Consider the following 230,686-nt stretch of genomic DNA (forward strand, 5'->3'; position numbering starts at 1 on the left):
CGTCTCCTCGAGGTCACCCGCCCCACCGGGGTCGGCCGCGCAGGCGACGAGCGGCGCCGCCAGCAAGGGACACAGCCAGCGCCGTCGACGAACATGAATTTGAGTCATCGGTTCAATCGTCATATCGCTACCCTCCTTTTCGCTTCGCCCGCCGTGGTGACGCGCGAAGGGGACACGCATCGGTTGCTCTGGCGCGCGCTCGCGCCCTCCGTCGTTAGAGGGCGTTCAGCGGGCCTCTTCAGCAACGCGTCGCTCTTCAGCCTTCAGCAACGCACGTGCCGGGCCGGGGCGGCGCTCGCTTCCGCGGATCGTCGATGCACAGGAGCGGGGAGGGACGCTTCTTCCGGCTCCCTCGCGAGCCCGTCGTCTCGAGCGAACTGTCGCCCCGGGAGGACCAGGTGTCTCCTCCACAGAGACAGGGCGAGTGAGGCATCACGCCAGGGTCCGGAGCTCCAGCGCGACGGATCCCTGCTCTTCCAGCACGAACGCGCCCCCGCGGAGGCGGGGTTCGGATCGGGACCTCAGGCCGCCGCGCCGAAGATGGCCGGCGCCAGGGCGTGGTATGAGCGCCCCGTGATCTCGGGGGAGAGCGCCGTCGTTTGCCTGCCGGCGCTGCAGAGCGGACAGCATCCCGTTCAACCCGCACTGCGCCCGCTGCGGGGCGACGCTCTCGGAGGAGCCAGCCGCCAGCACCCTGGATCTCTCGTCCAGCGGCGGGGGCGCGACCCCGGGCTCCCCGGCCGAGCCATCCGCGAGCGCGATCACCTCCGTCAACACCTATGAGCGCCGAGGCGGTCCCAGTTGTAGAGCACCTCGTTGATGCTTAACTTCCGACACATCTCCCCAACACGGTTCCAGGCGAGAAGGTTCATGCACTCAAACAAACATTCTTTCTTGGCTGAGTTGCGCGCCCTGAGCTCCGAGCTTGAAGAGCTTCGCCAGGAAGCCGGCCGCTGCGGCGATTTCGATCCCTTGGAAGAAAAGCTGGGCTCCCTTCGCCAGTTCGTCATGAACGCGGAGAACGCGTCGCACTGGCGGCGTTGGGAAGGCGATCTCGAGCTTCTTCACGCCGCCACGACGCTTCGCCATGTCCTGGATCGCGCTCTCTGCGACCTGGAAAAGGACCGTTCCCGCCACCTCTGCCAACGATTGGCAGAGGGAACCTTGCCTTTGGAAGCCTATCTGGACGCGACTTACACGGAGTTTCGGAGGTCGTTCCGGGCGGAATTGGCGGCTTCCGGGATAGGCCCAGAATCGAGGATTGTTGTCATAGGGGCCGGGGCGCTGCCCGTCACGGCGCTGCTTTTCGCCCGGGAAAGTGAGGCGGAGTTGCTGTGCCACGACATCGATCCTGAAGCGACCCGTCTCGCAAAAGAGCTTGTCATGCATCAGGGTCTGTCGGAGCGGATCCGGTGTAGCTGCCGTCCGCTAGAAACGATCCCTTGTGTCAGACAGGCGAGCCATTTCATCATCGCCGGATTGGTCAAGGAGAAGGCCGCCATTCTTCGGCAACTGGGCGGCCAGATGCACGGGCAGGCGAAGATCATCCTTCGCTACGGCAACGGCATCAAATCGCTCTGCAATTATCCGTTCGAGAAGGAGCTTTCCGGGTCGTGGCGCGTCACCCCGCTTCTCCATACCGGGGCGGTCTATGACGCTGTGCTTCTTGAGCGACACAACCGAAGCGAGGCGGGGGTGGTTGCCGCCGTCGACCAGAAGCAGGGTGTGCCGTGAAGCTGCTACTGGCGACCTGCACAAAGATCCCTCCCGAGGCAATCGGCTGCGATCTGGCGCTCAAGAAGGCCCTGGAACATCGGGGCGTGGAGACCGTCCTGCGCCCCTGGGACCAGATCAACCCGCAGGAGGAGGCCAAAGGCCACGCGGCGGGCGTGGTCGTCCGTTCCGTATGGGACTACACGGAACAGAGCGAGAAATTCTTTCGATGGATCCATCGATTGCGTGACGAGGCGATCCCCGTGATCAACGAGGTCGACCTGCTACTATGGAACTCGAACAAGCGATACTTGCTGGATCTCATCGCCCACGGAGTCCCCTGCCCGGTCACGCGCATCCTCGATCAAGATTCAGATATAGAAACCACGGCGTCCGAAATTCCCGGAGATCGGCTCGTCTTGAAGCCCTGCATCGGGGAGAGCGGCGTGGGCGTGACCCTCGTTGAGCGCCACCAGGTGGCCGCGCAGGCCGAGGCCCTCCGCACCGAAACGGGCCGGAACGATCTCTTGCTCCAGGAATTCATGCCGGAAATCCGCGAAGGCGAGCTGTCGCTCGTGTTTATCGACGGGCGGTTCGCCCATGGCGTGCGGAAGCGTCCCAATCCCGACGATTTTCGAGTGAACATGCGTTACCGCCCACTTGTTCCGGTGTCCGTCGTTCCCGAGGAGGAGCATGTGGCGGCCGCGAAAGAGGTCTTGCGGCATGTCCCTGGTCGTCCCGTTTACGCGCGGATCGACGGCATCCTGCGCGGTGGCCAGTTTGTCCTGATGGAGATTGAGGTCCTCGATCCCGCGCTTTATCTCGACATGGTCCCCGCGTCGGCAAATGCGCTGGTGGACGCCATCGTGGCGGCAATACCTCCTAGCTGATCCACGGCAGGTCCTTGTAGCGTGAATCGATTTCGCCGAGGACTTCGCGGATGACGTTCATGATCCTGCGGATGTCCGATTCGACCAGATCGCCCATGACACCGACGCGGAACGTTCCGGCGGCGGTCAGCCGTCCCGGGAAGATGGTGATCCCGCGCCGCTCCAGCGCTTCGTAAAAGGGCCGGAAATCATGCGCGAACGGCTCGGGAACATGGAAGGTCGCGATGATGGGGATGGCCACCTCGTCGGGGATCAAGGTCCGGAATCCCCATTGGCGGAAGCCGTCGATCAGGATGCGCCAGTTGCGCCGGTAACGTGCCCCGCGGGCGGCCACGCCGCCTTCCCGCCGGTGTCGTTCGCAGGCCCTGGCCAGGGCCGCGACAACGTGGGTTGGCGGCGTCCAGCGCCAGGTGCCGCTCTTCTCCATCGTGCTCCATTGGGCATGGAGATCGAGCGAGGGCGACATGGACCTGCCCGCCGAGGCGACCAGGGCGTCCTTGTTGACGAGGACGAGGCCGATGCCCGGGACGCTCTCCAGGCATTTGTTGGGAGAGATGATGAGCGCCTCGAGATCGAGCGTGGCCACGTCGATGGGAAAGCCGCCGAAGGAAGCGACGGCATCGATGATGAGGCGCTTGCCCCTGCGCCGGGCCACTTCCGCTACCATCTCGATCGGATTGAGCACACCGGTGCCGGTCTCCGCGTGGCACATGGCGATGTGCGTGATGGAGGGGTCGGCGTCGAGGGCTCTTTCCAGATCGTCGCGCGTTGGTAGCGGCAGCATCGGAAGGTCGAGGGTCGTGACCTTGAGGCCAATGCCCTCGGCGATCTCCCTGAGCCGGATTCCGTAGAAGCCATTCTGCACGATCAGGATCGTGCCGGTACGAGGCACCAGGGTCTGCATGGCCGCTTCGATGGCGTAGCTGGCGCTGCCTTGCAGGGGAACGCAGGCATGCGTCTCCGTGCCGTTGGCGATCTCGAGCAGATAGCGGCGGATCGCGGCGGTCATGTTGACGAAGTCGCCCGCGTAGGGGTTCCGGTCGAGCAGCATCGTCTCACGGATCTCCGTCGGGACCGTGAGGGGCCCCGGCGTGAGCAGGTAGTGGTCGTGTCGGCGATTCATTGTAGCTTCAAGGCACCCACCCTCAGCAATGGAAGCAGGGCCGCCCGTGGAGAGGGATCGGCCAACGGCTTCGAAAGCCGCCACGCCATTGAGCACCTCGTCCATGGGAATGGGATACGGGGCCTCTCCGGAGATGGCATCGGCAAAAGCCTCGAGCTCGGCGCGCTCCGTGGAGACAGCCTCAAAGGAAAAGGGGCCAGCTTTGCCTGCGAGGTCGACAATTTCGAGCGTGTCCGGGCCACGAATCTCCGCGGAACCCTGGGTCCCGAATACCTGAAGGCGAAATGTCGGCGCCGTGGCCATCATCGTCGTCACCGAGGCCGTGGCTCCGGAGGCCAGGGTGAAGAGGGCGGAGACGGTGTCCTCGAGAGGCCCCAGGGCCGGGATGCGCGAGGAGCCCACCGCGAACACGCCGGTGACGGGACCGCCGAGATGGATGATCGCGTCGATCAGATGAATGCCACCCCCGGCGAAGCCGCCCGCCGGATTCTCCTCCGCTGTCAAGCGCCATTGCCCGGGGGAAAATCGCCCGATGAGATTCGCGGTAAAGTTGCCTTCGATGTGACGAAGGGTGCCCAGGCCGCCCTCCCCGACGACGCTCTTCAGTTTGCGCATCGCGGGAAGAAACCGACGGTTGAACCCCGTGGCCACCACGACTCCCGCCGCCGAGGCGGCAGCGGAAGCCTGCACCGCGCTGGAGGAGGTGAGCGTGAACGGCTTTTCGACGAAGACGGGGCGCACCGCGCGGACGCAGGCCTCGATCTGCGCGGCGTGGAGGGAATGGGGTGTGGCGAGCACGATGCCCGCGATCGTCGGTTGGGCCAGCGCTTCTTCCAGCGACGCGAGGACCTTCATTCCCCGCGAGGCCGCCGCCTGTTCGATGCGCCCGGGAGCACGGCTGACCGCGGCGGTAAAACGGACTTTGGGGCTGACGCCCTGCACGGCATCCACGAGGAAGGTGCCCCACCGCCCAAGTCCGACGATTGCCAGGTCGATCATCGACGCCTTTCAGGTAGAGGTTCCGTCACGTGGCCGATACCAGCGGCGCTTCGCCGTTCTTGGCCGACACGTAGAACCCATCATGGGTGTGCAAGCGTTGCAAATGGGGATGGAGGGGACGGCGGTCCCCGGGATGCAACTTGAGCCAGAGCCGCAGGAGGAGCCGGCGCCGCCCGACTTCGGGCCAATCCTCGAAGGTGGAGCGCGAATGAAGGACTGTGTAGTTGCTCATCAACGAGGCTTCTCCCGGTTCCAGCATGAACTTGTAGGCGAACTCGTCGCTGTCGGCGATCTGCTGGAAATAGTCGAGCGCGTCCCGCTGAAGCTGGGTCATTTCCTTGTTCCTCGCGGCCTGCTCGACGAACGGCTTGACCATGAAGACGCTGAGCTGGCCCTCGACTTCGCTGAAGACCGGAACGCGGTAATCGGTTATCAGCGACCGCTCGCCCTGCGCCTCCTCTCCCTGCCAATGGACGTAGTAGCCGGCATGGAGCGGGGCGAGATATTCGGGGTGGGTCTCGACGATCTTGTCATGAATGGCGAGGGCGCTCGCGATTCCGCTGTGGCCGCCCAGCTTGGCCTTGCGGATCGCCAGAAGACCGACCAGCGCGCCGAAGTCGCTGTGCATGTCCAGGGGAATATTGGAGTTGTAGGCCCGCCCGCCCTCGCGATCGATGACCTGGTTCAGCCGGTCGCCGTGATGGCTCTGCTCAACCGGCACTCCGAGCTGCTTGCCCACGGCCCAGAACAACAATCCCATCTCCTCCGGCGTATAGGTCCCGACCGGCCAGCCGCGGATGATGACGACGCCGCGCTTGTGGAGGACTTCGTCGGCGATCCGGCGGATATCGTCGTGAATCTCGACGAGGGGAAAATCGCTCTCGGAGGCGGTCCGGAGCGTGAGGTTGCGTTTCCGCGCCTCATCCATGACCCTTTCGAACGCTCTCAGGTGCCGGGGCCCGAGATCGAAGGAGATCTCTTCTTTCGTCAGGTCCGAGGCTCTCCAGGCCCCGGGATGGCCAGTGTACCTTGCAAGGCTGTTGGACATGTCGATCTCCCGCGTGAAGGGTTGCAGGGAAAGAGGGCCAATCACCACCAGATCACTTCGCCGTCGGCGGGGAGAAATTTCCAGCCATTGTGTCGTAGAAGCGACGGATGCTCGAAGGGACCGGCTGCTTTTCCTGGGAGGTCCTCAGCCACAGCCGCAGGAGAAAGCGGCGGCGTTCCTGTTCCGGCCAGTCCTCAAAGGGAGCGCGGTCGTGCAGAATGGCGTAGTTGTTGACGAACAACGCCTCGCCCGCTTCCAGCATGAAGGTGAATTTCAGTTCATCCCCGACGGCATGAAAGTATTCGAGCGCCTCGCGCTGCAGCTCCGTGAGCGGTTCTTTCCGCTGCGCGACCGCCTGCTCGACCACCCTTTTGTTCATGAAAGAAACGCTGACCTGCCCGTCGAGCTCGCTGAAGAGGGGCACGCGGTAGTCGGGGTTGATTGGACGCTCACCCTTCTTCTCGTTGCCCGTCCAGTAAATGTAATAGCCCTCGTACAGAGGCGCCAGATATTCCGGATACGTGGCGGCAATGCGGTTATGAATCGCTATCCCGCTGGCCAGGCCGCTCAACCCCCCCGATCTGGCCCGCCGGATGGCCATCAGCCCCATGATGCCACCGTAATCGGTATGGAGCGTCATCGCGTTCTCGGAGGTGAACCCTTTGCCCCGCGTCCCCGGCACCAGCTGGGGAACATCGGTCACATAGCCGAGACGATCCCCTTTCCAGCTTTGGACGATGGGCTCTCCCCATTGCTTGCCCAGTGCCCAGTAGAGGAGAGCAATCTCCGCTTCCGTACAGCGGTCCATCGGCCATCCGCGAACGATGACCACGCCGCGGCCATTCAGGATCCTGTCGGCGATGAGCTGCACATCGTCCTGGATGTCCTCGAGCTGAAAATCCTCGTTGGAAGCGTTCTCGAGCGTGACGCTGCGCCTCCGGACTTCCTGGATCACGCGGTCAAAGGCCTCCAGGTGTCTGGGCCCGAGATCGAAGGCAACGTCGTCCTTGGTCAGGTTCTTTCCATCCCAGGCCCGGGGGTGTTTGATCTGTTTCGTTTGGATTCTGGAGGGAGCAAACCAGGTTTCCATGGTGGATCATCCTCTCGGGGGCGTGAAGCCGGCAAAGCTGACGAGATCGTCTTTTCCCGCCTGATCCTTTCGATAGTGCTGCGCTGTCGCCGCATAGTATACCGCCTCCCAGGCAACGTCATCATGGGATCCTGAGGGGGACCGGCATCAATCGCCTCGGACCAGAGCGCGTCCATGCTGTTGCGGGCCGGTGCAGGCAGCCGTCTTGGCAAGCTCGGCTCGAGAACTCCGCGGCGCGCACGTGCCGCCGCTGAGGCGACATCCACGCCGGGCAGCGCGGCCTCCGAGCGGTTCCCGAACACCGGCTTTGCGACAGCGCGCAGCCCCGAAGCGATCACCCGTCCGATACCGCGCACGCCGCTCGACCGGCTCTCGCCGAGCGAGATCCCCGCCCCGCTCCGCGCGCAGGGCTCCGGCGCGCAGGACGCGCCCGGTGCGCTCGGCCTCGCCCACGTCGCGCTCGATGGCGACTGGATCCATCCGCGGAGGGGCGTGCATGGCGAGGACTTCGCGGGCCGCGGCGGCTTTCGCGTCGTCCCGGTGTTGCCCCGAGACGCTCCGCGCCCCTCCCCTGCTCCGCCGGACAGCTCGCCGGCCGAACCGATGATGTTTTCGCGCGAGGTCTGGGCGGCGCTCCGCGCCGGCACGCTCGACGCGGGCGGCGCTCTTCTGCACGAGGGTCGCCGCCACGACGTGCCATGGTGGTTTAACGGGCGCTTCTTTGCCGCGCGGCTGCTGCCGGTCGACGAGGCCGTCTAAGCCCCCGAGCTCCCGCCGGCCGATGAGGGCATGTGACCCGGACCGCGCCCCGCCCATACACGCAGAAGCACAGCACCGCTCCCGTCCTCGTCCCGGCCTCCGCGCACGGCTCGACGAGGCCACCCACGCTCCGGAGCCCGGCGCGATCGCCGTGGTCGTCATGTCCGCGCGCGGTCGGCTCTCCGGCCGAACCGCGGCTCTCGTCATCGCGACGCACCGCGAATTCATGGCGTCCCGGGGCCGGCAGACGTCTTCCCGCTCCAGGGCAAGCCGCGCGAGCTCGCAGCCGCACGCAACGCGCTCGAGCGCCGCTGAGACCCGGACTCACGTCAACGGTCGGGAGCCGTCCCCCCACGGTGGGGTCGAGCCGCGCGCCCTCCTCGAGCTGATCTGGACGGTGATCCCCACAGACGCGGCCGCACGCGCCGTATACGGTTCATGACGAACGCGAGGGTGTAGCACGCATAGGTCACTCCCTGTCTACTCCACCGGCGCTCCACTCTCGGAAGAGCTTCCACGCGAGCATGAACGCTTCCGGGTCCGGAGGCCCCTCGTTCGCACTGGGAGCGAGAACCCCTGCACGTGTCCTTGACAGAAGATGCTCCAGCCATGAAAAAAGCGCGAATACCTGCTGCCCACCCCACTCTGCTCCCATGCGGTAGTCGAACGCGATGGTGTCCTGAAAGACGTGAACGCCGAGACACGGAATGATGACTTCGCAAGCGCTAGCTCCCTCGATTGCGAAGTGGAAGGGTGATGCTTGGCGGGTGCTAACCAGCAGAGCGGCATTGGGCACCTCGTCCAGTCCACGATCTGTTGTTGCCTGCGTGTCCCAGAATGTCGCATCTCGACTGACAATATGGGACCCGCGTCGAATCGACGAGTATAGGTCCGCAACTTCACCGTTTGTTAGGTTCTGAAGCTCGACGGTTGGAAGAGAGCCATCATTGGTCTCAAAGCACTGCCGCACACGGTTCCAGAGCATCTCGGGTGACATCTGCCTCACCTAGTACTATTCCACGAAACCACCGAAGGAGCCATCCGCATTGAACCGAGCACCTCTTCCATCAGGCGCGCTGACCTGCCAGCCCCCTCGGCCGAGGGGCGTTGTTGTTGACCCTGGGCTGGTCAGGATGTCATCCAACTGATCCTGTCCAGCCTTGTTCCAGTTTTCGGGTGGCCCCTTGGCGCCAGGAAACTTCGTGGTCCCAGGTCTCCCGCCGGTCCGATGCTTTGTAAGCGCTGCATGAAGCGCCGTCGGCCCCAACCTCGGTCAGCTGGTGCAGGATGGGGGGCGATGGAAGCGGTCCGGTCAGCTCGTCGTGCGCTGCTCTTCCGCGGGAAGCGGGGGCGGGACGGTGATCGGCCCGAGGGCGAGCTTCAGCTCGTCGGCGACGAGCCGGGTGCGGGTGCGCGCCCAGTACCTGGGGGCGAGCTCGAGGTAGCGGTCCCGCGGCCAGTAGGGCATCACGCGGATGACGTCGGCCAGGTAGGCCTCGGGGTCGAGACCGTGGAGCTTGCAGCTCGCCACGAGCGAGAAGAGGTTGGCCGCGGCAGAGGCGTGGTCGTCGCTGCCGAAGAAGAGCCAGGACTTCCTTTTATGTGGAGCTCCACATAACCGTAAGAACTGGCTCTTCGTTGGCAGCAAGGACGGCGCCGAGTGGAACGCCACCATCGTGTCGCTCATCGCCTCCTGCGCGCTGCACGGCATCGAGCCCTGGGCCTACTTGCGCGACGTGCTGATCCTGCTGCCCACCTGGCCGCCGGATCGAGTCATCGAGCTAGCTCCCAAGTCCTGGAAGCAGACCCTCGAGAACGCCGACACTCGGGAGCGGCTCGCGGCAAGTCCGTGGCCCCGGGCGCCGGACGCGGCGCCCAGCTGATCGATCCTCGGCATCGCCGGCTGCTGCCGCGGGCACCGATGCAGCGCCGCCGCCCGCCGGGCGCGCCGCTCGCCGGCTTTGGCGCCCTGGTGCCGCCTCTTCGGCGCTCACTCGGCCGACGCGTGGCCGCTGGGGCCTTGTCGATGGCTTGGCCCCGGCAGAGGCATCGGCGGCACGCGCGGTCGCCGCGCGCCCGCGGGTGACTTGCACGCGAGCGGCGACGTACCCGTGCAGAAATTTTCCCCTTCTCGGCAATCAAAATTTCATTTTCAAGCATCGCCTCACTATGCACCTTGGCCCGACATCACCAGCAAAGGTTCGTCGCACCGCAGCGACAGATGAACCATGAATGCGGCAACCATCCGACTCGGTTCGCAGACGACGGTATCCGTTTCATCGTTCACGTCGCCGTAGATCAGTGCACAACTCTCGACATCATCAGCAAGAACGACACCGTTGAGCAACCGCGACAGCGGCGTATCAAGGGCTTTCTGAAGCGAGCGCGGCCAATCGTCCTGGGAGAGGCCTTCGAGGCAATTGATGCGAGGAAGATCTGCGCGAACCTGCTCGATCAGCGGCTCTGGGAGCAGATCGAACACGGAATCTCCGAGAGTATCATCAATGGGAGACGCATTAATCTGGACGCAAAGAGCACTATGGTCCGTCAGGGGAAATCGCCCCCAGACACGACCGAAATCCATCATATCATCAGGCGACGTCCAGCCGGGAAACGTAAAGAAATCGCAGTAGAACCGTTCAGACGCGGCCGCCGCGGCCATGGCCCACGCCTTCGAGCATAGAAACGAGCGCTTCTCGATATAGGAATCAGACTGAATTCTATACTTCAGCACACAGCCGAGTCGACTAATCTCTTGGTTCATGGCGTTCTCCGAGCTATGGGTTCAGGGGCCCCTCTTTTCCTCTCTTTGGTGAGCCTCCCGTCGGGTTTGGGGAATATGGATGCGCAGTGGGAGGAGACCCATGCCCTGGACGCACGGTCCCGTTCGGAAATGTCGGCTGGGTGAAGCTCATGTCCCTGGTGGGATGGATGCCGCCGTTGCCGAACTCCTTGGCGCCGTAAAGCCTGCCGTTCGCATCCCATCGCAGGACCGTGTGAGGCCGCCCCCCCGCAGCCGGATCCGGACCACTCACGTGCGGGGGTCGCTGGCTCTCCTTCACCAAGGTTCCATCCGCATATCGCCCTGCGTAGCCATCGGGCTTTGCTGCCTTCGGCGCCTTGGGTGCGGCGGCTTTGACGCCGAGCTTTGGCCCGCCTCCTTTGCCCGCTGGGGTCACCATTGACGCGACAGGCTCAACCTTCTCGATGGCCCCACGGAGCGTCCCGCTCGGATCGACCGTATCGGCGGCATCCTTGATCGTCGCTATCGCTTGCTGCTGCATGTAGGCCTGAGCGAATGCAGCAGGATTGGTCATCACGCTGTACGCCGTGAGGGAGTTCTGGGCCATCTCGTGGCCAAGCTCCAGGCTCGACTTGCTGTTGTGGATGGGCTCATTGTGTCGAGGTGCGTTCGCGTACTGCGGCGTAAGGAGCACACCGACGGCTACGGCGGCGACAGCAACCCAGGCGAACTGGCCATCCTTGTCGATGCATACAACAGGGTTGTTGCCCGTATAGGTGTACAGCCAGAGGTTCGAGGGGCTGTAGACGCCGCCGTTCGGCGCCCCCCTCATGTACTGGTCCAGGATCGGATCCGGGCTCAGCCACACCCCGAGCCGCGGTTCATAGCTCCGCGCCCCGTAGTGGTAGAGCCCCGTCGACAGATCGAGCTCCTTCCCGGTGAACAGGTACGGCTGCCGGTTCTGGAACCGCGAGTCCGTCTGGTCCGCCCACAGCTCCCCGCTCGGCAGGTACTCCACGTGCTGGCTCAGCGCCTGGTCCTGGTCGGTGACGTACTGCGTGCTCCCGAGGTGGTCCGAGTGGTAGTACAGCACCGGCGGCCTCTGGAACCAGTCCGCGTCGATCTTGCTCGCTATCCGCGTCTCGCCCGCGAACAGGTGCTTCGTCGCGATCACCCCGTTGCGCACCACGAGGTGCTGATCGACGTACGCCGTCTCCTCCTCCCCGGCGACCCCGTGCCGATGCACCCGCCGCTCGCCCGCACCGTCGTACAGCGCACGCGACATCTCCTGCCCGTTCTCACTCACCGACACCAGCCGGTTGTCCTCGTCCCAGCTCAGCGTGCGCTGCAAGTTGTTCCGGTACTTCCACTGCTTGTGGTTGCCGTTCGCGTCGTACGACAGCTCCCTCAGCCGCGGCTGCGACTCCGCCGGCACGTACTCGTCCACCTGGGTCGCCGCGTGCGGCCTCGGCCCGGTGTAGCGGTAGTCGTTCCGGTACGTCCTCTCCCGAATCGGATACTGCAGCTGCCAGTTGTCCGGCCCGACCCGCCCGTACCGGGCGACCTCCTGCCGCTTCGCCGTCGCGTTCCCGAGGACGTCGTAGTCGATGCCCAGCGTGTACCGCTCCTGCTCGTTTCCCCGCTCCTGGTAGCTCCCCGACGCCTCCGTCAACTGGTTCAGGTCGTCGTACGCGAACCGCTGCTGCGTCCGCGCCACCATGACGGCCCCGCCCAGCGACTCGTCGAACGGCACCTCGTTGTTCAGCTCCCGGATGTTGCCGACGAGGTCATACCGGTAGCGCAGCCGCTGGAACGGCCTCGGCGGCCGCCCCATCGACCGCATCTGCGCGCTCCGGTGGTCCGCGTTGACCTCCGTCATCCGCCGCGTCGACTCGTCGTACCGGTACTTCGTCTCGATCCCGTTGCCCGCCACCACACGCACCCGCTGCCCGAACTCGTCATACCCGATATGCCTCAGGTACTCCGTCGTCCTCGGCTCGCTCGGGTGCTGCGGATTGACGCGCTGGTTCTCCCCGACCACCGACACCACCGCGCCGCCTCGGTCGTACCCGTAGCGCACGACCTCCTCGCCCGACCCCGGGAAGTGGATCTCCTGCATCCGTCCCAGCGCGTCGAACACGTACTTCAGCGTCGCCTGGTACGACCCGCGGTGCGGCTCGCGCAGCCTCGGGAACTCCGAGGTCAGCTCCGCCGTGTTGCCGAACCGATCGTAACGGAAGCTCCGCTTGCCCGCCGCGCTCGTCTCCTCCACCAGCCGCGCCGCTCGGTTGCCTTGCTCATCCCCGGCGTCGTCTGGCTCGCCGTACGTGTAGACCACGTCCTGCGTCACCGGATAGTCGATCTTCCGCAGCCGGTTGAAGTCGTACTCGTACCGGATCAGCTGCCCCCGCGCCGCGAGCTCCGCCGTCTGCTTGGCGCGAAGGTTCCCGACCAGATCGTACCGCCACTCCGTACGCCCAGCGTCGGGGCTCACCAGCGTCACCATCCGGCCCACCGAGTCGTACGTCGCCGTCGTCGCATTGTTGCGCGCGTCCGTCACCCGCACGAGCTCGCCGAGGGGGTTGTGCTGGTAACGCGTCACGATCCGCGTCTCCACCCCCTTGATCCGGTTGAACTCCTCCACCGCCGCGATCCGCCCGCCCACGTCCCGGTACGTGTTCCGCATCTTCGCGTTGGCGTCGATCACCATCTCCTGAAAGAGCAGCCGTCCTTCCAGCGCCACCAGGTCGTGCTCGATCGCCGTCCGCGCGTAGCCGCCCGGCGCGCTCGTGTCCGGCATGGCGACCTCCCGCACACGCGAGGCCGCGTCGTAACGCGTGAGCGTCGGCCGCAGCAGCGCCAGGCTCACGAAGGCCGTGCCCGGCTCCGCGCTGAAGCCCGGCTGCCCCTGCTCCACCACGCGGCCGAGCGCGTCGAACGCCACCGCCCCGCTGACCGTCATCCCGACCTCGGCGCCCGTTCCCGTGTCCCGCTCGTGGTCCTTCTTGGTCTGCAGCACGCGCCCCAGCCCATCCGCGAACGTCATCGTCACGATCGGATCGCCTGGGTGCTCCACGTCCCTGTGGCTCGTCTTCGCCCACGCCGGCAGCGCGGCGGTCTGGTCCGGCTGAAGCGCGTACTCGAACCCGATCGTCGGCTCGCCCTCGCCCACGAGCGCTTCCGGATCGTACACCGTCGTTGGCGTGCACCCGACTGGCCCGGCGTCCTCGCCGTCCTCCGCGAGGTCGCTCGGCCCCCAGACCTCGGTGAGCCGCCCGAAGTCGTCCACCCGGTGCACCATCGTGTGCCCGTTGACGTCGGTCTCCTGCGCCACCGTGCCATACAGCAGATTCGGCACGCTGTTCGAATGGTACCCGAAGCTATCGCTCGCGCACGTGCGGTAGCTGTGCGTGACCTCATCGTAGCTGTAGGTCAGCTTGTAGCTGTTCGGGTCGGTCGACGTCTCGAGGTTGCCGAAGTCGTCGAACTCATAGCTCCACGTGGCCTCCGCGTTCGCGTAAGTCGTCCCATCCGCCCGCTTGCCGCCGGAGATGACGTTCGTGACGGTGTGCAACGCGCCCGTTCCCGTCCAGTACGTCGCCGTTCGCCGGCGCAGCACACGCCCCTGCTCGTCCGTCGTCTCGACGAGCTCCGGCTTCACGATATAAGCCGAGCCAGGCTCCGTGTAGTCCACCCTCTGATGCACGTTGTCGTCCGGCGTATCGGCCTCGCCGTCAGCGTGCAGCTCGATCAGGTTGCCGAGCTCGTCGAAGACCCGCGTCTCGCGCGTGCTCTTGTGCGGCGCGCTCGGGTCGTCGGTCGTCCCCTCGTAGAACGCGCTCCTCCGCTCCGTCTCCTTGGGGAAGAACCAGCCCACCCTGGGCTCCAGCCCCTCGGGCGGCGGCGCGTAGTCTACCTCGTTCACCGTGTAGAGCAGCCCGTCGCCGTCGCGCAGCGTCGAGCGCGCTACCAAGCCGCGACGGTAGACGTCGTGGTTCAGGTGCTCGACGTCCTCGCTCGACATCGCCGTGACGCCATCCTCGCCGAGCGCCGTCGTCGTCACGAGCCCGTACCCGAGCTCGACCCGCTCCTCCCGGTCGTAGACCCCATCCGCGTGCGTCGCGATGCTCGTCCGGTACGCATGCACCCCGTACACCCCCGGCGCGCCCTCCACGCCGTCGTGCACCGTCACCTCGCTCATCACCCACTGGCTCGACGGCATATCGACCTGAGGCGCCCTGTCCATCTCGCCGAGCGCCCCTTCGCTCGGCACGACCAGGTTGCCCTCGCGCTGGTAGTCCAGCTCGATGCTCCCGCCGAGCGGCCGGCTCACCCGCCGCAAGAGGTTCGTCTTGCCGAGCGCGTTGACCCGCGCGTACACCGTCGCGTCGCCGTCCCGCTTGAGCACGTGATCCTGAAGCCCATCGCCGTCGATGTCCTCGAACGCGAGGTGCGATGAGCCGCCGCCTTCCGAGTAGAACACCGACCCGCCGACGCACACGAAGTAGCAGACATCGACCTTGAAGCTGCCCTCATAGCTCTCCGACCTGCGGAAGCTCACCGCGTCGCCCCCGCCCATGAACGCGTACTCCGGCGGATCGATCGACACACCCCACGCCCCCGCGGGCCAGGACTCCTCCGGCGCGAAGCGGCTCCCGAGGTTGAGCTGCACCCGGAACCACGGCTCTTCCGGGTCCTTCATCACCTTGTCCGGCAGCCCGTCGCCGTTCACGTCCGCGAAGTCCACCACGGTCCGCGCCGTCGTGTACGTGTACCCCGCGCCGGCGGCGGCCACGGTCGCGTCCACGCCGACGCCGACGCTGTTCGCGCCCGTGTCCTCCAGCCGCACCGCGTTCACCCCGGCCGCGTCCGTGAATTCGCTCAAGATGTCGCCGAGCGTCTCGCGCAGCGTTCCCGCGTTGAAGTCGCTCTTTTCGAAGCGCGCCCGCTCCAGCGGCGCCGGCCCCGCGAACCGATGCCCCAGGTTGAACGCCACCCTCATCACCCCGCTCTGGGGATCCTGCGTCACCTGGTCCACCAGACCATCGCCGTTGACGTCCACAAGATCCACGTGCGTGGCAGACAGGCCGTAGCTCGTCCCAACGCGGAATTGCGTGTGCAGGTACCCCTCGAAGCGCCCCTCGCTCGTGGTCTTGGAGATCGTCTGGATCTCGCTGTCGACAGTGACCGATGCGCTCCCTTCCAGCCGGATCGCACGGTGCTCGATCCGCCGCAGCGCTTCCGGCAGCGACCAGCTGTCCCGCGGCCCGAACCCTCGCCCCGTATTGAGCACCGCGCCTTCGCGCGTCACGCTGTCGGGCAATCGATCGCCGTTGATGTCGATGAGGTCCAGGTCCGACGTGGTGCTGCCGAAGCTGTAGCCCGCCCCCAGTGGCCCGAGGTTGGCGCTGATCTCCGCGTTCCACGTCTCCGCGCTGCGCAGCCGGCCGAGCTGACCGTCTCCCCGCCTCACCTTGCCCACGATCGACGGCTTGACCGCATTCGCCCCGACGAACGCCTCCGACGCGGCCGCGCCCCACACCGGCGCGCTCCCCTGCGGCAGCGGCACCGCGAGCGTGAAGCCGCGCTCCGGGTGGAGCGTCGGAAAGGCGATGTCCGCCTCCGAGAACGCGCGATCTCCATCGAGGAAGCCGACCGACCAGCCATGGAACCCGCCGGCCATCGGGTCCTCTGACCCGGCGCTCGCCGCCGCCTCGGGCGCGAAGACGCCGAGCGACACCGGCTCCCCGTCGATCGTCGCGTTCAGCGCGGCGCCCGTAGGCGGCACCTGCGCGAAGGCCGTGACGAAGATCGGCTCGCCGGCCTGGACCTCCAGGTCGATGTCCACGGGGAATGCCGTCCCAGCAGCGCTCGGCGCGGAATACGCCTGCTTGAAGAGCAGCCGATGCACGCCCTGAACGACCAGGGTCAGCGGCTGAGTGAATGTATAGGTCCCCGGCACGAACAGCATTCCCTCGAGCCGCGCTGTCCCCGTGCTCGGCGCGATCCACGGCCGCGGGCGCGTCGCATGCGACCACCTCGCGACAGGCATCGACACATGCGCCCGCTGCTCGATGAGCGCGAGCGGCAGCGGCGCGTCCCCGGGCCCATCGTTGTGCAGCGTGCAGCCGGTGCGGCCATTCGGCTGCGCGCTGCACTGCACTTGCCCGCGCCGCGGCGCGCCCGTCGCCCGGTCCACGCGCGTGTACTCCTCGTAGCGAACCACCGGGATCCATGCGATGCGCGCCGGGTCATCGGGCAGCTCCGCCTTCACCCGGAACCGGAGGCGATCGCCCGCGAGCACCGGGATCGCGTCGGGCAGCAGCGCGCCCATTTCGAGCCCGCCGGCGCCCGCATCGACGTGCTGCAGCGCCAGGATCGACTCCGCCGCGGCGCTGCCGCGCTCCCGCACGATCTCCACCCACAGCTCATCGCTCGTCGCCCACTTCGTGAGGTCGCCCGAGATCCGGACGCTGCCGTCGGCCGGCGCCACCCACGGCACGTCGGGCCGCCCCGCGAGCCGGTGGTCGTGGCTGTACTCGAAGCGGTGGATCGGCGCCCCGTCCGGCCCCGCCTGCGCGAGCTGCGTTTCGCTCACCTCGTAGGTGATCGACGGGCTCCACGAGACCAGGTCAGCCGCCGTGTCCACGCGCCGCTCGGGGTCGATCGCCGGCGCCGCGCTCACCCGGAAGTAGATCCGGTCGCCCGCGGCCACGTGCGTCGTGAGGACATCACCGCCGCATCGATGCGCGCCAAGGAGGCACGGAGTCAGCTCGTCTCCGTCGAGCACATCGTCGAAGAGCGGCTCGGCCTCGCCGCTCCGCACGATCTGCACCCGCACCCCATCGCCGCCCGCCTCCTGCTTCTGCAGCGCTCCGCCGATGCGGATGTCTCCCTCGAACGGCGCGATCCAGCGCAGCAGCGGATCGGCCGGATGCAAGTCCTTGCGCGCCGCCTGGGCCAGGTCGGGACGGCCGGACGGCGCGCCGCTCGTGTCGAGCGCGCCCCACGGCTGCTTGCTCCCGAAGCGGCCTCGCCGGTCGTTGAGCGCGGCGTAGACGCCCCCGAGCGGGCCGCCCGACACCAGATCAGGGTAGCCGTCGCCGTTGATGTCCGTGACGATCTGCTCGTCCTCGGTGCTGCTCCGCGTGTACCCCACCGAGCCGCTCAGCGCCGCGACGTTCAGCCCCGCGTACACGCTCCATCCCGAGCGGTCCGTCAGGCCGAGATCCCTGTCGAACAAGCCGAGCGCGCTCGCCGCCGTCACATGACTCCCGGACGCCGCGCGAAGCAGGTTCAGCCCGACATCGCCGCTGTCCTCCAGGAAGTCGGGCATCCCGTCGCCGTTGAGGTCGAACACGCTCTTGCGCACCGTCTCGTCGCCGAAGAAGCCGCCCCCGCCGACCGAGATCGAGAACATGCCGATGCCGAGCCCCACCGACGCGCTGCCGCCCGCGGTCGAGTCCTCCGTGCGCGACAGGCCGCTTTTCGCCTGGGCCTGTCCCCATGCCTCGGCCGCCTGCGCGAACGCCGCCACCTCGCCGGACGCGGTGCGGGGCGCCGTGAAGTACTCGAACGTATGCCGGTACAGCTCCTCGCCGACCGTCACCTGCCCGCCCGCCTGCCGCGCGCCTCGCCCGTGGAACGCGATGGCCTGCAGCAGGCGCTTGCCGAAATCGCCGTCGATGTAACGGAGCGCGTAGCTGCGGACCACGACGTCGCCGAACCGCACGTCCACACGCGAGAGCTGCTTTTCGGTCTGCTCCAGAAAGCCGGGCCTGCCGCTGAGCATGACGTCGGGCCGCCCGCTCTCGGACACGAAGTCCACGGCATAGGCCGCTTCGACCCCTCGTGACGCGTTCGCCGTGTACTCGATGCGCTCGGGGTGCACCTCGATGCGCGGCGGCGGACCGGCCTCGACCTCCCGATCATAGTGGACCCGCATCTGGTTGCCGAACGTGTCGCGCACCTCGTCGAGGTACCAGCGGAACACGTTGCGCGGCTGGCCCGGCCCCGGCTCGGGATCGTCGAGCCGCGCGTTCGCGTCGCGGCCATAGACAACCGTTGTCCCGTCCTTGTCCGTCACCTCCCAGAAGTAGCTGGCCGCCCCGGTGCCGTGCCGCACGATGCGGTCGAACCGCCCTTCCACCCGCCGCCGGAACAGGCACGGGTCGCCGCAGGCGCCGCCTTCGACTTGCACGAGCTCGCTCCCGTCGAGCAGGTAGCGCGGCGCCTCACCCGCCGCGTACGTCGGCACCCCGAAGCGCGTGTCGATCTCGATGCTCGACAGCCGCAGATCCCATCCCACGCCGAGCCAACCGTTGCGGTGCTCGCTGTCGTAGGCGATCGCGAGCGCCGGCTCGATCCCGTTGCGCCCCGGCGGGACCTCGATCGCATGGCTCAGCCGCGCAGCGCCGCTGGAGCTCGCCTCCGGCGGCGCGACCACCGTCACCGCGGCGAACGGGCTCCCCAGCGCGAGCCCCTTGATGCTGTTCGGATCGAAGCTGCGCGTGCCCGGCGCGTCCGGCATCGCGAGCGTGGCATTCACGAAGTCGGTGAAGTGGTCGGTCAGGCTCGCCAGCTTGCCCTTCGCGGCCTCGCCGTCCCGCGCGACGTGCTCCCACTGGCCCAGCGCCTCGTCGAAGTAGAAGCCCGTCACGTGCTGCGCGGTCATCCCCGGGGGAATCGCGTGCTCGTCATAAGGCAACGTCAGCCGCACCGGCTTCTTGAACCTGAGCCCGTGCGGCCCGAAGCGGTACCCTCTCCCCCCGGGCGTGACGTTGACCATCGCGCGCCCCATCGGACGCACCTCGCCCTGGTCGAGCGGGCGAATCGTGATCCTCACCGGCTCGTCCACCGCGCCTTGAGGGATCTCCAGCACGGCCCCCTCGAACGCCACCACCCGCGCCTTGTCGGGCAGCACCATCTCGCCGAACGGCGCCCCCACGTCCTCGACCGGCGGCGCATCGACCCGAGGCCCCAGGGACAGCCCCCCGACACCGTCGCTCGGCAGTCGGAAGGGAATCGAGGAGAGCGCTACCCCGCCGCCTGGCGGCGACAGCGGCACGAGCCGCGGCTCCGGAGGTCCTGCCAGCGCCAGGCCTTCATGCCCCCGCCCGAGCAGCAGCACCACCACACAGAACAAAGCAAGACGGCACAACCAGCCCGCGTGTCGCATTCGAGACACTCCCGACGCAAGGTCTGTTGAATTCGCGGCCCCCTATGTCCTGTATGACCTGCGGTGTCAACACCACCTCGATTACAACCGATTACAGCGCGCCGCCCTCTCCTCGCCTCGCCGGCCGCCTCTCCCTCGATGTCTCGCGCACGTCTCGTCGCAGCAGCATTCAGACGCCTCAGCGTGCCAAACGATCTTGACAGCCACTCTCGATACGCGACCATCCTCCGGTACCACTCAACCAGGAGGGAGCTCATGCCCCCGACAAGCACCGTGAAGAGCACGCCCGGATCCACATCTCCCAAGGCCAGGTCGTCCAGCAGGACGCCGGCCGCAACGTCGAAGCGCCCGGCCGCGAAGCCCCACGAACCGACCAGCGATGAGGCGCTCCTCGCGCTGGACTCGGCCTACGCCTCCGCCCCCGACATGCCTGCGAGCGTCGCGGAGCGCGAGCTCACCTCCCTGGCGCGCCTCGCGCACACGCAGCAATCACGCATGTCGAGGATCGGTATCACCTCCGACAAGGTGGATCTCCTCGCGCGCTTCGCGCGGCGCCTCGGCGCCCTCGAGAAGGGCTGGCAGAGGGCGCGCGGCGCCGTGACGCTCACGTCCGCGCAGCGCAAGCTCCGCGACGAGGCCGAGGCGCTCGACGCGAAGCTCGTGGCCGGCGGCCGCTGGGGCTGCCGCAACGACGACGCCGCCCAGGCGGAGCTCTCGCGCATCGCCGACGGCTCCGGCCTTTCGGACACCATCCAGGACCTGCGCGATCTCGTCGACTTCTGGTCCGATCACGAGGGCGCGCTCGGCGTGACCGATGTCACGACGAAGGATCTCGCGCGGGCCACGGCGCTCGCCGACGCGCTCGAACACGCCGCCGCCAACGAGGCATCGGACGCGAGCGCCGCACACGCGCTGGATCTGCGCAACCGTTGCTTCTGGGCCGCCGACGAGCTCGCCAAGGAGATCCGTGAGGGCGGCCGGTACGCGTTTCGCGACCAGCCCAAGATCGCGGCCAAGTTCGTATCGCGCTACCGGACGAACGTGAGACGGCGCTCCCGCAGGAAGGCTCAGGCCACCGAACCCGTCGCTGCTCCCGAGCTGAGCCCGGAGGCATAAGTTCTCCCACGGGCGCCATTCGCTCGCTCCCGCGCCCGATCCTCTCACTCCGGCGGCCGATCCTCTCGCTCCCGCGCCCGATCCTCTCACCCCGGCAGCCGATCCTCTCACTCCGGCGGCCGATCCTCCCGCTCCCGCGCCCGATCCTCTCACCCCGGCAGCCGATCCTCTCACTCCGGCGGCCGATCCTCTCGCTCCCGCGCCAAGAGCTCTCTCGTCCTCTCATCGGCTCTCTCTATCCGCTCCACGCGTCGAGCCCGCACGGGTGCTGCTTCGCCCCTGACGTTCGTCTCCGTCGCGCGCGTTCCGCGCCGCATTCCCCGCGCCGAGGCGAGCCTTGCGCTGCGGCGCCCCCTGCGCTTTGATGCCCGCCCTTCCCCATCCGAGGTGGAACGAACCATGGCGACCCTGGGCGACCTTCGCGAGCGCATCGACAGCATCGACGACCGGATCCTCGAGCTCCTCGCCGAGCGGGCCGAGGTGGCCGTCGAGGTCGCGCACGCGAAGCGCGCCGCGAACGCCACGCAGTTTCACGACCCGGAGCGGGAGCGGCGCGTGCTCACCCGCCTGCAGGCGAAGGGCGCGGGGCGCTTCCCGGGCGACGCCATCCGGGTCGTCTTCCGGGAGGTGATGAGCGCCTGCCTGTCGCTGGAAGAGCCCATGAAGGTGGCCTTTCCGGGGACGGAGGGCGCCTTCGCGGAGGTCGCGGCGCGGCACCTGTTCGGGCTGGCCGCGCGCTACCGGGAGACGGGCACCATCGAGGGCGTCTTCGACGCCGTGCGCGCGGGCGAGGCGGCCTGCGGCGTCGTCCCCGTCGAGAGCTCGACCGACGGCTCGGTGACCCTGACGGCGGACGCCCTGATCGAGAGCGACCTCCAGATCCGGCAGGAGCTCGTGCTCGACGTCGCCTATTGCCTGTTCAGCAAGGCGGAGGGGCTGAGCGGCGTCGCGCGGGTCCACGCGCACCCGCACGCGCTCTCGCAGTGCCGCCTCTGGCTCGCGAAGCACCTCCCCGGCGCGCAGATCGTCCAGACCGTCTCCGCGGCCGCGGCGGCGCACGAGGCCCTCGGCGACCCCGCCGCGGCGGCGATCGGCAGCCGCGGTGCGGGCGAGCTCTACGGGCTTCCGCTCCTGCGGGAGCGCATCCACGACCGCGCCGAGAACGCGACCCGCTTCATCGTCATCGCCCCGGCCGACGCGCCCGCCACGGGCGCGGACAAGACCTCGATCGTCTTCTCCGTGCAGGAGGAGCCCGGCGCGCTCCGCCGGGTCCTCGCCATCTTCGACGACGCGGGCATCAACCTGACCCGGATCGAGTCGAGGCCCAGCCGGCAGAAGCACTGGGACTACGTCTTTCTGGTCGATCTGGAGGGCCACCGGAGCGAGCCGCGCGTCGCCGACGCGATCGAGCGGCTCCGCGCGCGCTGCGAGATGGTGAAAGTCCTCGGGAGCTACCCGCGGTCGACCGGCGCGCGCTGAGGCGCGGAGGCGGGCATCCCGCCGAGCCGCGACGGGGGATGGTGCCCCGCGGGGAAGGGTGATAAATTTCCGCGCCCGTGCCGGCTGCGTCGCTCGCGCTCGCCCTCCGCGCTGCCCGAACGGCCGCGAGCGCGGTCGCCGGCACCCTGCTGGCCGCCGTCGCCCTGCCCGCCGCAGCGGGCGAGCCTCGCGCCGCAGAACCGGTGCTCGTCCTCGCCGCCTTCCCGGGCGCCGGCGGCATCGACAAGCGCGCCATCGACCTCGTCGTCGCCCATATCCGCCCCGTCGGCATCCGCCTTCAGATCGTCCGACCCGGCACGCCGAGGCCCGTGCTGCAGACGCTCCTCCCCGAAGCCAACGCGCTCGCCGACGCGTGGGACGCGCGGGGAGTGCTCTGGATCGACGCTGGGGCGAGCGACGAGCTCGCCTTGTACGTGGTCGAGCGCGACGGCGAGCAGATCTACGGCCGCCGCATCCCGGTCTTGCCCGGCCAGACCGCCACCGCCCTCGAGTCGCTCGCCAACATCGCCGGCGCGGTCGCCGAGGAGCTCCGCGAGGGCCACGTCGCCGGCCTGGCCGAGGTGAAGGTCGCCCCGGTCGGGCCGGCTCCAGCGGCTCCGCCCGAGCCCGACGGTGCCCCCGAGCCCGCCACGTCCCCCGCGGCGCTCGCGGCCGCGGCGCCCGCGGACGCCGCGCCGGACCTGCAGCCGCCCGCGGGCCCGCCGTCGCCATCCACGGGCGCCCGCCGCGAAGCGAGCCCGCTGCCGACGTTCGCCGTCCTCGCCGGCTACACCGGCACGAACTTCAGCAGCGCCGCGCCCTGGCAGAGCGCCGCCGCGCTCCGCGCCTCCTGGGCGCCCGTGGACTACGCCGTCCTCGGCCTGGGGTACGAGCTGATCCCCTCGACCTCGCTCGGCGACGAGCAGTCCACGTTCGAGCTCTCGCGCCACCCGGTGATCACGACCGGCCAGGTCCGCCTCAGGCTCCCCCTTGGCCTCGACCTGCAGCTCGGCGCGCGCGCCACCGTCGATATCGTCGAGCGCGTCCCCGAGGAAGGCACGACCCAGCAGGCGCTCACGGAGCCGCCACCGTTCCCGCCTCCTCCCGGTCATGGCCCGCCACCGCCGCCCCCGTGGCGGTGGCCGCGGATGTTTCCGCAGCAGCTGCCGCCGCCGGAGGCCCGGACCGACGTGCTCGTGAGCGTCGCGCCGGTCGCGGAGCTCGGGGTCCCGCTCACCGGGTGGCTCCGCCTCAAGACGACGCTGGGTGTGGACGTGCTCCTGACGGAGCCTGACGCCACCGTACACCCGGGCCTCGCGCTTTCGGCCAATCCGGTGCGGATCTTCGCCGGCGTCGGGCTGGAGCTCGGCCTCGCCCTGCCGGCCTCGCCAGCCCCCGCGGGCATGGTCAGGAAATGACCACCCGCGCCGCATGACCCGTCACGAAAGGAAAATTGACCCGCTTCGGGCCGTGCGACGCACCAGGTCGAAGCGATGGACGCTGAGCACGCGCGAGCTCTCTCCAGGAGCCTCGGCCCACTGCCCGAGCCGCTCCTGGCCAGCGCCATGACGCGCCCCGTCCCCGCCCCGCCGCCTGCCCCGTCACCCGCCGTGTCCTCGCCGTCTGACCTCGAACGGATGCGCCACGCCGGCGCGGGTGACCCGGAGGCCCAGGCCTGGCTCATGACACACGTGATCTCGCGGGTCCGCCGGATCGCGCGGACGTTCCTCCGCAGCGCGGCCGACGCCGACGACGCCGCGCAGCTCGCCCTGCTCGCGATCCTCGAGAGCGCGTCGAGCTACCGCGGCGACGCCGCCGTCGAGGCCTGGGCCAGGCGCGTCGCCGTCCGGACGATCCTCCGGTACGCAAGGCAGCAGCGCAGGGAAGGCGCGCCCGTGGCCCCGGAGAGCGCGATCGACGAGGAGATCGCCCAGGCGCCGCACCAACCCCCGTTCGAGGCCCTCCCGCGCGAGGCGCGCGCGTACCTCGACGAGCTGCCGGAGGCGCAGCGCCATGTGATCCTCCTGCACCACGCGCTCGATTACTCCATCGAGGAGATCGCCGGAATGACCGAGGTCAGCGCCGATACGGTGAAGAGCCGGCTGCGCCTCGGGATCGGCGCGCTCCGCAAGCAGGTGCGACAGGACCTCGCCGTCGGCCGGAAGAGAGCATCATGACAGGGACGCAGAAGTCCGAGATCGATCTGGACCTCCTGCCCGCGATCCTCGCCGCGGAGGCGCGCGGCGAGCCGATCCGCCCCGAGGACGCGGAGCTCCTCCGCCGCGCCGAGCAGGACGACCCCGAGCTCCGCGGCGAGGCGCCGCTCTGGGCCGCCATCGGCAGGCTCGGCGACGCGCGCGGCGACGGCCGCGAGCTCAGCGACGCCGCCATGCTGCAGCAGGTGCTCGCGCGCGCCCGCCTCGAGCCCGGGGGCGCCCGCTTCGAGCCCCGAGCCGCTCGCCTCGACCCGAGGGGCGCCCGCTTCGAGGCCGCGCCCGAGAGCACGGCGCGGCTGCGCGCGGCGCCTCGGCCGATGCTGCGGCGCGGGATCGCCGGGTCGCTCGCGGGCGTCGCCGTCGCGGCGACGCTCCTGGCCGCGCTCGCGGCGGAGCTGTTCGACGGGCCTGCGCAGGCGCCCCCGCCGGCGCCCAGCGGAAGCGAGACGCTCGATCCGAGCGGCGCACGGCGCACGGTCCTGAGCCTCCCCACGCTTTCGGTGCCGGAAGCGCCTCCGCCAGGCGCCGGCGCGCCCGCCGGCGAGCCCTCACCTGGCGCCGGCGAGCCCTCGCGAGGCGCCGGCGCGCTCGCACCGGGCGCCGCCGAGCCGCCGCCCGGCGCGAACGCGTCCGCCGCCGAGCCCTCGCCCGGCGCCGGCGCGCCCACCGGCGAGCCCGCGACCGCCAGCGCCGTCGGGGCCCGGGATCGCGCGCAGCAGGCGCCCAGGCCGCGCGCGGAGGAGCCCGCGGCGGGCCCGCAAGCGCTGCTCCTGCGCGCGCAGACCCAGCTCGGGCAGGGGAAGAGCGCCGAGGCGAACGCCTCCTACCGCGCCCTGCTCGCGCAGTACCCGGCGAGCCCCGAGGCGCGGGCGGCCCTGGTGTCGCTCGGGCAGATCGCGCTCCACCAGGGCAAGGCGGCGGAGGCGCTCGGCTATTTCGATCGCTACCTCGCCGGCGGCGGCCCCCTCGCCGCGGAGGCCCGGGTCGGCCGGGTGCAGAGCCTGCGCCGGCTCGGGCGGGCGGCCGACGAGCGCGCGGCCATCGCCGATTTCCTCGCGCGTCACGGCGAGAGCGTCCACGCGCCGCGGCTGCGCGCGCGCCTGTCCGAGCTCGGCGGCGGCTGAGCGCAGGGGCCTGACGCCAGATCGCCGGCGTCCGCGCGGCGGGGCTTCTTCAAAAAAGATTGACCCCTGATCCCGCCGCGTCGCCACCTGGCCATCGAGATGTCGCAAAACCTTTGCCGAATTGAAAAATTCTCCTCACGCGGCGGATGGCGCGCCGGTGTCCTTGGCGGGGTCGTGGCCCTCGTGTCGCTCGCCTGCTCGAGCTCCGGGGGTGACGACACGTCGGGCTCGGGGGGCTCAGCCGGCGGCTCCGGCGGCTCCGGCGGCTCCACAGGGTCGGGTGAACCGACCGGCGACCCCACGAAGCTCGTCGGCGCCTTCCAGGTGCGCTCGCTGCCTGCTTCCGAGCCGGGTGCGGCGGGCAGCACGGCGGTGATCGGGAAGATCTACGACGGCCCCACGCCCTCGCAGATCGTCTGGGAGGTGAAGACCGAGGAGGGGGGCTGTCAGCTCCTCACACCGCGCGTCCCGTTCTGCAACGAGCCCTGCGGGGGCAGCGCCGTCTGCGTGGAGGACGACACGTGCCAACCCTACCCCGCCGCGCACAGCGCCGGCAACGTGACGGTGACCGGCTTGAACCTCGAGTCGGGCGAGGCGTCCCTCGTCATGAGCCCCACGGCGAACAACTACCAGCCTCCCGCCGGCGTGAAGCTCCTCTACCCGCCCGTCGACGAGGGCGATGTGCTCCGCTTCGAGGCGAGCGGCGATTTCTTCAGCGCCTTCACGGTGGAGGCCAAGGGCGTGAGCCCCCTCGATCTCCTGAACGAGACGATAGAGCTCGAGCCCGATCAGCCCCTGCAGCTCGAGTGGACCCCGCCGGGGCAGGCCGGCATCTCCAAGGTCTACGTGAAGCTCGACATCAGCCATCACGGGGGCACGAAGGGGATGATCGAGTGCAACGTCGAGGACACCGGCTCGCTCGATGTCCCGGCATCCCTCGTCAAGCAGCTCCTCGACCTCGGCGTCGCGGGCTTCCCGACGATCATCGTCACGCGCAAGTCCGTGGGCTCCACGACGATCCCGCCCGGCCGGGTCGATCTGGTCGTCTCGTCCCAGATCGAGCAGGCGGTGATGATCGCCGGGCTCACGTCGTGCAACGACGACTCGCAGTGCCCCGAGGGCCAGACCTGCCAGAGCGATCTCACCTGCAAGTGAGCCTCGCCGATCCGCGGCGCGGCCGACCGTCTAGCTTAACAAGGAAAAGGACACAGAGACCATGACACGCACTTATCGCCCCTTGCTGCTGCCCCTCACCCTCGCGTTGCTCGCCCCTGTGGTCGGCGTCGGCTGCTCCAGTTCGGACCCGGAGGTGGACAACGGAGGCGACAACTCCACAAGCACCTCGTCGAGCTCCGGAGGCAACACTACCTCGTCCAGCTCCGGAGGCAACACTACCTCGTCCAGCTCCGGCGGCAACAGCACCTCATCCAGCTCCGGCGGCAACACCACCTCGTCCAGCGGCAACACCACCTCGTCCAGCTCCGGCGACCCCACCACCTCGTCCAGCTCCGGCGGGACGACCGAGAAATTCAGCTTCTTCGTGACCAGCCTCGTCGCCCTGCAGGAGCTGTCGGGCTCCCAGGACGGCTTCGGCGGCGATCTCCGCTTCGGAGAGACGGGCGCCGGCGCCGGGCTCCGCGGCGCGGACAAGATCTGCGCGACCATCGCCGAGAAGAGCATGCCCGGCGCGGGGAGCAAGCAGTGGCGCGCCTTCCTGAGCGCCGTCGCAGGGGAGGACGGCAAGCAGGTCAACGCGATCGATCGGATCGGCGAGGGTCCCTGGTACGACCGGCTCGGCCGGCTGCTCGCCAACAACAAGGAGGAGCTGCTCAACGACCGCCCCTCCGCGGCCGACCCTGCGATCATCGACGATTTTCCGAACGAGGACGGCGTCCCCAACCACCAGCCCGATCCGAGCCAGCCCGAGGTGGACAACCACGACATGCTGACGGGGACGAACGACAAGGGACAGCTCTACAGCGCGACAGCGACCTGCAAGGACTGGACGGCCAAGTCGGGCGACACGAGCGAGGGGAGGCCGCGCGTCGGTCACTCGTGGCCCAGGAACTTCGGAGGTGGCGGCTTCCCGACCGGCGGCGGCAGCACCGGCGCCGGCTTCCCGACCGGCGGCGGCAGCACCGGCGCCGGCCCCGGCGGCAACATCAACATGGCCAACTGGATGTCGTCGCTCGACGAGGCCGGGTGCGCGCCGGGCATCAACCTCCTAGAGCAGGGGGGGCCGCTGCCCGGCACGGTCACCGTCGGGTCCGGCGGCGGATACGGCGGGTTCTACTGCTTCGCGCTGACACCTTGACACCTTGACACCTTGACGCGGGATTGACGCGGGATGACCGGCGCGCGCCGCTGCGCGGTCAGCTTACTTGTCTCAGGAGGAATCATGTACAAAGGCACTCGCATCACGTCGATCGTCACGCTCGCCTTGCTCGCCGCGGCGCTCCCGGGCGCGTGCGGCGGCGGCGGCACGGACGACCCCGGCGTGACCGGAGAGGTCTGCGAACGCAAGAACGCCGATGAATCGACGGAGTTCCTGAAGCGCGTCGGGTGCGCCGCGGACTTCGAGGCGCTCGCCTCGGTGCCCATCGACGCCAGCCTGCCCGGCGCGCGGTCGGTCAAGGTCGTGCTGGATCAGGCCGATCAGAACGCGCTGTATTTCCAGAACAGCGTTCTCTACCTGATCCACTACGACTTCGTGTCATCGCACCTCTCCGGCGACCCGCTGCCCCTCGTCCCGCCCCTCGGCGAGTTCAACGCGACCGAGTACTTCACGCCGGATCGCCGCTTCGTCCTCGGCGCGGTGACGCACTACGAGGGCCCCGACGTGTGGGCCGTCGAGCTCTCCCCCTACGACACCGCGTCCGCGGACATGATCGCCACCCTGTTCAGGGCGGTCAAGGCGGCCTCCTTCTTCGGGGCGAAGCTCGCCTTCCACCCGACGTCGGAGGCCGTCGCGGCCGAGGCAAAGAAGCTCCCCGCCGACATCCCCGTGGTCAGCACCGGCGAGCTCTACGCCGGGATCGACTACCAGCCGCTCTCGCTGGGCACGGCGGTGGGCCGGCTCCACTTCGCGAAGGCGGCGGATCTCGACTCGGAGTACCTGTCCCACCAGGACATCGTCGTCCTCGACGAGGCGCCCAACGACATCTCGGTCGTCCAGGGGATCATCACCGAGGAGTTCCAGACGCCGCTCTCGCACGTCAACGTGCTCTCCCAGAACCGGCGCACCCCCAACATGGGGCTGCGCAACGCCATGACCCACCCCGACCTGCTCGCGCTGAAGGACAAGCTCGTCGAGCTCACCGCGGGGCCGACCTCCTGGAGCGTCCGCGAGGTCACCGAGGCGGAGGCCGAGGCGTTCTGGGAGGCGCACAAACCCACGCCCGTCACGCTCCCCGAGATGGATCTGACGGTCACCGATCTGCGCGACATCGAGGAGGTGACCCCCGATCCGCCGGAGGGCGAGCCGCTCCGGGACGCGATCAAGAAGGCCGTGCTCGCCTTCGGCGGCAAGTCGGCCCACTACTCCATCCTGGCCAGGATCCCCGAGGTCCCCATCCAGAAGGCCTTCTCGATCCCGATGTACTACTATGACCAGTTCATGAAAGATAACGGGTTCTACGAGCAGATCGACGCGCTGCTCGCCGACCCGAAGTTCACCACCGACGCCGCGGCCCGCGACGAGCAGCTGAAGGCGCTCCGCGACGCCATGAAGAGCGCGCCCGTCGACGCCGAGTTCCAGGAGCTCCTCAAGGCGAAGATCGAGGCGGACTACCCCGGGCACCCGATGCGCTTCCGCACCAGCACGAACAGCGAGGATCTCGACGGGTTCCCGTGCGCCGGCTGCTACGACTCGAACACGGGCGATCCGACGGACTGGGAGGACGTCCTCGACGCCATCCGCAAGACGTACGCGAGCGCCTGGAAGCTCCGCACCTTCGACGAGCGCACCTATTACGGCATCGACCACCGGACCATCGGGATGGCCTTGCTCGTGCACCACAATTTCCCGGCCGAGGAGGCGAACGGCGTGGCCATCACCAACAACCCGTTCGACACGGCAGGGGTCCAGCCCGCCTTCTACGTCAACGTGCAGACCGGCGGTGACGTGGAGGTGGTCGCCCCGCCCGCGGGCGTGACGAACGACGCGTTCCTCTACTTCTTCAACCAGCCGAACCAGCCGGTCACCTACCTGACGCACTCGAGCCTCATGCCGGAGGGCCAGACGGTCCTCTCGACGGCGCAGGTCCATCAGCTCGGCGTGGCGCTCGACGCCATCCACGAGCGGTTCTCCCCCGCGTACGGGCCGGCGAGCGGCAACGACGGGTGGTATGCGATGGACGTGGAGTTCAAGTACGACGACGACGCGAACCCCGACGAGCCGCCGACGCTCTACATCAAGCAAGCGCGCCCCTACCCTGGCCGCGGCGCCGCCGCCGAGGCGCCGTGACGCAGACGCGCGCGGATCGCGTGGAGCACGTGGATCACGTGGATCACGTGGACGGAGATGAGCGCGCGCCGCGCCCGGCGATCGCCCCCGGAAAGAGCGGCTCGCCGTGATAGACTGGCTCGGATGGGTCACCCAGGGGAGCGCCATGGACTTCCGCAAGGCGGTCGTGGCGCTCCTGCTGGCGTTCGGGCTCGGCCAGGCGGTCGCGCTCGTCTACATGGCCACATTTCGCGGGCTCTCCTACTCCCGCTCATCCGTGCACAGCATGGCGATGGGCAGCGTCATCACCTGCATGCTGATGCTCTCCGTGGGCAGCAGCATCGCCGCCGGCATCGGCGTCGCCGTGGGCCTGAGCGCGGTCCGGTTCCGCACGACCATGCGCGATCCGCGCGACGTCATGTTCGTCTTCGCGGCGCTCGGCGTCGGCATCGCCTGCGGGCTCCAGGCGGTCGGCGCGGCCCTCGGCGGGACCGCGATCTTCGCCGCCGGAACCTTGCTCCTCCATTTCACCGGCTGGGGCTCGCGACGACAGCCGGATGGCCTGCTCCGCTTCACCGCGCCCGCCGTGCCCGAGGTGGAGGACGCGCTCGCGAGGGTGCTCCGCGCTCACTGCCGGACCTTCTCGCTGGTGACCCTCCGGGAGGCTGCGCAGGGGACCGTGATGGAGCATGCTTACCAGATCACCGTCCTCGCGCCCGAGCTGCGCTCGGCGCTCGTCGCGAAGCTCCAGGCCATCCCGGGCGTGCAGGACGTCTCTCTCATGCTTCAGGAGCCGACGCTGGATCTCTAGCGGCCGAGGTCCATCGCGGAGGACGCCTGTCGGTCACGCCCTCGTGGGCCCTCTCGCTTCGTTGACACAGCCGCCGTCGTCATCACCGCGCAAGGATCATCGATGTACAGCTACCAGCGACTCCGCTCGGCGCTCCAGGACGCCGCCCCCGCGATCACCTTCGTGCTCACGCTCGGCGCCGCCCTGTGGCTCCACGTGGGCAGCGGCCCGGGCGGGCGGGTCTTCGGCTACGCGGAGGCGCTGCCCGAGGTGCTCTCGCCGGTCGAGACCGCCCGGGTGGCCTCCATCGAGGTGGCCGTCGGCGAGGAGGTCGAGGCCGGGCAGATCATCGCGACGCTGGACAGCTCGGTGATCGACGCCGAGATCGCCGTCGCCAAGGCGGAGAAGACCCAGGTCGAGGCCGATCTGAACATGGAGCTCGCCGTCCTCGAGCAGGAGCTCGACACGAACCGCGAGACGGTCGAGCGCCACCTCGCCGTCCACCGCGAGGAGCAGCGCCGTGCGGTCGCCGAGGCCAAGGTGCTGGACAGCGAGATCTCGCGGATGAAGCAGCTCATCGAGAACCGGCAGGCGGTGCTCGACGACCTGACGAAGCTCGATCTGCAGCACGCGACGGTCACGGCGATCGCCAGCGAGAAGCCGCGGACGCTGAGCGTCCTCACCGAGCAGCTCAAGGCGACGGAGCGGCGGCGGAACGGCCTCCGGGACCGGACGTCGGGGCTGGCGGCGAAGCTCGACGCCGACGTGCGCGTCGCGACCGAGAACATCGCGATGCTCGAGCAGCGGCGCGCGAGCTACGTGCTGCGCGCCGCGAACGCGGGGCGCGTCATCTCCATCGACAGGCAGCCCGGCGACGTGGTCCCGGCCGGGATGCCCCTGGTGCAGCTCCTGAGCGCGCGCACGGGCGCGCGCGCGGTCGCCTGCGTCCCCGAGCGCTTCGCCCTCGGCGTCAACGACGGGGACGCCGCCGAGCTCTACATCCGGGGCCAGCTCGGCGACGCGATCCCGGGCACGGTCGTCGCCGTGGGGCCGCTCGTCTCCCAGCTCCCCCCGCGCTGCTGGCCGACGCCGGAGATGCCGGCGTGGGGCCGCGTCGTCACCATCTCGCTGGACGCGCCGATGGCGCTCGTCCCCGGCCAGGCCTTCGACATCACGTTCGACGCGCGCCGCGGCGCGGCCCCCGCCCAGCCGCCGCCGAAGCCCACCACCACCGCGCCGAAGGCCGGCGCCGCCCCGAAGGCCGGCGCGGTCGCGTCCCAGTCCCCCATGAAGCTGCCCCCGACCCTGGCGAGCCGGACGCGCTTCGAGCCGTCGGGCGTGCTCGCGCGCCCCGGCGAGTCCCGGTACCTCCTCGTCAGCGACGACACGGGCCACGAGCAGAACAACGAGGGCGCGCCGTGGCTCTTCGCGATGTCCGCGGGCGGCGCCGTCGCCGCGGATCCGGTGCCGGTGAGCGGCGTCGACGCGCTGAACGACGTCGAGGGGATCGCGGCCGGGGACGCGGGCGAGATCTACCTCCTGTCGTCGCAGAGCTACAGCAAGAAGGGGAAGCGCAAGTCGGAGCGGACCGCGCTCCTCCGCCTCCGCCAGGACGGCCAGGGCTTCCGCGTCGACGGCGAGATCCACCTGGCCGAGGTCCTCGACGCGGACCCCTCGCGGGCCGCGGCGCTCGGCCTCCCCGAGGGGACGCGGGCGCTCGACATCGAGGGCCTCGCCTTCCGGCAGGGCGCCCTGTACCTCGGGCTGAAGGCGCCGCTCGACGCGCAGGGCAACGCGATGATCTGGCGGGTCGGCTCCCCGAGCGCGCTGTTCGGCGGCGAGGGAGCCGCGGCGGTCGAGGCCGCGAGCGCGAAGAAGAAGCATCGGACCGCGGCCGAGGCGGCGCGCTTCGACGCGGCCCGCGTCTCGCTGTGGGCGCGCGCGCGCGTCGACGTGGAGGTCGCCGGGAAGCCCACGCCGGGCGGCATCTCGGAGCTCGTCTTCATGCCGGACGGCGCGCTCGCCATGACGTCCACGCCCTCGACGGCGGACGGCGACGCCGGCGCGCTGTGGCGGGTGGATCGCCCCGAGGGCGGCGTCCTCTCGCCGCGCCTCGTCCAGCGGTTCCCGGGGCTCAAGCCCGAGGGGATCTCACCGTCGCTCACGCCGGGCGCGCTGACGATCGTGTTCGACGCCGCCGCGCCCTCGTTCCAGGAGATCTCGTGGGGCCAGTGAGCCAGCGCCGCCGCCGCGCGGCGATCCCCGTCATGTTGCTCTGCGCGGCCCTCTCGGGCTGCTCTTCCCCGCCGAGGCCGGCGGCGTCCGACCGCGCGATCGCCCTCTACCGCGAGGGCCGCGCGTCCGCCGGCGCGCCGGCGCTCCGCCGCGCGGGCCCGGGCGCGCGGCCGGGCGCGTCCAGCGCGGGGCCGATCGCGATGACCGTGGAGGACGCCGTCGCCTGGGCGAGGGACCACAGCGCCGAGCTCGCCGCGCAGAGCGCCCGCGCCGAGGCGGCCGCGGCGCAGGTCGACGCGGAGGACCACCTCGAGAACCCGGAGCTCCGCATCACGAACATCGAGCTCCAGCGCATCCGCGAGCGCGATCCGCGCGTGAGCACCGCGCTCCGCTTCCCGGTGACCCGCCCTGGCGAGGTCGACGCGAACGTCGCGGAGGCGCGCGTGGACGAGGCCAAGGCGCTCGCCGAGGCGCGCGAGATCGAGATCGCCCTCGAGGCCGACATCCGGTTGCTGTTCGACGAGGTGCTCCTCTTCGACGCCGAGATCGCGGCCGCCGACGCGGTGGCCGAGGCGCGCCGGTCGCTCGCCACCTGGATGAAGGGGCAGCTCGCGGCCGCGCGGACGACGGCGGTCGACGAGGCGATGACGGAGCTCACCGCCGTCGACGCGGAGCAGGACGGCGTGGATCTGCGCGCGCAGCGGAGCGCGGCGCTCGCCGCGCTCCTGTCGCGCATGGGGCTCGATCCCGCGGTGCCCGTGCGCCTCCTCGGCGCGCCGAAGAGCGCGTGGCCTCCCCCGGAGCTCCCCACGGAGCAGCAGGCCGTCGAGCTCGCGCTCAAGCGCCGCCCCGAGATCGAGCTCGCGGCCGCGCAGGGCGACGCGGCGGACGCGACGCTCCAGGCCGAGCGCGCCGCGCGGTGGCCCTGGCTCTCCTTCGTCGAGGTCGGCTACGACTTCCGGCGAGAGAACGATCTCGGCCTCGGGTGGACGTTCGGGCTCGCGATCGAGCTGCCGGTGTTCGACACGCACCGCGCGGCCACCGTCGCGGCGGACACGGCGCGCAAGGCGGAGCAGCGCTCGCTCGGCGCCGCGGTCGAGCTCGTGACGCGCGAGGTGCGGACGAGCCTGAGCGAGGCGCAGGCCACCCGCGCCCTCGTGACCGAGCTCCGGCGCCGGATGACCCCCGCCGCCGAGCGCGCGGGCGCCGAGGCGCAGCGGGCGATCGAGGGCCGCAACGTCGACGTCGGGCGGGCGCTCGAGGTCGACGAGCGCCGCGTGCGCCTGGAGCTCCGGCTGCTGCGCTTCGTGCGCCGCTACTGGACCGCGGTCGGCGAGCTCCGCCACGCCGTCGGCGGCCGGCTCCCCGCCGAGGCGGGCCACCATGGCCGGAACACGGAGCCCGTAAGCGATGCGGAGCGGTAGAGCGGGAACGATGAGAGCCCTTCATGCATCCGCGGTCCTCGCGCTCGTCGCGGCGAGCCAGGGTGGCTGTGTGCCCCTCGACCCGGGCAGCGGCGTGGTCTTCGATCGGACGGCGCTGCACGAGATCGCGATCACCATCGACGAGGCCCACCTGGGGCAGCTCCGCACGGACCTCGACAACCGCGTCCCGTGCACCATCGTCTACGACGGCGACGTCGTCAGCGGCGCTGGCATCCGGCAGAAGGGCAACTCGGCCGTGGATCTGTCCGAGAAGCCGAGCTTCAGCGTCAAGCTCGACGAGTTCGATGAAGAGGCGAACCTGCACGGGCTCAAGAAGCTCCTGCTGAACAACTCCAAGCAGGACCCGACGTTCCTTCGCGAGCAGATCGGCGAGGACCTGCACGACCGCGCCGGCGTGCCCGCGGCGCGCACCGCGCACGCGGTGGTGAGCGTCAACGGCGTGGACAGGGGGATCTACGTCGTCACCGAGGCCATCGACAAGCGGTTCCTGCGGCTGCACTTCGGCGAGGTGAACGACGAGGGCGCGCTCTACGAGGGCCCGTGCTGCGGCGACTTCGCCGAGGACATCGACGCCGTGGAGCTCGACGGCGGCGATGACGGCGGCGGGGCAGAGCTCCGGTCTCTCGCCGCCGCCATCCAGGAGGCGCCGGACGAGCAGCTCGCGGCGGAGGTGAGCAAGCGCCTCGACCTGGATCGGTTCCTCACGAGCTACGCCCTCGAGGCGCTGCTCGGCCACTGGGACGGCTACGCCTACCGGGCGAACAACTATTACCTCTACGAGAACCCGGTCGACGGGCGCTTCGTGTTCATCGCCCACGGGATGGACCGCATCCTGGACGACCCGCATTTCGACACCGAGACGGAGCCGGTCGCCGTGCTCCCGCGCCGGATCCGGGAGATCCCGGCGCTCGACGAGCGGTATCGCGCCGAGCTCGCCCGCATCGTGAACGCGGCGTGGGACGAGGGCGCCGTGCTCGCGGCCATCGATCGCGCGGAGCAGGTGCTCGGCGAGGCCGGCGCGGGCGACGCGACTCGAGGCGATCTGAGCGAGTTCAAGGCGCACGTGGGCGCCCTGCGCAGCGATCTGAAGCTGCGCCGCGCGCTCGTCGATCCCGCGATCGTCTGCGGCGACGGCGACGTCGCGGGGCTCGAGACGTGCGATGACGGCAACACGGCGGCTGGCGACGGGTGCAGCGCGAGGTGCCGCGTCGAGCCTTGATGGGAGCCGGGCTCGGCCCTCAGCGCTGCAACCGCGCTGGACCAGATCCTCGGATTGGCATCCGAGCGCGACAGCGCTCAAACACTGCCGCTCACCTTCGCTGCGCGGGTGCTGCCGTCGACCGATGACTCGATCGTATACAGCGCTCCATGGAAGGAGATGCTCCCGTCCTCGCTCAAGCTTCCGCCGCGCAGCACGTTGGCGGCGCTCTCGTAGAGAAGAAAGGGAGCGAGGCCGACGGGCAGCTCGCTCGCGAGCGTCCAGGTGCCCTCCGCGCCGCCAGAGGCGATCACGAGGTACTGCTGAGCGCCGGACGCGTTGACGAGCACGCCGAGCGTCGAGCCGCTCCGGTCGCGGGACGTCGCGCGGAAGTTGAGGTGGGCAGCGGTGGCGAGCAAGGTGGCGGAGGTGACGGGCTTCTGGGAGATAGACATGGCTGTGTTTGCACGACTCGGTTGCTGGCTCGGCGACAAGTTCACGGTCCCGTGTCCCGCCGGAGCTGGCTGCTGTCCTCGCTCCCGGCCGTCACGGTCCAGGCTCTCACGCGATCGAGCTCTTTGGCTGCCAGAAGAGCCCATCGTACTTCCGGGGAGATCCCGAGCGGTCCAGCCGCTGGAACGTCTCGCCGAACTTGAGGTTCCGCTGGCGGTCGCGATCGAACGGACCATGCTGGCCGTCCGCCGGCTCGTACATGGCCTCGCTCCTCCCGTGCACCTGGAAGCGCCAGCAGAGCCTCTGTTCCACGCCATCCACGACCCGCGATAAACACGCTTTCATGGCGACCACTTTCCTTGCGCTCAGCCGCACGGACGCGGAAGGCACGCCGGGCGCGCGCTTCCGCATGTGCATGCAGGAGCTGCCTCGAGCGGCTCTTCGCGGCCTTGCCTGTCGCTCGAGCCCAACGGGTCCAGGCGGCATCGCTATCAACTTCGCAATCAGCTTTCGCTGCGCGAGCGTCATCATGTACCAGAGAACGAGCCGCGGCACCACGAAAGTTGATAAGCCAGGGGTCGATCTCGTCGATGCAGGGCTTTTTCACGATCCTGCGCTTCAGGGTTCAGCGGCCAGAGACGACCGTGACCCCTCGGCGCGCGCGGCCGCGGGCTCCAGGCGAGCGACCTGATAGCTCGGGTCGACCTGGAACCAGCGCACCGCGAAGCTCGGGCGCATTGAGGACTTGTGACGGTTGTTCTGGGAGAGCTCGCCGAGCGTCACGCTATCGGGGGCCAGCGTGTCGCGCGAGCGGTCGTCGTCGTTGAAGCTGCAGTCGCCGTGGCGGTGGCCGCACGAGCTCACGACGGCGCCGTGCAGCGGCCCCAGGGTCCAGTGGCCCTCTCGCCTGGCGCGGCGCTCGCGCGCACCGGCGTGCGGCTCGGGCGTCTCGAAGACAAAATAAACGCGGCGGGCCTTCATGGCCCGCCGCGTTGTTACGACTCGACGAAGGAGCGATCAGTAACGACCGCGACCGCCGCCGCCGCCGCCGCCGCCAGCCGGACGCTCCTGCGCCTCGTTCACCTTGAGCGAGCGCCCATCGAGCATCATGCCGTTCAGCTGCGAGATGGCGCTGTTCGCCGCCTGGGCCGAGCCCATCGTGACGAACGCAAACCCGCGCGGCTGGCCGGTCTCGCGATCGGTCGGCATCGAGACCTCGCGGACCTCGCCGCTGCCAGCGAACGCGGCCTCGAGGGACTCGCGGGTGGTGCTGTAGGAGAGATTGCCGACGTAGAGACGATTACCCATGACACGTTACTTTCACGGCTTGCAGCTGCGCTCGTGAGCGCTCTTCGCCTGCCGTTCGATGAAGCCGTCGCGGATCGAACGGAAGCGTGCCGCGCAGCGAACCCGCGCAGGCACACGGTGCGTCGTCCAGTCATCCGCGCGAGCAACGATCTCCCTCGCGTGGAGGGAGAGAGAACGCATCGTGTCGAGAGCCAGTGACGTCGTGAGGGGCCCAAGCTACTCCTTTGGGGCACCAACGGCAAGGAGTGTCTCAGCGATCTTTTCTCTTTCTTTCCGCCCGCAGCGGCAACCAGCGCGCGTTCCTGTGATGCGCGCGTGATGCGCGCGTGATGCGTCCGGGGGCGCTCAACAGCGTCTGCCGGCGGACGAGCTGGATGCGCGCCCCACTGCACCGTCAGCGGCCTCTCACGCGACCAGGGAGCCGCTGTCGACCGGACGCTCACGTCGGCGGATGACCGCGCGGTCCCATCGCCGGGCGCGGGGCCGCCGCCGGGGTGAGGCTCCGGCGCCCCTGTGCTATGGGGCCGCCATGCCGAACACAGCCGGCGACATCGACGTGGAGGCGCTGAACGACCGCCTCGCGCGGGAGCACCCGATCGACGACTACTACGACCGCGCCCCGCTGCCGATCCGGCTCATCGAGCGCGAGCGGCTCGCCATCATCCGCGGCATGCTGGGCGACTGCGCCGGCCTCGACCTCGCGGAGGTCGGCTCGGGCGGCGGGCACGTGCTCCGGATGTTCCCGCGGGCCCGCATCACGGCGATCGACGTCTCCGACGTCTTCCTCGACACCGCCCGCAAGAACCTCGCGGGCTACGACGCCCGCTTCCTCAAGGGCGAGGTCGACAAGCTCGACCTCCCCGCCGCGAGCTTCGATCGCGTCGTCTGCACCGAGGTCCTGGAGCACACCGTCGATCCCGCCGCCGTCCTCGCGGCCATCGCGCGCCTCTTGCGCCCCGGCGGCGTGGCCGCGATCACGGTGCCGAACGACCCGCTCATCGGGCGGCTGAAGGGCATCGTCCGCCGCACGCCCGTCGGCTACCTCCTGCGGGATCGCATCCAGTGGGGCGGCGACGCCTACCACCTGCACCAGTGGACCCCCGACGAGTTCGGCCGCCTCCTCGACCGCCATTTCCGCGTGACCGAGCGCCGCGCGGCGCCGCACGGCGCGCTGCCGATCCGCGCGTGCTTCCGCTGCGTCCCCCGGTGATCGCTCCCGCGCGCGCGGAGCGCCCGAAGCGCCCAGCGCGCCCCTCGCCCTGCTGCGGTGTCTCCTTCAAGGCAAGATAGGCGAACACACCATGTCCGAACCCCGAACCGAGCTCGCTCCGGCGGCGCCGATCGAGCTCTCCGTCCTCGTGCCCTGTCTCAACGAGGAGCTGAACATCCCCGAGCTCACCGACCGCATCCTCGGCGTCTTCAGCGCAGGGGCGCTCACCGGCGAGCTCATCCTCGTCGACGACGGCTCGACCGACGGCACCGCCACGACGATCCGCGCGCTCATGGCCGCGCACCCGGGGCTCGTCGTTGGGTGCTTCCACCCGCAGAACCGCGGCATCACGGCGGCGTGGCGCACCGGCGCCGCCGCCGCGCGCGGCAAGCTCGTCGCCACCATCGACGCCGATCTCCAGTACCAGCCCGAGGACCTCCTGCGCCTCCGGCGCGAGCTCTACGAGCACAGCGTCGATGTCGTCCAGGGCTGGCGGAGCGCCGTCGGGCGCCGCAGGGACCGCCGGTACCACCTGAGCCGCGGGCTCAACCACCTCTTGAACACCACCTTCGGCATGTCGCTCCACGACAACAAGAGCGGCTTCGTGATGTGCGCACGGGAGGTGTTCCAGGATCTCTTGACGTACAAGGGCAGCTATTTTTACTGGCAGTCCTTCATCCTGGTCGCCGCCCACGCCAAGGGTTACTCGTACAAAGAGGTCGAGACGCTCTTCGAGCAGCGACGTCAGGGCGTCTCCTTCCTCGACCAGGCCGCGGCGCGCGCCGTGGTCAAATCGTTCTACGACCTCGGCAAGGCCGCGTGGGAGTACCGCGTGGACCGGATCCCGCCGGACGTGGCCACGCAGTACCTCCGCCGCAACCCGGTTGTCGACCGCTCGCCGGAGCGCGACCCGCTCTCCACGGCCAGGTGGCGCGCGTACCTGGCCGCGTTCAACCACACCCACTGGATGATCACGCGCGACGTCGAGCACTACTACGAGACGCTGCGCAGGACGCAGTGGCTCACGCCGTCGCAGACCCGCGAGCTCCAGGACGAGAAGCTCAGGCGGCTGCTCCGCCACTGCTACCGCAACGTGCCCTACTACCGCGCTCGCATGCAGGAGCTCAAGCTCCGGCCCGAGGACATCCGCGGCCAGGAAGACCTCCACAAGCTGCCGTTCCTCACCAAGGCGGATATCCGGCGCCACCTCTACTTCGACATCATGTCGGAGAACCACGACAAGTCGCAGGTCCTCAAGATCACGACGAGCGGCTCCACCGGCGAGCCCTTCGTCTGCTACGCGGACCGGGCTCAGCTCGAGTTCCGCTGGGCGGCGACGCTCCGGGCGCAGGAGTGGACGGGCTACCGCTTCGGCGACCCCACGGTGCGGCTCTGGCACCAGACGATCGGCATGACGAAGTGGCAGGCTGCCCGCGAGCGCGCGGACGCCGTCCTGTCGAACCGGACGTTCATCCCGATCTTCGAGCTCTCCGACGACAACCTGGGCGAGATGATCGCGAGGATCGCCGGCGCGCGACCGGTGCTCATGGATGGCTATGCCGAGGCGCTCGATTTCCTGGCCCATTACGTCAAGAGCACCGGAAAGGTCGCGGCCCGGCCGCGCGCGATCATGTCGAGCGCGCAGACGCTGCCGCTGCCGAGCCGCCGGCTCATCGAGGAGGCGTTCGGCTGCAAGGTCTTCGACAAGTACGGCAGCCGCGAGTTCTCGGGCATCGCGTACGAGTGCGACGCGCACGAGGGCCACCACGTAGTGGCCGAGGGGTACATCGTCGAGGTCCTGCGCGACGGGCGCCCCGCCGAGCCGGGGGAGATCGGAGAGGTCGTGATCACCGATCTCAACAACTTCTGCATGCCGTTCGTCCGCTACCGCATCGGCGATCTCGCCGAGGCGATGTCCCCGTCCGCGCCGTGCCCCTGCGGCCGCGGGGCGCCGCGCGTCGGCCGCATCGAGGGGCGCGTCCAGTCCATCATCCGCGGGACGGACGGGCGCTATCTGCCCGGCACGTTCTTCGCGCACTACCTCAAGGAGTTCGATTACGCGATCAAGCGCTTCCAGGTGGTGCAGGAGGAGCGCGACGCCATCACCTTCCGCGTGGTCAAGGGCGGGCGGTTCTCGCAGCAGGTCCTGGACGAGGTGCTCGCGACGTTCCGCCATCACCTCGGCGAGCGGATGCGCATCGACGTCGAGTTCGCCGACGACATCGCGCTCGTCCGCACGGGCAAGCACCTCGCGAGCGTCTCGCGCCTCAACGTCGATTTCCAGCGCGCCGCGCCGGCGGAGATCCTCTCGTCCGGCCTGAGCGGCCCGGGCGCTTGACCGGGGGGCTCCCGATGACAGCGACGAGCCGCCGCGTGGTGACGGTCTCTCGGCCGGGCGTGAGCTACGGGGGCAGCGCGCCCTACGGCCCGCCGAGCCCGGTCTACGAGGCCGTCGAGGCGCTCTTCCGCCGGCTCGGCCTCGACGCGGCCCGCGCCGGCACGCCCGCGTGGAACCCGCTCGGCGACCTGATCGCGCCGGGGGACCGCGTCGTCGTCAAGCCGAACCTCGTCTCCTCGAAGAACCTTCACCAGAAGATCACGGGCGAGCGCCTCGCCGCCTCCAGCACGCACGGCTCGCTGCTCCGGCCCGTGCTCGACTACGCGCTCCGCGCCGCCGGCCCGCGCGGGAGCGTGCGCGTCGTCGACTCCCCGGTCGAGGGCTGCGAGATCGAGAAGGTCGCCGGCCCGCTCGGCATCTTCGACGTCATCGATCACCTGAAGGCCCAGGGGCATGACGTCGATTTCATCGACCTGCGGTATTTCCGCGTCGCGCCGGTGTTCGCGCTCGACGACGTGCGCCGCTTCGGCCGCTCCTGGAACCTCGGCCTGCTCCTCCGCCGCCGCCTGCCCGGCGATCCGCGGGGCTACCGGGTCGTCGATCTGGGCTCGAGCAGCTTCTTCGCCGCCGCGGGCGCCCCGCGCGGCGCAGCGCTCCGCTTCCACCGCAGCCATTACGCGACGCCGGTGCCGCACCACGCAGGGCAACGGCACGAGTACAGCATTCCCCAGACGCTCCTCGACGCGGATGTCGTCATCAACCTCCCCAAGCTGAAGACGCACAAGAAGACGGGTATCACGCTGTCGTTGAAGAGCGTGATCGGCCTGACGAACGAGAAGTACTGGCTCCCGCACTTCACCGAGGGTGATCCATCGGTCGGCGGCGACGAGTTCGATCGGCCTCAGGGTCTCGGAGACGCGGTGGAGAACAAGCTCAGCCGGTTCCCGCTCCCCGGCGATCACTCGCTCGTCGCGCGCGCGCCGCGGCTCGGGGCGCCGCCGAAGGTCATCGATGGCAGCTGGGAGGGGAACAACACGCTCTGGCGGACCATCCTGGATCTCAACCGCATCCTGTTCTTCGCGGACCGCGGCGGCGCGCTGCGCGGGGAGCCGCAGCGGCGGTACCTGACGATCGTGGACGGCATCGTCGCGGGGGAGGGCGAAGGGCCGCTCGGGGCGACGCCCGTGCACGCGGGGCTCCTGCTCGGCGGGTTCGATCCGGGCCTCGTCGACGCGATCGCCTCGCAGGTGATGGGCTTCGATCCGGCGCGGATACCGCTCGTGCGGGAGTCGCTGGGCGGGGTGTTGCTCCCTGGCAGTCACCTCGACGAGGTAGAGCACATCGTCGACGGGCCCGCGCCGACCCACCGGTTCAAGCCGCCGCGGAGCTGGCCGTCGCTGCTGCCGGACGCGGCCGGCGCGGTGGCGTGACGGGGCCACGCGTCACGGTCGCTCCGCCGCGGGCGCGAGCGTCCGGTGAATCGCGTCGATCGCGAACGTGACGTAGGCCTGGCCCTCGGATCGATCGAACCCCTGGTTCGAGAGGTGCTGGTGGAACGGCCGGAAGTGCAGCGCGCCGAGGAAGAGGTCGGCCGCGTGCTCCGGACGGACCGGGCGCAGGAGGCCGCGGTCGATCGCTCGCGAGAACCACGCGACCACCTCGCGCCGCGCGCGGACCGGCGGCAGGTCCTCGCGCCGGTCGGCCATGGACTCGACGTGCATGCCGGCCGAGCGGAGCACCGCGAGGCACGGCACGATGCGCTCGAGGTACGCGGAGAGCTCCTCGGCGAGCTCGAGGAGCTGGATCCGCGCGTCGCGGTCGTCCGGGCCCGCCCGCGCGCGCGCCATCCACGGCGGCTCGAACGGCGGCAGCAGCGCGGCGCGCAGGAGCTGCTCCTTGGTGCCGAAGCGCTGGAACAGCACCCCGTGCGAGACGCCGAGCCGCTCCGCGATGAGCGTCGTCGAGACGCCCGCGCCGTGCTCCAGAAAACACGCGCGTGCCTCGTCGAGGATCTGCGCGTCGGTGATGTTACGCGGCCTTGCCATTTATAAGTATCATGATACTTACTTCGTGACGTCACAATGACTTTCAGGTGACGGTCGAGCGGACGCTGTCGGCGCGAGCGAGGCGCTGCCCGGAGGGCGGGCGGGCGCCGGGGAGCGCGCGGCGCGGCGAAAGCAGCCTTTCTTGGCCGAAGGAGATGCCTGATGCTTGTTCATCGCTTGAGCCAGCTGTCCCGAGCCGACCTCGCCAGGGCGGGCGGCAAGGGTGCCAACCTCGGTGAGCTGATCCAGCTCGGGCTGGCCGTGCCGCCCGGGTTCGTTGTGAGCGCTGACGCGTACGCGGAGCAGGCGCGCGCATGGGGGCTCGCCGAGCGCCTCTCGGCGCACCTCGCCGCGAGCCGCTGGGAGGCCGCGGCCTCGGAGGCGGCGGAGCTCTTCGAGCGGGGCGCGATGCTGCCCGGGATGGAGAGCGCGGTCCGGGACGCGTACCGCGAGCTCGGCGCGCCGCCGGTCGCGGTTCGCTCCTCGGCGACGGCGGAGGACCTCGCCGACGCCTCGTTCGCGGGCCAGCACGAGACGTACCTCGACGTGGCGGGAGAGGACGGGCTGCTCCTCGCGCTGCGGCGGTGCTGGGCGTCCCTGTGGAGCCCGAGGGCCCTCGGCTACCGGGCGGCGCGGGGCATCGATCACCTGGGGGTCAACATCGCCGTGGTGGTGCAGCGCATGGTCCCGGCGGAGTTCGCCGGCGTCCTGTTCACCGTCGACCCGGTGGCCCAGCGCGCCGACCGCATGCTCCTGGAGGTCGCCCCGGGCCTCGGCGAGGCCGTTGTGTCAGGACACACGACCGGCGATGTGTACCGCCTGCGACGCGCGCCGTTCGCCGGGGCCGCGGCGCCCGGCCCGGACCGACCGAACGGGGCCGCGGGCCCCGGGACGAACGACCTCGCGATCGACGACCGCGACCGCCGGGAGGCCGGCCGTCCGGCGCCGAGCGACGCGCTGGTGCTCGATCTGGGCCGCATCGGGCTCCGCCTCGAGGCCCACTTCGGCTGCCCGCAGGACGTGGAGTTCGCCTTCGCCGGGGGCTCCATTCACCTCCTCCAGTCGCGCCCGATCACCACGCTCGGCACGGCCGAGATCGAGCCCCTTCCTCCGCCCCCGCAGCTCAACCGCATGCAGCGGAGGATGCTCGAGGCCAACGACAACGACAGGTTCCCCGTCGCCCCCAGGCCGCTCGATCAATGGGGCTTCCGGGCGACGCTCCCCGCGCTCGTGCGCATGGTGCGCTTCCTGGGGCTCGACGTGGACGAGGCCGAGGAGCGCGCGTGGGTCGACCAGGTGTGGCGCCCGATCTTCGTCCCACCGCGGGCGCGGCCCACCCTCCGGTTGCTCCGGCTGCCGCAGAAGGTCGCGGCCAGCCTGCGCGACGACGCGATGGCGTGGTGGGAGGGCGACGGGTTCAAGCGGATCCAGGAGGCCTGCGCGCCGGTCGATCTCCGCGCGCTGGACGACGCCGCGCTCCTCCGCCGCGCCGACCGGATCACGGAGACCACGACCGCGGTCCTGGGCGAGCGGTTCGAGAGGAGCGCCAGCCAGCTGGCCGCGATCGCCCTCCGCGTCCCGATCGCCCTCGCCGTGGGACCGAAGCGGGCGGCGACCGTCATGCGCGACCTCGTCTCGGGCCTGCGCACCCGGACGTCCGACGTGAACCTCGCGATCTTCCACCTCGCGCGCAGGGCGGTGAGCGCCGGGCCGGAGGTCGCCGGGGCGATCCGGGAGGGGCGCCCGGAGGCCCTCCGCGAATCGGAGGCCGGCCGGGCCTACCTGGCCGAGGTCGACGCGTTCCTGGACGAGCACGGGCACCGGGAGAGCACCGGTCTGTACCTCTCGGCGCCGACGTGGCGGCAGGATCCCGCGCCGCTGTGGGGGCTCCTTCGCGGCCTGCTCGACGTCGCCGAGCCGCCGTCCGAGGAGGCCGGGCTCGCGCGTTACCGGGCGGCGCTCGAGGAGGTCACCCGCGCGCTTCGCCTCGTGCCCGGTCTGCCCGACGCGTTCCGCCGCACCCTCGAGCGGCTGCGGAGCGCGATCGTGTTCCGGGAGCGCACGCACTTCGATCTGGTGCGCCCGTTCTCCGCGCTGCAGGCGATCGTGGCCGAGATCGCGCGTCGCCTCTGCGAGCGCGGGCGCCTGCCGCGCCCCGACGACGTCTTCTACCTGACGGAAGCCGAGCTCCGGGGGTGGCTGGAGGGGGCGGCGCCGCCGCTCGACGAGGTGGAGCGGCTCGTTCGACGGCGGCGCGCGACGTACGGGGTGGTCAACGCGGAGTGGCAGAAGAGGTCGTTCGGGGCGGGCGCGGGAGGCGCCTCGGGCGACGAGCTCCGCGGCATCGGGGCGTCGTCCGGGGTGGTCCGCGGCAAGGCGCGCATCGTGCGGGACGAGCGGGAGTTCGAGCGGCTGAAGGCGGGGGAGATCCTGGTCTGCCGCTACACGAACCCCGCGTGGACGCCGCTCTTCACGCTCGCCGCGGGCGTCGTGACGAACGTCGGAGGCGCGGTCTCCCACGCGGCCATCGTCGCGCGCGAGTACGGGATCCCGGCGGTCCTGGGGGCTGCCGGGGCGACCGAGCGCATCACGGATGGCCAGGAGATCCTCGTGGACGGGACGGAGGGCCGGGTGGCGCTCCTGCGCCGGGGCGACCGTCAGGACGGCGCGGGCGAGCTCGCCCGTGCCTGAGCCTTCGTCGCGCCTGCCGGTGCGGCTGCTCGCCGCCATCGCCCTGTCGACGGCGCTCGCGCCGCTCAACTCCACGATGGTCGCCGTGGCGCTGCCGGAGATGGCGCGCACGCTCCGGGTCGACTCCGGCGCGCTCCGGCAGGCGCTCGTGACGAGCTACCTGCTCACGAACATCGTCCTGCAGAGCCCCGGTGGGAAGCTCGGAGATCGCCTCGGCCACCGGCGCGCGCTCGGGCTGGGCCAGCTCCTCCTGGCGGTCGGGGCCGCGCTCGCCTACCTCTGGCCGGTGCTCCCGGTGCTCGCGGCGTCGCGCGTCGTGATGGCCGCGGGGGGCGCGATCGTGGTCCCGAGCGCGACGGCCATGCTCCGCACCGAGCTGCCGCCCGAGGTGCGCGGGCGCGCCTTCGGCGCCTTCGGGGCGGTGATGGGGCTGTCGGCGGGCACCGGACCGACGATCGGGGCGCTGCTCGTGGGGACCTTCGGGTGGACCTCGATCTTCCTCGCGAACGTCCCGGTGCTGCTCGTCTCCGCCGCGCTCGCGCACCTCGGCGCGCCGCCGCGCCCCGCGGCCGTGACGCCCGCCGCGCCGCGACCGCGGTTCGACGTCGTGGGCTCGGTGCTGCTGGGCGGGTCGCTCATCGGGCTCGTCCTTGGCCTCGAGTCAGCGCACCTCCGCTGGGCCGCGGTGCTCGGCGCGCTGGGCCTCGTGCCCTTCGTGCTCTGGGAGCGGCGCGCCGCGGACCCCGTCATCGACTTCTCCCTGTTCCGGCGGCGCGCGTTCCTCGGCGGCAGCCTGCTCATCGCGCTCCAGAACTTCGCCATGTACGCGACGATCTTCGAGCTGCCGCAGGTGGCGGGGCGGCTGTTCCACGTCGGGCCGCGCGACGTCGGCACGACGCTGCTGGCCATGATGGGGACGATGGTCGTCGTCTCGCCCCTCGCGGGGCGCGGCGCCGATCGCTTCGGGCCGCGCGCGCTGGCGCTCGCCGGCTGCTCGCTCGCCCTGGCCGGCATGCTCCTGCTCGCGGCGCGGCCTCTGGGCGCGCTCACGGACGCGATCCCCGCGCTCGTGATGCTCGGCGCCGGCCTCGGCCTGACGTCCCCGCCGTCGCAGTCCGCGGCGATGAGCGACGTCCCGCGCGAGAAGAGCGGAATGGCCGCAGGCCTCACATCGACGATGCGCTACATGGGGGGCATCGTCGGCCTCACCGTGCTCGGCCTCGTCCTCACCGACCACCCGGCGGCCGATGTGGTGAACCGCGAGCACACGATGGCCACGTCCATCTTCGGCGCGGCGCTGCTCCTGACGATCGGCTGCGCCTTCCTCCTTCCCGGCCGCGCCGCCGCGCCGGTGGCAGCCGCGGGATCACGGTAGTCAGTCCACGGCCTACGGGGCGCCGACAGAGGGCTCCGGCGCTCTCGCTCCGATCAGGATGCGCAAGTCGTCGAGGTACTCCGCGTCGTCACCGCCGCAGAGGTCCGGGTCCCCTCCCATGGAGCGATCCACGCTCGCGCCCACGATCACACGATAGGCCCCGCTCGCGCCCACCTCACCTTCGTGCCCGTCGAGGATCGAGCCGGCTGGCAGCTCGTCGATCCAGAAATCGATCCGACCTCTGCGGTGGGCCACGCACATCTTTCGAAGTTCTTCGGGACACCCTTCCTCGGGGCTCATCGCCATCCTGATCGGCGCGAAATAAGGTTCAACGTCCGTGTCGGGCCACGGGTTGGAACCTCGGACGCCTCCCGCGAGCAGCGCGCCGGTGATGTCGGAGCCGGCGCGCACCTCGAACCATTGATGGTCGATGACAGGAACGATATCCGTGAAGTGCACAACCCGCAGGAACAGTGGTGCCAGGTGACGAGGTCTCTGTGGGACCACACGCGGGCGTCATGCAGAGGGGGACGAGAGACATCACCGAAAGAGCAACCACGGAGGATGTGCGCTTCATGCCGTCACGTACAGGCAACGCGTGCGCCGGTGCGGAGATGCACGAGATCTCTGGACCTCGCGCCTGGCGCACAGGCACAGCGGCACAATTCGTCTCGAATTTGTGCCAAAATGCGCCGCGCACACCGTGCTCCGCGCCGGTGTGCGCGAGCCGCCAGGGGGAGGTTCGCGCGCCGGTTTTTGATTGACGCCGGCAATGTGAACGTTCACAATTTGGTCTCTGGGTATCCTTCTGCTTTGCCCTGGGTGGGCCGTCATGCGCCCCGGCTTCTCGTCCTCATGCGCGTTCACCCTGGCGGTCGGGCTCTGAGGAGCTCGCTGGCCCGATTGGGCATCCCTCTGGAGACTAGCATGATCACTCACCTCGATTTGCCCTCCCACGCTCTGGCTCCGTGCCGTTCCCTCCTTCGTCTCTCTGCTCTCGGCTGTGTGCTCGCGGCGCTCGCCGGCTGCAGCAGCGGCACGACCGACGACCAGCCCTCCCCTGATGGGACGGGTGGCTCGGAGAATCCGGTGACGGGCGCCAGCAGCGCCAGCAGCGCCAGCAGTACGACGGGCACCGGCGGGAGCACTGGTACGTCGAGCTCCGTCGGGAGCGGGGGAAGCGGTACGACGGGTACCGGCGGGAGCACGTCGGCCTCGGGGAGCGGCGGCGATCCAGGGGACGGTGGTGGAGGCGCAGGCGGCTCCCCGCCGACCTGCGACTTGCCCACCACGTTCAAGTGGAAGGCGGGGCCTCCGGTGATCAGCCCCAAGCCGCCTGCCGGCCGCAGCTGGGCATCCGTCAAGGACCCGACGATCGTGTTCTTCGAAAACAAGTACCACGTGTTTGCCACCGTGTTCGACACCACGTCGGGCAACGGCGGATGGCAATCCATGTACTCGAACTTCACGGACATCCCTCAGGCGAACGCCGCTGAGCAGCACTACATGGCGAGCTGGCCCACCGGCAGCACGGTCGCGCCCCAGGTCTTCTTTTTCCAGCCGCACAACAAGTGGTACCTCATCTACCAGTGGAACGGCCGGTACTCGACCAACGATGACATCAACAACATGAACGGCTGGAGTCGGCCCAAAGGGCTGCTCCGAGGCGAGCCGAACGGCGCGCTGGACTTCTGGAACATCTGCGACGACAAGAACTGCCACCTCTTCTTCTCGCGGGACGACGGAAAGCTCTACCGCTCCAAGGTCAGCATCGACAAGTTCCCGAATTTCGACGGTTACGAAACCGTCATGTCGGCCCCCAGCGCGAGTCTCCTGTTCGAAGCCAGCAACGTCTACAAGGTGGATGGGTCGAACAAGTACCTGCTCATGGTGGAGGCGTACGACAACAGCCCTCGCTTCTTCAGGTCGTGGACGTCCGAGAGCCTCGACGGCCCCTGGGCTCCCCTGGCGGACACCAAGCAGAACCCTTTCGCCGGCCCTGCCAACGTGACCTACGAAGGCCAGGACTGGAGCGACGACATCAGCCACGGCGAGCTGATCCGCTCCGGGCACGACGAGAAGATGACCATCGACCCGTGCGACCTGCGGTTCCTCTACCAGGGCAGAGATCCGAAAGTCGGGGGTGATTACGGCAAGTTGCCCTACAGGCTCGGGATGTTGACGCTCCAGAAGTAGCTCCGCTCCCCTCCAGGTATCGAGCAGGGGTCTTCGCGCTTCAAGCTCAAGGTCCGCCTCGATCTCGGGGACGACCTGCGGCGTACGGCGCTCGTGCGCGACATGATCGGGCCGGAGCACACGCTGATGATCGACGGCGCGGCGGGCGCTACCTCGCCCCCACGGCGCCAGGCACATCGATCACCATGAAGGCCGACTCACTCGCGGCGCACACGTTCCCCGGCGGGCAGGTCTGGCAGGACCTCTCGGAGCGCTCATGAAAATCATCCGCTACCTGGACACGAACGGACGCGCCCGCTACGCGAGCGAGCAGGGCGATGGCACGGCCCTGCGCATCGAAGGCGACCCCTTCGCTCACTACACGGTCACACAAGAACGTGCGGAGGTCGCGCGCAGGCTCGCCCCGTGCGCGAACGACGTGTCGGCTCGCGACTGGCAGCTCCGGCGCGGCGGCGGGCAACGGCGGCCCCGCCGCGCGGGGCGCCGGGCGGCTCGCGGCCCGCTCCTGGGAGCTCCTCGATTTCGTCAGCCAGCCGACCGTCTGGCGCGCGGCGCTCGCGCCCGGAGGTCGGGTCCAGATCCTGCCGGAATGGCTCGCCCCCCGGCGACGTCGCCCCGGTCGCTCGGCGCGTTCGAGCTGGATTCCACGCTCGCGCGCGCTCGAATCGACGCCGATGACCTCGGCATCACGCGCGCCGCCGACGCGATCGCCGAGACGGGCACCGTCATCCTCGACGACGCGACCACCTCGACGCGCCGCAGCGCGCTCGCCCCCTGGATCCACGTGGCGATCGTTCGCCGCGCCGACATCCACCGTTCGCTCTGCGCCGAAATCTCCGCGCTCGGCGGCGACCCCTACGTGGTCTGGTGTACGGGGCCATCCAAGACGGCCGACGTGGAGGGCATCCTGATTCAGGGCGTGCACGGACCGGGCGAGCCAATCGCCCTGATCGTCGATGCCTGGTAGAGCGACGCCGGGAGCGCGTTCTGAGGAGTTTCCGGCGATCGGCATCGTGGCCGGCGAGTCCCGCGCGCCGGTTTTCAATTGACGCCGTAGATGTGAGCGCTCACAATTTGGCTCGGAGATTCCTCCGCTTTGCCCTCGGTAGGCCGCCATGCGGCACCGGGCCCTTCGTCCTCGTGCGCGTCAACCTTGACAGTCGGGCTCTGAGGAGCTCGCCGCCCGCTCGGGCATCCCTCTGGAGACCAGCATGATCACTCCCTTCGATTTGCACCGTCAGACCCTGACTTCTTCCCGTTCCATCCTTCGCCTCTCTGCCCTCGGCTGTGTGCTCGCCGCGCTCGCCGGTTGCGCCAGCGACACGGGGGACGAGCAGCCGTCCAGTGGTGGTACGGGTGGCTCGGAGAACCCGACGACGAGCGCCGGCAGCACGACAGGCGCGGGCGCGGGCGCGAGCACGAGCACAAGCGGCACGGGTGGATCAGGCCCCGGCACGAGCACGAGCACGAGCAGCGGAAGCGACCCGGGCACGGGCGGCGACCCGACGGGTGGGACCGGGGGGAGCGGCGGCGCTCCGGGGGACGGCGGCGGCGGCGCAGGCGCGGGCGGCTCGCCGCCCGTGACCTGCGACCTGCCCACCACGCTCAAGTGGAAGTCGGGGCCTCCGGTGATCAACCCCAAGTCGACTGCCGGTCGCAACTTCGTCTCCATCAAGGACCCGACGATCGTGTTCCACGACGGCAAGTACCACGTATTTGCCACCGTGTACGACACGGCGGGCAACGGGGGGTGGAGCTCCGTGTACCTGAACTTCACCGACTTCGCTCAGGCGAACTCCGCGACGCAGCAGCACATGGCGAACTGGCCCACCGGCGGCACGGTCGCGCCCCAGGTCTTCTTTTTCCGGCCGCACAACAAGTGGTACCTCATCTACCAGTGGAACGGCCGGTACTCGACCAACGACGACATCAACAACGTCAACGGCTGGAGCCGGCCCCAGCCGCTGCTCAAGGGCGAGCCAGGCCAGATGGGGAACACCCTTGGCGCGCTGGACTTCTGGAACATCTGCGACGACAAGAACTGCCATCTGTTCTTCTCGCGGGACGACGGGAAGCTCTACCGCTCCAAGGTCAGCATCGATAAATTCCCGGCTTTCGATGGGTACGAAACCGTCATGACGGCCCCCACCAACGGGCTCCTGTTCGAGGCCAGCAACGTCTACAAGGTGGATGGCACGAACAAGTACCTGCTCATGGTCGAGGCGTTCGACAACAGCCCTCGCTTCTTCAGGTCGTGGACCTCCGAGAGCCTCGACGGCCCCTGGGCTCCCCTGGCGGACACCAAGCAGAAGCCCTTCGCCGGCCCTGCCAACGTGACGTTCGAAGGCGGAAAGTGGAGCGACGACATCAGCCATGGTGAGATGGTCCGCTCCGGGAGCGACGAGCGAATGACCATCAACGCGTGCAACATGCAATTCCTCTACCAGGGCAGGGATCCGAACGTCGGAGGGGCTTACGAAAGATTGCCGTACAAGCTGGGTCTGATCACGCTCGAGAAGTGACGCCGCGCCCCTCCTCGAGCTCTCGGTAAGGGACGTCCAGGCAGAAGCGCCGATCTCCCGATCGGCGCCTCCCCGGCGAGCCCGGGCCGGCATCGGCCAGGGTCGGAATCGGGGCAAACCATCGATGCGTCCGGGGCGCCGCGCGCGCAGGATCCGCGGCCTGAATCCAGGGGATCGCTGGACGAACGGCATTCTCCGTCTATCCTTGAGCGGTGCGCTCGGGGGAGCTCTTGGGGGGGCGCTTCCGCGTCGAAGCGCTCGCGGAGAGCGGAGGCATGGGCGCGGTCTACCGCGCCTGGGACGTCACCACCGGAAGGCGGGTCGCCGCCAAGGTGCTGCACGATCCGTCGCCGCACCACCTCGCGCGCTTCGCGCGGGAGGCCGAGCTCCTCGCCCGCCTCGCACACCCCGGGATCGTCCGGTACGTCGCCTACAGCGCCGCGCGCGACAGCACGCCCTTCCTGGTCATGGAATGGCTGGAGGGAGAGGACCTCTCCCGGCTCCTCTCGCGCCGGCGGCTCTCGGTCGCCGAGACCGTGGAGCTCGGGGCGCGCGTCGCCGCGGCCCTGGGCGCCGCCCACGCGCTGGGGATCGTCCACCGCGATCTCAAGCCGGCCAACATCTTCCTCGTCGGCGGGCGGGTCGACGAGCCCAGGCTCCTCGATTTCGGGGTCGCCCGCCTCCCGGACCTGGCGCCGATCACCGGCGCCGGGGTGCTGGTCGGCACGCCCGACTACATGGCCCCGGAGCAGGCGCGCAGCGGCGATGAGGTCGGCGCGCCCGCCGACATCTTCTCGCTCGGCTGCGTGCTCTTCCAGTGCGTCACCGGCGCGGCGCCGTTTCAGGCCGATCACCTGGTCGCCCTGCTCGCCAGGATCATCTTCGATGATCCGCCGCGCCTGTCCGAGCGCTGCCTCGGCGCGCCCCCGTGGCTCGACGCGCTCGTCTCGCAGATGCTCGAGAAGGATCCGGCGCGGCGCCCGCGTGACGGGGCCGCGGCCCACGCCGCGCTCGCGGCGCAGGAGGTCCACGGCGGGTCGATCTCGGGACCGACGAGCTCCGCCCTCACCAGCAGCGAGCGCCGCTTCCACGGCGTCGCGGTGATCGGCCGCGCGTCAGCGTCCGCGCTGGACGCCACCCTCTCGCTCTGCGAGGCGAACGCGGACGCCGGCGCGCTCCGGGAGGTCGCCGCCCGCTTCGAGGGGCGCCTGGAGCTGCTCGCCGACGGTACGGCGGTGCTCATCGTCGGCCGCCCGCACGTGCCCACCGACGTCGCCGCGCAGCTCGCGCGCTGCGCGCTGGCGCTGCGGGAGCGCGTCCCCGATCGCCCGATCGCGATCACGGTCGGCTGGGGTGAGCTCGGGCGCGGCCTGCCGGTCGGCGACGCCATCCAGCGCGCGGCGGGGCTGCTCCGGAGCGCGGGCCGCGCGGGCGCGCCGCAGATCCTCCTCGACAAGACCACCGCCGGGCTGCTCGAGGCCCGCTTCGAGGCCGCGATCACCGCGTCCGGCGCCGTCGAGCTGCGCGGCGAGCGCAGCGCCGCCGAGCCGTGGCGCCCGCTCCTCGGCAGGCCCACGCCCTGCGTCGGCCGCGATCACGAGCTCCGCCTGCTGGAGCAGACCTTCGCCGCCTGCGCCGGCGAGCCCGCCGCCCGGGCGGTGCTCGTCATCGGCGCCGCGGGCATGGGCAAGTCCCGCCTGCTCCAGGAGCACCTCGCGGCCCTCCGGCGCGCCGGCGCGCCCGCGGAGATCTGGGCGGGGCTCGGGGATCCGCTGCGCGCGGGATCCATCGGCGGCCTGCTCGCGGAGGTGATCCGGGGCGCGGCGGGGATCCAGGGCGGCGAGCCCATCGAGGAGCGGCGCGCGCTCCTCCGGGCCCGCGTCGCCCGCCGCGCGCCCGAGGCGGAGCGGCGCCGGATCGAGGAGTTCCTCGGAGAGCTCGCCGGCGTCCCCTTCCCCGACGAGGACAGCCTCCCGCTCCGCGCCGCCCGGCAGGATCCCGAGCTGCTCGGCGAGCAGATGCAGCGCGCGCTGCGCGATTTTCTGCGCGCCGAGTGCGCGGCCCAGCCGGTGGTGCTCGCGCTGGAGGACGTGCACTGGGCCGATCGCGCCTCGGTCGCGGCCATCGACGCGGCGCTGCGCGAGCTCGCGGACCAGCCGCTCGTCGTGCTCGCCACGGCGCGCCCCGAGATCAAGCAAACCTACCCCGATCTCTGGGGCGAACGCGGGCGGCAGGAGCTCTGGCTCAGGCAGCTCTCGCCGAGGGCGTGCGCGCAGCTCACGCGGGAGGCGCTGGGCGGCGCGGCCGACGGGGCGCTCGTCGATCGTCTGGTCACCCAGTCCGAGGGCCAGCCCTTCTTCCTCGAGGAGCTGATCCGCGCGACGGCGGAGGGCCGGGGCGAAGCGCTGCCCGACACCGTGGTGGCGATGGTGCAGGTCCGGCTGGAGGCGCTCCCGCCGCCTGCGCGCCGGATCCTGCGCGCCGCCAGCGTGCTCGGCGAGGTGTTCTGGCGAGGCGCCGTCGCCCACCTGCTCGGCGGCGACGCCGCGCTGCTCGCGGATCACCTCGCCGCGCTCGTCACCGGGGAGCTCTGCGTCCGCCGCCGCGAGAGCCGCTTCCCCGGCGAGGAGGAGTACTGCTTCCGCCAGGCGCTCCTGCGCGAGGGCGCTTACGCGCAGCTCACCGAGGACGATCGAGCGCTCGGCCACCGCCTCGCCGCCGAGTGGCTCGGGGGCGCGGGCGAGGCCGATCCGCTGGTGCTCGCGGCGCACTGCGAGCGCGGCGGCCTGACCGCCCGGGCGGCGTCGCTGCTCGTCCGCGGCGCCGAGCTCGCGGCCGCGCGCCGGGCCTACCTCGACGCCGAGGGCTGCTACGGGCGCGCCGAGGCGCTGGTCGGCGCGCTGCTCCCTGCGGCGCGCCACGCGCGGGGCCTCGCTCGCTTCCGGCTCGGGCGCCACACCGAGGCCCTCGCCGACCTCGCCGCGGCGCGCGAGGAGGCGGCCGAGGCGTCGGAGCCAGGGGCGGAGATCGAGCTCCTCCTCGATGAGGCCATGATCCTCGACTGGACAGGCGAGTACCGGGCCGCGAGCGAGCGGGTCGAGGCCGCCGAGCGCCTCGCCGACTGGGTGGACTCCCCCCTGCTCGGCGCCCGCCTGCTCCTCGGCATGGGCCGCTCGCTCCACCGGGACGACCGCGAGGACGAGGCCGCCATGGTGCTGTCGCGCGCCGCGGAGCAAGCCGCGCGGCTCGGGGACGAGGGCTACGAGACACACATCATCGCCCGGCTGATGCTCGGCTTCGTCCTGGCCAGCCTCGGCCGGGTCGACGAGGCGGCGCGGGACCTCGACGCGGTGATCCGGAGCTGCGAGGAGCGCAGCGATCTCATGCACCTCGGCGCAGCGCTGAACAACCGCGCGCTCGCGCGGGCCCTCCAGGGCGACCGCGCCGGGATGATCGCCGACCTCGAGCGCACCCTCGCGCTCGGACGCGACCTCGGCCAGCCCGCGTTCGAGCTCGTCGGCCGCTACAACCTCGCCGAGTACCTGTATCTGATGGACGATCTCGAGGCCGCGGCGCCCCACGCGCGCGCCGTCCAGGCGATGGGGCCGCGCTGCGACGAGCACCACGCGCCGATGGCCGTGGCGCTCCTGACCGCGCGCCTGCGCCTCTACCAGGGCGACGAGGCGGGCGCCCGCGGGATCGCCCTGCGGCTGCGCGCGGCGCAGGAGCAAGCCGGCGGCGACGCGCTGAAGCCCTCGGAGGACGTGCTCTGCGCGATGATCGAGCTCGCGACGCGCGACGACGACGGCGCCGCGTGGGCCGCGCTCGAGGAGCGCTCCGCGCGCTGCTCGGTGGGGCAGGAGCGGATCGAGGTGCTCGAGGCGCGGGCCCTCGCCGCCTTCCGTCGCGGCCGGTACGTCGATGCCCGGCTGCAGATCGAGCGCGCCCTCGCGGCCGCCTCCACCACGCCGACCGTCATGGGCAGTCGCCTCCGTCGCTGGCACACGGAGCTGACGGCGCTGTCAGCATCGGACGCCCCGGACACCCACCCTCGTCGCCGCTGAATCACCTTGCACGAGCGTGATAATGCGAAAAGATAGAATATTGAACCCATAGTCAACCTATGGGCGATGCTGGTGAGCCCGCGCTCGCGCGCCGCGCGCAGGGAGCCGCCGGGTATGCGCCAGAAATGGGGGGGAACCCATGTCGCTCAAGGAGACATTCATCGTGCTTGTCTGGGCCGGGGTGCTGTCGGGCTGCGCCGCGGAGGTGGGGGACACCGAGGCGCTGGAGGAGCTCGTGGGGGAATCCCAGGGCGCCCTTCTCGGCGGCAACGCGCTCAGCGCGAACGCCCTGAACCTCAACGCATTGAACCTCAACGCATTGAACCTCAACGCACTGAACCTCAACGGTCTCAGCGCGCAAAACCTCGCCGCGATCCGGGATCCGGGTCCGAGCGGGGCGCTGGCGCGCGAGTTCATGCGTTATGCGACGAGCTGCGCCTTGAACAGCACGGCGTACTTCGCCTTCTCGTGGACGGACTCCGGCGGCACCATCCACAACGAGCGCTACCCCGGGCTGCTCGGCGCCGCGCCGACCTGGGCGACAGGGCCGCTCGACGAGCTCGGGCAGCGCATGGTCTCCAGCTGCGTGGCGGCGCGCGTGAACTACTATCAAGTACCGGTGCTCCTCTCCGCCCGCTCGCTGCGGGAGCCGCTGAAGACGCTCTCCTCGAGCCAGGAGCTCATCGATTATCCGGACGTCGAGGGGGCCTTCTGGGGCAACCTGTTCGCGGCGCAGCCCTACGTCAACGCTTGCTACAACAGCGCGACGGTCGCCAACTCGCGCGCCTACCAGCGCGACTGCGCCGCGGGCCACCTGCTGTCCGACGGCCAGATCGTGGGGTGCGGGGTGATCCGCATGGTCGGACCCTGCAGCGGGGTCTGCCAGAGCCTCAACGGGGCCGGTCAGTACTACCCGTCGTGTGTCGACCGCCCCGGCCAGAGCACAGCGACCATCAAGGAGGTGATCACCACCGCCTTGCCCTGACCGGCGCGCCGTCAAAAGGCGCCGACCTCGCCGAGCAGCGTCCCGTTCTCGATCAGGTCCACATGGCCCCGAGGGGTCGACTCGCCCGCCGCCCAGCGCGATTCGACGGAGAGCTCGAATGCGCCGCCGCACCCGGCGCAGCTGTCCCCCGATCCGCGGCCGGCGTACACGTCCGGGAACGGGTTCTCGTCGAAGAGGAAGGACAGGCGAAGGTCCGCGGCCCCGTCGTCGCCCCGGTAGAGCGCCCCGCGCTGCTCGTGGTGGAGGATGCCGTCGCTGCTCGATAGATTCCCGAGCACGAGGATCTGCAGATACGCGTCGGAGCACTCCCTGCTGCGGTCGATGTACGCCACGACCGGTGAGCTCTCGGTGTCGGCGGCGAGGGACCAGCTCACGGCGCTCGTCGTCCCGTTGGCCCATGTCACGTCGAAGCTTCCGGCCCCCCCGGTCGCGTCGATGGCCTCCTGGCCGCTCACGCCAAGGGGCGTCGGGTCCGAGAGGGCATGCTCCACGGCCTGACCCGTTGACTGCGGGAGGAAGTCGCAGGGATCGGCGGCGACCTCCCCCGTCTGTCCCCCGCGCGTGCACCCGATGAGCAGCCCCGCCACGAGCCAGCAAGCAAGCCGTACGTTCATCGCAGCCTCCATCGACATCCACTTGCCGCAGCGCAGGAGCCCCCGCAAGCGCCTCGTAGCGCAGTTACGCATTATCTATCGCTCCGATGTGCTATGTTCGATGCATAGATGCGATACAAACCATCGCAATACGCTGAAATAGCGAGGGATTTCTGCCGGGCGCTCCGCGGCCGGCGCTCGCAGCGGCAGCTGAGCGTCCGGCTCGGCTACGGAACGAACGTCGCCTTCGGCTGGGAGTCCGGGCGGCGCTTTCCCACGTTCCCCACGGTGCTGCGCGTCGCGGCGTACAACGGCGTTGACGTCCACCGTGTGCTCTCGGACTTCGTGCGCCAGGAGTCGGCCTTCGGCGCGGGCGTCGCCGTCTCCGACCCGGCCCTCACGGCCACCCTCCTTCAGGTCGTCAAGGGCGGGCTGAGCAACGCCGAGATCGGCGCTCGCATCGGGCGCAGCGCGTCCCAGGTGTCGCGCTTCATCGCGGGCACCTCCCAGCCGCGGCTGCCCGACGTGCTGGCCCTCGTCGACGCGACGACCGACCGGCTCCTCGACTTCCTCGCGCTCTTCGTCCCTCCGGGACAGCTGCCCTCGGTGGCGCGCGACTTCGGTGTGCTCGAGGAGCGCCGGCGGATAGCGACGGAGCTCCCGTGGTCTCACGCGGTCCTGCGCGTCCTCGAGCTCGCGGGCTACGCGGCCCTCCCCTGCCATGACGACGCGTGGGTCGCCGCTCGCCTCGCGCTCCCGCGCGACGAGGTGCGCGCGTGCCTCGAGGCCCTGTCGCGGGCAGGCCTGATCCGATGGCGCGGCGGGCGGTACGCCGCCACGGCCGAGACGGTCGACATGACCCGCGGCGCGGCCGAGCCGCGACAGCGATTGAAAGCGCACTGGCTCGACGTCGCCGCGGACCGGCAGCGCCGCGGCGATCCTGGGCTGTACTCCTACAACCTCGTCAGCGTCGCGCGCGGCGACCTCGCGCGGCTGCGGGCCTTGCACGTGCGGTATTTCCACGAGCTCCGGCAGATCGTGTCGGATTCGCGCGAGCCCGATTGCGTCGCGCTGGTCGCGATGCAGCTCTTCGAGCTGGGCGCGTGAGGCGCGAGCCGGGCAGAGAAGGAGGTCCTGTCAACCCGGGGCAGGCCCGCAGCTGGGCATGCGGGCGCCTCGCGGGCAGAGGCCGTACTTCACCGACGCGAAGGCCCCTTGAGCCCGCCCCTCGCGGTCGAGCCGCCTCCGCCCTAGATTCGGTGCGCTGACGGCCAATTCGACTGCCAGGGCAGCCGATCCGCTCGAAGGAGGAGAATCGCGATGCGTCGTACTATGCCGACCCTCACGGGAAGCCTGATCGCAGGGCTCGCGCTCGGCGTCATGACCTGCATTTCGTCGACCGCGCTGGCCGGACGCCCCGTCGCCCAGGCCCTCGCGGCGGATCGCCTCGCAGCCAAGGAGCCCGGCGCCACGGCGGAGAATGACGAGAACCGGACCATCACGATCGGCGGCATCGGCGAGGTCGTGAGGCCTGCGGACTCGATGCGCACGAGCATCGGCGTGGAGGTGCGCGAAAAGACGCTCGGGGCCGCGCGCGACAAGGCCGCTGGCAGGTCGCAGGCCGTGCTCGCCGCCCTGCGTGGCCTCGCCATCCCGGGGCTGGAGATCCGCACTGTCGATATCTCGCTCTCGCCGATCCGGGAGTCGCACGTGCCGCACGAGGAGATCACCGAGCCCAGGATCATCGGCTATTCGGCTTCCAGCCAGCTCTCCGTCGCGCTGCGGGGCGCGTCGCCGGCCGAGCTCCAGGCCGCGGGCTCGAGGATCCTCCAGGCCGCGCTCGCCTCGGGCGCCAACGACGTCGGCGGGCTCGAGTTCTTCTTGAGCGACCGCACCGACGCGCGCCGCAGCGCCCTCGCGGCCGCCGTGCAGGACGCGCAGGCGAACGCCAAGGCGGTGGCCAAGGCGGCGAACGTCAGGATCGTCGACCTGCGGTCGATCTCGGTCGTTCAGCAGGAGCGCTCTGCATTTGCGCAGCAGATGAAGGGGCTCGGCGGCGCGGACGGCTTTTCCGTCGAGCCCGGCAGTATCCGTGTCACGTCCGCGGTGACGGTCCGCGTGACGTTTGCACCGAGCCCGTGAGCTCAGGGAGGCGGCCCGCAGGCGGCGCTCGCAAACGCAGCTCGGGGCGTCCTCACGGCATGCCCGTGAAGAAGTCGTACATCGCCTTGATGGCAAAACACGGCACGCCGTGGCTCGTGTTGCTGTACGAGGGATCGTCGTGGGAGCACCAGATCGTGGGCTCCGAACAGCCGCTGTAGGAGATGCAGCCGGGGTTCACCGTCTTGCCGCTGCTCTGGCAGCCCATCACCTGGGAATACGGCGTCGAGCTCATCTCGCACCCGTTGGCGGTGCGGAACCTCGCGACCGTGCTCGCCCCGTCTCCCCCGCGGACCGTGTCGTTCTGGCCCTGGATGTACATCACGGGCGTGGGCACCTGCAGCGCGCCGTAATCGGAGGCCGCGACGGGCGCGACCGCCTTGAAGTTCAAGTGCTCGGCGTCGGACTTGTGCGCCAAGATCTGCACGATCATCTGCGCGCCGGAGCTGTGGCCGGTGGCGAACACGCGGTCCATGTCGATGCAGTAGCTGTCCATGAGGTCGTCGTAGATCCGCAGGACCTTGGCGATGTCGCTGTTGTAGTTCCAGCATCCACCCCCGTCCGACGACCTCCCCACGGCGCGCACGTACTCCGTCTCGAAGGCCGACCCTCGCGTGAGGTTGATGAACTGGTCGATCGGGTTGCCGCAGGCGTGGAAGCCCATCAAGAGGGGGAGAGGGGTCTTGCCATCGTAGCTGTCCGGGAACGTGTAGATGTGATCGCCGTCGACCGTCACCTTCCCGCCCTCGGGCCGCCCCGACTTGCCGCAGCCTCGGCTCGGGTTGCCCGCCGGTGATTCCGTGCCGCCGGTCCCCATGCCACCGGCCCCGGCCTGCGGTCCGCCCCCGGTCGAGCCACCTGTCGTGCTGCTGCTGGAGGAGCTGGCGTCATTGCTCGTTCCCCCTGTGGAGGTGGTCTCCCCGCTGCTCGCAGACGTCTGGGCCCCGCCTGCGCCGCCCGTGGCTTGATCGGCTCCGCCGCCTCCCGTGCCGGGCGAGCCTGTCTCTGACGAGCAAGCGAGGACCATCAAGGCGACGACAGGAAAGGAGGAATAAGCAGCTAATCTCGGCATCGTCTAGACCCTCTCGTGATCGCCCGATTCGTCTCTCCGCGCTCGCCGCGTGCCGATCCCGCGATGATCTCGGGCGAGGATGCGACTCACCTGGAGGCACCAGCCCGACCGTCACGGCGGACACGCAGGAGTGACGAAAGGCCCGGTGCGCACGGCACGCCTGTCCGTGGCAAAGCGGAAGAAGGATCGACGAGTCGACTGTGAGCGTTCACATGAACGGCGTCAATCAAATTGGACCGGCGCGACGCGCACCTTGATCCCGGCGGGTGCGCGGCGGCAGCCGCGGCACCCACGTGAGCTGTCATCGGAGCTTGGCTCGCGGTTGGGTCAGTTGGCGATGAACGCGCAGCACCCGGCGACACAGATGTAGCCATCGGTGCAGCCGTCGCTGCAAGGATCCGCGCACGTCGAAGCCGACCCGCCTTCGCCACCGCCGGGGTCGGAGCTGCCGCCGGGGTCGGAGCCGCCGCCGCCATCGGTCTCGCCCGTGCTTCCGTCATCGGGGCAATCGTGCCCGCCGTCGTCGCTGCCGCCAGGATCGCCGGAGCTGCTGCTATCCCCGGGGTCGCCGGAGGTGCTGCCGGAGCCGCCGCCAGGACCATGGTGACAGTGGGAGGGACCGAGGCGACCCTCGTTGAACGTCGTGAGCGTCTCCGAGAGCGAGACAGCCTCGCTGGCCGCGCTGCCTCCCATCACGCCATAGGGGAGCCGGCCATCGGCGTCCTTGTTGTCCTCGTCGGCCATCCACGCCTCGGCTTCCGCAAGCGCCCCGTCCAGGGCCTCGTCGTTCGCGCCGCTCTCCACGTTGAGCCGCGCGGCGACCAGCTGGTGGACCAGGATCAGGCTCTTGTCGCCACCCGGCGCCGTGGCGAACAGATCGAGCAGCTCCTCCTGGGAGTACGTCACGCCGCCGATGGTGAGCGACGACACCGGCCAGCTCTCCTCGTGGTTCTTCCAGTAGCCCTGGGTGAGCGTACAGCCGTCCCCCTCGGACCCGGACGGAGTCCCGACCACGTTGCCTCTCCCCTCGCCCAGGCCGTCCGGGTCGCCGTTCCCACAGGCGACGAGAGCGGAGCCCACCAGCGACAGACACCCCACGAGCACGAACCTGCCAAGCGTCATGATTCCTCCTGAAGTTGCGCATCGCGCGATGGGCGCTCCTCGCGAGGAGCGAGCGACATCCCGCGTGTCAGGCGGCGGGCATCGCGCCGGATCGGGGCGCACAGGCGACCCCGAGCCGGCGGGACCATGTTCTCGATCCACCCGCCCCAGCTGCAGCTCACGAGGAGCCGCGCTCTCGGTTCCTTCAGTGCCGGCCTGCGCTCGCCGCGGCTCATGTTTTTGTGGGTGCTTTCCGATTCCGTGTCGTTCTCGATCGATTGAATTTTTCCTTCACCAACACATGAGTAACCGAGATCACTTCAGGCCGCGAGATCCCGTGTCATTCTTGCTCGATCAAAATCTTCCTTCATGAGCACACGAGCGACCGAGATCACTTCAGCCCGTGACGATCCATCTTGTTGAGCAGCCCCTGCCGCGACAGCCCGAGCCGCGCTGCTGCCTGGCTCCTGTTGCCCTGCGTCGCCCGGAGCGCGGCGGCGATCTCGCGCCGCTCCAGCGCCGCGATCTTCTCTTCCAGCGTCGCCCCCTCGGCCGGCTCGTCGCCTGCCGGCGCCGCGGGCGCGCTGCCTCGCCGCGCCGGCGAGAGGTCCTCCTCGAGGATCTCTCCCCTGCCCCCGGCCATCACGAGTGCGCGCTGCATCTCGTGCCGGAGCTCTCGCAGGTTGCCGGGCCAGTCGCAGGCCTCGAGCCGGCGCATCGCGCCGGGCGAGATCGCGGTCACCGGCGAGCGCGGCACGAGGGCCCGCGACAGGTTCAGGAAGTGCTGCGCGAGGAGCGGCAGATCGCCCACGCGATCCGCGAGCCGCGGCAAGGCGATCTCGATCCCGCGCACGCGCCAGTAGAGGTCGTCGCGAAAGGTCCTGTCCGCCACCATCGACTCGAGCGCTCTGTGGGTGGCCGACACGACACGGACGTCCACGGTCAGCGGGCGCGCCGCGCCCACCGGCAGGATCTCGCCCGTCTCGAGCACGCGCAAGAGCTTCACTTGCAGCGCCGGCTCCATGTCGCCGATCTCGTCGAGGAACAGGGTCCCTCCGTCCGCCTCGACGAACAGGCCGGGAGCGTCCTTGATCGCGCTCGTGAAGGCGCCTTTCCGGTGGCCGAACAGCGTCGATTCGAGGAGCGTCGGCGCGAGCGCGCCGCAGTTGACCGCGATAAAGGCCTTGTCCTTCCGGCGACTCCTTGCGTGCAGGTAGCGGGCGAACACCTCCTTGCCCGTGCCCGAGTCGCCGGTGATGAGCACCGGCACGTCGGTCGGCGCCGCGCGCTCGCACAGCGTCCTCGCCTCGAGGAAGGCCGGCGACTGACCGAGCATCGCCGAGGCGTCGCCCTCGCGGGCGGCGAGCGAGCGCTCGAGCTCCGCGACCCGATCTTCCAGCGCGAGGCGCGCGGCCGCGCGGGCCACCACGGAGAGCAGCACGTCGGGGTCGACGGGCTTGGCCAGGAAGTCGTACGCGCCGCGCTCGACGAGGCGCAAGGCGAGCGGGGTCTCACCCGCGCCCGAGACGACGATCACCTTGGCCGCGGGCCGCTCGGCGAGGAGCCTGTCCGCGAGCGCCGCGCCCTCCTCGGCGCGGCCCGTCGGCGGGAGCATCAGGTCGAGCACGACGAGGCGCGCGCTGGTGCGGCGGAGCTCCGAGAGCGCCTTCGGGGCGGCCCCGGCCTCGGCGACGGCGTACCCCTCCAGCGCGAGCAGCTCGCGGTAGGCGTCGCGGAACCCCGGATCGTCGTCGATGAGCAGGACGGTCTCGGTCACGGGTGACCGTACCGCGTTGCCAGGGCGCGGATCCAGGGGTGCGCGGGGTGGGGGCGCGGCGCTCTCCGTGCTTCACCCGGTTTCGCCCGGTACCTCGTGCCTGGAGGACGAACGGCCGGAAGGTCCGTATGCGAGGCTGGACGACTCCGGCCAACCTCAGCAGACTACCGCATGACCAAGAACCTCAAGACGTGGTTCGAGGACGGCTCCTATCCGGCCGACCTCGGGGTGAAGATCGAGGCCGCCGACGACGCGCGATCGCGCCTCTTCCTGCCCTACGAAGAGCGGAATACCATGTTCGGGCTGGTCCACGGCGGCGCGCTCGCGTCGCTCGTGTCGATCTCCACGCACGCCATCGCGCGTGATCCCTCTCGCGCGGTCACGGAGCCACTCCGCACCGTCTCGATGCACGTGGGCTACGTGCGCGCGGCGCGCAAGGCGGTGACGGTCGAGACGCGGGCATTGCGCCGCGTGCGTGAGCTGGGCTTCTTCGAGACGCTCATCACGGACGTGGACGGGAATGCGGTCGCACACGCCTCGTCGACCGTGAGCGAGGCCGGGCCGGACAGCGCACCGGCGGAATTGCGTCCCCTTACCGATCTTCCCGAGGGAGAGCGCGCCGGCGTCGCTCCCTCGGACGACGCGGAGGGCGGCGGCGCGGGAGCGATCCGCGCGGCGATGGCGGCCAGTCCATTCCTGTCGCGAAGGCAGCTGCGCCTCCTGGGCATGCGCCGCGGGGCGGTCGAGATGGCGATGGATGCAGCTGCGACGAACCTCGACGGCAACGGCGCCACGCACGAAGGGGCCGTCCTGACGCTCCTCGATGCCGCAGGCGCCACCTGCCCGTGGACGGTCGTCCCGCCGTCGCCGGGGGCGTCGGGCGCGACGATCGCCCTGAGCGCGCAGGTCCTCGGACCGTTGCCCCGAGCCGGGCTCGTCGCGCGCGCCGTCGTGCGTGCGCGCGATGCCCGGATCTGCTGGACCGACGTCGCCGTCGTCGACGGCGCCTCTCGGATCGCGCACGCCTTCGGAACGGTCGTGTACCGCTTCAGCGAGAAGAGCTGGTCATGATCGGTCAGCCGAGCGAGCGCCTAAGCGCCTCGAGCGGCGCCTCGGGTGCGCGGGACCGCCGCGGCCCCGGGCGCCGCCGCCGCATGCGGCTCGGCGCACCGCGCTACCGGGCAGGGCGCTCGCACCGGACCGGCATCGACTTCACGCCGCTCACCCAGTTCGAGCGGAGCCGCACGGCCGGCCCGGCGAGCTCGAGATCGGGGAGCCTGCGCAGGAGCTCCTCGAAGGCGACCCGCGCTTCCAGGCGCGCGAGCACGAGGCCCAGGCACACGTGCGGGCCGATGCCGAAGGAGAGGTGCTCGTTGGGCGTCCGGCCGACATCGAATTTGTGCGGATCGCTGAAGACCGCCTCATCGCGGTTGGCCGAGACGTACCAGAGCACCACCTTGTCCCCGGCGGCGATCCGCTGCCCGTGGAGCTCGATGTCCCGCACCGCGGAGCGCCGGAAGTAATAGACCGGCGGCGTGAAGCGCAGCATCTCCTCGATGGCGGTCGGGAGGAGCGAGGGATCGTCGAGCAGGCGCCGGCGCTGGTCGGGGTGCTCGAGGAGCGCGAGCATCCCGTTGGATATGAGGTTCTTCGTGGTGTCGTGGCCGGCCGTGAGCAGCAGGTTGAAGAAGCCGCCGAACTCCGTATAGGAGAGCTTCTCGCCGTCCACCTCGGCGGCCATGAGCAAGCTCAGCATGTCGTCCTTGGGCTCCTTCCGCCGCTGCTCGGCGAGCTGGTGCGCATAGGCGTTCATGTTGTGGAGCACGGCGTTCAGCTCCTCGGGCGTGACGCCGTAGGCGGGATCGCTGGCCCCGAAGAACCGCGTCGTCCAGTCGAGCATCTGCTCCTGATCCTCGCGGGGGACGCCGATCACCTGGAGGATCACGGAGAGAGGCAGCTTGCCCGCGATGTCGCTGGCGAAGTCGCACCCGCCGCGCTCGCAGGCGTCGTCGATGAGCCTCGTCACGAGCTCCCGCACGTGGCCTTCGAGGCGCTGGATGACACGGGGCGTGAACCCCTTGCTGACCAGCGCCCGGAACCGGGCGTGCCGGGGCGGATCCATGATGATCATGACATCGGGGTTGTCGCGCATGTCCCCCGGCGGGAAGTCCTCGATGAAGATGCCGCGCCCCGAGCAGAACGCGGCCGGATCGCGCGAGATGCGGGCGACGTCGGCGTGCCGCGTGATCGCCCAGAACCCCCTGCCCGCCGGCTCGGGGTGCCAGTGGACGGGCGCCTCTCGGCGGAGGATCTCGAAGCGATCGTGCGGCGCGCCCGCGAGGTAGAGGTCCGGATCGAGGATATCGACGGTTTGAGGGGTCATCTGGGCAGGATCTCCTCAGGGGCTTGGCGAGCGCAACCGCTTGCGACGCATTCTGAGCAGCGTGATGAGCGCGAGCGCCGCGGGCCATGGCCAGGGGGGCTCTTCGCGACCCACGAAGCGGCACCCGCAGCCGCCCGTCGTGTCGCTGCTGGCGGATGGGTCGCCGTTCGGGCCGGCGCCCGTGGTGCTGCCCGACGTGGCGGTGCCGGTTCCCGCGCCGCCAGCGCCGCTGGCCGTCGCGCCGCCCTCGCCCGTGGAGCTGCTCCCGCTCGTGCTGGCGCCGGTGACCGCCGTGGCGCCGCCGGTCCCCGCGCCGCCGGCGCCGCTGCCCGTCGCGCCGCCTTCGCCCGTGGTGCTGCCGCCGCTGCCCGCCGCGGCACCGCCGACCCCTGCGCCGCCGGCGCCGCTGCCCGTCGCGGCGCCGCCGCCCCCTGCGCCGCCACCGCCGCTGCCCGTCGCGCCGCCTTCACCCGTGGTGCTTGCGCCGCTCGTGACGGCGCCGCTGGTCGCCGTGGCGCCGCCGGTCCCCGCGCCGCCGGCGCCGCTGCCCGTCGCGCCGCCCTCACCCGTGGTGCTTCCGCCGCCGGTACCGCCGCCTTCGCCCGTGCTGCTGCGCGGGCAGCCGAGGACCGACACGTCATCGATCGCGAGACCGGCAAGCTGGACGCTCGCGTCGCTGTCGAGGTGGAACACCACCTCCACTCGTTTCCCGGCGTATCCGCTGATGTCGGCGTAGTGCGTGCCCCATCCCGCGCTCTCCTGGAGCACGAGGTTGGAGCTACCGACGGTCGTGGTCATCGATGCGTCAAGGAACTCCCAGAGACGTCTGGCGTTCGCACCCCCGACCTCTCGGATCTCCACCCACCCGTGATCCGAGGACGCGTTGTCGAGCTGGTACTTCATCGCCCAGCGGAGCTGGATCGGCGCCTGCACCCCGGACAGGTCGATCGGCGGGGAGACGAGGTCCTGATTCGAGCTCGCGTTGTACACGCCCGAGAGGTTCGTCTTCCAGCATTGCGTCCCGCCGTTGCACGTCGCGATCGGCGCGGCGCTCGGTGTGCCGAGCGCCCACGCGTCGGCTGTGCCGGCGTGCGTGAAGCCCTGCGCGCCGCCCTCGAAGTCCGCCGACAGCCGGGTGGACGGGGCATCGCCGCCCGAGCACGAGAGCGCGGGGATCGGCGCGTCGCAGATCGTGAGGCTCCACGCGGACAACACGCCGAGGTTGTTCGAGTTGTCCGTATCGTCCCGGAGCGTGAGCGTCCACCGGCCTCCAGCGTTCTCCCCATCGAACCAGCGCAAGCGGTAGTCGAGCTCCGGCTGCACCATCATGCCGTTCAGCAGGGCGAAGTGTCCGGCCGGGAACGCAGCCTCGTCGTCGATCGTGATATCGAGGTTCGGGTAGGTCCTGTTGCCGATATCGGTGAAGAGACCGTTGGTGTTGCCGGCCGGCGAGACGAGGTACACGTCCACGTCGGGGGGCATGGGATGGCTGAGCCGGACGCTCACGTTCAGGTCACCGATACGGGGCGCGCCCGGGACGTTGATGAACGACGTCGTGGGCGCGCCGAAGACGATGTCCCTCGGCACGCTCGCGCTGTCGTACGTGGTGCACCCCACGCTCGGCGCCGCCGGATGCACGCTCACGCTCAGCCCGTAATCACCCGCCGTCACCGAGCCGGTCACGGTCACCCTGTAGGTGCCCGCTGCTTTGACGGTCGCGAAGATGGCGTCCGAGTACGGTGTCTCGACAGGCCCGGATTGGTTGTCCACCTGGATGTCGAACCCGGACCCGAAGGGACCGATCGCGAGCGCGGCAGCGAACTGCGTGAGGTCGCGCGTCGGATCCTGATCGAGGCTCGCGAAGAGGGTGTCGCCGGCGTTGACGGAGAGCGAGTAGCTGTCGACATCGCTCGCGTTGCTGTGCGTGCCAGCGATCCAGCCGGTCGCGGGGAGCGCCTGCGGCGTCGTGTCGTTCGGCTCGACCTCCGCCGTGGGCGCGCCGCTCTGCACCTTGAGGTGGAGGTCGTAGGGGCGCAGCTGGGCGGTCGCGGAGGGCACGCGCACGCGCGCGTAGTAGGTTCCCGCGGTCGCGAGGGGCGTGCCAGCGATGCTCGGCGAGGAGCCTCCGAACGACCCGTTGAAGACGTCGGTCTCCAGTACGGTCGTGCCGTCCTGATCGAGGATGTCGAGGTCGGCGTCCTGCGATGCAGTGGAAGACGCTGTCATCACGGCGGCGTAGACACGGCTCCCGGCGGGCGCCTGGAACGAGAAGAGATCCGTGTCGCCGTCTGGCAAGAGGTTGGCGTGCACGACCGTGTCGCTGGAGATGGCGTTCGCCTGCAACGCCGTCCCGTTGGGCTCCGCCTCCGAGGCGAGCTCCTGTCCGACGGCCAGTTGTGCCCTGCGAAGGCCGTCGCCTTCGCCGCAGCCGGCGAGGATTAACGCCGCCGCCCCCAGCGCGACGGACGAGCTGATGACACCCCTGCTTCTCACTTCGTTTCCCTTCCGTTCAGCTGCCCCACAGCGCCAAGGCTCCGTGGCGGGGCAACATCATAGCTGCTGCCTCGACGCCGTGGGTGCCGACTTCAGGAGCGGGACGTCTGAGGTGCGTGGCTGTGCGCCCCGCAGGCTGTGCGGTGAAGGCGGCTCCTTCGATACATGGATAAGCTGTTGATATAGCGTCACTTTTCCAGGGGGAGCGGGATGATGCGATCGGGCGGGTTTCAGCGGGTTTTGAGGGGGTCGAGGCCGGCGTCGACTTGGCGATGATGGGCGCTAACCCCGCGATCTCTGGTCGGCCGGACGATTCCATGACGCTTCCGGCGGTGCCCTCAGCGGTCATCAACCAGGCGGCGCAGACGACCACTACTCGACCCGAAGCGGCCCTGGCCACGCTCCGGGCGAGCAGTCCGCGCCAGGTGCTCGTCGCGACCCTGACGCAGACCATCACCGCCGCCCACGCGGCGGGCGACCTCGCGACCGCGCAGATCGCCGCTCGCACCCTCTCGGAGCTCTTCAGCGCCCTGAAGGCGCCCGCACACGTCGCGCCCGTGGTCAGCCTCGCCAGCGCCCGGCGCGCGCGATCTTGAGCCCCTCCTGAACGCCACCGTGGCGTAACCACCCGGCCACCGTCATGGGCACGGCCCCTTGCGGCGCTCGCCGGGGTCGACGATGCTGGACGCGGGGCGGCGTCGGCCCCGGACTCGGCGCGGGCACAGGCGGTTCTGCACGGGGCCCGGCGAGGTGGCCTCCGCCTGCGTCGCCGGCGGAGGCCCGCGTTGTTCAGGTCGCGTCGGTGTCGCCGGCTCTCGGAGCAGCGTGCGACGATCTCGCCCATACGTCGGGCAGCAACTCGTCCAGCCGGTCGCGCGGCCAGCCCGCCTTCAGCTTGCCGATGACGTCTGTCGCCCAGGCGAGCGGGGTGACTCCGTGCATCCGACACGAGCCGAAGATCGTATAGCCGATGGCCAGGCGCTGAGCGCCCTTATCGGAGCCCGCGAATAGATAGTTTTTTCGCTTATGTGGAGCTCCACATAACCGTAAGTCCTGGCTCTTCTTCGGCAGCGACGACCACGCTTCGGCCGCCGCCAACCTCTTCTCGCTCGTGGCAAGCTGCAAGCTCCACGGTCTCGACCCCGAGGCCTACCTCGCCGACGTCATCCGCGTGATGCCCTACTGGCCGCGGGACCGCTACCTCGAGCTCGCCCCCAGGTACTGGGCGCGCATTCGCACCCGGCTCGTCGCCGACGAGCTGAAGCTCGCCCTCGGGCCGATCACCGTCCCGCCCCCGCTTCCCGCGGAAGAGCAGCGCACGACGAGCTGACCGGAGCGCTTCCATCGCCCCCATCCTGCACCAGCTGACCGAGGTTGGGGCCGACGGCGCTTCATGCAGCGCTTACAAACAGCCCAATCAGGTCTGGTGTTGGGACATCACCTACCTGAAGAGCGCGGTGCGCGGAGAGTTCTACTTCCTGTACCTGGTGGTGGACGTCTATAGCCGCAAGATTGTCGGCTGGTCGGTCGAGACCGAGGAGTCGATGCTGGCTGTTGCTCGCCTCGTCGAGCAGACCTTCGGCCGCGAGAACGTGGGCTCTGGCTGCCTGGTGCTGCACGCGGACAACGGCGGCCCGATGAAAGGCTCGACCATGCTCGCCAACCTCCAGCGCCTGGGCGGCGTACCCTCCTTCAGCCGCCCTCGCGTCAGCGACGACAACCCCTACGCCGAGGCCCTTTTCCGCACGCTCAAGTACCGGCCCGATTACCCACGCCGCCCGTTCGCCACGGTCGAGCAGGCGCGCCATTGGGTCGAGCGCTTCGTCGCCTGGTACAACGGCGAGCACCTGCACAGCAGCATCCGCTTCGTCACCCCCAACGACCGCCACCAAGGGCACGACGGCGCGCTGCTCGCCGCCCGCCACGCCCTCTACCAGCGGGCTCGCCGCAGGACACCCCGGCGCTGGACCCGCCAGACGCGTAACTGGACGCCCATCGGCCCCGTCACGCTCAACCCTCACACCCACGAGGCCAAAGCACTCGTGGCGACCTGACCGAGTTGCCGGTCAACTATCTTGACACCCCCCGGTGACGGCGGCCCGCGCGCTGGCGGGCGCTCCGATCCACCGCCGCGACCCGCCGCGCTTGGCATACCGGCGCATGAACAGTAGGGACATAATTGCGGTTCAGATCACCGTTGACGCCGCCCTTCCGGTGGGAGAACGGATGCACCCATCCGGAATAGGGAGGAAAACATGGGAGACGGCTTGAAGAAGGCGAGCGCACTCGTGCTGTGCGGCGTCCTTGGGATGGTGTTCGCGTCTGCATGCGACATGGCATACACTTGCGACACGGTCGATCCGGGAAGCGCGGGTGCTGGATACCCGACAGAATCTGTAGGGGCGGGAGACTACCCCAGCAACGGGGAAGAAGACGAGCCGGAAGACGACGATGTGGGCAGCGCACAGCTTGCGATGGCGGGGGGATGCTCACCAATCAACAAATGCACCGAGATGTACGACGCCTGCGTCGCAAAGGGCTATCCATGCAACCGCTACGTCAACACAGGCTACACGCTCTGCTCCATCTGCCAGGACAATTGCTGGCAGGAGCATGATTACAAGTTCAGAGAGTGCTATAGTTGTGGGTTTCGCTGACCATGACACCCCTCACTGACATCCGCACGGCAACGCATGTCACCTTCGACGCGCCGACCGCGGAACAACTGCTGCGCATCGGCGCGACCCGTATCGTGCTCGCTTCCGACCGCCTTCTTACCGGACCGAGCCAGCCGAGTCCTCTGGAGCATGTACGGAAGCGTCAGATGTGGTGGAACTCGGACGAGCTATGGGATAGCCTCTATTCGTCGGAGACCCGGTGGGAGTTGCCTGTCATAACGTGGGTATCATCGAGCCTCCACGAGCGGGTGAATCTCTGGCGGACCTGTAGCTGGTTGCGCGACCTAGGGCTCGCCTGCAACGACATCGTCATCCTCGAGCTTGAGCCCGTCACCCGTTCAAGGGCAAGAAGTCACGAGGGATCGAAGCGTCCGTTTGATTGCAGTCAATCGGTGTCCGACCACCCTGACGACACCCTTCTCGCGCGTATCGAGAAGGCGAGCCCCTGGCCGCCCGAACGCTACGCTCGCGCCGTTCGCCTCTGGAACAGCTACGTCGACGAGGACCCCTTGCCGTTCGTAGAGAGCTGCTCTACTGGTGTCGAAGGCTTTCCAGAGCTTGCTCCCCTGTGGGTATTCCTCTCTTCCTTCTTTCCAAGAAGGACCACGGAAGGAGCCTTGCGCCTGAGTCGATTCGACGAGATCACGCTTTCTCGCCTGTCGTCCGACTGGCAGACTCCGGCGGGCGTGGCCGCGCAGAAGTCGGAGACGCTGGTAGATATGTGGCATCTCCTTTTCTGTACAGGCGATCTGTTTCTACCGCGCCGACTGGAGCACTGGGCAGATCACGAGTCGAGTGCGGCGGTGGAGCGCGCCCCTGGACCGAAGCCGCCTAACGCCGGTTACCCGATGCTCTCGGAAGTCTATCGCCTCACCGAACGCGGGAGACGGCTCCGAGACAAGGGGCTCGATCAGCTCTCGGACGCGCCACGCCTGCCCGTCGCCGGGACCGAGGCGTACTCGCCTTCGGCCCCTTGGGTGCTTCTTGAAGACGGCCGGCTCGCTCGGCTGTGAGGACCAGCCTTGGGCAGGGGGCCGGCAGGGTCGCCTGACCGAGGACACGGGCTGGAGTTCTCCATAGCCCGCGGCGCGGGAGCGCGTCCTCGCGAGCACCGACCGCGCCGAGCGGGACCACTGGGTCCGCCGAGCTGCGGTCGTCGGCGACGCGAGGGAGTTCCTCATCAAATCTCGATGCTTGCTCTGGCTATGGAGTGAGTCACTGTGGTGGTCAGCGCAATTGTGGCCAATCCCCAGCAGCTAATTCTGGCTGCGTGTGGACTATTGATTTTGCCCTCTGTTGGCAGCTCCTGCGGGTGCGTAATTGTGTGCCTGAATCGAATCAGGTCGTCGACAATGGTCTCTGCGAGCTGCGGAAAAGAGCACTGAAATGTGCATCGTACGACCTTGAGCCATTCGTTGAAGGCAGCTCCTCCGCTAGGCTTCAGCCAGGTGTCAAGCTGCTTGCGCGCGGCGTCGAGTCGGTTGTTAAGTGTTTCCGTTGAACCAGAGCGCGTTGGCCGTTGATACTCTGCGCGAATTCGATCGACAATGGTCTGATCTACCCAGTCAGCCGCAGTCGCACGAAGAAATCCCTCCAAGGTCGAGCACAGTGCTGAGGCGTGCATGCTCGCGATCGCCATCGCACTCCTGTTGCGATCGACGTTTTTTTATCCATGTGCGCAGTCCTTCGCTTGTGTCGATTCCCGGGGAGTCCTGATGAATCGCCGCGAATCCAGCGAGATAAGTGAGCACTACGCAGGAGTAGCTGGTTGATGCCTGTATGAATGCATCGTTGCTCTTCCAGATAGGCGATGTTTCGCTCCGGGTTCTTAGCGTTTCGCTCTCCGCGACGAGCGGATGTACGATCGTGTTTATCTGTGCGTACCGTGTTTCCCAGAGTGCGGGGTCGTTCGTTGCTTCCATGGTGGCGTGCTGCTGATGCTAACACGGGGCGGCGCAGAACCAGGGCCGCAAAATGGTCGTGGGTCGTGATCGATGTTACAGTAGCCTGCCGGTATAGCAGTGGAACACGTATGCCGCGCTTCCGGCCAACCTCGTCTGACCGGGAGCACGGGGGCGCGCGTCCGAGCGATGGCCATCGCTCTCCTTGACCGCAACCGCGCACACCCGCGATGGCCATCAAGCGGCTTGCTCGGCGGAGCATCGGCCAGCCTGAGCGTCAACACCAGCGCCGTCCACGAGCTGGCAGCGAGCCGCTGCCGAGCGTCGGTGTTCTCGAGGGTCTGCTTTCAGGACTTGGGAGCGAGCTCGAGGACCCGGTCGCGCGGCCAGCTCGGCAACAGGATCAGCACGTCGCGAAGGTAGGCCCAGGGGTCAATCTGGTGCAGGGCGCAGGAGGCGATCAACGACACGATGATGGCGTTCGACTCCGCCCCGTCGTCGCTGCTGCGGCAAACACTCCTCCAGCAACCACGGAACACTTCATGGCGACCTCCTTGTATCGGCAAGATTCGATACGGATCGAAGCGGTCGCCTGGAAGCCTCTACGGCAAGACCTAGTTTGAGTGGGATGTCGGCGAGCAGCAGGCGTCATCGAGCCGTGCGCGCGCATCCTGAGAGACGTCTCCGCAGGTCGCCCCCGGGGCGGATCGGCGTCGAGCTCCGCGCCTAGTCGCACGGCCACCTCGGCCCACAAGTGCTGATGCTCCGCCTCCGAGAGCACATCCAGGCTTTCCGGCGGAATCTCCGCAAGGCGCGTGTTCAACCGCGCCTCTGCCGCGGCCAACCTCTTCTCGCTCGTGCCGAGCCGCAAGCTCCGCGGTCGCGATCCCGAGACCTACCCGGCCGCGGTCATCCGCGTCACCCCGCCGCCTCCGCCGCCCTCTCGGGCCACCGCGCCTCGAAGCGCGCGCCGCCCCCCGGGGCGCGCTCGTAGCGCAGCGCGCCCCCGTGCCGCTCCAGCCAGCGCGCCGCGACGGCCAGGCCGAGGCCCGTGCCCGGGTGCTTCGCGTCTCGCCCCCGACCCGTCACGAACGGCTGGAACAGCATCGCCTCGATCTCGGCCGGCACCCCAGGGCCGTTGTCCTCCACGCGCACGACAACGAAGCCGCCGTCGCCCCGCGCGACCACCGCCCGGATCCGCCCCTCGGGGCTCCCGTCGAGCGCGATGGCCGCATTCTGCAGCAGCGCCGTGGCCACGTCGAGGAACGCCCCGCGGTCGGCCTCGACGAAGATCGACCCGCCTGACTCGGACGCGACCTCGATGGGCGGCGCGCCCTCACCGACGATCTGCCGGACCTGGCTCGCCGCGAGCCGCAGCGTGGAGAGCACGTCGACCTCGCTCACCTCGAGCGGCCTCGGGCGGCTGTAGCGGAGGAGATCGTCGAGGAAGCGCCTCGCCCGGTCGACCTGGGCGCGCAGTGACGCCACGGTCTCGGGCCTGGCGCCCTGCCGCTCGAGCAGCTTCGCCTGCGCGGCGATGACCCCGAGCGGATTGCGGATCTCGTGCGCGACCGCGCTCGCGAGGCGGCCGAGCTCCGCGAGCCGCTCGGCCTGGTCGGCGCGCACCTCGACGCGCTCGATCTCGTCGGCGAGGTCGCGGACGCCGATGGGCCTCGAGAACAGCCGGCGCCCGAGGTGCTCGACGACGAGCATGCGCAGCGGATCGGACGGGAGCGCGGCGAGGAAGACGACGAAGGCGAGCCAGCCGAGCGACGCGCCGCCGCCCGGCGCAAGCGCGGGCAGGACCTTGAAGAAGACAACGAGACCGAGCGTCGAGAGGAGCGCTGTCAGGCCGGCGTAGGCGAGCCCCTGCGCGAAGACGCGGCGGGAGCGGCCCAGCTCGCCGATGAGCACGGCGTAGGCCACGAGCAGGATGGCGAGGAGCAGGAGCGGCGCGCCGAGGAGCACGTCGCCGAGCCGGAGCACACGCAGCACCACGACGAAGCCGCCCCCGAGCGTGGCGAGCACGCTGCCGAAGAAGAGCGCGGCGATGCGCCGCCGCTGGAGCCCCCGGGCCGCGAGCGCCGCGCGCCCGAGGTGAACGCCGACCACGACCCAGGCGACGGCCATGACGGCCGAGAGCGGGAAGAACAGCGGGCCCGGCGAGCGGGCGCCAGGACCGTAGAGGAGGCGCGGGTCGACAGCCCCGAGCAGCGCGACCGCGGCGCTCACGGCGTAGGCCAGGACGACGGGGCGGCGCGAGGCGCCGGCGACGTCGGCGTAGGCGTGGGCGAGGCCCGCGCAGACGATGATCCCGCTCGGAATGACGTGCTCGGCCAGGGCGAGCGTGCCGTCGGTCTCGAGCAGGATGAGCCCTGTGACCCAGAAGGCGAGGAAGAAGCAGAGCGCGACGAGGCCGCGGCCCACGTTGCGCCCGAGCCGCAGCGCGGTGACCGCGACGGTCACGGCAGCGGCCCAGAGCGGGTAGTACGCGAGAGCGACCAGGGGTCTCACAAGGCCTCGGCGGGGTAGGAAGCCCCGACGATAGCGCCAGAGGCCCCGGGAGCGCGAGGTGTCCACGGCGTGGACAGCGGCCTGCCCATGGCCTGGGCACCGCGGCCCGCCGCCGCGCCTCCATCCGGTCGATCAGCGCGGATCCCGCGGATGGCACGGGCGCTGCTGAGAGGCCTGTCGAGGAGACGAACCATGGCAGAAGCGGTCGAAAGCTATCTCATCGCGGTGTACGGGGCCTATGCGGTCATCAGCGTCGGACTGACGATCTGGATCGCCCGCACGCTGTTCAAGAATGGATCGGTGTTCCTGGAGGAGGTGTTCGCCGACAACCCGAGGATGGCCGAGGCGGTGAACCGCCTGCTCGTGGTGGGGTTCTACCTGGTGAACCTGGGGTATGCGTCGCTGATCCTGAAGGCGGAAGGCTCGGCGACGATGACGGAGGCGGTCGAGGTGCTGTCGTCGAAGCTGGGCCTGCTCTTGCTGTCGCTCGCCGTGATGCACTTCATGAACCTCCTCGTGTTCCACCGCATCCGCCGCCGCGCGAAGCTCGCGGTGCTGCCGCCTCCGGTCGCGCCGCAGATGCGCATCGATCCGCGCACGGAGCGCGCGGAAGAGGAGATGGCCGCGCAGCGACAGCGCCGGCGGGCCGTCGCGGAGGTCTCGGCGTGACGAACGCAGACGCGGGCGTGGGGCGCCGTGGCGCCTCGCGCTGGCGGCGCGGCCAGGCGCCCTGGCCTCCGCGCTGCGAGGAGAGCGGGCCATGATCGAGCGAATCACCGTGCTCTATGACGCCGAGTGCGCGCTGTGCGCGCGGTGCCGCCACTGGATGGAGCACCAGACGGCGCTTGTCGAGATGGAGTTCCTGCCCGCCGGCTCGCCCGAGGCGGCGGAGCGCTACGGGGCCGTGCCTTGGCTCGGCGAGGAGCTCGTCGTGATCAGCGATCGCGGCGAGGTCTGGGCCGGCCCCGCGGCCTTCATCGTGGCGCTCTGGGCGCTCGAGGGGTATCGCGAATGGTCGTACCGGCTGAGCGGCGACACGCTCTCGAAGATGGCGGAGCGCTTCTTCCACGCGCTGTCGGGCAACCGGAAGTGGCTCGCGGGCTGGTTCGGCCACCCCTCCTGCGCGAGCGGCTCCTGCCGGCTGCCGGGAGCGCCGGCGGCAGGGCCTTATCGGTGAAGAGAGGTAGTCTTTCCCGCCAGAGGTCCCGCCAGGGTCCGGAGAGAGATTTCAACGCAAAGTCGCAAAGACGCAAAGACGCAAAAAGAACAGATTATGCGCCGTCGCAACGCTCAACTGAACGCGGCGAGATGGTCCGAAACGGCCGATGCGTCGCCGGCGTCGGAGATCAGCGCGACGTAGCCGTCGGGGCGGATGAGCACGAGAGTGCGCTCCGTCGCGCCGTAGGCGCGGGCGAGATGGCCAGCGGTGTCGGCGACGTCGTCGGGGCCCGCCGGCTGTCCGACGACATGGAGCGTCCTCAGGTCGGAAGCTGAGGCGCCGATCGCAGGCGCGGGCCCGAAGCGCAGCAACGTGAAGCGCCCGCCGCGCGTCAGCTCGAACAGCCGGCGTTCACCGTCCACCGTGGTCAGCTTCGTCGCGTCGGGGGCGCGGTCGCCGGCGCGGAGCAGGGCAGTCTCGTCGCGGTCGTCGCGCGCCAGGGAAGAGCCGCGGTAGTGGATGTCGAGCTGGGTGATGTTCGCATCGCGGCGGAGGGCGACGTCCTTCCGCTCGAGCACCTGCTGGAGGCGCGTGTTCGAGAGCGCGAGCACGCCGGCCGCGATCGGCCGCCGCTCGGCCTCGTAGCTGTCGAGCAATGCCGGCGAGGCGCCCTTCGCGACCGCCGCCAGCTTCCAGCCGAGGTTGTGCGCGTCCTGGATGCCCGTGTTCATCCCCTGGCCGCCGGCGGGCGAGTGGATGTGCGCCGCGTCGCCGGCGAGGAACACGCGACCCGCGCGGTATCTGTCGACGAGGCGAACGTTCGCGCGCCACAGCGACGACCACGTCGGCTCGTGGAGCCGGAGGTCGGTGCGGCCGCTCCGCCGCTCGAGGATCGCCCGCAGGTTCGCGAGGCTGAGCTCGGGGTCCTGTCGCGGCGCGACGACGGCGTGAACGTGGAAGAGGTCGGTCGAGGGCAGCGGGCAGAGGCCGACGACGCCCTCCTCATGCCACCAGATGCGCCAGGCGTCGGGGTCGAGGCCGTCGACGCCGGCGTCGGCGACGATCATCCGCACTTCCTCGCGGGTCTCGCCCTCGAACGCGATGCCGGCCTGCTTGCGGACGATGCTGTGGCCGCCGTCGCAGCCGACCAGCCAGCGCGCGGCGACCGTCTCCGCCTCACCGCCCTTGACGACCACCGCCGACACGCCTTCGTCGGACTGCTCGAAGCTCGCGAGCGCAGCACCGAACTCGACCGCGCCGCCGAGCTCCAGGAGCCGCAGCCGCAGCGCTTCCTCGGTGCGCCACTGGGGCGTGATCAGGCTCGCCGGATAGGGGATGTCGGAGCGACCCTTCAACGCCTCGGGGACGGCGCCGCCCAGCGTCTCCCGGCCGTCGGGAGCCGTGGAGAGGATCGGCATCGCCATCCGGCCGTGGGCGATCACGCGATCGACGATGCCGAGATCGTCGAAGACCTCGAGCGTGCGCGGCTGGAGACCCTTGCCGCGCGAGCCGGGCCGCGGGCCTGGGGCGGCCTCGATCAGGCGGAAGGACACGCCGCTGCGGGCGAGCTCGCAGGCCAGCGTCAGCCCGGTCGGGCCGGCGCCGACGATCAGCACTGCGCACGCCTCGGGATCCGCCATCGTCAGCCTCCGGTTGAAGAGAGCGATCCATCTCTTATCATCGGAGGCGTTGATAAGAAATGAAAATCTCTCTAAACGATCGGGGCCATGACGACGGGAACAGGAACGCGGGTGCGCCAGAGGCGACGCGGCGCGGAGCTCGAGGCCGATCTGCTCGACGCGACCTGGGAGGAGCTGGTCGAGGTCGGCTTCGCGAACCTGACCATGGAATCGGTCGCCACGCGCGCTCGTACGGGGATCGCGGTCCTGTACCGTCGCTGGGCGAACAAGGACGAGCTGGTGCTCGCCGCCCTCCAGCACCGCCGGGACGAAAGCCCGGTCGCGGTCCCCGACACCGGCGCCCTGCGCAGCGACCTGCTCGCCCACCTGACGGCCCTGAGCGACGCCCTCGCCGGCTTCTTCGCCATCGCCGCAGCCGCCGCCTTCTCGGGGCTGCTGGCCGGCACCGGCCTGACCCCCTCGCAGGTGCGCGACAAGGTCATGGACACCCAGAAGCCGCGTGTGCGCATCCCCTACCAGCGCGCCCACGACCGCGGTGAGATCGACCTCGAGCGCATTCCCTCCGCCGTGCTCGCCATGCCGTACGACCTCGTGCGGCACGACCTGCTCATGGATCTCAAGCCGCTGAAGCCCGCGCGCATCCAGTCCATCGTGGACGAGCTCTTCCTGCCCCTCGTGCAGAGCTTTGGAGCGCGCGAAGGCCATGCGGCACGTCGCGCTCGGCGTCGATGACGTGCTGACTGATCCACGAGAGCGCCGCGGGCCGCCTCCGCGCCGCCGACCCGACGTCCTTCAGCTTCCACGCTCCCTACGCGCACGCTACCGGCCGGCGCCGACAGCGCCGACCAGCTTCAGGAACAGAGCTGCATCCAGGTTGACACCCGCGAAGAACCCGGGCGCCGCCTTCCATTTCCGCTCCACATCGAACTGCCCCGCCGGCACACGGTCGTTCTCCTTATGGCCGCCGGTCAGCTCCGGCACGGTTTGCCAATGGGCCCCGGCAAGCAGGCCGAAGCCGGGTACGAACTCGTAGAAAGCGCCCGGATAGATGTGCTCGAGCGGCTCGACCAGGGAGATGCCGACCCCCACGCCGATCCCCTCGAGCGAGAGGGCCCGGCGCTTCCGGTCAATGTTGGTCCCCCAGGGTCGCCAGGCGATGAACGGGATGGGCGGCGCGATCCCCTGGGTCTTCTCGAACCTCCGGATCACGGGGACCGTCTCTCCCTTCATGGCTGTAGAGCGGTACTCGACCTTGGTCGACCAATCGGCGATGAGCGCAAGCCCCACCGAGAATTTGTAGATGGGGAGCGTTTCGATCGAGATCTGCGACGACTGCGTCTGCCCCTCCCCTCGCACCGTGAGTTGCATCCTCGGCGATGCGCAGTGCTTCGCGACGAGCATGCGCACGGCGGTGTTCGCCTGAAGCTGCGCCTGAAGGGTACGGACTTCACGCTCCGCGCTCGCGGCGTTCTGCTCGGCCTGCCTCGCCTTCTGCTCGAAGGCATACCGCTCGGCGAGGATGTCCTTCTGGGCGCTCTCTCGCTGGGCATCCAGCTCCTTCTTGTAGGCGTTCTTCTCGTCCGCCGTGATCTGCCCATCGTTCGCGATTCTATCCTTGATGTCTTTGACCTTGGCCTGCTCGTCCTTCAGCGCGTCGCTTACATCCTGATCACGGCTGAGATTATCGAGCTGTTGAGCGAGCGCAGTGGACTCCTCCTTGGGACCGGCCTCTCCCTCTGTCGGAGTCGAGAGCGACGCTGCCCTGGACGCCAGCTCCGCCGCGCGCTCCTGGTTCTTCTTCGCCTCGGCCTTCTGCTCGCTGACCACCTCTCTTGCCTGCTCGATCTTCTCTGCCTGCGCGTCGGCGCTTTGCGCCCCGCGTCCCAGCGCCTCAGTCCCTCGCGCCAGCGCGCCGTTGACGGCGACGACGTTGCCGACGACGCGGGCCTGGTCGGCGTTGCCGCAGGTCGTCAGCGCGAGTTCCTGAATGGGCTTCCCGTTCCGGGGGACCACCACGATGACGACCTCGTCGTCCTCATCGATGCGCTCCATGGCGAACGGCGAAGCGCCCGTCTCGTCGAAGAACAAGATGGCAAAATTACGCGCCGGACAATAGATGTTCTGAGGCGCATCCGTCTTGTTCTTATCGATGCAATCGTCAATCCACCCCTTCGTAATCCTCTTGCTTACCTGTGCATACGCGCTCTGCAGCGCCTGATAATAGTCGTACGAACCGGCCACAAGCGTGGCCCGGATTTGTTCGTCCGCGTCGAGCTCGAAGGCTAACCTCGTGAACGCCCCGGCGCTGGTCGTCGAGAAATCGAGCTGGGTCTTGTAACCGGCGTTCACGCCCGCGAGCATCGGAACATCGAAACACGTGGCCCCATTGCCTTTCTCCTTCGCGCACTTGGCCGGAAAGGCCTGCTCGCCCTCGATGAACACACCGAGCCCCTGGGGCGGCGCGTTGTAGACCGCGACCGCATAGCGCGCGTTCGCCAACTTCTTCGTGAAGGCCGTCGGGTGAACGAGGCGCAGCGAGCCGTCGGGCGCGTAGTCGAGCTCGAGCGCGACGGTCCACGTCGGCTCGCTGATGTCGATCTTAACGGGTGCGTTCGAGAGCGTAAGCGTGAGTGCTGTCTGGGGATCGTTGTCGCGAGAGGAGAACCAGAGGGTGGACGGCCCGCTCGTGAGCCGGGGCACGTCTAGCGCGAGCTTGAAGCACTCGCTTGGGTCCACGTCGGACGGGTCCGTAGCGTCCTTCCTCTTCGCCGCCTCAGGGCAGTCCTGCTGCGCGAGGGGCTCGCGGTTCATGAGCAGATCATCGCCCTGACGGTTGGGGCAATCTCGCCGGACGTAGTAGTTCTCGACGTCGCTCGCCAGCGTTGCGCCCTTCGCGGCAACGAGCTGACCTGTCTTCGCGTCGCACGAAAGATCCAAGATCGCGTAGCCCGGGTCTCCCGCGTCGGCTCTGGGTGTGGCCAACAGTAGGCTTCCGCACGCAGCGATTGAAACAAGAGCTATCCCAAACACTCGCTTCATGATGTTCACCGTCCCTCGGTGTTCGCTTCGCTCACCGGCTAGTTCCCGCCACCGCCCGCCTGGCCACCACCACCATCCCCGGCTCCCCCGCCATCTCCGCCTCCCTCGCCATCTCCACCGCTCCCGCCATCCCCGCCGCCGCCACCGCCACCGCCACCAGCTCCGGCGCCGCCCTCGCCGCCGGCGCTCCCCTGAATGCCCCCCTCACCACCTCCGCCCTGGTCGCCGTCATCAGCGCCATCACGCCCGCAGATGCGCTCTATTTCTTGGCGGCCTACCGCGATCGGCCGCAGGTTGAAGCCCTCGCAATCGCCGGGCTTGCCCTCGTGCGAATACGCCGTGGCGTAGATCGAGACGAGGTCTTCCCCCTTGGGCAAATCGATTAGGAACCCGAAATCGCGCGTGCCGGCAGCGTCGTTGACGAGTAGCGCCGCGCTCGGGATCACGAGGTCTGCCCCGCCCGCCCCACCGCCTTCGCCTCCGGGGCCGCTGCCCCCACCATCGCCCGCGTCGCCCGCCGCTCCGGCATCGCCGCCTCCACCGCCCGCCCCGCCGACACCTCCGCCGCCCGCCCCGCCGGCGTCATCGCTCGGCGCGTGGCAGAACGTCGGCCCCGGGAGCATGTCCACCGTCGCGCCGTCGACCCTCAAATAAATGACGACGGGCCTCAAGGGAGCCTCGCCGAGATCGGGCTGGCGCAGCTCCAGGAGCACGTAGACGCGCCGCGCCGCCTCGGACGAGCACGTCACTTCCGGCAGGATCCGGAGCGTCGGTCGTTCCCTCGGCCTCGGAGACTCGCCGTCGGTGCACGAGGAGAGCGACAAGGCGCTCGTGAATAAACAAAGGAAACCGATAGCTCCCGCCCGGATCTGTCGGCTCGCGCGCAGCATCGCCATGTTCACCTCATGAATATAAAATAGCTGGCCACCCGGTAGGGCGCGCGCAGCGCAATGCCGCTGCGCTGCTCCGACCAACCGCCGATTCGTCGCAAAGAGCCTTTCGGTCCCTCGTAAATCCCGTCCTTGCCGAGGCGAGATTTGGGTTCAGTGTGCTCACGCTACACGCATCGTGCGCGCCTTTCAAGCCTTATGGTGAGCCGCCGTTCATCGGTCGCGTCACGCGCGGCGCTGGATCGAGCACCGCGCACGTCGCCGGGGTCCACACGTTATCTCGTCCGGCGATGGGCGCAGGAGCGGCGAGGCTCGGGCGCCGCTATGACTGGACGAGCCGGCGTTCCGGCATTCCGGGGTCCGCTGTCGTGTTAGTGCCCGATACAGCAGCGCTCGACGAGCGCATGCGCCATCGACCGGAGTTTCTGGCGGGATTTGTGAAACGCGGAGCTACGGGAGCCACTGGCCCACCTCGGCGATGGCACGGGCGACCCCCACGATCGCCGCCGTCCCGCCCAGCCGCTGCAGGAGCGGAGAGAGCTCGGTGAGGCTGCCGAAGCCTACCAACATCCCGGGGAGGTCGCCGGTCCAGTCGTTTCCGAGCTCGCTGCAGAGGACCCTGGCCGCGTCGGCGAGGGACATCCAGGGCGCGCAGGCCGAGAGGACGCGGAGCGCCAGCCGGTCGCCGTGGGCCCAGTACGCGGACATGACCTCTCGAACAGCGCCCTCGCGCATGTCCTCGGGGAGATCGGGCAAGATGCCCGCGAAGCTGACCATCCTAGATTCCCCTTCTCGGCTCTCCGCGAGGCGCCAAGCTTCATCGGGCGAGAGGTCCGTGGGTCGAATCACCATGTCCCTCGACAGGTACGCATCGACCTCGTCGTACGTCGCGCCCGCGCGGATCCGACGGGTTCGCTCCGGGTCCGCCGCGCTTGGGTCAGTTGCCACGCAAGGGATCGGTCGGGGGAGGATCTGGTCGAGACCTGCGCACGCATCCGTTGCCCACCGCTGCACCAGTTGCTGATCCGAACTGGTGAGGAGGGAGGCGAACGTCACCAGCGCCTCGGCGCGCTCGCGCGCGGCGCCCGTCGGTCGCGCGAGATCCACAGTTGGCTCGGTGTAGGGCTCGGCAGGGTCACGCTCTTCTTCGTGACTGCCCTCCTTCGCGCAGAGCGCCCCATCCACGAACGCACACCAGACGACGTCGCACACACGAGCGGCCCTCTCCGCGCTGGCACCCGAATCGCTCTCGGTCCCGGAGCGACAAGCCTGGAGGAGCACATCTGTCGCAGCGCAACGAGCCCGCTGGACGTCCGCCAGGAATCCCACGAGGCATCCCGGCCTGTCCATCCAGGCCCTGAGCCACGTCGGCGAGACGAGAGCCATGCAATCGGTCACTCCAGCGCCTCGCCGCGTCATGTGAGCGCCGAGGTACTCCACGAGGTACGGGGGCCACGCGACGTGTGGCTCGGAAGCCGCCTTGCACGCACGCAGCGTCGATAACCCGCGCTCGACGATGGCGTCCTCGATGGCGGCGACGCGATCGGACGCGGCCCACCGGGCGCGCCCGGCGTCGTCTCGGAACCGGTAGGCTCCCCCGTCATCCGTGACAACGAGCCGGCGGGCTGGGTCCGGTGCGCGCTCGAGCGCCTCGAGCTCGGCCGGGTCGACGCCCACCGCCCGCACGAGATCGTCACGCGACACGGGAGCAAGGCTCGCTGCGAGCGCCTCGAGCGCACGCACGGCGAGCGCTCCCTCCTCGCCCAGGGACTCCAGAGCGCTCCGTGCCCCGGCAGGCTCGTCGGGCGCTGGACGAGCCGCGGAGCATGATATCAGCGTCGTCTCCTCGGCCACCCACGCGAGCCTATCTCGCCATGGCACGCCACTCGGCGCGTGCTCCTCGGCATCGACGGACACGACGATATGCGCGCCCTCACCGGGGTCGCGCAGGAGAGGAATTCGTGGATCCGGCCACCCGTCGGCAGCGCGCTCGAGGCCGTCGAGGATCACGAGCAGCTGGGGGTTCTCGTCGTCAGGCACAGAGGAGACCCATCCGACGCCCCCAATGGCCAGCCGGATGGCGGCCGCCAGCTCCCCCGGGCTGCGCGGGCGGCTGAACATGGCTGTCGCCGATCCCTTGAACAGGCCGAAGAACAGCTTCAGCATGTCGCGCTCGACCGCGGTTCCCAAGCACGGGCTTACCGGCACGAAGATCACCTCCGCCGCCTTGCGCTCCACGATCGACGAAGCCCATCGCGCCAGGAGCGCCGTGCGCGCCGCGGGACTGGCGCTCACCACCATCCCGCAGGGCGGCCCGCCGACAAGCCAGTCGTCAAGCTGTGTCAGCAACGGAAGGATGTCGGGCGAAGTCGGCCGAGCGCGGATCTCTTCCGCAATGGTCCGCCAGAACGAAGCAAGGCCGCGGTGCGATCGGGCATAGCCTCCCTCCGGGCCACGCAAGGATTGGAGCGCATCTCGTCTCACGGCGAGCTCCTGACCGCCAGTCGAGTCGTCGAACCCATCGGCCCACGTGCGTCTGCTCATCGAGCTCCCTGGAATACTTTCGCGGTTGCAGGATGATAGGTCGTCGCGCACCCGATGCGGACGCCCACCGCGACCCCGGCGACGCCCATCGAGCCCTGCCGCCCTCCGCCTGGACGGCCCGCGGGCGGTCCCACGACCCGTGCACACCCGGCGGAGCGATGGCCGCGATGGCCGCAGCGCCAGTTCACCCTCACTGCAATCGCTGGAGGCGTCCCCACGGGACGCATGGCTCCGGATGGCCGCTCGCGGTCCCCAGGAGAGCGCCTCGATGCGCTATTTGTCTAGTGAATGCCCAAGGATGTACCCACCAGCAGGCCAGGCGGCGTCCCGCCCGCGGCGACGACCGAGGAGAAGGCGCCTGTGATCCTGCGCGGCCTGCTGCGGGTGTTCCGTCTGCGCCTCGTTTACTCCGGCGACGACCTCCTGAACCCACCGGTCGTTTTCACGCCGTCGCGAGGGGCGACGCCCATGGGGCGGGAGGTGCGGGGCGGCATCGCCCTGCCCCGCGACGCTCGCGCATCGCGGCTCCACGCGACGCTCCATACAGACGCGCTCGACCGGCTGCGGGTCGTCGATGAAAAGAGCCGCAACGGCACGCACCTGAACGGACGGCGCATCGACGAAGCGTTGCTGGACGACGGCGACGTGCTCTCGATTGGCGACTCGTACCTGGTGGTCCGCGCCGAACCCGAGCCCCAGGCCGACGCGCCGGTGCCATCGCTCCTCGGCGACGCTCCCTCGATGTGCGCGCTGCGCGCCGCTATCCACCGCGTCGGCCCCACCGAGGTCACGGTGCTGCTCCTCGCCGAGAGCGGCTGCGGCAAGGAGGTGGTGGCGCGCGCCGTGCACGACGCCAGCAAGCGGCGAGGGCCGTTCGTGGCCGTGAACTGCAGCGCCATCCCCGAGAGCCTCGCCGAGAGCCAGCTGTTCGGTCACCTGGCCAACGCGTTCAGCGGGGCTGTGGCCCGCCCCGGGCTGTTCCGCGCCGCCGACGGGGGCACCCTCTTCCTGGATGAGGTCGGCGATCTCCCGCAGGGCGTGCAGCCCAAGCTCCTCCGCGTGCTGCAGGATCGCATGGTGCTCCCCGTCGGGGCGACAGCCCCGGTCGCCTGCGACGTCCGCATCGTCGCCGCGACGAACCGCGACCTCACGGCGGATATCGCGGCGCTCCGCTTTCGCGGCGATCTCTTCGCGAGGCTCTCGGAGTTCCCGCTCGGGATCGCGCCGCTCCGCGAGCGGCGCGAGGACGTGCTGCCCCTGCTCGATCACGCGCTCGGCCGGCCCCGCCCGCGCATCAGCTCCGCGCTCGCGGAGGCGTTGCTCCTGCATCCGTGGCCCTTCAACGTTCGCGAGGTGTTCGCCCTCGCCGCGCAGCTCCGCATTCGCGGCGGCGAGGCCGGCGTGCTGGATCTCGAGCTCGTCGCCGACCGGCTAGGGCCTCCGTCCGGCGCAGCGCCCGCAGCTCCACCGACGACCACCTCCGACGCGCACCCTTCGTCGGCCCCCGCGCCCTCGAGCGAAAAAGACGCGTCGAACGCGGCCGACGAGCGGGAGCCTCCGCCCGATCGAGCCCAGCTCGAGGAGCTGCTCCGCGCGCACCGCGGCGTGGTGGCGGACATCGCGCGGGCGACGCGCCGGTCGCGCAAGCAGATCTATCGATGGATTGCCCATCACGACCTCGATGTGCAGCGCTTCCGCCGCTGACGTGGCCGCTCACCGCGCGCTCTCCCCGCGCGCAAAGCAAATTACAGCATGGGCGGCATCGCATTGGCCCCCGCGGCTTCGCGCAGGCCGGGCATCGATAGGTCGTTTTCCCCCATCGTTCACCGTTATAGGATTCACCCGAGCCGTTCGAGGCCGCCGAGTCTGAACCGAGGCGCAGCGTGGATTCACTCCTCAGATCGAGCATCGGCCAGTACCTCATCACCGAGGAGATCGGCCGTGGGGGGATGGGGGTTGTCTACCGCGCGGTCCATCGGAGCGTTGGACAGCTCGCGGCGGTCAAGGTGCTCTCCAGCCAGCTCGCCCGCGACGCGAGCCAGCTTCGTCGGTTCACCAATGAGGCGCGCGCGCTCAGCCTGGTCGACCATCCGGGGCTGGTGAAGATCTTCGATTTCGGTGAGACGCCCCAGGGCGAGCCGTACATCCTCATGGAGTATCTCCGAGGTGAGCTGCTCCGGAGTCGCCTGATGCGATGCAAGAGGCTCGCCCTCCCGGAGGTGCTTCGTATCGGCCGTCAAGCGGCGTCGGCGCTTTCGGCGGTCCACAAGAACGGGATTGTCCACCGCGACCTGAAGCCCTCGAACATGATGCTCGTCGCCGACGACGAGGCGTCCGGCGGGGAGCGCCTGAAGCTGCTGGATTTCGGCATCGCCCGGTTCACCGAGGACAAGGCCGATCTCACCGCGCCGGGCTCGGTGCTCGGAACGGCGATGTACATGTCGCCCGAGCAGTGTGTCGGCCAATCGCCGGTGGACAGCCGATCCGACGTCTACTCCCTGGGCGTCGTGCTCCACGAGCTGCTCGCCGGGGAGCCGCCGTTCACGGGTGAGCCCGTCGAGGTCCTGCGCATGCACCTCTTCCAGGATCCGCGTCCTCTGAGCGAGGTCGTCCCGGAGGTGCCCCAGGAGATCTCGAGCTTGATCCGGCGCATGCTGGCGAAGGAGCCGTCGCGGCGCCCGGATATCGCCCAGATCGCCGAGGCCATGCGCCGCGACATCGCAGCGGCGCCCGCGGTCACGCCGGTGGCGGTCGTGGGATCCGCAGCGGAGTCGACGTCAGCAGCGACACCGGAGGCGGGGTACGCCGGCAGGACGACCGTGAAGAAGCCAGTCGTCCGGGAGACGATCCCGCACGAGAGGGGATCACGGCCAGGCGGAACGAAGGTCGCCGAGGCGGCGGAGGTGGCTCCGTCCGGGGCCGCGCCGTCACCCGGCCCCGGGGCCGACACCACACCGGAGCGGATGGAGCTGCGCGTCGAGCGCACCGAGACGCAAGAGGTCACCCCGCCGTCCGCGCGGCCGCAGGGGCGGCGCCTGGTCGGCCTGCTCGCGATCCCTGCGCTGCTCGTGACGGCGTCCTATGGCCTCGTTCGCGCGTACAGCAACGGCGTCGGCGGCGGACCCGCGCAGGCTGCGCTGACCAGAAGGCTCCCCCTGAAGGCTGCGCTCGTGGCGAGCGCACCAGCGAGGCCCGCACCCCCGGAGAGAGCGCCCGTGACGCTGTCCAACATGGTGCGGCTCCAGGGAGGCCAGTTCCGGATGGGGAGCACGCTCGCCGAGATCGACGCCGAGTGCCAGCGCCTCGGGCCCGAGTGCCGCCGGGACCTGCTCGAGCGAGAGCAGCCCGTGCGAGAGGTGACCGTCTCCCCCTTCTACATCGATGCTTACGAGACCACGAACGCCGAGTTCGCCGCGTGGCTCGATGTCACCTCGCCGGCGCTCGACATCAAGGAGGATCCCGAGCACCGCATCCAGCGCTATGTATACGAGCGCGCGCGCGGCTATCTGCTGGTCGATCTCTTCCCCGAGCATTCGGGGATCCTCCTGCGCCCGGAGAGGCGCTTCGTGCCCCGGCCGGGCCACGAGAACAAGCCGGTCATCCAGGTCACCTGGGACGCCGCCTCGCTCTACTGCAAAGCCCGCGGGAAACGCCTCCCCACCGAGGCCGAGTGGGAGTTCGCCGCGCGTGGAGCGACGGCGCGCCGGTTTCCATGGGGCTCGGATCCACCCCGCTGCGATGGGGTCGCCTTTGGCAGGTACGAGAAGGGCCTCTGCGAGAGGTCTCCGAAGGGCGAGCACGACGTGGGCACCTCCCTGCAGGACAGGACGCCGGAGGGGGTCTGGGACCTCGGCGGCAATGCAGCGGAATGGGTGCAGGATCAGTTCTTGCTTCCTCACTACGGCGCATGCGGCGATTGCATCGATCCCGTGACGGAGGGCCCTGGCGTGTCGCGCGAGGAGGACCAGCGCATACGCCGCGGCGGTTCATGGCCGGCGCTGGATGTGATGTCTCGAGGTGTGACGCGCGGCCGCTCGAAGCGCATCGAGGGTCGCTCCGGGCTCGGGTTCCGGTGCGCCTCGCGGTGAACCACCTCGCCGGCGGAGGGCGGCGAGCAGGGCGCGGCAGCGGCCGCATGACCAGGAACGGACGGAGAGGGCGCTTCGCCGCCCGGCGCCCTCGCTCGCGCAGCTTATCGGTCCTCGTGCGCTTCAATCATCCAGACAACACGCCTCCAGGAGAACATGATCATGCCGATCCGGAACACCGCTGCGAGACCCAAGCGGGCCACACAGTCCACGACGGCTCCTGCGAAGTCAGCCAGCAAAAAAGCCAGGAAGAGCGCCCCCTCCACGTCGAGCGACGAGCTCCACCGCCTGCGGTGGGCGCTCTCGGTGCTCGTCGGCGAGACGACGAAGAACCTCTCCGCCGCCGCGACCGAGAAGTTCCTGGCTCCCGCGAACACGAAGATCGCCTTCGAGGGAACGGTCGAGCACGACGCCTACGTGTACCTGGTGCAGGTTGCCGAGAGCACTCGGTCCATCACGACATACCCGCTGGACGGCGAAGCCATCCACGCCAAGGCCGGCGAAGCCACGCGCATTCCAGCAGCGGGGTGGCTCGTCACCCCCACCCAGGGGAAGATCCTTGCGTTCAGCTCACCGACAACCCTCCGCCGCAAAGAGATCGCCGCCGCGCTCGCCGGTCGCGATCCGGCGCCGGGACAGGCGGGTCACAAGGACGCCAGGCCCGCCGAGTTCGGCACGTTGACTGACGCCAGTGGCATGAAAGCTTCCCAGATCAACCCCTCAGGCCCAGCAGATCCCCTCATCACAAAGCCGAAAGCCGTCACCACGCAGGTTGGACGATAAAGGCGCTGCGATCGACGTTGTCGCGCGGCGCGCCGCGCGCACGCGCGGCACGTCACCGCGCGTGACCTGCGCGGCGGACGTGCCGGTCGCCCTGCGATGGGCCCAGGCGCCGTGGGCGTCGAGCCCTCAGGCGCTCCGATGGCGAAAGTCGACGAGGATCATGCTCCCGGTCCCCTCGATCCTCGCCGTGGGGGTCTGCAGGGAGAGCGACTGCTCGCGGCTCCATTGCTGGACGCTGTACGTGACGTAGTGATTCAGATCGTCCACGGTGACGAACCGCTTGCGACCCGTGCTATCGGCGGCGCCACGAAGCCCCTCGAGCACGAACGACGTGAACACACCGAGCTTGGCTTCCGGACGCTCCATCGCGATCTGCTGGGAAGTGCTGCCCGAGAGGACGGCGATGCCCTCGGCGAGCTCGAAGGCCTCGTGGACGAACCCAGGGTCGAGCGAGGGAGCGCCGGGCGCCCGGCCGAGATCGACCCCGGCGTGGCAAGCATCGAGGACGAGGATCTTGCGGCGGGCGGGCGACTCGAGGAGGATCTCCTTGATCCTGTCGACCGAGAGGGACGTCTCGGGGAGCACCTGGCTGCCGCTGTCGCGAAAGAGGAGATGCGGTTTGCCGTTGTGCAGGGCTCCATGACAGGAGAAATGCACAAGGAGCAGGTCATTGGGGCTCAGCCCACTGGCGAAGAGGCTCAGCTCCTGCAAGACGCGGTTGCGCAGGGGCAACATACGCTCTTCTTCGACGTCGTCGTGCATCGACTTCACGACGGTGTAGCCCAGCTCGTTCTTGAGTGCGTTCCCGAGCGCGACGACGTCGTTGACACAAAAACGCAGATTGCCAATGCTGCGGTCATCGTAGCGGCGTACCCCGACGAGGAAGGCGTAGCGAGCGGCCACTGGACCGAGCACCTGCTCCTCCGCAGCGGCCATCGCGCGTTCCGCCTCGGCGTCAGCGAGGCGCTCTGCCTCATCGCCGCGGGCGTGAGCCCGCTGCACACGCGCCGCCGAACCCTGGTCGAGCGCCGGCGGCTGGATCGGCGCTACCTCGCGCATCACCAGGGTGCCTCGGTTGCCCGTGGTCCGCGCCGGCGGCGGCGGGGTCGACGCCGCAGGCGGCGGCCATGATGCAGCCGGCGCCACACCGGCATAGTACGGAGCGGCCCTGGCTGCCGCAGCTTCGACGGTCAGCTGCTCCGTGATCAGCGTCCGGAGCTCATCATGGAAGGGGCGGAACGTGTCTTCGGCGCCCGGGGTCGTGAAGCGCTGGAGAAAGGGGCGCGTGACGCGCAGAAAGGTGGTCGCGTGGAGACGGCTGCTCCAGCCGGTATGCGCGGCGATGTACGAAAGGGGGAGCGGTGAGGGAGCGGCGCAGAGGAGGGCCAGGCTACGCTTGACCAGCACCTCCGACTCGGCGGGTAGGTGGTTGACGCGGCCCCATAGCTTGATGAAGACGTCACGCAGCGTGCGGGGGAGCGGAGCGCCAAGGCGGCCCTCGGGGGGCAACCGCCGCAGCCACTCGGCGAGCTCGACGGAATAGAGCATGTTGCCCTGGGCGCGCTGCACGGCCTCGTCGGCGACGTAGGCCGGGAGGCCGAGCTCCCGGACGACGCCGTCCCAGAAGGCCCTGCACGCCGCGTAATTCGAGGGGATCCATCGCGGGGCGTCGAGGTCGACGTGCGCCGGGGCGTAACGCATGAACCAGCCGAGATTCGTGGTGGGGCGCGAGGAAGCGAGCAGGACGACGCGCGGCGGGAGCGGGGCGGGGAGCAGGCGGGCGAGATCGGAGTAGCCGATCTCGTCTTCCGCCTCGTCGAGATCATCAATGACCAGGAGGAGGCTCATGGAATCCGGCTCCAGGACACGCCTCGAGATGCGCTCGATGAGGTCGATGAGGCGGCGCTCGGGGTGCGCATGCCCGTCGCGCATGTCGATGAAGCGGTTCTCAAGCTGCGTTGCGAGCGAGCTCGCGACGAACTCGGGCCGATCGAACGCGCTGGTCCTCAGGAAATGGGAGGCGACCGCCCAGCGCGCCTCCGCTCGTACGTTGCGTTCAACCTGCTCAGCCCAGCGCGCGAGGCGCCGGCTCGCGTCAGCGATCCTGCCGCGCACACGCTCGACCTGACAGGCCGCGGTGACCCGCTGAAGATAGCTGGCCAGGATCGCGCTCTTGCCGACGCCAGGGGTTCCCGTGACGAGGACCGTGGTCGCGCCCCTCCGGAAGAGCGCGTCGATCTCGTGGAGCACCTCGTCGCGGGCGAAAAGCCGAGGATGATGCTGGCGCTCGCCGCCGAGACTGACCCGATCGCCAGATGCTCGATCGCCATGATGCGGGGTCATGCTGCTTACGTGATTCGAGTTCTGGGCGGCTGTCAAGGGGCTGCTCGCAGGCCCTGGTATCGACCTGTCTTCGGAACATTGCCTCTGTTCGTTGTCTTCTCACACCCCATGGTCAGGACGGTCCTGAGTCGGCCCTGAACGCCAGCACGCCGGTCGCTGTGGAGCGGGCCGTTGCACGTTACAACCAGCGTGCCCGTGTCATCCGACCGCGTTCGCGAGCCATCGCGCGATCGCCGGCCGCTTCCGGGCGGCCCACGTGCGCGCCCGCGCGCCGTCCCATGCTCACCGCGCGCCGTCCCATGCTTCTCCGGCCTTGGCTCGGTCGCCCAACGCCGGCGTGGCCGTGGCGAACGCCCGCGGGGCGACGAGGATCCCGCTCCGAAGCACGCGCTCGGCAAGGGCCAGCGTGCCTGGCTCGGGCGGCGTAGCACGCACGCCGGCCCGGCAGTGAGCCAGACGACACAAATCCCCTGCTTGGCACCTCGTGTGCACTAACGATGGCGACACGCGCTGACGGACAGCTCGATCGACAGGCGTTCTGCGATGGGGACACGGGCTGTCATGCCAGATCCGATTCGAGGACAAGGGCGTTGGCTTTTTTCGGAGGTGTCATCATGGCGTTCTTTCAACATCTCAAGCGTCAGGACAAGCGCGACGCCGGCTCAGATTTCCTGGCCCCGCGGATGCGTCTCAAGCACGTTGCGCTCATGGCGCTCACGGCCTCGACCGTCCAGCTCGGCTGCGCCGGCGACGAGGACGTCTCGCAGGCGGTGTCAGACGAGGAGGACATCGCGAGCGAGGCAGCCGCGCTCTCGCTTTACCAGCAGAACCCCGTCGGCAACCTGTCCGTGCTCTCGCCCGCCGAGGGCGCGCCCTACGCGATCGCGACCAAGAGCGCATGGACCTCGGCCCCCGGCCTGTCCAGCGCTGTCTACTCGCACGCGGGCGACAACCTGGAGATCAGCTTCAGCGCCGAGATCTACGCCACCAACACGGTGTGGCTGCGCGCGCTCGTCGACGGCGCGCCGGTCTCGCCGAGCGACGTGAAGATCAAGATGGGCAGCGAGAACTTCGACGGCACGCGCTCCTTCACCTTCGTGAAGTCGGGCGTATCGGCCGGTCAGCACATCGTCGAGATCCAGTGGTACGTGGTGAACGGCGGCGACGCCCAGATGCGCGATCGCTCGCTGGTGGTCAACTCGGCCGCGCCCTTCAGCGGCGACGGCCGGCTCGCCGTGGCCGCCGCGCCCAGCGGCCCGGACCTCATCAAGACCACCACCGCCTGGGAGAACGTCCCGGGCCTCACGACCCAGCTGACCACGAGCGCCCAGCAGGACCTGATCGTCACCTTCTCGGCAGAGGCCGCCTCGAACAGCGGCCGCATGTTCGTGCGCGCGCTCGTCGACGGCGTGGACGTCGGCAACGTGACCCTGCTCCACGCCAACATGTCGAACCGCGGCGGGACGCGCAGCATGACCTTCGTCGCGCCCAGCGTGCCCGCCGGTAACCACACCGTGCAGATCCAGTGGTCCGGCGACACCGCCGGCGGCGACATCCGCCTGGGCGACCGCACCATGGCCGTCTCCGCCGCGCCGGCCTCGGCCCCGGGCGGCTCGACCGCTGCGGCCACCATGCAGGGCCCGCCGGTGCCCTTCTCCGGCCTGAACTGGACCAACATCCCCGACCTCTCGGTCAACCTCAACACCCAGGCCCCCGCCGAGAGCGCGGCGATCACCTTCTCCGGCGAGGTCTACTCCTCGAGCGGCCGCCTGTTCCTGCGCGCCTTGGTCGACGGCGTGCCGGCGCAGCCCGGCGACGTCACCCTCATCCAGGGCGAGCCGCTCATGCGCGTGAACTCGCACACCTTCGTGCTCAAGAACCTGCGCCCGGGCAACCACACCGTGACCCTGCAGGCGCGCAGCGACACCGGCACCACCGCCAACATCCGTGACCGCTCCCTCCGCGTGGCCGCCAAGCGGCGCTCGGGCTCCGATTTCGCCCAGGCGTTCATGGGCATCGGCCAGGGCTACGGCCACTCGCCGCGCGTGCGCACCCACAAGGCCCTGGTGCTGTGCATCGACCCGGTCCGCCCGGATCACGCCGCGCCCTCGCTCTCGCAGATCCTCAACTACCACGAGGGCGGCGACGGCGGCATGAGCATGAAGGGCTGGCTGGCCGACAACACCGACGGCAAGCTCGCCTTCGACAGCTTCCAGTACGTGAACTGCGGCCCGTTCGCCCAGGCGCCGGCCGCGCACCAGGGCAACTGGTACTGGGACACGCCCGGCGGGCACGCCGAGGCCTGGCGCGACGCCATCCGCGCCGCCGACCCGAGCATCAACTTCCACAACTACGACACCAACGGCGACGGCAAGATCACCCGCGACGAGCTCGTCCTCATCGTTGTGCGCCCGCAGAACTCGGCCTACGGCACCAACCGCAGCGTCGACGTGGCGGTCGACGGCAACTCGACGCCGCTGAACTTCGACCTCCTCGACGTCTACCTGTCGCCGTTCGACTCGGATCGCCGCAACGGCGTGGGCCTGCTCGCCCACGAGCTCACCCACCGCATCCTGGACGCGCAGGACATGTACGGCTGCGACTCGTCGAGCACGGCGTCAAAGTACTTCGACGCCATGTACTGGCACTGGCAGGCCACCCACATGGGCCCGCTCGAGAAGCTGAAGAGCGCCCTCGTGACCCCGGACCTCGTCGAGATCGGCTCGTGGACCACCCAGACCGTCCCGCTGGCCTCGATCGAGACCCGCAAGGAGGTCACGCTGCTCTGGGACGCCGCGCGCGGCGACAAGGAGTACTTCCTGCTCGAGAACCGCTGGGGCGCCGGTGACGTCTACGACTCGCCGCTCGGTTCGAGCGTGGTTGTCTGGCACATCGTCGAGGACCCGACGCTGGCCGCCCAGTACCCGCCCTCCGGCGCCGAGAGCTGCAGCATCGTCCACAAGCAGGTGCGCAAGCTCGGCCAGCTGACCTTCGATGGCGAGGCCCGCGAGCTCTTCTGGGCCGACGGCACGAGGACCAACATCACGGTCACCGCGCGGGGCGCGTTCGGCGAGCTCACCAACGTGGAGATCAAGAAACAGGGCCTGATCGTCCGCCCGTTCCCGCGGTCAACCGTCCCCCCGATCCTCACCAAGTAGTCCGCCACGTCGACAGCAGAGGACGTGGCGCGCGGCTGCGCGGGTCCATCGAGCCCGCGCAGCCGGCAGCCGCCTCAGTGCACCCGCATCCCCGGCTTCGCCCCCGAGTCCGGCGACAGGAGATGCACCGTCTCGTCCCCCGCCGCGAGCACCATCCCCTCGCTGAGGCCGAACTTCATCTTCCGCGGCGCCAGGTTGGCGCACACGATGACGAGCCGCCCGACGAGGTCTTCCGGCTTGTAATACGCCTTGATCCCGGCGAACACCGTCCTCCGCGCCTCCCCGCCGAGCGAGACGGTCAGCTTGAGCAGCTTCTTCGCCTCGGGCACGTGCTCCGCCGCGACGATGCGCGCGACGCGCAGGTCGACCTTGGTGAAATCGTCGATCGTGCACTCCGGCGCGAGCGGCTCCTTGGCGAGCGCCGCGCCGTCGTCCTCCGCGGCCGCGCCCCCGCCCGCTGCCTGGCCCGCCTCGGCGTTCGCCCCCGCCGCGCCGCCCGGCGCCGCCGCCTCCTCGGCGGGGCGGCCCTCCGCGATCATCTTCTCCACTGCACCCGGCTCGACCCGCTTCATGAGGTGCTCATACGCGGCCACAGGCGTGCCCACAAGCGGCGTCTTCGCGAGCTCCCACCGGTCCATGGGGCACCCGAGCAGCCGTGCAACGTCGTCGGCCAGCTTCGGGAGCACCGGCGCCAGGTAGAGCACGATCTGCCGGAACAGGTTGAGCGCCACGGTGCAGACGGCCTGCAGCTCCGCCTTCTTCTCCGGCTGCTTCGCCAGCGCCCACGGCTGCATCCGGTCGACATACTCGTTCGCCCGGTCCGCCAGCGCCACGATGCTCCTCGTCGCCCGCGCATAGTCGAACGCCGCGTACGCCGCCCCGATCGCCTCGCCCTCCGCCGCCGCCGCCGCGAACAGCCCCCCGTCCTCGGGGTAAACCGCCGACAGCCCCGTCTGCGCCACGAAGCGCGACGACCGGCTCGCCAGGTTCACGACCTTGTTCACGAGCTCGGCGTTCACCTTGTTCACGAGCTCTTCCAGGTTCAGATCGATGTCGTCGACCTTCGAGCTCAGCTTGCTCGCGTAGTAATAACGGAGGTACGCCGGGTCGAGGTGCTTCAGGTACGTCGAGGCCAGCACGAAGGTGCCCTTGCTCTTCGACATCTTCTCTCCGTTCACGGTGAGGAACCCGTGCACCTGCACGCGCGACGGCAGCGAGAAGCGCGCGCTCTTCAGCATCGCCGGCCAGAAGAGCGTGTGGAAATACACGATGTCCTTCCCGATGACGTGGACGATCTCCGTCTCCTCGGATCGCCACCAGTCGTCGAACGCCTCGCCTTCCCGGGCGCACCACTCCTTGCTCGCCGCCATGTACCCTATCGGCGCGTCGAACCAGACATACCAGTAGTTCCCTGGCGCGTCGGGGATCTCGAACCCGAAGTACGGCGCGGGGCGCGATACGTCCCAGTCGCGGAGCGGCTCCGACAGGAAATGCCCCGCCAGGTAGTTCGCGATCTCCTTCGGCATCCGCCCCTCGCCCTGCGTCCAGGTCGACAGGAACGGCCGCTCCGGCTCGATGGCCACCATGAGGTGCTGCGCGCTCCGCACCTCGGGCCGCGCGCCCGTGAGCGCGCTCCTCGGCTCGACAAGATCGGTCGCGGCGTAGGTCGAGCCGCACCGATCGCAGCTATCGCCGTACTGGTCCGGCGCCGCGCACTTCGGGCAGGTGCCCTTGACGAAGCGATCCGCCAGGAACATGCCCTCCTGCGGATCGAAGAGCTGCGTGACCTCCTTCGTGGTCACCATGCCGCGCTCGCGCAGCGACGCCCAGATCTCCTCGCACAGCGCGCGGTTCGCCGGGGAGTTCGTGCTGCCGTAGTGGTCGAACCGGATCTGGAACGCCGCGAAATCGCGCTGGTGCGCCGCGCTCATGTCCGCGATGACGTCGGCCTCGCTCCGCCCCTCTTGCCGAGCGCGGATCATGATGGCCGTGCCGTGGGTGTCGTCGGCGCACAGGTAAATGCACCTCCGCCCGGTCATCCGCCAATAACGGGCAAAGATGTCGGTCTGGGTGTACTCGACGAGGTGGCCGATGTGGATGTGCCCGTTGGCGTAGGGCAGCGCGCTGGTGAGCAGGAGCCGTTTCATGCTGCGCTGGACTTTGCACGAAATCCCAGCCGGATGCGAGCCGCGCGGTGGCGCGATGCCGCGCGGGCGCGCCTTCCAGCGGAGCGCCGCGCCGGCCCATGTGGACACGACAGCGGACGTGCAGCCATGGACGGAGCGGGCTCGGGCTCTAGATACGTAGTGAACCGATCGACGGGGAGGGGGCCATGGCAGTCCAGAGGAAGCAACAGAGGAAACAGAGGCGTGGTGGCAAGGCAGGAGGAGCGCGGGCGCTCGAGGCCCAGCCCCTCCTCCGCCAGCGAAGCGAGGAGATCCAGCCTTTCGGGACGGTCGTGGACTATCCGCTGGCGCTCGCCGCAAAGTCGCGCGCGGAGAGCATCCGGGCGCTGAATCAGATCCTGTCCGACACGCTCGTCCTGCGCGACATGTACAAGAAGCACCACTGGCAGGTGTCCGGGGCGACCTTCTTCCAGCTCCACCTGCTCTTCGACAAGCACTTCAAGGAGCAAGCCGCGCTGATCGACATGCTCGCCGAGCGCGTCCAGATGCTGGGCGGCGTCGCGATCGCCATGGCGCACGACGTCGCCGAGATGACGAGGATCGAGCGGGCGCCCCGCGGCCGCGAGCAGGTGCCCGCCCAGCTCTCGCGCCTGCTCGACGCGCACGAGCTCATCCTCGCGGAGACGCGCGAGGCGGTGAAGCTCACCACCGAGAACCGCGACGACGGCACCGCCGACCTGCTCATGGGCGACGTCCTCCGCACGAACGAGATGCAGGTGTGGTTCCTGTCCGAGCACCTCGTCGACACGCCGCTCGTCCGCGCCACCTGAGCGCCGGCACGCCGCTTCCCCCTCGCCGTCCAGCCCCCTCCCCGTCCCGCCGCGCTCCGAAAATTCGTCAGGGCGCGCGTAACCTTTCCGGCCCCCCGATCGTGGTACCGCCAGGAAAGGGGTTATGTGATGCGTACTACAAAAGACGTGGTGGTGATCGGCGGCGGGCTCGCGGGCCTGGCCGCGGCGGCGTACCTGGGCCGGGCGGGTCGGTCGGTCGCCCTCGTCGAGAAGGCGCACGCGCCGGGCGGCCGCGCCTCCACGCAGGAGAGCCACGGCTTCTCGCTGAACCTCGGCGCCCACGCGCTCTACCGCGGGGGCGCGGCGCACGAGGTGCTCCGCGAGCTCGGCGTCCGGTTCACCGGCGCGGCGCCGTCCCCGTCGGGCGCGCTCGCGCTCGACCGCGGCGCCCTCCACACCTTGCCGTCCGGCGCCCTGTCGCTGCTCACGACGGGCCTCTTCCCCCTCGCCGCGAAGGTCGAGATGGGGCGCGTCCTTGGCAGCCTCGCCGCGGCGAACCCCGCGCCGCTCGCGGCGGTCCCGGTCTCGGCCTGGCTGCGCGACGCCTTCCGGACGCCCGAGGTGCGCCGCTTCGTCGGCGCGCTCGTCCGGCTGTCGACCTACTGCGCCGACGACGATCGCCAGAGCGCCGGCGCGGCGCTCACGCAGGTGCAGCTCGCCCTGAGCCACGGCGTGCTCTACCTCGACGGCGGCTGGAGGACCCTCGTCGACGGCCTGCGCGACGCCGCCGTGGCGGCCGGCGTGGAGATCCTCACCGGCGCGCGCGCGGCGCAGATCGCGGCCGAGGGCGGCGCCGTCTCCGCCGTGGAGCTCGCGAACGGCGACCGCGTCGGCGCCGGCGCCGTGCTCGTCGCCGCGAGCCCGCGCGCCGCGGCCGCGCTCGTGCCCGCGAGCGCGGCGCTCGCCGCGCACGCGGAGCGCGCCGTCCCGGTCCGCGCCGCGTGCCTCGACGTCGCGCTGTCGAGGCTCCCTCGCCAGCGCCCGGGCTTCGTGCTCGGCATCGACCGCCCGCTCTACCTGTCGGTCCACACCGACGCCGCGCGCCTCGCCCCCGCGGGCGGCGCCGTGATCCACACCGCCCAGTACAGCCCCGAGCTCGCCGGCCGCGACCCCGAGCGCGAGCTCGAGGATCTGCTCGACCGCGCGCAGCCCGGCTACCGCGGCGCGATCGTCGAGCGCCGCTTCCTGCCCTCGCTCATCGTCTCCAACGCCGTGGTCACGGCGGAGGGCGGCGGCCGCGCGGGGCGCCCCGGCGCCCGCGTCCCGGAGCTCGACGGGCTCTTCCTCGCGGGCGACTGGGTCGGGCCGACGGGCATGCTCGCCGACGCGAGCCTCGCCAGCGCGCGGGACGCCGCGCAGGCCATCCTCTCGCGCCGCGCCCTCGACCGCGCGGCGTGACGGGGTTACCCGACGCTCCATGAGCAGCTCCACGGCCTCTCCTGCCCCGAGCGCCGGGCTCGTCGCCCCCGGCTTCGTCGCCGCGAGCTACCGCGAGCACGAGCGCTTCCTCTGGGCCCTCTCCTACCGGCTCACCGGCAGCGCCGCGGACGCGGACGACATCGTGCAGGAGACGTTCGTCCGCGCGCTGGAGCGCCCGCCCGCGCGCACCGGAGAGCCCGTCCGCCCCTGGCTCGCGCGCGTCGCGCTGAACCTCGGCCGCGACGCCCTCCGGCGCCGCAAGCGCCTCGCCTACGACGGACCGTGGCTCCCCTCCCCGATCGAGGCGGAGCCCGAGCCCCCGTCGTTCGAGATCCCGGGCAAGGAGGGCACCGAGGGCCGCTACGACCTCCTCGAGAGCGCGTCCTTCGCCTTCCTCATCGCGCTCGAGGCGCTGACCCCGCAGCAGCGCGCGGTGCTCCTGCTCCGCGACGTCTTCGACTACTCGGTGCAGGAGACCGCCGCCGCGCTCGACCTGTCGGAGGCCAGCGTGAAGACGACCCACCACCGCGCCCGCCGCGCCCTGGAGCCGTACGATCGCGAGCGCTGCCGCCCCTCACCCGAGCTCGTCGAGCGGTCGGGCGCGGCGCTCGTGCGCTTCCTGCAGACCCTGGCGACGCAGGACGTCGCCGCCATCGAGGCGCTCCTGAGCGAGGGCGTCCGGGTCATCAACGACGCCAACGGCGAGTTCAAGGCGGCGCGCCGGATCGTCGTCGGCCCGAACCGGGTCGCGCGCTTCTACGTCGGCCTGCTGAGGATCGACGACCCCGGAGCGCTCCGCCACGAGCTGCGCCTCATCAACGGCCTCCCGGCGGTCGTCATCGAGCGCACGACCACCGTGGAGAAGCTGGCGCCGCGCTTCGTCATGCGCTGCGAGATCGACGCGGGGGGCCTCATCACCGCGATCCACTCCGTGCTGGCCTCGCACAAGCTGACGGCCGTGAAGGCGCTCGCTCGGTGAGTACGACGGCGAGACCGGCAGGTGAGCAGCGAGGAGACAGCCCCCTGCCGGCCGAGCACTGGAGTGAGTCGTGTCGCGGGGCGTACTTCGGCCGGCGAAGTAGATACTGTTGGAGCAACATAGCGCCGGCTGGCGCTCATGTCCATAGTGGAACAGCCCGCTCGCTCAGGTGGCTTTGCCGCCTCCCTGGGCCCGTTCGCGGTGCGCCTCTGCGATGAAGTGACGAACCTCCTTGTCGATGGCGGCGATCGCTACCCCCTTGAAGGGGCGCATCAGGAGAGGCACGTCGAGATCCACGTCCACGGCGCCGGGGCGGAGCTCCATGCTGCCTTTCAGCTTGACGCCCTTCACCGAGAAGCCGAGCTCGGCGCGCGTCGCGTCGCGCCACACGAGGAAAGGCTCGTACTCGGCGTACCGCGCTCGGTACTGCGCGATCGCTCGTTCGGTCGCCAGCTTTGCCTCGGTGTCGCTCAGGTCGTGCTCAATCGTGTGCTTCATGATGGGACCTCGCAGTTCGTATCAGGGCACATCGCGAGAATCGGCCAGGGTACCGTGCGCCGTGAGGCGTCGCTCGCGGGCGCGTCGCCCGGCCGGGTTCCATCGGTGAGATATCACGGATGCGCGGGGCCTGCGGCCCTCTGGCGCTCTTCCGCATCGCGCATCGCGCATCGCGCAGGGCGCGCCCGCGCGCTGTGACATTTCGCCACGCGGCGGAACCGCGGGTGTCTGTGGGCGGCCGACCGGGGCCATCGCCGTGAAGGCATCGTCACGCCGGAGGGCGCCTTTCCACGGACCGGACGCCGTCCCTTCGCCGGAGGCCGCCCTTCGCGCGGGGGCGCCCTGGCCCTGCGCCCCTCAGTGGCCAGTGGTCACCGAGCCCGGCCTCGCGTAAAGAGAGCCGCCGCCGTGGACCTCCTGTATTTCGCGCTGCTCTGCTCCGTGCTCATCTTCGTGCACGAGCTCGGCCACTTCGTGTGCGCGAAGATCTTCGGCGTGAAGGTCCTCACCTTCTCGATCGGCTTCGGCCCCCGGGTGCTGCGCCTGCGGGGCCGGGAGACGGAGTACTGCGTCGCGCTCCTGCCCCTCGGCGGCTTCGTGAAGATGCTCGAGGAGAACCGGCAGGAGGCCGTGCTCCCCGAGGATCGCAAGCGCACCTTCGAGTCCCAGGCGCTCTGGAAGCGCGTGATCATCGTCATGGCCGGCCCGGCGATGAACGTGCTCTTCCCGGTGCTGCTCTACTTCGCCGTCTTCATCGGCGAGACCCGCTTCGTCCCGCCGACGGTCGGCGTGGTCCTGCCGGGGCACCCGGCCGAGGGCCGGCTGGTCCCGGGCGATCGCATCCTCGAGGTGGACGGCGAGCGCGTCAGCACCTTCGCCGAGCTGCACCGGATCGTGACGAAGAGCCCCAACCAGGAGCTCCGCCTCAAGGTGTTCCGCAACAAGGAGCACGTCGAGGTCACGGTCGTCCCGGAGGAGAAGGTCGTCCAGAAGCCGCTCGAGATCGTGGACCGGGTGGGCGAGATCGGCATCCGGCCGAGCCGCCCCGCCGCCGTGGTGGGCGTCTCGCGGCCCGACTCGCCCGCGTTCCGGGCCGGGCTGCGCACGTTCGACGTCGTGACGGAGGTGCGCGGCACGCCCGTGAAGACGTTCGCCGACCTGGAGATCGCGCTCGAGGAGAGCCGCGGCGCCACGGTGCCGGTCACGTACCTGCGCCCGGTCACGGTGCCGCGCGCGCTCGGCGGCCTGGCCGAGCTCGCCGTCTACGAGTCGGGCGTCGCCGCGCTGACGCCGGAGAGCGGCCACGGCGACCTGCTCGCGCGCACCGGCATCGAGCCGGCCGACCTCTACGTCGCCGAGGTCCCCGAGGGCTCGGCCGAGTGGGACGCCGAGCTCCGGCCGGGCGATCGCATCACGGAGGTCGACGGCGTCGAGGTCACCGCCTGGTCGACCTTCGTCGAGCGGCTCTTCGCGGCTCCAGACAGGCCGCACGTCATCACGTGGCAGCGCTCGGGCCAGCGCAAGAGCGGCACCATCGAGCTCCGCCGCGAGGACTGGATCGACGAGTACGGCCAGCACCGCCCGCGCTTCTACCTGCGCGCGTCGAACTGGTCGCCGATGGTGGCCGAGCCGTTCGTCGACAGCCCGTCGGCCTTCCAGTTCGCCCTGGAGAGCGCGGTCGACGAGACGTACGACGTCATCCGGTTCATCGTGGTCGGGATCGTCCGCATCATGGAGGGCAAGGTCAGCATCTCCACGCTGGGCGGCCCCATCACGGTGTACGACGTGATCGGCGAGGAGGGCGCGAAGGGCGTCAGCTACTTCGTCTGGGCGATGGCGGTCATCTCGATCAACCTCGGGCTCATCAACCTGCTGCCCATCCCGGTGCTCGACGGCGGCCACCTCCTGTTCTTCACGTTCGAGGCCGTGCTGCGGCGCCCGCTGCCGCTGCGCGTCCGCGAGATCGCGAGCCTGGTCGGGCTCATGGTGCTCATCGGCCTGATGGGCATCGCCTTCAAGAACGACGTCGAGCGCCGCTGGGACGTGATCCAGGGGCAATTCAAGGAGCTCGTTGGCTGACCGGGGCCAAGGTGACGGGCGTGACGGGCGCGAAGGGGGCCGCGGCGGGGCGCGCCCGCCGCATCCGCCCGAGAGCGCGCCGCGCGCGGTCGCGGCGCGCGTGCTCGCGCGGGTGTGGGGCTCGGACGCCTTCGCCTCGGCGGCCCTCGACGCCGAGCTGCGCCGCGCGCCGGCGCTGGACCCGCGGGACATAGGCCTCGCGACGGAGCTCGTCTACGGCGTCCTGCGCGCGCAGGCGGCGCTCGAGGCGCGCATCGCCGAGTTCGCCGCGAAGAGCCGCTGGACGGCCGACCCGCTGGTGCGCGCCCACGTGCTGATGGGGGCGTACTCGCTCTGCTTTCTCGATCGCGTCCCCTCGTTCGCCGCGGTCTCGGAGGCGGTGGACGGCGCCCAGGCGGCCGGCGGGCCGCGGGTCGGCGCGTTCGCGAACGCCGTGCTGCGCCGGCTCGCCGCGGCCGTGGAGTCCGGCGGTCGCCCGACGCTCGCGAGCGCGGTGGTCGCCTCCGCGCCGGGGTGGCTGCGGGGCGCCCTGCGCCGCTCGCTCGGCCGGGCCGCGGCCGAGGCGTTCCTGTCGGCCGGCCCGGTGCCGCCGCCGACCGGCCTCTGCCTCGCCCCTGGCGAGGACCGCGGCGCGTGGCTCGAGGCGCTGCGGGCCGCCGCGCCCACCGGGTCCTTCGAGGCGGGGCACGTCTCAAAGGCCGCGATCGTCGCGCGGGGGGCGGGCGATCTCCGGCGGCTCCCGGGCTTCGGCGTCGCGTGGATCGGCCAGGAAGAGGGGGCGCAGGCGCTCGCCTTCGCGCTCGGCGCGCGCCCCGGCGAGGCCGTGCTCGACGCCTGCTCCGGCCGCGGCAACAAGTCGTGGCTCCTGTCGCGCGCGGTGCTGCCTTCCGGCGCGGTGGACGCGGCCGATCTGTACCCCGCGAAGCTCTCGCAGCTCCGCGCGGCGCTCGGCGCGCCTCCCGTGAGCGCAGAGGGCGCAGGCGCGGAGGCCGGCGATGCGCAGGCCGGCGCGCGCGACGGGCTCGGGCGGGCTGCGGCCTCCGTGCGCGAGACCTACGCCGTCGACTGGACGGTGGGCGCGGGCGACGTCCCCGAGGGCTACGACCGGGTGCTCGTCGACGCGCCTTGCTCCGGGGTGGGCACGCTGCGGCGGCGCCCGGAGATCGCGCTCCGGCGCGAGGCGGACGATCTCCCGCGCCTGGCCGACCTCCAGGTCGCGATCGCGCGCCGCGCCGCGACCCGCGCCCGGGACGGCGGCCGGCTCGTGTTCGCGGTGTGCAGCGTGCTGCGCGAGGAGTGCGAGGCCGTGGCGGCGCGGCTCGCGGCCCCGGCGGACGACGGCCTCGGCGTCCGGCTGGAGCCGGCGCCGTTCGACGCGGAGCTCGCGCGCGAGCTCGCGGGCGGCGGCGACGCGTTCCGGCTGCTGCCGCACGTGCACGGCACGGATGGGTATTTCGCTGCGATGTTCGTCGTACGGCGGTGACGGCGCGTGGAGACGCGTGGCGACGCGTGGCAACGCGCCCTTCCGCCTTCCTTGTACGATGGTAGGCGCATAAGAGCAGCTTGACTTCCGGACGGCGCTTGGACTTCCTAGCGACGTTTTCGCGGCAGCTGCCCAGGCACGAAGCGCCGCCGCCAAACGTCGGCCAATGTAAGGAGGTGGGGTTATTGGTGCGATAGCCGCAATTTGTCTCCGCGGTGTTTCTTCTTGCTGGGCACTCGCTTCGTGACGCCGCACACTCGTACGGTCAGGGCACTTAACAAACCTTCCGAGTAGCGTGAATCCTGCCCCGAACCTCCTGCAGAACACACCGGCCGAGCTCGGGCCCGGGTCCGTGTTGGGTCGTTACGAGCTGCTGCTGCCGATCGCAGCAGGCGGCATGGCCATGGTGTGGGCGGCGCGGCTGAAGGGGACGCGCGGCTTCCAGAAGATCGTCGCAGTGAAGACGATGCTGCCGACGCTGTCGGAGGACGACCAGTTCGAGCGCATGTTCCTCTCGGAGGCGTCGCTCGCGTCCCAGATCCGCCACCCGAACGCCGTCGAGATCCTCGACCTCGGCGAGCAGGACGGCGTGCTGTTCCTGGCGATGGAGTGGATCGACGGCATTCCGCTCAACCAGGTGATGAAGGTCGCGAAGCGGCAGAGCGGCATGCCGCTCCCGATCGCGGTGCGCATCGTGGCGCAGGCCTGCGCCGGCCTGCACGCCGCGCACGAGCTCAAGGACAAGAGCGGCAAGCTCGTCGGCCTCGTGCACCGCGACATCTCCCCTCAGAACATCCTGGTCACGTACAACGGCCTGGCCAAGGTGGTGGACTTCGGCGTGGCCAAGGCCACAGCGCTCAACGACAGCACGACGCAGGCCGGGCAGCTCAAGGGCAAGGTGAGCTACATGGCGCCGGAGCAGGTGCGCGGCGACGCGATCGACCGGCGCGTCGACGTGTTCGCGATGGGCATCGTGCTCTATACGCTCACCACCGGCAAACACCCGTTCCGCAGGGAATCCGAGGGCGCGACGCTGTTCGCCATCTCGTCCACGGACCCGGTGGAAGCGCCGCACGAGTTCCAGGCCGACTACCCGGCGTCGCTCGAGGCCGTGCTGATGCGCGCGCTCGAAAAGGAGCGCGACCAGCGCTACGCCACGGCCAACGAGCTGATGCGCGCGCTCGACAAGGCGCTTCCGCCGAACCAGCGAGCCACCGACGAGGACGTCGCCAATTTCGTCCGCGAGCTGTTCGAGGACCAGCAGGAGCAAACGCGCGCGGCCCTCACCGAAGCGCTGGAGCGCGCCGACCGCAATCAGCTGCGCAACAGCCTCGGCAGCTCCGACGTGACCGGCGCCAGCCCCTCGTCGGTGAGCGCCTTCAGGACCGTCCACCTCCGCGGCGCGGCCCGGGGCGTGGCCGGACAGAGCGCGCTCGACGACGAGATCCCGCCGTTCGCGCGCCCCAGGAGCCGCGCGCTGCCCGCCGTCGTCATCCTCGGTCTCCTCGCCGCCGGCGTGCTCGCCGTGCTGCTCCGGAGCGGCGACGAGCCCGCCCCTCTTCCTTCGGTCGCCGCGCCGGCCGCCCCGGCGTCCGGCGCCCCGGCGCCCGCGCCTCCCAAGGCGGAGGCGCCCCCTGCGACCGAGCCCGGCGCGCCCCCAAGCGAGCCCTCTGCCACCGTCTCGGCCAGCGCTGCGCCGGCGCCGACGACGCCGGCTCCGCTCCCGGCGTCCCCCGCGCGCGCGGCGCCCCGGCGTCCGACCAAGCCCGCCGAGCAGACCAGCTCGCCGAGCCCGACGCCAACCCCCACGCCGCCGAAGTCGTGGAAGCATGATCCAGGGTTCTAGCGCCCCGCTCTGGACGAGCTCGACTCCCTCAGAACGTTCCTGAGAGACTCGCGCCGATCTCGGATCCGCCCGCGACGGGCACGAGCTCGAGCGAGGTTTTCTCGGGCTGCTTTGGCTTCCTGTTCTGAAGCAGCAAGATCGCGGTCGCCGTGCCGACCGCGGCGACGCCGACGCCGAGCGCCACCTGCGCGCCATAGTGATAGAATTTCAGGTCGTCGTAGCGCGACTGCATGGACGCCGGGCACGACTTGCCTTCCGAGCCGCAGGCATCTTCCAGATCCTTGAGCGCTCCCTGGCGGAGCCCGAACAACACCCCGGCGCCGATCAGGCTCGCGGCGCCGACGCCCCCGATCACGTACGGCACCACCTTGGACGGCGGCCTCTCCCGCAAGGCGCCCGCCTGGATCAGCAGCTCTTGCGGCAATGCTTCGAGCGTCACCTCGACGCGCGTCACCCCCTCCTCCTTCAGCTCCACCGTCTGTTGAAACGGCCTGTAATTGGGGGCCTTGGCGGTGAGCGCGTGAGGCCCGGGATCGAGCGGCACCTCGACGCCGATCGATGTCCCGCCGAGGGCGACGCCGTCGAGCGCAATGGCCGCGGAGGCCGCTCCTTTGCCGCGCACGATGACGAGCTTCGGGATCCGCGCGCGCAGCCGGCCGATCGACTGCTCGACCTCGGCCCGAAAATCGGGCCCCACGGTGTCGGCCTCCGCGAGCGCCAGCTCGTAGCCACCGAGCGCGGTCACGAGCCGCCCCAGATTCTCCTCGCACACGGCGATGTGGAAGCGCACCTGAGGCGTCATCCGCACCTGGCCGACCTCGCGGAACCGCTGCAGGGCCGCGGCCCAGTTGCCCGCTTGCTCGAGCTCTGTCGCCTGCTGAAACTGCGCGCGGGCTTGCTTGAGCTCGTCGGAGTCCTGGGCGAGCGCGGGCGCCTCGAGCAGCAGCAGCACCGCTGCGACGCGGAAAATTCGCGGGAAATTCCTCATGCGGCGCCTGCCATGGTGACTTGACGCCTCCGCTCCTGTCAACGAGGCGACGCGGCCTTCGCCGCGCGCGTCAACGTGGCGGGCGCGGCCTCCGCCGAGCGCGTCAACATGGCGGGCGCGGCCTTCGCCGCGCCCGACGCCGCACCGCGTCGTGGTCGGAGGTGCGTGCGCGCCGGCGGAGCTTTCATGCGCGGATCCTGACGCCGCCTTCTCACTTTATGGCCGCGAAATCCGCCCGCGAATGGTACTTTTGTCGCTGGATGTCGACCCCTAGCTTTGGCTTTCTGCGTCGCTTCGCGCTGCTCCGCGCGTTCTCGGCCGCCGCGCTGACGGCGGGGATCTTCGCCGCCGCCGCTTCGTGCAGCGTGCCGGACTTCGAGTTCGCGTCGGCATCCGGCCCGCCGGCGCACTGCACGGACGACACGCAGTCCGACGGCGAGACGGACCTGAACTGCGGCGGCGAGTGTGATCCATGCCCGCTCGACTCCGGCTGCGCCGCGAGCCGCGACTGCGCCGAGGGCGAGTGCATCGACGGCGTCTGCCAGGAAGCGGGTTGCATGAACGGCGCCCGCGACGGCTCGGAGTCGGACATCGATTGCGGCGGCAGCTGCGACAAGAAGTGCGCGACCGACAAGAAGTGCAACCGGGCCAGCGACTGCGAGAGCGGCGTGTGCCAGGACGGCCAATGCGTCGCGCCGACCTGCACCGACGGGGTGCCCAACGGCACCGAGAGCGACGTGGACTGCGGCGCCGACTGTGGGGGCTGCCAGGACGGCAAGATCTGCCGCTCGAGCGGGGACTGCCTTAGCGACGATTGCATCGACGGGGTGTGCGGCCCCACCTGCCCGGATGGCTACGCCAACTGCGATCGCCTGGCCAAGGGTGAGTGCGAGGTCAACATCCGCACCGACGCGGACAACTGCGGCAGCTGCGGCCAGAAGTGCGCGCTGCCGCACGCGACGGCCGAGTGCCAGGGCGGCGCCTGCAAGGTCAAGGCGTGCGAAGCGCCCTACGCCGACTGCGACGGCAATGCCGAGAACGGCTGTGAGGTGAACACCTCGACGGACTCGAGCCACTGTGGCGGGTGCGACGAGCTGTGCCCGGCCGCGAACGGCGACGCGTATTGCGAGGCGTCGGAGTGCAAGATCGCGTGCGACGCGGGCTTCACCGACTGCAACGACCAGGTCGTCGACGGTTGTGAGAGGGCGACTACCCGTGACGTGTTGCACTGCGGCGGGTGCGGCATCGAGTGCGTGCCCGAGGCGGGCGGCAGGCCCTGGTGCCGCGACGGCGTTTGCGGCGAGACGACTTGCCCGGCCGGCAGGGGCGACTGCAACGGCGACCCCGAGGACAGCTGCGAGGTGAATCTGGCCGCCGATCCGGAGAACTGCGGCACGTGCGGCGGCCTGTGCACGGTCGCCAACGGCACCGGCAAGTGCACGGCCACCGGCTGCGCCATCGGCAGCTGCGAGCCGGGCTTCGCCGACTGCGACGGCCGCTACGACAACGGCTGCGAGACGAGCACGGACACGAGCCTCAGCCACTGCGGCGCCTGCGGCGAGACCTGCACCATCGCCGGCGGCACCCCCAAGTGCGAGGGCGGTGACTGCAAGGTGCGGACGTGCAACAGCGGGATGGGCGACTGCGACGGCAATCCGGACAACGGCTGCGAGACGAACGTCAACTCGAACCAGACCCACTGCGGCGCCTGCGCGGCCGCCGGCGGCGTCAACTGCAACACGATCTACGCGAACGCCACCGCGACCTGCCAGGGCGGCGCGTGCTCCTTCGCCGGCTGCAAGGCGGACTACGGCAACTGCAACAGCTCGCTGACCGACGGCTGCGAGGCCAACGTCAGGACCGACGAGGGGAACTGCGGCGCCTGCGGCACCCAGTGCAACATAATCCACACCACCAGCAACCTGTGCCTCGACGGCACCTGCAACCCGGTGTGCACGAGCGCGCAGTACGACGACTGCGGGGTACCGAGGAACGGCTGCAACATCGACCTGTGGGACGACGAGAACAACTGCCTCGGCTGCAACCTCGTGTGCCAGAGCGGGGCCAGCGCCCACGTCTCCAGCAATCAATGCAGCTCGTCGGGCTGCAACCCGGTGTGCAGCGGCCTGTGGCGCAACTGCGACGGCAACGGCATGAACGGCTGCGAGAAGGACGTCTCCAGCGACGTCAACGCCTGCGGCGCCTGCAACACCCAGTGCCTCCAGGCGCACGCGAGCGCCACCGCCTGCACGGCCGGCACCTGCGTGCCCACCTGCGACCCAGGCTGGAAGGCTTGCGGCGACCCCAGCGGCGGCTGCACGACCCAGCTCGGCACCGCCAGCAACTGCGGCGACTGCGGCCACGTGTGCTCGGGGACGAGGTCCATCTGCTCGAACGGCAACTGCGTCGTCTCGCCGGACATCGTCGTCGTCAACTCGGGCACGACCGGCACCTTGAGCACCATCGGGAATTCGGCGCCCACCATCAACGTGAGCCACGCCCTGCAGACACCGCGGGACAACGATCGCATGGTCCTTGTCGGGATCGTCGCCTCCGAGAACTCGCTCGTGCCGGTGAGCGTCACCTACGACGGCACGCCGATGACGCTCTTCAACACGCGGCAGGCCGACAACAACTCCGCCGCGCACATCTACTACCTCCTGGACAGCCAGCTTCCGGCCGCCACCGGCAACAAGCCCGTGGTGGTGCAGATGGCGAACGCGAACACCTGGGGCGTGTACTTCGCCAACGTGGTGGAGCTGAAGGCCGTGCACCAGTCGAACCCGTTCGCGAGCGCCACCACGACCGGCATCCACACCAACACGACGGACTGCAGCGGCACGGTGTCCCGAGGGGTCAGCACCAACTTCAGCGCGACCAACTCGTTCGTGTACACGGTGATGGCGGCGCGCAACGCCAACACCGGCGCCACCATCAGCCCCACCGCGGCGACCTCCACCATGAACCGGCGCCTGACCGATCCGACGACCATGGTCGCGCTGGCCGGCTATCTCGTGGCCAACTCCAACACCACCATCTCCTGGACAGTGAGCGGCTGCTACAGCACCGCCGGCGTCGGCGTCGCCGTGCGGCGCGCCAGCGGCGGCTGAGCGCCTCGAGGCGCCACGCTCCTCCCCCACTTCGCAGGCGGCGGCTACCTGACCAGCCGCACAACGACGAGCTCGCGCTCCCCTCGCCCGCGCCGCCGCTCGACGCCAAACCGTTCTCGTCTTCGCCGATCCTCCCCAGGACCCTCCCATCACACGCGACCGTCACGAGCGCCGCCGCGAGGAATCAACTCGCGGACAGCCCCCGTCGGCGCCGAAGCCCGCGCCCGTCGCCACCGCTCCGCCCGATGACCGGTACCACCATGAAGTCAAAACCATCACGGATACCCGAGCGCCCCGACGCTCGACCATGCAGTTGCCCGGTTAAAAACATTACCGCTCCGGCATCCTTCGGCGCTCACGAGAAATGACCCACCTGCGCTCGTCAGAAATGGTCCGGACGGTCGGGCGAGCCCGATCGCTGCCATGTCGCGCGCCCTCCAGCCGCTGTACCGTGCCGCGCGCGTGTGAGAGGATCGCTCTCGACCATGAAGAGGATCAAGCTCAAGCTCCACAGCGACGAGTACCACCTCAGCGCCGTCGGCTATCTGTTCGAGGACCCGGAGCCCACCGCGGATCCGGCGGGGGTGAGGCCGTTCTCTATCCGCAACACGGTCTTCCCCGAGTTCGATCTGGATCCCGGCAACTACGTGTTCCGCTTCAGGGTCCGGAACGGAAGCGGCAAGTTCCAGATCTTCGCCTTCGATCCCAAGACGAACCAGAGCACCCGCGCCGAATACGACACGTCGAGCGGCGCCGACTGCCTCACCTTCCGTTTCACGGTGGCGCCGTGAGGGGCGCCCTGCTGCTCCAGCGCGCCGCAGCGCTGCTCTCGCTCACGCTGGCCGCGCCCGCGCTCGCCCAGGGCGCGGGGCAGCCGTCGGCTCCCGTGCCGCCGGGCGCAGCGCCCCCGGCGCCCGTCCGGCCGGCCGCCTCCGCGCCCGGCGCCCCCACGGCGGCCAGCGCCCCCACGGCGCCGGTCCCGTCTGCCGCGCCGAGCACCCCCGCCGCGCCTGCCGCGCCGGTGCCGGGCGCTGGCGTGGCCGTGGCGCCCGCGCAGCCGGGCCGCGCGATAGCGCCGGTCGCCCCGGCCGCGTCGGGCGCTCCCATCGCGCCGCTCGCGCCTGCCGGGGGCGCGCCCATCGCGCCGGCCGCCACGGGCCGCGAGCTCGTCTACATCGTTCCGGTCGGGATCACGGGCAGCTCCGGGGGCGCGGCGCTCGCGCGGGTCGGCTTCGGCGTGCTGGCCGGGTTCGGCGAGGTGACGGATCCGACGGCATGGGATGTGAGCGCCGTGATCGAGGCCGAGGTGGCGGCCGAGGACGGGCTGGCCACGCTGATCGGGTTCTCCGCCACCGACGACGCGGCCCAGACGCCCACCGGCACCCTGCGCCTCTCCGCCTCGTTCGCGCGGCTCGACTTCGAGGGGGAGGGCAGCTCGGCCTATCCCCCGCTGATCCTCTACGTCGGCGGCACGGTCGGCCGCACCCGGTTCAGCTACCTGGGTCCCGGCCCCGAGCGGCGCGACCAGAGCCTGCCGCCGACCTACGCGCCGCGCGAGCTCACCGCTGTCCCCTGGAGCGTCGGCGCGGCGGCTGTCTACGTCGGCGAGGGCGGAAAGAAGCTCGCGCCAACGCTCGAAGGGCAGATCAAGTTCGACTCGCGCTGGACCGCGTCGACGGACACGCTCGAGTGGTGCGAGCCCGCGGGCGACGTCGTCCACGGCGTGGATCCGGTCACCCAGTCCACCTCCTTCGTCCCTGCCACGCGCTGCAGGAAGGAGGTGCTCGGCGCGCCGGTGCAGAGCCAGGAGCTCACGATCGCGGCGCACGCCGGGCTCGTCGACAAGGCGGCGAACGCCACGTTCCGCGCGGCGCTTGGCGCGAAGGTGGCGGTCGCGCTCAACGACGAGGCGCCCGCCGATGTCCGCCTCAGCCTGCGCGCTCCGGTCCACGTGACGCTGGCGCGCGCGCCGGCAGGGACGGAGTACCGCGGGCTCATCCGGCTGATGCCAGCGCTCAACGTGATCCGTAGCTCGACCGGAGGGACGGACGTCAGCGGCACGCTCGAGATCGCGTTCCTCGGCCAGCGCGCGATGTTCGCCGACAACTACACCGACCTCTGACGCCGGGCCGCGGCACGCCCCCGCGGCCGCCGCGCCCTCTCCCGCGCAGCGTTGCCGCGCCCTCTCCCGCGCAGCGTTGCCGCGCCCTCTCCCGCGCAGCGTTGCCGCGCCCTGCCCGCGCAGCGTTGCCGCCAGACGCAGGCCCCCGGCCTGGGCGCCTGCCCTGCCCGGCACCTTTCTTGGCCCACCGCGCCAGCATCCGCTACCGACGCACGAGAGCAGCGGAGGTGCACCCGGAAGCAGCATCGGGTGGGCCGCCGCGGCTCGCTAGGGAGACAGCGATGGGCCCGAGCGCAGCGTACAAGGTGGAGGGGCTTGGCGACCGCGTGCCGGCGTCGGGCGGCGCAGAGGGGTGCGGGCAGGGGCAGCTGAGCAGCCTCTGCAGCGCCCCCACGATGCCGTTCACGTCGCACGCCGGCGGCGCGGAGGAGGCACCGGCGGAGTCGAAGCCCTGGTGCATCGACCGCGGCGACTTTCTCGAGGCGATGAGCACGGTCACGCTCTGGCGCGCGCTGGAGCTGGGGGAGCTCCCGCACAGCACGCGCGTCTGGCGCGAAGGCCTCGAGTGCTGGACGCCTGCCGGCGAGGTGAAGGCGCTCGGCTGGACCATTTCCCAGCCGCCCCCGCGCGACGAGGCGCCCGCCCTCTCCGCCGCGGGCGAGGCGCCTGAGTCCACCGGCCCGCTCAGCTTCGCGCTGACGCCGGACGACCTCAGCTCCGTGGCGCCCCGCTTCCACCAGGGCGCCCCCGAGAAGGCGCGCGGCGAGCGCGCCGAGGCCTTCACCCTCGGCCGGTTCCCGCTGGCCGAGGCCGTGCTGCGGCGGGACAGCCCCTCGCAGCCGATTTCTCTTGATATTCCGTCCTGTTTCCCCGCAGCCCCCTCGTCCCCGCCCGACACGCTCCCGAGCGCCGGGGCGCCGAGGCCTGGTGCCGCAAAGCCCGGCGCGCGCGACGCGGATCAGACGCCGCGCGGGCGGGTGTCGGGCGCCTGGTCGCGGCTCGCGCGGCGCGCCCGCGTCTCTCGCGGCGCCGCCGGAGCGGCGGCGGGCAGCGCGGCGCTCGTGCTCGTGCTGGGCCTCTCGGTGCTGAGCGTGGTCGCCCCTGCGGCCTCGCCTGCGAGGCCTGCGGCCGCGCAGGCTGCGCACCTCGGCGTGGCCCAGGGCGTTGCGGCCGCCGCCGCGCAGGTCGCCGTGCCTGCCCCGGACCTCGCCGCGAGCGCCGGCGCTGCGGCGCTTGCCGCGGCGGCGCCCGCGGCGACCCCGGCGCGCGACGGCGCTGCGGCCGAAGCGGCTCCGGCGCGCGACGGCGCTGCGGCCGAAGCGGCCCCGGCACGCGAGGAAGCGGCCGCGACCCCGGGCGAGGACACCGGCGCGCCCGCGCTGCCGCTCCACCGGGCGGAGAAGGCCTCGGCGTCCGGCGCGAAGCCGGCGCCGGCGGGTCGCCGTGAGCGCGGGCAGTTCCGCCTGAGGCGAGGTCGATCCGAGGCGGACGCCACGCGCGGCATCAGCTATCCGGCCCGCAGAGCCGACTCATGGATCGGGACGGGTGCCATCCTGCGCGACTCGCGCTAAGGTGCGCGCCGCGCGGCGGTCGGCTCCGTCCCGCAGCACTCCGGCGTCGTTCAAGGGCAGGACGGGGGACTTTGAATCCCCTAATCGTGGTTCGAATCCACGCGCCGGAACCATCGAGCACCCGCGCCCTCTGAGGGGGGTCATGGCGGCCGATGTCCATCGCGTGGGCGGGAGCGCCTCGGGCGAGGTCGCACCGCCTCGCGGGCGCGTCCTGCGCCGTCACTTGCTCGCTATTGTCTGGCGCGGTCGAGCCGGGGTTGTTTACCGTGGTCTCACCGAGGGCTCTGCGCCTGCCGCGCGGCGTGCGCGAGCCCCTGGCTCCTGGAGGACCGGACGGCGTGGCGAGCGATGAAGGGGCCCGCGGACGCGGAGCCCCTACCCATGTAGATACGGACCGCGGAGGCGGCTCTCCGCCCGCAGCGGGCGCGGAGCAGGGGCGCGCGTCGGCGGCGCCGCTCGAGGCGGGCGAGGCGCAGTTCATCGCGCGGCTCGTCGCCCGTGACGAGAGCGCGTTCAACGAGCTCGTGATCATGTACGAGCGCCGCGTGTTCGCGCTCGTCTACCGCATGCTCGGCCGGCGTGACGAGGCCGAGGACGTGTCCCAGGAAGTCTTCGTGCAGGTCTTCAAGGCGATCGATCAGTTCCGCGGCGAATCGAAGCTCTCGACGTGGATCTATCGGATCGCCGTGAATCTCTGCAAAAACCGGACGAAGTACCTCTCGCGGCGGCACGCCGGCGCCCAGGACGACGTCGACGCCATGGCCGAGCGGGTGCCGCTGTCCGCGGCCAAGGGCGTGAGCGTCGGCGACGTGAGCCGCCCTGACGAGCTGGTGGAGGGGATGCAGCTCGAGGCGGTCGTGAAGCGCGCCATCGGGCAGCTCGATCCCGAGTTCCGGGAGGCGCTCATCCTTCGTGACGTCGAGGACATGTCGTACGAAGAGATCGCCTCGGTCACGGGTTTGCCGGACGGGACGGTGAAGAGCCGGATCCATCGCGCGCGCGGCCAGCTCCGCGCGCTGGTCGAGAAGATGATGGGCGAGAAGGTGAGAGGCGGGAAATGAGCGGAGCGGACGACCCGAAGCGCACGGGGCGAGCCGATGAGCCGGCCGCTTCGGGCGCGGAGAGCGGCAGCCGTCCCTCGGCGCCCCCCGTGGAGCGCCCGCCCGCCGCCGCCACGCCCCGAGACGACTTCTCCGAGGACGGCGATCTCCCCGAGGACGGCGACTTGCCGCTCGTCGACGAGCTGGATCTGCGCGAGCTGGTCCGAGGGGCGATGCGCCCGCCGCCCGCGGCGCCGCCGAGCCTTCTCCGCGGCGTGCAGCGCCGGATCCGGGTGCGCTCGCGGGGGAAGTTCTACGGCGACGGCTGGAGCACCGCGCGTTCGCCGCGCTCGACCTACCTGATGACGAGCCTCTTCATGCTCGCCCTCATCGCCTTCGTCTTCCTGGTGCTCATCCCCTGGAGCGGCGGCGCCCTGCCCTGATCACCGTCGCCGAGCGGCGGTCACTGGGTCCAGCGGACGAGGACGCAGGTCACGTTGTCGGGGCCGCCGTTCTCGTTGGCGCGCTCGATCATCTTGGCGGTCGCGACCTGGATGTCCTGATGCTCCGTCAGGATCTGGGTCATCTCCAGGTCGCTCACCGGCCCGGAGAGCCCGTCCGAGCAGAGGACGTACGTGTCGTTCAGCTGCGGCACCTCGAAGCGGGTGTCGACCTTGACCGTGTCCTTCATCCCGAGCGCGCGCACGATCACGTTCTTGTGCGGGAAGTTCGCGATCTCCTCGGGCGTGAGCCGCTTCATCTTGATGTAGTCGTTGAGGAGCGAGTGGTCCTCGGTGAGCATCTCGAGCCGGCCCTCGCGGAAGCGGTAGACCCGGCTGTCGCCGACGTGGGCGACGTAGACGCCGTCGTTCGCCGTGAAGATGCCGACGAACGTCGTCCCCATGCCCCGCTTCTTCGCCTCGCGCTGCGCGGTCTCGTAGATCCGCAGGTTGGCGAGCTTGATCCCCGTGATCAGCCGGTTCTCTTCGTAGCCCTTGGACCGGTCCATCTTGTAGGGCCAGGTCCGCTCCGGGTCGTCCTGCGTCTGGGCGAAGAAGTCCTGCATCGCGTCGACCGCCATCTTCGACGCGACCTCGCCCGACGCATGCCCCCCCATTCCATCGGCGACCATGAAGAGGCCGTACTCCACCATGATGCCGAAGTTGTCCTCGTTGTGGTTGCGCTTGCGCCCGACGTTCGTCTCGCCGGCCACTTCGATTCGAAACGTTTGGGACACGGATCACCCGATCGATGGCCCCGCGCGAGGCGCGAGGTTGAATGAGAACCGCGAGCGCGCCCGTCCGAGCCGCTCGAGCCCGATCCTGGAGGTTCGGTTGACGGGGTGTCAACCGGGTCGGGCCCGAGCGCCGAGCTTATAGAATCCGCGCGCGGCCCCGCATCATTTTTTGCTTACTTGCGGTACTCCTCGGTCGACTTGCCGCTCGAGCTCGGCGGCGGGAGCTCGGCCTCCGGCCGCTTCGCCGCGGCGGCCGACGGATCCGGCGCGGCGCGGAGCACGACCGTGACCTGCCGGTACTTCCCGCGGCTCAGCAAGGTGAGCGGGACCTTCTCCCCGACCGCGTGCGTCCGGATCGCGTCGGAGAGCGCCTCGGGGCTGGTGACGGGCACGCCGTCGACGGCGAGGATCATGTCGCTCTCCGCGCGATCGCCGCCCGTCAAGCGGGCCTCGTCCGCAGGGCTCTCGGGGTGCACCACGGTGACCCGGACCCCCTTCGCGACCGGCGCCGCCTCGCTGACGCCCTGGATCCCGAGCCACGCCGCGGGCGGCACGGCCGTCGGCGGCACCGCGCGAAGGAACGCCCTGATCGCGCTGATCGGCACGCCGAACGCGACGGGCGTGCAGGGCTTGCCCTCGTTCGGGGCGCAGCCGCGGCCGAGGACCGCGACCACGCGGCCGTCCTCGTCGATGATGGGCGCGCCCAGATCGAGCGGCGAGACGCGCGACCCGAGCTCGATCGCGCGATCGAGCGGCCGGTCGTCGCCGCCGATCAGCGTCTTGTGCGATCGCAGCACGAGCGCGGTGGCCGCGACCTTGCCGCGCGCCGCCGAGAACGAGCGGATCTGCGCGTCCGGCCGCACCGGATCGCGCGACGAGGCGGTGAGCCCCTCGGCCCACTTGCCGGTCTGCGGCACGAGCAGCGCGAGATCCCACACGCGGTCGTGGTGGCCGAGCTTCACCCGCACGGTGGTCCCGTCGGCGAGGCGCGCCGTGAGGTCGTTGCCCGCGCCGAGCGGCGAGAGCGCGGTCAGGATGCGCCCGTCGCCGGCGAGCGCCGCGCCGAGGCCGAGGACCTGCCCGCCGCGCTCGATGACCACCACGCCGCGCGCGGCGCGCTCCTCCACCGGCGGCTCCGCCTTGTCCTTCTCGGCCGGGCCCCCCTTCGGCTCGGCGGCGGCCGCCTTCTTCTCCTTCCCGCCCGCGCTGGCCCGGGTCGGGAGCACCACCCGCTTGCCGGCCGGCGGGGCGTCACCCTCCCCCTGAGCCTGCGCCTCGCCCTGCGCGAGCGCCGCGGGGGCGGCGAGCGCTGCGGCGGCGGACACGGCAGCGGCGAGCGCCAGCGACCGTCTCCATCCCTTCACACGCGACCTGTCAACGGGATCGCTCGGCGCCGCGCCTCGGGGCGCGGCGACCTTGGTGACACCAGGCGGGCTTGTCTCGTTCATAAGCGCGGCTCCTGAGGCGACGGCAGATTCTGCTGCGGCGGGGATCGCATTGCAAAAGGCAAAGGCCGGACCGCGCTGTACCGTGGGATCGGGCACCGGAGTCCGCCGGGGGCGGGGGGCAAAAAAAATCCGGTCACGAACTCGGGGGACGGGGGCACATGGCCGGCGATGAGGCAGCGATGGCAGCTGGGTTAGCGCTCGTTGGGTCGGAGGGCGACGCGCGGGCCGACGAGGCGCGCGCGATCGAGGGGCTGATCGGGACAGGCGACTTCCGGGAAGCGCTGTCGCGGTGTGCGAAGGCCTACGCCATGCCGCTGGGCCGGCTGTGCATGGCGTTCACGGGGTCGCAGGCCGAGAGCGAGGAGCTGGTGCAGGAGACGCTGCTCGCGGCGTTCGATGCGTTCCCGCAGTACCGCGCCGAGGGGAGCGTGCGGGCCTGGCTCTTCGGGATCGCGCGGCGCCTCTGCGGGCGGCACACCGAGCTCAGGGCGCGGCGCGAGGCGCGGCTGCGCCTCGTCCACGACACCCGGCCGCGGCCCGACGCGAGCGAGCTCGCGGCGGAGCGCGAGCGGGCCGAGCGCGCCCGCGCCGCGCTCTCGCGGCTCAAGCCGAGCGAGCGCGAGGCGGTGGTGCTGCGCTTCGAAGCGGGCCTCTCCTTCAAGGAGGTGGCCATCGCGTGCGGGATCGATGAGGCGGCGGCGCGGAAGCGGGTGAGCCGCGCGCTTTCGCGGCTCAGGGCCGAGCTGGGCGAGGAGTGAGGGCGATGGGCGCGACAGAGACGGGTTCGGTTGGGCTTTGCGGCGAGGTCGAGGAGCAGCTCGCGGAGGTGCTCGACGGGACGGCGCGGCCGGCGCTGTACGAGCACATCGCCGGCTGCGACGCGTGCCGCGACCTCCGCCACGACGCGGCACGCGCCGCGGAGGTGGTCGCGGCGGCCGGCGCGGACTTCCGGCCGGCGGACGGATTCGCGGACGCGCTGCTCCGGCGGATCGAGGCGGCGCGCCCTTCGGAGGGCGCAACGAGCGGTGCGGTGCTGAAGGTGGCCGCCGAGGAGCAACACGGCGCCGCTGGCGCGCGATCCGGCGTGACGGAGGGGCGATCGGACATCGTTGAAGAGCGATCCGACACCGCCGAAGGGCGATCGGACATTGCCGAAGAGCGATCGGACATCGCCGAAGGGCGATCGGACACGCCCGAGCGGCGTTCCGACATCACCGAAGGGCGATCCGACACGGCCGACGCCCGATCCGACACGCCCAGGCCGCGTTCCGACACTTCCGGAGCGCGATCCGGCGCGGCCGAGGCGCGCACGGGCGGACCGCGCTCCACGATGCCGGAGCGAACCGCGCCGGCAGCGCGCCGCATGGCCTTCGGGCGGCGCTCGGCCTTCGCCGCCGCCGCCCTGGCCGCGGCGGCGGCGGTAGCGGCCGGGGTCGCCCTGCGGCGCGGCGGCGAAACGACGGCGCCGTCCGTCGCCGCGGCGGCCGGGGCGCCGTGGTCCGGCAAGGTCGCCTCGGTGTCGCGCGCGTCGGCCGACAAGTCGGGCGGCCTCGAGGCGTGCGACGCCTCGGGCGCCTGCGCGCCGCTCGCCGCGGGCGCCACGCTCCCGGAGGGCGCGACCCTGCGCACCGACGCGCGGACGCGCGCCCACCTGTCGCTCGCGGACGGCTCCGCGCTCGCCATCGACCGCGGCTCCCGCGTGTGGATCGCCGGCGACGGCCGCCGCGCGCGCGTCGACGAGGGCGCCGTCGTCCTCGACGTCACCCCGAGCCCCGGCGCGCCGCCCGCGCGCGTCGAGGTGCCGCACGGCCAGATCGAGGTGCTCGGGACCAAGCTCGCGATCACCGCGGGCGCCGCGCGCGCCTCGGTCGAGGTGGCCCGCGGCGCCGTGCGCGTCACCGGCGAGCGCGGCGAGCCCGTCGAGGTGCGCGCCGGCGAGGAGGCGACGCTCGCGAAGGGCGCCGCGCCCGAGGTCGCGAGCGCGACGTCGCTCGCCGACACGCTCGAGTGGAGCGACCGCTCCGCCGAGGAGGCCGACGCCCCGGCGCTCCGCGGCCTCGGCGAGCTCAGGGCGCGCAAGCCGGGCGCGACGCAGGAGAAAGAGCGGGCCGTCCGGCTCGCCAGGCACGCCGTCAAGGTGCGGATCGTCGACGTCGTCGCCAGGACCGAGATCGACGAGACCTTCGCCAACGACACCGACGAGGAGCTCGAGGGCATCTTCCGGTTCCCGCTCCCGCCGGGCGCGCAGATCGAGCGGCTCGCGCTCGAGGTGGACGGCAAGCTCATCGAGGGCGCGTTCGTCGATCGCGATCGCGGGGCCGCGATCTGGCGCGGCGTCCTCCAGAACGCCGCCCCCAAGGCGCCCAAGCCGCGCGAGGAGATCATCTGGGTCCCCGGCCCGTGGCGCGACCCCGCGCTGCTCGAGTGGCAGCGGGGCGGCCGGTTCGAGCTGCGCATCTTCCCCATCCCGAAGCGCGGCTCGCGGCGCGTCGTGCTCACCTACACGCAGCTCGTCGAGCAGGCCGGCGGCGTCCGGCGCTTCACCTACCCGCTCGCGCACGACCAGAGCGGCACGACGAACATCGGCGACTTCTCGCTCGACGTGCAGGTGCTCGGCCACGACCGGGAGTTCGGCGTCGCGACGCGCGGCTACGATCTCGCCGCCGCGCCCGCGGACGGCGCGGCCGACCGCCGCACGCTGGACGCCCGCGGGTTCACGCCGGCCGGCGACCTCACTGTCGAGTACGCGCTCCCCGATCGCGACCGGCCCGTCACCGCCTGGGCCTACCGGATGCCCCCCTCCCCGGCCCCGGCCACGCCGCCCGCGGCGCCGCGGGTGGACAGCGCGCGGCGCGGCGCGGCCGGAACGTCGAAGCGCGACGGCGCGGAGCACGAGGCCTCCCTCGCCGCGGCGCAGGCCATCGCGAGCGACACGTCGCCCTACGTCGCGATCGCGATCCGGCCCCGGCTCCCCCGGTGGCAGGAGTCGACCTCGCGGCGCCACGCGATCGTCGTCGACTCGAGCCGATCCATGGTCGGCGAGCGGTTCGCCCGCGCGACGCGGCTCGCCTCGTCGCTCGTCCGCGAGATGGACCGGCGCGACGAGGTCGTCGTGCTCGCGTGCGACACCCTCTGCCGCTCGCTCGGCGACGCGGGCCAGGGCGGCGCCGCGCGCCCCATGGCCCCCGGCGCCGCCTCGGCGGGCGAGGTCGAGCGCTTCCTCGGCGGCATCGAGCCCGACGGCGGCAGCGATCTCGCCGCGGCGATGATCGCGGCGCGCGCGGCCGCCGGCCCGCTCGACGGCAAGGAGCTCCGGATCATCTACCTCGGCGACGGCACGCCCTCGGTCGGCCCGACGCGCCCCGCCCACATCGAGGCCGCGGTGCGCGGCGCGGTCCCCGCGGACGGCGCCGCCGCGGTGGTCGCGGTCGCGCTCGGGAGCGACGCGGACACGACGTCGCTCAGGGCGCTCGCGCGGGGCGGCGGCGGGGTGATGGTCCCCTACGTGCCCGGCCAGAAGGTCGCGAGCGCGGCGCAGTCGGTCCTCGGCGCGGCGTACGGCCTCGCGCTGCGCGATCCCGAGATCGAGCTCCCGCCCGGCCTGACCCAGGTCACGCCGGCGCGGCTCGACCCGATCCGCGCCGGCGGCGAGGCGCTCGTCGTGGCGCGGATGAGCTCCGGGGCCGACGTCAGCGGCGCGATCCGCCTCCGCGGCCGCGTCTCGGGCGAGCGCTTCGAGCAGACCTACCCCGTCAACATCGTCGCCACGACCGGCGCGGGCAACGCCTTCGTCCCGCGCCTCTACGCCGCGGCGAAGATCGCGGAGCTCGAGGAGACCGGCGGCGACGCGCAGAAGCCCGCCGTCATCGAGCTGTCGCGGCGCTTCTCGGTGGCGAGCCGGTTCACCTCGCTGCTCGTCCTGGAGAGCGAGGCGATGTTCAAGGCGTTCGGGCTCGAGCGAGACGGCCTCACCTCCGCCTTCACGGGCGAGGAGCAGGCCGAGCGCGTGAGCGCGAGCGCCGAGGGGGAGGAGCCCGGCAACCCGGCGGACGAGGGCGCCGAGGAGAAGGGCGACGCGCTCGGGGCGGGCCTCGGCCTGTCGGGCAGCGGCAGGGGCGGCGGCGGCTCCGGCTGGCCGGACGCCGCGCCGGCCGCGAAGGCGGAGTCTCGCACGTCGGCCGGCGCCCGCCCGGCGTCGCCCGCCAAGCGACGATCCCAGGAGCTCGATCCCCTCTCGGGCTCGCTCGACGACATGCCGGCGCCGGCGCCGGCGCCGACGGCCGCCGCCCCCGCGGAGCCGAAGCCGGCGCCCCCGCAGGACGAGCGCGCCCGGAGGTCGCGCGATGACCTCGTCGCCGCCGAGGAGTGGTCGCGCCCGCGCCCGCGGCGGATGATCCCGATGCGCCGGGTGTTCGATCGCAAGGTGAGCTTCGACGCGACGAACACGCTCGCGCCCGAGAGCGCCGCGAAGACCGCGGCCGCCGAGGCGGCGCTCGCGGCGGCCCCGGACAGCCGCGACAGGACGGCGGGGCTCTACGCGCTCTACGCCACGACCGGCCGCCTCGGCGAGGCCCAGGAGCTGACCGCGCGCTGGAGCGGGCGCGACGCGCTCGATCCCGACGCGCTCATTGCCCGCGCCGACCTGGCGGCGCGGCAGGGCCAGCGCGACCGCGCCGCGCGCATCCTCGGCGGCCTCGCCGACGTGCGCCCCGGCGACCGGGCCACCCAGGCGCGGCTCGCCGAGCTCTGGGACGCCGCGGGGCGGCCCGCGTTCGCGTGCCAGCACCGGGTGGCGCTCGCCGACCTCGCGCCCGCCGACGCGAAGCTCGTCGCCGCCGCGATCCGGTGCGCCGGCGAGGGCGGCATGAGCGAGCTCGCGAGCCAGCTCCGCCTCGACGCGACCTCCGCCGTCCGCGCGGAGATCGACAGGCGGCTCGCGCAGCCGGACCCGGCGCCGGCCGCCGACCTGCCCGGCGACGTGCGGCTCAGCGCCGAGTGGACCGGCGGCGCCGACCTCGACCTCTCCCTCATCGACGCGCAGGGGCGGCGCGTCTCGTGGATGGGCGCGACCCTCCCGTCGGTGGGTGTGCGCTCGCGCGACGCGACGAGCACGCGTTCGGAGTCCCTCGCGCTGCGGAGCCTCCCCAAGGGGAGCTACGTCGTCGAGATCGCGCGCGCGTCGGCCGAGGAAGGCGCCGGCGCCGCGAACCCCGGGGCCCGCGCGCCGGGCCCGGTCCGCGGCGAGCTGACCCTGCGCCTCGCGGGAGAGACCCGCAAGGTGCCCTTCACGCTCGACGGCGCGCGCCTCGAGCTCGGCACGGTGCGCGTCTTCTTCACCTCCCGCCTGGTGCCGGTCGACGGCCCGACGGCCCCGCGGTTCTGACGAAACGGACGAAACTGACGGAATCGACGAAGACGACGACGAACCTGACGGGACCGACCTCCGCCCACGCGCGGAGGCTCTCTCTTGCGCACCCCTCCCTTCACATGTCCTGAACGACCCCCGCAGCGCGCTTCCGTAACAACCTCTTCATCGTCCCCCCGGGCGCGCTCGCCCGGGGATCGAGCGGCCCTCCCGCCGCGCTCGTGTCGGGCGGAGATACCCGATACAGTTTCGACATGAATCCGCTCGTCCCGGACTTCATCCTCGAACAGGACGCCGAAGGGCAATACGCGGGAGCGGTCGACGCGGCTGTCCTGCACGTCTCGCTGCCGGCGATCGTGGAGCTCGCCGAGCACATGATCGCGCGCCAGGCGCTCGATCCGGACGCGCTGCGATCGTTCTTCGATCCGCTGTTCGAGGCCGTGCACCAGTCGGGCGGGTTCGTCGCGACGCTGTCGCCCGCCGGCGGGTTCACGGCGCTGTTCCCCGATCGGCCAGGGCGCAACGTCACCCGGCACGCCCGCAGCGCGGCGCTCGCGATGCGGCGCAGCCTCCTGGAGCTCGCGGCGCGGCGCGCGCTGGGCGCCGGGGGCGCGCAGACGCCGTTCAGGATCGGGCTCGCCTGGGGCACGGTCCACTGGACGATCGTGCGCATCGCCCCGGATCGCGCGTACTACCTGATCTACGGCCCCGCGATGGAGGCCTGCCAGGCGACCGACCGCGGGGTGGACGACAGCGAGCTCCACCTCGATCGCAGCTTCCGCGAGCGGCTCCCCGCGGCGAGCGCGCGGGAGAGCGTGGCGGAGCTCGACGAGGCCGATCTCCTGAGCGGGCCCCCCTCGCTGACGATCACGTCGGCCCCGACGGACGCGGACGTCGAGGCGTTCCTGCCGCCGGGCGCTGGCGATCTCGCGCCGGAGGGCGAGATCCGCGAGGTGACGACGGTGTCGGTCTCGCTCGATCGGGTGGCGAGCCCGACGGAGCTCCTCCAGCAGCTGCACGAGATCTCGGCGATGTACGGCGCGACGTTCGCCGGCATGACCGTGACGGAGCGCGGCTTCGGCGCGCAGTTCTACTTCGGCGCGCCCGTCGCGCACGAGAGCGACCACGATCGCGCCCTCGACTTCGCGCTCGAGCTGAAGAGCAACGGCCTCGGCGTGCCCCGGCTCGCGGTGGGCGTCACCCGCGCGCGCTGCCTGGTCGGCTTCTTCGGCGCCGTGGGCCGCCGCGAGTTCGCGTGCGTCGGCCGCGCCATCCACCTCGCCGCGCAGATCGCGCGGAAGGCCGCGCCGTCGTCGATCTGGGCGGATGAGCGGGCGTTCCGCGCGGGCGAGGCGAGCCACCAGTGGTCGACGGAGAACATCTTCCGGTTCGACGGGTTCGATCTGCCGATCCTCGTCTACTCGCTCGAGCGGCGGCGCATCGCGGTGCAGGAGGAGTTCTACGACCTCGGCCCCATCGGCCGCGAGGTCGAGCTCGGGCGGCTCACGCAGGCGCTCGAGCCCCTGTTCACCGGGCGCTCCGCGGGCGTCGTGTACATCCTCGGCGAGGCGGGCATCGGCAAGAGCTACCTCGTGCACAGCTACCGCCACCAGCGCGCGCAGCTCATGGACATGCGCCCGCTCCTGTGGATCGAGGCCCGCTGCGATCAGACGCTGAGGACCCCGCTCTACGCGTTCGAGTTCGCGCTCAAGGAGTACCTCGGGATCTCGTCCGAGCTCGGCCAGCGGGCCAAGGAGGCGGGGCTCGATCTCGCGCTGGAGCTGCTCCTGGAGCGGCTGCCCGAGAGCTGGACCGAGGTGCGGGCCGGGATCGACAGGTCGCGCGGGGCGTTCGCGCGGCTGCTCAGGCTGCGCGGCCAGGAGGCGGGGGCCGAGGCCGGGGGGCGCGACGAGGTCCTCGAGGCGCTCGCCGCGCTGCTCGTCGCGGAGAGCTCGCTCCAGCCGGTGGTGGTGCACCTCGACGACGCGCAGTGGGCCGATCGGACCTCGCTCGACGCGGTGCGCGCGATCACGGCCGCCTGCAGGGATTTGCCGCTGGCGGTGATCTGCTCGGCGCGGCCGGCGGCGTCCTCGGGGGAGGGCGTGGACGCCCGCATCCCGCTCGACGCCGGCATCCCGTCGCAGGCGATCGAGCTCGCGCCGCTCCCGGCGGAGCGGCTGCTCGCGCTCGCGGAGCCGTTCTTCGGCGGCCCGCTCCCCACGATGCTCGGGTCGCTGCTCGGCCAGACCGCGGGGGGGAACCCGTTCTTCGCGCAGGAGATCCTCGCGTACTGGCTGGAGGACGGGCGGTATGGGTCGGCCCACGACGCCGCGCGATCGAGCCGGTTCATGCCGCCGCGGACCGTGAACAGCCTGCTCGTCGCGCGGCTCGAGCGGCTCGAGCCGCGCACGCGGCAGACGGTGATCTCCGCCGCGGTGCTGGGGCGCGAGTTCGACACGCGCGTGCTCGCCCGGATGATCCCGGACGCCTCGGCGCTCGTGGATCACCTGCGCTTCGGCGAGGCGCAGCGGATCTGGTCGCGGATGGGGGAGCACCGCTTCGAGTTCTGCACGGTGCTGATCCGCGACGCCGCGTACGGGATGCAGCCGCAGGAGACGGCGGAGCGGCAGCACCGCCTCGCGGCGGAGGCGATCGAGGCCGTCTACGGCGACGATCTCGAGGATCAGCGCGCGGCGCTCGACAGCCACCGGCGGCTCGCGGGCTGAGCGCGCCCGGCCGTTCTGGCCGGCGGGGCGCGGGGCGAGACGTGGAAGCGCGTGGAAGCGCGTGGAACCCCCTCGACGCCGCTTTCGAAGTGCGGCAACTGTCCGCGCATGAGCACGGCCCATCACGAGGCTCACGCGGCCCCGGCGCACGACGTGAGCGATCACCATGGCTTCGACGGGGAGCCCGCCCGCGCGCTGCCGGCGGACGAGCCGCCTACCCCGAACTGGGTCCCTGTGCTGGGGCTCGCGGTCTTCGTGGTGGCTGGCGTCACGTTTCTCGCGATGAGCAGCGACGACGACGGCGCCGCGGGGCAGGCCGCGCCGGCGGGCGCGCGCCCGGCTGCGGCCGAGGTTCGTCCGGCCGCGGCCGGCGCTCGCCCCGCCCCGGCTGGCGCCCGCCCGGCGACCGCCGAGGCTCGCCCCGCAGCGCAGCCCGGCGCGCGCCCGGCGGCGCCGACCGGCCCCGGGGCAGGGCCGGCCGCGGAGACCCTGCGCGCCGGCGCGGCCGGCACCGCCGCGCCGGGCCCGGCGAACCTGCGCAAGCTGACGCCGCAGGAGGTGGATCTGGTGCGCAAGCGCATGGAGGCGCGGCAGAAGGACGGCGCCCCGGCGCCGTCGAAGTGAGCGAGATCGCGGTGAACCCCGCCGCGGCGCGCATGCGCACGGTGCTGGTGCTCGGCGCGGGCACGATGGGCCAGGGGATCGCGCAGGTCACGGCGATCGCCGGCTACGTGACGCGCCTCTACGACGTCGACGCCGCGCGGATCGGCGCGGTGATCGAGGACCTCAAGCGCGCGACCGATCGCCTCGTCCAGAAGGGCAAGATGCTCAACGAGGCGCGCAGCGAGATGATCGGGATGCTGGTGGCATCGCCGGATCTCGAGCGCGCGGCGGCGGACGCCGATCTCGTGATCGAGGCGGTGCCCGAGCGGATGGACCTCAAGGTCGAGGTGCTCGGCCGGGTGAAGGCGGCGGCGCCGGAGCGGGCGCTGCTCGGCACGAACACGTCGAGCCTGAGCGTCACGGAGCTCGGGCGCCGGCTCGGCGCGGGCGGGCGCACGATCGGCCTGCACTTCTTCAACCCGCCGCCGGTGATGGAGCTGCTCGAGGTGGTGCGGGGGCTCGAGACCGACGAGGCGACGGTGACGGCGGCGCTCTCGGTGGCGAGGCGCCTGGGCAAGACGCCGATCGTGGTGAACGACACGCCCGGCTTCGCGACGAGCCGGCTCGGCGTGGCGCTCGGCGCAGAGGCGATGCGGATGCTGGAGGCCGGGGTGGCGTCGGCTGTCGACATCGATCGGGCGATGGAGCTCGGGTACCGGCACCCGATGGGGCCGCTCAAGCTGACGGATCTCGTGGGGCTCGACGTGCGGCTCGCCATCCTGGAGCACCTCCACCGCGAGGTGGGGGAGCAGTTCCGGCCGCCGGTGATCCTGCGGCAGATGGTGCGGGCGGGGAAGCTCGGGAAGAAGACGGGGGAAGGGTTCTACCGGTGGACGGAGGCGGGGGCCCAGCCCAGCGACGGCTGGCGTCGCGGGTAGGGAGCGCGGCGGGCGCCGCGCGCGGCCGGGGGCGCGCTACCGGTTCAGCTTGTCCTTCTTGGCGTTCTCTTCGGCTTCCTTCAGGCGCTCGGCCTCGCGCTGGACGATACGCTCCTTGACCACGGCGTAGTCCTTCTCGTCCTTCATCCGCCGGTCGACCTGCTTCTGCCGCTCCGCCGCGGTCGCCGGATAGCCGGTCGCCTTGGGGTTGCTCGTCAGGTACGCGCTGTAGGCCCCCCACGCCTCCTTCACCGCCTGCCAGTTCTTCTGACGCTCGCGCAGATCGGCGAGGCAGAAGAGCACCTTGGCGTGGAGCTCCTCCGTGCCCTTCTTGCCGGTCGCCGTGGTCCAGGCCGTCTCGGCTTCCGCCATGTTGCCGGACTCCAGCATCGCCTCGCCGAGCAGATAGAAGCCGAGCATCTTCGAGGAATCCTGCTTGATCGCCTCCTGGAAGGCCGCGATCGCGCCGGGGATGTCGCGCGCCACGAACGACGCCTGGCCCTTCAGGACCTGCTCCGTGTAGGGGCTGATGCCGGTGTGCCCGCTGGGATCTTTGCGCTGCGACGGAGCAGCGTCGGGCGCGGCTGCCGCCGGCTCAGGCGCAGCCGCCTGCGGCTTCTCCTTGCCCGCAGGCGGCTGGGCGGCGACCGGCGCCGCGGAGAAGACGACAGCGAGGGCGAGCGATGCGACGACAGCGAGCGAGCGGTCCTGCATGCCGGCCAAGGTACCGCAGCTCAGGCAGGCCGCGCTACTTCCGCCGCGGCCTGAACGGATCCGGCGGCAACCCGGCATCCGGCGGCTGCCCCGCGTCCACCGGCGGCCCGCCTGCGTCCACCGGCAGCCTCCCCGCGTCCGGCCAGCCCGCGTCCACCGGCAGCCTCCCCGCGTCCGGCCACCCCGCGTCCACCGGCGGAAAGCCCCCATCGGGGCCGGCGTCCGGCCAGCCCGCATCCGCCGGTCCCCCAGCGTCCGCAGGCACCTTGCCCGCATCCCCCGGCGCGCCTCCGTCGAGCGCCACCCCGCCCTGCGCGCTCAGCGACACGAGGCGGCCGTCCGGCTCCGGCGGCCAGAAGAAGCGCTCCTCCGCGCCCGTCTTCCGGTCCACCAGCTTGGCCCAGCTCGCGCGCGGGTTGTCCGCCATCTGCACGCGCAGCCGCGTCGTCACGCCGTTGTCGAACGTCGGACGGCGGAGCAGGGCGCCCGGCGGCCGCTCCGGCGCGTCCCCCGTCAGCGGCACGTCGAAGCGGACCCGATCGAGCAGCTCCTGGCCCACGTACAGCTCGATCGCGAACCGGCCCATCACCCGCGCCGTCGCCAGAGGCCGGTCGAGCGCCACCGGTCGCACCCGCACGACCGAGCCCCTCCCCTTGGCGTACTGCACGTCGAAGACCCACTGCTTCGCGCTGGGCCGCGGGGCAGGGTCCGGCGCATACCCCGCGCGGGACGGCGGAGCCTCGGGCTCGGCGACGGCGACCACGCCGGCGGCAGCAAGAGCAAGGCCAGCGAGGAGCCCCAGGGCGGCGCGGGTGAGAGGGCGAGGCGAGGTCATCGGGTACCGGAAGGAGGCCCGAGCGGCAGGGCCGCCTCGAGCGTCGCGGAGAGCACCTCTTCCCACGCCGAGCCGTCGCCGTCGAGCGCCCCCCAGAGCTCGCGGAGCTCGTCCGGCACCGGCGCGATCGCCGCGCAGAGCTCGCCGCGCTCGTCCGGCACCGTGACCCGCAAGGCGTGCAGCGCGACGCGCGAGAGCGGGATCACCCGGCCCCTCGCCGTGGTCACCGACCTGGCCCCTCCATGGTCGCGATCGCCGAGGAGCGGCGCCCCCGCGTGCGCCGCGTGCACCCGGAGCTGGTGCGTGCGGCCCGTCACCGGATCCAGGCGCAGCAGCGTGGCCGGCGCCGCGCCGCCGCCCGCCGAGGCGACCGCGCGGTAACGCGTCGCCGCGTCTTTCGCGTCCGCGCCGCCCACCGCAGGCAGGCTGCGACCGCCCCGCGCCCGCGCCGCGCCGATGGGCGCATCCCACGTGCCCGCCCCGTCGACGCGACCCCCGGCGATGCCCACGTAGACCCGAGCGATGCGCCCCGCCTCGCGCATCGCCGCGAGGTGCCGCCGGCCCCGCGCGCCCGTGGCGCACAGCACCGCGCCGCTCACGCCGACGTCGAGCCGCGAGGCCGCGTGCGGCAGGTCGCGCAGCCCGAGCAGCTCCGCGACCTCCGTGACCAGCGACCGCGTGCCCCGGCGCTCCGGCTCCGTCGGCAGCGCCGCAGGCTTCGACGCGACAAGGAGCTCCCCCCAGCGCGCCAGCACCTCCACCGGCGGCGCCCCCGGCGCGTCGCGCCGCGCCGGCCACACCGCGAGCTCGTCGCCGAGGGCCACGGCGTCGCCGGGCCGCGCGCGCCGGCCGTTCAGGAACGCGCGCCCCACCGCCGCCGCGCCCGCGAGGCCCCGCGACGCGCCGCCCGCGCGTTCGAGGACGTCGGCCACCGTGGGGCCGTCCGAGGGCCCGACGCGGAAGCGCGCGGCCGTCATCCGGGCAGCGCCGCGCGCGGGGCAGCGCCACCCCCGGGAGCTCCCCCGGCGACGACGCCCGGCGACGACGGCGAGGCGCGCTCGTCCAGGCGCTCGACCACGCCGCGATCGCCGTCGATGCGGAGCCGATCGCCCGTCTTGATCGCCAGCGTCACGCCGGGGACGTTCACCACCGCAGGGATGCCGTACTCCCGCGCGACGATCGAGGCATGCGACATGGGGCCGCCGAGCTCGGTCACGACCGCGGCGGCCACCAGGAACAGGGGCGAGAGGCCGACGTCGGTCGTGCGCGCGACCAGCACCTCCCCCGGCGCCACCGCGTCGAGCGCCGAGGCGCCCGGATCGAGCACGCGGGCCCGCCCCTCGACGACCCCAGGGCTCGCCGGCAGCCCGAGCAGGCGCTCGCCGGACGCGGGCGGCAGCACGACCGGCGGCGGCCGGCCGATGAAGGTGGCCGGCGGATCGGGGCGCGCGGCGTCGCGGAGGTGCTCGGCGCGCCGCAGCCGGACGAGGTGGCCCACGTCGGCGCGACCGCTGGAGAGCGCCGTCGCGAGCTCCTCGTAGGTGCAGAAGAAGACGCTCCCGGGCTCCAGCGAGGGATCGATGCGCCGGAGACGCCGGTCGATGTCGAGCGCGACCCTGCGCAGCATGCCGAGGACGCGCGTCACCCACGTGCGCATGCGCTCCCGCAGGCGCACGTAGCGCTGCGCGCGGCCGACGAGGGTGCGCAGGAGCGCGAGCTCCAGCCGCGGCACGCGCGTCTCGAGCATCGCCATCTCCCGATCGGCGAGCGCCCGGGCGCGCGCCAGCGCGCGCTCCGGATCACCCGGCGCGCCGCGCAGCGACGCCGTGAGCATCGCGACGACCGGCGACGGGTCCTCCCGCCAGCGCGGCGTCGCGAGCTCCGCCTCGCGCACGGCGCGGTCGCCGTAGGCGTCGAGGAACCGCGCGTACGCGTCGCGCGCCGGCCCCTCGGGCAGGTCGCGCGGCCACACGACGTTGCCGGCGAGGAGCCGCTCGCGCGCCGTCCGATCCTGCATGACGAGCTCGGCGACCCGCGCGAGCTCGATGCCCGGCCCCGCGCTGTCGAGCTCGCGCACGCCGCCCGCGAGCACCTGCGCCAGGTGCTCGACGTTCGTCTCCGCGCGCCCGGCCGGCGCGTCGAGGTGCGCCTCCCCTGAGGCGGAGCGCGCGGAGGCGCGGCGGCCCGCGATGCGCTCGAGCGCCTTGCACAGCGCGAGGTGGCTCGCGAGCGACGCCGACGCGCAGTGCAGCATCCGCGTGCCGGTCCGCTCGAGCAGCAGGAAGACGCTCCGGAGCGTGGTGCCGATGGCGTCGTCCGGCAGGAGCGTCATGTCGAGCTCGGAGAGGGCGCGCTGCGCCCAGAGCGCCTCGCCCTCGTAGGCCGCCACCTCGCGCTCGAGCCGCGCCTGCCGGAGGAGGAGCCGCGGCCCGGTGAGCGGCAGCCGCGCATAGAAGCCGCGCCGCGAGACGCCCTCGCTCTGCTCGGCGAGCCGCGCGATGAGCGCCTCGCTCGCCCCGCCGCTCATGCCGAGAAGCGCGCGCGGCGAGAGCCCCGGGACCTGCGCCGCGATCCGCATGAAGGCGGTGAGGTTGAGGTAGAAGCGCCCGTGCACGTTGGCCACGAGGCGCGCGCCCCGCGGCACGCGGCAGCCGAGCGCGGCGAACGCCTCGCGGAAGCCCCGGTCGGAGAACGCCCGCGCCACCGACCAGGTGAGCGGCGTCGCCGCGCCGGGGAGCGCCTCGCCCACGTTGGCGCGCGACCAGATCGTGTCGGCGTCGCCGCCCTCGGGGAAGCCGCCGCCGCTCACCGGGCGCACCTGGAGCAGCCACACGCGCCGCGCCGCCGAGGAGGACGCGCCTTCGCCGGCCTCCGACGCCGCCGGGGAGGGCGCGCCTTCGCCGGCTTCCCGCGCCACCGGAGCGGACGCGCCCGCCGCTGCGGCGGCCTCCGGCGGGTCGGACGGCGCTTCCCCGTCGACCACGAGCGCCGCGCCGGGCGGGCCCTCGCCGCGCTCCTCGACCGCCTCGACCGCCTCGACCGCGAACTCCACGTCGAACGGGCCCTTGCCGCCCTGCTCGAGCCGCTCGGCGAGCTCGGCGAGCTGCCGCAGCGCGGCCTCGCCGAGCGCCGGCTGCTCGGCGCTCGCCTCGGGCACCGGGACCTCCTCGAGCCCGGCCGCGCCCACGACGAGCGCGCGCCGCTTCTGCGCCACCGCCGACGCGACGACCCTGCCGCCGTCGCGCGCGAGCCGGATCGTGTCGGCCGCCGCGGCGCCGTCGACGACCGGCGCGCCGAGCCCGAGCGTGGCGTTCACGAGCCGCTCGCCGGCGTGCCAGTGCTCGCCCTCGAGCCCAGGCGGGGGCGCGGTGAACAGCACGCCCGCGGCCTCGGCGCGCACCATGACCTGCAGCACGACGCCCATCGCGACGTCGCGGATGCCGGCGTGCGCGAGGTACGCGAGCGCGCGCGGCAGGAAGGCGCTCGCCCAGACCTGCCGGATCGCGGCGTCGAGCCCGGCCTCGCCGCGCACGCCGAGCACGGACGTCGCGAGCCCCGCCATCGACGTCTCCTCGCTGTCCTCGCACGTGGCGCTGGACCGCACCGCGAGGCCCCACGGCGCCTCCTGCTCGACGGACTGCCAGAGCGCCCGCAGCGCGGTCGAGAGCGCCTCGGGCAGCGGCTCGCTCAGGATGCGGTCGCGCGCGCGCGCCGCCCGGTCGACGCCCGCCCTCGTGCCCGAGAGCCGGATCAGCGTGGCGAGGTCGTGCCCCGGCGGCAGCTGCCGGTCGACGAGCTCCGTGAAGCACCGCGCGTCGAGCACCCACCCGCGCGGCACCGGGAAGCCGTCGCGGAGCAGGCGGCCGAGCGAGGCCGCCTTGCCGCCGACGCGCTTCGCGCTCGTGTGGCGGCGCAGGCCGGCGCTCTCGAGCGGCTTGAGCCACTCGCGCACGGTGGGCGGGTCGGTCGCGCCGTCGGCGCGGGCGGTGCGTGTGGGGTCGGCCACGTCGATGCCGAGGGAGTAACACGGTTCGGCGGCCTGGGTCAGGGGCATGTGACGGCCGGGCCGCCGCGATCACGGCGGCGGCAAACCGCGCTGGATCCGCTCGTGCCAGAGCACCATTTCAACGCCGCCCGGCCCCCGATTCCAGGCGTAGTCGTGCGGGCCGGGAACGACGAGCAGGGTGTGAATCACGCCGTCCTGCCGCAGCCGATCGCTGAGCGCCTGGATGGCGGGCAAGAAGGGGTCGGCCTCGCTCGACACGAGCCGGAGGGCGACCGCGCGGCGCTCCATGGCCCGGCGCGCGAGCGCGGAGAACATCTCCGCCTCGCCCGCCCGCACCGCGGGCTGCAGGGCGCCGACCGCGCCGAAGACGTCGGGGAACGACAGGCCGACGAGCAGCGCGAGGCGGCCGCCGAGGCTCACGCCGTCGATGCCGGTGGCCTCGCGCGTGGCCTGGCAGCCGCCCTCGGCGCGCGCGCGCGGCAGGAGCCGCTCGACGAGGAAACGGCCGAAGCCCGCGGCCCCCTCCACGGAGCGGTCGCGGAGGTCGGGCGTGAACGGCGTGGCGATGCAAAGCCCGCGGTAAGGGTGCTCCTTGAGCGAGGCGTTGAGCTGCGCGAGCCGCTCGGGCGTGACCATCTGCCCGAGATCGTCCGGCGTGAGCGGCGGCGAGCGGAGCCGCCGGAGGGCCGCGTCGAGGCCGTAGTCGTCGCGCCACCCGCGCGCGCCGACCTCGAGGCCTCGCACCGCCTCGCCGCGCCCGTGCAGCGCGACGAGGAGCGGCGGCGCCGGCGCGGCCTCGGGCGCGAGCAGCAGCGCGCGCTGCGGGCCTTCGCCCTCGGAGGCGGGCTCGAACGGGAGATCCTTCCAGGCCGAGGGGGCCGCCTCCTCCGGCGCCGGCGGTGAGGAGCCTCGCCGGCACGAGGGCGCGGCGAGCGCGGCGAGGCCGAGCAGCGCGCGCCGGCGCGAGAGCGGGGGGATCGTCGTGGCGGCCATCGGCGGCGAGGGTAGCAGCGGGGCGCGGGCGCAGCCCTGGGCAGGCCCACGTGCCCCCATGTAGGCTGCCTGGGTCCGGGCGGGGGCCCTCGAAGGGGGGAGCGCTCATCGGCGAGACGCGCCGATCCTGACGAGGCCCGAACGGCTCCGTCGGCCCCGGGCGAGAGACCCGTGACGAAAGGGGACCGCTCATGAGCCAGGAGACGAAGGGGGACGCCGGGCCGCGCGCAGCCGCACCGGGCAGCGTGGAGGGCGTGATCGCGGACGACGTGAAGACGCTCCACAGCATGGGCTATGCGCAGGAGCTGCTGCGCAGGATGGGGGGCTTCTCCAACTTCGCGATCTCGTTCTCGATCATCTGCATCATCGCGGGCGGCATCACGTCGTTCCAGATGGGCTTTTGCAGCGTCGGCGGCGCCGGCATCGGCATCGGGTGGCCGGTGTGCAGCGCGCTCACGCTCTGTATCGCGCTCACGATGGGCCAGGTCGCGTCGGCGTTCCCGACCGCGGGCGGCCTGTACCACTGGGCCTCGATCCTCGGCGGCCGGGGCTTCGGCTGGGCCACCGCGTGGTTCAACCTGATCGGGCTGATCACCGTCCTCGCGGCCATCAACGTCGGCGCCTACCTGTTCATCATGAGCTCGCTCGGCCCGCTGTTCGGCGTGGATCTCGCCGCGATGCCCCCGGATCGCGCGCTGGTGACGCAGGCCGTCGGGGTCACGCTCATCACGGGGACGCAGGCGCTCTTCAATCACCTCGGCATCCGCGTCACCACGCTGCTCACCGACTTCAGCGGGTACCTCATCCTCGTCGTCTCGGTGATCCTCACCGCCGCGATGCTCTTCTACGCGCCCGCGATCGACGCCAGCCGGCTCGTCACGTTCACGAACTACAGCGGCCCGAAGGGGGGCGACGTGTGGCCGGAGACGGGCAGCATGACCGCGCTGTTCCTCCTGAGCTTCCTCCTGCCCGCGTACACGATCACGGGGTACGACGCGTCGGCGCACACGTCGGAGGAGACGATCGGCGCCGCGCAGACGGTCCCGCGGGGCATCGTCCGGGCGGTGCTCGTCTCCGGCGTCTTCGGGGCGCTGATGCTGAGCGCGATCGTGCTGGCGATCCCGGACATGGATGAGGCGGCGTCGAAGGGCGGCGGCGTCTTCTTCTGGGTCATGGAGCGCGTCATCCCGGAGAACCTCCGGATCGCGCTCTACGCCGGCATCTCGGTGGCCCAGTACCTCTGCGGGCTGGCGACGGTGACGTCCGCCTCCCGCATGACCTTCGCGTTCGCCCGCGACGGGGGGCTGCCGCTCTCGGAGCAGCTGCGCAAGGTGAGCCCGAAGTTCCGGACGCCGGCGACGGCGATCTGGGTCGTCAGCGCGCTGACGATCGGCTTCACGGTGTACACGCCCGTCTACTCGACGATCACGGCCGTCTGCGTGATCTTCCTCTACATCTCGTACGTGATGCCCACGATGATGGGCGTGCGCGCCTACGGCCGCACCTGGGTGAAGATGGGCCCGTGGGACCTCGGCCCGCTGTACCGGCCGCTCGCGATCATCAGCGTCCTCGCGTGCCTGATGCTGATCGTGGTGAGCGTCCAGCCGCCGAACGACAAGGCCCTTGGCATCATGCTCATCGTCTTCGCCGTGACGGCCGTCGTCTGGTTCGCGCTGGAGCGCCGCCGCTTCCAGGGCCCGCCCCAGGGGGTGATGATCCAGCAGCGAGAGCGGGAGATCGCGGAGGCGGAGCGGGCCGTAGGGCAGATCGCCGCGGGCGGCGGGCGGTAGGGACCCGGCGGAAGAGAGAGACGCAGCAGCCGACAGAGAGGCTGAGGAGACGAATCAGCCTCTCGATGGGTCGAGGCGAGGAATCAGCCGCCAGAGGGGCTGAAGAGGAGGGGATAGGTCACGGTCACGATGCCGGCGTCCGGCGGCGGGAACGACAGACCGTAGAACGAGCGCACCACGCAGGAGACCACGCCGGCGTCCGGCAGATCGGAGCCGCCGTTGTGGACGCTCGATACCGCCCCGTCGCGGCCGATCACGAAGCCGACCGACACGCGCCCGGTGAGGTTCGGGCTGTTGCGCAGCCCGTTCTCGTAGCAGAGCCGGAAGCGGCCGAAGTTCTGGCGCACGATGCGCTGGATGACCTCCGGCGGGATCCGGCCCGACACCGAGGGCGAGCCGACCCGCATGCGCGGCGCGCTCGCCTTGTGGCCAGGGCCGTTGGCGAAGCGCGACGCGCCGCCGCCAGGGCCGAAGCCCGGCCCATCGCCGACGCCGCTCCCGTGGTTGATGGTGCCGATGGACCCGATCCCGATGCCCATGAGATGCCCGCCGCCCCCCTCGCCGACGCCCGTCAACCCGAGCCCGCCCACGCCGCCCGACTCGTCGATCGTCTCGCCCCACATGTTGCCGATCACGCTCCTTTCGCCGTTGCCGAGCGTGTCGGGGCCGCCCCAGGGCGCCGAGAGCGCGTTCGGATCGCCGCCGGACCCCGCCTGGAGCACGCCGATCATGCCGAAGCGCGCCGCGTCGTCGAGCGCCTGCGCCCGCGAGATCCGCACGTCGCGGTTGTCCTTCGGCCCCTGGATCTCGAAGCGCCCGCCCGTCTTCCGGCTCGTCTCGCTCCCGGCCTTGCCCGACTCGCCCATCGCGGCCGCGCCGGAGCCGCCCTCGCGCTCGGTCTGACCGCTCGCGTCGGTGACGTCCTTCGGCTCGGGCAGCTCCTTCTCGGCGATCGCGCCGATCGCCTGCGCCATGAGGTAGGCCTGCTCCGCGCTCACGCCGCCGTCGTCGGCCATGGCGAGCGGGGGCATGAACGCGGCCATGGCCCCGAGCAGGCCGACGTGGAGCAGCGTCGAGAGCGCGGTGAACGGCAGGTTGCGGCGGTCCATACCGACCTTGCCCGCGACGCGGCGGCCCGCCCTGCCCACCGCCACCTCGAACCCGAAATCGCCGAGCTCGAGCCTCGCGCGGGCGCCGGGCGGCAGCGCGATCCGCCGCGCCCCGTCGAGCTCCGCGCACGGCGCCGCGCGGCCGGCGGCGATCGCCTGCGCGATCGTCATCCTGCAGCTGCCGAAGTCGATGGATCCCGACGCGCCCGGCGGGATGACGGCGCTCACCTCACCGCCCTCGCTCAAAAGCACGAGCGGCGCCCGCGCCGCGCCCAGGCGCTCCGCAGGTAGGAAGAAGTCGCACACGCCCCCAGCGCCCTCCGTCTCGCCGACATGAAAGGCGCGCGGCGGCGTCAGGTGCGCCACGTGAAGCGGGGTGTTCCCCCACCGGATGATCACCTCGAGCGACAGCGCGTCGGTCTCGCACTCGTCGGCGGGGACGTCCGGCGCGCTCTTGACGAGCGCGTACGTATAGGAGCCCTCCGGCGCGTCCGCGGGCACGTCGGCCTCGATGGCCGGATACGGGCTGAAGGGCAGGTTGCTGAGGAACGGATTCGAGGGTGCGATGCCCGGAGCCATCTTGAACGTGTCCATCGGAGAACAGCCCTTTCCCTGCTCGCGCTCGCGCGCATGTCCGCGCGGCGAGCGGTCTGAATGGAGCGAGCCCTCGAGGGCCCGCCTCTCTCGGCGCGCCCCGGCGCACGCGCGGCGAGCTTCACCGCTCTCTGCGTGCGCCGCGGCTCACCGCGTCCACGCCAGGGATCGACAGCGCCGCCCGCCCCAGGTTCCGGAGCCGCGCCGCGATTTTCGGCGGCGCATCCGCGCGCCGGGGGATTGAATAAACTGGACCGCCCCCCGCGCCTCGAGGTGGTGGTGGCCCGCGCCATCACCCCGCGGGATCGCGCCGCCACCTCGAGCGGAACCGTAGGACGGCCGACAGCAGCCGACGGCGGTCGACGGCGCCCGGGTGGGCACGATCCCCGCGTATCCCAGGGAGATCGCTGAAGCCTGGGGTGACGCGATGCCCTCGCTGGCGGACGCCAGGCGATGGCACGGAAGCTGCGAACAACGTTGGTGCGTTGGCGACGTCGCCGAGGTCGACGCCGTTGTCGACGTCAACGACACGCGACCGCGCTGAACGGAGCGCGGCGCGCTGACGCCCGCGCCCGTCGACGCTGCCCGGCGAAGGTTCACGCCCGAGGTCCACGGGCGGCGCGCCCGTGGAGCGCGCGCCGGGCGGCGGGTCGCGGCGAACATCCACCGATCGAGACAAAGAAGGAGTCGAGCGTATGAGCAACAGGCGATTGTTCCATGTCCTCGCAGGGGTTCCGGTGCTCGGGTGCCTCCTTGCGATGCCGTCGTCGGCGCGCGCGCAGCACGAGACGCACGTCTACGGGATCGCGAACTTCGGACACACGGGGGAGTGCGAGGACGACACCAGCCTGTCGCACTCGGTGCACACGAGCACCGCCGCCGCCTTCGCGAGCACGTTCAACCTCCTCAGCATGGTCTCCCTCTGGGATGAGGTCTCGACGCGCAACAACACGAGCGCCCGGGGGAGCTACTGGACCGACTCGAGCCAGGCGGCGTCCTGCGCGTGCTCGGCGAACGACATGGCGTCCGGCTCGGGCGCGGACGAGGCCGATGTCGTCTTCATCCACACGCACGGCTGGCACGACGCAGGGAGCTCGTCGACGCCCGCTTACAGCGGCCTGGTCATGGGCAACGGCAGCTACGACTGCCGCGTCCTGACGAACGAGAACATGCTCTTCGGCAACCCGGGCACGGGCGGGGATCTGGAGATCGCGGTCGTCAAAGCGTGCCAGTCGGGCGACTACGACGTGTGGAAGAACGGCGGATACCGTCAGCAGATCACGACCTCGGACAGCACGATGACGATGTGGAACGCGTTCCACGGCGACTCGTCGTGCGGCAATCACGTGAAGGACTACGTGGGCGACTACTCGATCAGCTCCATCTCCAACGGGGTGGGAGAGAACTGGATCGACGAGGCCTACGACGACAGCCAGTTCAGCAACGACGACGACTGCCCCGTCTCGATCGTCTTCGGCTCGTCGTTCGCGTCGCGGGAGCTCATGTACGAGTACGGCGGGTGGCGCGACCGGAAGAACACCGGACTGAAGACCGGCTCGACCATCTACTACATCGCCGGCTGCGACCCCTCGAACGGGCGCGTGCTGCCCGGCGGATGAACGACGAACGCTGCGTGTTGCCCGAAGGATTCGAACGACAGGAGACATGACGATGACGACGCGAACGATTGGTTTCTGGGCCGCGCTCTCGATGACCCTCATCGCCTGCGGGGCGCCGGAGGTAGCGACCGAAGGGGGCGGCGAAGACGGCGAGATCGCCGCGGCCGCGCAGGCGCTCGAGGGGTTCACGTTCGACGCGCGGGAGCTCGCCACGGCGCCCGCCGCGAGGCTCCCGGCGGCCCGGCTGACGCTGCGTTCATTCGATGACGCGCTCATCCAGCGCTCGCTCATCGGGGCCGATCAGCAGTTCACGCCGCTCAGCGAGCTGGGGCGCCGGACGGAGCGCGAGTCGGCGGACTGGACCTACGAGAAGGACCCCTCGAACGGCCAGGTGCTCGTCCTGCGAAAGACGCCGAGCGGGCCGCGGATCTCGCCGGACGAGGCGCTCCTCCGGCGGAACGCGCTGGCGCGCCTGAACAGCTGGGGCATACCGAACGACGAGATCGGGGCCGTGGTGCAGCGGAGGACGCTGCGCGAGGATCAGGACGGAACGGCGGCTTCCGCCCCGGAGGTCCATCGTTACAAGACGTTCGTGTTCCGGGCCGTGAATGGCGTCCGGGTCCAGGGGCACCGCGCGGTCGTGACCCACACGCTCGATGGGACCTTCAACCGCGCCCTCATCCGCTGGCCCGCCATCGCCTCGACGGGCCACCGGCTCCGCACCGCGCTCACGGCGCCGGAGATCGAGCGGCGCGCCGTGGAGGCGCTCTCGGCAGAGGGGGAGAGAGGCGGCAGCGTGCGGCTGCGCTGGAAGTACGTCGCCACGCCCCTCACGAGCGGAGAGGTGACCCTGACCCTGACCGTGGGCGCGATCCTGGGCGCCGGGGCCACGCCGAGCGGCGTCATCGAGGAGCCGCGCGAGGTCGACATCGATGTCGCCGCGCTGTGACGGGCGCGCGGGAGGAGAGGCGCCCGGCGCTGGACAGCGCGCGGGCGCGGGCCGCGCGAAACCGGATCGCAACGGTTCGGCGCTCGCTGGTTAACCGCGGCGGACCCGTGGGGCGAGGCCGTCAGGAAAACGTGTCGGCAACTCGCCGCATCGCTCGCGCTCCACCGCCGTACGATCCAAGCCGCATCGTTGATCCAGAGCCGCGCAGTCGGCCAGAACACACGAGTTGGGGTGGCGGCGCGCCCGTCATCGCGCATATAGTAAAAACCATGGGCGCGGCCAGGAGCAGCGGTCAAGACCCCCTCATCGGCGCGACGATCGCCGATCGATACCGGATCATCTCGCTCATCGCGCGCGGGGGGATGGGCAGGGTCTACAGGGCAGAGCAGTTCGCGCTGGGCCGAATCTGCGCCCTCAAGCTGCTCCTCCCCGATGAGCGCCTCGAGCAAGATCCGGAGTTCTTTCGACGCTTTTCGCGCGAGGCCGCGACCGCGGCGAGGCTCACCCACCCGAACTCCGTCACGGTCTTCGATTACGGCCGGGACGATCCGCGCGGGATCTACTTTATGGCCATGGAGTATATCGCCGGGCGCACGCTCCACCGCGTGCTCCACGACGAGGGCGCGCTCCCGGAGGCGCGCGCGGGCCGGATCGCGCGGCAGATCTGCCGCGCGCTCGCCGAGGCGCACGGCCTCGGCCTCGTGCACCGGGATCTCAAGCCGGGCAATGTGCTCCTCGTCGACCAGGAGGACGAGAAGGACTTCGTCAAGGTGCTCGACTTCGGCCTGGTCAAGGACGTCTCGGGGCGGCAGCTGGACGAGCTGACGCAGAGGGGCGTGTTCATCGGCTCTCCCAAGTACACCGCTCCGGAGCAGGCGATGGGCCACGAGCTCTCGCCGCGCGCGGACGTCTATGCGCTCGGCGTCCTGCTCTACGAGATGCTCTGCGGCAGGGCGCCGTTCGACAGGAAGGTGGCCTCGGCGACGCTCATGGCGCACGTCAGCGAGCCGCCGCCGCCGCTCGCCGATGGCGCTCAGGGCGCGCTCGTGTCGCCGGCGATGACGGCCATCGTGATGCGGTGTCTCGAGAAGAGCCCTGACAGGCGCTTCCAGTCGATGAGGGAGTGCCTCACCGCGCTGAAGAGCGCGGCGGGCGAGCCGTTCGACGTCTCGCACGTCTCGCACGCCTCGCGGGCCTCGGTCCCGGACCGCCTGTCCCTGGCGCAGCCCCGGGGCGCGCTGCCCTCCGCGTCGTCGATCTCGGAGCTCCGCATCTCGGCCTTCTCGCCCTCTCCCAGCGAGCAGCTCGTGTCGCTTCGCCCGACGCAGCTCGACTCGCTCTCTCCGCCGCAGGCCCCCGCGAGCTTCAGCGGCTTCGTCGCCCCGCCCCGTCACCCGACCGTGTCCCTCTACCTGGTCGCGCTCGTGGCGGCGCTCGTCGGCGGGGGCCTGGTGCTGGCGCTCGGCCGGCGCGGGCCGGACGCCACGAGCACCCCTGCCGCCGTCCAGGCCGCCCCCATGCCGGTCGAGGCGTCAACGTCGACTACGTGTTCTCGCTCAAGCTGGTGCTGCCCCTGATCGCTGGCAGCGCGGCCGGCCCTGAGCAAAGACCCTGGCCGAGAGGCAAACGACGACGTGAACGCTCATGGCAGGAAGGGGTCGGTTTGCGCTGGGCTGCTCCTCTGTCTCGCGGCGCTGCTCGGCTGCTCGCGGGAAGAGACCTCCCAGCCGGCCGCCGGGAGCGGGGCCACGCGGCCGGCGGCGCAGGGGGCCGAGCTCGAGCCGGCGCCGGAGGGCGGCGAGCTCGCCGCGCTGGTGCAGCAGGCGCGGGAGCGCGCGCGGCGGGAGGGCCGCGAGCTCGTCGTCTACGTGGGCGCGCCCTGGTGCGAGCCGTGCACGAGGTTTCACGACGCGGTGAAGGCCGGCCAGCTCGACGCGGTCCTGCCTGCGCTGCGCCTGCTGGAGTTCGACCTCGACCGCGATCGGGAGCGGCTCGCCGAGGCCGGCTACGCGTCGGAGATGATCCCGCTCTTCGTCGTGCCCGGCGAGGACGGCCGGGGAACGCCCCTCCGCGTCGAGGGCTCGGTGAAGGGCGAGCGCGCGGTGGACGAGATCGTGCCCCGGCTCTCGGCCATCCTGAGCCGAGCGCGGGCCTCGGCGCGGTGATCCTCGAGGCGCGCCGGCGTCTCGGTGGACGCGCGGAGGCCGCGGCACCATGGAAGGGACCTCATGAGGACCGCCGCCCTGCTGCTCGCAGCCGCCGTGTCGCTCGCCGCGGGCTGCCGCAACGGCGCCGGCAGCGAGCCTGCCCAGCCCATGCCGAACGTCACGCCGATCGACACGCGCGCCTCCGCCGAGCCGGCAGTGGACGACGTGCCGCCCACCCCGCGGCCACCGAAGGAGGCCGATCCCACGAGCACCGACGCGTTCGAGGGCACCGCGGGCGCCACCGACAAGCCGCGCGCCGGCGCGAAGGTCGCGGTCCTGCGCGACGTGCGAACGGCCCGGCACGAGCACTACGATCGCGTCGTGTTCGAGTTCGAGGGGGACGCGGTGCCGGGCTACCACATCGATTACATCGACAAGCCGGTGCGCCAGTGCGGCTCGGGCGAGGCGACGGAGATCGCGGGCGACGGATGGCTCGCGGTGCGGATGACCCCCGCGGCGGCGCACAACGACGCGGGGAACGCCACGGTCCCGTTCCGCGAGCGGAAGCTCGCGCTCGGCGTGGCGCGCGAGATCGAGCGGACGTGCGACTTCGAGGCCGAGGTGACCTGGGTGCTCGGGGTCTCGTCGCCGAACCGGTACCGCGTCCTCGAGCTGACCAAGCCGGCGCGGCTCGTCGTCGACGTGAAGCACTGAGGCCGCGTCCACGGCACCCTGCGGCTCCCCGCGCCGCGGGCGGGCCGCAGGGCGCGGCGCGCCTCCCGCCGCTCAGCCGTCCAGCGCGGGCCCGGGCTCGCCGTGGCGCGCCGGCGGCGGAGGCGCGTCCGCCGCCTTCGGCGGGGGCAGCCGCCGCGGCGGCACGACGACCTGCTTCGGCGGCGCGGCGGGGCCGCTGGACGGCCGCGGGATGTTGTAGACGCGCTTCGCCTGGATCGCCGTGGATCGAAGGCCGTTGGCCCGCTTGATCGCCTCCACGGTGGTGCCGTACTGCCGGGCCAGCGAGCCCAGGGTCTGCCCCTTCTTCGCGGTGTGGCGCACGTACTGCGACGTGGGCTTGATCGCCCCGCGCTTCACGAGCAGCGGATACGCGCGCGCGGCCGACTCCTGCGCGATCGGGCTGTAGAATCGGACGTGGATGTGGTTCGCGTGCCCCCGGGCGTGGCGGACGAGCGGGCGCAGCTTCCTCGACCCGAGCTGGAAGACCTCGTCGAGCCAGTCCTTGTCCTCCCCGATCTTCAGCGCGTGCTCCTTGAGCAGCCGCTGCACGCTGCTGTCGATGAGGATGAGCTCCACGTCGGTCTCGGTGACGAGCGCCCGGACGAAGGCCCAGGTGCGCTCCCGATCGAGGTTCGCCGCCGTGGCCCGCTGGTACCAGCGGTGCCGGGCGTCGAGGAAATAGCTGATGTCGACGTCGCGCCCGGCCTGGTGGCTCTTGTGCGGCGAGAGGCGGCCGCCCTCCCGGGCGCTGATGTGCCCGATGTAGAGCTTCGGGCTCCCCGGGAACTGCCGGTGCACCTCGGCGATCGCCCGGTCGAGCGCGTCGATCGTCTCGCGCGTCCCCCAGGCGTGGGCCGGATCGACGAGCTCCCACCGATCGCCCTCGGGCATCCGGACGCCGTTGAACAGCGCGCCCGCGTTGGTCGCGCCCAGCGACATCGGCCCGAGCGCCGCCGGGTCCTTCGAGAAAAGCTCCTCGATCTGGGCCTCGGTCATCGCCGAGAGCGGCGAGTGCGCCCGCGCCCCGGTCCCCGGATCCGCCGGCAGCTCCAGGCCGTCGTCGACCTCACCGTCGTCGTCGTCGACCTCGGCATCGTGCGCGTCCGCGAGCGCGGCCTCCTCCTCCGCCGTCCCGGGCGCGGGCGAAGGCGAGGCGCCGCGCTGCTCCGGGGACACCCCGGAGGCCGCGCGCAGCAGGCTGTCCTTGGACCGCGCCGCCTCCGGCGCCCTCCCGGCGCAGCCCGCGAGGAGGAGGGCGCAGAGGACGGAAACCAAGCTGCGGCGCCCCATCGCGGGCCACTATACTGACACGAGGGAGCGACGCCAACCGCGGCCCCGCGCTCACGTGCGGCGCGCTCCACGCGACGCGCGTTCAGCGTGAGCCCAGGTTACGGGGCGCTATGCGGCGTTGCGCGATGTTCTGCAGCGGCGCTCGCGTCCGCGCACGAGGACGTTGCCGCCGCCGCGCCGGCGGCTACATGCTGCCCTCGTGCAACCGTCCCAGCGGAGCGGCCGCCCCGATCGGGCGGCCCGGGGGGCAGCCGCGCCGGCGCCGACGCCGGACAACGCGCCGCGCCACGACGACCGCGGCGAGCGCACGGGCGGGACCGGCGAGCGGCAGCCGGGCGGCGGGAGCCAGCAGAAGCTCTTCTCGGCCCGGGAGGCGGCGGGCAACGGGCCGGCGACGGTCGAGGGCGAGGTCGTCCGCGTCACGTACGAGAGCGAGTCGAGCGGCTTCCGGGTGCTGCGGGTGGAGGTCACCCCCGGCGCCCCGCCGGAGGTCTGGGTAGGCGTGCTCCCGCCGGTCGGGCCGGGCACGCGCGTGCGCGCGACGGGGCGCTACGAGCGCGATCCGAAGCACGGCGAGCAGCTCAAGGTCGAGACCCTGCTGCCGATCGCCCCCGCCACGCTCGATGGGCTCGAGCGCTACCTCGGGTCCGGCATGGTGCAGGGCATCGGCCCGGCGTACGCGAAGCGGATCGTGGAGGCGTTCGGCACGGATACGCTGGAGATCCTCGACCGATCGCCCGAGCGGCTCGCCGAGGTCCCCGGGCTCGGCCAGCGGCGGGCGCAGGCCGTCGCGAAGGCGTGGGCGGCGCAGCGGGCGATCGGGGCCATCATGATCTTCCTCCAGGCGCACGGCGCCTCCCCGGCGCTGGCGAGCCGCATCTACAAGCGCTTCGGCCCCCATGCGATCGACATCGTCTCCCGCTCCCCGTACCGGCTCGCGCTCGACGTGTGGGGCATCGGCTTCAAGACCGCCGACCGGATCGCGCGCTCGATCGGCGTCCGGGCCGACTCGCCGGAGCGGGCGCAGGCGGGCGTGCTGCAGACGCTGGTCGATCTGTCGACGCGCGGCCACACGCTGGCGGCGCGGCCGGAGCTCGCGGAGCTCGCCGCGGCGATGCTCGAGCGCGACGCCGCCGAGGTCGACAGCGCGATCGACGCGCTCGTGGCGAGCGGCCATGTGCGGGTCGAGACGCTCGAGACCGGGGAGGTCGCCGTCTACCCGAAGGACCTCCACGAGGCCGAGGTGCGGCTCGCCCGCCGGATGCGCTCCTTGCTGGGCGACGGCGAGCACGACGCGGCGCCCGAGGCGCGCCTCGTGGAGGGGGTCGACGCGGCGGTCGCCGCGTTCGAGGCGAAGACGCAGGTCTCGCTGGCGCCTGCCCAGCGGGACGCCGTGGCGCAGGCGGCGCGGAACAAGGTGCTGGTCATCACGGGCGGCCCGGGCGTGGGCAAGACGACCATCGTCCGGGCCATCCTGGCGCTCTTCGACCGCGCTCGGCTCCCGGTGCGGCTCGCCGCGCCCACGGGCCGCGCCGCGAAGCGGATGAGCGAGGCGACCGGGCGCGAGGCCGTCACGCTCCACCGCCTGCTGGAGTTCGATCCCAAGCAGCGCAAGTTCGGCCGCCAGCGGGGCCGGCCGATCGAGGCGGGGGCCATCGTGGTCGACGAGGCGTCGATGCTCGACCTGGCGCTCGCCGACGCGCTCCTGCAGGCGACGTCCGACGGCGCGCGCCTCGTGCTGGTGGGCGACGTCGATCAGCTCCCGTCGGTAGGGCCGGGCGCGGTGCTGCGGGACGTGATCGCCTCCGGCGAGGTGCCCACGGTGCGGCTCACGCAGATCTTCCGCCAGGCCGAGGGCAGCCTCATCGTCCGGAACGCGCACCGGATCCACGACGGCGAGCCGCCGGAGGGCGCGCGCGGTCCCGGCGGCGAGTTCTACGTGATCGAGCGCATCGAGGCCGAGGCGGCGGCGGATCTGATCCTCCACCTCGTGACGGAGCGCATCGGCAAGGGGTTCGGGCTGGATCCACGGCGCGACGTCCAGGTCCTGACGCCGATGCACAAGGGCGAGGCGGGGGCGATCACGCTGAACGCGCGGCTGCAGGCGGCGCTGAACCCCGAGGGCCCGAGCGTCACGCGCGGCGCGAGGACGTTGCGGCTCGGCGACAAGGTGATGCAGCTCCGCAACGACTACGACCGTGAGGTGTACAACGGCGACGTCGGCTTCATCACCGACGTCAACACCGAGGAGCGGAAGCTCCAGGTGCGCTTCGACGATCGCGAGGTCAGCTACGAGGAAGCGGAGATCGACGAGCTGACGCTCGCTTACGCGACGAGCATCCACAAGAGCCAGGGGAGCGAGTATCCGGCGGTGATCGTGCCGATCCTCACCCAGCATTTCGTGATGCTGTCGCGCAACCTCATCTACACGGCGGTGACGCGCGGCAAGCGGCTCGTGGTGCTCGTGGCGGATCCGCGGGCCGTGTCGCTGGCGCTGGCGGAGACCCGCCGCGAGGAGCGCCGCACGCACCTCGCGGAGCGGCTGCGCGGCGGCGCGCCGGCGCGCCCCGGATCGGCGCGCACGCTCGAGGCACCCCTCGCCGCCGGCCCACGACTCGACTAGGACGGCGCGCGGCGAGGGAGAGGGCGAGCGAGATGGGCGTCCGAGACGGCGATAGCGACAGCGAGCACGACAGGGATCACACGAGCGACCGCGAGGCGGCGACGGCGACGCGAACCGCAGCGGCGCAGCCGGCTTCGAGCACCGGGACCGCGGCGAGGTTCACGGTCGCGACGCGCGGATTCACGGGCGGAAGCGGTGGAAGCGGCGGAAGCGGCGGAAGCGCGTCTGGCCCGAACGCGACGGCCGCGATGAGGCCGCGCGCGCTCCGAGCTCCCCCGTTGCCCGGCTGGGCCCTCCCTGCTAGCGTTCGCGCCCCTTCTACACGAACTACGGCCCCCATCATGACGGCGCGCAGGGTACCGGGGCGAGGCTGGGCGATGCCTGCGCCTCGGCGCGCGTGGGGGAGAGATCTCGGAGCATCGACGATGACGACCAACGGACAGCAGCAGGCGGGTGGGCTCAACATCACCGGAGGGGCGGCGATCGTCGCGCCCGTGAGCGCGTTTCCGAACGGCGTGCCGGGGAACGCGCTCATCGTCATCCCGATGAACAAGCCGACCGACGAGCTGAAGGGCCTGCTCGAGCAGGGTCCCGCGGCGGTGACCCTCGAGCAGATGTGGCAGCTCCTCGGCTTCAACGGGCCGGCGGTGCAGGTGCAGGACGATCAGGGGCGCCCGATCGCGATCGGCCTGGAGGACCTGCTCGCGGGGCTCGAGAAGCACTGGACCGAGCAGCCTGACGACCTGAACCGCGGGCGCATCTACGCGCAGGAGCTGCTCAAGCACAACCGGCTGGCGCGCGCCGAGCAGGTGCTCTCGAAGGTGGTCGCGAAGGGCGGCACGGGCGACGACTGGCTCGCGCTCGGCATCGCGCAGCTCTCGCAGGACAAGCACGACAAGGCCGAGGGGACGCTGAAGGGCGCGCAGAACCTGCTCAAGGACAACCCCTACCCCTCGCTGCACCTCGCGAAGCTCTACCAGGCGAAGAAGGACGACGCGAAGGAGCGCGAGTTCATCGAGAAGGCGCTCTCGATCGACGTCGACTGCATCGACGCGTGGGCCTACCTCTTCCAGTACGAGAAGCAGCGCGGCGACGAGGCGAGCGCGGTCGCCGCGATCGAGAAGTTCTCGGCCGACAAGAAGACGGCCGCGCCGTACATCGCGATCCAGGGCTTCTACGCGGCCAACGAGGAGACGCGGGACAAGGCGGTCGAGTACGCCAAGAAGGCGGTCGCGCAGAACCCGGACAACCCGCTGGCGCTGCTCTGCCTGTCGGCGCTCTACGGGCAGAAGAACGACCTCGAGGCGGTGGTCCGCCTGCTCCAGCCGCACGAGGCGAAGATGAGCCGCGACGTGCGCCTGGCGAACAACTACTTCGAGGCGCTGTTCCAGTCGCGCCAGCTCGAGAAGGTGACCAAGCTGCTGAACGCCCTCGCGGGCTCTCCGAACAAGGAGGTCAAGCAGTTCGCCATCGAGCGGTCGCGCGCCGTCGCTCAGTACCTGCAGCAGCAGCAGCAGCAGCTCGCCGCGGCGGCCCAGCCGGCGCAGCAGCGCAAGGCCTGACGGGCACGAAGGCGGTGGGGGAGCGCTGAGCGGCGCTCCTCCGTTGCCCTCGGCGCTCCCCGTCTGCCGGCGCTCAGTGACCGAAGGCGCGGCGGATGGCTTCGGCGATGCCGCCGCCCACCAGGCCGTCGGCCTTCAGGCGGTCCGTCGCTGCCTGCTTCACCTGCTCGGGCGCCTGCGCCATGGCGAACGATCGGCCCGCCACCTCGAACATCGGTACGTCGTTGAGCCAGTCGCCGACGACGACCACGTCCGACAGCTCGCAGCCGTGGTGCTCCGCGAGCCACGCGATCGCCGTGCCCTTCGTCGGCCCAGCGGCCCGGACCATCATCGCGAAGAGGCTCGTCTGGTCGTCCCTCATGAGGGGGAACGAGACGACGAAGGCCGCTTCACCGAGCCCGGACCGGACCTCCTCGACGGCCGCCGCGACCTGGAGCTCGGTCCCGAGCGCGACCAGCGCGAGCAGGCCGTGGTCGTGCTCCCAGTACGGGTGCGACGAGACGCGCTCGACCTCGGCGATGGCGTGCGACCAGCCCCGGACATAGTGGACGTGCGGCGCGCCGGTCGCGTCGTGCACGATGCTGTCCTGCGCGAAGAGGAACGACGCCGTCGCATGCCGCTCGGTGATCGAGCGCAGCAGGGACGCCTCGGCGCCGGAGATCGTGCGCGAGTACAGGTGCGCGTCGCCCTCGGTGTGCACGATGTGGCTGCCGTCGACGCACGCGATGGGGCCGAGCACGCCGATCCGCCGCGCGACCTCGCGCGTCCCCGAGTACAGACGCCCGGTCGCGATCGAGACCGGGACACCGGCATCCTGGAGCCGCTGGATGGCGCGGAGGTCCTCGTCGTGGATGGACCCATCACGACGGACGAGGGTCCCGTCGACGTCGAGGGCGAGGAGTTTGTAGGTCGTCACCGCGCTTGAGTAGCTCGGAAGCGCGTGGAGCGCAGCAGGCGGGACGGGATGGAACGGATCAGGACGCCCTCCCGGTGAGGGAGGCTCAGGAAGCCGGGTAGACCGACACCTGCTTCTTGGTGTTGGACTTCCACTCGTACGTGACGACGCCGTCGACGAGGGCGAAGAGCGTGAAGTCGCGGCCGGTGCCGACGTTGTGGCCGGCGTGGATCGAGGAGCCGACCTGCCGGACCAGGATGTTGCCAGCGCGCACGGGCGCCCCGGCGTACACCTTGACCCCACGGCGCTGTGCGCTTGAGTCGCGGCCGTTCCTGGAGGAGCCGCCGCCTTTTTTGTGAGCCATCTCTACTTCTCCTGCTAGGCGGTGATGCCGGTGATCTTGAGCTCGGTGTACGGCTGGCGATGGCCGTTCTTGCGGCGGTAGTTCTTCCGCCGCCTGAACTTGAAGACCACGATCTTCTTGCCGCGGTCCTGCCCGGTGATCTCGGCAGCGACGGAGGCGCCGCTCACGAGGGGCTTGCCAATCTTGGGCGAGTCACCGGCGACGAGGAGCACCTCGCTGAAGGTGACCTTGTCACCGGCATTGCCGACAAGCTTCTCAACCCGGAGCTTCTGACCTTCGGCGACTCGATACTGCTTGCCGCCCGTCTTGATGACCGCGTACATGGTGCGTCTTCCTCAACCTGGGGACCGCGATCCCTCGCCATACGTCACGCAAATGGCCCTCGATCGGAGGGCCCGGTGAGCGCGGGAGCGGCAGTATACGGACCTTCTCCGGCTTGGCAAGTGGTTCGCAGCGGCGTCGCCCAGGTTCTTCGCAGGAGCGACGCCCGCGGCCTCCGGGCGTGGGCAAGGCCCTGGAAAGCCCCTGGCAAAGCGCAGCCGGGACCGCGCGCCCGGTCGCGGCGCGGGTCGCGCTCGCCGCTCGTCGCGTGCCGCGCGCCTGTTTCGCCCTCACGCCTTGGTGAAGACGAACTTCTCGTCGACCACGTCGACCTGCATCGTCTGGCCGGGCTGGTACCCGCCGGCGAGGATGGTCTCGGCGAGCGGGTTCTGGAGCTCGCGCAGGATCGCCCGCTTCAGCGGGCGAGCGCCGAGGCTCGGCTCGTAACCGAGCTCGACGAGCCGGGCCTTCGCGGCGTCCGTGAGGGCGAGGCGGATGTCCTTGTCCGTGAGCAGCTGCTCCAGCCGACGGAGCTGGATGTCGACGATGCCCCGGAGGTCCTCCTTGCTGAGCGCCTTGAAGACGACGATGTCGTCGACCCGGTTCAGGAACTCGGGGCGGAAGAACCCGCGCAGCTCCTCGAGCAGGACATCGCGGATCGCCTCGCGCCCGTCCTCCGTGGTCCAGAGCTTGGCGTCGGTCTCGAGCACGCGCTTCGACCCGATGTTCGAGGTCATGATGACGACCGTGTTCGAGAAGTCGGCGAGCCGCCCGCGGCCGTCGGTGAGCCGGCCGTCGTCGAGGATCTGGAGCAGCAGGTTGAACACGTCCGCGTGGGCCTTCTCGACCTCGTCGAACAGGAGCACGCTGTACGGCCGGCGCCGGGCGGCCTCGGTGAGGAAGCCGCCCTGCTCGCTGTCCGCGTAGCCTGGGGGCGCGCCGATCAGGCGCTGGGCCATGTGGCGCTCCATGAACTCGCTCATGTCCATGCGCGTCAGCGCCTGCTCGTCGTCGAAAAGGAACTCGGCGAGCGCCTTCGCGAGCTCCGTCTTGCCGACGCCGCTCGGGCCGAGGAACAGGAACGAGCCGATCGGCTTGCCCGGATCGCGCAGGCCGACGCGCCCGCGGCGCACCGCCTTCGCGATCGCGCGCACCGCCTCGTCCTGACCCACCACCCGCTGCGCGAGCCGCGCCTCCATCTTGAGGAGCTTCTCGGCCTCGCCCTCGAGCATCTTGGCCACCGGGATCCCGGTCCAGTCGTTGAGCGTCGCCGCCACGTCCGACTCGCCGACGACGTTCGAGGTCGGCGCGACCCCCTCCCGCTGCGCGGCCTCCTCCGCGGCCTGGAGCCGCCGCCTGATCTCCGGGAGCGTGACGTGCTCTAGCTCGCCGATCTTGGCGAACGCCTTGTCGCGCTGGGCAGCCTTCAAGGCCTCCGTCGCGGCGACGAGCTCCCGGCGGATGGCCTGGCACGCCGCGATGACGCCGCGGCGCGACGCGTTGCGGCTGCGCATCGACGACGCCTTCGGCTCGATCTCCGCGAGCTCCGCCTCCAGGCGCGTGCGGGTCTGGACGCTGAGCTTGTCCTCGTCGTCCGCGAGCGCGGCGATCTGGGCGCGGAGCGCGTCGACACGCCGGGTCAGCGTGTCGAGCTCGGCCGGCACGCCGTCGACCTCCACCCGCTTGCGGGCGGACGTCTCGTCGAGCAGGTCCACCGCCGTGTCGGGGAGCGCGCGATCCGAGATGTACCGCTTGGCCAGCGCGACCGCCGAGGTGATGGCGCTCTCCCCCACCCGGACGCGGTGGTGGGCCTCGTACTTCGTGGCGATCCCGCGCAGGATCTCCGTCGCCTGATCGATGCTCGGCGCCTCCAGCGTGATCGTCGAGAACCGCCGGATGATCCCGGGATCGCGCTCGTTGATCTTGCGCACCCCCTCGGGCGTCGTCGTGGCGATGATCCGGATCTCCCCGCGCGACAGGAGCGGCTTCAGGAGCTCGCCCACGCCGGCGCCCTGCACCCCCTGGCCGAAGAGCGCGTCGAGATCCTCGACGACGAGGATGCTCTCCGCGTCCTGCTCGCCGCGCAGCCGATCGACCAGGACCTTGAGGCGCTGCTCGATCTCCCCGCGGAGCTTCGCGCCGGCCACGAGCGCGCCGGTGTCGAGCTCGTAGAGGTGGGCGCCCGCGAGGTTCGTGGGCACGTCGCCGTGCGCGATCCGGTCGGCCAGGCCCCGGATGAGCGCGGTCTTGCCCACGCCGGGCTCACCGACGATGAGGGGGTGGTTCTTGAACCGCCGCTCGAGGATCTGCAGCAAGCGGCGCGCCTCGACGTCACGGCCGATGACCGGGTCGAACCGCCCTTCGCGCGCGTCGGCGACGAGGTCCCGCGTGTAGGGCGCGGGTTGACCCGGCTCGGCCGCGTTGGCCGGCGCGGGCGAGGGCTCCCGCGAGGCCGCCTCCAGCGCCCCGAGGTGCTGCCGGAACGCGCCCGGACCGATGCCGAACGAAGAGAGGATCTCCCCGGCAGGCCCGCGGATCTCCTGGGCGAGCGCGTGCAACAGGTGCTCGATGCCCACGTTCTGCGACTTGTCCCGGGTCGCCTCCCGCTCGGCGCGCCCGAGCAGATCGAGCAGGCGAGGGCTCACGTAGGCAACACCGCTGCTGCCCGCCCTGGACAGCTTCTTCAGGGCGTTCTCGGCGAGCTGGAGCACCTCGTTCGGGTCGGCGCCCGCCCGCCGAAAGACCTCGGACACGCCCCGGTCGCGCTCCAGCAACCTCATGAGCAGGTGCAGCGGCGTGACCTCTGCGTGCTGGCGCTCGTCCGCGATCTGCTGTGCGCCGGCGACGACCTGCTTCGCGTCGCCGGTATAGCGATCGAGGTGAATCGTGCCCTCTTTCTCGGCCATGCGCGCAGCCTACCGCAAGGTGGAGCCCTGTGCGCTTGCATCTTTGGCCTGCCCGGGAAAGGAAAGAGGACGAGATGCCCATGCAAGCAGCCGAAGTCACCATCTACGTCACCGACTACTGCCCATACTGCGCCATGGCGAAGCGCCTGCTGACGCAGAAGCAGGCGCGCTTCACGGAGATCAACGTGGAGAACCGCGATGACCTCCGCGCCTGGCTGGTCAAGGCCTCCGGGCAGCGGACGGTTCCTCAGATCTTCATCAATGGAGCCAGCATCGGCGGATTCAGCGACCTCTCGGCCCTGGACAAGGAGGGGGGGCTCGATCCGCGCCTCGGCGAGGCGCCGAGCGCGGACGCACCTCCCATGCCGCGCTGAGGCGGATGAGGGTGGCTGAGGTACGACGGAGAATCCTCGTCGGACGCACCCCTCGGGCCCCGCCGGCGAAGGTGCACCCCGGCGTGGGGAGGTGATAAGCTGCGGCGCGGGGACGGGGCGCAGCTTTCTTTGATGCGGTTCGTCCAAAGGGCTTCACGGGCTTCGTCCGCTTCCCCCACGTCGAACCGCCATGCCTAGCAGCACCGACACCACCGCCGCAGCGACCCAGCTGGTCGAGGGGGCGTACGTCGGAAAGCGGGTTCAGAAGTACGAAATCGTACGGACGATCGGGCGTGGCGGGATGGGCACGGTCTACGAGGCGGTGAATACCGCCATCGGCAAGCGCGTCGCGATGAAGTTCGTCGACGCCGATCTCGCGCAGAACAAGGACGCGGTGGCGCGGTTCCACCGCGAGGCGCAGGCGGCGAGCGCCGTCGAGAGCGCGCACATCGTCGAGATCTTCGACGCCGGCTTCGCCGACGACATCCCCTTCCTCGTCATGGAGCTGCTCCGCGGCGAGGATCTGGGCCACCGCATCCGGCGCTGCGGCAGGCTCGATCTCGGCGAGGCGCTCCACGTGACCGCGCAGCTGCTCCGCGGCCTCCACCGCGCCCACGAGGCGGGCATCGTCCACCGCGACCTCAAGCCGGACAACGTCTTCCTGGTCGACCGCGACGACGACCCGAACTTCGCCAAGATCCTGGACTTCGGCATCTCGAAGGTGCGCCGCGCCGACGGCGCTCCGGCCCACACGTTGACCCGGCAGGGCACGGTGCTCGGAACGCCGTTCTACATGTCGCCGGAGCAGGCGCAGGCGATGCCCGACGTGGACGGCAGGACGGATCTCTGGGCCGTCGGCGCGATCCTCTACGAGTGCCTCACGGGACACCCGCCGCACAGCGGCGGCTCGTACGAGCAGGTGATCGTCAACATCTGCATGAAGGACGCCCTCGACGTGCGGATGAGCAACCCGGCCGTCCCCGAGCCGATCGCGCGCGTGATCGCGAAGGCGCTCACGAGGGACAGGGACGCGAGGTTCTCCTCCGCGCGAGATTTCCTGGACGCCCTGGTCGCCGGCGCCGGCGGGCTCCTCGCGTCACGGCGCAGCTCGAGCGACGAGCTCGGAGCGCACACGACGAGCGCTCCTGGCGCCCTCGGGCAGACGCCGGCCAAGCAGACACCGGGTGATCCGAGCATCGGGCTGGATCCGACGCTCGAGGTGCACGGGAGCGGCTCGAAGGTGGGCTGGTCGAGCAGCGGGCAGACGGGAGCGCGCGGCCCGCGGCGGCTCGCGTTCGCCGCGGTGGCGCTTGTCGCGCTGGTCGGCGGGCTCGCCGGCGCGGTCCTTCACGCGCGCCGCTCGTCGGAGGCGGGCACGGTGGCCACCGCGCCTGCGCTGACCACCCAGGTCTCCGTCGAGCTCCGGACGAACGCCGAAGGCGCCCTCTTCACCGTCGACGGCGCGGCGCTGGCCGACCGCACGCTGCGCGGCCGCACGGGCGAGACGAAGCGTGTGCGGATCGAGGCCTCCGGCTACACGCCCGTGGACAAGGAGGTGACGCTCCAGGACGGCAACTCCCCGATCGACGTCCTGCTCCACCCGCTGCCGGCGGCCGTGACACCGGCGCCGCCTCCGGCCGAGGCCACGACCGCGGCGCCCGTCGCGCTCGCTCCGGCGCCCAAGGCCGAGCCCGGCCCGAAGAAGGCGACGGCGCTCCCCTTCGCGGCCCGCCCCAGGGGCGCTGGCGCCGGGGCGAAGGCCGCCGGTCCGGCGCAGGCCGCCCCGGCGGTCGCGACGCAGAAGCCGGCGGGGGTCGCGGCTGGTTTGCAGCTCAAGGTCGACTGAGGCGGGATTGGGCAGATCACACGGACGACTCACGCTGGCGCTCTGCGCGGCGACGCTCGGCCTGACCATGCAGCTCTCGCCGGCGCTCGCGCAGGTCGAGCCGTACCGGCAGCACATGGAGAACGGCATCAAGCTGTTCCAGGACAGGAACTACCGGGCCGCGGTCGTCGAGTTCGAGGCGGCCTACAAGGAGAAGCCGAAGGCCAGCCCGCTGTTCAACATCGCGCTCGCCGAGAAGGCCCTCTTCAACTACCCGAGGGCCATCGCGGCGCTCGAGCGCGCGCTCGCGCAGCACCGCGACACGATGGATGAGGGCGACGAGAAGACGGCGCGCGGCGCCATCGAGGAGATGCGCGCGCTCCTCGCCCATCTCACGATCGAGCTCAGCCCACAGACCGCCACGCTGATCATCGACGGCGAGGAACAGCCCCCCTCGTCCTCGGGGACGCGGGTCGTGGAGCTCGGGCCGGGGGTGCACCGCATCGGCGCGCGCGCCGAGGGGCACGCGAGCGCCGACGAGAGCGTCACCGTCGTGAGCGGCGAGCGCGACAAGAAGGTGAAGCTCGCGCTGGTCCCGGACAGAGCCCCCGCGACCCCGGCGGCGCAGCCGTTCACGCCGCCCCTGCCCCCTCCGCCGAAGCCGGTGCCCCTCTCGCTCCCGCCGCAGGGCTACTACGTGATCGGCGCCGCGTCGTTGCTCTGGCCGCTCGGCCACCCGCGAGCCTTCCCGGCGCCGGAGGCGAACAGCGGCGGGGCTGGCTCGATCCGGGTGGGATACCGCGTGAACACCCCCGCGGCGTTCGACGTGATGCTCCAGTACGCGAACATCGCGACCGGCTCGGACGACCCCGCTTACCCGAACGCCAGTTACACGCTCGGCTCGACGCGCCTCGGGCTGAACGTCCGCCTGATGACCCCTGGGCAGACCTGGCGGTTCGTGGGCTCGATCGGGGGCGGTCTCACCTACGATTCCGTGAAGTTCGACAGCATCAAGACGCAGGACGGAGACATCTGCAATGGCCTGTGCCAGAAGGCCGCAGGGGTGAACGCGTTCGTGTTCTCCGAGGTGGGCGTCGAGCTGGACCTCGGGGGCGTGCTCCTCGGGTTCTCGCTCGACAGCTATTTCCAGTCGTCGCGCGGCATCAGCTACAAGAACAGAGATCAGGACGACGTCACGCTCTACTCGGCCGTGCTGCTGCAGCTGGGAGGCAGCTTGCACGCCGGCTATGCGTTCTGGTGATCGGCCTCTGCCGATCCCGGCCGCTCGTTCCATCCTTGTTCTGCCGCTTGACGGATGTATCCTCGCACGCCCTCGCGGTGAGCCGTAGAGGGTTCGCCGCGCTCTCCAGCGGGGAGCATGGGCTGGGGATCGGCTGCTGCCGTCCTCTTCAATCGTGTCAGCCGGGGATCGGCTCGCGCTGTCCCCTTCAACGTCAGCCGGGGATCGGCTGCCGCCGTCCCCTTCAACGTCAGCCGGGGATCGGCTGCCGCCGTCCCCTCAAGGGGTGACCATGTCGCAGGATGCCATCACGTCGTTGCTCAAGGAGACGCGCCGGTTCGAGCCGCCGGCCGAGTTCTCGCGTCGTGCGCGCGTCGGCGCGCAGGCGACCTACGAGGCGCTCTACCGCGAGAGCATCGAGCAGCCGGACGCGTTCTGGCGCCGGGAGACGAGCGACCTCGTGTTCCGCACGCCGTGGACCACGACCAGCGACTGGTCCTTGCCGCACGCCAAGTGGTTCCTCGGCGCGACCCTCAACGTCACGGAGAGCTGCCTCGATCGACACCTGACGACGGCCACCAAGAACAAGGCCGCCATCATCTGGGAAGGTGAGCACGGCGCCACGCGCACGTTGACCTACGCCCAGCTCCACCGCGAGACGCTGCTGCTCGCCAACGCGCTCAAGCGGCTCGGCATCGAGAAGGGGGACCGGGTCGCGATCTACATGGGCATGGTCCCCGAGGTCGCCGTGGCGATGCTCGCCTGCGCGCGCCTCGGCGCGGTGCACACCGTCGTGTTCGGCGGCTTCGCCGCGGACGCGCTCCGCGACCGCATCCACGACAGCCAGGCCAAGCTCGTCATCACGCAGGACGGCGCGTACCGGCGCGGGCAGGTCGTGCCGCTGAAGGCGACCGTCGACAAGGCGCTCGCGCAGCCGGAGGCGAAGAGCGCGACGCGCGTCGTCGTGTACCAGCACCTCGGCAAGGAGCGCTGCGAGGTGGAGATGACGGAGGGCCGCGACGTCTTCTGGCACGACCTCCTCGCCGGGGCCGCCCCGGCCTGCGAGCCGACGATCGTCGACGCCGAGCACCCGCTCTTCATCCTCTACACGAGCGGCTCGACCGGCAAGCCCAAGGGGGTGCTCCACACGACCGCCGGCTACCTGGTCGGCGCGCACGTCACGACGAAGTACGTCTTCGATCTGCGCGACGACGACGTCTACTGGTGCACCGCCGACGTCGGCTGGGTGACGGGCCACAGCTACATCGTGTACGGCCCGCTCTCGAACGGCGCGACGTGCCTCATGTACGAAGGCGCCCCGAACTTCCCCGACTGGGGCCGCTTCTGGAGGCTGATCGAGAAGCACGGGGTCACCATCCTCTACACCGCCCCCACGGCCATCCGCGCCTTCATGCGGCAGGGCGACGAGTGGCCCGCGAAGAGCGATCTGTCGAGCCTCAGGCTCCTCGGCTCGGTCGGCGAGCCGATCAACCCCGAGGCGTGGGTCTGGTACCACCGGACCATCGGCGGCGGCCGCTGCCCGATCGTGGACACCTGGTGGCAGACGGAGACGGGCTCGATCATGATGACCACGCTGCCCGGCGCGTCGTCCTCGAAGCCGGGGTCGACCGGGCTGCCGATGTTCGGCGTCGTGCCCGAGGTCGTGACGAAGGACGGCAAGCCCGTCGCGGCGGGCGAGGGCGGGCTGCTCGTCCTGAAGCAGGCGTGGCCGTCAATGCTGCGCACGGTGTGGGGCGACGACGAGCGCTTCCGCAAAACCTACTTCAGCGACGTCGAGGGCTGCTATTTCACCGGCGACGGCGCGCGCCGCGACGAGGACGGCTACTTCTGGGTCGTCGGCCGCATCGACGACGTGCTGAACGTGGCCGGCCACCGCATCGGGACGGCCGAGATCGAGAGCGCGCTCGTGTCTCACCCCTCCGTCGCAGAGGCGGCCGCGGTCGGTCGCCCGGACGACCTCAAGGGACAGGCGCTCGTGGTGTTCGTCTCGCTCCGGCCGGGGGTGAAGGCCGGGCCGGAGCTCCAGGCAAAGCTCGGCGAGCACGTCGCCAAGGAGATCGGCAAGTTCGCGCGCCCCGACGCCATCCGCTTCGCGGACGCCCTGCCGAAGACCCGCAGCGGCAAGATCATGCGCCGGCTCCTGAAGGACGTCGCCGCTGGTCGAGAGCTGACCGGTGATACCTCGACGCTCGAGGACCTGAGCGTCATGGCGAAGCTCCGCCAGCAAGAAGAGGAGTGAGCCCCGCGGCGGCGCAGGGGCGCGGCCGTGCCCCTGCGCCCGACGCGAAGGCGCCGCGCGCGACGGCGCAGCGCCTGCTCCTCGGCGGAGGGGAGGAGACCCCACGGAAGAGCTCGATCCTGCGGCTCTTCCGCCGCGCTCGGCCCAGGGAAGAGCGACGGCGGCCCACGACCGGCATCCCGCGGCTTACGGTCGGATCACCTCGTTCGCGCCGGAGAATTTGATCCTCTGCATCGTCGCGGAGGATACTCTGGGGCGAGGGCGCGCTTGGAGCTCGAAGCTGGAACCGTCGTTGCGAACCGCTATCGCATCATCCGCCAGCTCGGCCGCGGCGGCATGGGCGAGGTGTTCGCCGCGGAGAACATCCGCACCGGCCGCCAGGTGGCGATCAAGCTCCTGCGCGCGGAGTCGAAGGCCAAGTCGTCCGCGGCCGAGCGGTTCCGGCGCGAGGCGCGCGCCGCGGGATCCATCAACAGCGATCACGTCACCGAGATCCTCGACGTCGAGGAGGACCCCGAGCACGGCATCGTCCTCGTGTTCGAGCTGCTCGAGGGCGAGTCGCTGATCGATCGGCTGAAGCGGACGGGACCGATCGATTTCGAGGAGCTTCACCCGATCATCGAGCAGGTCTGGATGGGGCTCGCCGACGCGCACCGCGCCGGGATCATCCACCGCGATCTGAAGCCGTCGAACGTGTACATCGAGGCGCGCCCCGACGGGTCGAAGCGGGTCAAGATCCTCGACTTCGGCATCTCCAAGCTGCCGAAGGAGATGGGAGCGGAGACCCTGACCGAGATGGGCCAGAGCCTGGGCACGTTCTCGTTCATGCCGCCCGAGCAGATCGGCAAGGCGAAGACGGTCGACCACCGCGCGGACATCTACGCCTGCGCCACGATGATCTACCAGTCGATGAGCGGCCAGCTGCCTTACCAGGCGCGCAACCTGCTCATCATGGTCGAGATGAAGCAGAAGACCGACGCGCGGAGGCTGGCCGAGGCGATGGACGGGCCCGTCGACCCGCGGCTCGAGGTGTTCCTCGCGAAGGGGCTGGCGCGGGAGCCCGCGGACCGCTTCCAGAGCGCGCTCGAGGGGCTCACCGCCTGGCGGGAGCTGCGGCCGGCGAGGAGCTCCAGCCATCCGGTCAGCGGCTCACCCGTCTCCACGCTGCCGGCAAGCAGCGCCTCCGGCCATGCGCTCAGCTCGCCCATCCCGCCAGCGCACCCGAGCTACAAGCCCCCGTCCTCCGGCGCGGTCAAGCTCCCGGTGCCGCCGATCGACCCCATCTTGATCCGCACGGCGACCGACCCGGGGGCGCAACCGCGGGTCGAGACCGGGGTGCGCCCGCACGGCGAGCCTGAGCGGCCGGCCCACCCTCTCGGGGAGCCGCCGCTCACGCAGAACGAGGGCCAGCTCCCGCCGTACATGCCTGGCGGGCGCGCGCCGGGCGGACAGGCGGCGGTGGCGCCCGTCCAGTGGACCGGCCCGAACGGCACCATGGTGCTCAACAACGCGGCCCGAGAGCTCGTGCCACCGCTCGTGTCCCACCCCGTGACGCCGCGGACGCTCCCGGATTTCTCCGAGGACAGCTCGGGCGGGTCGACGACCGGCCAGGGTCCGACGCTCGTCTACAGACCCGTGCGGCCAAGCATGGGCTCGGTGAGCCTGGGGCCTGCCACCGCCGGTGAGCCAGAGCCGATCGAGCAGCGGCCTCCGGCGCCGCCGCCAGCGCGGACGCTTCGAACCATCGTCTATGTGCTCGCGGCGATCCTGTTCGCCGTCGTGGGCTTCCTCCTCATGGGGTATGCCCTCGAGTACCTGGACATGCCGAAATAGGCCGCGCGCAGCGGCTCCGCGTCGGACGTGCCGCGCTCCGCCGCGCGAGCGCGCCGCGGCCGGCGCGGCTCACGGCACCGCGTCCGCGGCGCGGCCCAGGGCCGGTGAGCGCCCGGCGGGCAGCGCGATACGGAACCGCGTTCCCCCCGCCTCGCGCGGCTCGCACGAGATCGTGCCGCCGTGCGCCTCGATGATGTCCCGCGTGACCGCGAGCCCGAGCCCCGTGCCGCGCTGCTTCGTCGTGAAGAAGGGGTCGAAGATCGACGCGCGCAGCTCCTCCGGCACGCCGGGGCCCGTGTCGTCGACCGCGATGGTCGCGGCGCCGCTCGAGAAGCTGACGCTCACGACGATCTCGCCGCCCTTCGGCATCGCCTCGCGCGCGTTGCGGAGCAAATTCAGGAGCGCCTGACGGATCTGCGACTCGTCGAGGAGGATCTCGGGCCCCGCCTCCTCCACCTCGACGCGAACCGCGACGCCGGCGCGGTCGAGCTCGGGCCTCACGAACGCCACCAGCTCCTGCACCAGGTCGTCCACCCGCTCTGGCTCCACGCGCGGGCGGGGGCGGCGGGCGACGCTGAGGTACTGCTCCGCGATGCGAGACAGGCGATCCACCTCGGCCCGGATGGCGGTGACGAGCTGCGCCGACTCCTTCATCACCGGCCTGAGCTCCGCGTCAGGGGTGTCCGCGGCGGAGGCGCGCGCCACCTCCTCCTCGAGCAGCTCCAGGTTCAGCCCGATCGACGACAGCGGGTTCCTGATCTCGTGCGTGACGTGCGCGGCCATCTTCCCGATCGCTGCCAGCCGCTCGGCGTTCACGAGCTCGGCGCGCGCGCGGCGGATCGCGGCGACCATGTCCTCGAACGTCGTCGCGAGCTCGCCGATCTCGTCGTTCGTCGCGAGCGCCTGCTTCGGGGTGAGGTCGCCGCGCGCGACGGCGTTGGCCCGCTCGGTGACCGCGGTCAGCGGGGCGAGCACGCGCCGCGCGTACAGCGACATCATCACGCCGACGAGGAGCGTCAGCACGCCCAGCCCGAGGAGCAGGTGCATCGAGCGCTCCTCGCGCAGCTCCGCCTCGTCGGTGAGGCTCGCCATTTGCCCCTCGACGCGGCTCCTGATCGCCCGCAGCCGCTGCGCGCCCTCGACCTCTCGCTTGACCAGCTCGTCGCGCGTGCGCTCGGCGAGGTCGCGGTCGCCGACGGCGAGCGCCTGGAAGAGCTGGGCGAACCGCTCCGGGCTGGCGCCGACGAGCCGCTCGATCGCCACCACCTCGGCCGCGACCTCGTCGCTGAACCGGCGGACGCCGGACGACGCGGCCGCCTGCCCGACGCGGGCGTCCTCGCCGGTCGCCTTCTCATCGGCGCCGGCGAGCGCCCGGGCGGCGTCCTTGACGATCGAGAACGCGAGCGGACGGGTCCGCCTCGCGGTCTCGATCCACTCGCGCACGTCCCCCGGGTTCTTCGCGGCGGTGATGTGGTTGAGCTGGGCGTTGAAGACGTTCTGCTCGGCCAGGACCTCGCCGATGCGGAGCAGCAGCGGGACGTACCCGGCGCGCAGCAGCTGGGCGTCGCGCGAGGCTGCCCGCAGCGCCTGGACGCTCCAGCCGACGGTCAGCGCGAAGGCGGCGAGCACCACGAGGTAGCTCGCGAGGAGCCTCCCCGCGACCGTGCGCCGCTTCTGGGGCGCGCGCTCCTCCGGCCCCGCGGCGCCGCCGCGCGCCTCGTCCGCGGCTGGCGGCGGCGCGGTCATCGCGGCGCGACGGCCCGCGCGACGAGGCTCGCGAGGTCCTCCGCCGGCTCGCCCCGCGTCCTGAACCGCTGGAGGCTCTGCGCGCAGTGCGTCACGAGCAGCCCGCCGCCGAGCGCGCGGTGCTCCGCGATCCTGGCGTCGGCGATGGCGGCGGACGACGCGGGACGCGTGGCGGGCAGGAGGCCGCCGCCGCCGCTGCAGTCGGCGTGCTCGCGGCGGTGGATGAACTCCTCCGGCGGGCGCCCCGTGATGCGGGCGAGGATCTCCCGGGGCGCGTCGTAGCGATCGAGGCCGCGCCCGAGCTGGCAGGGATCGTGGTAGCGCACCCGCCGCTCCGACGCCGATCGCTGCAGCCTGTCGAGCGACGAGCGCGCGAGATCCACGAACAGCTCCGGGGCCTTCACGCTCACCCCCGCGCGCGGGTACTCGACGCGCACGGCGCGCGCGCACCCGGGATCGACGGCGACGAAGCGCCCCCCGGGCGCGACCTCCGCGGCGAGCCGCCGCGCGGCGGCCTCGAAGCCCGGGCGATCGCCGGCGTACAGGAGCGGCAACCCGCAGCAGGCGCGCACCGGGCGGGCCGGGGCGCCCGCCAGCGCTTCGGTCGCGTCGAGCGCGTCGCGGGCGACGTCCGGCGCGTGACGCTCGTAGCCGCAGCCGAGCAGCACGTGGACCGCGTCAGGCGCGGCCGCGGCCGATCGAGAGCGCGCGTCGAGCTCACCGGCGCGGCCCTCCTCGCGGGCCGAGAAGCGCTCCGCCACGCGCCTGGCCCCCTCCGGCGCGAGATCGCGCGCGAAGAGCTCCGCGCGCGCGTCCGTCAGCACGGTGGCCACCTCGTTCTTGTGATCGCAGCGCTCGCGGCACCCGAAGCACGCGGAGCACGCCCAGGCCGGCTCGGCGTGGCCTGCGTCGAGCGGCACGTCGCCGCGCGCGGCGAAGTACGCCATCGACATCTTCCCCCACGGCGTCACCGTCTCGTTGGCCTCGACGTTCGACACGGGGCAAGCGGCGCGGGAGAGCTTGGGGCAGTAGACGCACTTCTCGAGCGACGTCCGGTGCGGCTCGAGGAGCTTCAGGCGGAGCTGGGACACCGTTCGAGTCTCTCCATCGGGTGCGCCTCGCGCAAGCGGCGGGAGCGCGTCAGGCGCCCGAGCCGTTGCTGGACGAGCGTCGGCCCCGCTCGTTCACTGGGGTGACGGAGGGAGCTGAGCCCGCCGGCCTGCGGCGGGGGATGCCCTCGTGGACGACCGGCGCGACGCTCGCGCCCGCCTTGGTCGCCGAGCCGCCGTCCGTCGACACCAGCTGGGGCTGCCCCCCTGCGGTCCCGGGAGACCGCGACGGCGCGCTCTCCTGGGGCAGGCGGATGGTGAACTTCGCGCCCTTGTCGGACGACGCGACCGTGATCGTCCCGGCGTGCTCGTCGACGATCTTCTTCACGATCGCGAGCCCGAGGCCGGTGCCGCCGCGCTTGCCGGAGGTGACGAACGACTGGAAGAGGCGGCCCTGGATCTCCTTGGGGATCCCCTTCCCGGTGTCCGCGACGCAGATCGCGAGGTCGCCCCCGTCGCGGTAGGCGCGGATCGTCACCGTGCCCCCGCCTGGCCGCATCGCCTCGACCGCGTTGCGGACCAGGTTGTGCAGGAGCCGCGTCATCTTCGCCTCGTCGAACCGAGCGGTCCCTCGGTCCTCGAGCTCCAGGGACAGCGAGATGCCGGTCCCGGCGAGCTCGTGCTCCAGCTGCTTCTCGATGTCGCCGAAGAACTTGGTCAAGTACACCTTGCGCACGAGGATGCTCCGCTCGCCGCGCGCGAACTCCAGCACCTCGCGCTGCATCGCGCTGATCACGTCGAACTGCTTGAGGATCAGCCGCGCGTGGTCCTCCCTCGTCGCCGCGTCGGGAGCGCCGGCCATGAGCTGGACGTAACCGCTGATCACCGTGAGCGGCGTGCGCATGTCGTGCATCACGCCCGAGAGCAGGCGCCCGATCGTGGTGAGCCGCTCGCTCTGCTCCCGCTCGAGGCGCGACCGGAACAGGCGCAGCGCGGTCGACGCGTTCGCCGACACGAGCCGCAGCAGCGCGCGATCGTCCTTCGAGAAGCCGTGGGGGTTCCTGGAGTTGTAGAGGGCCATGGAGCCGATCGGCACCGCGTCCTCGCCCTCGAGCGGCACGGCGATCGCCGTCCTGAGCTCCGCGCCGACGAGCTGGGCGAGCCTCGGCGACACGAGCGTGTCGTCCGGCTCCCGGCCCCCGCCCTCGCGCGAGAAGAACACCGCCTCGTTGTTCACCATGGCGCGCCCGACCACCCCTTCGCCGCGGCGCATCGCGATGCGCTTCACCGCCGGCCCCGGGGGGGCCACGCCCACGACGCCCTCCGGCTCCTCTCCGAGGGCGGGCGCGCGGGGCGGCGCGCTGCCCCCGTCGAACGCCGCGAGATCGAAGAAGTAGAGGAACAGCCCGCCCTCGATCTCGTCGACGAGCATCCCCCCCGCCCGCGCCTCGCACGCCCTGCCGGCCTCCGTGATGACCGCGCGCGCGAGGTCCTCCATCGTGGTCGCGCGGCCCATCGCGCTCTCGAGGTCGAAGAGCAGCTTGAGGTCGCTCACGCGGTGCTCGAGCTGCTCCTTCGTCTCCACGAGCTGCGTGTTCTTCTGGATCACCGAGAGGAACAGCCGCGAGTTGTCGATCGAGACGGCCGCCTGCGTCGCCAGCGCGCTCAGCAGCTCCTCGTCGTGGACCGAGAACTCCCCTTCCCCGTGCTTGTTCAGGACCTGGATGACCCCGATGGTCCGGCCGACGTGGTTCTTCATCGGCGCGGCGAGGATCGAGCGGGTGCGGTACCCCGTGACCTCGTCCCAGTCGCGCTGGAAGCGGCGATCCCGGTAGGCGTCCTTCACGCGGACGGTGCGCCCCATCTTGGCGACGTGGCCCGCGATCCCCGCGCCGACGGGCAGCTCGATCGCGCGCGCCTCCTCGCCGATGATGATGCGCGACAAGAGCCGCTGCCGCTGCTCGTCGAGCAGGTAGAGGGTGGCGCGGTCCGCGTCGAGCAGCTCGGTGATCTTGTTCAGGATCAGCGCGAGGAGCTGGTCGAGATCCAGGGTGCTGCCAAGGGCCAGCCCGACATCCCGGAGCGCCCGCACCGTCTTGTCGGCGTGGGCGAGGCGCGCCTCGAGCTCCTGTACGCGAGCCTGCAGCGCCTTCGTGCGTTGTTCCGCCTTCGCGGTCACCAGGAGACGCTAACACGACTTCGCCCGGAGGAGCGCGCGCGCGGGCCCCTGCGCGGACCGTTCGCGTGACAGAGAGCGCTCCCGACGACCGCCGGGAGCGCCCCTAGGACGCGCCGTTACTGGTTCATGCTCTCGAGGAATTCCTGATTGGTCTCGGTGCGGCTCACCTTGTCCAGGAGGAATTCCATCGAGTCGATGACGTTGAGGGGGTGCAGCAGCTGGCGGAGCAGCCACACGCGCTGGAGGATCCACTCCGGCAGCAGCAGCTCTTCCTTGCGGGTCGCGCTCTTGTTGATGTCGAGGCAGGGGAAGATCCGCTTCTCCATCAGCTTGCGATCCAGGTGGATCTCGCTGTTACCCGTGCCCTTGAACTCCTCGAAGATGACCTCGTCCATGCGCGAGCCCGTGTCGACGAGCGCGGTGGCGACGATCGTCAGCGAGCCGCCCTCCTCGACGTTGCGCGCGGCGCCGAAGAACCGCTTCGGCTTGTGCAGCGCGTTCGAGTCGACGCCGCCGGAGAGGATCTTGCCGCTCGGCGGGACGACCGTGTTGTACGCGCGCGCCAGGCGGGTGATCGAGTCCAGCAAGATCACGACGTCGTGCTTGTGCTCGACGAGGCGCTTCGCCTTCTCGATCACCATCTCGGCGACCTGCACGTGGCGCGTCGGGGGCTCGTCGAAGGTCGAGCTGATCACCTCGCCCTTCACGGTGCGCTGCATGTCGGTCACCTCCTCCGGGCGCTCGTCGATGAGCAGCACGATCAGCGTCGTGTCCGGGTGGTTCGCGGAGATCGCGTTGGCGATCTGCTGGAGCAGCACCGTCTTGCCCGCGCGGGGCGGCGAGACGATGAGGCAGCGCTGCCCCTTCCCGATGGGGCAGAGCATGTCGATGATGCGGGTCGAGAAGCTCTTCGTCCCGTTCTCGATGTTGAACTTCTGCTGCGGGTAGAGGGGCGTGAGGTTGTCGAACAGGATCTTGTCGCGCGCGACCTCGGGGGGCTCGCCGTTGATCTTGTCGACCTTGAGCAGCGCGAAGTACGCCTCACGCTCCTTCGGCGGCCGGATGGAGCCGCTCACGCTGTCGCCGGTGCGGAGGTTGAAGCGCCGGATCTGGGACGGCGAGACGTAGATGTCGTCCGGACCCGGCAGGTAGTTGTAGTCCGGCGCCCGGAGGAAGCCGAAGCCGTCGGGCAGGCATTCGAGCACGCCCTCGCCGTAGACCGGCTGGTCCTGCGCCGCGTGGGCCTGCAGGAGAGCGAAGATGACCTCCTGCTTGCGCAGCCCGGCAGCGCCCTCGATGTTGAGCCCCTTCGCCATCTGGACGAGCTCGGCCATCGGTTTCTGCTTCAGTTCCCTGAGGTGCATGAGTCGGAAAGCTCCAGGATGCGACGGCGCGTGCCCTGTCAAGGGCGTGGAGGCCGCCGGTCGTTGGTTTTTGTTTGGGGGGGTCTAGCGGGTCGGACCCGAGGCGGGGCCGAGCATGTCGTCGATGTCGGCGGGTCGCCAGAGGGAAGAGGGCTCGCCTCGCAACCGGCGCCCCTCACGTTCATGTCGCTCGATCGGCGGGCTGTGCTTGCCGATCGGGCGGCGACTCTATCAAGCGCGTCTGCTCTGTCAATGCGCGGCGGGGGGCACGGACGACGCGCGCGCGTCGTGGGGCGCGGCACGGACACAGGTCGCCCGCGCTGTCCGTAGGAAGAACGGCGCGGGCGAACTGCCCGTGGCTCCCAGGTGCTGCCTGAAGTTGCCTCCCCCGGAACGCGCGGCTAAGTCAAGCTGGTTCCATGGGGCTCAAACAGGTTCAGCTGTTCGTCCGCGGTCGCGTCCAGGGCGTCTTCTTTCGTGCCTCCACGCAGCGCGAGGCCAAGCGGCTCGGCCTCACCGGCTGGGTGAAAAACCGCTCCGACGGCAGCGTCGAGGTCCTCGCCGAGGGGGAGGAGGACGAGCTGAAGGAGCTCATCGCCTGGGCGAACCGCGGCCCGAGCGCCGCGCGGGTCGAGCGCGTCGACGTCCGGTGGCGGGGCTTCTCCGGCGATTTCTTCGACTTTCGCATCACGGATTGAGGCGCTTGGCACGCCACACGTCGGATCCGAGGGGCGCAGGCGCGCGATCGGCGCGGCGACGCACGCCGGCGTGCGCGTGGCTCGTCCTGATCGGCCTGCTCGCAGCGGCGCCGCTCGCGACGCCTCCGGCGCGCGCCGCCGGCGAGCGCGACGCGGGCACTTCCGCGCCGGCCTCCTCCGCGCTCCCTGAGCTCCCGCGCCTCGCCCCGATCGCCCGCCCGGAGCCTGATATCGCCGCGGTCCGCGAGCTCGACCGGATACTCGACCAGATCACGTCGGAGGACGCGCGCTCGCGGGAGAACGCCCGCGCGGCCCTCGATGAGCCGATCCCTGGCATCGTCGATGCGGTGCGGCTGCGCGTTCAGGACATCCGCGGCTCGCTCGATCGGAACGCGGCGCCTCGCGTGCTCGCGGACGCGCGCAGAGAAGGCCGTAAGGCGATGAAGGGGGAGGACGAGCGCGACGGCAACAAGAAGAAAACTGCAGACGCGAAGGCCGACAAGGGCGCGAAGAAGGGCGCTGGCGACGCAAAGAAGGGCGCTGGCGACGCAAAGAAGAGCGCCGGTGACGCGAAGAAGGACGCCAAGGCCGAGCAGGGCGCAAAGAAGGACGCCAAGGCCGACCAGAGCGCCAAGAAGGGCGCTGACGACGAGAAGGACGAGGGGGACTGGCTGGATTTCATGTTGGCCGCAGCGCGGCCGCGGGACAGCGCGTGGCGCGATGTCGTCAAGCTGCTCGCGATGGAGCGGATGCTCGTCGCTGCAGGCACGACGCCTGCGGTCCGCGAGCTCATCGCGCTGCACGCCTATTTCGGCGAGCTGCTCCGCATCGATCTCCAGCGGCAGGTGGCCAAGCTGCGCGACAAGGCGGTCCCCGCGCTGATCGAGGCGCGCCAGCACGACGCAAAGATCGTCCAGCGGTGGGCCAACAAGCAGCTCGACCTGCTCGGCCGGGCGATCCCCGGCGAGGCGATCGCGTCGAATGACACGCAGATCTTGGCCGACGTCCTCCGCGCCTACGGCCGCGTCCGGGACGTGGACGCCGTGCGCGTGATCCTGAGCTTCTGCAACAGCGACCGCGCGCGGCTGCGCGACGCCGCGCGGGAGGCGATCTCCGCGATCGGCGAGCCCGGCATCTGGCAGCTCCGCGACGCCTACCTGGACCTCACCGGCGCGAAGCCGCCGCGCGAGTGGTCGTGGGACCGTGTCGCGCGCGAGCTCTTCGGGACGTACGATCGCGCGCGCCTCGCGGAGGTGTACAAGCTGATGGACGAGGGCGTCGCCGCGGCGAGCGCGGGCAAGCCCGCCGAGGCGACCGACGCGTTCGACAAGGTGCTCGCGCGCGCGCCGCTCTTCGAGCGCCGCAAGGAGATGGTGGACGCCTACGTGGAGCGGGCGCGATCGCTGTCTGCCGACCGGCGCGACGACGCGCTCGCCATGCTCCGCAAGGCGCTGCGCCTCGACGCGCCAGGCGAGCGCGCGAAGAAGATCGAAGCGGAGATCGCCTACCTCGAGGGCGCGCTCCTCATCGAGCGCGGCACGCCGGACAAGTTCGTGCTGGAGCGTGCGATCGAGCTCGATCCATCCCACGCCGGCGCGAGGGCGGCGCTCGCCTCCCTCGGGGACAAGGTCGCGGAGCGGAAGAGCCAGACGAACCGCCACATCGCCGCGGGAGCGGTAGGTCTCGCCGCGGTGCTCTCGATGTTCTTCATCGCCCGGCGACGGAGCGCGCCGTCGCCCGCTCGAGCGCAAGCCGGCACCGTTCCTCCGCCCCCGCCGGCGTCTCCTGCCTCGGCGCCGCCCCCTCCGCAGCCGACCGCATCATCTGCCTCGGCGCCGCCCCCTCCGCAGCCGACCGCATCACCTGCCTCGGCGCCCCCAAGGCAGGACAGCGCCGTTCCTCCGCAGCCCCAGATGTCTCCAGAGCCGGCCCCGGCCGCCGCCTCGAAGGCGGACCCTGACCTGCCAGCACAGCCTGTCGCGGAGGCGGAGCCGCGGAGCGATGACGCCCCTGCAGCCGGCCCGCCCGACCGCTGAGCCGTCGCGCGCACAAGGCCCACGCAGCGGCCGGCCCCTGAGCGCCGGCCGGGCTCACAACGCAGAAACGCCGGGCGAGCTGAGCGCTCTCCCGGCGTTCTGTCTGCTGCTGTGCCGGCGCCGCGCGGCGCCGGCCTGGTTCCGGCTCAGCCGGCGGTCGTCGCCGGGGTGGCCGGCTCCGCCGCGGCGACCGGCTCGGCGGCCTGCGCAGGCGCGTCCGCGACCGGCGGCGCGTCGATGAACTCGATGAGGCTCATCTGCGCGCAGTCACCGCGGCGCGGACCGAGCTTGATGATCCGCGTGTAGCCGCCCGGCCGCCCCTCGAAGCGCTTCGAGAGATCGATCATCACCTTCGCGATGATGTCGACCTTCTTGCCGTCGGTCGCGACCCCCCAGCGAGGGATGTAGCTGCCAACAAGCCGCTCGGCGTGGAGCCGGCGCGCTCTGTCGCCGGGGGTGAGCTCCCCGTGCGCGGTGTACGCGACCTTGCCGAGCCGCGTCGCCTTGGTGATGAGCCGCTCGGCAACGCGCCGCAGCTCCTTCGCCTTGGCGTCGGTCGTCTCGATCCGCTCGTGGGTGATCAGGTTCGCCGTCAGGTTGCGAAGCATCGCCCTGCGGCTGGAGGTATCCCGACCAAACTGCCTGCCCGCTTTCTTGTGACGCATGACGTTCCCTCAGTACCGACTCACGCCTGCGCCTGCTGCGCCTTCCAGCGCTCGAGGAGCTGCGGCCAGTTGTCGATCTTCATCCCGAGCGAGAGCCCCATGTTCGCGAGGATCTCTTTGATTTCCTTCAGCGACTTGCGACCGAAGTTCTTGGTCTTGAGCATGTCCTGCTCGGTCCGCTGCACGAGCTCGCCGATGAGCGTGATGTTCGCGTTCTGCAAGCAGTTCGCGGAGCGGACGCTCAGCTCGAGCTCCTCGACGGAGCGGAACAGGTTCTCGTTGAGCGGCTCGTCGTCGCTCATCACCGCCTGGTAGCTCGTCTCCTCGCTCTCCTCGAAGTTGACCCAGATGGAGAGCTGCTCCTTGAGGATCTTCGCGGCGAAGGCGACCGCGTCCGCCGGCGAGACGGACCCGTTGGTCCAGACCTCGAGAGTGAGCTTGTCGTAATCGGTCACCTGCCCGACGCGGGCGTTCTGCACGGTGTAGTTCACCTTGCGGATCGGCGAGAACAGCGCGTCGATCGGGATCGTCCCGATCGGCATGGTCGGCGTCTTGTTGCGCTCGGCGGGCACGTAGCCGCGGCCCACGTTGACCGTGAGCTCCATCGAGAGCGGGCCCTTCTTGTCGAGCACGGCGATGAGGTGGTCGGGGTTGAGCACCGACAGGCCCTCGACCAGCTGGATGTCGCGCGCGTACACGGGCCCGGGCCCCTCGCGATCGATCCGCACCGAGTAGGTCTTCGGGGTGGCCGCCTTGAAGACGACCTCCTTCACGTTGAGGATGATGTCGCTGACGTCCTCGACCACGTCCGGCACGGTGGTGAACTCGTGCAGCGCGCCCTCGATGCGGATGGCCGTCGCGGCCGCCCCCTGGAGGGAGGAGAGCAGCACGCGGCGCAGCGAGTTGCCGATCGTGATCCCGAAGCCGCGCTCCAGGGGCTCACACGTGAACTTGGCGTAGAACTGGGTCCCGCTGTCCGCGTCGATCGAGATGCCCTTGGGCCGGATCAGATCGCGCCAGTTACGGGCGATCATCGTGAGGTTCGGGTTGTTCATCGTCATGGCGATCTCCTTCCTTCATGAGGTTTGCGCGGAGGTCTCACGCCGCGGCCGCACTCGACCGGTCGGCGCCGCCTCCTGCCCGCATCCTAGGCTCCATGCCCCCGCGCGCGAGCGCGGGACGGCGGCGCCGAGGGGAGCCCGCAGCGAGCGAGCGCACCCTGCAAGGTGCGCTCGCGACGCCGCCCTCCTCCGCGCCGCCCTCGCGCGATCAGCGCGAGTAGTACTCGACGACCAGCTGCTCGCGGATCTCCGGCTCGTTGAGATCCTCGCGGATCGGCGCGCCCTTGACCGCACCGGTGAACGCCGCGCGATCCACGTCGATCCAGCTCGCGACCGGCCGCTTGTCCGCGCCGCCGATCGAAGCGAGGACGCTCTTGAACTTGCGCGCCCCCTCGGTGAGCTCGACCCGGTCACCCGCCCGAACGACGTAGCTCGGGATGTCGAGCCGCTTGCCGTTCACGTTCACGTGCCCGTGCCGGACGAGCTGGCGCGCCTCGGCGCGGGACGAGCCGAAGCCCATCCGGTGCACCACGTTGTCGAGCCGCCGCTCCAGCAGCCCGAGCATCTCCTCGCCCGTCCGGCCCTTGCGCCGGTTAGCCTCCTGGAAATACCCGCTGAACTGCCGCTCGAGCACGCCGTAGATGCGACGCACCTTTTGCTTCTCGCGCAGGCGCACCGCGTACTCGCTCAGCTTGATGCGCCCCTGGCCGTGCTGGCCCGGGGGATACGGGCGCCGGGTGTACGCGCACTTCTCGGAGTAGCACCGCTCGCCCTTGAGGTAGAGCTTCATCCCCTCGCGGCGGCAGAGCTTGCAGACCGGACCAATGTAGCGAGCCATCGTGAATTACCTCAAACCCTGCGCCGCTTGGGCGGCCGGCAACCGTTGTGGGGGATCGGCGTGACGTCGCGGATCAGCGTCACCTTGAAGCCAGCGGTCTGGAGCGCACGGAGCGCGCTCTCGCGCCCGGCCCCCGGCCCCTTCACGAACACGGCGACCGAACGCATCCCGTGCTCCTGCGCCCGGCGCGCCGCCTCTTCCGCCGCGAGCTGCGCGGCGAACGGCGTCGACTTGCGCGATCCCTTGAAGCCGCGAGCGCCAGCGGACGACCACGCAATCGCGTTGCCGTTGATGTCCGTGATCGTCACGACCGTGTTGTTGAAGGTCGACTGAATGTGCGCGATACCCGCGGAGACATTCTTCTTGACCTTCTTCTTCTGCTTGGCCTTCGTGGTAGTGGCAGCCGTCTTCGCTTGCGCCATGGCGTCCTAATCCCCGCTCGTCACTTGGTCGCGGCAGGACGCCGCTGCAACATGCCCTTGCGCGGTCCCTTCCGGGTGCGCGCGTTCGTATGCGTCCTCTGCCCGTTCGCCGGGAGCCCGCGCCGGTGGCGGAGCCCTCGGTAGCAGCCGAGGTCCATGAGCCGCTTGATGTTGAGCTGCACCTCGCGCCGCAGGTCGCCCTCGACCTTGTACTCGGCGTCCAGGAGGTCGCGGATCGCCTTCACCTCAGCGTCGCTGAGCTCCTCGACCCGCTTGTTCTGCGGAATGTTGGTCTTCTCGCAGATTTGCAAGGCGAGGGTCCGCCCGATGCCGAACAGGTACGGCAGGGCGTAGGCGACATGCTTCCGACGCGGGAGATCGACACCAGCGATACGAGCCATGGTTACTCCAAACCGAAACGAGGGCGGGCTTCCGCCGAAAGAGCTAGTTCCCCTGGCGCTGCTTGTGGCGGGGGTTCTCGCAGATGATCCGAACGACACCACGCCGCCGGACCACCTTGCACTTGTCGCAGATCTTCTTGACGCTCGGGCGCACCTTCACGGGGAGCCTCCAGATTCCTCAAAAAACTACGTTACTTATGCCGGTACGTGATCCGGCCTCGGCTCGGGTCATACGGCGAGACCTCGACGGTCACGCGGTCGCCCGGCAGGATCTTGATGTAGTACTGCCGCATCCGGCCGCTGATGGTCGCGAGGACGCCGAGGCCGTTGTCCGCCTTCACGCGAAACATGGCGTTCGGCAGGGCCTCTTGAACCACGCCGTCGAACTCGAGCTTGTCGCCCTTCGGTTCCTTCGGCGGTCTGGTCTGATTCTTACGCCTCATTCTCCACCCGAGCCCGGCCGGCCAATGGCCGACAGCACCCTGTGCGTAACTTCTTCAGGCTTCCCGACTCCATCGACGCGATGCAGCAGCTTCTTCTGCTCGTAGAACGGAAGAAGGGCGGCCGTCATCGCCTCGTAGGCGTCGAGACGCTTTGCAACAGCCTCGGGCCGATCATCGGCCCGATGCTCTAGCTCCGCACCGGGGGGCGGCGGATTATAGACGAGATGATATATCTGTCCACTGCGTTTGTCAGTTCGGCGATGGATCAGCCGTTCCTCGAGCAGGGGACGCGCCACGTCCAGCTGGATCACCGCATCAATCCGCTTGCCGCCCTGGTTGGCGCTGGCGAGCAGCTCGTCGAGCGCGTCCGCCTGAGGCACGGTCCTGGGAAATCCGTCCAGCAGGAAGCCAGCGTCGCAGTCGGGCTCGACCGTCCTGCGCGCGATGAGGCCGATGACGGCCTCATCCGGCAGGAGTCCGCCAGAGTCCATGATGTCCAGATAGCGCTTCTCCAAGGTCCCCGACCGCTTTGCCTCGCGCAGCATGTCGCCGGTCGAGATTTGCGGGATGCCGAAGCGTGCGCACAGCAGCTTCGCCTGCGTACCCTTCCCAGCTCCAGGAGGCCCCACCAGAACCAAGATCATTTGCCCTCCATCACGCTTCCGGGAGCCTGCGGCCCCGGATGCGGGTGGCACCGGGGCCCGTCAGCCCCTCGTAGCTCCGCGTGATCAGGTGCGCCTCCAGCTGGTTCACGGTGTCGAGCGCGACGCCGACGACGATCATGAGCGACGTGCCTCCGAAGCCGAAGGGGACACGCAGCAGGTTGCCGACGATCGAGGGCACCACGCACACCGCGGCGACATAGAGCGCGCCGCCCACGGTGATCCGCTGGATCACGCGGTGAATGTAGTCCGCCGTCTGCTTGCCTGGCCTGATCCCGGGGATATTTGCCTGTTGCTTCTTCAGGTTCTCCGCGACGTCCACCGGCTGGAACGTGACGTTCGTGTAGAAGAAGCAGAAGAAGATGATGAGCAGCGCGTAGCCGGTGTTGAAGACCCAGTCCCCTCGGTTGATGATCGCCTGAATCTGCTCGGCCCCGGGGACGTTCATGTTCGCGAGCGTCTGCGGGAACATCAGCAGCGACGACGCGAAGATGGGGGGGATGGTCCCGGACGTGTTCACCTTCAGCGGCAGGTGCGCCGTCTGCCCGCCGTAGACGCGGCGACCGACCTGGCGCCGCGAGTACACGATCGGGATCTGACGCCTGCCGTTCTCGAAGAACGCGATGACGGCGATGACGAACACGATGAACGCGACGATCGCGGCCATCGTCAGGGGCTGGAGATCGCCGGCGTTCTGGGCGAAGTAGTTGCCGACCTCCTCCGGGATGCGCGTGACGATGCTCGCGAAGATCAGGAGCGAGACGCCGTTCGAGACGCCGCGCTCCGTGATCTGCTCGCCGATCCACATCAGGAACGCGGTCCCGGTCGTCAGCGTGATGACCGTCATCAACTGAAAGCCGATGCCGGGGTGGTTCACGATCCCGGCCCCGGTCTCGCTGCTCGACAGGCCCTCGAGCATCTTCGCGATCGAGAAGGCCTGGAACAGCGAGAGCGCGACCGTGCCGTACCGCGTGTACTGATCGATCCGCCGGCGACCCTGCTCGCCCTCTTTCCGCAGCTCGTCGATGGGCTTGTAGACCATGCCCATGAGCTGCATGATGATCGAGGCCGAGATGTACGGCATGATCCCGAGCGCGAAGATCGACAGGTTCTCCAGCGCGCCGCCCGAGAACATGTTGAAGAAGCTCAGGAGCCCGCCGGACTGCTTCGCGACGTACTGCCGCATCGCGTTCCGGTCGACGCCGGGCGTCGTCACGAAGACGCCGACCCGGTAGACCGCGAGCATCACCAGGGTGAAGATCACGCGTCGCCGGAGCTCGGGGATCTTGTGGAAGTTGGTGATTCCCGCGAGGCTGGCCATAGGCGATCCTGGACTCCGGCTTGGTGGGTGCGCGTGCGCGCTGACTACGAGGACGAGGAGTCCGTCGAGCTGCCCTGGGGTGCAGGCGCCGCGAGCACGACCGCCTTGCCCCCCGCCTTCTCGATCTTCTCGACCGCTCCCTTGGAGAAGCGGTGCGCCGTCACCGTGAGCTTCTTCGTGAGCTCACCGTCGCCGAGGATCTTCAGCACGTCGAACCGCCCCTGCACGAGGCGGCGCTCGTGGAGCGCGATCAGATCGACCTGGGCGCCATTGTCGAACGCCTCGAGGTCGCCGACGTTGACGTTGACGACGATGTCCGCGAGCGGGTTGCGGAAGCCACGCTTCGGGAGGCGACGCTGGATCGGCGTCTGCCCGCCCTGAAAGTGCTTCTTGTTGATGTTGCCGCCGGCCCGCGCCTTCTGCCCTTTTTGTCCGCGGCCAGACGTCTTGCCGACGCCCGACCCCACGCCACGGCCAACGCGGAGCCTCTTGGTTACGGCGCCCTCAGGGGCTTGGAGCTTAGAAAGAATGTCCATGTTTCACACTTCCGTACGCGGCGACTCCGCTGGAATGACGATCTCGCTTCTCAGGCCTTCGACGAGGTCGCTCCGTCGGCGACCTCCTCGACCTCGACGAGGTGGAGGACCTTCTTCACCATGCCACGGAACGAGGGCGTGTTCGCGACGACCACCACGGACCCCGGCCCACGCAGGCCGAGCCCCTTGATGATCTTGCGGGTGTGCTCGACCTGGCCGATGTTGCTGGCCTTCTGACGTACCCGGAGCTTCACTGCGAGCCTCCTTCACCGCCGCCGCTCGGTGCGCCACCGCCGCCGCCCGGCTTCCCGGGGGGCGGCGCCACGCTCGCGCGCCGTCGACCCGCGGTGTTCGTGCTACCGCGGCGCTGGTAGTCGAGCGAGTCGAGCTGCATCGACCGCTTCCCGGCGACGCTCTCCGGGCTCTTCAGCCCACGGAGCGCCGCGACGGTCGCGTGCACGACGTTGTGCGGGTTGCTCGTGCCGAGCGACTTCGACAGCACGTCGTGGATCCCCGCCGACTCGACGACGGCGCGCACCGCGCCGCCGGCGATGACGCCCGTCCCAGGGCTGGCCGGCTTCAGCAGGACCTTGCCCGCCCCGACGTGGCCGAACGAGTCGTGCGGGATGGTCACGCCGTCCAGGGGAATGCGGAACAGGTTCTTGCGAGCCTGATCGTTCCCCTTGCGAATGGCCTCCGGCACCTCGTTCGCCTTGCCCAGGCCGATGCCCACGTGCCCCGCTTCGTCGCCCACCACGACCAGCGCCGAGAAGCTGAAGCGCCGGCCGCCCTTGACGACCTTGGCGACGCGGTTGATGTGGATGACTCGCTCTTTCAGCTTCTCTTCGTCGACATGATCGAACGCCATAACCGTCCTCTATCACGTTCTCCGCCGCGGCAGTTGACCGCGCCCGCCGCCCTCACCATCAGGGCAGCGGCTGTGGGAGTCAGAAATCGAGACCTGCCTCGCGCGCCGCCTGGGCGAGGGCGCTGACGCGCCCATGATACAGATAGCCGTTGCGGTCGAAGACGACCTTGTCGATCTGCCTCTCCTTGCAGATCCTCGCGATTAGAGCCCCGACCTTCTTCGCCGCCTCGACCTTGTTGTCCTCGTCGAGGGAGCCCTTGAGGTCCTTCGACAGCGTCGAAGCGTGGGCGAGGGTCTTGCCGCTCACGTCGTCGATGACCTGCGCGTAAATGTGCTTCGAGCTGCGGAAGACGCTGAGGCGCGGGCGCTCCGGCGTCCCCTCGACCTTCTTGCGGATACGGAGCTTCCGGCGCTCCCGACCGACGATTTTCATGCCCATGACCGTCTCGTCCCTCGGTGCAGCGGCGTACACGCCGCCGCTCGCCTTTACTTCTTGCCGCCCTTGCCGGCCTTGCCAGCCTTCTCCCGCACGCGCTCGCCGCGGTAACGGACGCCCTTGCCGCCGTACGGCTCCGGCGGCCTGAAGCCACGGATCGTCGCGGCCGTCTGCCCGATGAGCTCCTTGTCCGCGCCCGTCAGGACCAGGACGGTGCCCTTCGAGTCCGCCGGGATCGTCGCCGTGAGCCCCGTGGGCACCGGGAAGGTCACCGGGTGGGAGAAGCCGAGGGCGAAGTTCAGCGTCGTGCCCTTGAGCTCGACGCGATAGCCGGTCCCCTTGAGCTCGAGCGTCCGCTCGTAGCCCTCGGCGACGCCCTTCACCATCGCGGCCACGAGCGCCCGCGTGAGGCCCTGGAGGCGCGACCCGTCGCGCCCCGGCGCCACCGAGCTCACGTGCAGCTTGCTGCCCTCGAGCTTGATGTCCACCTTGTCGGTGATCGCGCGGGAGAGCTGGCCCTTCGGGCCCTTGACGTCGATCTTCCGGCCGTTGACGGTCGCGGTGACCCCCTTCGGCAGGTCGATCGGGCGCTTGCCAACGCGCGACGTCTTCGGAGCGAGCCGGCTGTCACCGTTCGCGGGCTGGGCTGCGTTCGCCTGAGCTTCCATCACCACACCTCGCAGATCAGCTCGCCACCCATCTTGAGGCGGCGCGCATCCCTGTCGCTCATGAGCCCGCGGGACGTGCTCAGGATCGAGATCCCGAGCCCGCTGAACACGCGCGGGATCCTGTCGTGACGCACGTACACGCGGCGCCCGGGGCGGGAGACGCGGCGCACGCCGTCGATCGCGCTCTGTCGATCGCGCCCGTACTTCAGCACGATCGTGAGCTTCTTGGGACCCTCGCCCTCGGTCTCGCGCACGTCGGCGATGAAGCCCTCGGACTTGAGGATCTCCGCGACCGCGGCCTTGATGCGGCTCGCGGGGACCTCGGTCCGGTCGTGCCGCGCGAGCGCCGCGTTGCGAATGCGGGTCAGCATGTCGGCGATGGGATCGGTCATCATAGAATCACCAGCTGGCCTTGATCACACCAGGGAGCTCACCACGGAGCGCGAACAACCGAAGGCAGACGCGGCAGAGCTCGAAGTCGCGGTAGTAAGCGCGCGCGCGCCCGCACACCTTGCAACGGTTCTTGTGCCGCGTAGAAAACTTCGGCGGACGGTTCAGCTTCGCAAACTCTTTTGCACGGGCCATCGAAAATCCCTCAATGCCGGAACGGGATGCCAAGCTCGGTCAGGAGCGCGCGTCCTTCTTCGTCCGTCTTCGCCGTGGTCACGAACGAGATGTTGAGCCCCTTCACGACATCGATCTTGTCGTAGTCGATCTCGGGGAAGATGATCTGCTCGCGCAGGCCCATCGTGAAGTTACCCTTGCCGTCGAACCCCTTCGGGCTCACGCCCTTGAAGTCGCGAACACGCGGGAGAGAGAACGCGATCAGGCGATCCACGAACTCCCACATCCGCTCGGCACGCAGGGTCACCATCACCCCGATGGGCAGGTTCTCGCGCAGCTTGAAGGTCGCGATCGACTTCCGGGCCCGGGTCACCACCGGCTTCTGGCCGGAGATCGCCCGCATGTCCTCGACGGCGGAGTCGATGATCTTCGGGTTCTGCACCGCAGCGCCGAGCCCCATGTTGATGACCACCTTCTGCAGGCGGGGCACCATCATCGGGTTCTTGTAGCCGAACTTCTTCGCAAGCGCGGCCGTCACGCTCTTCCTGTAGTGCGTGCGGAGCCGCGGCGCGTAGTTCGGGTCGCGCGGGCGCTCCTCGGTCGGCCCGGAGGCCTCTGCCTCGGCGCCCTTGGCCTTCGCGCCCTTGGCTTCCTTGCTCTTGGCGGGCGCCTGCGGCTTGGCCTGCTGCGACTTGGGCTTGTCCTTGCCCTTGCCGGCGTCCTTGGCCGCCTTGTCCTTGTCCTTCTTGTCCGCCATGGCTAGCCCACACCGATCGCGCTGCCGCTCTTGCCGACGCGCGTCTTCTTGCCGTCCTCACCGACGCGGACCTTCACGCGCGTCGGCTTGCCCGTCGCCGGATCGACCGGCATGACATTCGAGGCGTGAATCGGCGCCTCCTTGGTGATCTTCCCACCCTCCTGGTTGCGAGGCGTGGGCCGCTGGTGGCGGGTCACCGTGTTCAGGCCTTCCACGACCACGCGATCCTCGTCAGCGAGGATCTTGGTGATCCGGCCCTGCTTCCCCTCCTCCTTGCCGCTGATGACCTGCACGAGGTCACCGACCCTGAGGCGCTTCATCAGAGGACCTCCGGAGCGAGAGAGATGATCTTCATGAACTTCTTCGCGCGGAGCTCACGAGCGACCGGCCCGAAGATACGGGTACCGATCGGCTCCTTCTCCTTGTTGATGAGGACCGCGCTGTTCCCGTCGAACTTGATGTAGCTGCCGTCCGAGCGCTGGTACTCCCGGGCGGTGCGGACGACGACGGCGCGCGCCGTCTCGCCCTTCTTCACCTTGGTGCCCGGCAACGCCTCCTTGATCGAGACGACGATGACGTCGCCGAGGGCGGCGTACTTGCGGCGCGAGCCGCCGAGCACCTTGATGCACTTCACGATTCGGGCGCCGGAGTTGTCCGCGACCTCGAGATGCGTCGACACCTGGATCATGGCGCTACTCCTCCACCGGGCGGGCAACGAGCTTGGTCACGAGCCACCGCTTGTCGCGGGAGATCGGCCTGTGCTCCGTGATCTCGACGCGATCGCCCACCTTGTACTGGTTCGTCTCGTCGTGCGCCTTGTAGCGCTCCCGCTGACGGACGTACTTCTTGTACACAGGGTCGAGCGCGTTCCGGATGACCTCGACGGTGACCGTCTTGTTCATCTTGTCGCTGGTCACCTTGCCGACCAGCTTGCGCCGGAAGCCGTGCGCCTTCGCCTCGGTCTCGGCCTGCGCAGGCGCCGCGGCTGCCAGCTCGGGCGCCGCAGCGGCCGGCTGCTGGGTCTCTGCCTTCTTCTTCGCCATGGCTACGCCTTCTCCTCGGCACGCGTGCGCTGCGTGAGGATCGTCTTCACCCGCGCGAGATCCCGCTTCGCCTTGCGGATCGTCGCCGTGTCGTTCAGCCGATTCGTGAAATTCTTGAACCGCGCCTCGAACAGGCCCGCCGCCAGAGACTTCTCGAGCTCGCGCAGGTGCTCGGTGGTGCGTTCACGCAAATCCTTCGCCTTCATCGCCTACCTCACGTCAGCCCGCGGGCGAGGAACTTGCACTGCATCGGGAGCTTGTGCGATGCGAGGCGGAACGCCTCCTTCGCAGTCTCCTCGCTCACGCCGCTGATCTCGTACATCACGCGGCCCGGCTGCACGAGCGCGCACCACTCCTCGGGCGCGCCCTTGCCCCCACCCATGCGGACCTCGAGCGGCTTCTTCGTCACCGGGCGGTCCGGGAAGATGCGGATCCAGAGCTTGCCCGCGCGCTTCACGTGCCGCTGGATCGCCATACGAGCCGCCTCGATCTGCCGCGAGGTGACGCGGGCAGGCTCGACGCACTGGAGCGCAAAGTCGCCGAAGGAGACGTCGCTGCCCGTCATGGCGAGGCCGCGGTTGTTCCCCTTCTGCATCTTGCGGAACTTGGTTCGCTTCGGAGACAGCATTCTGCAATCCCTCTACTGGATCCGGCGCGCCTTACGCTGCAGGACCTCGCCCTTGAACATCCAGACCTTCACGCCGATGATGCCGACCTTCGTCTTCGCCTCGGCCAGGCCGAACTCGATGTCGGCGCGGAGCGTGTGCAGCGGCACCCGGCCCTCGCGGTAGGTCTCGACGCGGCTCATCTCGCTGCCACCGAGCCTGCCGGCGCAGCGCACGCGGATGCCCTTCGCGCCGAACTTCATCGCGGTGGCGACCGCCTTCTTCATCGCCCGGCGGAACGCAATCCGGCGCTCGAGCTGCGTCGCGATGTTCTCGGCGACGAGCTGCGCGTTGGTCTCGGCCTTCCGGACCTCCTGCACGTCGATGAACACCTCGTTGTCGGTGAACGACGACACGCCGGGGAAGAGCGTCTCACCCTTCGACGCGGTGCCGACGTTCCCGCTCTTCAGCGTCTCGATGCCCTTGCCGCCCTTGCCGATCACCATGCCGGGGCGGGCGGTGAAGACGATCACCTTCGCGCGGTTGGCGGCGCGCTCGATCTCCACGCCGGCGATGTTGGCGTTGTAGAGGTACTGCTTGATCGCGCGCTTGATGCGGATGTCCTGGTGGAGCCACTTCTGATACGCAGCGCCGTCCTCGTACCACTTGCTGCTCCACGTCTTGATGACACCGACGCGGAAGCCATACGGATGGGTCTTTTGTCCCATATCGGCAGGTCCTCTACTTACTTTCTCTCGTCGACTTCGATGACGATGTGCGACACGCCCTTGGTGATCCGGGTCGCACGGCCCATCGCGCGCGGCCGCCAGCGGCGGTTGAACTTGTTCGGCCCCTTGTCGACGGTGGCCTTGCTGATGAAGAGCGCGTCGATGTCGGCGCCCGCCTGCTGGGCGTTCGCGACCGCGCTCTCGATGATCTTCCGCAGGACGGGGGCTCCGCTCTTCTGCGTGAACGAGAGCAGCTGGATCGCCTCGTCCGCGTCGCGACCTCGAACGAGATCGGCGATCATGCGAGCCTTGCGCGGGGCGATCCGCGAAAACATCGCACTGGCTTTGCTTACCATTCGAGACACCTCGCGACACCGGCGGGCGGAGTGACTCCGTACCGGGTTTCGGTTCACTGCGAACCGGTTGCACCGTCGTACGCTTCCGGTCCCAGCCCGACGTCCTTCGACGTGGGCCCCCTTCGCGTCACCGGGGGGGTTCCCGCGGCGGCCGAAGGGGCGGAGCTGGGATCGAAGCGCCGTTACGGCTCTTCTACTGGGAGACCGGGAGGACACCCGATCGCCCGGGAAAACGGAGCGCGGTGATTACCAGCGGGAGGGGCGGTACGCAAGCGCGATCCTTCCGCTCCCTTTCAGTTTGTTTCGCGCGTCCCCGCGGGCTGAGCAGCTTTTCAGATCCTCCTGAACGGACGTCGGGGGGCTCCGGGCATGCCGAGCCCGGTGCCCGGGCAGACGGACGGACGAACACGAGGCCGAAATCTGTTCTTGACACTGACGAAATGCAGCTGAAACAAGCTGTCGACGGCGGCCTGAGCCGTCGACGGCGGAGGTGCACCCCCGGAGCGTCGACGTCGGACGGCTGGACCAGGCCGAAGAGCAGGATTGCGAGGGGAATAGGGGAGCCCCAGGTTCAGTCGAACGCACCAGGCCGTGGAACTCTTCCCTGACATTGTAGGAGGCAACGTGACCATGCTTGCTCGCCATCGCCATTCTTTCCTCGCGCTTACCTTCATCTTGCCCGCCATCTACACCGGCTGCGTCGTGACCACGGAGGACACCGACAACGAGGTGGACCAGACGGTCGGCCCCGGCGTCACCCACGGGTCCACGAGCAGCGGCGGCGACGGCGGCGACGGCGGCCAGGGCGGCACCGGCGGCGACGGCGGCACCGGCGGCACCGGCGGCACCGGCGGCCAGGGCGGCACCGGCGGCAGCGACGCCTGCATCGAGGCGTCCGACGGCAACCTCACGGTCGCGGCCTGCGACGAGCTCAACATCTCGCCTGCGCAGGGGGCGACGAGCCAGTGCGGCGCGAACCGCGACGAGGACCCGATCGGCTACGGGCTCTGCAAGCACGGCTTCGCCGTCTTCTCCTCGGGTCACGCCGCGGACCTCGTGGACTGCCTGAGCGACATCGGCGTGGAGCGGGCGTGCGATGTGGATCCCGTTCAAGCGTGCATGAACCGCACGTACGCCAACGCGTGCCCGCACCAGGCCGACGAGATCTGCGACACCATCTCCGACTTCTGCGACGCCGGCACGTTCGACACCGCCAAGTGCGCGGCTCAGATGAACCCCCTCAACCGAGATGCAGCGGACGATCTCGTCGCGTGCATGAACGACAACCCGAATGTCTCCTGCCAGGAGGCTTACGACGCATGCTACGAGGAGATCATGGCCTTCGACTGACCCGGCCGCCGCCACGGGTGCACGGCCTGCGCGCCCACCGTGCGCGCTCTGCTCTCGCCGTTCTTTTCCCCTGGCATTCGACGCACACCAGATGACCTCTGGGCCTCTCACCAGCCCACACCCACCTTAGCGCCCCGGCGCGCGCACCCTCTCATGTAGGCCGGTTCGGGGAGCCCCCGAGCGCGGTATTCGGTTGCAAAAAAGATCGCGGGAAGGGATCCTCGGCTCCTCCGTGGCCAAGGACCCCTCCCGCCCGCGCCTGGCAGCCTCCGTTCCGCGATCGTCGGGGGCGCGTCCATTCCGCGGTGGAGCGCTGCTCGGCGTGCTCGTCGCGTCGGCCGGCTGTGCTCCGGGGTCGACGACAGCGGAGCAGATCACGCCGCGCCTGATGGTGCGCGCCTCGCTCGAGGGGACCGCCGCCGTCCCGACGGAAAGGCGCATCAAGGCCAAGGAGAGCGCGCTCGCTGCCGTCAAGGACAGCGCAACGCTCGCCTCGGGGATGGAGTCCGAGATCGGCGCCATCCCGATGTCCTCCTCGACGGCCAGCACGCGCTGCCCCGCGGAGATGTCCCTCGTCGACGATCGCGTGTGCGTCGACCGCTGGGAGGGCGCGCTGGTCGAGGTGACGCCCAGCGGTGAGCGCCCCTGGTCGCCCTACGATCCGATTGACGGGAACGAGCGCCGCGTCCGCGCCGTGTCCTGGCAGGGGGTCATCCCCCAGGGCTACATCAGCGGGCGGCAGGCCAAGATGGCGTGCGCGGCCTCGGGCAAGCGCCTGTGCACCTCGGAGGAGTGGGTGACCGCCTGCCGAGGGCCGGACGACACGACGTTTCCCTACGGCGCGCTCCGCCAGCAGGCCGTGTGCAACGATGACGAGCGACGGGTTCACCCCGTCGCCGAGATCGCCGCGCTGCTCGACATCAAGCCCGAGGAGCGCTGGACGACGGCGATGAACAACCCGCTCATCAACCAGCTGTCCCAGGCGCTGCTCCCGACGGGCGAGCGCGCGGGATGCACCAACGCCTACGGCGTGTTCGACATGGTAGGCAACCTCCACGAGTGGGTCGATGATCCGAGCGGCACCTTCCGTGGCGGCTATTTCATGGACACGACGCGCAACGGCGAGGGCTGCAAATATGCCACGACCGCCCACTCCTTCGGCTACCACGACTATTCGACGGGCTTCCGGTGCTGCATGGATCCGGAGCAGGCCGACTAGTGCTGGCCGCGCGGCGTGCGGCCGGCAGGATAGCGGGGGCGCAGGTTGGTGTGATACGGGCTCAGCCGCTAGGCAGACGAGTGAGGCGTACGAAGGTACGCCGCAACGAGCCGAACGACGCAGATGAGCCTGGAGCGCGCGAACCCGCACCCCGCTATGGGGCAGACGCGAATCGAACGCGGAGCTCGGGGCGATGCAGCGGGGAGACAGGGCGGTCGCCGCGCGCGCATCTTGCCGTGACGCCACGGGCGCTTCGACAAGACGGCTCGGGCGCGACGCGAGCGAGCGTGCGAGTCGTGGAGGAGCCAGGGCCGACGCGCAGCAAGCCAGGGCGACACCAGCGAAGAGATTGCCGATGCCCGACTCCATAGTGAGCGCGCCCACGCGGCGCCGCGCCGCCGCGACTGCCCTTGCCGCCCTGACGGCCCTCCTGGCGCTCGGTTGCGGGAAGAAGGAAAAGGCAGCGCCCATCACCGTCCCGCCGCCCCCGGGCGCGGCGTCCTCGGATGAGCTCACCACCGCCATTGGCCAGGCGCGTGGCATCGATTCGGCGCTCGCGCCGTCGTCGACCCGATGGCGACGGGCGTTCGTGCTCGATGAGCGGCGAGCCGTGGTGACAGGAGAGGTCGAGAACGAGACGATCGCGCTCGTGACCGAGAACGCCGGCCGGACCTGGCGATCTCTGCGGCGCGTCCGCGAGGGGTGGTCGACCTGGTCGGTCGGCGGAGACGGCGCCACGGTGCTCACCACCGGTCCGCGTGGCCCGGCTCTCCCGACGGAGACACGCGGGAACCGAGGGACGCCGTCCGCGCTGGACCCGCCGAGTCTCTTCTTCGCTCCGTTCGAGGCGACCGACCTCTCGGCGCCTTCACCGGTCACGCTTCCAGCGCTGAGCCGCGGAGCGCGGCCGCTGGTGAACGCTGTGCCCGCGGTGCTCTCCGCCGAGAGCGCCGCGCTGCTCGTGGAGCCCAAGCCTCGGCACGCGACCCTCGTCTATGCGGGGCCGGCGGGCGCCGAGCCGGTGCCTCCCGTCCCGCTCCCCACGCAGGAACAAGCGCTGCCCGTGCCTTATGGCCGCCCACCGATGCTCCTGTCGGTGCGCGGGCGCAGCCTCCTCGTGCGGCCCGTCCCCGCGCCGGGGAAGCCGCTTGACGCACCGAAGAGCGTCGAGGGACTCGCGATGAGCCCCGCGGCCATCGCCGCGCTCTCCACGACACCAGCATGCGACTTCGCCGGCTGGTCGATCCAGCTCGTTCCTCAGCCGCCCGACAAGACCGCCGTGGTCGCCGTCTCCGCTACCCAGACAGCCGTGCTGAAGCTCCCGGCGAAAGCCCCGCCCGGAGCGTCGGTCGGCTGCGCGGCCGATCGGATCATGGTCGAAGTCATGACGCCCACAACCGGAGAGCCCACGCTCGCTACGTGCACCCTCCAAGGCACCTGCGTCATCGCCGAGAAGCCGCCCTTTCGACCCTGGTTGGAGCCGCATGAACGGTCTATCGCCCTGGCGCCCACACGCGAAGGCGTCACCGCAGTGCTGACCTCCCGCGCGGCAGCGCGATGGGGGCTCCATATCGCGATCGCGCAACCGCCGGAGGTGGGCAAGCTCTACGACGTCCCCAGGGTAATCGGCGAAGCCACGGGCGAGCGCGGCCGTATCGAGCTAGGAGCCCTCCTCTCGTTCGGAAATCGACTCTTGATGCTCCTCCAAGCGGATGTCACCGGGACATCGCGCCGCGGCTGGTACGTCGTGGCCTCCGATGATGGCGGGCTCACCTGGAGCCCGCCCTGAGCTCCGTCTCGAACGGGATAGTCATTCCAAACGCAGCGCGTCAGCACAGCTTGCATCCCATCTGATGCTGACGTGAGCGGTGGTCCCCAGACCTACTTCGGAGGAGCGGCAGCCGGAGCGACGCGCTTGCGCCCCTTGACGCTCGGCTTCTTCACGACAGGTGCAGGCCCAGCGGCGGTCTTGCGCGCGTTCGCGCTCGCCTGCTCGGCGGTCTTCGCGTCGCCTGCATAGCGGGCGAAGCGACGGTCGCCACCTTGGAAAATCCGCTTCTCCAGCTTCAGCTCCTTCAGCGCGGCGGCGGCACGGGTCTGCGGGATACCCGCCTGCTTCGCCACCTCGCTCGCGCTGACGCCAGAGCTCGCTTTGACGACGCGCTCGACGGCATCCAGCGTCTCCTGACGCTCCGCCGAGGCGGCCGGCGACTTGCGCGGGCGACCAGGCCGACGCTTCGGCGCGGCGCCGCGCTTGGCCGCGACGGAAGACGTTTTGGACTGGACCGCTCCAGCAGCGCGGGCGCGCGCGCGGCCGCGGCGCGGCGCCGCAGGAGGAACCAACGGCGCTTCCCCTGTCACGGCGCCCAGCTGATTCTTGACGAGCGCGAGGATCGCCTCGTCCGGCATTTTCCGCACGAGGTTTACAATCTGCTGTGAAAAGGCGTCCGTTGCCATGTGCTCTCCCTCGTCGCCGAATCCAGCTCGGCGGTTGGATACGACTATGCCGTTGCCACTTGCCTGGTCAAGCGAATTGAGGATAGCGGACCGTCTTTTCTTTCAATAGGCGCTGCGGGCGGGCTCAATCGGAGAGCTCATTGGACGGGACGGCCCCGAACGGCTGGGCTGCTTTGCTCGACAGGCGCCGAGCGATGAAACCCCCGCCAGCGTCGATTGATGGCCGAGACCCCTCCCCCGCGCGGGACGGCCCCTGGCCGCGCCAATCCTCACTCGGCCCCCTTGACGATGCACCGCGGCATTGCGTGTCTCGGGTGCTCAGGTCTGGGCAGGTAAGCACCGTCCGAGAACCGAGCAACCCCGCGCCGCGGGGCCGCGCCCGTCACGGGCGGCAATGCGGGCGCGCGCACATCCGCGAGGTGCAGCGACCCGACGCGAGCCTCGCCAGACCCAATCATTGAAGCGCCTCACGCAGGGTGCGACCGCCTGGCGACCACACACATGCGGCCGGCGCGTGGCTACATTGCACGCCCCGGGCGCACGACTGACCTATGCGGAGGCCTGATAGGATGCCCCGCTCGACAGGTGGGGCGCAGCACGGACGCTTCGCTATGAGCGCCGGCGGGCCGGGACTCCGGGTCGAGCTCTCTGCCCGACATCCGCTCATCACGCCGGGGATTGCGCGGACCCACGCTGACCGCCCGATCGCGCGCCAACCCGCCGAGCTCTTCGAAATGACGACTCTGCGCCGGTCCCGTCGCCGGAGGCGCGCTCGGGCCGCGCAGCGCCGCTCTCAACATCACGCGCGCGGCCGCCGCCCGCGGCTCCAGCTGGGTAGGCGCCTGAAGGCCGTCGTGTCCGGCGGACCGGTGTGCACGCGCGGCCGGAGCCGGCCCGCTCCGCCTCGACTTCTTCAAACGCCTTCCTGTCCATATCTACATCTACGACGCCCAGGACCCACCCCGCCCCCGCTCGACCTCCGTCCGACCGGCTGCCGAGATTGACCAGCCGCCGACAATCGGTTGACACGCGCGTCGGCTGCGGAGAAGGATGCGCGCATGTCGCTGGTGCGCGTGCTCGAGCCAGAGGTCATGGATACCGACGAGGACGCGCGGGCCTACGACAGCATGGATCACGCCGCCGTGAACACGGCGTTCTGCGACGCGCTCCTCTCCCACAACCCCGGTCTCGCATACGCCCTCGACGTCGGCACAGGGACGTGCCTGTTGCCCATCGAGCTTTGCAGGCGCGCCCCCGCCGCGCGGATCAAGGCGATCGATCTCTCCGCGGCGATGCTCGAACTCGGGCGCCGCCATGTCGAGCAGGCCGGGCTCACCGAGGCCATCGCGCTCGCGCTCGTGGATGCCAAGGCGCTGCCTGAACCGGATGAGACGTTTTCAGCCGTGCTCTCGAACAGCATCGTCCACCACGTCCCGGAGCCAGCGCAGGTGCTGCGCGAGATGCTCCGCGTCCTCCAGCCCGGGGGGCTCCTGTTCGTGCGGGACCTGGTCCGTCCGGAAGACGAGGCGTCGATCGCCGCCCTCGTCGACACGTACGCAGCGAACGACACCGCGTACCAGCGAGCCCTCTTCGACGCGTCGCTGCGCGCGGCGCTCTCGCTCGACGAGGTGCGTGAGGTGCTGCGCTCGCTCCGGATTCCCCCCGAATGCGCGCAGATGACGAGCGACCGGCACTGGACCCTCGCGTTCCGCAGGGCCTCCTGAGCCCAAGGCGCCGCGCGCTGGTCCGGGCCGCGGCGCGGGCACGTCAAATCGACGCGACGGCCAGCCCGGCTCGTAATAAAAGCGTCCACGTGAACGCCACCGGAACACGAGCTCGCCGGGCGCGCGGCGTTGCCCCCGCGCTCTTCCTGTCCTTCGCCGTCGTCCTCGCGGCATGCGAGGAGGGCCCGCCTCGCCCGAGCGAGCCGGAGCGGCCCGCGCCCCCGCCGCCTCAGCCGAGCGCGCAGCTCGCGCCGCCCGCGGCCGGCTCGGCCGCAGCAGAGCCCCCGAGCGCAGGCGCGCCGGGAGACGCGGGCGAGCCGAAGGGCACGCCCGCATGGCAAGGGACATGGGAGGGGCGCTACGACGCCAAGAAAGGCAGCGTCGTGATGCCCCCGAAGGTCAAGGACGCCGCGCGCCAGAAGGACGACGGGAAGCAGGTCACCGGCCCTGGGACGGTGACGCTGACCATCGAGCCGAGCGGTGAGCTGAAGGGCGCCGCGAAGGGAGCGCTCGGCGACGCGACGCTCGTGGGAAAGGTCGAGGACGGCATGGTCCGCGCATCGGTCTTCCCCGACGATCCGCGCGCGCCGAACGCGATGACCGGCGTCCTGGTCGGCGAGTTGAAGGAGAACGTCATCCACGGCAGGATCCGGGTGACCGGGCCCGATGCCCTCCTGGTGCGCGAGTCCCCGATCGAGCTGAAGAAGAAATGATCAGCGCAGCCGGGCGAGACGTCGACGCCGACGCCTCGCCCGGCGGCGTCGCGCGTCAGCTCGCCGCGCCGGCTCCTCCCGGCTCGCCTGCTGGCGCGCGGCCCTGCGGCTCCTGCGGTGCAGCCCCGGCCTCTCCCGCTGCGCCGCCGCGCGCGCCGCCGCGACCCGCCTCCGCCCGCCGCTCCTCGCGCTGGCGCGCCACCTCGGCGTCCCGTTGCTCGTACGCCACGATGATCCGCTGCACGAGCGGGTGGCGCACGACGTCGACCTCGGTGAACGAGCAGATCGCAATCCCCTCGATCCCCGCGAGCAGCTCGCGCGCCTCCGCGAGGCCGCTGCGCGCGCCGTGCGGGAGATCGACCTGCGTGACGTCGCCCGTCACCACGGCGCGGGAGGCGTAGCCGAGGCGGGTGAGGAACATGCGCATCTGGTCGCTCGTCGCGTTCTGCGCCTCGTCGAGGATGACGAAGCAATCGTTGAGCGTGCGGCCGCGCATGAAGGCCAGCGGCGCGACCTCGATCTGACCGCGCGTCACGAGGCCTTGCGCCTTGTCCGCATCCATCATGTCATGGAGCGCGTCGTAGAGCGGGCGCAGGTAAGGATTCACCTTCTCGGCGAGATCGCCGGGGAGGAAGCCGAGCCGCTCTCCCGCCTCGACGGCAGGACGGGTCAGGATGATCCGCTTCACGCGGCGCTCGAGCAGCGCGTGCACCGCCATGGCCATCGCGAGGTAGGTCTTGCCCGTCCCCGCCGGCCCGATGCCGAACGTCATGTCGTGCGATCGGATCGCCTGGATGTAGCGCTTCTGCGCCAGCCCCTTCGCCGAGATAGGCCGGCGGCGCGCCGAGATGAGGACGACGTCCTCGAACAGATCCCGCAAGGTCATCCCCGGGTCGTCCCGGAGCGCCTGCACCCCGCGCACGTAGTCCTGGGGATCGAGGACCACGCCGCTCCTCAACATCTGCGCGGCCTCTGCCAGGCACCGCTCGGCGAGCGCGACCTTGTCGGCGTCCCCGGCGAGCCGGATCGTGTTGCCTCGAACGCCCGACTCGATGCCAAGAGTGCGCGCGATGAGCTTGAGATGCTCGTTCCCCGGCCCGGCGAGGGCCACCAAGGTGCTGTTGTCGAGCACCTCGACATCCGCCGTGATCCGCACGCTGGTCGTCATCGCGTGATCCTTCCCCGCCTCTTCCCCGGCGCTCCGTCGCCGGCACGTGCTGCCACCCCATGAGCGGGGCCTTGACGCCCCTCACCCCTTGCCCGACTGTCGTGCTCGCACGCCGTATGGCCTACACAGAATCGTAACGTCCTGGTCATAATTTCGCGTTGTGGTGCGTGCGAGATCCAGCGAGCGGGCGAGCCGCACACAGGGAGAACTGCATGAGGTTAGCTACATCGGCGCTGCTGGGCATGACTGTTACGCTGTCGGGCCTTTCGGCGCTAGCACAGCCTGGACCCCAGGGCCCAGCGCAACCTGCCCCGCCGCCCCCGGCTGCTGCCCCGACACCTCCTGCCGGTGCGGTCCCGCCTCCTCCCGCAGCCGCGCCGACGCCCGCGCCGCCGCCCGACCAGGCGCCGCCTGCCGAGCAGCTGCCGCCGCCTCCTCCCCCTGGAGCGGCACCGGCCGCCGCGCCGCCGCCGCCACCTCCTGCGCAGGTCTTCGCGCCGATCGCAGAAACTGCGGTCGTGAAAGAGCAGAAGCCGCTCGCTGGCTGGCACGGCGGCTTCTTCCTTCGGGACGCCAACGACACCTTCCGGCTGTTCCCGAAGGGGCGGCTGCACCTCGACTTCGTCAGCAGCTTCGGCAGCGGGGTCTCGGACGTAGAGGCGGCGGACGGAGGGAACGCGTTGCAGCCGCGCTTCTTCGCCCGTCGCGCCCGGCTGGAGTTCGACGGCGAGTTCCTGAAGCGCTGGTCGTTCAAGCTCGACGTCGACTTCGGCGGCCAGGCGCTCGGGAACGCCAACGGCGAGACCGAGACAGCTGCCGCGTCAGCAGGCGCCTCGCCGACAGCCGAGACCGCGCGCTTCGCCGCGGTTCAGAGCACGAGCGCAAACGCCGCGCTCGCCGACTTCTGGATCAACTACTCCGTCATGCCGGCGCTGAACTTCATGCTCGGCCAGTTCAACTCTCCGTTCGGGATGGAGATCCAGACGAGCAGCAACGCCATCACGTTCATGGAGCGCAACATCGCGATGCGGAGCTTCGCCCACCCCGAGGCCAAGAGCATCGGGCTGATGGCGTGGGGCGACGTCGCCGACAAGATGTTCTTCTACGGCATCGGCGTGGTCGCCGGCGACGGCCAGAACCGCCCTGGCATCGACGCGTCGCCCCATTTCATCGGCCGCGTGTTCGCCCGCCCGTTCGCCGGCGAAAAGAAGGGGCTGCTCGCCAAGGCGCAGATCGGCCTCAGCGCGCAGCACGGGTGGCGCGAACAGGACTACGTGGGTTACGACTACGCGCCCATCCGGACGGGGAACGGCTACACGCTCTGGAGCGGCGGCTACAAGGACTCGCTCGATCGGCGGATCCACGTCATCCCGTCGAGCGCGCAGAACGCGATCGGCGGCGAGCTCCGGCTGCCGATCAAGATGGTCGAGCTCCGCGCCGAGGCGTATTACCTCGCGAACAACACCCGCGAGGCTGTGGAAGGTTATCAGCTCACGAACACCGAGCGGCTCGGCCAGGTGAAGGGCCTCGGTTGGTACGTGCAGCTCTCTGCGTGGCCCGTGGGCGACGCCTTCGTCACCGGGGATCCGGGGTACAGCCCGCGCCCCGTGAAGGTCGATCTGACGAAGGAGCCCGACAAGCCGAAGTCGGGGCTCGAGGTCGCGGCGCTGCTCGCGGGGATCAACGCGACGTACGACGGCGCGTCCCGGGACGGCGCGTACGACGAGAACACGCCGGGCGCCGAGGGCGGGCCGGGCACCGACCTCAACGTCATGCAGGTCGGCCTCGCCGCCAACTACTGGCACACGAGGAACGTGCGGCTCAGCGTGAATTACAACGCGTACCTGACGCCGGGCAGCGGCTCCGAAGAGAACCTCCTCCGGGTGCCGGGCAACACCTTGAAGCGGGCCGACGCGCACGCGCTGCACGAGCTCGGCGCCCGGGTCGGCCTGTCCTTCTAGCCCCCCGCGCCCTCTCCCCGCGCGGCGCGGAGCCCCAGCCGCGCCCTCGTTCATTTGCCCTCCAACGAAGCGCGCCGGAAGGATTCCCTGCCGCGCACATCCCGCGGCGCGCCAGGCCCGCCGGCGAGGTCGCGCGCCTCAATTTTGGCCCAGGACAGCGCGGCGGGGTACCCGTCGGGCCATGCGCGACATGCGTCAGTGGATCGCCGTCGGTGCAGCTGTGGGGCTCGTGGCCGTGACCCTCCCCATGCTGCGCGAGCACGACGTCCAGCTCGGGGGGCTGCTCGCCAAGAAGACGACCGCCGGGGGCCCGACGATCACGCGGACCGTGACGCCGCCGCCGCTCACGGATCTCGATCTGACGCGCATCGACGACCGGAAGACCCCGCCCACGGCGCCGGCGCACGCCGACCGCGTCGCGGAGCTGACCATCGACCCGATGTACCAGCGGGCGGCGCTCGGCTTCCTGCGGGCAGGCCAGGTCCCGGAGGGCGCGGTCGTCATGACCGATATCCGCACCGGGAAGGTGCTGGTCTGGGCGAGCTACGTGAACGAGGGGGCGATGCACGACGTCGCTGCAGAGGCCACCGCGCCGTCGGCGAGCGTCTTCAAGGTCGTGACCGGCACCGCCCTCGTCGAGGCGGGCCTGAGCCCGAACACCAAGCAGTGTTATTCGGGCGGCGAGCACTCGATCCGGCCGGCGGACATGGTCGACAACAAGCGCCGCGACAAGTACTGCGCGACGCTCGCGCAGGCGATGGGCCGGAGCATCAACACGGTGTTCGCGCGGCTCGCCGCGAAGAACCTCGACCGCGAGAAGCTCGGCGCCGTGGCCGAGAAGCTCGGCTGGGGTCAGGACACGCCGTTCGACGTGAAGGTCGCGACGAGCACGATCGCGCTCCCGGAAGACGATCTCGGCTTCGCGCGGACCGCGGCGGGCTTCTGGAACACGACGCTGTCGCCGTTCCAGGGAGCAAACCTGGCGACCACGCTCGCCAATGGCGGCGAGATGATCCGGCTCCACGTCGTGTCGAGCGTCAAGGACGAGATCGGCGACATCTACCAGGGCCCGAGCGAGCGTCAGGTGCTCAAGCGGGTGATGGACGAGAGCACGGCCAACGCGGTGACCGCGATGATGGAGGCGACGGTCGATAACGGCACGAGCTACCGTTCGTTCCATGATCGCAACGGCCGCCCCTACCTCCCGGATATCCGCGTCGCGGGCAAGACGGGGACGCTCACGAAGCCGACGCCCGAGGGGCCCTTCTACACCTGGTTCGTCGGGTTCGCGCCGAGCCGCAAGCCCGAGGTCGCCATCTCCGTGATGGTCGCCAACGGCGCGAAATGGCGGGTGAAGGCGACGAACGTCGCATGCGACATGCTCCGCACCTACTTCGCTGACAAGGGCGCGCCCGGCGTGAGCGATCCGAACAACCGGACAGGCTCGACAGCGCTCCGCCGCTGACGCGGAGCCGACGAGCCGCCGAGCCGCAGCGCGCCAGGCCGATCGGCGCCGCGCTGCGCAGATGCACCTGAACGCGGCGCGGTGCCCCCGGCGAGGTCCTCTCGGCCGACGACGCCAGCGCATTGTCGGCCCGTCAGGAAGACCACCGCGCAGCCTTCACGAGGCCTCCGAAAGCCGAAATCGTTCGTCGTGATTTCCGCCCTCACCAGGATCCGGCGATGACGGTGCGTCACGGACCGGTGTGCCTGCCTGGTGGCCGGCAGGTGTGCAGGCTCAACGTACACGCCGCGACGGGCGATCGATTCATGGAAACTTTCCGCCCGGGGGGGCGACCCCTCCCGCCGGCTCGCCGTCCGCGGCGCGAAGGTCCGGACCGCTCCGATGCAGCCGGACACCCTGGGCCAGGGTGGGACCTAGTTGCGAGAGGCGCTGCTTGTGCAGCTTGTGCTCGGCCGAGATCCGCGTGCTAGCATCTCTGTTGTGCAGGTTGTGCTCCGCAAGCTCGGCCGGGGATCACGCGCAGTCGTTGGCCGGCTCGTCCGTGCACCACGGAAAGGCTCGGTCATCGTCATCGAGTTCTCCGACGGAATGCATGAATATGTCACGACGCCGGTCAAGCGCGTGTTGCGCCTCGCGGGGCGCGAAGTCTTCTACATAGAGACCGTGAACTCCCGGTACCGCCTCGAGGTGCGCGGCCGCGAGGTCGCGCTGGACGGCGCGGTCGGCGGCTGAGCCCTGCCAGATGCGGCCCAGGCGGCTCAGATCCTTCGGATCCTTCAGAACGAGCGCGCGCCTCTGATGTGACCGGGCGGCCGGAGGCGGGGAGGCGGAGGTCAACGCCTCACGGCGGCGCGATGCACTGCACACTCGTCTAGCACGAGAACTGCATCTCCGCGCGCATTGCCCCTTGCGCTTCCATTCGCTCTTGGGCAGAGTCCCGCTCCCTTTGAGGGGCCCCGCGGTAGGCCATCCACCGGTGCAGGATGGGGCTCGCCTGGCGAGCTGTCGTCATGATGCCGCGCCCCCGACCGTGAGGAGATTGAAGCAGATGGGCAAGCGCGATCGCCGCCAGTCGATGAAGATGAGGCGCCGTAAGGCGCAGGCTGCCAAGAAGGAGCGCGCCAAGCGCAGCAAGCTGGCGAAGGCCCCGGCAGAGGTCGCTGGCAAGGCCAAGAAGCCCCGCGCTCCCAAGAGCGCCGCTCCTGCGAGCCCTTCGCCGGCTTCTTGATCGGGTGCCATGCGTGGTCGATCGACCGCGCACCACGCGCCACCCGTCGCATCGCCGCGCTGTTGCGATCCCGTCGCTCACCGAGGCCGCTAACGTCGGCGTTGTGCTCGGCCCGGCGCGCCCCGCGGCGTGCGGCCGCGCACCTCGTCAGCGGCGTCGCTCACTCGTCGCGAATCACACGCGTGTGGAGGCTCAGGCCGGGCTGCCGACCCATGTCGGTCACGCTCGCCGAATCGCCAGCCCCATTCTGCGTGGGCTGGGGCTCCTTGGGCGGGGGCTCGCCGAGGAGCCCAGTGTCGCCCTCCCTTCGCTCCTCGCCGATAAGCTCCCAATGGCCCCGTTCGTCGCGCCAGCGCTGCGCCACCCGGGTGCTGCGAACGGTGGCCTCGTCGTTCCGCAGCCAGAGGACGTCGAGGTAGACCTCGGCTTCCTCGCGCTGGGTCATCTCGAAGCCGCCGAACTCCACGTCGACGACCCGGAGGCGGGTGCCCCACCCGGCGTGACGATTCATGAAATCCTGGCGCGCGTTCGAGCCGACGCGCTCGAGCGCGACATCCATGCGGCCGAACCGGGCAGCCGTGTTCATCTCGAGCGCCGCTTCGGTGAGGCGCTGGGACGTGCTCGGGGCGATGCCGCAGCTGGCGAGGTGCAAGAGGCTCAGGGCGAGGAGGACGCGGCGCATGCCGAGCACCCTGGGCGAAGGGGTCGGCGCGGGCAAAATTTCCAGCAGGCGCGCGGCGCTCAGAACGAGTTCGTCGCGACGAAGTAAAACTGACCGCCGGGGATCGCGAGATCGCTCAGGCCATAGGCGTACCCGAAGCGCAGCTGCGAGGAGAGGACGTACCCGAGGCTCAAGCTCAGCCACAGCTCGCCGCCGACCGAGGCGTGCAGCTGGGGCGAGAGCAGGCTCTTCCGCGTGAAGAGGGCGAGGTCGTCCATCTCGAAGCGGTTGAATGCGCCTCCGTGGTCGAGGAAGAGGCTCGCGTCGATGCGGCGCAGGTAGATCGGCAGCGTCACGAGGCCGCGATCAGGTTGCAGGACGGGCACGCGGTACTCGAACGTCTGCGAGAAATAGGAGCGCCCGAACATCGCGCCCGGCGCGTAGCCACGGAGCGTGAACGAGCTATTCGTGACCCCTGTGAGCAATGTGTCGACGAGGGTGAGGTTCTCGAGATCGTACCCGCCCACGCCATAGCTGGCGCCCCGGGGGAAGTTGCCGCCAGACACCGCCCCGGCGACGCGAAACGCGAGGGTGTGATCGCCTGACCAGGGCATGGCGACGTAGGCGGTGAGGCCCGTCGAGAACGCGTAGGTCGTGTAGCTGCTGCCCGTCTCCGGGCCGGCGTAATCGAGCCCAGCGCTCAGCGACACCCCGCGCGGCGCCCCGGCGGCGTCGAGCGAGCCCTCGGCGTTCGAGAATGCGTAGCCGAGGTGCGCGAGGTTCAGCGTGCCCCGCGGCGGGAGGATGGTCCGGGGCGCGTACGGGTCGAGCTTGTCGCCGATGGGGAGCTGCCCCTTGAACGCAGCGCTGCCGAACGACGCGCTCAGGGTATGCCGCGAGAACTCGCCGCGGATCGGATAGCTGATGCCCGAGGAGACCCCGATCGTTCGCTCGTCGTAGACGACGTTGCGGCCGTTGAGGCGGTAGCCGCCGCGCGGCGAGATGTTGTGGTACGCGCGGACGCCGAGGTCGACAGGCAGCCGGCCGTAGTTGTACCCGAGCAAGACGTTCGGGGCCGGCGCGTCCGGCTGCACGGTGAGCTCGCCGAAGATCGTGTGGCGACCGACGATGTCGGTGCCGGTCACGGTCACGGTGAGCGCGTTCGAGCCATAGCTCCCGGGCGCGTAGTCGAGCGTGATCGCGCGCGGCGCGAGCGTGGGAAGCGGGTTGTAAGGGACGCGCTCGAGCCGCGCCGCCGAAGGCTCGGTGGCGGGATCGGGGCGATCGCCCGGGGGCGGCGGCGCCGGGAGGAAGCGCGCCGGATCGAGCGGCATGGCGAAGAGGTCGTGGCCCCGAGAGGTATATCCGACATAAACAAGCGTCTTGCCATCGGGGCTGATCGCCGGGTGCAAGGCCCCGAGTCTCACGTTCGTGACCTGGCGCAAGACGCCGGACGAGACGCCGTAGGCGTAGACGTTGTGGATGCCGGTGCGATCGGAGGTGAAATAGAGCGTCTCGCCGTCGGGCGACCAGACGGGGTTCATGTCGGTCGCGCGATCGCGGGTCACCTGCCGGAAGCCGCCGGTGGCGACGTCCACCACGCGGATGTCGCGGTAGCCGCCGGCGGTCCAGACGCTGTACGCGAGGCGCTTGCCGTCGGGCGAGAACGACGGGGAGTAGGCCTGCTCGAAGCGGGCGCTCGGGACGAGATCGCGCCGGTCGGACAGGGCGCCATCCCTGGAGAGCCGCGCGATCTCCAGGTAGCGGGTGCCCTTGCTGTTGAGGGAGAAGGCGACGAGATCTCCGGTCGGGCTCACGTCCGGGGCCGCGGATCGGAGGCCGTGCGTCAACCGGCGCCGCCAGGGCTCGTCGCCGTCGGGCGCCGCCTTACCGCGCGGGAGCAAGACCAGATCGTTTCGGTAGTAGTGGTTGCGCCACGGCAGGAGCGCCGTGAAGATCAGGTCACCTGCCGGCGTGAACGCCGGTCGCGAGGGCGCGTTGGTGCGCGCGACCAGCGCTTCGTGGCGCTCGCTCCCGGGCGCGGGCGCGGCGAGGGAGACGCGGTAGATACCGGGGCGCTCCCCGCCGTCATCGCGGAAGTAGACGATCTCGTCTGCAGCGGTCCGGCGCGCGGCCTGCGGAACGAACCGCGGGTAGAGCACGTTGCGCCCGTGGTAGGTGAGCCGCGCGCCCTCGCGGAGCCCGCGCGCCTCGACGGCCGCCATCTGCTCCCGGTAGAGCCGGCGGAGGTGGTCCTTCCAGCCGTCGTACAGCTCGACGTAGGTCCTGCCGGTCACGCGGCGGATCGCGCGGTTGATCCCCCATGGGAGGAGCGACGCCCCGTAGTCGGCGGAGACGGCGCGCATCGTGTTGGGCCCGTAGACGTCGATGATCCAGCCCAGGAACCTCGATCCGTAGAGATACCAGAGGTTGCCCTGCGGCCAGCGAACCGCGGAGCTCGAGATCTGATCGAGCCCCGCGATGTTGTCCTCGAGCACATCGGCGCGCAGGTACATGTCGAACATGCTCGAGCGCATCCGGCCGCCGCTCGAGTGGTGGCTCTCGCTCACCACGGCGAGCCCCTCGATGATCCACCGCGGCTGCACCTGGTTCGGCGAGAACGTCTTGCCCACGATCGCGTTCAGGATCGCCGGGATCCCCGAGGTGTTATCGATGTGCGCGATGTGCGTGAACTCGTGCGTGAGGAGATCGAGGTACCAGTCGTCGTAGTCGCCGAGCGTCGACAGGTCGTCCGGACCGGATGCGAGGAGGTGGATCGAGTTGTAGGGGAGCGTGCCGGCCGACCCGTTCGCTATCTCGGAGTCGTCGGTGATCAGGATCTCCGTGCGGCCCTTCGGGGCGTAGCCGAGCGCATCCTCGACGCGCCCGTAGATCGTCTCGGCGAGCGAGGCGATGCGCGCCGCGATGGGCTCGAGGCCCTGCGGATAGTGCACGCGGAAGTGGGCGGTCTCGAACGTCCAGAAGGCGAGATCGGGGTCGCCCGTCGCCCAGGCCGGCCGCGGCACGAGGAGCAGCAGCGCCGCGAGGGCGACGGCAGAGAGGACGGACGCTGCGCGGTGGAGCGGCCGGCTCACTCGCGAGCCGACGCGCGCGGGAGAAGAGTTCACCACGATCGAGGCGGCGTTGCGACCTCAGAGGTCGTCGTAGAAGAGCGGCTCCCTGTTGCGCGTGAACCGGGACACGAGCTGCCGGCCCTCCGCCGAGATCTGCGTGATCCGGGCGCCGAAACCTGGCTCGGCCGAGTCCCTCGAGCCGCCTGCCTCGCGCGTCCACCGGACCGCGGCCTGCGCGGTGAACTCGTAGTTGCCCGGCAGGCGGACACGCAGGGTCACGACGGAGCCCGTCGGCGGGATCTTGTAGGTCGCGACGAAGATGCCCCCGTGCTCGATGACGTCGTTGCCAGCCAGCCCCTTGTAAAAATTCGACGGTGTCAGAGCGCCCAGCTCGACATCGACGACCGCCGCGTGGGTGCGGTGGTCGACGGGCTGCGGCATGGCCTGGGGCGGCGGAGCGCCGCGTGGGTCCGCGGCCGGGTGCGACGCGGCGGGGTGAGCGGGCGTTGCGGGCGCCGGCGCACGCCGCGGCTGCTGCGGCGAGGGTAGCGTGTGCTGGAGGGGCGCAGACACGGCCACCGCGGGCACAGGTGCGAACGGCGCTGGCGCGGCCACCGCTGCAGGTGCTGGCGCGAACGGCGCGGGCGCGGCCACCGCTGCAGGTGCTGGCGCGAACGGCGCGGGCGCGGCCACCGCTACAGGCGCTGGCGCGGCCACCGCCACAACGGGCGCAGGCGCGACCACCGCTACAGGCGCAACAGGCGCTGGCGCGACCACCGCTACAGGCGCAACAGGCGCGGGCGCAGCCACCGCTACAGGCGCTGGCGCTACCGGCGCTGGCGCGGCCGCCGCCACGGGCGCACGCACCTGCGCGGAGGCGCCAGCGGCCTGCGCCCTGCTCAGCGCGTTGACCTTGCTCAGCGAGGAGGCGACGTGCTCCATCAGCACGTCCACCACCGGATCGGCCGCGGTGATCCTCTGCAGACGGTTCAGGACGTCGCGCACATGGCCGAGCGCGATCTCGCTGCCGTCGAGGGCCTGACCCCCGGAGCGCTCGATGCGGTGCATGATGCCCATCGCCTGCGCTATCGGCTCGGCGAGCGCCTCGATCTCAGACGACACCCCCCCGTTCGACTGGAGCGCATTGAGCGCCGCGGCGAGCAGTTCGCGGGCGCTTTTCGCAAGCTGCGCGGGTTCCGACATGAATCCTCCGAAGGGCGCATCCTACGCGGTCGCGCGCGCATAGGTTCAGGATTCGATGGCCGCGAGCCGGCCAGGCGGCCCCGCCGGCGACGCGGCCGGCCGCCAAGCGCCCCCCTGCCGGCGGTCACCCGCGCGACGCCCCCGACGCCACGAGGGCCGCGAGCTCATCCACCGACGCCAGCTCTCCGTCGATCTCCCCCTCCAGCAGCGCGACGGCCGTGTCGCCGGTCCGCACCAGGACCACCCCGCCCTCGACCAACGCCTCGCCGGGCGCAAGCGCTTCGGGGAAGCTCGCCGCCGGCGCGGCCCGGAGGACGATGACGCAGGCGCCCTCGATCTCGGTCCACGCTCCCGGAGCCGGCGCGAGGGCGCGGACGTGCCGGAGGACGCGCTCCGTCGGCCAGGACCAGCAGATGGCGCACGCCTCGTCGTCCGGCGCAGGTGCCTCCGTCGCGAGGGCCGGATCCTGGGCGACGCCCGCCACGTCCTCGCCGCGCGCGAACCGGTCGACCGTGCGCCGCAGGACCCGGAGGCTCGGCCGATCGAGCGCCCGGGCGAGCTGCCACGCGGTCCACCCCGGATCGATGGGGAGCCTCTCCTGTTCCAGGATCTCGCCGGTGTCGTACTCGGCCTCGATCCGGTGCGCCGTGACGCCGCTCTCGGCGTCCCCCGAGGCGATCGCCCAGTACGTGGGGTCCGGCCCGCGATGACGGGGGAGCAGCGAGGGGTGCACGCCGATCCCGCCGAGCCGCGCCGCCCTCACGAGCGACATCGGCAGGCGCGTGGTCCAGAACCAGCTCACCAGGAGATCGGGCGCGAGCGCCTCGACGCGCGACGCGAGCTCCGGGCGCTCGACGTCGGGACGCAGCAGGAGGCGCGAGCCGAAGAGCCGGCGGGCCCGGCGGAGCCCCACCGCGTCGGCGCGGCTGATCGCGGCGAGGGCGATGTCGTGACCGTCGCCATGGAGCAGCAACGCCGCCAGCGGGAGGCCAAAAAATGCGACCCGCAGGGGGCGCTCGCCCGAGCGTCGGCCGAAAAGTTTTCCGTGTGCGAGCAGGCTGATAGGTGAAGGCTCCGATGGCGGCGCCCCCTCTGCAAGGCTCATTTCGTCCGGCGCTCCGGCCCGGCCACCGCTACGACGCGTCCGCCGCGCGCCGGCCGATCCTCGTCTTCGAGGACGTCTACAAGTCGTACCGCGCCGATCAGCCGGTGCTGCGCGGGATGTCGCTCTCGATCGAGCGCGGCGAGTTCGTGTTCATCACGGGCCCGAGCGGCTCGGGCAAGAGCACGCTCCTCCGCCTCGTGCACCGCACCGAGCGCGTCGACGATGGCCGGATCCTCTTCCTCGGCCGGGACATCGCGCGCCTGACCGACGCGTCGATCCCCGCGCTCCGGCGCAACATCGGCTTCGTCTTCCAGGATTTCAAGCTGGTCCCGAGCTGGACCGTGTTCGACAACGTGGCCATCACGCTGGAGGTGCTCGGCCTCCCGTCGCGCCTGCTCCGGACCCGGGTCGGCGAGGCGCTCGAGCGCGTCGGCCTGGCGGGGCGCGGCGGCGACCGGGCGCAGGTGCTGAGCGGCGGCGAGCAGCAGCGCGTCTCGATCGCGCGGGCGATCGTCGGGGAGCCGACGCTGATCCTCGCGGACGAGCCGACGGGCAACCTCGACCCGCAGCTCGCGATCGATCTGCTCGGGCTTTTCGAGGACATCCACGAGACCGGCACGACCGTCCTGTTCGCCACGCACGATCGGACGCTGCTCGACGTGCGCCCCCGGCGCGTGGTCGTGCTCGACGACGGGAAGGCGACCGACGTACCGCACGGCCTCGGATCCGGCGGCGAGCTCGCGGATGGCTACGAGGACGAGATGGATAGCGGCGTGCGCGGCGCGGCGTAGCGCCGAGGGCTCCGCCTCACGAGACGGATAGAGGGAACCGGATGCAGACCAGCGAGCGTGACGATCGGCGGAGATGGCTTCGCACCTGGCGGGCAGGGAGGAGCGATTGGCGGCTGCAGGCGCTGTCGATCTTCTCGCTCGCGGTCGCGTTCGTCTGCCTCGCGTCGGCCCTCCTCGTGGTCACGAACCTCGTGGCGGTGCGCGATCGCTGGTCGCGCGCCGGCCGCGCCACGGTCTACCTGCGCGACAGCGCGACCGATGCGCAGACCGCGGAGCTCACCCGCGCGCTCGAGGGCACCGAGGGCGTCAAGAAGGTGCGGCTCGTGACGAGCGCCGAGGCGCGCCGCGAGGTGGTGCACGACGACGGCGACAAGGCGCTCGCCGCGCTCCCGCCGAGCGCGTTCCCCGCGTCGCTCGAGGTCGGCTTCACCGAGGAGGTCTCCGACGAGGCGCTCGCCTCGATGACGGTGAAGCTGCGCGCCCTGCCGGCCGTGGACACGGTGGAGACGTACCAGCGCTGGACGGAGCGGCTGTCGTCCCTCCTCAGCGGCGGCGTCGCCGCGAGCGCGTGCCTCGCCGCGATCGTCCTCTGCGCCGTCGTGAGCGTCATCGGCTCGACGATGCGCCTGCTCTTGCATCGCCGGAAGATCGAGGTCGAGGTGCTGAAGCTGGTCGGCGCGACCGACGGCTTCGTGCGCCGGCCGTTCATCGTCGAGGGCGCCACGCAGGGCGCCGCCGGCGCGGCCGGGGCGCTGCTCATGCTGGGCGCCCTGTTCATGATGGTGCGCGGCCGCTTCGATCACGAGCTCGCCAACCTGCTCGGCGTCTCGCCGTCGTTCCTGCCGTGGGAGGTCGCGTTCGGGATGGTCACCCTCGGGGCCGCGCTCGGCGCCACGACCGCGCTGCTCACGCTGCGCAAGATGGTGGCCGTGTGAGGCGCCGCGCCCGGCTCGCGCCGCTCGCGCTGGCGCTCCTCACCGGCGCCGCGACGAGCGGCGCCGAGGTGCCGGCGCCGGGCGCCCCGGCGCCCACGTCCGCCAGGGCGCCGGCTCCGGCGGCGCGCCCGGGCTCCGCGCTGGCCGAGAACGATCTCGATCGCCTGCTCGCGAAGCTCGACGCCGAGGAGAAGGCGCTGCGCGCGGAGCTCGACGCGATCGGCCCCGCGCTGGAGCTCACCCGCCGCCGGATGATCGCGCGCGGGCGCGCGTACTACCGCCACGTCCGCGCCGGCTTCCTCCCGGTGGGCGGCGGGTTCGACGCGCTGGTCGACCACGCCGCTCGCGTGGAGCGCACCCGGCTCGCCCTCGAGCGCGACCTCGCCCACGAGGCGGAGCTGACCCGGCGCAGCGCCGAGCTCGCGGACCGGCTCACGCACCTCGGAGCGGAGCGCGCGCCCCTCGAGGTGCACCGCGAGGCGATGAACCGCGCCCGGGTCGCGCTGGCCCAGGAGGAGGAGCGCCGCGCCGCGTTCTCGCGCGCGTTCGAGACGAGCGTGCGCCCCGACTACCTCGCGATCTACGGCGCGGACACCGGGCCCGCCGAGCTCGATCGCCGCGCCGGCTTCCGCTCGCTCATGGGGCGGCTCCCCTTCCCGATCGCCGGCCGCGCGGAGGTGCGCAAGGTGTCGCGCCGCGGCGCCGGCGGCCCCGGCGTCGAGCTCACCGCGCTGGACGGCGCGCCGGTCCGCAGCGTGGCCGCGGGGCGGGTGGCCTTCGCCGACACGTACGCGGACTACGGGCTCACCGTGATCGTCGATCACGGCGAGCGGCTCTACTCGGTGTACGCGAACCTCGGCGCCGCGGACGTGCGCGCCGGCGATCAGCTCCCGGGCGGGGCGCGGGTGGGAACGGTCGCGAGCGGACCGAACGGCGCGAAGCTCTACTTCGAGCTGAGGCGCGGCGCCGAGGTGATCGACCCGGGTCCCTGGTTCGGGATGTAGCGGCGCGAGCCCGCCGCGCGCCGCCGCGAGGCGCGCCCGCGCGACGCGCGAAGTGTGCTAAGGCGGCCCCGTGAATCGCCCTGACGGCCGCGCCCTCGATGTCCACCGCCCCGTGGAGATGATCCTCGGGTTCCACCGCAACGCAGAGGGCTCCGTCCTCTACCGCGCCGGGAGGACGGTCGTGCTCTGCACGGCCTCGGTCGAGCCCACCGTGCCCGCCTGGATGATGGGGAAGGGCGCGGGCTGGCTCACGGCCGAGTACCAGATGCACCCGCGATCGAGCCCAGCCCGCAGGGAGCCGCGCGACGGGCGGGGCAAGGCCCCGAGCGGGCGCACGCAGGAGATCCAGCGGCTCATCGGCCGCGCGCTCCGGGCGGCGATCGATCTCAAGCAGCTCGGCGAGCAGACGATCGCGATCGACTGCGACGTCCTCGAGGCGGACGGGGGCACGCGGACCGCGTCCATCACCGCCGGCTTCGTGGCGCTCGCGCTGGCGCTCGACCGGATGCGCGCGGCCGGATCGCTCGAGGCGCCGGTGCTCCGCGATCAGGTGGCGGCGATCAGCGTGGGCCACCTCCCGGGCGGGCTCGCGCTCGACCTCGTCTACACCGAGGACAGCTCGGCGCGCGTCGACATGAACGTCGTGGCGACGGCGGTCGGCTCGATCGTCGAGGTCCAGGCGACGGCCGAGGACGAGGCCATCCCCCGGGCGGAGCTCGATCGCATGACCGACCTCGCGCTCGCGGGCGTGGCGTCGCTCGCGAGCGCGCAGCACCGGGCGCTGTCGAGCGCCGGCGTCGACCTCTCCGCGCTCTTCCAGACGGATCGCTGGAGGGTCGCGTGAGCCGAGAGCCGCTGCGCCTGCTCGCCGCGACCTCGAACCGAGGAAAGCTGGTGGAGCTGCGCTCGTTGCTCTCCGACCTCCCGATCGAGGTGCTCTCGCTGGCGGATGTGCTGCCGGGCGCGCCGCCGGTGGTCGAGGACGGCGCGACGTTCCTGGACAACGCGCTCCTCAAGGTGCGCGCCGGGGCGCTCCGATCAGCGATGGTGACGCTCGCCGAGGACTCGGGGCTCGAGGTGGACGCGCTCGACGGACGACCGGGCGTCCGGTCCGCCCGCTTCGCGAGGGAGGGCGCGACCGATGCGGAGAACAACGAGGCCCTGCTCGCGGCGCTCGCGGACGTCGCGGACGACCGGCGCCGAGCGCGCTTCCGCTGCGTGATGGTGCTGCTCGATCCGCGGTCCGAAGCGCAGCCCATCGTGACCGAAGGGCGCTGCGAGGGGTGGATCGGCAGGCAGCCCAGGGGCGCGGGCGGCTTCGGATATGATCCGCTGTTCGTCGTGGAGGGCTACGGACGGACGATGGCCGAGCTCGGCGAGGCCGAGAAGAACCTCGTGAGCCACCGCGGCAAGGCCGCGCGGGAGATGCGTTCCTCGCTCGAGGCGCTGGTCGCGCGACGGTAGGACGACAAGCGGTGCGCGGCGGGTGCCGATCGGGCGGCGACGCCGGACGGCGGTTGACCCCGTCCGGGACCGCTTGTAATCGCGACCGGAGGCACCCACGTACTGCCCGGTGATCGGATCCCCTGATGAAGCAGGACTGGAAGGCCGTCGGAAGCTACGGGACCGTCGGTCTCGAGGTGGTGCTGTGCATCCTGGTCGGCCTGTTCATCGGCCGCTGGCTCGACGGGAAGCTCGGGACCGATCCGTACCTCTCGGTGCTCTGGTTCTTCTTCGGGCTCGGCGCCGCCGGCAAGGCGGTCTACCGGGCGTGGAAGGACATGCAGGCCGTGGCCGAGCGCGAGGAGCGCGAGCAGGGGAACCCTGCGCCGAGGTTCGACGACCGGAAGGCGCGGCAGGACGAGCGCGCGCCGGACGACGACCGCCGGACAGGCTCGAGCGACGAGGTCCGCGATCCCGGCGGGCTGCAGGACGCGAAGGGGAACGATGAGCGCTGAGCGAAGGCCGGGGGCGCCCGGCAGCGACCCGCCGAACGAGGAGCCCGACGCGGAGGAGCGGCCCGGCGTCGGGGACGCCACCATGCGGTCTGTGCTCCGCTGGGTAGCCGGCACGGCCGCGGTCCTGTCCGTGGCCGCGCTGCTCGCGTACGGCGCGCGCGCGGCGCTCGGCGTGTGCATCGGCGGCGCCATCGCGACGGTGAACCTGTACGTCTTCGCGCGCATCGTCGACGCGTTCCTCTCGCGCCGGGGCCACACGGTGTCGTGGACGCTGATCGCGATGATCAAGCTGCTCGGCCTGATGGGCGGCGTGTGGCTCCTCCTGAAGAGCGACCTGGTCTCGGGCATCGCCTTGATGGTCGGCTACGCCTCGCTCGTCGTCGGCATCACCCTGGGGACGCTGTTCGGACCGAAGCCCCCGGCGGACGGAAGCCCGCCGGGCGCTCACGGCTGAGCTCCTGCCGGAACCGGCCTCCGGGAGCGACCCGCGCGGCGTGAGGAGACTTGACGCGCTCCAGGGTGCCCACCGTAAACGAGTTGTGGTAGAGGCGAGGCCCCTCGCTCGAGGGCGAACTCCCACAAGGCGCGCCAGCGCTCGCGGCCGTGCCGGCACAGCCGCGCGGCTGCCGGCGCGGCGCATCGACGACGAAAGCCATGCCTGAGCACACAGGGTTCCTCACGTACCTCCTGGCGCAGCTCCCCGGACTCCGGGAGAACGCTCGCAACATCGGCAAGACGTTCATCGGTCACCACACCGTGGACTACCGCGGGACCGAGCCGATCTTCATGAGCCTTCTGATCATGGTGCTGTTCGTGCTCCTCGCCAGCGAGGTCCGCGGCCAGTACCGGCGCCTGAACGAGTCCGTGATCCCCGAGGACAAGCTCACGCTGCGCACGTTCTTCGAGGCGTTCTTCGGCTACTTCTACGGGATGGCCCGGGACGTGATGGGGCCCGCGAACGCGAAGCGGTACTTCCCGCTCATCGGGGGCTCGGCCGCGTTCATCTTCTTCTCGAACGCGTCGGCGCTCATCCCGGGAGTGAACCCGCCGACCTCGAACCTGAACGTCACGATCGGGTGCGCGGTCGTGGTGTTCGTCCTGTTCAATTACTACGGGCTGAAGGAGAACGGCTGGAGCTACCTCGCTCACCTCGCCGGGCCGAAGTGGTACCTGGCGCCGCTCATCTTCCCCATCGAGGTCATCTCCACCTGCGTCCGCCCGGTCACGCTCTCGATCCGGCTCATGCTCAACATCGGCGTCGATCACCTCGTGGCGAGCATCTTCCTCGGGCTCGTCGCGCTGTTCGTCCCGGTGCCGCTGATGTTCCTGGCGATCATCGTCATCGTCGTGCAGACGCTGGTGTTCTGCCTGCTGAGCTGCATCTACATCGGGCTCGCGACCGAGAAGGCAGACCACCACTGACCGCTTCGCCTGACCGCCTGGTCAGCCGCCCACCGGCGCCGCGGAGAATGGCGCTGGAGGTGAAGAGAAGGCTAGCCAGCCCTCGAAAATCGGATTAGAGGGGCCCCGCTGTCGATGGGTTGCCCCACAGCGGTGGTGGATCGCGGAAGCGCGGCCCCTGCCGAGCAGTAGCAGAGGTCCCTGGAGCGATCCCCGGATCTCGATGGGGGACCGCCCCGCGGCCCCCGACCCAAGCAGATGTTTCGCATGCAGCCCCGCGGGCTGTGTGGCTTGAAAGGAGCAGATTCGGATGTCGCTGAAGAGCAAGCTGTCGCTGTCCGCCGTTGTCGGCACTGCGCTGGTACTGGTTCCCGCTATGGCGCTGGCGCAGGATGGCGCGGCGTCGAACAAGTACGACGCGAACTCGTGGCTCGCCGTCGCTGCCGGATTCGCGATCGGCATCGCTGCCCTCGGCGGCACCATGGGCCAGGGGCGCGCAGCAGCCGCCGCCCTGGAGGGCATCTCCCGGAACCCGGGCGCCGCTGCCCGGATCCAGACCCCGATGATCCTCGGCCTGGCGCTCATCGAGTCGCTCGTGCTCCTCTCCTGGGTCATCGCGTTCTTCCTCCAGGGCAAGATCGCCCCCTGAGCCAGCGCTCGCCGCGCCTACCGGGCCCGGCTCCGCTGCTCCTTCCCGCCCCCTCCCCTCACGGCTACCCCGACGGGCCTCGCGCCTGCCGCTACCTCACGCGCACGACGGTGCCCGGCTCGTGCGCCGTGGGGAGGACGGCCGTCCAGCCGGCGGGGAGCCGGGGCGACGTCCACCAGAACAGCCGCTGCGCATCGAGCGGAGCCAGGTTCACGCAGCCATGGCTCCGCACCTGGCCGAACGAGCGATGCCAGAACGCGCCGTGCAGCCCGATGCCCTTCGAGAAGTACTGGACGTAGGGGACGTCCTCCATCCGGTAGTACCGCTCGGCGGCCTCGTCCTCGAGGTTGTCCATGTCCGAGGTGAGCAGCTTGGCCCAGATCCGGAAGGTGCCGGCGGGCGTGGCGCGCTGCGACCCGGGCGCGCCCTTGCCCGTCGAGACGAGCGTCGCGAACACGGGGCGAGGCCCCTCGTAGGCCACCAGCGTCTGCGTCGAGCGATCGACGTCGATCCAGCGCTCACCCGCCTCGACGTCGACCTCGGGCGGCGGCGCCACCGACGGGCGCCGGAGATCGCGGGTCGAGATCCACGCCGCGACGTCGCCCTCCGCGATGCGCGCGAGCTTCCCCGAGGCGCCCTGCGCCTCCTCCAGGTAAGGGACCACCTCGAACCGCACCTTGCTCTCCTCGGTCCGCGTGAAGCCCGCCCCCGTCCGGGTGTAGAGCGGAGCCCGCTCCGACACGACCCACGCGGCCGCGATCTGCGCGGCGCCCGGCGCGACGTCCACCCCGTGGAACGCGAACGCGCGCACTGGACCGAGATCTCGCATCGGCAACCAGAAGCCGCTGTTCGTGCGGCCGTACCGGGCGCCTCCCACGATCCGCTCCTCGACGATCGCCACCGCGAAGCCGGGCTCGAGCTGCGCGTCCGGCGCGTCGATGTCGGCCGCCTCGGCGCGCCGATAGCCGAAGGTCCCGTCGGGGCCGACGAAGTAGTAGCGGTACGGGAGCCCATCGGGCATCTCGCGCCACGTCCGCACCAGCGGGCTGATCGGACCCGCGGCGGACAGCTCGACGGCGTCGTCGCAGACCCAGGCCGCGGCGCCCACCTCGAGCCAGCGCCCGAGGCATCCGCCGGCGCGCCTGGCCGCAAAGAGGGGCAGCTGCACGTTGCGATCGACAGAGCCGCGCCGGCGCGCGCCCTCGCCGGGGGCGTCGAACAGCGGCTGGTCGCGCTTGAGCACGCGCGCGCTCCTGACCCACGCCGGCAGCGGGGCGTCGCCCGCGGGGACCCACGGCGGCAGCTGCGACGCGAGGACCGCTCCGCTCCAGATCGCCGCGCCGAGGGCCATCGCCGCGGCGCCGCCGCGACGCGCTCGTCGCAGCGCCCCGCGGCGCCGTTCCTTCGAGCCGGCCTCGGCGCCTCCACGCTTCGTCATCCTGCGGCGGGATCCTAAGCGTTCGCCTGCGCTCCAGCCAAACTCCCGCCTGCGCGCCCGCGGTCGGCGGGTTCAGCGGTAGGAGAAGCGCACTTCGTGATCGCAGATCCGGAAGAGATCGCCCTCGACGATGGCCTTCCGGGCGATGCGCTGGCCGTTGTACTCGACGCCGTTCGTCGAGCCCATGTCGACCATGTAGTACTGGCCGTTCAGGAACTCGACCATGGCGTGCTGGCGCGACACGTTCGGGTCCTTGATCGTCAGGTCACTCGACTGCTTGCCGCGCCCGATGATGAACCGATCCTTGTTCACAACGAACCGCTGCCCCGCGTAGAACGCGGCGAGCGTCGGGCCGACGGGGACCTGATTCGGCATCCCCATGGCCATCGGCGGCGGACCGGGCACGCTGCTGGAGGCCTGCGGCGCTGCGACGTACGGCGGCGGCGACAGCGGGGGCGCGAGGGGCGGCGCCACCGGCGGCCCCATCGGCGAGGCGTAACCGGCGGCGTTGCTCAGCGGGGGCGGCGGCGGACCCGAGCGGCTCGCCGCGGCGCCCGGGAGGCTCTGGCGCCCCCCGGGGTTCGTGACCTGCGACGGGAGCGGCGGCGGCGCGCCGAGGCGCGTCACGCTGGTCGGCGGAGGCGGCGGGCCGCCGACGACGCGACCCGGAACGGGCGGCGGCACGGGCAGGCTGGGCCGCTTGCCGCCCGCGTTGCTGCTGCCGGGGGGTGGCGGGGGCGGCGGCGGCGCGCCCGGACGGACCTGCCCTGGAGGCGGAGGAGGCGGCGTGATCGCCGGGATCGGCGTCGGCCCTGGCCCGACGGACGCCACGCCGTACTGCGGCGACGGCGCGCCGTACGCAGGCGCCGAGGCCCCGTACGGCATCCCGGCTGCCGGCTGCTGCTGCAAGCCTCCCAGGGGCGGCGCCGAGCCGGACGTCGCCAGCCCGGGCGGCTGGGGCGTCGCGAGGGGAGGTGGCGCGCTGGCCTGATGAGCGTGCGGGACCGCCATGTGCCCGGAGGGGGGCCCCCCGTCACCCCTGGCGGGCGGCGGGAACGGCGTGCGCGGGCTGTAGCTTCGCTGCCGAGCGTACTGCTTCATCGACTCGTTGATGAGGTAGTCGATGGAGCACTCGAGCTCGCGCGCCATCTGCTCGAACGTCTCCCAAAGGACATCGCGACACTGGAACGTCCGTGCGCTTTTCTTGTTCGGATCCGCGCTCATCTCTACCCAACGATAATGGAGGATGAATTGCGCTGGGAAGCCTCCTCCCGGCCTCTTCCCTGCAAGCAGCTGACGGCTCTGGGCCGCGCATGACGCGCGCGGCGGACGAAGAAGCGCGTCACTTCTTCTCGCCCTTCTCGAGCTCCGGCTTCCTGTCCTGCATGGCCGGCTCGACGCAGTACTGAACGAACTCGCCGACGGTCTTCACGTCCCTGAGCTCGCGCTCGGTCGATCCCTCTTTCTGCACCTCGCACGCCCACTTGCAGTCCGGATCGGCCTCGCACACCGGCACGCGCGTGGTGTCGCCCTCGAGCGGCTTGACCGCCGGGAGATCGGCCGCCGTGCCGAATGTGAAGTAGTAGGCGATCGCGCTCGTCCGCACCGCCGCCGAGCCCGCGGTGAAGTGCTTCTTCAGCGCCTCGACGGGCGAGCCCTCCTTCAGGTCGCCGAGCGCCGCGCCGTACGTGAGCGCCTCCGGCATGGCGAACCCCTTGCTGTCCTTGCCGTCGGGGAGCCTGCTCATGAACTCGTCGATGTGCTTCACCGTCGACATCTTCAGGATGGTCGCGGCGGCGGCGCGGCGGATCTTCCACTTGTCGGTCTTGAAGAGGCCGTAGAGCTTCTCGACGACGAGCTCGCGCGGCATCTCGCCGACGCGGCGGAAGGCCTGGTCGAGCACCGCGTCGGGCGCGTCCGCGGTCGCGATCTCGAGGATGCGCTGGATGTCGCTCGGGTTGTTGCGATCGAGCCGGCCTTCGAGCGCGGCGAGGGCGGCCTGGCGTCGCTTCTCGGGCTGCTCCTTGTTCGCCGCGAACCCGAGGAGGAAGTCCACCGACGGCCGGCCGCCGAGCTTCTTCATCGACCCGAAGACCCGGAACAGCTCCTCCTCCTGGTACTGCGCGAGCTGCGCCTCGAACTGCTTCTCGGTCGGCGCGAGCTTCGACGCGGCGTTCGCCGCCTGGAGCTCGGGCTTCTTGACGGCGGTCCACTCGCCGGAGGTGACGAACCTGGCGATGGCGACCAGGTTCGCCGAGGCGGCCTCCTTCGTCGGCGGGTCGCCGTACTCGGCCACGAGCGACGCCAGCTGGTCGAGCCGCTTCGCCTCGCGGGTCATCAGCTTCGGCAGGCCGGCCACCGCGGCGGGGCCGATGAAGCGCAGGAGCTGCTCCATCCCGTAGGCCTGCGAGCGGTCCTCGAGCCGGTGCTCGAAGTCCGCCATCGCCCAGTCGATGAGGGCGGCCTTGAGCCCCTCCTTCAGCCCCTCGTCCGCGATGATCACGGTCCGATCCGACGTGAGCATCGCGTACGCCGCGTCCTTGTAAGGGAACGACGTGTCCTGCGGGAGCGGCTGCCCTGGCTGCGCGACGGGCGGCGGCTTCCTCAGCTCGGCGATGATCGACGGCACGAGCGCCGCCACGATGGATTGCCGGGCCTCCGGCGCCATGGTCGCGAGGGTCTCGACCATGATGCCGATGCCCACGCGCCGGCCCTGCCGCGGCTTCATGCGGATGAGCGAGGTGGCCGCCTCGACGCGGAGCGAGCTGTCGTACTTATCGTGAAACAGCACCGCCCTGAGCTTGTCCGGGCCGTGCGCCGTGGTCTCCCACCGGTGGATGTCGTTCTCGTTGACGCGGCACCCGCTCGTCGCGAGCCCTGCGCCCGCGGTCGCGAGGCACAGCAAAAGAAGGCCCGCAGCGCCGACGCGCCGCCCTGCTCGTTCGACAGTTTCCATGCACGTCCCAGGAGGGTCGGGATGGTACCGCCCGCAGCGCTCTGTTTGAAAGAATTTCAAGGCCGGGATAGAGAGGAGCCTTTTCAAAGTCTGCGCGAAATCTGGCCAGAACTCCAGCGCGCCGGCGGCCGGCGATCCCCCGCCCTCCCGGCTCCCTCCCCTCGCCCAGGCTGCCCGGAAGCGGCTGCGTTTCGCCCTGCCCGGCGAGCTCAGGCGCGCGCCATGGCAGCGCTCACGCCGCCTCGCCCCTTCTTTGTCCGTCCCGCCTCATTCCGGTCTCTTCCACTTCTTGCAGCCCTCCCATACTTCTTGCCCCCGGAGCGCAGTGCGCATATGTGAGCAAAGTAGGTACAGGTAGGTATGCACGTCCCCTTGTTCGCTCCTCGCCGCGCCCAGCCCGCCGCCGGCCTTGGCGAGCCCTTGCGGTCCGGGGCGCGCGGCGCCGCGCGGACCAGCCCAGCAGGGATCGCGGGTCCTGCTGCGCCGCCGGGCCATGGCTACACCCGGGATGCGGCGGCGCTGGTTCTGCTGGTCTCCGCCCTGTACAGCGCGCTGGCGCTCGCCTCCTTTCGCGGGGATCCGATGCGGCCGGAGGTCTCCGGCGACGACTGGGTGGGGCCCGTGGGCGCTGCGCTCGCGGGGACGTCGATCGAGGCGATCGGCGTCATCGCGTGGTTCGTCCCGCTCGAGCTCGCGCTGCTGGCGATGCCGCTCCTGGGGGCGAAGCGCTCGATCGCCAGCCTGTTCCGGCTGAGCGGCGACATCGTGGTGGTCATCGTGCTCGCGGCGCTCGCGCACGTCGCGTTCCCGCGCGCTGTCGCGTTCGGCGCGATGCCGCTCGGCGGGGCCGTGGGCGAGCTGTTCGGGGAGGTGCTGCGCGCGCTCTTCTCGAACATCGGGTCCTACATCATCGGGCTCACCGTCGTCGCGCTCATCCTGATGGGCCGCGCGACGTTCTCGTTCATCGAGCTCGCGCACCGGGCCGAGCAGCTCGCGATCGCCATCGCCGTGCGCGTCGCCGGCTGGGCGCGCGCGCTCTTCGGGGCGTGGGCCGCGGCGCGCGACCTGGAGCGGCAGACCGAGGCCAAGACGCAGAGCGCGCCGCCGATCATCGCGCGCAACTCGAGCCCGGACGCGATCATCGCCGCGCTGGCCGACGACACCGACGAGCGGCCCTCCGATCCCGCCGCCAGGGCAACGCCCGTCGAGCCGGCGCCCGTCGCGGCGCCGGCGCTCGATCTCTGGAAGAGCGCGCCGTTCGAGGCGTCCCCCGAGGAGCCGGCCGCCCCGGCGAAGCCGCGGCGCGGGCGGAAGGCGCAGGCGAAGGAGCCGCGCGAAGCCGCGCAGCAGGGCGCAGCGCCGCGCGGGGCAGAGCCGCACGACGCCGAGCCGCGCGAGGTGGAGATCCACGGCGGGGAGGCGCACGAGGTGGTGACCCACGGCGCCGAGCCGCACGAGCTGGTGATCCACGGCGGTGAGACGCACGAGGTGGTGACCCGCGGCGCCGAGCCCAGCGAGGAAGCGCAGCGGGACGACGAGCCGTGCGAGGCGGTGTCGCACGGCGCCGAGCCGCGCGGGGCCGTGTCGCACGGCGTCGAGCGGCGCGGCCGGGCGCAGTGCGCTGCCGAGCCGCGCGAGGGAACGCAGCGCCGAGCAACACGGCGTCGCGCCGCGTCTCCCGCGCCGCGCGGCGCCGCCGCCCAGGAGGACAGCGAAGAGCTGTCGTTCGGAGGCGAGGCGCACATCGACGAGGTGCAGGGCGACCTCGACGAGGTGCAGGGCGACTTCGACGAGGTGCAGGGCGACCTCGACGAGGACGAGCCGGAGGCGCTCGCGGCGCCCGACCCGGGTGACGACGAGATGGTGACCGCTCTCGGAGAACCGGACGAGGTCGACGTGCCGACACCGTCGCCCATCCTGCCCGTGCGCCAGCGGCGCGAGCTGCCAGTGCGCGAGCTGCCGGCGCGCGCGCCGGACGCCGCGGCGGCTCATCGCGAGCTACCCGCGCGCGCGCCGGACGCCGCGGTGGCCCACCGCGAGCTGCCGGTGCGCGCGCCGGACGCCGCGTCGGCTCATCGCGAGCTGCCGGTGCGCACGCCGGACGCCGCGGCGGCTCATCGCGAGCTGCCGGTGCGCGCGCCGGACGCCGCGGCGGCTCACCGCGAGCCCTCGCCCGCCATCGGCCCGGAGCGGGCTCGCGGGGTCGCGCCGCGCGACCCGACGATCGTCGATACGAGCCGCGAGCTCGTCAGCGAGAAGCCGGCCGTGGTGAAGGTCGTCCCGGCGGCCGGAGCGGGCTTCCGCCTGCCGCTGACGGACATGCTCGAGGCGGCCGCGGGCGGGCGCCTGCAGCTCGACGCGGATCAGCTGAAGGCGACCGCGCAGCTCCTCGAGAAGACGCTCGCCGACTACGGCGTCAGCGGGAAGGTCGAGGAGATCCACCCGGGGCCGACCGTCACGACGTTCGAGGTCTCTCCCGCCGCCGGCACCAAGGTGTCGAAGGTCGCAGGCCTCGCGGACGACCTCGCGCTCGGCCTCTCGCGCAAGGTCCGCATCGTCGCCCCCATCCCCGGCAAGAACCGGATCGGCTTCGAGATCCCGAACGAGCACCGCCTGCCCGTCAACCTGCGCGAGCTCGTCGAGGATCGCCGCTTCGTCGAGATGAAGGCGCCGCTGCCGTGCGTGCTCGGCCGCGACATCATCGGGACGCCGTACTTCGCCGACCTCGCGTCGATGCCGCACGTCATCGTCGCGGGCGCGACCGGCGCGGGCAAGAGCGTGGGCCTCAACGTGATGCTGGTGAGCCTGCTCTTCCGCAAGACGCCGGAGGAGCTCAGGCTGCTGATGATCGATCCCAAGGTCGTCGAGCTCGCGCCCTTCGACCGCATCCCGCACCTGCTCCTGCCGGTCGTGACGGACATGAAGCAGGCGGCGAACGCGCTCAAGTGGGCCGTCGACGAGATGGAGCGCCGGTACCAGCTCTTCGCGAACGCGGGGACGAAGAACATCACGACCTACAACGCCTGGGTCGAGCGCGTGCAGCGCGGCGAGGCGCGCCCGCCGAAGCCCCCGGCCAAGGTGAGCGCCATCGGCGCCGACGGGCTCGAGGTGGAGATCGACGCGGCGAAGGACGGATCGGACGCGGCGCTGCCGGAGAAGATCCCGTTCATCGTGATCGTGGTCGACGAGTTCGCCGACCTCATGATGCAGCAAGGCAAGGACGTGGAGGCGAGCGTGGCCCGCCTCGCGCAGAAGGCGCGCGCCGCCGGCATGCACGTGATCCTCGCGACGCAGCGGCCGAGCGTCGACGTGATCACCGGCATGATCAAGGCGAACTTCCCGACGCGCATCGCCTTCCGTGTCGCGCAGAAGGTGGATAGCCGGACGATCCTCGACGAGCAGGGCGCGGAGCACCTGCTCGGCCGCGGCGACATGCTGATCAAGATGAACGGCTCGAACGATACGCGCCGCGTCCAGTGCCCGTTCTGCTCCGAGGAGGAGGTCCAGAAGATCACCGACTTCCTCCGGCTCCAGGGCGAGCCCGTCTACGACGAGGCGATCCTCCGGCCCCGAGACGAGGAGGGCGAGGAGCCCGACACGTCCGACGCGGAGGCCGATCCGATGTACGACGCCGCGGTTCGCATCGTGGCCGACACCCGGCGCTGCTCGACCTCGTGGCTGCAGCGCAAGCTCGGCGTCGGCTACAACCGCGCGGCCAAGCTGGTCGAGGCAATGGAGAAGCGCGGGCTCGTCGGGCCCGCGAACGGCGCCAAGGATCGCGAGGTGCTGATCGCGCCGATTTGACCCTGTGTGATTTATCTTGACGCCACTGCACAGAGGGTGTGGGCACGCCGCCGACCCAGGCAAGCGGGACAGACGGGATGTCGAGGAGCACACAGCGTCGAGGTGCCCGCCGACGGGGCTGCGCGCCGGCATGGCGGTTCTTTTGACTTTCCCGTTCGAATGCTTCATGGAGCACCCAGGATGGCGCCCGAGGAAACGCGCACGCGTCTGATCGCCCAGATCGCGAGCCTCCTGAACGACGGGACGATGCCCGCAGACGCCCGCGCAGCGGGGCTGACGCTCATCGGCTGGCTCGCGAGACGCATGCCCGGAGAGGCCGCATCGCGGGATGGTGTCGAGGAGATGTGCCGCCGCGCGGCGGTCCTGGGCTGCCGGCCGCGGCGCATCGGTGGACGGCGCTCCACCTGACCCGGCGTCATTGCACAGGCCGCGGACGCACCCGCGCGTGCCCCGTGCTCAACCAGAATCCGCCAGGCCCCCTGGCCGGGCGCTTTGCGGACACACGCGGCGCACGCGGCGTTCGCTCCTTATACGTCGGGCCACGTCGAATTCACGTCGGAGCGTCGCCTTGGATCCGCGTTCGCGTCGCGAATGTGTGCCAGCACCGGGTCCTAACGGGCAGCTGGCGGGCAGTTGACGGGCAACGATGGCGAGGCGAGCGCTAAAAGCGACATCCGTACCGTAATTTGTACGTGCCGTGGCGAGCGCGGCTAAGCTCCTGGGTGGCGCGGCTTTCCGCGCCGCGGGGCTCGCGCGACGCCCGATCCGGGACGTCGGCTCGCTCGGTACCATGGGGTAAACGGCCGCAGTGGGGCCTGTGATAGGTGGTGTTGCTCATGGCGAACCGCGTGGTCGCCCTCCCCGAACCTCACCCGAATGACGATGAAGATGTCGTGTGGGGGATCTCCACGGCAAGCGCGCTGTGGGCGCGCGGCGAGCGGCGCGACGCTATCGTGTGGCTGCGACGCGCGGCCGACGCCGCCGGGGCGGCCGGGCAGCCGTTCCGCGCCTCGGAGCTCGGGCTGTGCGTGACGGCGCTCGAGGAGGTCATGGCCTCGGAGGTCGGGCAGCCGAGCGATCCCGATCTCCTGGAGACCATCGACAGCGAAGGCGACGCGCCGCCCCCGTCCTCTGACGAGGCGCCGCCGTCGGACGAGCAGACCTGGCGCCGCCGCATGTCGCTCACCCAGGAGCTGCGCGCCTCGATGCCCTCGATCGAGATCGACATGTTCGAACCGCTCTCGCAGCCGGAGCTGGCGGCCGAATCAGAGCGACTGACGGGATCGTCCCGGCTGTCGCCGCCGCTCAGCCCGGGCGCAGAGGGCGGGCAGGGCGCCGGAGCACGACCGATCGCGCCGTTCTCCCCCGCGCCGCCCGGCGATGCGCACGGCAGCACGTCGCTCCCCACGCCGCCGATGGCGCAGCCGCCGACGCAGCAGCCTCCCGACGGTGCCTTCCCGCAGGCTGCGCCGCCCGTTCAGCCGCAGCCGCCGCCCTTCGCGCCGGCGGCTCCGCCTGGCGTGTCGCGCTCGCAGCCGCCGCCCTTCGCGCCGGCGGCTCCGCCTGGCGTGTCGCGCTCGCAGCCGCCGCCCTTCGCGCCGGCGGCTCCGCCTGGCGTGTCGCGCTCGCAGCCGCCCCCCGCAGCGTACCCGCAGCGGCTCGACCCACCGCACGCGCAACCGCTGGCGCCGTCGGCCGCGCCCTCCGCACCGCCGACGGCTGCGCCCAACGTCCAGGCCGGCGCGATGTACCGGAGTCAGCCACCGCCGGCGCCTCCGCTGCCTGCCCCCATGGCGAACGCCATTCCGCCGCTGCCTCCCGCGCCGGGGGTTCCGTCGTTCCGGCAGCAGCTCACCACGGACCCGCTTCTGGTGACAGCGCAGGCGAAGACACCGAGCGCGCGACCGCCCGCCCCGATACCACCGCCGGCCGTACCGCGGGGAGGATCGCGGCGGCCGTCATCGATCCCCCCTCGTCCTGCCTCCGTGCCCACGCCGCAGGAGCTGCAGTCGGCGCTACCTCCATCGCCGGAGCGCGGACGGTCCGACCCCGCGATGAGCCCCCTGCAGCCCCCGCGCCCCGCCGGGACACGCTCCATGAGCGAGCCACCGCCGGCGGCGCCGCGGCCTCCGTCGGCGCTTCCGGCGGTACCTCTACCTGCTCCACCGCTGCCGAGCCTCATCGCGGAGCCGCAGCCGCAGGCGACAAGAGGCGTCGCGCCCGCGTCGCGCCCGCCGTCGTTCCGACCTCCGCCAGCGCCGCATCCGGCGTCCCTCGGACTTCCGGCAGCGCCGCACCCGCCGTCGTTCGGGCCTCCACCCGCGTCGCACCCGCCGTCGTTCGGACCTCCGCCAGCGCCGCCTCCGCCGTCGTTCGGGCCTCCACCCGCGCCGCCTCCGCCCACGTTCGGGCCTCCACCCGCGTCGCACCCGCCGCCTTTTGCGCCCCCACGCCCGCAGCCGGCGCCAGCACCGCATCCGCCGTCTTTTCAACCTCCGCGCCCGCAACCTCCGCCTCCGCCCGCCGGGCCGACCTCCGCTGCACCGTCAGCTGGCGTGCTTGCACAGCCGCAGGTGCTGCCCCCGCCGGTGCCGCCGCCATCTTTCGCGCCGCCGCAGCCGCCGATCAGCACGCCGCCACACCCGCAGGCTCTGCCTCCCCCGACGCCGCCGCCGCCCACGCTGGCCTCCGCGCTTCCGCCGCCCGGCGCGCTTCCGCCGCCCGGCGCGCTTCCGCCGCCGGCCGCACCTCCGGCACCAGCCACGCGTCCACCGGCACTCTCGGCCACCGCCACGCCGCCGCCGCCCCTCGCGCCGCCGCTGGCCTCGTCGATGCCGGTCGCACCTCCCGATGCGCCCCCGGGGGCCGCCGCGCCACCGCAATCCCCCCCCGTGCCGCCGCTCGCCGCGCCACCGCCATCGCCTGCTGCGCCACCGCTGTCCGTCGCGGCGTCCGCCACGCCATCACCTACCGGCCCGCCGCCCGCCGCGCCATCGCCGGCGTCCGTCCCGCCGCCCGCGCAGCCCGCCGCGCCATCGTTGCCGGTATCCGCCGCACCGCTGGCCGCAGCGGCTTCGCTCCAGACATCGGCGTCGCACCAGGCCTCGAGCCCTCCAGCCCCCGCTGAAGAGCACGCGCCGAGCGACGACATCGGCGAGATCGTCGTCGAGGCTGAGGCCCCGACGCCCACCCCGGCCCGCACAGGCACGGCCGCGCCCGCACAGGGAGCGATCAGCTCCAAACGAAGGCCGCGCGAGCCGATCCTCGACCCCTGGTCCGAGGACGCGGAGCCAGCCGCGCCGCCGCGGCCTCCCCAGGAGATCATCACGTCGAACGGCGACACGTACCTCGTGGCCCGCAGGCATCCCTCGACGCCACAGCCGGGCGACGAAGAGGAAGACGAGGTCATCACCTCGGCCGCGCCGCTCGATCTGACGCTCAAGCGGAAGCCGATCTCCGCGCGACCTCCCGCGCCCCCGACGCCTGCGGCGACGCGCACCCGCCCGGCGACGCCCACCGGAAACGAACCCCCAGGACACCTCGGGGCCTCGGCCGACAGCATCCTCGCGAAGGGCATCGCGAATTCCGCGGGCGACAGCGCAAAGATCGAGCCCCCTGCGAGCGCAGACGCGTCGCCCGCGGAGTCGACGATCGAGGGGACGGTCGTCATCGAGCTCTCCGACAGCGACCTCGAAGCGCCGATGTCGAGCCGGCTCGCCACCCCTCCGCCTTCGCCACAGGCAGCGGAGCAGGACGACGACCTGCAGACGAAGGCCACCCCGTCCCGCGGCGAGCCCGCGCCCCTCGGCGCCGAGGTCCAGGCGCCGCGCCCGCACGCGCTCGAGGAAGCCTCGGGCGAGCCCGCGCCGGAGCCCGTGGAAGAGCTGCTCGACGACGCGGACCTCGCGCTCGTCGAAGAGCCCCCGGCCCAGGCGGCCGCCGCCGCGCCGCGGCCTGCGTCCGCCGCCGACGCCCGCGCGCCGGCCTCGGTCGAGGCCCTCCCCGATCTCGACGCGGCGCCGCGCGTGGATGTGCCCGCGGTCGAGGGGCGGCGGCCGGCCGCAGGCGAGAGCGCCGACCTCGCCGCGATGGCGCTCGACGCGCCGCCCAGCGCGCCGCCGGAGACGGAGGCGCTCGCGGCCCTCGACCTCGCACCGGAGATCGCGCCGGATCTGCCGCGGCCCGGCGCGGCCAGCGCCGCGCCAGCCGCCGACGCCGCGGCCCTCACCGGCCGCGATCTGGAGCAGATCGAGGCGTTCGCGGACCTGCCCGAGGAGATGCACGACGAGCTCGCGCTCGCAGCGCGCGTGGAAGACCTCTCGTGCGACGAGGAGCTCGCCGTCGACGGGGCCGCGCTGGTCCTGCGCGGGGACGCCGCCGTGTGCGCGAACATCGTCGATATCCCCGCCGAGCGCGCCGCGACGAGGACGCTCGTGCCGTCCCGAGGGACGCTCGAGGAAGGCATCCCCCTGCGCGTCGTCGCCGGCGCGGACGGCGCGCGGGTGGCGATCTGGGGCCAGGCGACCATCGATCACGCGCTCCGCAGCTGCCCCTGGGTGCTCGACGAGCTGCGCACCGTCGCAGACCGGATCCAGTCGCTCGCAGGCGCCACGATGGGGCCCCTGGGCGAGCTCGAAGATACGCTGCTGCGCCGCGTCCTCGGCCGGCTCCGGCTGCGCGGCCTGGCGCCCGGCGAGCACTTCATCCACGCGGGCAACCCCATCCCCGGGCTCGTGATCATCGGCGCCGGCGCGCTGGAGCTGGTCGAGGAGCGATCGCAGGCGATCGCAGGCACCGCGAGGCCCGGCGAGCTCCTGTTCGCCTCGGAGCTGCTCGGAGGCCAGCCGGCGCCGTCGATCGCTCGCGCCGCCGGGGGTGGCGCGCTCGTGCTCCTCGCCGACCACCCCACGCTGCGCGAGCTGTTCGAGAGCACGCCCGAGCTGCTCTCCATCCTGGCGCAGTCGGTCTCGATGAACGCTCAGCGCGGCTGAGGCGGCGCGCGGGGCCAGAGCCGCGCGGGGCTCGGCTGGCTCCGCGCGTCAGCGAGCCCTGGCGGGATGCGCGGCGCGCGGAGCTAGAGCTGGCCGCTCTTCGGCCGCAGCGGCCGCGCGGCCCCCTGCTCCAGCTCGGCGGGATCGACGGGCTCCGCTTCCTCGTTGACCTGCCAGACGAGCTCGCTGTTGCCCTGGGCCCCGGCGAAGCGGAGCCCGAACCACCTCGCGCTCGGCGAGATCGTCGGCTTCCCGTCCGCGGTCGCGCGCGGGAAGCGAATGCGGAACGCCTGGCGCCACACCGTGTTGTACGGGAAGTAGGTCCGCTCGAGCGCGTTCGGCTTGGCGATCGCGACGATCTCCTCGGGCGCCGTCTCGTTCCCTGTGTCGTCGATCAGCCGCACGATCCACGCGCTGTTCGGCGTCGAGAGGTCGTTGTACTTGCGCTCGCCCCCGAAGATCGCGACGAAGAACTGATGGCGCTGGCGCGTCTCCTCGAGCGTCTTCTCGAGCAGCTTCTGCCGCTGCTCGATCGTGAGCCGGTAGTCCTGCGCGTAGCGGACCACGTAGGCCCAGCGGAAGTCCCACGACTCGAAGGTCGCGGTGGCGGTGAGGAAGTTGTCGAGCTCGGAGAGCGCGAACAGGTGCTCCGTGCGCGTCCAGCTGCGCAGCACGTTCTCGTAGTCCGTCGCGACGTACTCGCGGGGCCCCTCGTTCAGGCTCACGAGCTGGGTCGAGCAGCCGGCCGGGCCGAGTAGCGCCGCGAGAACCAGACCGCGCCGGAGCCATCCTGCGTTGACCACGCGGCCAGGGTACCGAGCGCCCGCGCTGGATGCACGCACACTCGAAGCCGATCCCGCGCCTTCGGCGCCTTCGGCGCGCCTTCAGCCAGGAGCGCGCCCGGCGAGCGCGCCCGCCGCGCTCACGGGGGCGCCCGTGGAGCGCCTGTCGGGAAGGTGAACCCGACGCTGAACCGCGCGGCATAATACGAGGCGACGTCGCCGCGCAGCGGGGTCGTGACCGGCAAGAGCACGCTCAGCGCCGGCTGCACGTTCGACAGGATGAAGCGGACGCTCGGCGAGACCGCGAACGTCGCGCGCCGGTCGTCCGGCAGGTCCTGGGTCAGCTGGTAGACCTCCCACAGCTCCAGACCCACCCCGACCGGCCTCGCGAGCCGGTAGCCGAAGTAGAACGCCGTGTGCGCCGTGATGTCGGTGCGGCGCTCCCCGGACCGCCGGCCGCGCACGACCAGCGACCAGTCGAGGCCCTGCCTGAGCTGGAAGATGAACGGCCCGGTGATGTGCCGCATGTCGAACCAGGGGCGGAATGTGAGCGTGAGCTCCCGGAAGCGCGTCTCGTCCCACGGCCGCACCACGCGCGCCGTCCGGAGCACCTCGGCCTGGTCGCGCGAGACGTCGCGCGGGACGGGGAGCACGACGCCGAAGCCTCCGCCGGAGGCGAGCCCGCGCACGCTCGACCAGACGCCGCGCCCGTACAGCTCGGGGCTCCCGAGCAGGATCGACCGCTCGACCCCCGGGACGCTCGCCGCGGCGCTGTCATGCACCGCGCCGACGAACCACTTGCGCGGGACGAGCGGCACCTCCATCTCGCCGTGCGAGTACCAGGCGAAGGCGAGCTTGCCGCCCGCCCGGCTCGCCGCGTCGGGCTCGATCACGGCCGCCGTGTACTCGAAGGTGAAGGTCGGGTCGCGCAGCGTGAGCCCGGGGAGCGTCGGGGGCGCGGGGACGTCGAAGACGGCCTCGTCTTCCTCGTCGGACCACGCGCCCGGCGCCGCGGCCAGCGCGGACGCCGGCCGCGAGCACGGCCAGAGCAAGAGCAGCGGCAGGCAGCGCAGCAGGAGCCGCATCACCGCGCGGGCGAGGCGCCCGTCGGGCGCCGGAACCCGCGCGGGCGGCCTCGTCGCCACGCAGGGAGGGCTACTTCGACCCGAGGCCGAAGTCGTTCGCGGTGACGTAGAGCATCAGCCCGAGCAGCATGAACACGCCGACCAGGTGGATGTGCGCCTCGACGCGCGCGTTCGGCCGGCGCCGCGTGGCGGCCTCGTAAAACAGGAACATCAGGCGGCCGCCGTCCAGGGCGGGGAACGGGATCAGGTTGAACGCGCCGAGGTAGGCCGAGAGCACCCCGAGGAACTCGAGCCCGTGCGGCAAGCCGCGCTTGGCCGCCTGCGCGGTCTGCCCGATCATCGCCGCCGGGCCCCCGAGCTCGCCCTCGATCTTGCCCGTGAGGACCTGGCCGAGCCCGACGACCAGGTCCTGCACGACCTTCGGCGGCATCTTCAGCGCGAGCAGCGCGGCCTCACTCGCGGTCACCGGCACCCGCTGGACGGGCCCGACGGGGATCACGCCGATCTTGCCCGAGCCGCTCTCGTTCGCAGGCGTGACCTTGGCCGAGACGCGCTCGCCCGCGCGCTCCACCACGAGGTCGAGCGGACGGCCGGGGCTCTTGGAGATGATCTCCGCCATCTTCTCCCAGTCGTGGACCGGGGTCCCGTCGATCTCGACGATGCGATCGCCGTCCTTCAGGCTGGCCGCCGCCGGCATCCCGGCGACCACGCCGATGTCGGTCAGGCGGTGGGGCTTGCCGCCCACCATCAGGCTCGCGAAGAAGAGGACCGACGCGAACAGGTAATTGGCGAGCGGACCGGCGAAGATCGCGGCGATCCGGCCCATCAGGCTCGCGTTCGCGTAGCTGCCCTTGTCCTCGGGATCGACCTCCTCGAGGGGGTTCATCCCCGCGATCTGGACGTACGCCAGGAAGGGGATCATGGCGACCTGGAACACGGTGGGGCCGTGCTTCAACGGGTCGTGGCGAAAGAGCCGCACGCGGACCTTGTCCGCGGCGGTCGTGAACCAGTAGTACCCGTCCTTCGGGACAATCTTGAAGAAGGTGGGGCCGAAGCCGATCGAGAACTTCAAGACGCGCATGCCGTAAGCGCGCGCGGCGAAGAAGTGCCCTCCCTCGTGGACCACCATCAGCAGGGCGAGACCGAGGATGCCTACGAAATACCAGCCGACCATCTCCGGCTAGTCTAACCAGGGCGGGCCCTGTCCGCACGCGCCCGATGTCCGCGCCGTACGCTCGCGCCGGCGAGATGCCGCCCGCGGCGGAGTCCGTGCGCTCCCGCCGGCCCCGGATGCGCCAGGAGAGCGCGACAGCAGGGCGGCGCCCGGGGCGGCTCAGCCCGCCAGAGGGCCAGAGCCGGCGGGGAGCGGCTCAGCCGACGAAGAACGAGACGCCGACGCTGAAGAAGGGATACCCGATCCGCATCGTGAGCGACATGTTGTCGTTGAAGTGGTAGCGGCCGCCGACCATGGTGACGAAGTCGAGCCACACGTCGTTGTAGAACCCGTCGGTACGGACGACAGCGCCGAGATCGGCGAACGCGCTCCACTGATCGGTGAAGAAGAAGTTCCACTGCATGGTGACCGGACTCCAGATGGTGAAGTCGCGGCGGCAGTACCTGCAGTTGGTGAGATCGAGCCCGAACGAGATGGCGACAGTGTTGTTGAGCTTCGGGATGAACGCCGGGTCGGCGAGCTCGATGCTCGCCCTGAAACCGACGCCGAACTCGGGGTCGCCGAAGTCGTTGTAGCGCCCGGGCCCGTACCGCCGCAGGCCGTAGTCGCGGTGCATGAAGACGAAGTTCCCGTGCGGCTCGAGCTCGGCAAAGTAGCGGGGGTGATCGTTCGGATTCTTGATGTTCGCCTGCGCTTCGGGCGCGAGCGTGAGGAGGGTGGCGCCGGCAAGAGCGACGCTCACGAGCGAGGGCAGCGCTTTCATGAGCTCTTCGTACCAAAGGAAGGGCAGCGACGGAAGCAAACGGGCACGTGTCGGCTGCATGACGGCCGCCGCTGGAAGGCGATGTCGCACCTCGCTCGGCGCGCTGCGCGCGGCGCGGGCCGGGCGCGCGCGGGCCGTGGCGGGCCCTGGCCGAGGCGCGCGCTCGTCTGGCTGAAGCGCGCGCTTTGGGGTAAGCCGGTGTAGCCAGAGCCGAGCGCCGCACGCGCGGCGCACCTCGGAGGGGCGGCCTTCCCCGGAGCGTCGAGATGAGAGGATCGACAAGCGTCATCCAGCTGGCCCGTGGCTGCGCGCGCATCGGCGGCGGGCTCATCGCGGTCGCCGCGCTCGCGTGCAGCGGCACGATCCAGGTCGCGGGGCCGCCGCCCGAGGAGGCGGCGCCCCCGCCGGCGCAGAAACGGCCCCCGCCGGCGAAGGCCGCCGAGGCGCCGGCGCCGCAAGCGCCCGCGGCAGCCGAGCCGTTCGTGACCACGCGGGACTCCGACGAGTGGGTGCGCCAGACGCTGAAGCTGCAGGCGCGCTACGAGCGCGTCCTCGTCGTCGGCGCGCCGGCCCCCGCCACGATCCGCGTGGCCGCGCTCGATCTGAACGCGCGCGGCGCTGCGGCCGAGCCGCGGGAGCTCCCTGTCACACGCGCGTTCGCGACGCTCCAGGAGGCGGCGGACGCAGCGCGCGGCGGCGATCTCATCGCGGTGTTGCCCGGGACGTACGCGGGGTTCTCGGTTGGCGACAAGCCGAGCGCCGGTCAGGAGCGGTACATCCATTTCAAGGCGATGGGGAGCCCGGGCGAGGTCGTGATCCACCGGGGGTGCGCCGCCGACCCGAACTGGATGATTTACCTGAAGGCAGCGCACCACGTCGTGATCGAGGGATTCCGTCTCGCTGGCAGCAGCGCGCCTGGCAGGCAGAGCGCGGCCGAGCCGAAGGCGGGGATCATGATCGACGGCGCCTTCGGCGAGACCAGCAGGCTCGCGCACCACATCGCCATCGTCGGCAACTTCGCGCATCACCATCGGACGTGGGGGGTTCACTCCACCGACAGCCACACGGTCCTCCTGCAGGACAACCTGTTCGCCTTCTCGGCGGGCGAGCACGGCGCCTACATATCCGACGGATCGGACAACTACGTGGTTCGTCGCAACGTGTTCTTCGGCAACAACGCGAGCGGGTTCCAGGCGAACCTCGATCCGGAGGCCTCGCTCGACGCGGTGCTGGAGCACCCGTCGTTCCGGGATCATCCGCGGAGGGAGCCGACCCGCGCCTGGGCCGCGGAGCTGATGAAGCGCGCGACGGAGCGGTTCGGCGAGCACGGGTTTCCGGACGGCCGCGGCGTGAACTTCATCATCGAGCAGAACGTCATCAACGGCAACGGGCGCAGCGGCGGGGGGGCGATCAACCTCGCAGGGGTGTCTGACTCGGTCGTGCAGAACAACCTCATCTATGGCAACCTCGCCAGCGGGATCGCGCAGTGGGACAACGCGAACCCGTTCGACCGGGCCTATGTGGAGCCCGGCCCGCGCGCTCCGGAGCAGGTGACCGGGCCTGACGCGCTGCCGCTCTGGGGCTGCCGCAACAACCTGATCCGCAACAACACCGTGGTGCTGAGCGCGAGGGGCCGGCCCGCGCTCCAGTGCGGCAACGGGAGCTGGGGTTGCCGCCTGCGGAACAACATCCTCGTGAGCGACGCCTCGCCGTCGATCGAGGTGCTGAGCACGAGCATCTACCGGTTCGACGCCGGCCACAACGTGGTGACCCAGGTGAGCTACGGCGGCATGCCGGAGGGGCTGAAGCGGCTCGCGGCGGCGCTGCCGGAGACGCGGGCGATCACGGGCATCACGCGCGCGCGGTTCGCGACGGAGGTGGTGCGCGCGAGCGAGGAGCCGTGGGTGATCCTCGAGGGGGGATGGTGGAAGCTCAACCCGAACCGGCCGGATTTCAGGCCGAAGCGGTCGTCGAAGATGCTGATCGGGCAGGGCGACGCGCGCGAGGTGCCCGCGCGGGATCTGCTCGGCGTGGAGCGCAGCGGCGCGGAGCTCGGGGCCCTGTCGCCGGGGCCGGGCTGACGGGAGGCGGAGGCGAGGGGTCGTCGAGCACGGCGTGGCGTGCCGGGGGCGCGCCGGGCGCAGCCGCAGCGCGCGACGTATGGGCCCGCTTCGGGTGGGCGATGGCGTCACCGGAAGCTGGTCGTGGGGATGCGCGCGCCCGGGCACGGGTTCCTCGGCGAAAAACCTTGCCGGGGGAATGAAGCAGGCGAACGATCCCGCGCCGTTGGGGCAATCACGTGGAACACCCGCGGCGTGCCCAAGGAGAACGGCGATGCGCAGCAGAACTTCTTCTTTGGTGTTCGTATTCTGTCTCGCGGCGGGCGCCGCGTTCGCAGCGTGCTCGGGCGAGACGACGGAGAACCCCGGCGGAGACGGCGGGAGCGGAGCGAGCACCGGCGCGGGAACGACGAGCAGCACGACAGGGGCGAGCACCAGCTCGACGACGGCCGCGACGTCGAGCGGAGCTGGTGGGGACGGCGGAGGCGGGGATGTGTGCGATCAAGCCTGTTCGCGCGCGACAGAATGCGGCTCAGCCATCTGCGAGCAATTCCCCATAGACTGCTCTAACCCACAGTATGAGTGCATCGCGCAGTGCGTTCTCGACGCGGAACAATGTGACGATCTCGCCACCACCAACCTGGCGTTCGTCGCGTGCGTCAGCACATGCGCGGGTGAACAGGGTGCTGGTGGCGGCAACAACGGTGCAGACTGCCGCGCGTGTGCGTTCACAAGCGGCTGCTTGACCAGCTGCTTAGGTAATCCCGGCTGCCAACAATGGCTTGTATGTACACAGATCTGCTTCACGGGGGACCCTCAGCCAGAGTGCTTCAGGAGCTGCGACACGGCTGCCGCTGCCGACGGTGAGGAGGTGGTGGCGCTCTACCGCGCTGCCTATGAGTGCACCTGCACGAGCTGCGCGGACACGTGCGAAGCTGTCGCAGACCCGTGCAGCCCATGAATTGAGCAGCACAGATCGATCGCCCCTCGCCACCAGAGGCAGCGAGGCACACACGAACACTCTCGGGCGCCTCACGGCTGAAAGCTCGCGACGAAGATATCCACGTCGCCCTGTGGGGTCATCGCTCCAGCACCAAAATCGATCTTTCCCCTCGCAGCGCCGGCAATCAGCAGCTCACCGCGATCGCTGAGCGCGCTCGCTATCACGCTCGGGCCGTCCTCCCCCATCAGACCGAAGGTCCTGGCCCAGAGAGGCTCACCTTCGGGCCCAACCTTCGCGAGCACCAAATCTCTCTCGGATTTCGCGCGAAGCAGATCGCCGCCCAACTCCACAGTACCGACCAGACCACCAACGATCATCACATCACTCTCAGACTCGGCCAAGATCCCACCGATAGTCAACGCGCGGTCGAAGACTCGAGCCCATTCATAAACGTTAGAGGTCGTATATTTCAGCAAGGCGCCGGCGCGGTCATCCACGACGATTTCACCACCGCCAAAATCAACCGTCCCTTGGAACCCTACCGCAAGCGCCGGACCACCCAGTCTATCTACAGCGATGGACCACAGCGCCTCGTTCTCAGTGCCTCCCACAACCCTCGCCCAGCTCACGAGGCCACCGCTTGTGAGCTTCACCAGGAACACATCCGCGCCACCAGCGGACTCGTATGAAAGGTCACCCAGAACCAGCTCGCCATAAAAGATCCCCGCCAGGATGATATTGCCCGCTGCATCGACGTTCACGCTTTGGGCAACCTGCGCGTCCTCACCGCCCCACACCCGGACCCAGCCGCTCTCATCGTCGACGGAACCGTCGGAAGACCGCAACTTGGCCACGAATATTTCCTCCGAATCGGTCTCATTAGAAATACTGTGTCCGTCGTCGAATCGGATTGTTCCGCAGAAGTCCCCCACAAGCACAACGTCCCCATCTGGAAGGAACTTCATCCCCCTCACGACGCTCGGCACGAGCCCGCAGATCTTTCCGCCCAGCGGCTTCCGCCACAGCAACCGCCCATCCGGGTCGTACTTGTGCAGCACTATGTTCATCGAGGCCAGCTGACTTTCGAGCTCCAAGCTCGCGACCATGACTTCGCCGTGGGAATTGACCGCGAGCGCGTACACGTTATCTCCTTTTACGTCGCCCACTTGTCGACTCCAGACGTACTCCCCCAAAGCAGAGAACTTGGCTAGAAACGCGTCGTTACCTCCAGCAGCGATGAGCACATCTTCTCCGAACGACATCGCTCCCGTGAACTTGCCACCAACATAAACATTGCCCGCTGAGTCCACCGCGACCTGGCTCACCGTCTCTTGCTCTGTGCCCCCGATGAGCCTCGCCCACCTGACACAATCCTTCCCGTCGCAGTCCTCGTCGTCCGTGCTCACGCACGTCTCCACCGCCGGCGTCACCTCTCCCTCGCACGCCTCATATCCGGAGCCGTCCCGCTTGCACGCCTGCGTCCCGGCCTCGCAGATCCCGGCGCCCTTCGTCCCGGGGGGCCCGGAGTAGCACTCGATCACGTGCGCGGGCTCGCACGCGGAGCCTCCGCCTGTCCCAGTCGCCGTCGTCCCGTCGGCAGGCGCGGCGTCCTGGAAGTCGTCGAGGCCGAGCACCAGCCCACAGCCGGATATGACCATGATGCCGATACCAGCGAGCCATCGGAGCGATGTGCGCATTCTCATGCGCGCCATCGTAGTGCGAGAACCGCGAAACGTCAGCGTCAATGCTCCTCGCGGACCGTTGCGTCGAGACGAGACCACCGCTCCGCCGATCGAGCGCGACAGCCTCCTTGACTTCGACGCTTCGCTCCTACCTTCCGCGTGACCTCAGTTACCACGACGCGAGCCCACGGGAGCGACGCGGCCGCGCTGGCGGGCAAGAGGGAAGGGCGCACCGCGATCTCACGCCGCCGCGCGGGACGCGTGTACACTCCGCCTCGTGCCTTCTGCGCCGCCCAGCGATCGCCTCCGGGCTCGCCTGTCGAAGAGATCCGCGTCGCCCCGACACCGCCCGTCACGTCCCGCAGGCTCCGCCTTACTCGCCGCACTGGTAGGGCTCACCGCGTGCTCCGTTCCGAACGACGGCGGGGCCAGCCCCGTGAAGAAAGCGGACGCCGCCGGCGACCCCGCCATGACGGATGCCGTTAAGGGGACGGCTCCCGCCGCGGCTTCCGCGCTCACGGCGCCAGCGTCTGCCGGCAGCGGGCACGCCGGCGCCGCCATCTCGGGCGCCTCAGCCCCCGATCCCACGCCGATCACCGTCAGCCCGAGCGCCCTCCCCACAGAGGCGCCCCCGCTCGGCTCGACCGGCGCCCCGCCGCCCGCCCCTCCCGCCCCGCCGCCCGGCCCCTGCCCTCCCGACATGGCCCTCGTCAGCGGCTTCTGCATCGATCGCTACGAGGCGCACCTCATCACCGACGCCGGCGGAGAGCTCGCCGTCCACCCGCACTTCAAGCGCCCCGAGCCGGGAGTCCGGTACCTCGCCCGCAGCGCGGCCGGCGTCTTTCCGCAGGCGTACATCAGCCGCGTCGAGGCCAAGGCCGCCTGCGTCGCCGCGGGCAAGCGCCTCTGCACGCGGCGGGAATGGCAGCGCGCCTGCCGCGGCAACGGCGCCCACCGCTACCCCTACGG

182 protein-coding genes, 1 tRNA gene and 4 pseudogenes (2 of these 187 running past the window's edge) are annotated in these 230,686 nt (G+C 70.9%); 98 read left to right on the top strand and 89 right to left on the bottom strand.

What is annotated here, in order from left to right; all coding sequences use genetic code 11:
* Positions 1 to 123: the 5' end (the start) of a trypsin-like serine protease gene (locus WME97_RS42110; RefSeq protein ID WP_437546309.1), read on the bottom strand. It extends 1,641 nt beyond the left edge of the window; the window shows 123 of its 1,764 coding nt (coding positions 1-123); it begins with the start codon at positions 121 to 123; the stop codon falls past the left edge of the window.
* Between the two features lie 747 nt (positions 124 to 870).
* Here WME97_RS42110 and WME97_RS42115 point away from each other — a divergent pair.
* The gene (locus tag WME97_RS42115) at positions 871 to 1,734 is read left to right on the top strand and encodes a nicotianamine synthase family protein (protein ID WP_437546311.1); all 864 of its coding nucleotides are present in this window, start codon (positions 871 to 873) and stop codon (positions 1,732 to 1,734) included.
* Positions 1,731 to 2,603, top strand: a complete 873-nt coding sequence (locus WME97_RS42120; protein ID WP_437546313.1) for an ATP-grasp domain-containing protein — start codon at positions 1,731 to 1,733, stop codon at positions 2,601 to 2,603. Before WME97_RS42115 ends, WME97_RS42120 begins: the two co-directional genes overlap by 4 nt.
* Here the strand turns inward: WME97_RS42120 and WME97_RS42125 are convergent.
* From WME97_RS42125 to WME97_RS42135, 3 genes are read right to left on the bottom strand one after another with little or no spacing between them, the layout of a single operon-like run.
* Positions 2,596 to 4,725: a 2-aminoethylphosphonate--pyruvate transaminase gene (locus WME97_RS42125; protein WP_437546315.1), complete on the bottom strand. Its 2,130-nt coding sequence runs from the start codon at positions 4,723 to 4,725 to the stop codon at positions 2,596 to 2,598. The two genes, WME97_RS42120 and WME97_RS42125, sit on opposite strands and share 8 nt — an antisense overlap.
* Before the next feature lie 25 nt (positions 4,726 to 4,750).
* Positions 4,751 to 5,773, bottom strand: a complete 1,023-nt coding sequence (locus tag WME97_RS42130) for a TauD/TfdA family dioxygenase (protein WP_437546317.1) — start codon at positions 5,771 to 5,773, stop codon at positions 4,751 to 4,753.
* 52 nt (positions 5,774 to 5,825) lie between these two features.
* The gene (locus WME97_RS42135; RefSeq protein WP_437546319.1) at positions 5,826 to 6,863 is read right to left on the bottom strand and encodes a TauD/TfdA family dioxygenase; all 1,038 of its coding nucleotides are present in this window, start codon (positions 6,861 to 6,863) and stop codon (positions 5,826 to 5,828) included.
* 174 nt (positions 6,864 to 7,037) lie between these two features.
* Here WME97_RS42135 and WME97_RS42140 point away from each other — a divergent pair, with 174 nt between their 5' ends.
* Positions 7,038 to 7,622, top strand: a complete 585-nt coding sequence (locus tag WME97_RS42140; RefSeq protein ID WP_437546320.1) for a hypothetical protein — start codon at positions 7,038 to 7,040, stop codon at positions 7,620 to 7,622.
* 469 nt (positions 7,623 to 8,091) lie between these two features.
* On the opposite strand, the gene WME97_RS42145 is transcribed toward WME97_RS42140, so the two are convergent.
* Both WME97_RS42145 and WME97_RS42150 read right to left on the bottom strand, forming a co-directional pair.
* On the bottom strand, positions 8,092 to 8,619 hold the full coding sequence (locus WME97_RS42145) for a hypothetical protein (RefSeq protein ID WP_437546322.1): 528 nt from the start codon (positions 8,617 to 8,619) through the stop codon (positions 8,092 to 8,094).
* A 315-nt stretch (positions 8,620 to 8,934) separates the two neighbouring features.
* On the bottom strand, positions 8,935 to 9,153 hold the full coding sequence (locus WME97_RS42150) for a transposase domain-containing protein (RefSeq protein WP_437546324.1): 219 nt from the start codon (positions 9,151 to 9,153) through the stop codon (positions 8,935 to 8,937).
* Here WME97_RS42150 and WME97_RS42155 point away from each other — a divergent pair.
* Positions 9,140 to 9,505 carry a transposase domain-containing protein gene (locus WME97_RS42155; RefSeq protein WP_437546326.1) on the top strand — a complete coding sequence of 122 codons (366 nt, stop codon included), beginning with the start codon at positions 9,140 to 9,142 and terminating at the stop codon, positions 9,503 to 9,505. The two genes, WME97_RS42150 and WME97_RS42155, sit on opposite strands and share 14 nt — an antisense overlap.
* A gap of 284 nt (positions 9,506 to 9,789) precedes the next feature.
* On the opposite strand, the gene WME97_RS42160 is transcribed toward WME97_RS42155, so the two are convergent.
* Both WME97_RS42160 and WME97_RS42165 read right to left on the bottom strand, forming a co-directional pair.
* Complete coding sequence (locus WME97_RS42160) at positions 9,790 to 10,386, bottom strand: hypothetical protein (RefSeq protein ID WP_437546328.1); 597 nt, start codon at positions 10,384 to 10,386, stop codon at positions 9,790 to 9,792.
* Between the two features lie 13 nt (positions 10,387 to 10,399).
* The gene (locus tag WME97_RS42165) at positions 10,400 to 19,498 is read right to left on the bottom strand and encodes a SpvB/TcaC N-terminal domain-containing protein (protein WP_437546329.1); all 9,099 of its coding nucleotides are present in this window, start codon (positions 19,496 to 19,498) and stop codon (positions 10,400 to 10,402) included.
* A gap of 300 nt (positions 19,499 to 19,798) precedes the next feature.
* On the opposite strand from WME97_RS42165, the gene WME97_RS42170 reads away from it, so the two are divergent.
* The 12 genes from WME97_RS42170 to WME97_RS42225 all read left to right on the top strand — a co-directional run bounded on the left by WME97_RS42170 (position 19,799) and on the right by WME97_RS42225 (position 35,611).
* Positions 19,799 to 20,659 (top strand): hypothetical protein, encoded by an 861-nt coding sequence (locus tag WME97_RS42170; protein WP_437546331.1) that lies wholly within the window; start codon positions 19,799 to 19,801, stop codon positions 20,657 to 20,659.
* Positions 20,660 to 21,058: 399 nt separating this feature from the next.
* Positions 21,059 to 22,138: a prephenate dehydratase gene (gene pheA, locus WME97_RS42175; protein ID WP_437546333.1), complete on the top strand. Its 1,080-nt coding sequence runs from the start codon at positions 21,059 to 21,061 to the stop codon at positions 22,136 to 22,138.
* Positions 22,139 to 22,215: 77 nt separating this feature from the next.
* Positions 22,216 to 23,556: a hypothetical protein gene (locus tag WME97_RS42180; RefSeq protein ID WP_437546335.1), complete on the top strand. Its 1,341-nt coding sequence runs from the start codon at positions 22,216 to 22,218 to the stop codon at positions 23,554 to 23,556.
* Between the two features lie 192 nt (positions 23,557 to 23,748).
* Positions 23,749 to 24,315, top strand: a complete 567-nt coding sequence (locus WME97_RS42185; RefSeq protein ID WP_437546337.1) for an RNA polymerase sigma factor — start codon at positions 23,749 to 23,751, stop codon at positions 24,313 to 24,315.
* Positions 24,312 to 25,478 carry a tetratricopeptide repeat protein gene (locus WME97_RS42190; RefSeq protein WP_437546339.1) on the top strand — a complete coding sequence of 389 codons (1,167 nt, stop codon included), beginning with the start codon at positions 24,312 to 24,314 and terminating at the stop codon, positions 25,476 to 25,478. Before WME97_RS42185 ends, WME97_RS42190 begins: the two co-directional genes overlap by 4 nt.
* Positions 25,479 to 25,652: 174 nt before the next feature.
* Positions 25,653 to 26,633, top strand: a complete 981-nt coding sequence (locus tag WME97_RS42195; RefSeq protein ID WP_437546341.1) for a hypothetical protein — start codon at positions 25,653 to 25,655, stop codon at positions 26,631 to 26,633.
* Positions 26,634 to 26,694: 61 nt separating this feature from the next.
* Positions 26,695 to 27,792, top strand: a complete 1,098-nt coding sequence (locus WME97_RS42200) for a hypothetical protein (RefSeq protein WP_437546343.1) — start codon at positions 26,695 to 26,697, stop codon at positions 27,790 to 27,792.
* A gap of 84 nt (positions 27,793 to 27,876) precedes the next feature.
* Positions 27,877 to 29,943: a PEP/pyruvate-binding domain-containing protein gene (locus WME97_RS42205; RefSeq protein WP_437546345.1), complete on the top strand. Its 2,067-nt coding sequence runs from the start codon at positions 27,877 to 27,879 to the stop codon at positions 29,941 to 29,943.
* A 106-nt stretch (positions 29,944 to 30,049) separates the two neighbouring features.
* The gene (locus WME97_RS42210; protein WP_437546347.1) at positions 30,050 to 30,733 is read left to right on the top strand and encodes a DUF4956 domain-containing protein; all 684 of its coding nucleotides are present in this window, start codon (positions 30,050 to 30,052) and stop codon (positions 30,731 to 30,733) included.
* Positions 30,734 to 30,835: 102 nt separating this feature from the next.
* On the top strand, positions 30,836 to 32,947 hold the full coding sequence (locus WME97_RS42215) for an HlyD family efflux transporter periplasmic adaptor subunit (protein WP_437546349.1): 2,112 nt from the start codon (positions 30,836 to 30,838) through the stop codon (positions 32,945 to 32,947).
* The gene (locus tag WME97_RS42220; protein WP_437546351.1) at positions 32,944 to 34,371 is read left to right on the top strand and encodes a TolC family protein; all 1,428 of its coding nucleotides are present in this window, start codon (positions 32,944 to 32,946) and stop codon (positions 34,369 to 34,371) included. Before WME97_RS42215 ends, WME97_RS42220 begins: the two co-directional genes overlap by 4 nt.
* 10 nt (positions 34,372 to 34,381) lie before the next feature.
* Positions 34,382 to 35,611: a CotH kinase family protein gene (locus tag WME97_RS42225; protein WP_437546353.1), complete on the top strand. Its 1,230-nt coding sequence runs from the start codon at positions 34,382 to 34,384 to the stop codon at positions 35,609 to 35,611.
* Positions 35,612 to 35,688: 77 nt separating this feature from the next.
* On the opposite strand, the gene WME97_RS42230 is transcribed toward WME97_RS42225, so the two are convergent.
* The 4 genes from WME97_RS42230 to WME97_RS42245 all read right to left on the bottom strand — a co-directional run bounded on the left by WME97_RS42230 (position 35,689) and on the right by WME97_RS42245 (position 37,351).
* Positions 35,689 to 36,045 (bottom strand): hypothetical protein, encoded by a 357-nt coding sequence (locus WME97_RS42230; protein WP_437546355.1) that lies wholly within the window; start codon positions 36,043 to 36,045, stop codon positions 35,689 to 35,691.
* Positions 36,046 to 36,151: 106 nt separating this feature from the next.
* A complete protein-coding gene (locus WME97_RS42235; RefSeq protein ID WP_437546357.1) occupies positions 36,152 to 36,388 on the bottom strand; it encodes a hypothetical protein in 237 nt (78 codons plus the stop codon).
* A gap of 273 nt (positions 36,389 to 36,661) precedes the next feature.
* Positions 36,662 to 37,024: a hypothetical protein gene (locus WME97_RS42240; RefSeq protein ID WP_437546359.1), complete on the bottom strand. Its 363-nt coding sequence runs from the start codon at positions 37,022 to 37,024 to the stop codon at positions 36,662 to 36,664.
* Between the two features lie 36 nt (positions 37,025 to 37,060).
* Positions 37,061 to 37,351, bottom strand: a complete 291-nt coding sequence (locus WME97_RS42245) for an RNA recognition motif domain-containing protein (protein WP_437546361.1) — start codon at positions 37,349 to 37,351, stop codon at positions 37,061 to 37,063.
* 529 nt (positions 37,352 to 37,880) lie between these two features.
* Here WME97_RS42245 and WME97_RS42250 point away from each other — a divergent pair.
* The 3 genes from WME97_RS42250 to WME97_RS42260 all read left to right on the top strand — a co-directional run bounded on the left by WME97_RS42250 (position 37,881) and on the right by WME97_RS42260 (position 42,329).
* Entirely contained in the window at positions 37,881 to 38,561 is a 681-nt protein-coding gene (locus WME97_RS42250) for a methyltransferase domain-containing protein (RefSeq protein WP_437546363.1), read from the top strand.
* 91 nt (positions 38,562 to 38,652) lie between these two features.
* A complete protein-coding gene (locus WME97_RS42255; protein ID WP_437546365.1) occupies positions 38,653 to 40,899 on the top strand; it encodes a glycosyltransferase in 2,247 nt (748 codons plus the stop codon).
* 14 nt (positions 40,900 to 40,913) lie between these two features.
* On the top strand, positions 40,914 to 42,329 hold the full coding sequence (locus WME97_RS42260; RefSeq protein WP_437546366.1) for a DUF362 domain-containing protein: 1,416 nt from the start codon (positions 40,914 to 40,916) through the stop codon (positions 42,327 to 42,329).
* Between the two features lie 12 nt (positions 42,330 to 42,341).
* Here WME97_RS42260 and WME97_RS42265 read toward each other — a convergent pair whose 3' ends face one another.
* Positions 42,342 to 42,944, bottom strand: coding sequence for a TetR/AcrR family transcriptional regulator (locus WME97_RS42265; RefSeq protein ID WP_437546368.1), 603 nt, complete (start codon positions 42,942 to 42,944; stop codon positions 42,342 to 42,344).
* A 162-nt stretch (positions 42,945 to 43,106) separates the two neighbouring features.
* On the opposite strand from WME97_RS42265, the gene WME97_RS42270 reads away from it, so the two are divergent.
* Both WME97_RS42270 and WME97_RS42275 read left to right on the top strand, forming a co-directional pair.
* Positions 43,107 to 45,635 (top strand): PEP/pyruvate-binding domain-containing protein, encoded by a 2,529-nt coding sequence (locus WME97_RS42270; RefSeq protein ID WP_437546369.1) that lies wholly within the window; start codon positions 43,107 to 43,109, stop codon positions 45,633 to 45,635.
* Complete coding sequence (locus WME97_RS42275) at positions 45,628 to 47,010, top strand: MFS transporter (protein WP_437546371.1); 1,383 nt, start codon at positions 45,628 to 45,630, stop codon at positions 47,008 to 47,010. Before WME97_RS42270 ends, WME97_RS42275 begins: the two co-directional genes overlap by 8 nt.
* Before the next feature lie 12 nt (positions 47,011 to 47,022).
* Here the strand turns inward: WME97_RS42275 and WME97_RS42280 are convergent, their stop codons facing one another.
* On the bottom strand, positions 47,023 to 47,469 hold the full coding sequence (locus WME97_RS42280) for a hypothetical protein (protein WP_437546373.1): 447 nt from the start codon (positions 47,467 to 47,469) through the stop codon (positions 47,023 to 47,025).
* Between the two features lie 546 nt (positions 47,470 to 48,015).
* Between WME97_RS42280 and WME97_RS42285 the strand changes: the two genes are divergently transcribed.
* The 6 genes and pseudogenes from WME97_RS42285 (at position 48,016) to WME97_RS42310 (ending at position 56,777) form a co-directional block, all read left to right on the top strand.
* Positions 48,016 to 49,206, top strand: coding sequence for a non-reducing end alpha-L-arabinofuranosidase family hydrolase (locus WME97_RS42285; protein WP_437546375.1), 1,191 nt, complete (start codon positions 48,016 to 48,018; stop codon positions 49,204 to 49,206).
* Between the two features lie 256 nt (positions 49,207 to 49,462).
* A pseudogene (locus tag WME97_RS42290) lies at positions 49,463 to 49,585 on the top strand (Rv2993c-like domain-containing protein); the annotation flags it as partial.
* Between the two features lie 210 nt (positions 49,586 to 49,795).
* Entirely contained in the window at positions 49,796 to 50,173 is a 378-nt protein-coding gene (locus WME97_RS42295) for an LUD domain-containing protein (protein ID WP_437555599.1), read from the top strand.
* A gap of 244 nt (positions 50,174 to 50,417) precedes the next feature.
* Positions 50,418 to 51,728 (top strand): non-reducing end alpha-L-arabinofuranosidase family hydrolase, encoded by a 1,311-nt coding sequence (locus WME97_RS42300; protein WP_437546377.1) that lies wholly within the window; start codon positions 50,418 to 50,420, stop codon positions 51,726 to 51,728.
* 212 nt (positions 51,729 to 51,940) lie between these two features.
* The gene (locus tag WME97_RS42305) at positions 51,941 to 55,792 is read left to right on the top strand and encodes a serine/threonine-protein kinase (RefSeq protein WP_437546379.1); all 3,852 of its coding nucleotides are present in this window, start codon (positions 51,941 to 51,943) and stop codon (positions 55,790 to 55,792) included.
* 139 nt (positions 55,793 to 55,931) lie between these two features.
* Positions 55,932 to 56,777, top strand: a complete 846-nt coding sequence (locus WME97_RS42310; protein ID WP_437546381.1) for a hypothetical protein — start codon at positions 55,932 to 55,934, stop codon at positions 56,775 to 56,777.
* Positions 56,778 to 56,788: 11 nt separating this feature from the next.
* Here WME97_RS42310 and WME97_RS42315 read toward each other — a convergent pair whose 3' ends face one another.
* On the bottom strand, positions 56,789 to 57,412 hold the full coding sequence (locus WME97_RS42315; protein ID WP_437546383.1) for a hypothetical protein: 624 nt from the start codon (positions 57,410 to 57,412) through the stop codon (positions 56,789 to 56,791).
* 108 nt (positions 57,413 to 57,520) lie between these two features.
* On the opposite strand from WME97_RS42315, the gene WME97_RS42320 reads away from it, so the two are divergent.
* Positions 57,521 to 58,498 (top strand): DUF4423 domain-containing protein, encoded by a 978-nt coding sequence (locus WME97_RS42320; RefSeq protein ID WP_437546385.1) that lies wholly within the window; start codon positions 57,521 to 57,523, stop codon positions 58,496 to 58,498.
* A gap of 213 nt (positions 58,499 to 58,711) precedes the next feature.
* Entirely contained in the window at positions 58,712 to 59,533 is an 822-nt protein-coding gene (locus WME97_RS42325; RefSeq protein ID WP_437546387.1) for an SIMPL domain-containing protein, read from the top strand.
* Between the two features lie 52 nt (positions 59,534 to 59,585).
* Here WME97_RS42325 and WME97_RS42330 read toward each other — a convergent pair whose 3' ends face one another.
* The 3 genes from WME97_RS42330 to WME97_RS42340 all read right to left on the bottom strand — a co-directional run bounded on the left by WME97_RS42330 (position 59,586) and on the right by WME97_RS42340 (position 63,501).
* On the bottom strand, positions 59,586 to 60,623 hold the full coding sequence (locus WME97_RS42330) for an alpha/beta hydrolase family esterase (protein ID WP_437546389.1): 1,038 nt from the start codon (positions 60,621 to 60,623) through the stop codon (positions 59,586 to 59,588).
* A 327-nt stretch (positions 60,624 to 60,950) separates the two neighbouring features.
* A complete protein-coding gene (locus WME97_RS42335; protein WP_437546391.1) occupies positions 60,951 to 61,745 on the bottom strand; it encodes a hypothetical protein in 795 nt (264 codons plus the stop codon).
* A gap of 370 nt (positions 61,746 to 62,115) precedes the next feature.
* The gene (locus tag WME97_RS42340) at positions 62,116 to 63,501 is read right to left on the bottom strand and encodes a sigma-54-dependent transcriptional regulator (protein ID WP_437546393.1); all 1,386 of its coding nucleotides are present in this window, start codon (positions 63,499 to 63,501) and stop codon (positions 62,116 to 62,118) included.
* Positions 63,502 to 63,672: 171 nt separating this feature from the next.
* Here WME97_RS42340 and WME97_RS42345 point away from each other — a divergent pair, with 171 nt between their 5' ends.
* Positions 63,673 to 64,572 (top strand): PaaI family thioesterase, encoded by a 900-nt coding sequence (locus WME97_RS42345; protein ID WP_437546395.1) that lies wholly within the window; start codon positions 63,673 to 63,675, stop codon positions 64,570 to 64,572.
* 103 nt (positions 64,573 to 64,675) lie between these two features.
* Here WME97_RS42345 and WME97_RS42350 read toward each other — a convergent pair whose 3' ends face one another.
* Together WME97_RS42350 and WME97_RS42355 are read right to left on the bottom strand one after the other, a co-directional pair.
* Positions 64,676 to 65,884 carry a cytochrome P450 gene (locus WME97_RS42350; RefSeq protein WP_437546396.1) on the bottom strand — a complete coding sequence of 403 codons (1,209 nt, stop codon included), beginning with the start codon at positions 65,882 to 65,884 and terminating at the stop codon, positions 64,676 to 64,678.
* A gap of 15 nt (positions 65,885 to 65,899) precedes the next feature.
* Positions 65,900 to 68,377, bottom strand: coding sequence for a proprotein convertase P-domain-containing protein (locus WME97_RS42355; RefSeq protein ID WP_437546398.1), 2,478 nt, complete (start codon positions 68,375 to 68,377; stop codon positions 65,900 to 65,902).
* 317 nt (positions 68,378 to 68,694) lie between these two features.
* On the opposite strand from WME97_RS42355, the gene WME97_RS42360 reads away from it, so the two are divergent.
* Positions 68,695 to 68,973, top strand: coding sequence for a hypothetical protein (locus WME97_RS42360; protein WP_437546400.1), 279 nt, complete (start codon positions 68,695 to 68,697; stop codon positions 68,971 to 68,973).
* A gap of 193 nt (positions 68,974 to 69,166) precedes the next feature.
* Here the strand turns inward: WME97_RS42360 and WME97_RS42365 are convergent.
* Positions 69,167 to 69,400: pseudogene (locus tag WME97_RS42365) on the bottom strand (transposase domain-containing protein); the annotation flags it as partial.
* A gap of 88 nt (positions 69,401 to 69,488) precedes the next feature.
* On the opposite strand from WME97_RS42365, the gene WME97_RS42370 reads away from it, so the two are divergent.
* The 4 genes and pseudogenes from WME97_RS42370 to WME97_RS42385 all read left to right on the top strand — a co-directional run bounded on the left by WME97_RS42370 (position 69,489) and on the right by WME97_RS42385 (position 72,068).
* On the top strand, positions 69,489 to 69,707 hold the full coding sequence (locus tag WME97_RS42370; protein WP_437546402.1) for a transposase domain-containing protein: 219 nt from the start codon (positions 69,489 to 69,491) through the stop codon (positions 69,705 to 69,707).
* A gap of 82 nt (positions 69,708 to 69,789) precedes the next feature.
* Positions 69,790 to 70,431 (top strand): annotated as a pseudogene (locus WME97_RS42375) (transposase); the annotation flags it as partial.
* Positions 70,432 to 70,632: 201 nt separating this feature from the next.
* Complete coding sequence (locus WME97_RS42380; protein WP_437546404.1) at positions 70,633 to 71,034, top strand: hypothetical protein; 402 nt, start codon at positions 70,633 to 70,635, stop codon at positions 71,032 to 71,034.
* A 2-nt stretch (positions 71,035 to 71,036) separates the two neighbouring features.
* Complete coding sequence (locus WME97_RS42385) at positions 71,037 to 72,068, top strand: hypothetical protein (RefSeq protein ID WP_437546406.1); 1,032 nt, start codon at positions 71,037 to 71,039, stop codon at positions 72,066 to 72,068.
* 167 nt (positions 72,069 to 72,235) lie between these two features.
* Here the strand turns inward: WME97_RS42385 and WME97_RS42390 are convergent, their stop codons facing one another.
* The 3 genes from WME97_RS42390 to WME97_RS42400 form a co-directional block, all read right to left on the bottom strand.
* Entirely contained in the window at positions 72,236 to 72,694 is a 459-nt protein-coding gene (locus WME97_RS42390; RefSeq protein ID WP_437546408.1) for a hypothetical protein, read from the bottom strand.
* Between the two features lie 609 nt (positions 72,695 to 73,303).
* Complete coding sequence (locus WME97_RS42395) at positions 73,304 to 73,495, bottom strand: transposase domain-containing protein (protein WP_437546410.1); 192 nt, start codon at positions 73,493 to 73,495, stop codon at positions 73,304 to 73,306.
* Between the two features lie 379 nt (positions 73,496 to 73,874).
* The gene (locus WME97_RS42400) at positions 73,875 to 75,470 is read right to left on the bottom strand and encodes a sensor histidine kinase (protein WP_437546412.1); all 1,596 of its coding nucleotides are present in this window, start codon (positions 75,468 to 75,470) and stop codon (positions 73,875 to 73,877) included.
* Between the two features lie 192 nt (positions 75,471 to 75,662).
* Between WME97_RS42400 and WME97_RS42405 the strand changes: the two genes are divergently transcribed.
* Both WME97_RS42405 and WME97_RS42410 read left to right on the top strand, forming a co-directional pair.
* Positions 75,663 to 76,139: a hypothetical protein gene (locus WME97_RS42405; protein ID WP_437546413.1), complete on the top strand. Its 477-nt coding sequence runs from the start codon at positions 75,663 to 75,665 to the stop codon at positions 76,137 to 76,139.
* A 91-nt stretch (positions 76,140 to 76,230) separates the two neighbouring features.
* Entirely contained in the window at positions 76,231 to 76,647 is a 417-nt protein-coding gene (locus WME97_RS42410; RefSeq protein ID WP_012240487.1) for a thiol-disulfide oxidoreductase DCC family protein, read from the top strand.
* Between the two features lie 113 nt (positions 76,648 to 76,760).
* On the opposite strand, the gene WME97_RS42415 is transcribed toward WME97_RS42410, so the two are convergent.
* Entirely contained in the window at positions 76,761 to 78,269 is a 1,509-nt protein-coding gene (locus WME97_RS42415) for an FAD-dependent oxidoreductase (protein WP_437546415.1), read from the bottom strand.
* A gap of 87 nt (positions 78,270 to 78,356) precedes the next feature.
* Between WME97_RS42415 and WME97_RS42420 the strand changes: the two genes are divergently transcribed.
* Positions 78,357 to 79,001 (top strand): TetR/AcrR family transcriptional regulator, encoded by a 645-nt coding sequence (locus WME97_RS42420; protein WP_437546417.1) that lies wholly within the window; start codon positions 78,357 to 78,359, stop codon positions 78,999 to 79,001.
* An 87-nt stretch (positions 79,002 to 79,088) separates the two neighbouring features.
* Here the strand turns inward: WME97_RS42420 and WME97_RS42425 are convergent, their stop codons facing one another.
* The 3 genes from WME97_RS42425 to WME97_RS42435 all read right to left on the bottom strand — a co-directional run bounded on the left by WME97_RS42425 (position 79,089) and on the right by WME97_RS42435 (position 84,742).
* Positions 79,089 to 81,317, bottom strand: coding sequence for a hypothetical protein (locus tag WME97_RS42425; protein WP_437546419.1), 2,229 nt, complete (start codon positions 81,315 to 81,317; stop codon positions 79,089 to 79,091).
* A 29-nt stretch (positions 81,318 to 81,346) separates the two neighbouring features.
* Positions 81,347 to 82,057 (bottom strand): hypothetical protein, encoded by a 711-nt coding sequence (locus WME97_RS42430; RefSeq protein ID WP_437546421.1) that lies wholly within the window; start codon positions 82,055 to 82,057, stop codon positions 81,347 to 81,349.
* A gap of 591 nt (positions 82,058 to 82,648) precedes the next feature.
* Positions 82,649 to 84,742 carry a hypothetical protein gene (locus tag WME97_RS42435; protein ID WP_437546423.1) on the bottom strand — a complete coding sequence of 698 codons (2,094 nt, stop codon included), beginning with the start codon at positions 84,740 to 84,742 and terminating at the stop codon, positions 82,649 to 82,651.
* Positions 84,743 to 85,030: 288 nt separating this feature from the next.
* Between WME97_RS42435 and WME97_RS42440 the strand changes: the two genes are divergently transcribed.
* The 3 genes from WME97_RS42440 (at position 85,031) to WME97_RS42450 (ending at position 89,613) form a co-directional block, all read left to right on the top strand.
* A complete protein-coding gene (locus WME97_RS42440; protein ID WP_437546425.1) occupies positions 85,031 to 86,446 on the top strand; it encodes a sigma 54-interacting transcriptional regulator in 1,416 nt (471 codons plus the stop codon).
* Positions 86,447 to 86,625: 179 nt separating this feature from the next.
* Positions 86,626 to 88,830, top strand: coding sequence for a bifunctional serine/threonine-protein kinase/formylglycine-generating enzyme family protein (locus WME97_RS42445; RefSeq protein ID WP_437546427.1), 2,205 nt, complete (start codon positions 86,626 to 86,628; stop codon positions 88,828 to 88,830).
* Positions 88,831 to 88,986: 156 nt separating this feature from the next.
* On the top strand, positions 88,987 to 89,613 hold the full coding sequence (locus WME97_RS42450) for a hypothetical protein (protein WP_437546429.1): 627 nt from the start codon (positions 88,987 to 88,989) through the stop codon (positions 89,611 to 89,613).
* A gap of 126 nt (positions 89,614 to 89,739) precedes the next feature.
* Here WME97_RS42450 and WME97_RS42455 read toward each other — a convergent pair whose 3' ends face one another.
* Complete coding sequence (locus WME97_RS42455) at positions 89,740 to 91,956, bottom strand: AAA family ATPase (RefSeq protein ID WP_437546431.1); 2,217 nt, start codon at positions 91,954 to 91,956, stop codon at positions 89,740 to 89,742.
* Between the two features lie 614 nt (positions 91,957 to 92,570).
* On the opposite strand from WME97_RS42455, the gene WME97_RS42460 reads away from it, so the two are divergent.
* A complete protein-coding gene (locus WME97_RS42460) occupies positions 92,571 to 95,114 on the top strand; it encodes an EF-hand domain-containing protein (RefSeq protein ID WP_437546433.1) in 2,544 nt (847 codons plus the stop codon).
* Between the two features lie 74 nt (positions 95,115 to 95,188).
* Here the strand turns inward: WME97_RS42460 and metG are convergent, their stop codons facing one another.
* A complete protein-coding gene (metG, locus tag WME97_RS42465; RefSeq protein ID WP_437546435.1) occupies positions 95,189 to 97,261 on the bottom strand; it encodes a methionine--tRNA ligase in 2,073 nt (690 codons plus the stop codon).
* A gap of 185 nt (positions 97,262 to 97,446) precedes the next feature.
* Here metG and WME97_RS42470 point away from each other — a divergent pair, with 185 nt between their 5' ends.
* The 3 genes from WME97_RS42470 (at position 97,447) to WME97_RS42480 (ending at position 100,489) form a co-directional block, all read left to right on the top strand.
* A complete protein-coding gene (locus WME97_RS42470) occupies positions 97,447 to 98,070 on the top strand; it encodes a Dps family protein (protein ID WP_437546437.1) in 624 nt (207 codons plus the stop codon).
* Positions 98,071 to 98,199: 129 nt separating this feature from the next.
* On the top strand, positions 98,200 to 99,489 hold the full coding sequence (locus WME97_RS42475) for a phytoene desaturase family protein (protein ID WP_437546439.1): 1,290 nt from the start codon (positions 98,200 to 98,202) through the stop codon (positions 99,487 to 99,489).
* Between the two features lie 19 nt (positions 99,490 to 99,508).
* Positions 99,509 to 100,489, top strand: coding sequence for a sigma-70 family RNA polymerase sigma factor (locus tag WME97_RS42480; protein WP_437546441.1), 981 nt, complete (start codon positions 99,509 to 99,511; stop codon positions 100,487 to 100,489).
* Between the two features lie 165 nt (positions 100,490 to 100,654).
* Here the strand turns inward: WME97_RS42480 and WME97_RS42485 are convergent, their stop codons facing one another.
* Positions 100,655 to 100,987, bottom strand: coding sequence for a polyhydroxyalkanoic acid system family protein (locus WME97_RS42485; protein ID WP_437546443.1), 333 nt, complete (start codon positions 100,985 to 100,987; stop codon positions 100,655 to 100,657).
* A gap of 408 nt (positions 100,988 to 101,395) precedes the next feature.
* Between WME97_RS42485 and rseP the strand changes: the two genes are divergently transcribed.
* The 3 genes from rseP to WME97_RS42500 all read left to right on the top strand — a co-directional run bounded on the left by rseP (position 101,396) and on the right by WME97_RS42500 (position 106,395).
* On the top strand, positions 101,396 to 103,066 hold the full coding sequence (rseP, locus tag WME97_RS42490; RefSeq protein WP_437546445.1) for an RIP metalloprotease RseP: 1,671 nt from the start codon (positions 101,396 to 101,398) through the stop codon (positions 103,064 to 103,066).
* The gene (locus WME97_RS42495; RefSeq protein WP_437546447.1) at positions 103,059 to 104,549 is read left to right on the top strand and encodes an RsmB/NOP family class I SAM-dependent RNA methyltransferase; all 1,491 of its coding nucleotides are present in this window, start codon (positions 103,059 to 103,061) and stop codon (positions 104,547 to 104,549) included. The genes rseP and WME97_RS42495 overlap by 8 nt, the downstream gene beginning before the upstream one ends.
* Positions 104,550 to 104,844: 295 nt before the next feature.
* A complete protein-coding gene (locus WME97_RS42500) occupies positions 104,845 to 106,395 on the top strand; it encodes a serine/threonine-protein kinase (RefSeq protein WP_437546449.1) in 1,551 nt (516 codons plus the stop codon).
* A gap of 28 nt (positions 106,396 to 106,423) precedes the next feature.
* Here the strand turns inward: WME97_RS42500 and WME97_RS42505 are convergent, their stop codons facing one another.
* Positions 106,424 to 107,383: a PEGA domain-containing protein gene (locus tag WME97_RS42505; RefSeq protein ID WP_437546451.1), complete on the bottom strand. Its 960-nt coding sequence runs from the start codon at positions 107,381 to 107,383 to the stop codon at positions 106,424 to 106,426.
* A 260-nt stretch (positions 107,384 to 107,643) separates the two neighbouring features.
* On the opposite strand from WME97_RS42505, the gene WME97_RS42510 reads away from it, so the two are divergent.
* The 7 genes from WME97_RS42510 to WME97_RS42540 all read left to right on the top strand — a co-directional run bounded on the left by WME97_RS42510 (position 107,644) and on the right by WME97_RS42540 (position 115,669).
* Positions 107,644 to 110,493 (top strand): hypothetical protein, encoded by a 2,850-nt coding sequence (locus WME97_RS42510; RefSeq protein ID WP_437546453.1) that lies wholly within the window; start codon positions 107,644 to 107,646, stop codon positions 110,491 to 110,493.
* Between the two features lie 485 nt (positions 110,494 to 110,978).
* Positions 110,979 to 111,284 (top strand): hypothetical protein, encoded by a 306-nt coding sequence (locus WME97_RS42515; protein ID WP_437546455.1) that lies wholly within the window; start codon positions 110,979 to 110,981, stop codon positions 111,282 to 111,284.
* Entirely contained in the window at positions 111,281 to 112,615 is a 1,335-nt protein-coding gene (locus WME97_RS42520) for a hypothetical protein (protein WP_437546457.1), read from the top strand. Before WME97_RS42515 ends, WME97_RS42520 begins: the two co-directional genes overlap by 4 nt.
* 281 nt (positions 112,616 to 112,896) lie before the next feature.
* Positions 112,897 to 114,186 (top strand): hypothetical protein, encoded by a 1,290-nt coding sequence (locus WME97_RS42525; RefSeq protein WP_437546459.1) that lies wholly within the window; start codon positions 112,897 to 112,899, stop codon positions 114,184 to 114,186.
* A gap of 39 nt (positions 114,187 to 114,225) precedes the next feature.
* Positions 114,226 to 114,299: transfer RNA gene (locus WME97_RS42530), tRNA-Gln, on the top strand.
* A gap of 225 nt (positions 114,300 to 114,524) precedes the next feature.
* Positions 114,525 to 115,247 (top strand): sigma-70 family RNA polymerase sigma factor, encoded by a 723-nt coding sequence (locus WME97_RS42535; protein WP_437546461.1) that lies wholly within the window; start codon positions 114,525 to 114,527, stop codon positions 115,245 to 115,247.
* Positions 115,244 to 115,669 carry a hypothetical protein gene (locus WME97_RS42540; RefSeq protein ID WP_437546463.1) on the top strand — a complete coding sequence of 142 codons (426 nt, stop codon included), beginning with the start codon at positions 115,244 to 115,246 and terminating at the stop codon, positions 115,667 to 115,669. Before WME97_RS42535 ends, WME97_RS42540 begins: the two co-directional genes overlap by 4 nt.
* A gap of 20 nt (positions 115,670 to 115,689) precedes the next feature.
* Here WME97_RS42540 and WME97_RS42545 read toward each other — a convergent pair whose 3' ends face one another.
* Both WME97_RS42545 and WME97_RS42550 read right to left on the bottom strand, forming a co-directional pair.
* Positions 115,690 to 116,463, bottom strand: a complete 774-nt coding sequence (locus WME97_RS42545; protein ID WP_012240508.1) for a Stp1/IreP family PP2C-type Ser/Thr phosphatase — start codon at positions 116,461 to 116,463, stop codon at positions 115,690 to 115,692.
* A 173-nt stretch (positions 116,464 to 116,636) separates the two neighbouring features.
* Positions 116,637 to 117,911 (bottom strand): S1C family serine protease, encoded by a 1,275-nt coding sequence (locus WME97_RS42550; RefSeq protein ID WP_437546465.1) that lies wholly within the window; start codon positions 117,909 to 117,911, stop codon positions 116,637 to 116,639.
* A 179-nt stretch (positions 117,912 to 118,090) separates the two neighbouring features.
* On the opposite strand from WME97_RS42550, the gene WME97_RS42555 reads away from it, so the two are divergent.
* The 5 genes from WME97_RS42555 (at position 118,091) to WME97_RS42575 (ending at position 127,543) form a co-directional block, all read left to right on the top strand.
* On the top strand, positions 118,091 to 118,669 hold the full coding sequence (locus WME97_RS42555) for an RNA polymerase sigma factor (protein ID WP_437295745.1): 579 nt from the start codon (positions 118,091 to 118,093) through the stop codon (positions 118,667 to 118,669).
* Between the two features lie 5 nt (positions 118,670 to 118,674).
* On the top strand, positions 118,675 to 123,294 hold the full coding sequence (locus WME97_RS42560; RefSeq protein WP_437546467.1) for a VIT domain-containing protein: 4,620 nt from the start codon (positions 118,675 to 118,677) through the stop codon (positions 123,292 to 123,294).
* A 236-nt stretch (positions 123,295 to 123,530) separates the two neighbouring features.
* Entirely contained in the window at positions 123,531 to 126,002 is a 2,472-nt protein-coding gene (locus tag WME97_RS42565) for an AAA family ATPase (protein ID WP_437546469.1), read from the top strand.
* A 108-nt stretch (positions 126,003 to 126,110) separates the two neighbouring features.
* Positions 126,111 to 126,626: a hypothetical protein gene (locus tag WME97_RS42570; protein ID WP_437546471.1), complete on the top strand. Its 516-nt coding sequence runs from the start codon at positions 126,111 to 126,113 to the stop codon at positions 126,624 to 126,626.
* Between the two features lie 5 nt (positions 126,627 to 126,631).
* Entirely contained in the window at positions 126,632 to 127,543 is a 912-nt protein-coding gene (locus WME97_RS42575) for a 3-hydroxyacyl-CoA dehydrogenase family protein (protein WP_437555600.1), read from the top strand.
* 36 nt (positions 127,544 to 127,579) lie between these two features.
* On the opposite strand, the gene WME97_RS42580 is transcribed toward WME97_RS42575, so the two are convergent.
* Genes WME97_RS42580 through WME97_RS42600 form a run of 5 tightly spaced genes read right to left on the bottom strand, consistent with a single transcriptional unit; the run spans position 127,580 to position 134,091 of the window.
* Positions 127,580 to 128,257 (bottom strand): hypothetical protein, encoded by a 678-nt coding sequence (locus WME97_RS42580; protein WP_437546473.1) that lies wholly within the window; start codon positions 128,255 to 128,257, stop codon positions 127,580 to 127,582.
* Positions 128,258 to 128,291: 34 nt separating this feature from the next.
* Positions 128,292 to 129,092, bottom strand: a complete 801-nt coding sequence (locus WME97_RS42585) for a hypothetical protein (protein WP_437546475.1) — start codon at positions 129,090 to 129,092, stop codon at positions 128,292 to 128,294.
* Entirely contained in the window at positions 129,089 to 130,069 is a 981-nt protein-coding gene (locus tag WME97_RS42590) for a pseudouridine synthase (RefSeq protein WP_437546477.1), read from the bottom strand. Before WME97_RS42590 ends, WME97_RS42585 begins: the two co-directional genes overlap by 4 nt.
* Positions 130,066 to 133,146, bottom strand: a complete 3,081-nt coding sequence (locus tag WME97_RS42595) for a PEP/pyruvate-binding domain-containing protein (RefSeq protein WP_437546479.1) — start codon at positions 133,144 to 133,146, stop codon at positions 130,066 to 130,068. Before WME97_RS42595 ends, WME97_RS42590 begins: the two co-directional genes overlap by 4 nt.
* Positions 133,147 to 133,167: 21 nt before the next feature.
* Positions 133,168 to 134,091 (bottom strand): alpha/beta hydrolase, encoded by a 924-nt coding sequence (locus tag WME97_RS42600; RefSeq protein WP_437546481.1) that lies wholly within the window; start codon positions 134,089 to 134,091, stop codon positions 133,168 to 133,170.
* A gap of 287 nt (positions 134,092 to 134,378) precedes the next feature.
* Here WME97_RS42600 and WME97_RS42605 point away from each other — a divergent pair, with 287 nt between their 5' ends.
* Positions 134,379 to 135,881 carry an amino acid permease gene (locus tag WME97_RS42605; protein WP_437555602.1) on the top strand — a complete coding sequence of 501 codons (1,503 nt, stop codon included), beginning with the start codon at positions 134,379 to 134,381 and terminating at the stop codon, positions 135,879 to 135,881.
* A gap of 83 nt (positions 135,882 to 135,964) precedes the next feature.
* Here the strand turns inward: WME97_RS42605 and WME97_RS42610 are convergent, their stop codons facing one another.
* A complete protein-coding gene (locus WME97_RS42610) occupies positions 135,965 to 137,584 on the bottom strand; it encodes an AgmX/PglI C-terminal domain-containing protein (protein ID WP_437546483.1) in 1,620 nt (539 codons plus the stop codon).
* A 695-nt stretch (positions 137,585 to 138,279) separates the two neighbouring features.
* Here WME97_RS42610 and WME97_RS42615 point away from each other — a divergent pair.
* The 5 genes from WME97_RS42615 (at position 138,280) to WME97_RS42635 (ending at position 143,013) form a co-directional block, all read left to right on the top strand.
* Positions 138,280 to 139,203, top strand: a complete 924-nt coding sequence (locus tag WME97_RS42615) for a hypothetical protein (RefSeq protein ID WP_437546485.1) — start codon at positions 138,280 to 138,282, stop codon at positions 139,201 to 139,203.
* A gap of 52 nt (positions 139,204 to 139,255) precedes the next feature.
* The gene (locus WME97_RS42620) at positions 139,256 to 140,152 is read left to right on the top strand and encodes a hypothetical protein (protein ID WP_437546487.1); all 897 of its coding nucleotides are present in this window, start codon (positions 139,256 to 139,258) and stop codon (positions 140,150 to 140,152) included.
* Between the two features lie 269 nt (positions 140,153 to 140,421).
* Positions 140,422 to 141,729, top strand: coding sequence for a protein kinase domain-containing protein (locus WME97_RS42625; protein ID WP_437546489.1), 1,308 nt, complete (start codon positions 140,422 to 140,424; stop codon positions 141,727 to 141,729).
* A gap of 57 nt (positions 141,730 to 141,786) precedes the next feature.
* The gene (locus WME97_RS42630) at positions 141,787 to 142,317 is read left to right on the top strand and encodes a thioredoxin (protein ID WP_437546491.1); all 531 of its coding nucleotides are present in this window, start codon (positions 141,787 to 141,789) and stop codon (positions 142,315 to 142,317) included.
* A gap of 63 nt (positions 142,318 to 142,380) precedes the next feature.
* Positions 142,381 to 143,013, top strand: coding sequence for an AMIN-like domain-containing (lipo)protein (locus WME97_RS42635; protein WP_437546493.1), 633 nt, complete (start codon positions 142,381 to 142,383; stop codon positions 143,011 to 143,013).
* 72 nt (positions 143,014 to 143,085) lie between these two features.
* Here WME97_RS42635 and WME97_RS42640 read toward each other — a convergent pair whose 3' ends face one another.
* Entirely contained in the window at positions 143,086 to 144,309 is a 1,224-nt protein-coding gene (locus tag WME97_RS42640) for a LysM peptidoglycan-binding domain-containing protein (RefSeq protein WP_437546494.1), read from the bottom strand.
* Between the two features lie 214 nt (positions 144,310 to 144,523).
* Between WME97_RS42640 and recD2 the strand changes: the two genes are divergently transcribed.
* Both recD2 and WME97_RS42650 read left to right on the top strand, forming a co-directional pair.
* Positions 144,524 to 146,947: an SF1B family DNA helicase RecD2 gene (recD2, locus tag WME97_RS42645; protein ID WP_437546496.1), complete on the top strand. Its 2,424-nt coding sequence runs from the start codon at positions 144,524 to 144,526 to the stop codon at positions 146,945 to 146,947.
* Between the two features lie 425 nt (positions 146,948 to 147,372).
* Positions 147,373 to 148,509 carry a tetratricopeptide repeat protein gene (locus WME97_RS42650; protein ID WP_437546498.1) on the top strand — a complete coding sequence of 379 codons (1,137 nt, stop codon included), beginning with the start codon at positions 147,373 to 147,375 and terminating at the stop codon, positions 148,507 to 148,509.
* Positions 148,510 to 148,582: 73 nt separating this feature from the next.
* Here WME97_RS42650 and WME97_RS42655 read toward each other — a convergent pair whose 3' ends face one another.
* The 4 genes from WME97_RS42655 to WME97_RS42670 form a co-directional block, all read right to left on the bottom strand.
* Positions 148,583 to 149,425, bottom strand: a complete 843-nt coding sequence (locus tag WME97_RS42655) for an HAD family hydrolase (RefSeq protein ID WP_437546500.1) — start codon at positions 149,423 to 149,425, stop codon at positions 148,583 to 148,585.
* Positions 149,426 to 149,510: 85 nt separating this feature from the next.
* The gene (gene rpmA / locus WME97_RS42660) at positions 149,511 to 149,768 is read right to left on the bottom strand and encodes a 50S ribosomal protein L27 (protein WP_272102141.1); all 258 of its coding nucleotides are present in this window, start codon (positions 149,766 to 149,768) and stop codon (positions 149,511 to 149,513) included.
* A 14-nt stretch (positions 149,769 to 149,782) separates the two neighbouring features.
* Positions 149,783 to 150,091: a 50S ribosomal protein L21 gene (rplU, locus tag WME97_RS42665; RefSeq protein WP_437546502.1), complete on the bottom strand. Its 309-nt coding sequence runs from the start codon at positions 150,089 to 150,091 to the stop codon at positions 149,783 to 149,785.
* A gap of 288 nt (positions 150,092 to 150,379) precedes the next feature.
* Positions 150,380 to 152,995, bottom strand: a complete 2,616-nt coding sequence (locus tag WME97_RS42670; protein WP_437546504.1) for an ATP-dependent Clp protease ATP-binding subunit — start codon at positions 152,993 to 152,995, stop codon at positions 150,380 to 150,382.
* Positions 152,996 to 153,075: 80 nt separating this feature from the next.
* Here WME97_RS42670 and grxC point away from each other — a divergent pair, with 80 nt between their 5' ends.
* From grxC to WME97_RS42695, 5 genes are all read left to right on the top strand, one after another.
* Positions 153,076 to 153,369, top strand: coding sequence for a glutaredoxin 3 (grxC, locus tag WME97_RS42675; protein ID WP_044966993.1), 294 nt, complete (start codon positions 153,076 to 153,078; stop codon positions 153,367 to 153,369).
* Positions 153,370 to 153,559: 190 nt separating this feature from the next.
* A complete protein-coding gene (locus tag WME97_RS42680) occupies positions 153,560 to 155,215 on the top strand; it encodes a serine/threonine-protein kinase (protein WP_437546506.1) in 1,656 nt (551 codons plus the stop codon).
* 7 nt (positions 155,216 to 155,222) lie between these two features.
* Positions 155,223 to 156,455, top strand: a complete 1,233-nt coding sequence (locus tag WME97_RS42685; RefSeq protein ID WP_437546508.1) for a hypothetical protein — start codon at positions 155,223 to 155,225, stop codon at positions 156,453 to 156,455.
* Between the two features lie 271 nt (positions 156,456 to 156,726).
* Entirely contained in the window at positions 156,727 to 158,694 is a 1,968-nt protein-coding gene (gene acs / locus WME97_RS42690) for an acetate--CoA ligase (RefSeq protein ID WP_437546509.1), read from the top strand.
* A gap of 267 nt (positions 158,695 to 158,961) precedes the next feature.
* Positions 158,962 to 160,527, top strand: coding sequence for a serine/threonine protein kinase (locus WME97_RS42695; RefSeq protein ID WP_437546511.1), 1,566 nt, complete (start codon positions 158,962 to 158,964; stop codon positions 160,525 to 160,527).
* A gap of 69 nt (positions 160,528 to 160,596) precedes the next feature.
* Here WME97_RS42695 and WME97_RS42700 read toward each other — a convergent pair whose 3' ends face one another.
* The 4 genes from WME97_RS42700 to rho form a co-directional block, all read right to left on the bottom strand.
* On the bottom strand, positions 160,597 to 162,273 hold the full coding sequence (locus WME97_RS42700) for an ATP-binding protein (protein WP_437546513.1): 1,677 nt from the start codon (positions 162,271 to 162,273) through the stop codon (positions 160,597 to 160,599).
* Positions 162,270 to 163,364 carry a (Fe-S)-binding protein gene (locus WME97_RS42705; RefSeq protein WP_437546515.1) on the bottom strand — a complete coding sequence of 365 codons (1,095 nt, stop codon included), beginning with the start codon at positions 163,362 to 163,364 and terminating at the stop codon, positions 162,270 to 162,272. The genes WME97_RS42700 and WME97_RS42705 overlap by 4 nt, the downstream gene beginning before the upstream one ends.
* A gap of 49 nt (positions 163,365 to 163,413) precedes the next feature.
* A complete protein-coding gene (locus WME97_RS42710; protein ID WP_437546517.1) occupies positions 163,414 to 165,501 on the bottom strand; it encodes a GAF domain-containing protein in 2,088 nt (695 codons plus the stop codon).
* Positions 165,502 to 165,617: 116 nt separating this feature from the next.
* A complete protein-coding gene (rho, locus tag WME97_RS42715; RefSeq protein ID WP_012240541.1) occupies positions 165,618 to 166,865 on the bottom strand; it encodes a transcription termination factor Rho in 1,248 nt (415 codons plus the stop codon).
* A 419-nt stretch (positions 166,866 to 167,284) separates the two neighbouring features.
* Between rho and yccX the strand changes: the two genes are divergently transcribed.
* Together yccX and WME97_RS42725 are read left to right on the top strand one after the other, a co-directional pair.
* On the top strand, positions 167,285 to 167,563 hold the full coding sequence (gene yccX, locus WME97_RS42720; protein WP_012240542.1) for an acylphosphatase: 279 nt from the start codon (positions 167,285 to 167,287) through the stop codon (positions 167,561 to 167,563).
* A 5-nt stretch (positions 167,564 to 167,568) separates the two neighbouring features.
* A complete protein-coding gene (locus WME97_RS42725) occupies positions 167,569 to 169,599 on the top strand; it encodes a hypothetical protein (protein WP_437546519.1) in 2,031 nt (676 codons plus the stop codon).
* 146 nt (positions 169,600 to 169,745) lie between these two features.
* Here WME97_RS42725 and rplQ read toward each other — a convergent pair whose 3' ends face one another.
* The 24 genes and pseudogenes from rplQ to rplV all read right to left on the bottom strand — a co-directional run bounded on the left by rplQ (position 169,746) and on the right by rplV (position 181,973).
* Positions 169,746 to 170,264, bottom strand: a complete 519-nt coding sequence (rplQ, locus tag WME97_RS42730) for a 50S ribosomal protein L17 (RefSeq protein WP_437546521.1) — start codon at positions 170,262 to 170,264, stop codon at positions 169,746 to 169,748.
* Positions 170,265 to 170,284: 20 nt separating this feature from the next.
* A complete protein-coding gene (locus WME97_RS42735; protein WP_437546523.1) occupies positions 170,285 to 171,325 on the bottom strand; it encodes a DNA-directed RNA polymerase subunit alpha in 1,041 nt (346 codons plus the stop codon).
* A 208-nt stretch (positions 171,326 to 171,533) separates the two neighbouring features.
* Complete coding sequence (gene rpsD / locus WME97_RS42740; protein ID WP_437546525.1) at positions 171,534 to 172,163, bottom strand: 30S ribosomal protein S4; 630 nt, start codon at positions 172,161 to 172,163, stop codon at positions 171,534 to 171,536.
* 11 nt (positions 172,164 to 172,174) lie between these two features.
* On the bottom strand, positions 172,175 to 172,585 hold the full coding sequence (gene rpsK / locus WME97_RS42745; protein ID WP_012240547.1) for a 30S ribosomal protein S11: 411 nt from the start codon (positions 172,583 to 172,585) through the stop codon (positions 172,175 to 172,177).
* Between the two features lie 20 nt (positions 172,586 to 172,605).
* Positions 172,606 to 172,986: a 30S ribosomal protein S13 gene (gene rpsM / locus WME97_RS42750; RefSeq protein ID WP_012240548.1), complete on the bottom strand. Its 381-nt coding sequence runs from the start codon at positions 172,984 to 172,986 to the stop codon at positions 172,606 to 172,608.
* A gap of 43 nt (positions 172,987 to 173,029) precedes the next feature.
* Positions 173,030 to 173,146: a 50S ribosomal protein L36 gene (gene rpmJ / locus WME97_RS42755; RefSeq protein ID WP_012240549.1), complete on the bottom strand. Its 117-nt coding sequence runs from the start codon at positions 173,144 to 173,146 to the stop codon at positions 173,030 to 173,032.
* Positions 173,147 to 173,177: 31 nt separating this feature from the next.
* Positions 173,178 to 173,429 carry a translation initiation factor IF-1 gene (infA, locus tag WME97_RS42760; protein ID WP_012240550.1) on the bottom strand — a complete coding sequence of 84 codons (252 nt, stop codon included), beginning with the start codon at positions 173,427 to 173,429 and terminating at the stop codon, positions 173,178 to 173,180.
* The gene (locus WME97_RS42765; protein WP_437546528.1) at positions 173,426 to 174,073 is read right to left on the bottom strand and encodes an adenylate kinase; all 648 of its coding nucleotides are present in this window, start codon (positions 174,071 to 174,073) and stop codon (positions 173,426 to 173,428) included. Before WME97_RS42765 ends, infA begins: the two co-directional genes overlap by 4 nt.
* Before the next feature lie 10 nt (positions 174,074 to 174,083).
* Positions 174,084 to 175,412 carry a preprotein translocase subunit SecY gene (gene secY, locus WME97_RS42770; protein ID WP_437546530.1) on the bottom strand — a complete coding sequence of 443 codons (1,329 nt, stop codon included), beginning with the start codon at positions 175,410 to 175,412 and terminating at the stop codon, positions 174,084 to 174,086.
* Positions 175,413 to 175,456: 44 nt separating this feature from the next.
* Entirely contained in the window at positions 175,457 to 175,948 is a 492-nt protein-coding gene (gene rplO / locus WME97_RS42775) for a 50S ribosomal protein L15 (RefSeq protein WP_437546532.1), read from the bottom strand.
* Positions 175,949 to 175,998: 50 nt separating this feature from the next.
* On the bottom strand, positions 175,999 to 176,202 hold the full coding sequence (gene rpmD, locus WME97_RS42780) for a 50S ribosomal protein L30 (RefSeq protein ID WP_437295775.1): 204 nt from the start codon (positions 176,200 to 176,202) through the stop codon (positions 175,999 to 176,001).
* A 134-nt stretch (positions 176,203 to 176,336) separates the two neighbouring features.
* Positions 176,337 to 176,816 (bottom strand): annotated as a pseudogene (gene rpsE, locus WME97_RS42785) (30S ribosomal protein S5); the annotation flags it as partial.
* Positions 176,817 to 176,895: 79 nt separating this feature from the next.
* Complete coding sequence (gene rplR / locus WME97_RS42790; RefSeq protein WP_012240556.1) at positions 176,896 to 177,255, bottom strand: 50S ribosomal protein L18; 360 nt, start codon at positions 177,253 to 177,255, stop codon at positions 176,896 to 176,898.
* A 47-nt stretch (positions 177,256 to 177,302) separates the two neighbouring features.
* Positions 177,303 to 177,920: a 50S ribosomal protein L6 gene (gene rplF, locus WME97_RS42795; RefSeq protein WP_437277607.1), complete on the bottom strand. Its 618-nt coding sequence runs from the start codon at positions 177,918 to 177,920 to the stop codon at positions 177,303 to 177,305.
* Positions 177,920 to 178,315, bottom strand: coding sequence for a 30S ribosomal protein S8 (gene rpsH, locus WME97_RS42800; RefSeq protein WP_012240558.1), 396 nt, complete (start codon positions 178,313 to 178,315; stop codon positions 177,920 to 177,922). Before rpsH ends, rplF begins: the two co-directional genes overlap by 1 nt.
* A gap of 4 nt (positions 178,316 to 178,319) precedes the next feature.
* Positions 178,320 to 178,505, bottom strand: coding sequence for a type Z 30S ribosomal protein S14 (locus WME97_RS42805; protein WP_012240559.1), 186 nt, complete (start codon positions 178,503 to 178,505; stop codon positions 178,320 to 178,322).
* A 10-nt stretch (positions 178,506 to 178,515) separates the two neighbouring features.
* On the bottom strand, positions 178,516 to 179,241 hold the full coding sequence (gene rplE / locus WME97_RS42810) for a 50S ribosomal protein L5 (protein ID WP_437546534.1): 726 nt from the start codon (positions 179,239 to 179,241) through the stop codon (positions 178,516 to 178,518).
* Positions 179,242 to 179,243: 2 nt separating this feature from the next.
* Entirely contained in the window at positions 179,244 to 179,561 is a 318-nt protein-coding gene (rplX, locus tag WME97_RS42815) for a 50S ribosomal protein L24 (protein ID WP_272102121.1), read from the bottom strand.
* On the bottom strand, positions 179,561 to 179,929 hold the full coding sequence (rplN, locus tag WME97_RS42820; RefSeq protein WP_012240562.1) for a 50S ribosomal protein L14: 369 nt from the start codon (positions 179,927 to 179,929) through the stop codon (positions 179,561 to 179,563). The genes rplX and rplN overlap by 1 nt, the downstream gene beginning before the upstream one ends.
* A gap of 4 nt (positions 179,930 to 179,933) precedes the next feature.
* A complete protein-coding gene (gene rpsQ / locus WME97_RS42825; protein WP_272102908.1) occupies positions 179,934 to 180,233 on the bottom strand; it encodes a 30S ribosomal protein S17 in 300 nt (99 codons plus the stop codon).
* A 53-nt stretch (positions 180,234 to 180,286) separates the two neighbouring features.
* A complete protein-coding gene (gene rpmC / locus WME97_RS42830; protein WP_437482390.1) occupies positions 180,287 to 180,490 on the bottom strand; it encodes a 50S ribosomal protein L29 in 204 nt (67 codons plus the stop codon).
* Positions 180,491 to 180,498: 8 nt separating this feature from the next.
* Positions 180,499 to 180,912, bottom strand: a complete 414-nt coding sequence (gene rplP, locus WME97_RS42835) for a 50S ribosomal protein L16 (RefSeq protein WP_012240565.1) — start codon at positions 180,910 to 180,912, stop codon at positions 180,499 to 180,501.
* A 12-nt stretch (positions 180,913 to 180,924) separates the two neighbouring features.
* Positions 180,925 to 181,617, bottom strand: a complete 693-nt coding sequence (gene rpsC / locus WME97_RS42840) for a 30S ribosomal protein S3 (RefSeq protein WP_061609597.1) — start codon at positions 181,615 to 181,617, stop codon at positions 180,925 to 180,927.
* A gap of 17 nt (positions 181,618 to 181,634) precedes the next feature.
* The gene (gene rplV, locus WME97_RS42845; protein WP_012240567.1) at positions 181,635 to 181,973 is read right to left on the bottom strand and encodes a 50S ribosomal protein L22; all 339 of its coding nucleotides are present in this window, start codon (positions 181,971 to 181,973) and stop codon (positions 181,635 to 181,637) included.
* A 630-nt stretch (positions 181,974 to 182,603) separates the two neighbouring features.
* Here rplV and WME97_RS42850 point away from each other — a divergent pair.
* From WME97_RS42850 to WME97_RS42860, 3 genes are all read left to right on the top strand, one after another.
* Positions 182,604 to 183,323, top strand: coding sequence for a hypothetical protein (locus WME97_RS42850; protein ID WP_437555604.1), 720 nt, complete (start codon positions 182,604 to 182,606; stop codon positions 183,321 to 183,323).
* A 322-nt stretch (positions 183,324 to 183,645) separates the two neighbouring features.
* The gene (locus WME97_RS42855) at positions 183,646 to 184,542 is read left to right on the top strand and encodes an SUMF1/EgtB/PvdO family nonheme iron enzyme (RefSeq protein WP_437546536.1); all 897 of its coding nucleotides are present in this window, start codon (positions 183,646 to 183,648) and stop codon (positions 184,540 to 184,542) included.
* A 355-nt stretch (positions 184,543 to 184,897) separates the two neighbouring features.
* Positions 184,898 to 186,331, top strand: coding sequence for a hypothetical protein (locus tag WME97_RS42860; RefSeq protein WP_437546538.1), 1,434 nt, complete (start codon positions 184,898 to 184,900; stop codon positions 186,329 to 186,331).
* A gap of 92 nt (positions 186,332 to 186,423) precedes the next feature.
* On the opposite strand, the gene WME97_RS42865 is transcribed toward WME97_RS42860, so the two are convergent.
* Entirely contained in the window at positions 186,424 to 186,999 is a 576-nt protein-coding gene (locus tag WME97_RS42865; protein ID WP_437546540.1) for a hypothetical protein, read from the bottom strand.
* 1,058 nt (positions 187,000 to 188,057) lie between these two features.
* Here WME97_RS42865 and WME97_RS42870 point away from each other — a divergent pair.
* Both WME97_RS42870 and WME97_RS42875 read left to right on the top strand, forming a co-directional pair.
* Positions 188,058 to 188,723: a class I SAM-dependent methyltransferase gene (locus WME97_RS42870; RefSeq protein ID WP_437546542.1), complete on the top strand. Its 666-nt coding sequence runs from the start codon at positions 188,058 to 188,060 to the stop codon at positions 188,721 to 188,723.
* Positions 188,724 to 188,812: 89 nt separating this feature from the next.
* On the top strand, positions 188,813 to 189,436 hold the full coding sequence (locus tag WME97_RS42875) for a hypothetical protein (RefSeq protein ID WP_437546543.1): 624 nt from the start codon (positions 188,813 to 188,815) through the stop codon (positions 189,434 to 189,436).
* A gap of 55 nt (positions 189,437 to 189,491) precedes the next feature.
* Here WME97_RS42875 and WME97_RS42880 read toward each other — a convergent pair whose 3' ends face one another.
* Complete coding sequence (locus WME97_RS42880) at positions 189,492 to 190,604, bottom strand: PhoH family protein (protein ID WP_437546545.1); 1,113 nt, start codon at positions 190,602 to 190,604, stop codon at positions 189,492 to 189,494.
* Between the two features lie 518 nt (positions 190,605 to 191,122).
* On the opposite strand from WME97_RS42880, the gene WME97_RS42885 reads away from it, so the two are divergent.
* From WME97_RS42885 to WME97_RS42900, 4 genes are all read left to right on the top strand, one after another.
* Positions 191,123 to 192,565 carry a porin gene (locus WME97_RS42885; RefSeq protein ID WP_437546547.1) on the top strand — a complete coding sequence of 481 codons (1,443 nt, stop codon included), beginning with the start codon at positions 191,123 to 191,125 and terminating at the stop codon, positions 192,563 to 192,565.
* A gap of 181 nt (positions 192,566 to 192,746) precedes the next feature.
* Positions 192,747 to 194,030: a penicillin-binding transpeptidase domain-containing protein gene (locus tag WME97_RS42890; protein WP_437546549.1), complete on the top strand. Its 1,284-nt coding sequence runs from the start codon at positions 192,747 to 192,749 to the stop codon at positions 194,028 to 194,030.
* A gap of 435 nt (positions 194,031 to 194,465) precedes the next feature.
* Positions 194,466 to 194,762, top strand: coding sequence for a hypothetical protein (locus WME97_RS42895; protein WP_437546551.1), 297 nt, complete (start codon positions 194,466 to 194,468; stop codon positions 194,760 to 194,762).
* Between the two features lie 316 nt (positions 194,763 to 195,078).
* Entirely contained in the window at positions 195,079 to 195,258 is a 180-nt protein-coding gene (locus WME97_RS42900; protein ID WP_437546553.1) for a hypothetical protein, read from the top strand.
* A 160-nt stretch (positions 195,259 to 195,418) separates the two neighbouring features.
* Here the strand turns inward: WME97_RS42900 and WME97_RS42905 are convergent, their stop codons facing one another.
* The 4 genes from WME97_RS42905 to WME97_RS42920 form a co-directional block, all read right to left on the bottom strand.
* Positions 195,419 to 195,940 carry a hypothetical protein gene (locus tag WME97_RS42905; protein ID WP_437546554.1) on the bottom strand — a complete coding sequence of 174 codons (522 nt, stop codon included), beginning with the start codon at positions 195,938 to 195,940 and terminating at the stop codon, positions 195,419 to 195,421.
* Between the two features lie 59 nt (positions 195,941 to 195,999).
* Entirely contained in the window at positions 196,000 to 199,047 is a 3,048-nt protein-coding gene (locus tag WME97_RS42910; protein ID WP_437546556.1) for a BamA/TamA family outer membrane protein, read from the bottom strand.
* A 24-nt stretch (positions 199,048 to 199,071) separates the two neighbouring features.
* Positions 199,072 to 200,115 carry a hypothetical protein gene (locus WME97_RS42915; protein WP_437546558.1) on the bottom strand — a complete coding sequence of 348 codons (1,044 nt, stop codon included), beginning with the start codon at positions 200,113 to 200,115 and terminating at the stop codon, positions 199,072 to 199,074.
* Positions 200,116 to 200,320: 205 nt separating this feature from the next.
* Complete coding sequence (locus tag WME97_RS42920) at positions 200,321 to 201,169, bottom strand: methionyl-tRNA formyltransferase (protein ID WP_437546560.1); 849 nt, start codon at positions 201,167 to 201,169, stop codon at positions 200,321 to 200,323.
* A gap of 104 nt (positions 201,170 to 201,273) precedes the next feature.
* Here WME97_RS42920 and WME97_RS42925 point away from each other — a divergent pair, with 104 nt between their 5' ends.
* From WME97_RS42925 to WME97_RS42965, 9 genes are all read left to right on the top strand, one after another.
* The gene (locus WME97_RS42925; RefSeq protein ID WP_437546562.1) at positions 201,274 to 202,092 is read left to right on the top strand and encodes a cell division ATP-binding protein FtsE; all 819 of its coding nucleotides are present in this window, start codon (positions 201,274 to 201,276) and stop codon (positions 202,090 to 202,092) included.
* Positions 202,093 to 202,133: 41 nt separating this feature from the next.
* A complete protein-coding gene (locus tag WME97_RS42930; protein ID WP_437546564.1) occupies positions 202,134 to 203,027 on the top strand; it encodes a cell division protein FtsX in 894 nt (297 codons plus the stop codon).
* Positions 203,024 to 204,031: a murein hydrolase activator EnvC family protein gene (locus WME97_RS42935; RefSeq protein ID WP_437546566.1), complete on the top strand. Its 1,008-nt coding sequence runs from the start codon at positions 203,024 to 203,026 to the stop codon at positions 204,029 to 204,031. Before WME97_RS42930 ends, WME97_RS42935 begins: the two co-directional genes overlap by 4 nt.
* A 70-nt stretch (positions 204,032 to 204,101) precedes the next feature.
* A complete protein-coding gene (rph, locus tag WME97_RS42940; RefSeq protein ID WP_437527822.1) occupies positions 204,102 to 204,875 on the top strand; it encodes a ribonuclease PH in 774 nt (257 codons plus the stop codon).
* On the top strand, positions 204,872 to 205,495 hold the full coding sequence (gene rdgB / locus WME97_RS42945) for an RdgB/HAM1 family non-canonical purine NTP pyrophosphatase (RefSeq protein WP_437546568.1): 624 nt from the start codon (positions 204,872 to 204,874) through the stop codon (positions 205,493 to 205,495). The genes rph and rdgB overlap by 4 nt, the downstream gene beginning before the upstream one ends.
* A 125-nt stretch (positions 205,496 to 205,620) precedes the next feature.
* Positions 205,621 to 205,989, top strand: a complete 369-nt coding sequence (locus WME97_RS42950; protein ID WP_437546570.1) for an AtpZ/AtpI family protein — start codon at positions 205,621 to 205,623, stop codon at positions 205,987 to 205,989.
* Positions 205,979 to 206,443: an ATP synthase subunit I gene (locus tag WME97_RS42955; RefSeq protein WP_437546572.1), complete on the top strand. Its 465-nt coding sequence runs from the start codon at positions 205,979 to 205,981 to the stop codon at positions 206,441 to 206,443. Before WME97_RS42950 ends, WME97_RS42955 begins: the two co-directional genes overlap by 11 nt.
* Positions 206,444 to 206,643: 200 nt before the next feature.
* Positions 206,644 to 207,411 (top strand): F0F1 ATP synthase subunit A, encoded by a 768-nt coding sequence (gene atpB, locus WME97_RS42960; protein WP_437546573.1) that lies wholly within the window; start codon positions 206,644 to 206,646, stop codon positions 207,409 to 207,411.
* 289 nt (positions 207,412 to 207,700) lie between these two features.
* A complete protein-coding gene (locus WME97_RS42965) occupies positions 207,701 to 208,039 on the top strand; it encodes an ATP synthase F0 subunit C (RefSeq protein WP_012240589.1) in 339 nt (112 codons plus the stop codon).
* 91 nt (positions 208,040 to 208,130) lie between these two features.
* On the opposite strand, the gene WME97_RS42970 is transcribed toward WME97_RS42965, so the two are convergent.
* The 3 genes from WME97_RS42970 to WME97_RS42980 all read right to left on the bottom strand — a co-directional run bounded on the left by WME97_RS42970 (position 208,131) and on the right by WME97_RS42980 (position 212,433).
* On the bottom strand, positions 208,131 to 209,477 hold the full coding sequence (locus WME97_RS42970) for a L,D-transpeptidase (RefSeq protein ID WP_437546575.1): 1,347 nt from the start codon (positions 209,475 to 209,477) through the stop codon (positions 208,131 to 208,133).
* 72 nt (positions 209,478 to 209,549) lie between these two features.
* Positions 209,550 to 210,701: an FHA domain-containing protein gene (locus tag WME97_RS42975; protein ID WP_437546577.1), complete on the bottom strand. Its 1,152-nt coding sequence runs from the start codon at positions 210,699 to 210,701 to the stop codon at positions 209,550 to 209,552.
* Between the two features lie 118 nt (positions 210,702 to 210,819).
* Positions 210,820 to 212,433, bottom strand: coding sequence for a hypothetical protein (locus WME97_RS42980; protein WP_437546579.1), 1,614 nt, complete (start codon positions 212,431 to 212,433; stop codon positions 210,820 to 210,822).
* Between the two features lie 360 nt (positions 212,434 to 212,793).
* On the opposite strand from WME97_RS42980, the gene WME97_RS42985 reads away from it, so the two are divergent.
* Both WME97_RS42985 and WME97_RS42990 read left to right on the top strand, forming a co-directional pair.
* The gene (locus WME97_RS42985; protein ID WP_437546581.1) at positions 212,794 to 216,237 is read left to right on the top strand and encodes a DNA translocase FtsK 4TM domain-containing protein; all 3,444 of its coding nucleotides are present in this window, start codon (positions 212,794 to 212,796) and stop codon (positions 216,235 to 216,237) included.
* A gap of 180 nt (positions 216,238 to 216,417) precedes the next feature.
* On the top strand, positions 216,418 to 216,645 hold the full coding sequence (locus WME97_RS42990; RefSeq protein ID WP_162144043.1) for a hypothetical protein: 228 nt from the start codon (positions 216,418 to 216,420) through the stop codon (positions 216,643 to 216,645).
* 460 nt (positions 216,646 to 217,105) lie between these two features.
* On the opposite strand, the gene WME97_RS42995 is transcribed toward WME97_RS42990, so the two are convergent.
* Positions 217,106 to 217,465 carry a hypothetical protein gene (locus tag WME97_RS42995; RefSeq protein WP_437295800.1) on the bottom strand — a complete coding sequence of 120 codons (360 nt, stop codon included), beginning with the start codon at positions 217,463 to 217,465 and terminating at the stop codon, positions 217,106 to 217,108.
* Between the two features lie 1,260 nt (positions 217,466 to 218,725).
* On the bottom strand, positions 218,726 to 219,388 hold the full coding sequence (locus WME97_RS43000; protein WP_437546584.1) for a hypothetical protein: 663 nt from the start codon (positions 219,386 to 219,388) through the stop codon (positions 218,726 to 218,728).
* Positions 219,389 to 219,587: 199 nt separating this feature from the next.
* Between WME97_RS43000 and WME97_RS43005 the strand changes: the two genes are divergently transcribed.
* Entirely contained in the window at positions 219,588 to 221,228 is a 1,641-nt protein-coding gene (locus tag WME97_RS43005; protein ID WP_437546586.1) for a hypothetical protein, read from the top strand.
* Positions 221,229 to 221,311: 83 nt separating this feature from the next.
* Here the strand turns inward: WME97_RS43005 and WME97_RS43010 are convergent, their stop codons facing one another.
* From WME97_RS43010 to WME97_RS43025, 4 genes are all read right to left on the bottom strand, one after another.
* On the bottom strand, positions 221,312 to 222,031 hold the full coding sequence (locus tag WME97_RS43010) for a hypothetical protein (protein ID WP_437546588.1): 720 nt from the start codon (positions 222,029 to 222,031) through the stop codon (positions 221,312 to 221,314).
* A 119-nt stretch (positions 222,032 to 222,150) separates the two neighbouring features.
* Entirely contained in the window at positions 222,151 to 223,155 is a 1,005-nt protein-coding gene (locus WME97_RS43015) for a hypothetical protein (RefSeq protein ID WP_437546590.1), read from the bottom strand.
* A 10-nt stretch (positions 223,156 to 223,165) separates the two neighbouring features.
* Positions 223,166 to 224,269, bottom strand: a complete 1,104-nt coding sequence (locus WME97_RS43020) for a M50 family metallopeptidase (RefSeq protein WP_437546592.1) — start codon at positions 224,267 to 224,269, stop codon at positions 223,166 to 223,168.
* Between the two features lie 196 nt (positions 224,270 to 224,465).
* A complete protein-coding gene (locus WME97_RS43025; protein WP_437546594.1) occupies positions 224,466 to 225,032 on the bottom strand; it encodes a hypothetical protein in 567 nt (188 codons plus the stop codon).
* 266 nt (positions 225,033 to 225,298) lie between these two features.
* Here WME97_RS43025 and WME97_RS43030 point away from each other — a divergent pair, with 266 nt between their 5' ends.
* Positions 225,299 to 227,113: a right-handed parallel beta-helix repeat-containing protein gene (locus tag WME97_RS43030; protein WP_437546595.1), complete on the top strand. Its 1,815-nt coding sequence runs from the start codon at positions 225,299 to 225,301 to the stop codon at positions 227,111 to 227,113.
* A gap of 1,011 nt (positions 227,114 to 228,124) precedes the next feature.
* On the opposite strand, the gene WME97_RS43035 is transcribed toward WME97_RS43030, so the two are convergent.
* Complete coding sequence (locus WME97_RS43035; RefSeq protein WP_437546597.1) at positions 228,125 to 229,738, bottom strand: SBBP repeat-containing protein; 1,614 nt, start codon at positions 229,736 to 229,738, stop codon at positions 228,125 to 228,127.
* Between the two features lie 448 nt (positions 229,739 to 230,186).
* On the opposite strand from WME97_RS43035, the gene WME97_RS43040 reads away from it, so the two are divergent.
* Positions 230,187 to 230,686 carry the 5' portion of a formylglycine-generating enzyme family protein gene (locus tag WME97_RS43040; protein ID WP_437546599.1) on the top strand. 484 nt of this gene lie beyond the right edge of the window, so the window shows 500 of its 984 coding nt (coding positions 1-500); its start codon is at positions 230,187 to 230,189; its stop codon lies beyond the right edge, outside the window.

The organism is Sorangium sp. So ce367 (assembly GCF_051520455.1).
GTDB lineage: Bacteria > Myxococcota_A > Polyangia > Polyangiales > Polyangiaceae > Sorangium > Sorangium cellulosum_B.

Bases quoted from the DNA above. Each gene is read 5' to 3' on its own strand.
- WME97_RS42440 (WP_437546425.1), top strand. From the start codon at position 85,031: ATGCCCAAGGATGTACCCACCAGCAGGCCAGGCGGCGTCCCGCCCGCG.
- WME97_RS42455 (WP_437546431.1), bottom strand. From the start codon at position 91,956: ATGACCCCGCATCATGGCGATCGAGCATCTGGCGATCGGGTCAGTCTC.
- WME97_RS42515 (WP_437546455.1), top strand. From the start codon at position 110,979: ATGAAGAGGATCAAGCTCAAGCTCCACAGCGACGAGTACCACCTCAGC.
- WME97_RS42450 (WP_437546429.1), top strand. From the start codon at position 88,987: ATGATCATGCCGATCCGGAACACCGCTGCGAGACCCAAGCGGGCCACA.
- WME97_RS42570 (WP_437546471.1), top strand. From the start codon at position 126,111: ATGAGCACGGCCCATCACGAGGCTCACGCGGCCCCGGCGCACGACGTG.
- WME97_RS42550 (WP_437546465.1), bottom strand. From the start codon at position 117,911: ATGAACGAGACAAGCCCGCCTGGTGTCACCAAGGTCGCCGCGCCCCGA.
- yccX (WP_012240542.1), top strand. From the start codon at position 167,285: ATGGGGCTCAAACAGGTTCAGCTGTTCGTCCGCGGTCGCGTCCAGGGC.
- WME97_RS43030 (WP_437546595.1), top strand. From the start codon at position 225,299: ATGAGAGGATCGACAAGCGTCATCCAGCTGGCCCGTGGCTGCGCGCGC.
- WME97_RS42480 (WP_437546441.1), top strand. From the start codon at position 99,509: ATGAGCAGCTCCACGGCCTCTCCTGCCCCGAGCGCCGGGCTCGTCGCC.
- WME97_RS42590 (WP_437546477.1), bottom strand. From the start codon at position 130,069: ATGACGGCCGCGCGCTTCCGCGTCGGGCCCTCGGACGGCCCCACGGTG.
- WME97_RS42200 (WP_437546343.1), top strand. From the start codon at position 26,695: ATGACACGCACTTATCGCCCCTTGCTGCTGCCCCTCACCCTCGCGTTG.
- WME97_RS42865 (WP_437546540.1), bottom strand. From the start codon at position 186,999: ATGGCAACGGACGCCTTTTCACAGCAGATTGTAAACCTCGTGCGGAAA.
- WME97_RS42415 (WP_437546415.1), bottom strand. From the start codon at position 78,269: ATGGCGGATCCCGAGGCGTGCGCAGTGCTGATCGTCGGCGCCGGCCCG.
- WME97_RS42170 (WP_437546331.1), top strand. From the start codon at position 19,799: ATGCCCCCGACAAGCACCGTGAAGAGCACGCCCGGATCCACATCTCCC.
- WME97_RS42470 (WP_437546437.1), top strand. From the start codon at position 97,447: ATGGCAGTCCAGAGGAAGCAACAGAGGAAACAGAGGCGTGGTGGCAAG.
- WME97_RS42145 (WP_437546322.1), bottom strand. From the start codon at position 8,619: ATGTCACCCGAGATGCTCTGGAACCGTGTGCGGCAGTGCTTTGAGACC.
- WME97_RS42330 (WP_437546389.1), bottom strand. From the start codon at position 60,623: ATGCCGAGATTAGCTGCTTATTCCTCCTTTCCTGTCGTCGCCTTGATG.
- WME97_RS42900 (WP_437546553.1), top strand. From the start codon at position 195,079: ATGGGCAAGCGCGATCGCCGCCAGTCGATGAAGATGAGGCGCCGTAAG.
- rplO (WP_437546532.1), bottom strand. From the start codon at position 175,948: ATGGACATTCTTTCTAAGCTCCAAGCCCCTGAGGGCGCCGTAACCAAG.
- rplU (WP_437546502.1), bottom strand. From the start codon at position 150,091: ATGTACGCGGTCATCAAGACGGGCGGCAAGCAGTATCGAGTCGCCGAA.
- atpB (WP_437546573.1), top strand. From the start codon at position 206,644: ATGCCTGAGCACACAGGGTTCCTCACGTACCTCCTGGCGCAGCTCCCC.
- rpmA (WP_272102141.1), bottom strand. From the start codon at position 149,768: ATGGCTCACAAAAAAGGCGGCGGCTCCTCCAGGAACGGCCGCGACTCA.
- WME97_RS42985 (WP_437546581.1), top strand. From the start codon at position 212,794: ATGCACGTCCCCTTGTTCGCTCCTCGCCGCGCCCAGCCCGCCGCCGGC.
- WME97_RS42765 (WP_437546528.1), bottom strand. From the start codon at position 174,073: ATGATCTTGGTTCTGGTGGGGCCTCCTGGAGCTGGGAAGGGTACGCAG.
- WME97_RS42295 (WP_437555599.1), top strand. From the start codon at position 49,796: ATGGCTCGCCCCCCGGCGACGTCGCCCCGGTCGCTCGGCGCGTTCGAG.
- WME97_RS42880 (WP_437546545.1), bottom strand. From the start codon at position 190,604: ATGACGACCAGCGTGCGGATCACGGCGGATGTCGAGGTGCTCGACAAC.
- WME97_RS42555 (WP_437295745.1), top strand. From the start codon at position 118,091: ATGGCAGCTGGGTTAGCGCTCGTTGGGTCGGAGGGCGACGCGCGGGCC.
- WME97_RS42270 (WP_437546369.1), top strand. From the start codon at position 43,107: ATGCTTGTTCATCGCTTGAGCCAGCTGTCCCGAGCCGACCTCGCCAGG.
- WME97_RS42860 (WP_437546538.1), top strand. From the start codon at position 184,898: ATGCCCGACTCCATAGTGAGCGCGCCCACGCGGCGCCGCGCCGCCGCG.
- WME97_RS42905 (WP_437546554.1), bottom strand. From the start codon at position 195,940: ATGCGCCGCGTCCTCCTCGCCCTGAGCCTCTTGCACCTCGCCAGCTGC.
- WME97_RS42850 (WP_437555604.1), top strand. From the start codon at position 182,604: ATGCTTGCTCGCCATCGCCATTCTTTCCTCGCGCTTACCTTCATCTTG.
- WME97_RS42610 (WP_437546483.1), bottom strand. From the start codon at position 137,584: ATGGACACGTTCAAGATGGCTCCGGGCATCGCACCCTCGAATCCGTTC.
- WME97_RS42405 (WP_437546413.1), top strand. From the start codon at position 75,663: ATGGCAGAAGCGGTCGAAAGCTATCTCATCGCGGTGTACGGGGCCTAT.
- WME97_RS42950 (WP_437546570.1), top strand. From the start codon at position 205,621: ATGAAGCAGGACTGGAAGGCCGTCGGAAGCTACGGGACCGTCGGTCTC.
- WME97_RS42420 (WP_437546417.1), top strand. From the start codon at position 78,357: ATGACGACGGGAACAGGAACGCGGGTGCGCCAGAGGCGACGCGGCGCG.
- WME97_RS42510 (WP_437546453.1), top strand. From the start codon at position 107,644: ATGTCGACCCCTAGCTTTGGCTTTCTGCGTCGCTTCGCGCTGCTCCGC.
- WME97_RS42585 (WP_437546475.1), bottom strand. From the start codon at position 129,092: ATGACCTCGCCTCGCCCTCTCACCCGCGCCGCCCTGGGGCTCCTCGCT.
- WME97_RS42475 (WP_437546439.1), top strand. From the start codon at position 98,200: ATGCGTACTACAAAAGACGTGGTGGTGATCGGCGGCGGGCTCGCGGGC.
- WME97_RS42130 (WP_437546317.1), bottom strand. From the start codon at position 5,773: ATGTCCAACAGCCTTGCAAGGTACACTGGCCATCCCGGGGCCTGGAGA.
- WME97_RS43035 (WP_437546597.1), bottom strand. From the start codon at position 229,738: ATGAGAATGCGCACATCGCTCCGATGGCTCGCTGGTATCGGCATCATG.
- WME97_RS42235 (WP_437546357.1), bottom strand. From the start codon at position 36,388: ATGAAAGCGTGTTTATCGCGGGTCGTGGATGGCGTGGAACAGAGGCTC.
- WME97_RS42345 (WP_437546395.1), top strand. From the start codon at position 63,673: ATGACCAAGAACCTCAAGACGTGGTTCGAGGACGGCTCCTATCCGGCC.
- secY (WP_437546530.1), bottom strand. From the start codon at position 175,412: ATGGCCAGCCTCGCGGGAATCACCAACTTCCACAAGATCCCCGAGCTC.
- WME97_RS42260 (WP_437546366.1), top strand. From the start codon at position 40,914: ATGACAGCGACGAGCCGCCGCGTGGTGACGGTCTCTCGGCCGGGCGTG.
- WME97_RS42600 (WP_437546481.1), bottom strand. From the start codon at position 134,091: ATGGCCGCCACGACGATCCCCCCGCTCTCGCGCCGGCGCGCGCTGCTC.
- WME97_RS42205 (WP_437546345.1), top strand. From the start codon at position 27,877: ATGTACAAAGGCACTCGCATCACGTCGATCGTCACGCTCGCCTTGCTC.
- rpsM (WP_012240548.1), bottom strand. From the start codon at position 172,986: ATGGCTCGTATCGCTGGTGTCGATCTCCCGCGTCGGAAGCATGTCGCC.
- WME97_RS42735 (WP_437546523.1), bottom strand. From the start codon at position 171,325: ATGACGATGAACAACCCGAACCTCACGATGATCGCCCGTAACTGGCGC.
- WME97_RS42485 (WP_437546443.1), bottom strand. From the start codon at position 100,987: ATGAAGCACACGATTGAGCACGACCTGAGCGACACCGAGGCAAAGCTG.
- WME97_RS42160 (WP_437546328.1), bottom strand. From the start codon at position 10,386: ATGAACCAAGAGATTAGTCGACTCGGCTGTGTGCTGAAGTATAGAATT.
- WME97_RS42335 (WP_437546391.1), bottom strand. From the start codon at position 61,745: ATGACGCTTGGCAGGTTCGTGCTCGTGGGGTGTCTGTCGCTGGTGGGC.
- WME97_RS42930 (WP_437546564.1), top strand. From the start codon at position 202,134: ATGCAGACCAGCGAGCGTGACGATCGGCGGAGATGGCTTCGCACCTGG.
- rplP (WP_012240565.1), bottom strand. From the start codon at position 180,912: ATGCTGTCTCCGAAGCGAACCAAGTTCCGCAAGATGCAGAAGGGGAAC.
- WME97_RS42140 (WP_437546320.1), top strand. From the start codon at position 7,038: ATGCTGTTGCGGGCCGGTGCAGGCAGCCGTCTTGGCAAGCTCGGCTCG.
- WME97_RS42565 (WP_437546469.1), top strand. From the start codon at position 123,531: ATGAATCCGCTCGTCCCGGACTTCATCCTCGAACAGGACGCCGAAGGG.
- rpsK (WP_012240547.1), bottom strand. From the start codon at position 172,585: ATGGCGCAAGCGAAGACGGCTGCCACTACCACGAAGGCCAAGCAGAAG.
- WME97_RS42890 (WP_437546549.1), top strand. From the start codon at position 192,747: ATGCGCGACATGCGTCAGTGGATCGCCGTCGGTGCAGCTGTGGGGCTC.
- WME97_RS42955 (WP_437546572.1), top strand. From the start codon at position 205,979: ATGAGCGCTGAGCGAAGGCCGGGGGCGCCCGGCAGCGACCCGCCGAAC.
- WME97_RS42650 (WP_437546498.1), top strand. From the start codon at position 147,373: ATGACGACCAACGGACAGCAGCAGGCGGGTGGGCTCAACATCACCGGA.
- WME97_RS42380 (WP_437546404.1), top strand. From the start codon at position 70,633: ATGGGAGACGGCTTGAAGAAGGCGAGCGCACTCGTGCTGTGCGGCGTC.
- WME97_RS42390 (WP_437546408.1), bottom strand. From the start codon at position 72,694: ATGGCGATCGCGAGCATGCACGCCTCAGCACTGTGCTCGACCTTGGAG.
- infA (WP_012240550.1), bottom strand. From the start codon at position 173,429: ATGAGGCGTAAGAATCAGACCAGACCGCCGAAGGAACCGAAGGGCGAC.
- WME97_RS42385 (WP_437546406.1), top strand. From the start codon at position 71,037: ATGACACCCCTCACTGACATCCGCACGGCAACGCATGTCACCTTCGAC.
- WME97_RS42605 (WP_437555602.1), top strand. From the start codon at position 134,379: ATGGGCTATGCGCAGGAGCTGCTGCGCAGGATGGGGGGCTTCTCCAAC.
- rplV (WP_012240567.1), bottom strand. From the start codon at position 181,973: ATGGTAAGCAAAGCCAGTGCGATGTTTTCGCGGATCGCCCCGCGCAAG.
- rpsD (WP_437546525.1), bottom strand. From the start codon at position 172,163: ATGGCTCGCTACATTGGTCCGGTCTGCAAGCTCTGCCGCCGCGAGGGG.
- WME97_RS43025 (WP_437546594.1), bottom strand. From the start codon at position 225,032: ATGAAAGCGCTGCCCTCGCTCGTGAGCGTCGCTCTTGCCGGCGCCACC.
- WME97_RS42595 (WP_437546479.1), bottom strand. From the start codon at position 133,146: ATGCCCCTGACCCAGGCCGCCGAACCGTGTTACTCCCTCGGCATCGAC.
- WME97_RS42805 (WP_012240559.1), bottom strand. From the start codon at position 178,505: ATGGCCCGTGCAAAAGAGTTTGCGAAGCTGAACCGTCCGCCGAAGTTT.
- WME97_RS42615 (WP_437546485.1), top strand. From the start codon at position 138,280: ATGAGCAACAGGCGATTGTTCCATGTCCTCGCAGGGGTTCCGGTGCTC.
- WME97_RS42350 (WP_437546396.1), bottom strand. From the start codon at position 65,884: ATGACCCCTCAAACCGTCGATATCCTCGATCCGGACCTCTACCTCGCG.
- WME97_RS42320 (WP_437546385.1), top strand. From the start codon at position 57,521: ATGCGATACAAACCATCGCAATACGCTGAAATAGCGAGGGATTTCTGC.
- WME97_RS42975 (WP_437546577.1), bottom strand. From the start codon at position 210,701: ATGAGCGCGGATCCGAACAAGAAAAGCGCACGGACGTTCCAGTGTCGC.
- grxC (WP_044966993.1), top strand. From the start codon at position 153,076: ATGCAAGCAGCCGAAGTCACCATCTACGTCACCGACTACTGCCCATAC.
- WME97_RS42560 (WP_437546467.1), top strand. From the start codon at position 118,675: ATGGGCGCGACAGAGACGGGTTCGGTTGGGCTTTGCGGCGAGGTCGAG.
- rplN (WP_012240562.1), bottom strand. From the start codon at position 179,929: ATGATCCAGGTGTCGACGCATCTCGAGGTCGCGGACAACTCCGGCGCC.
- WME97_RS42245 (WP_437546361.1), bottom strand. From the start codon at position 37,351: ATGGGTAATCGTCTCTACGTCGGCAATCTCTCCTACAGCACCACCCGC.
- rplF (WP_437277607.1), bottom strand. From the start codon at position 177,920: ATGGAAGCTCAGGCGAACGCAGCCCAGCCCGCGAACGGTGACAGCCGG.
- WME97_RS42680 (WP_437546506.1), top strand. From the start codon at position 153,560: ATGCCTAGCAGCACCGACACCACCGCCGCAGCGACCCAGCTGGTCGAG.
- WME97_RS42965 (WP_012240589.1), top strand. From the start codon at position 207,701: ATGTCGCTGAAGAGCAAGCTGTCGCTGTCCGCCGTTGTCGGCACTGCG.
- rplR (WP_012240556.1), bottom strand. From the start codon at position 177,255: ATGGGCATGAAAATCGTCGGTCGGGAGCGCCGGAAGCTCCGTATCCGC.
- WME97_RS42435 (WP_437546423.1), bottom strand. From the start codon at position 84,742: ATGAGCAGACGCACGTGGGCCGATGGGTTCGACGACTCGACTGGCGGT.
- pheA (WP_437546333.1), top strand. From the start codon at position 21,059: ATGGCGACCCTGGGCGACCTTCGCGAGCGCATCGACAGCATCGACGAC.
- WME97_RS42635 (WP_437546493.1), top strand. From the start codon at position 142,381: ATGAGGACCGCCGCCCTGCTGCTCGCAGCCGCCGTGTCGCTCGCCGCG.
- WME97_RS42240 (WP_437546359.1), bottom strand. From the start codon at position 37,024: ATGAAGGCCCGCCGCGTTTATTTTGTCTTCGAGACGCCCGAGCCGCAC.
- WME97_RS42310 (WP_437546381.1), top strand. From the start codon at position 55,932: ATGTCGCTCAAGGAGACATTCATCGTGCTTGTCTGGGCCGGGGTGCTG.
- WME97_RS42970 (WP_437546575.1), bottom strand. From the start codon at position 209,477: ATGACGAAGCGTGGAGGCGCCGAGGCCGGCTCGAAGGAACGGCGCCGC.
- rplQ (WP_437546521.1), bottom strand. From the start codon at position 170,264: ATGCGTCACAAGAAAGCGGGCAGGCAGTTTGGTCGGGATACCTCCAGC.
- WME97_RS42870 (WP_437546542.1), top strand. From the start codon at position 188,058: ATGTCGCTGGTGCGCGTGCTCGAGCCAGAGGTCATGGATACCGACGAG.
- WME97_RS42135 (WP_437546319.1), bottom strand. From the start codon at position 6,863: ATGGAAACCTGGTTTGCTCCCTCCAGAATCCAAACGAAACAGATCAAA.
- WME97_RS42700 (WP_437546513.1), bottom strand. From the start codon at position 162,273: ATGACCGCGCCGCCGCCAGCCGCGGACGAGGCGCGCGGCGGCGCCGCG.
- metG (WP_437546435.1), bottom strand. From the start codon at position 97,261: ATGAAACGGCTCCTGCTCACCAGCGCGCTGCCCTACGCCAACGGGCAC.
- WME97_RS42360 (WP_437546400.1), top strand. From the start codon at position 68,695: ATGACGCTTCCGGCGGTGCCCTCAGCGGTCATCAACCAGGCGGCGCAG.
- WME97_RS42980 (WP_437546579.1), bottom strand. From the start codon at position 212,433: ATGGAAACTGTCGAACGAGCAGGGCGGCGCGTCGGCGCTGCGGGCCTT.
- WME97_RS42230 (WP_437546355.1), bottom strand. From the start codon at position 36,045: ATGTCTATCTCCCAGAAGCCCGTCACCTCCGCCACCTTGCTCGCCACC.
- WME97_RS42580 (WP_437546473.1), bottom strand. From the start codon at position 128,257: ATGCAGGACCGCTCGCTCGCTGTCGTCGCATCGCTCGCCCTCGCTGTC.
- WME97_RS42620 (WP_437546487.1), top strand. From the start codon at position 139,256: ATGACGACGCGAACGATTGGTTTCTGGGCCGCGCTCTCGATGACCCTC.
- WME97_RS42925 (WP_437546562.1), top strand. From the start codon at position 201,274: ATGGCGGCGCCCCCTCTGCAAGGCTCATTTCGTCCGGCGCTCCGGCCC.
- rpsC (WP_061609597.1), bottom strand. From the start codon at position 181,617: ATGGGACAAAAGACCCATCCGTATGGCTTCCGCGTCGGTGTCATCAAG.
- WME97_RS42540 (WP_437546463.1), top strand. From the start codon at position 115,244: ATGAGCGGAGCGGACGACCCGAAGCGCACGGGGCGAGCCGATGAGCCG.
- WME97_RS42410 (WP_012240487.1), top strand. From the start codon at position 76,231: ATGATCGAGCGAATCACCGTGCTCTATGACGCCGAGTGCGCGCTGTGC.
- WME97_RS42990 (WP_162144043.1), top strand. From the start codon at position 216,418: ATGGCGCCCGAGGAAACGCGCACGCGTCTGATCGCCCAGATCGCGAGC.
- rplX (WP_272102121.1), bottom strand. From the start codon at position 179,561: ATGAAGCGCCTCAGGGTCGGTGACCTCGTGCAGGTCATCAGCGGCAAG.
- WME97_RS42300 (WP_437546377.1), top strand. From the start codon at position 50,418: ATGATCACTCCCTTCGATTTGCACCGTCAGACCCTGACTTCTTCCCGT.
- WME97_RS42255 (WP_437546365.1), top strand. From the start codon at position 38,653: ATGTCCGAACCCCGAACCGAGCTCGCTCCGGCGGCGCCGATCGAGCTC.
- acs (WP_437546509.1), top strand. From the start codon at position 156,727: ATGTCGCAGGATGCCATCACGTCGTTGCTCAAGGAGACGCGCCGGTTC.
- rpsH (WP_012240558.1), bottom strand. From the start codon at position 178,315: ATGATGACCGATCCCATCGCCGACATGCTGACCCGCATTCGCAACGCG.
- WME97_RS43000 (WP_437546584.1), bottom strand. From the start codon at position 219,388: ATGTCGTCGCTCGGCGCGTGCTCTTCAGCGGGGGCTGGAGGGCTCGAG.
- rho (WP_012240541.1), bottom strand. From the start codon at position 166,865: ATGCACCTCAGGGAACTGAAGCAGAAACCGATGGCCGAGCTCGTCCAG.
- WME97_RS42250 (WP_437546363.1), top strand. From the start codon at position 37,881: ATGCCGAACACAGCCGGCGACATCGACGTGGAGGCGCTGAACGACCGC.
- rplE (WP_437546534.1), bottom strand. From the start codon at position 179,241: ATGGCGGACAAGAAGGACAAGGACAAGGCGGCCAAGGACGCCGGCAAG.
- WME97_RS42125 (WP_437546315.1), bottom strand. From the start codon at position 4,725: ATGATCGACCTGGCAATCGTCGGACTTGGGCGGTGGGGCACCTTCCTC.
- WME97_RS42625 (WP_437546489.1), top strand. From the start codon at position 140,422: ATGGGCGCGGCCAGGAGCAGCGGTCAAGACCCCCTCATCGGCGCGACG.
- WME97_RS42225 (WP_437546353.1), top strand. From the start codon at position 34,382: ATGAGAGCCCTTCATGCATCCGCGGTCCTCGCGCTCGTCGCGGCGAGC.
- WME97_RS42315 (WP_437546383.1), bottom strand. From the start codon at position 57,412: ATGAACGTACGGCTTGCTTGCTGGCTCGTGGCGGGGCTGCTCATCGGG.
- WME97_RS42190 (WP_437546339.1), top strand. From the start codon at position 24,312: ATGACAGGGACGCAGAAGTCCGAGATCGATCTGGACCTCCTGCCCGCG.
- WME97_RS42995 (WP_437295800.1), bottom strand. From the start codon at position 217,465: ATGTCGATCTCGATCGAGGGCATCGAGGCGCGCAGCTCCTGGGTGAGC.
- WME97_RS42215 (WP_437546349.1), top strand. From the start codon at position 30,836: ATGTACAGCTACCAGCGACTCCGCTCGGCGCTCCAGGACGCCGCCCCC.
- WME97_RS42460 (WP_437546433.1), top strand. From the start codon at position 92,571: ATGGCGTTCTTTCAACATCTCAAGCGTCAGGACAAGCGCGACGCCGGC.
- WME97_RS42505 (WP_437546451.1), bottom strand. From the start codon at position 107,383: ATGAGGAATTTCCCGCGAATTTTCCGCGTCGCAGCGGTGCTGCTGCTG.
- WME97_RS43020 (WP_437546592.1), bottom strand. From the start codon at position 224,269: ATGGTCGGCTGGTATTTCGTAGGCATCCTCGGTCTCGCCCTGCTGATG.
- rpmC (WP_437482390.1), bottom strand. From the start codon at position 180,490: ATGAAGGCGAAGGATTTGCGTGAACGCACCACCGAGCACCTGCGCGAG.
- WME97_RS42325 (WP_437546387.1), top strand. From the start codon at position 58,712: ATGCGTCGTACTATGCCGACCCTCACGGGAAGCCTGATCGCAGGGCTC.
- WME97_RS42525 (WP_437546459.1), top strand. From the start codon at position 112,897: ATGGGCCCGAGCGCAGCGTACAAGGTGGAGGGGCTTGGCGACCGCGTG.
- WME97_RS42670 (WP_437546504.1), bottom strand. From the start codon at position 152,995: ATGGCCGAGAAAGAGGGCACGATTCACCTCGATCGCTATACCGGCGAC.
- WME97_RS42115 (WP_437546311.1), top strand. From the start codon at position 871: ATGCACTCAAACAAACATTCTTTCTTGGCTGAGTTGCGCGCCCTGAGC.
- WME97_RS42265 (WP_437546368.1), bottom strand. From the start codon at position 42,944: ATGGCAAGGCCGCGTAACATCACCGACGCGCAGATCCTCGACGAGGCA.